Here is a 230686-nt window from a genome sequence, read left to right as displayed (position 1 = left end):
AGGCAAAATTCTCGGGCCTACAATATTCCGCAAGCCCCCCTCTCCGCATCGCTAACTCGCTGAACAACTTTGCTCGGAGTTCGCCCTTGGCACCAATCGACACGTCTGTCGGAACAGTTGGCTTGAGCACTTCTTCCAGCTCAATATGCTGCGTAATGTTGGCTGCGCAGTGCGCTATGGAGTTGGCAACGCCAGTATTACCTTGTCGGTCAGCCGGGTCCATCCAACGTAGGCTGCTGCACAAAGCTCCGCGGGGCGTCGCAGTGGACTGTCGGCGGCACCGTCCACAAGTTCAAGATACTGGAGTCGGTCAACTGTCTCTAAATGCCCCTTGGCGATCGCAATTGGCCTTTCTCCCGAGCGGAATTCATCGAGCGCGGCGGAGAGTCCACGATTGAACGCAAGGGCCCGCTGACGTTCTTCCTTGCCGAGATACTGGTTGCGACTGCTCATCGCGAGCCCATCCTGCTCGGCAGCGGTCGGTACGGTGACGATCTCGATTGGGAGATTGAGATCAACCGCGCCATGCGACGCACGACTGCGCATTGGCTGAAAATCCTTCTGGCCAAAAAAAACAGCACGTCGGGCTGCACCATGTTCAACAACTGACATACGACAGTAGCGACACCGCGAAAATGTCCAGGCCTGAAGGCTCCGCACAGCTTTGGCGAGGTCGCCCGGTTCAATTAAGGTCTCGAAATGACTCGGATAAACTTCCTGTGCATCCGGCGCAAAGTGGAAGGCAACACCGGCGTCGCGGCACAGTCCCTCATCCTGCAAGAAGTCGGGCGTGTAGGTGCTGAGATCCTCGTTCAGTCCGAACTGAGTGGGGTCGACGAAGATGCTGACGTTCGATCGCCGGGCTCAATCAAGCCAGCCCGGCGCCGGCCCGACTGAGCGCATAGCCGCGCGACAAATGCGCGCGCTCATCATCCTCGTATGCCGGCGGGCCCAGAAGTCGACGTCGCCCTCTTCTACTGAATGAAAGAGGTGGCCTCAGTTAGTGGCCTTACTTTGCCAAAACCAGGATCGCAGTCGAGCGCGGCCTCAACGTCAGAGGGCGACTCTTCGCTTAAACCATTTCCTTGGTAGGCCAATGTAGTAGCCACGCCTCCGAAGTTCCGGCTCGGACCTGTGGAGCGTTTCGCAAATGGATTCCACAGGCGCGCCTGCATCAACAAGCTCGCGCAACAGTTCATCTTCCCGTCTGGTCCAGCGAGGAGAGCGGAGAGCCGCCTTCAAGTTAACCTCTTAGCCCTGAATTCATGCGGTTCTAGAGAAGAACTGTCCGCCAGCCTCGGCGAGCCTGTTCCGTGCCGAGCGCATTGCCAAGCTTGGCCTGCGATCTCCGCGTTCGTGTTCTGGAGTGCGCAGTACAGTCCCAATCAGGATGACAAAACTCATCTGAACAGAAGTGTGATCAACTGTATGGCCTCCGATAGCGTCGCCTCGGCTCTCCCAATGATCGTGTCCTCCTCAACAATGCCGGCGGAGGAATTCCTTCGAAAGCTATACGTTGGCATAGCCGAGCTGATCCTATGCCAACGAAATTTTGGAGCCACTAGGACTCACCCAGACCGTGACGGACAACCTGTGGGATGGGCGTGCGGCCCTGGAGTGAACCTGCGTGCGATAGCCTATCGCTAGGATCGCCCGCCACGGCCGGAACCGGCAGTACCAAACGCATGCAGTGGACCGGGCGCCTTGGTCGCAGCCAAGACCGGCTCGACCAGCATGGCGCGCGCATAACTGCGGCCGATCTTGCTGATGCGGCCGTGAGGGGCAGCTCCCAGTCCCGACAGCCGCACCCGCGTGTTGAGCCCGAAATCGCTCACCAGCTTCTGCGGGCTGTTCAACCGGCTGATCCTGCAGCGCAGTCCGCGTGATATCAATGCGGCCTGCATGTGTCGTGTGTATCGGGCTGCCCGCACCGTGCTTCCGGTGCCTCGGCTTGGACTCCTAGCTGTCGATGCACGCATGTAGCTTCCGGAGCAGCGCGGACGTGCCTCGGCGCCTCGAGTGAGTGAGAACCCGACGCTGTCCCTGCTACACGCGCTAGCTGAGGGCGCGGCATCGGCTTCAGCACAAACTCCGAAAAGGCTGCTCGCGCCTAAAAACTCTCGGTTCCAAATGACCCGACGAGAGCTGCGGGCGCGCGCTCTCGGCGCAACCGGGCGAGTCGGAGGCGACCAGCCCTAAGTTCTCGGCTCGTGTCTGGCAGGAGGTGCGAATGCGACGGGTGATTGGCATTGATGTCCACCGAACCTCGGGGAACTGGTGCTGGGTTCAAATTGGCTTGCAGCCTTGGAGCCAGTTTAAGGCCGTTTTCCCAATGCTGTTTGCGGATCGTGAGGATGCGTAGTCTAAGCAGGGCCAAATCGATATCTTTGGGCCCGGCGACCTCTCGAACTGATGAGGTCGCCCGTAGCGCCGGCCATGCGGCGTCATTTGCTGTCGCGATCCCGAGGAATGCGTCGGCAACCAGCGAGATATTTGGTGGCGGCGTGAAAGTAGGGTTGTCGCCCAGGTATCATCCATCATCACGAAGCACCCGACTGGTGCGCCAGCACACGAGCGAGCAGTTCTAGCGCCTGATGGCCGACCATGGCATCGTTTGCAGCATGAGCCGTTCCGGGAAGCGTGGGACGATGCGGCCACGGAGAGCTTCTTCTCTTCTCAAGACCGAACGGACGGCAGGAAAGATCTACAGAACTAGAGACGAGGCACGCGCCGATGGGTTCAGCTAAACTGAAAGATTTTGCAACAATACCCGCATGGACTCGACCACGCCTATGTCAACCCGGTTGAGTTCGGGCGCAAGACGGGTTTAGCTGAACCCCGTGTCCATTAAACCGGAAAGCTCAGGCGCTTGGTGAACGCGTAAGACCACCGATTTCTCGGGTTCGGAGCTTGCCGGAATAGTTGGCGGGTTACGAATCGGCGATCGGCAGGCTTACGAGCACTAAGTCGACCGCTGCCCAGCCCCCAGGCCCCGGGCAGCGTAGGATAGCCGGCGGCGGATGACGTCCGCCGGCCATCTGCTCGGACGAGTTGCCCAAGTTCTCTACGAGGAGATTTGTGGTTCATCGTAGCCATCAGAAGCGAAGATGAACCACAAGTCCAAACCGGGCGAAGCGACGGCAGAACAAGTATCGCCTGGGGGTGCGTGATCGCCTCGTAGTCCGACAACTGAACTTCTCCCGCACCGTGTCGATCACCTTGAATCGACCCTGAGATCTCTTCCAGAGTCGAGGTCACCCTTCGCTTATTGCATGGAGGCCCAGTCTTTGCGTGCACCGAAATGTTCCGTGACGAAGACGTGGAAGACGGGCACAAAGAACACAGCGAGGAGCGTTGCTGAAATCATGCCACCGAATACCCCGGTCCCGATGGCGCGCTGGGTTTCGGCGCTAGCGCCGCGGGCAAGCATCAATGGGACCACACCGAGTGGAAAGGCCAGTGAGGTCATTTGGATCGGACGCAATCGAAGCCTGGCTGCTCCGACGACGGCGTTCGTAAGCCCACGCCCTGACTGCGAAGGTTCTTGGCGAATTCGACGATCAGGATCGAGTTCTTGGCCGAAAAACCTATGATAGTAGTAAAGCCGATGGTGAAGAAGACGTCTTTTTCGAGCCCGCGCAGATGGGCCGCGAGAACGGAACCGATTATTCCAAGCGACACGACAAGCGTCACCGAGAACGGAATTGACCAGCTCCCGTAAAGCGCAGCCAGCACCAGAAAGACGACCAACATGGAGAGAGCAAGCAGGATTGGCGCCTGCGAGGCAGATTGCTTTCGTGCAGAGACTGTCCAATCCACTCGACTGTGAAACCTGGGGGCAGTTTGAGGCTAGTCTTTCCATTTCCATCATCGCGTCGCCGGCTATCCCGGGTGCAGCCCTTGCCGGCAATACGCATGGCCGGGTAGCCGTTGGAGCGCACGAACTGGAGGGGACTGGTTTCCATGACCGGTGTGACGAGTTCTGACAAGGACACCGTAGCGCCCGCATTGTTGCTGACGTAAAGCTTGAGCACGTCGTCAACCTGCATGCGGCTCGTCGCATCGCACACGCCGCGCCCCGTATCACCACGGTGTAGTGCCGGCTTGTCTGCATCCTCGCCAGATATGCTCGGGGCCCGTTTCTACGTGGCTGAGGTGAGCGCCCGTAGTTGCCCAAGCTTGGCGCGGGCAATCGTGTATGTACATGTGCCCATCTCGTGCGGCCATTACCACACCGATAGTGCGCCTTTACGCCGTCGGCCAGCCACCAATCCTGGTAGGCGTCCCATGATCGCTCTTGGCGCTACAATTCCGCAGCCCGTGGGAGCTTCAGACACTCCCGCGAAGGCGAGGGTGGTTAGCGTTGTTATGGCAAGGTTGGCCACTGAAGTTAGTGGGGCGTGGTAGGGACAGCGCTTTTTCGGACCAGCACAAGCGCCGAGTCACGTCGGGCTAACTTCACCGGCAGCGTGGGCGCGGCAGGGACAGCGTCGAGTTCTCTTGAGTGAAGGCGCCGAGTCGCACCTGCGTTGCCGTCAATATCAAAGGGGTTAACCCGGTAGTTAGCTATGAAATGGAGGTATGAAACATACGCCGGTCTAGCCGAGATCATTATCGTGCCGGGAGGATGCGCTCTCCTGTTTGATGGTCAGGTTTTAGGCCAGTATATCTCGCCAGTCATCGCAGCAGAAGGGTTAGCGAACGGGAGATGTCATTGGCCGTGGGCTGGAGATCCTACAAAGATGGGTATCCCGCGAGACTTATCTGAGTGGCAAAGCATCCCATAGCGCCGCGTCGGCTATGAGCACAGTGGTGAAACGCGATCGAGCTCTCACCCAGATTAGCTCGCTACGCGATCTGACGCGATGGGTTCGGATGGACTGTGATCGGTGTTGTGACCGGGCAGGCCGCATGCCAGGGCAACGTCACCTTCACGGGGCTTTTGATGAAGGACGCTGTCGACTTGGCCGACGCGCTGTCTTGGATCTCTACTTTGACAAGCATCGTCGATCGCGCAAGTTATGGCAGGGGCAGACTGCGCCTGTCCTCCAGCCCGCTTGATCCCCCAAATAGCTGTGGGACGATCTGAAGAGTATCTGTTCGTCGATAGGAACCCGCGCTCGAGTACCGCAACAGTTCACCGTATTCCTCCACGATAAAGCGTTAGGTCCGGGTTGATTCGAGTCGCAATGGACGAGGACGGCACAGTACAGCTTCGAGCATGCGAATCCTCAACTCGACCAACGCTCGGCTCGTTAAACAGTGCCAACGTTCGCTCGATTAAGTCCGCATGGGGAAGCGCGTCCGCAGTCCAGTCGAGTGGCACAAGCGTCGGCGAACCACATGGCGCTAAGACACTATGGCAGCCACTCCCAGAAGAGCGCGCCAATACCATTTTGTCGGATTGAGCAACGGAACGACGGTAAGGCGGAGCCCGATTCTGAAAGCGGCGTCTGCAAAACGAAATCGGCGTCAAGTACGGCGACAAAGGCCGTGGAAAGCCGCAAAGAGTCGTGAGGGCAGCAGCATCAGAGCCCGTAGCGCGTAAGAAACCGACGGAATTGTGCGATCGGGCCGCCGGTGAAGATAACGCGTCCAGTACTCCCAATCGCGCAGCCGAGATCTGGCTCTCCTGCGAGATCTGAAACAATCACGGTGACATCAAAGCGCTGGAGGTGCTGCGCACTTCGACCAGCGAAGGAGCATCATTGTAGGGCTCCCGATGAAGACTCCGTCGCGGGCTGACGCAAGTTCGGCCTCGAGGTAATTAACTCGATCCGAGAACTCGATCAGCGGCTGGCCGAGCTTAATGTCGAGAGCGAGCAAGTGAAAGCGCGCATCGTCCATCTCGACCGGCAAATCGTGCCGAGCCTGTTCGTGTCTGATCTTCGCTACGCTCAACGCCGGCGTTGTTGGCATGCCTGGAATATACCGATGGCCAATACACGCGGCGTGGCTAGGATCTCGTCAAGATCGTCGACCGCAATACGCTGAGCGTCACCGCGGGCGTCGCCGAATCCGTGTATGATAGTCTTTCCGTCGGCGCGGCCGTCCAGTTTCGGCTGTTTGGGGACGATCGCATTTGTACGAGGTCCGTGCCAAAACGCTGCCGTCAGATGACGCCGTCGTTCTAAACTGGTCCAACATCTTCGATGCTTCATTGAACGATTTTGACCAGGTTTGCGCACGACATCCAGGTGGCACGTCACTACGCCAAAAGGACTCTTGGAGTTGGCAAGATTCTTCAGAAGATCGACCGTAAATTTTAATGCGCCCTGCAAGGGAAGCGCTCCTGCATCGCCGTTCCGATATCAAATGATAAGCAACCCGTGCTTCAGAAAATACGGCATCTCAATTGATTAGTCTGACCTCGGCGGCTCTGTACTTTGAGCGGCGTTTGTTGAAGCGACGATCGAAAGACACGCGCGTCCCCGGCACCAGATCAGCCCCTGTGCAGTCGCAAAGGTCCGAAATGTGAACGAACAAATCCATGCCGTCGCAGCTGTCGGGTCTGATGAAGCCCCAGCCCTTCTCAACACTGTAGGAGACTACTGTTCCAGTCTGCATCTCTGATCTAACGTGTGTTCGAGGCTATGGCATGGCCGCTTAGGCGCCGAAGTCGCAAGCCACAGCAAATCGGCGGGGCGGACCAGACGCTCGCGACGCCGAGCCCGCCCCTAACATCGCCGTATCTGGAGCAATACGTGATGGTACCTCTAACCAAGCAAGGGCCGTGCCGAATTGAGAATTGGAGGTTCAGCAGGGACTTCGTAGCGGGCTGCAGGGTCAAGTTGTCGACATTCGTTTGAGAGCTGACGTCCGTCGTCAGACAACTCCTTGAACCAACTGTAACACATCGAGGCAGCGATGCCTTCTGGGCGGCAGATCTCGAGATGTTCTCCTTGCCGCGCACAGCATCATGCGGATCCTCTCTTCCGCCGAATAATGCCGGCGGGTCTGTCGCCTAATGTCTTTTTACAACTTGTTCTGCCGGTGCTTTTCTCGGTCCGGATTTCTGTTTCATCTTCGCTCCCGCTGGCTACTATGAACCAGGAACTCCTCCCAAAGCAAAATCACACTGCCTGTTTCACAGGCCCCGACGGCGAACACTCTTTAGGTCAGCGTGGCGCCTTGGCTAGCTAAGTGCCGCGCAAGGTCAAGCGCCGGAAGTAGTGCATGTCTAGGACAGCTCGCGAAGCTGGACCGGCAGGCCAAGCAAGCATGGATAGTTTGCGCCGGACCAAAACCACGCCGTACCCCACGTGCGCGTCTGTCGGCAATCTGCACGTCCTTCGCTATGGCGAGTAAGGTCTCGGCTTTGAGGCTGCCGGCCCGGAAAGCTGTCGTAGGCTCGTGGCTCAACAGCGGTCGCCTACTGTGCAGACTAGGCTGCTTCGCCGGATCATGCATCCTGCTGTAAGACGGGCTCGGCTTGAAGACTGTGAACGGTCTTTTGAACGCTGCCGGAAATGCGCAGCATCTTCTCGACTGAAACAATCTAAACGGCAGGGGACACTGCTTCGGTGGCAGTCCGAGGCAGCTCGCAATACTGAAGTCGCTTGAGAAGCCGCGTTCTTGAGAGTGAACCAAATCAATGTCCATCGTTCATGGCAGCCGCTCGTCTTGTTAGTTCTTGTGCATGGTGGAATCTGCGCGAAGTTGATGGATGCTAGCGAGGGCAACGATGCGCGTATTCGAGACAACGCAAATTGGCCGGCCCAGGTATCCGAAGGGCCTGGGAGATTCCAGGCCGAAACGCGACGCATTGAAACGTGAAGGCGCCAGCTTTGAAGTGACAGGGCTTCGTAGGTGCGAGCTCAAATGTTTGAGTATTTTCCTGAAAGCGTAGGTATGATCATCATCATTGGCTGGGAAGTTCTTGTTCGAAGCCGCCCTCCGTCTCAGCCAGCTTCCGGAACGTGCGGAGGTCGACACGTCCGCCTGAGGGAGTATCAATATAGTCTATGTCTACTCCCGATCTCTCAAGACACTCCGCCTTACACAGGGCTTCTCTTGCGCTCAAACTTTGAACTGAAAAATGCCTCCGGCTAAACCCCGTTCGATGACACCTAATGCTGTAGGACACGGATCCCCCTCCGTTGAGAGCGACAGTATAACCAACTTCCCGCGACAGTGCGACCGGCCATTCTTGGTAGGTCCTTGCGGGCGCGTTTGCGCAATCACCGCGGCTCCTGAGCTTCAAACCGACTTTCTGAAGCAGAACTGTGAGATCCTCTCCAATCAAAGTGCCAGACGTCCGTCGAACTTCATCTGAAGTGAGTCAGAGCCAGTACGCTGGATGGCTACGGCTATCGTCTCAAAGTCCGTCGGACCGGCAGCCGAACGAGAAATGTTGCGATACAGTTGCGCTACGATCCAGGCAATGAGGCAGGAATATTTGCATCACTCCAGTTGACTTCAGCGATTCCCTGCCTGCGAAGGCACGTCGTAGTGAGGTGAAGAACATGGAAGTCCTGCCGCACTGAGCCGAACGCGGGAATGCTGTTCAAACTGCCACCTCATCCCTTTCGATCGGATCAAAGTGGCATAGCGCCCCGTCGGGCCACTCCCGAACCGCTGCACCTAAGGACATAGCTATGTTGCCATCAGGCGATCCTTGTTGGCCTCCAGAGCGAATCTCAAAGGGGATTGATGCTGTGCGGCAAGGTCGGCGTGAAGGCGCTTACCGAAAGCGTGGCCCGCGCTTGTCATTTGCGCCCCCCCGCATTGCAAGCCCCAAGTGCGCCTCGCCCGCATAAAAGCGGCCCCAGCCAATCGGCGACAGCCGGGGCCGTTGTGCTCTGGCACGGCGGGGGCTATCGGCCAGGGCGCATCAACAATCCAATCCCTTCGCCACAAGTTCGTAAACGATAGCTGCGCCATGAGGCGGCGCTACTTTTGAAGCGCCTACGATCCATTGCCACCTTGATCTCGAAGATGGCGACGATCGCCGCGCAGACCGCTGTACCGCCAATTGCCGATACAGGATCATTTCGATCCATACGTGTACTAACACTGGACGAAGGCGGTTAATCCGGCCCCAGCCGTGAATCAGGACAGGCCGAGGCGGCCTTACTCTCGATGCTGGGGGTTGTGGTCGTGCCAGTCCGCCATCTGTTTGTACTCGCGGGCCATCTGCCCGAGCTCGCGCTTCGCTTTCGGATTGCCGGTTAGGGCGGCCTGGTGCCGGCCGAGCAGTTCAAGCGAGCGGTGCGAATAATTCGGCGGGAGATCGGTCTGGCATTCGGCAGAATACCACGCCCCTCTCGGGGGCGGTCAGCCGTGTTACAAAGCGAACACTTCTCAGAAGGCCGGGCGAGAAGACCGCAGTCGCGGCCTCAAGACAGCTCCTGGGGCCTGTGCCGCGACGTTCCGCACGATGGGCGCTGCGGCTTGACCTAGCACATCGCGCGCTAACCCGGCGAGGATCTTAGCCGATCGTTAGCAAGAATCTGCAGTTTGCTCTTGGGACGAACCGTGGGGACATGCACGGCCTTGTGCTCAGGCTCGGGGTCGAGGGTCCGCCAGCCAGCCCGGAGGGCCTTCCCTCATGCCCCTAACTTTCGATTCACATGTATGGAGTCGGAACCGGTGCACGCCGTAGCGTTGGTGAAACCGGGGCTGGCTATATATTTCACTTAAACCAGGGCTCTCCCTCGCGTCGCGCGCTTACTTCGTTGTCGCGCTGCCGGACCGGGGGGAAGCTTCCTGCATTGCGCAAGGAGCTAACGTCGGCTGGTGGACGCAGGCGCGGAGATCGGCACGCGGCAGATCCCCGGCGTGGACGGCCCCTATCGCTTTTTTGAAAGCAGCTCGCGAAGGGCGGCCGCGTCGAGCATCTGCTCGGCCAGAAGCTTCTTCAGCTTCGCGCTCTCCTCTCCCAGCGCCTCAGGCGCTTGGTCTCAGAGACATCCATGCCGCCGAATTTAGCCTTTCAATTGTAGATCGTCGCTTCGGAGATCCCATGCCTGCGAGCCAGGTCAGCCGTTTCGCCCAAGCCTCATCCTCCTTTAATACCGCGATAATCTGCTCTTCCTGAACCTTGCTCGCCTCATCTGTCCGTCCCTCTTCGGGCTGGACTCTAACTCCTTCGCCTTCTGGAACAAATACTTAGTGGCGGGTCACGTCCCGGACAAATCCGAAAACTTCACGTCAAAAGAGGAAGCGGAGCACCTCTACGGGAGCTACCGAAACTGCCGGTTTTCTAGCTTCTTGACTTGGGTTTTATCTGGACGACAGCCAACGGAGACCCTCTATGTACATACCATCCCACTTTCGAGATGACGACCTCAAGAGCATTCAAGCGACAATCCGCTGCGCCCGATTGGCCAACCTGATCACGGCGACATCAGATGGGCCACTTGCGACGCCTCTTCCGCTCTTCCTCGATGAGAGCGAAGGCAAACACGGCGCGCTGTACGGGCACCTGGCGAAGGGCAATCCGCAATGGCGCACGGCCCCGATTGGAGAAGCTCTGGCGATCTTTAGTGGCGCAGAGGCTTATGTGACACCATCCTGGTATCCAAGCAAGCGTCAAACTGAACACGTGGTGCCTACATGGAATTACATCGCGGTCCACGCCCATGGACCGATTGAGTTCTTCGAGGATCCTAAACGCCTGCTTGAGATCGTGACGCGTCTGACGAATATCCATGAGACGTCACGTGCGACGCCCTGGGCCGTCAGCGATGCGCCCGCGGATTTCATTGCCGTCCAGTTGCGTGAAATCGCCGGCGTGCGCATCCCGATCACCATGGTCGAAGGCAAGCGCAAGATGAGCCAGAACCGCCCTGCGCCCGATCGCGTTGGTGTCGCCACCGGCCTAGCGGCGAGCAAACTGGCACAGGACCTGGAAGTTGCAGCTCTTATCCTGGCTCAGGACTGAGACGATAATGTGCATGACCGTGGCCAACAGCGCCGATGGACATTACATCTGCAGCTCTCACACGCTCCAGCGGCATTAGTAGAGATTAACCCGGGCATACAATTACCTCGCGACATTTATTAACCGAACAGTCAGCTCGGGCTTACCGCGCTGTAGACACTTGTCTGTATTCTGACAGAGGCACAATCTCGTGTCAGGTCCAGTACAGCGCGAATATCGAAAGTCCATTCGGCCTTGTGGCTTGCCAGCGCCGCCTAGGTTGGCGCCTCCTGCTGTCCGCTTCGGCTTTCACGGTTCGACATTAGAAGGGGGAGGTCGGTGATCGAGTTTTTTCGTCACTCGGTCCAACCATCGGCTCAGTTCGATGACTCGCGCCGAATACCACGATTCGTTCAGTGCCCATTGGCGGTACATGGTCGTCTTTCGCCTGGCACGATGCTTGCTGAAGATCATTCGCTCCGAGAGGCGAGAGAGAGAAACTGCAAGGGCTTACAAAAGCAACATGAGCACAACGGCTTTGATCGGTGGCGTCATTCCGAGCACCGATGTGGTGAAACGAGCAGCGCGCATCGGCGCCGAAATCAAAAATATCAAGCTATCAGGCGATTTACCGGATCACGCGATCGCTGCGATCAACAGCTTATTGCTCAAGCACAAGGTGATCTTCTTCCGTAATCAAGGACATCTCAATGACGCCGAGCAGGAGCGCTTTGCCGCTCGTCTCGGAAAGTTAGTGCCGCATCCGATGCTTGGTGCCACCAAGGGGATGGCGTCGCTCCTCGAACTGGACTCCACTCGCGGCGGCGGTCGCGCAGACGTTTGGCATACGGATGGGACCTTCGCCGACGCCTATCCCAAGATTTTGGTCCTGCGGGCCGTTGTAATGCCAAGGTTCGGAGGCGACACCGTGTGGTCGAACACAGCTGCCGCTTATCTTGATCTGCCGCCGCCTCTACAACGCCTTGCCGACGGCCTATGGGCCGTTCACAGTAACGTTTTCGATTACGCCGGGATCGCGCGTGTCCGCGAGGTCGACAAGAAGCACTTTGACGAGGTGTTCACCAGAACGGCTTTTGAGACCGAGCATCCCGCTGTACGCGTCCACCCCGAGACAGGCGAGCGGACGCTAGTGCTCGGCGCCTTGGTGAAGCACTTTGTTGGGGTCGGCAAATACGACGGACAAAAGTTGTTCGATCTGTTCCAATCTCACATCACCGCGCCCGAAAACACTGTGCGCTGGAACTGGCTAGAGGGCGATATTGCAATATGGGATAACCGCGCAACGCAGCATTACGCGGTAAACGATTACGGGGACCAGCATCGCGTCGTACGGCGGGCCACGGTCGAGGGTGACGTGCCTGTCAGCGTCGATGGCCGGAGCAGTGTAACGCGCTTCAAGGCGACCGAATAACTGCAGTTGGCCCAGCGCCTCGCGTCTGAAAACCGAGAAAACCTGATAATCGGAGTTGTATCCGGCGCGAACACACCTTTCCGACAAGATATCTCGGCTCTTGGCGCCAGCTCGGCAGCGCCTAGAATTAGCATCGACCAACAGTTTCGGAAACCTTGAGCATCACTGTCCTTCGCCAGCGGCCGGTACGTGGCCTTCACGTTTCAGTTTAGAAAATCCTCGATCCGTGGCCATAAAGCGCGCTAACATGGGAGCGATGAGCTTAGTCGGATCGACCACTTGGCCACCCTGACGCGTAAGCGCTTCCGCATATGCAATGAGATCACGATGCACGGCCGCAGGCAGCTCGGTACTCACTTTGACCGGCTTGTCGTCTGGAAGCTCTCCAATTTTGAGTTTTGGCATGTTGTCACCCTCTATAGGGCGTAAGTATGAGGTCACGATTGACAAGAACACGAACCGGGAAGCCAGGTCGTACAGCCAGAGTGGGCTGGATGTTGAGGCTGCGGCGAACGACCTGCTGTCCGGTCTGATTCAGTGAGTCTGAGGCGCCGTGCCGCAATGCCTGGATGATCGCGCTGTCGTTGCTGTTGGTGTCCGAGCCGGCCCCAAGTTCGGTCCCGACCGCCAGAAACGTCGATAGTGCCGCAGCCTTGAACAGCTCACCCCAGTGATTGTCGACCTGGTCTTCGAGGCCTGCATACCCGGCAGCGTCAGCGCCAGGCTGCCGCTCGAGAACGATGGAACGTCCGTTCGGCATAATCAGCCGGGTCCAGACGAGCAGGACACGGGACTGGCCGAAAGTGACCTGGCTATCGTAGATGCCGATCAGACGCGCTCCCTGAGGCACAAGCAGAGAGCGGCCGGTCGGCGTGTCATAGACATTCTCGGTCACCTGCGCCGTGATCTGGCCCGGCAGGTCCGACCGGATTCCGGTGATCAGGGCTCCCGGAATAACCGTCCCAGCCTGCACGATATACGGTGAAGCCGGCTTGGTGACGCGATCAGGGCTTACCGTGCGACGGTCCACAGAAGCGTTCACGAAGGCAAGCTTGCGGTCCTGACCGTTTTGCGCATTTCCGTCGTCGCCGGTGCTCGTCGCGCTCGCAGGCACGACGCGCTCGTTTCCAACCGCCGCAGCGGCGGGCGGACGCACTTCTCGTCCATTCGCCGAAGCGAATAGATGGCTGATGCGGGCTGCTTCGGTCTCTTGATCCCGGCGCTGCTGTTCTGGATCAGCGCCGATCGTCGGCAACTGGCCTTGGGCCGCAAGGATCGGCCGACCGAGGTCCCCGGGAAGGGGCGGACCCAGTTGCGGGATTGGCTGGCGCGGAATGCCAGTGTAGTCCTTCGGCAGCGCCGTAATACCGTCAGCGACATTGTGATGGTCGGTACTGTAAAGCTCATCGGCCGCCTGGTCTCGAGGGCGATTCTTCTGCAGCGACCACAGCACGGCTCCACCGATGACAAGCAGGGCGACCGCGCTCCCTCCCGCCAGTACTTTCCGTGACAACCGTGTCACGCGCGGGTGCTCCGCTCTCAAGCGGAAGCCCCTGGACTGATCCTCTTGTGTCTCAGGCGGAGCCGCTTGCTCCTGATCGTTCATATTCCGAGTGTTCATGACGACGGTCTCCCATCGGTCCTGACAATACGGACCTTCTGCTGGTGCTCGCCGCCAAGCCGCAGTTCGGCGGCAGCAAACAGCCGATCGACGATCAATACGTTGCCGTAAGCGCGGTAGTTGACGAGTTCAGTCTTGCCGTCTGGACCGATGACGAAGAGCGGAGGCATCTCGCCCTGCACGATCCCCGCCGGGAATTCGACATAGACCTTGCGGCCATCGTCATATGCGGCGAGCGGCCGCCAGGGAGGACTGTCCCCTTCGATGGCATAGCGGAAGGTGCGCTGCGCCGGGTCCGGAAGAACAGGCTGCGCGACCGAACGCGATCGTTCCCGTGCAGTTTCTGGATAGTACCAAGCAACAGACGGCATGTATGGCCGTTCGCGGGAGCGGAGCTCAATCAAGTAGGTGCGCCGGTCCGTATTGACCACCAAGTTGGTCTCAATCGAAGCTCGGGTCGGCTTGACCAGGATATGGACCCGCCGTGTGTCGCCGCTCCCGCTTTCGGTATCGCCCACGACCCAGCGTACGGTATCTCCGGCCGCGATCGGTCCTGATCCCGTCAACTGCTCTCCCTCCTCGAGCGCGATATCCGTGATCTGCCCCGGTGCGGCGTAAATCTGATAGAGCGCCCCGGGACTGTAGGCGTAGATTTGCGCTGCGTTGAAATAGCCCCGCTTGCGCGGTTCGACCCGGGCTGCGCTGTTTGCCGTCTCTACGCGGCTCACCGGCTCAGCGTCTTCTTTCGCGCCTAACTTGCCGCCGAGAGCAGGCTTCCAGAGAGGTGGAACGTGAAGCGGTCGCGATCTGTCGTCGAGAGCCACTGGCGCCGCCGGCAGCGGAGGAACATCAGCGTCATAGCTGATCTCCGGCGGAATGTAGGTCGCGCAGCCTCCGAGCGCGGACGAACAAAGCAGGAAAGCGGATAAAAATGCACGCTTCGAGCTCACGAACTCGGGCCAAGCCGAGCCGAGCCTGCTTTGCTGGAGGGAACGTTTCGAATGAACGTCAAACGGCATCTTGGTCACTGGCTCAACTCCTTTGACCAGTTGATGGCGCGGACGTAGACGCCAAGGGGGTTCTTGCGCAGGCGTTCGGCATCGCGGGGTGTCTCGATCACGATCGAGAGAATTGCGGTCCAACGCTCAGTCGCGCTCAACGAGCCGTTGTCGTAGATGCGCTGGGTCCAGGCGACTCGAAAGCTCTCCGAAGACGCGCGAATGACGCTTGAGACGTCCACTGAGATTTGTGCCTTGCCCAGCTTGGCAAAGGGGTCATTGTTGCGCGCATAGTCGTTCAGTGCAGCCGCGCCACGATCCGTCGTAAAATCATAGGCCCGGAGCCAATTCTGGCGCAGAACGATACTGTCTGCCGGCAAACCTCTGACGTCCTCGATGAAGCGCGCCAGATGGTAGGCTATCTGAGCGTCAGTAGGTTGATAGTCGATGTTGGCCGGCGCAACCCTTTGGGCTTGACCGAGATGATCGACCTCAACTACCCAGGGCGTGATCGAGCCTTGGCTCGATTGCCAGACAAGGCTGCCAGCGAGACCGGCAGACAACATCAAACAGCCGAACGCCATCAGGCGCCAGTTCTTAGCTTGCACGCGCGCTGATCCAATGCGTTCGTCCCAAACCTGAGCGGCCTTTTGATAAGGCGTAATCGGCTCGGGCATGCGCCCGTAGTGAACTGTTGGTCGTTTGAACATCGATGGGTGCCCCTGATATCGAGTGATCGGTTTCAAGTGTGCGATAGAAGGATTTGAGGCGCTGCTGTGCGGCGGAGGTGTAGTGGTGCGTCTCAGCGTTCTCCTTCGGACAAATCGACGGAAGAGCCGCTGCCACCATGATCGCCCGAGCGGACGGCGTGGCCAGCAGCCGAGGCACCGTGCTGAATGATCTGAGCACGCTTCATGCGGCGAGCCCAATCAGGCTGCCCGTCGGCCGGAGCGCTCGCGCCCTGGTCGCCCGCTTGGCTACCTCCGAAGGTAGCCGCTGCCCGGCGCAATGGACTCCACGCAGCCGAAGCGCCAGCCTCCGCGACGCCGGCAAGGCCGCCGCTTCGATAGGCGGCTGTTGCTCCGCTTATGACAGCGCCGCCACCGCGCGCGGCGCCTGCAACCGCACCGCCAGCGAGACCGGCACCGCCAGCGGCAAGTCCCGCGCCAGCTGCAACAATGCCGCCAGCAGCAAGGCCTGTTCCAATCGCGGCGCCGGCGCCAAGTTGAGGTCCGCCCGACACTAGGCCGTTTGCGATACCCGGACCGAAGATGCCGAGGCCCAGCAAGGAAAGCGCCGCGAGCACCAGTGTCATCGCGTCTTCGATGGTCGGCTGTGCACCGCCGAAACCTGCGGTGAACTGCGAGAACAGGGTGGAGCCGATGCCGACGATGACGGCCAGGACCAGGATCTTGATGCCGGAAGATATGACGTTGCCCAGAACGCGCTCCGCCGCGAAGGCAGTCTTGCCAAACAAGCCAAAGGGAATGAGCACGAAGCCGGCCAGCGTCGTGAGCTTGAATTCGATCAGGGTGACAAAGAGCTGGATCGCCAGAATGAAGAAGGCGAGCAGCACCACAATCCAGGCGAATAGGAGAACGACGATCTGGACGAAATTCTCGAAGAAGCTGATGTAGCCCATCAGGTTGGAGATCGAATCAAGCAATGGTCGACCGGCATCGAGGCCGACTTGGGCGATCTTTCCCGGTCGCAGGAAATCTGCCGCGGAGAGGCTTGCGCCCGATGCTTTCAGTCCAAGACCGGCGAAACTCTCGAAGACGGTGCGCGCCAAGCTGTTCCAGTTGCCGATCAGGTAGGCAAAGACGCCTACGAAGAGCGTTTTCTTGACGAGGCGCGCGATAATGTCTTCGTCCGGCCCCCAACTCCAGAACAACGCGGCGAGCGTGATGTCGATCGCAGCAAGGGTCGTTGCGAGATATCCGACATCGCTGCCGAGCAGCCCAAAACCGTTGTCAATATATCGCGTGAACGTTTCAAGGAACTGGTCAATGATCCCCGTACCAGTCATGGCTTGCTCGCCTCAGGCATCGCCGGTCCCGGATAACCTTGCGGGATCCGGCTCTGATCCTTTCGGGCGGACGCCAAGCCTGCGGTGGAATCGTCTTGGCCAGGATCTGCGGGAACGTTCTTCCTGCCCAAGAAGCGGCGCCGGTTTTCGGCCCAAATCTGCTGGCAATGCCGATAACCTGCTGTTTCCTCAGCAGTGACGCTGCGGCAGCGTGCGAGATCAGGGTTGGCTCCATCTGTCGTCCGCTCCGTCTTCGGCAGCGCGGGCGACTCGTCACTACCGCGAAGCTGAATCGTGCAGGCTGTGACCACCAAAACGCCGATTGTCGTCAGCAGCGACAACGCCTTGAATGCCCGAATGTCCGTCATCAGTGGAACATCTGCACGCTGGATGATTGATAACCCTGCCCTGGCGTAAGAAACCGTCGAAGCTGCTCGCGGCCCTGGTCCTGGGCCGAGGCGCGTTGCGCTGCTTCAAGGCTTTGCGCCCTGCCCTGCGCCGTCACGACAGCGGTGAGGTCGGCGAGCTGCTGCGCGTTAAGCGCGAGAATCTGGTTACCAGCTTGTGTTGCCTGCAGAGCGCCGCTTGCGCCCTGGCTAGACATGACGAGCGCGGAGGTCTGGACACGGTTGGTGTCGAGATTGCCAACGATGCCGGCCTGGACGCGAAGCGCGTCTTGCGTTGCGGCATAGGAATTCTGCCAACGCGATTGAGCATTGGAGATCAGTAACTGGTTCGATTGGCTGCTGGTCGCTGGCGCGTAGCTGGTCGAGAACGCGCGATCGATCTGATCGACGTCGTAGGCGATCCGCTGGGCCTGGGCCAGCAATTGCTGGGTCCGCTGGATCGAGGATTGCAGTTGGCGCAGGGATGAATACGGCAGGTTTGCCAGATTCTTTGCCTGATTGATCAGCATCTGCGCCTCGTTCTGCAACGAGGTGATCTGGTTGTTGATCTGCTGCAGCTCACGGGCGGCAGTCAGGACGCTCTGGACGTAGTTGTTGGGATCGAAGACGATCCACTGCGCCCGCGCGGGCACCCTGAGGTCGAGCATCAGCGCGACCATGCCAGCGGCCGCCAATAGGCCAAGACGCCTCATAGCGATTTCTCCAGATTGACGAGGTTGGGGATCAGGTCGAGGGCCCAGGCGACGCCACGGTGCTGTAGCCAGGCCGGCACGAAGCCGTCAGGTCCATGTTCGGCGAGGAGTTGCGAGATGGCTGCCTGGTCTGTCTTGGAAGAGGCTGCGGTAAAGGCCAGAGCGACCTCGCCAAGGCCAAGTTCGAACATCCGGTTGCCGCGGCGAGATTGGCAGTAGTAGTCGCGCTTGGGCGTAGCGCGGCTCAGAAGCTCGATCTGGCGGTCATTGAGGCCAAAGCGGCGATAGATCGCTGTGATTTGCGGCTCGATCGCCCGCTCGTTCGGCAGCAACAGCCGCGTTGGGCAGCTTTCGATGATCGCCGGCGCGATTGCGGACCCGTCAATATCCGAAAGCGATTGGGTGGCAAAGATAACGGACGCATTCTTCTTGCGAAGCGTCTTCAGCCATTCCCGGAGCTGGCCGGCAAAATCTTCGTCATCGAGGGCAAGCCAGCCTTCATCGACAATAAGTAGTGTAGGCCGACCGTCGAGGCGGTCCCCGATGCGATGGAAGAGATACGCCAGCACGGTCGGCGCAGCACTCGTTCCGATCAAGCCTTCGGTCTCAAACGCCTGGACCGACGCCTCGCCGAGATCTTCGAATTCGGCATCGAGCAAGCGCCCGGAAGCTCCGCCCAGGCAGTATGGTTGCAGGGCGCGCTTCAGGGAGTTCAATTGAAGAAGGACTGACAGGCCCGTGAGGGTGCGTTCCTCCCTCGGCGCCGAAGCGAGAGATGTTAGCGCCGACCACAGATGATCCTTGACCTCAGGGGTGATCTCGATCTTTTCCCGTGCCAGGATCGCGCCGATCCATTCCGTCGCCCACCCTCGCTCGGAAGGATCATCGATCCAGGCCAAAGGTTGCAGCGCGACTGGGTTTTCGTCCCCGTCAGACAATGCACCGCCGAGATCATGCCAGTCGCCACCCATGGCGATCGCGGCCGCCCGGATCGAACCGCCGAAATCGAAGGCAAAGACCTGCGAATTCGGGTAACGACGGAACTGTAGCGCCATCAGGGCCAGCAGGACCGACTTGCCGGCTCCAGTCGGTCCCACTACTAGCGTATGGCCGACATCGCCGACGTGGAGCGAGAACCGGAAGGGCGTCGATCCCTCGGTCTTGCCGAACAGAAGCGGCGGACCCTTGAAGTGCAGATCCCTCGCCTCGCCGGCCCAAACAGCCGACATCGGAATCATATGGGCGAGGTTGAGGGTCGAAATCGGAGGCTGCCGCACATTGGCGTAGACGTGCCCGGGCAGACTGCCGAGCCAGGCTTCGACGGCGTTCACGGTCTCGATTATGCAGGTGAAATCACGGCCCTGTATGACCTTCTCGACCAGCCTCAGCTTTTCATCGGCAGTGTTGGGATCGCGGTCCCAGACAGTGATGGTCGCCGTAACAAAGGCTTGTCCGATCTGATCCGACCCCAGTTCCTGCAACGCTGCGTCGGCATCAAGCGCCTTGTTGTGGGCGTCGGTATCGAGCAGCGTCGACGCCTCGTTCGTCATGACCTCCTTGAGAATGGCGCCAATCGACTTTCGTTTGGCAAACCACTGCCGCCGAATCTTGGTCAGCAGTTTGGTGGCGTCGGTCTTGTCGAGCATGATTGCGCGCGTCGACCAACGATACGAGAATGCCAGACGATTCAGATCGTCCAGGATACCCGGGGTCGTCGCACCCGGAAAGCCGACAATCGTCAAGACCCGAATATTGGCTGAGCCCAACATCGGCTCTAGCCCGCCGGTCAGCGGCTGGTCGGACAACAGCGCGTCGATGTACATCGGAATTTCAGGCACGCGAACGCGGTGACGCTTGGTCGAGATCGTCGAGTGCAGGTAGGTCAGCGTGTCCTGATCATCGAGCCACGCGCATTCCGGCATAAATCCTTCAACGAGCTGCAGCACACGGTTGGTTTGGTCGATAAATCCGCGGAGCACCTCGCGGGCGTCTGCTCCCACAGTCCGATCGCGTCCCTCATAGAGCAGGCGCTCTGCCCTGGCGGCTCCCTCCTCGGGTGGCAGATAGAGGAAGGTCAAGAAGTAGCTGGACTCGTAGTGGGCACTCGCCTCTTCGAACTGAGCCCTTCGTTCCGCATCGACCAGCGCTGACGCGATGTCGGGAAAGACGTTAGGCGGGTACGCCCCCGCAAAGTGACGCTGCGCCTCAACGAACACGGCGCAGCCCGATCCCAGGCGACGCACGGCGTTGTTCAGACGGCTGGCGACGGCTACAAGCTCAGCCGGCACCGCGCTGTCGAGGTCAGGCCCCCGGAACTTTGCTGTCCGTTGGAACGAGCCGTCCTTGTTCAGGATGATTCCCTCGTCGACGAGGGCTGCCCAGGGCAGGAAGTCGGCGAGGCGCGCGCTGGAATGACGATATTCGGCAAGGTTCAACATGACCGATAACTCAAAGATTGAGATGACTGGGAATGCGCAGATGTCGGCGCACCACATCGACGAATGCGGGGTCGCGCTTGGCGGCCCAGACGGCGGCCATGTGGCCGATGAACCAGAGGACAAGTCCCGCGATCCACAGCCGAAGTCCGAGCCCAAGGGCTGCCGCAAGCGTGCCGTTCACGATTGCAACTGATCGCGGCGCGCCGCCCATCAGGATTGGCTCAGTGAGCGCGCGGTGAACGGGCACGGCAAAGCCTGTGAGGGGTTCATCCATCAGATAACCACGCCGCCGCCGAAGGAGAAGAACGAAAGGAAGAAGCTCGAGGCGGCAAACGCGATCGACAGACCGAACACGATCTGAATCAACCTGCGGAAACCACCCGACGAGTCCCCAAACGCGAGCGTGAGACCGGTCACCACGATGATGATGACGGCGATGATCTTGGCGACCGGTCCCTCGACCGACTGCAAGATCTGGTTGAGTGGCTGCTCCCAGGGCATGTTCGAGCCAGCCGCCCATGCTGGCTGAACTGCCAAGACCACCGTGCCGAAGGCGGCCAACGATGCACCTCGAAGAAAGCGAAATTGCTGACGCATGTCAGTCTCCTGCTGATGAAAGGTCGTAGTCGCCGGCGGCCCCTAGCCCGGTGACGAGGGCAAGCTCGGCGAGGCGACGGCCGGCGCCGCGCCCCGCCAGCACGGCGATAACGTTGATGGTCTCGGCGATCAGGGCCCGCGGAACCGTGATGACGGCTTCCTGGATGAGCTGCTCGAGCCGCCGCAGTGCGCCGAGCGCGGTGCCCGCATGAATAGTGCCGATGCCACCGGGATGACCGGTGCCCCAGGCCTTGAGCAGATCGAGTGCTTCCGCACCGCGGACCTCGCCAACCGGAATACGATCAGGACGCAGTCGCAGCGAGGACCGAACGAGATCGGATAGCGTAGCCACGCCATCTTTGGTCCGCAGCGCCACGAGATTGGGCGCTTTGCATTGGAGTTCGCGCGTGTCTTCGATCAGAACGACCCGATCGGCGCTCTTTGCTACCTCGGCCAAGAGGGCATTCGTCAGCGTTGTCTTGCCGGTCGATGTCCCACCGGCGACGAGGATGTTCTTCCTTGCGTCGACCGCGCCTCTCAGGATCTTGGCCTGCTCCGAGGTCATGATCCCCCTGGCGACGTAGTCGTCAAGCGTAAACACGGCGACGGCGGGCTTGCGGATAGCAAAGGCCGGTGCTGCAACGACCGGAGGCAAGAGACCTTCGAAGCGCTCGCCGGTCCCTGGCAATTCGGCCGAGACCCGTGGCGAACCGGCATGCACCTCGGCACCCACGTGATGCGCTACCAGGCGAACAATGCGTTCGCCATCCGCCGCGGACAGAGTTTCGCCTGTGTCGATCAGACCATCCGACAACCGATCGATCCACAGCCGCCCATCTGGGTTGAGCATCACCTCGACGATCGCTTCGTCTTCGAGGTAGCCGGCAATCGCGGAGCCAAGCGCGCTACGCAGCATTCGCGCACCGCGTGAGCTCGCTTCGGATTGAATGGAATGGATTGCCACTGTTCGCCCCCACCGAATGAGAGCGTCCTCAGACTCCCTCATATGGGGAGGATTAGAAAAGGCACCAATGGACTTGGCGCAACAAGCGCTTTCGGTGATCGTAGGCTGGCGTAGAAAAAGAAAGACTGAGAAACCGATATTTGACGGCTACTTAATCTTATCCGCTCGCCGCGAATTGCTGCTCACCACTCCGCATCATCATCCGCTGGCAGGAGGATGACCGAGTCCTCATAGAGCCGAACTGTCTCGACAGCGTAGGAAACATCGGTCGGCTCGAAGAAGACGATTGAACTTATCCATGAAGCGACGGATCGGCGCCAAGGCAGCGCGAACCAGACCAACGCTGCGATCTGCAGTGCTATGTAGAGACCGAACGCGACTTGATAAGCTTGGACGGGCCTACGGCCATCATTCGCAGACCATTGCTCCAGGATAAGACCTGTCGCGTATTGTGCCAGAAAGGCCCAACCAAAGTGCAAAACGTTCAAGGCGCCGTTCGCACGACCGGCAAGCTCCGGCGGAAAGTAATCCAGTATCACCGCGAAGCTCACCACGGTTGCCGTTCCGACAATTGCGACAACGGACCAGGGCAAGACGGATGGCAGAGGCGCTCGCAAGATCAAAGCAAACTCAGCTGCGATAAATAGCGCTGCAACCAGCGCCAATACTGTTTCCGCCCCAATTCCCCTTCGTTTGATGCAATGGACCGTCATACCGAATAACCAAGCGCCACCGCTAAGTACGATCGACATCATGAAAAGCTGTCTGACGAGACTTGCGCGATCAAGCCCCTCCACGTCGGCCAGCCATAGCGATGCCCACAATCCCTGCAGGGACCAGGCCGATCCAATGCAAGTCGCCGACAACGGGGCCATTCGCCAAAAGCGGCAATCGCCGAAAACGGAGCTAAGGGTCGCGGGGGTTGACGCCATAGACGAGACAATGCCTCGTTCGGGTACCACGACATAGATGAGAGCGGCCGTCACACCGGTGGCCGCCGCCAAGACCTCAAAGAGTTGCCGCCAGCCCATCCAAGCCAGCAGATGTTCGACGGGAGCCGTAGCGGTCACCGCTCCTAGCGAGCCCAGCATGACCATATAGCCGTTCAGCAAGGCAACGCGTTCCCTGGGGAACCAAAGGATCATGGATTTCAGTCCAGCCGTCAGCGCCGCCGCGAGGCCGAGCCCGATCATTGCACGTGCGATCAAAAGTGACAGGAAGCCGGTCGATACCGCAAACAGCCAAGCGCCCACTGCTGCGAGCAAGAGCAAAACACTCTGTACGCGGCGAGGACCAAAGCGGTCCAACGATATGCCGACGGGGATCTGGGCCGCCGCGAAAACAAGGAAATAGACCGACGTAAGCAACCCGAGGTCGGCAGTCCCAAGCCCGGTATCCGAGCTGAGACGACTGGCGATCAAAGCGTTGATCGTACGATACAGATACGAAAGATAGTATCCGACCGCAAACGGGAGAAATACGCGCGCGGTGAGGCGCCATGCCCCGGAAATCTGCATGCTGGCCCCTCTTGCTGTCAGCTGGTGCAAGCCGATAGCGTGACCAGCTTTTCGTCAGTTCAGCTAAATCACTGCGGGCGTAAGTTAGCGAACAAAAAGAAGGGAACGGCGAAACGGTCTTTCTCCATGATTCAATTAAGCTTCTTCGACCGGTTCCTGACGGCGAATATCTTCCGGAATCTCGCGCAGAAAGCTTTGCCCCTTTTGCAAACGGCGCCCTAGCGCCTCGACAAATCCTTCAAAGCGCTCCCTTCCCTTTACTTGCGCGGCCGCCTGCGCGTCGTTGGGCAACGGTGGCGTGATCGTCAGCCAGAAACGGATGAAGAGAGCCAAGGTCTCAGCCGCCAAACCAACGTCACGCTCGAGCCTCTGCATCTGACGCGACAACCGATCCAGGCGCCGGGTAAACGCCGCCTCCCGTCTGTCCGCGCCGTCCGGTGACAAAAATGAAGCGACAGCCGCTTCTACGATCGCGGACCTGGAAAGCTTCTTGCGATCGGCGAGTTCCGAGATCTGTTTCAGAAGCTCTGGCGGAAAATAGACGTTCATCCGGTCGCGCATACTGCTCAGAGCTCCATACCGTCATTAGGGTCCATGGCGACTTGACGGGCGACACCACGGAGCTGTTGGCGTATAACCCGGGACTGCCGGACCGTGTCCTCGTCATCATCAAGAACGGCGGCGAATTCCTCTGCCGGCGTTAGTTCGGTCGTCTCCTTGGCGATCGCGACGTGATCGGGGAGTTCGGGCTCACGACGGAGCCCGCTGTTTGCTGTGTCTTCCTCGGCCTCCGCAGCTTTGGCAGTTGGACCTCCAGTTGGTTTCAGCACTTGGAGCGCTGACCATCCGTCCGTTCGCGATGATCGGCCGGCTGTCCCAGGACCGGGCGGCGGCAGAACCCGCTCGGTGAATCGCCGATCCTCGTAGTAGCGGACCTTGTTCGCCCGGATCGGCGCCGTCCCTGCCACCATGACGATCTCGTCTGCCGGCGGAAGCTGCATGACTTCGCCTGGGGTCAGCAGCGGCCTCGCAGTTTCCTGCCGTGAGACCATCAGGTGCCCAAGCCATGGGTTCAACCTGTGCCCGGCGTAGTTCTTCATCGCGCGCATCTCGGTCGCCGTGCCTAGCGCGTCGGAGACCCGCTTGGCGGTCCGCTCATCATTAGTCGCGAAGCTGACCCGGACGTGGCAGTTATCGAGGATCGCGTTGTTAGGCCCGTAGGCCTTCTCAATTTGATTGAGCGACTGCGCAATCAAGAAACTCTTGATGCCGTATCCCGCCATGAAGGCGAGCGCGGACTCGAAAAAATCAAGCCGACCGAGTGCCGGGAACTCGTCAAGCATCATCAGGACTCGATGCCGGCGGTCGCGGGCGTGCAAATCTTCGGTCAGGCGCCGGCCGATCTGGTTCAGCACCAGGCGGATCAGCGGCTTGGTCCGCGAGATATCGGAGGGCGGCACCACGAGATAAAGCGTCGTGGGACGGCTATCTGCGATCAGATCGGCAATCCGCCAATCGCAGCGGCGGGTTGCTTGGGCCACGACAGGATCGCGGTACAGCCCGAGAAACGACATCGCGGTGGATAGGACGCCAGAACGTTCATTCTCCGACTTGTTGAGCAGCTCGCGCGCGGTCGAGGCGACCACTGGATGCGCACCCTGCTCGCCAAGGTGCGTCGTGGTCATCATGGCCTTCAACGTTGCCTCGATCGGCCGCTTCGGGTCGGACAGAAAGGAGGCGACGCCGGCTAGGGTCTTGTCCACCTCCGCGTAGAGAACATGGAGGATGGCGCCGACCAGGAGCGAATGGCTCGTCTTCTCCCAATGGTTCCGCTTGTCGAGCGATCCTTCGGGGTCTACGAGAACGTCGGCCACGTTCTGGACATCGCGAACTTCCCATTCGCCGCGCCGGACCTCGAGCAGCGGATTGTAGGCTGAGGACTTTGGGTTGGTGGGGTCGAACAGTAGGACGCGGCCATGTCGCGAGCGAAAGCCGGCCGTCAGTTGCCAGTTCTCACCTTTGATGTCGTGCACGATGGCCGAGCCCGGCCAGGCCAGCAACGAGGGAACGACTAGGCCAACACCCTTACCGGACCGAGTGGGCGCAAAACACAAGACGTGCTCCGGTCCGTCGTGGCGGAGGTAGTGCCGGTCGAGCTTGCCGAGCACCACACCATCCTGACCGAGAAGTCCGGCCGCTCGAACCTCATCCAGACCAGCCCAGCGCGCCGAACCATAGGTCTCGACATTCTTGGCTTCACGCGCGCGCCACACCGACATGCCGATCGCCACCGCGATCGAAACAAAGGTTCCCGACGCCGCGATGAAGGCACCCTCGAGAAAGATTTGTGGCGCGTAGGCATCGTAAACGAACCACCACCAGAAGAACACTGGCGGGTAGTAAATCTTGAAGCCCCACAGTTCGAACCAGGGCCGCCCAAGCTCCGGTTGCCAGGCGAGCCGCCAGGCCGTCCACTCGGTTGCTCCCCAGATGGCCAGCAAGACGATCAGGCCGACAACGATCACCTGTCCCCAGAGGATTTTGGTTCCGGACATCCCGAACGCCCTTCCGCAACTGAATTGGAGAGACTGCTAGAGGCCAAGGTCGCGCTTCCGACCAAAACCCCGTTCGATGCCACCGCCGTCCTTCACGACGCCGGTGACGTGTTGGCCGAGTTTCTTTTCGAGTTCGCGCGACCAAGGCACGAGCTGGAAGCCGAGCCCGTTATCGATCATGGCGAAGCGTCCTGAGCTGAGCGTCAGCCGCTGGCGATATGTGCCCGCCACATGCTCCCCGGGGTCACGCTTCATGTAAGGGAGGCGCGTGTCGGCCGAGACTTTTGCGGCCACCTCATCCAGTTCACGCCGGCGCAAAGTGTTCAAGAGGTCGCGCTGCAATATGATGCGTTGGCCCTGCCGCCGCGCCAGGCCTTCCTGGATCAGATGCTCGGTACGGGCTTCCATGGCGTCGCGTGTCTCGCGGCCGAAGCCGCCCATGGCGAGCGGCATGGCCTTGCGTTCGACGAGCCTGTGGTCGAGCCAAGTTGCCCCTCTTGCCTTGACCTGACCACCAAGATCGAGATCGGAACGGGTCGCGAGCACCACGGTGGGGTGCGGATCGCCGGGTGGACCGAAACTCCGGACTTCGACGATGCCGCCGACGGGCGGTGCATATTCGAACGCCTCGAGCCCTCGGAAGCGCACGTGGTGCGCGCGTCCATCTGTTCCGTCGATCAGAGCGTAGGCCTCGCCAGTCAGTTCGTCATGCAGTCCACGGTCGACCAGGCGTCCGATAATCTGGGCCGTCGGCTGTCCACCCTCGATGACGAAGTCGGCAACGCCGCGGGGTTCTCCACGCTCGGTAAAGGCGCGGTGCATGGTCTTGATGATGTCGCCGCGCATACCGAGGTCGCGCAAGCTACGCTCGGCCTCAAGCCCGACCATCCATTCGCCTGGTGCGGCGGAGGCAGCAAGGCCCATCTTCTCAAGGTGCTGAAGGCGACCGACCATCAGGCGCCGGATCTCAGGATCGGAGCTGCCCGGGTTCTCGGGGCGAAGATCGATAGTGCCGGTCTCATCGGCCGCCAGCCGGATCTCCCGATCTAGCCGCGTCCACCGTTCAGCTGTGACTTCCCTCTCCAGCGAATTGCGGATCTCCTGCTCTGGTCTTGGTCCCAGTTCGATGGCGACCAGTTCCTCGGCGCGCGCGCGCAGACCTCGGCTAATATAATCGCGGGAGATCACGAGATCCGCCCCTTCCTCATCTATCCCCCGAACGAGAAGATGGACGTGAGGGTTGTCGGTATTCCAATGATCGACGGCCACCCAATCGATCCGCGTCCCGAGATCCGTCTCCATCTGTTTGGCGAGATCGCGGGTAAAGGCCTTCAGGTCGGTCATGTCGCCCGCATCCTCCGGCGAGACGATGAACCTGAAATGATGCCGGTCGTCCTCACAGCGCTCCGCGAAAGCCGCGCTATCGGCACGATCGCTGCCAGCATCGAACATCTCGGCCCGCTCACCACTCCGGGTCACGCCGTCGCGCTTCAGATATGAAAGATGGGCCGTCATTGGCGCTGAACGGAAGGCTCTCCCTTTGTGACGAACCACGCGGGCCTTCACCACGACGCGCCGCGTTGGGCTGAACAATCTGGCGCGGCTAAAGGCGAGGCGCCCGCGGCCAAACGTCGAGCGCCCATAGGCCGCAGAACGCCTGCCAGCCGCGGCCTGGCCCGAGGTGTGTCCCGCTCTCTTCGCCGCCCGCAGCACCTGGTTGATGAAGCTCTTTTGCTTCGGCGCGCGGGTACTGCGGATGCGCCCAGGCCGAACGCGCAAGTCGCTGTCGCGCACGCTCACGGAAGGGCCTCCCAGGCATCAAAAGCATGCACGGTGCCGAAAACGCCGTTGATTGCATTCATCAAAATGCACGGCGCGGCACGCGTCCCGACCGACCGGCACGCCAGAACCCATGCCATGCCAATGGCTTGCGGTTCGACCGGCGAGCCCCTTTTATCTCGCCGTCCTGCCGTCGTGGTCTCCCGGTCGCCGGTTCCCCAAAGGGCCGCCGCAAGTTGCCAGCCAACTCGCGGAGCCCCCACTGCTTCCGAGCGCTTGCGATAGCGATCGTTACCCGAAGGGCCGAGACACCCGAAGGGTGGCTCGGTGAGGAGCGAAGCGACGAGTAGAGCGCGGGCCGAAGGCATCGCCCATACGCCACCAGCTTGTGAACCCACACACTTGGTCATTGCGACACTTCCGAATCCGATCGAGGGACGAACACGCCGATTGGCCGGGGGACCATGGGCGAAACATCGGGCGCCGAGATTGCGGTCGTGACACCGCTGGATGGCATGAGCGCCGGCAACCGATCGCTCGTTTTCGTGAGATTGGCTCGCGCGACGAATAGCGTCGCAGCTGCTGATGACTGTCGGGTCGACGTCCACCTCGGCGGCAGTTCGATGGCTAGCAGATTTGGAAGCTTTGCGACGTATGCTCGCGTCTCGTCTGGCAAAGAGCCGCCTGCGAGATGCTCTTCATAGCGGGATGGTCCCGCGTTGTACGCGGCAAACACGCCAGGCGAGCCATACCGATCGAGCAGTTCGCGTAAGTACGCCGTACCGGCCAGAATGTTATCGTGCGGGTCGTATGGGTCGTTCCCGAGATTGTAGCGCTCGCGAAGTTCCGCCCAGGTCGCCGGCATGATTTGCATCAGGCCCATTGCGCCTTTTGGCGATCTGGCGTGCACGTCACCAGCACTCTCGACGCTTTGCACTGATCGGATCCAGTTCGGCGCAATCGCAAAGCGTTGTGAGGCTTCATTGATGAAACCGGCAAATGAGTGAGCGGTCTGACTGATCGCCGGCTGGGCGGCTGATCCGCTCTGGGCCAAAGCAGCACTGTCACCGGCGGTCAGAAGAAGCATCAGGGGCACGACAGCGCAAACACGCGTGCCCAACCGACCAAAGGACGCGGTCGGGCTCGCGCCAGCCTTGCAGACATCGATCGAGACGACGGAATGATCCCACAATCGATCGAGCAAGGGAATGGCAAGGAGAACACCTCGAATACGCATGATTACTCCTCCCACGTCCATACCGGCATCGCACGGCCGATCACGCTAGACGCCGGAAGAAATCCAAAATACCGGCCATCAAGAGAGTCGTCCGACTGCCAGTTCATCAGAAACAGCTCGCCGTCGCTAACGACGCGGCAGCCCTGCCATTTCGGCAGCGGCCTGCCCCGTCTGTCGTGATCCTTCGCCTCGCCCACCGCGACATCGTCGACCGAAATCGCGAGGCCGGTTCTGCAAACACTTTGCCCCGGAAGGGCGAGCACGCGCTTCAGCATGGGGACGCCGATGGGTAAATAGCCGTTCAAGTCGAGGAAGGTCGCGAGCGGCTCCGGCGGCTGCACGGCGACCAAATCAGTGACTTGGAATTGGTCTGCCGGTCGGAGGCGGTAGAGACCGATTGGCACGCTTGCGGATGCGTTCCAGATGTAAAGCGGAAGCGGCTCCAGGACGATCGTCGCGATGAGCGCAGCAGCGACACCAAACGTGGTGGTCAGCGTCTTCATGCGGCCCGTCATCGCATGATCCTCTGACGGTGAAGCCAAGCCTGGTGGCGCGCTTTCGTATACGGGCGCGGGTTTTCGTTAACCGACAGGCGGTTATGAACGTGATGCCAATGATCGGGCGCGACATCAGCAGGATCGATGCCGAGTGCCTCAACGGCATCGATCATTTGCAGCACTCGTTCGACCTTCGGCCAGCCGGACAGACGCAGCAAAATCTCTCCGCCGGGCTTCACATACGGCACGGTCGAGCAGCGCTGTCCCGGAGCGACTGCGCGCAAGATGTCGATCCGCGAAATGATTGCCCCAAAGTCGTTGGAGGTCCATCGGGCGAAAGCAAAGATGCTGCCCGGCGCAAATGACAGGACGCGCCGATGGCGCTCAAGCTCCCTTTCCTTGACGACACGACCGAACCGAATCCGGTTTTCGATACGCTTGTCGAGCCACAGCACTTCTACTTCGGTAAGATCACTCATACCGCCGCTCCCCTACGCTCGACCTCGGAGCCGTTCGCTTCGACGGCCGGGAAGTGCGTGTACGGCTTGTGAAGGCCAGCAGGGCGAACGGGCCGGCTTTGCCGGCCACCTCCCAAGCGCTTTGCGGCCTGGTCCGTTAGAAGAAATCCGAAGGATTTCTGGTTAGTAAAGTTAGAGCGGCCGGAAAGCGCAGAGAAACAAGCCTTTAAGGTCGATTCCGGTCCCCGATAGCACGAGGATCGGGTCCCCGATAGCACGAGGGTTGCGGTCCTCGATAGCACGAACTGATTCACAGGTTGTCCTCCGAATTTGGAATGAGACCGCGCCGGCGCAAGCGTGCCGTCAGGGGATCAACAGGCGTTGGCGCGAAGTTCAGCCGCTCGATGCCGTTCAGATCCCGTGTGAGCACGAGCTGATAACCGGGCAATGTCTGGCGCTGGACGATCTGACGTACGTCGTAAGCAAAGTGCTTGAGCGGCGAGAGGATGCCGGACTTGGCATGGAGGTGTGCAAGGTCAAAGCTCCAGCCATCGTCCTGCCGACCGCCGTGCTTGCGCACAAGACGATAAAGCCACCGCTCAAGTCCGCCGGTGAGCTCGAAATAGGCGCGGTCGATCGTCAGCACGAGCGCGTCGTCGATGACGCCGGCATAGAACCAATCCGGCAGGATCAGCTCGAGCCCGAATGGGCGGCCATTTGCATCCGCCGTCTCCTTCCACTCGTTTATCCAGGAGAAGCGATGCCGTCGTCGTTCCATCGGCTGGCGGATCGACGTCAGCACCGTCGTTGACTGAAGTCTGTCGAGGCCCGCCTTCAGACGGTGATAGTCGCGTGCGCTGGTGCCGCGGCCAACGAACGTTAGAATCTCGTATGGCGTTGCAGCCATCAGACGCGACGTCTTCAGGCCCGCATCCCGGGCTTCGACGATCTGAGACGCGGCCCAGATCAGAACGTCTGCATCCCAAATGGTCGCCATGCCGTGTTCCGGAACAGCTTCGACACGAATTGAGATCGCACCTGCGCGGAAATCGATCGGCACAATCCGCTTCGTTTTTGCGAGCGAGAAGAACGGATAGGCCATCAGATCCTGCGCATCTCGCGGCGCGAGATCGCCGGGCAGCGCCCGAAAGAGCTCAAGCTGGCCGCGCTCGGAATGGTGTTTGCGCCGCATGGTCACTGCTCTCACGCGGCTATCAGCGACGTTCCTGACCTGCATAGGGACGCAGGGCCGGATGCTTCTTGGCGGGCAGCACGGTCCCCTTGCCGGGATCGGATGTCGAGGTCTTGGCGCCGCGGTCGGCCCACGCTTTCAGGTCATCGACGGCGTAGACGACACGTCCGCCAATCTTCCGATATGTTGGTCCGGTGCCGTACGTGCGGTGCTTCTCCAGCGTGCGACCGGAGAGGCCGAGGTAACGCGCGGCCTCCGGGGTACGCAGGAAGCGCGGGGGTAGACCGGCCATCGGATCGGGCATTTGGGGACTCCAGGATGACAGCGCACCACGGATGGCGGCGCTAGCGTGTGTGCGGCCATCATGGAGGAGCAGGTTCTCGGAGGGGGATGCCGAATATGGAGGGAGCGGTTTTCGGCACGCCTTGGGAACGACGCTACCCATCCCTGCGCCCGGGCCGCAGAATTTTTTGCGGTGACCACCGCGCATCAACGCGAGGCCGGCTTGCACCAGGCGGATCGTTCGATTACGCAGTTCGTGGGTCTTCTAAGCGCGATCGGGGACGCGGTTCTTGCCGGACAGGCGCCGAGTAAGAGTCGCCCTTGCTCAGTCACCCATTTGGCACGAGCAAGATGACTCTGATATGCGCGCCGCGCACGGTCCGGCTCTCGGTCGGACCACTTGAGCCACTTCGCCCCAGTCCGCCCCCTCACCGCCGGCCGTGCAGAAGGCGAACGTACGTGACGACATGCTGTTCGTTATAGGCCGTCAACGTCGGCTCGTTCGGCGCACTGTCAGCTACGTCTGGATCTGGGGCTCGCTCCTGCATCATACCCGCTTTTAGAACGCCTATAAGCTACGCCATGGTCTCCGATGCGCGTTGGAATCCAGGATAGCCCTTGGGTAGACACACGGCCGAGCTCGGTCGCGCACGTAGCGTCGTCACATCGATAGCATGTTCGGACACGAATAGAAACGATCGTTGCTAGAACGATCGTTCCGGTCAGTTTCCCATATCGCCATGGATCTCAAGAGATCATGGCTGTGACTCTGCGTCGGAAACGCCATGATCTACAAATGACGCAGGAGGAGCTGGCCGAGCGTGCGGGTCTAATCGCCGTTATGTCGGCGCCATCGGCGACGCATCAGCAAGCGATACCGTGCTCGGGCAGATTGCTGAAGCATTAGGGGGCAAGCCGGAAGACCCGCTCAAAAGGGCTGCGCGGCTTAGCAAATCGTAATCCGCACCTCAGCCCGGGCGCGAAGTGCCCCGTCCGGCGAACCGGGCGGGGCTTGATTGAGCGAGCTTACTCACCGTTCTTACGCGGCCGCGACCAGAGGAGCGTGTAGCCTTCGCCGCTTTCGTCCTCGAAGAGGTTCGCATAGATCGGAGCGTTGAACGAGGGGTCGTCGAGCTTGAGTGAGAGGTAGTCGCGGCCTTCCTCGGAACGCTTCGACCAGGCTGCGCCGATCTCCGCGCGCCCCACATAGATGCGGTGGCTGGGGGCGTTGTCGTTGGACCGGTTGGTCTCGGCGACGATGCGGACGCCCTTGGCTTGCAGGCTCAGGGTGACAATCTCGCCCTGGAAATCGTTGCCGACCTTCTTGAAAGAACCGATGTTAGCCATGTCACTTCTCCTGTTGTGTTTCGAGCCCGCGACCACCGCGGCCTCGATGGCGATCTAGGGGCGAAGACGATCGGCGACGCACCCGCCCGCGGGCCGGAGCGCAGCGGAGGACGCCGTTGTGGCGACTTTCTTGACTCGCGAGGAATGGGCGAAGCCCAGGGGAAGAAAGTCGCATCAACGGCGTTGCGGCTCAGACGATCGAGGCGAAGCCGGTCTTCGGCCAGATCAAGCCATCCATGAGGCCACGTGCGTCGGCGTGCTGAACCGCAATCTCAGGAGAAGACATGACTCATATCGGCTTTGCTGAACAAGAGGTCGGAACCATTCAGCGCAGAAAGAGAAACAATTTTCTGCAAAGGGCGGTATCGTCTCGCACGAATGGATCGGCGCAACACCGCTCCGCCGCGGCTGCGTGGGCCAGACCCGAACGCCGGCGGCTTGATCGAGAGCTCCGAGGCGGACTGCCTCTCCCGCGCTCGATCGCTCCCGTTCAGCGCGCCGATCTATGCGAACCTGTTCGACGATGAAGGAGGTAAATGGTCATCTCTCAGGCCTTCCGGCCGTAAGAACTGGTTAGGACGGACTCTCCACCACCCTACCCGGCTCGAACGGGCGGGTCTCCGCCGGAACGATCAAGCGCGTCCATGACGTAACGCCAATGCAAACCGCGCCCAGGCAAGCGAAGACTTCACGCCAAACCAACGAAGGCACCCCAATCTGGGACAGGGCGAACACCACATGATAGCCGGCAACGGCGGCGGGAATAGCAAATGCTGTCGCGATCGCGATGCGCAAAGCCAAGGACCGGGTAATTGCGACGGCGACTTGGCCGAGGACGAGCGTCAGCGCACCGCCGGCCGTCGCGATAAGTACCGCACCAATGAGGCCGGCGCCGCTCCGAAACGTAGTCATTCCGATACTGAGAGCGACGAAAAACGGCAGTGCATACACAGCGATCGCAAAGATCGCCCAGCAGAACAAGCCGATGCCGAGTGTGTTGATGGCAAGCCCAAGGGCAAGCATGGTGGTGGCTCCATGTGCATAGATGTACCAGTCGCGCCTTCCACCACCACCACGGCGCAACTCTGAACATGAGACGGAAAGGAGGCGGAGTTGCGGCGCATGCCCCCCGCTCCAACTGTTTGGAGGCGAGAAGACGGCTTATGTGCCGCCGAACCTCCAGACCGGGATGCCGAGGCGCTTTGCTTTGTCCGCCAGGTTGTCCTGGATTCCTGTGCCCGGGAAGTGCATGACGCCAATCGGCAGGAGTTCGAGCATGGCGTCGTTGCGTTTGAATGGGGCTGCCTTGGCGTACTTGGTCCAGTCAGGCTTGAATGCGATCTGAGGCACCTTGTGATTAGTCGCCCATTTGGAGGCGATAAGCTCCGCACCTTTCGGCGAGCCGCCATGGAGCAGGACCATGTCGGGATGCTTGGCGTAAACCTTGTCGAGGCGGTCCCAGATGAGGTGGTAGTCATTAAAGTCTAGCCCGCCGGTGAGTGCGATCTTCGGTCCTTCCGGCAACAAGACCTCGGTTTCAGCGCGACGTTTTGCTGCGATGAAGTCGCGGGAGTCGATCATTGCTGCGGTCAGCGTGCGATGATTCACCAGTGATCCCGATCGAGGGCGCCAGGAGGATCCGGTGTGAGTCTCAAAGCGTTCGATGGCCTGATCGCGGAAGAGTTCCAGGCAGTTGCGGCGCTCGATCAAAGTGATGCCCTCGGCCGTCAAGCGCTCGAGTTCGACTGATCGGACCTCAGAGCCATTCTGCTCGCGCTGGCTCTTCTGCTGCGCCTGCTCGTTATCGTCTAGATGGCGTTCGATGCGGTCGACGGCTCGATGGAACAGGTTGACGGTCGACCACAGCAGATCGCCCAGGTCCGGCTCGAGCCGCGTGTCGCTCAACGTCGCGACCAGGGCGTCGAACACATCGGCGACGGCGCCAGCGATCATCTTGCCCTCGGGGAGCGGTCGTGGGTCAGGCTGGTCGTCGAAGGGACGGTAGCCGAAGAGCTGTAGTTCGGTCAGCACGTGGTCAGTTGGAGAAGAGGCGTGCGGCGGTTCGATATCGTCGTTGTCGGTCATTGGAGTGATCCTTTTCCGGATCGGCCGCGCCCATCGCGGCCTTCGTGGCGATCACTCAGACGGCGGGCGGAACGGGCCAGAACCCGCAAGGGCCGAAGCGGCAGCGGAGGATGGCGGAGGCCGGCTATTTTGCTTCGCGATGCAAAGCGCGCCGGTCTAATGGCTGATGTCTTCTCATCGCCAGCGCGCGGCGGAAAATAGCCGGGCGTAGCCATTGCCGGCCCGGTCCGCTTGCCGTCCGATCGCCCTCTAGAAGGCCGAGGTCGCGTCCTCTTCCGGCAATGGCCTTGGAACGACCGAGCTATCAACGTCGATCGAAGCACCGGCCTATTCTGCGGCTACTGTCGACGAATGCAGGAAGCGGACGACGTCCTCTGGTGCGAGTTGAAGCCGTAACTCTGCTCGGAGGGCCTCGAGACCGAAGATGTGCAGGTCTTCGTTGAAATCCCCCAGCCGGGGCGACAGGGTGATCGCTTCAACGCCGGCCTCTTCGGCGCGCTGGGTGAGAATCGCCTGTACGGCATCTCCGGCAGCATCGTCATCGCGGGCGATATAGAGCCGACGCAGGCCAGATGGCAGCATGATTGCTGCGAGATGATTGGCCGAAATCGCGGCAGCCATGGGCATGGTCGGCAGCACGTAACGCAATGAAAGCATGGTCTCAATCCCCTCGCCGGCGGCGAGCACGTCGCCCACCACACCGAAGCGGACGGCGTTGCCGAGCAGGTCACCCATAGCCCGTCGTGGCGTGTCGATCGGAGCCTTGCCGAGACGAACGCGATCAAAGCCGTCTGGATCGAGCCAGGTTCGGTGCGCTCCGGTGATCCGCCCCTCGAGGTCCGTGACGCGGGCAATCATCGCCGGCCAGGTCTCGGTGGGCGAATGCTCATCCGGTCGATAGTAGCAACGAGGGTGGAAGCGCAGGCTGCCACCATGGTGGATGTGGGTTATCCCGCGACGCTGCAAGTATTTTTCGACCACCGTCCCCTCGATCGGACTGGATATCGCAAAGAGCCGACGGGCGGCTTCCTGCGATCCAGCCGGCGCTACCGAACGAACGGGTTTCGAGGTCAGCTGGGGCACGGGACGAGGCAGCTTCAGAAACCGTCTCGCCTCCTCGGCGGCCGCGCTGAAGTCGCGCAACCCCCGGCATTCGCGGATGATGTCGAGGAGGTCGCCATGCTCGCCGGTCGCAGCGTCGGTCCACTTGCCGGCAGGGCCCTTCGGTGATTCCTGAAGCCGCACGAACATCGAGCGGCCCGGCTTGTTGCGGACGTCGCCGACCACCCAGTACCGCCCCGCGCGCTTGCCATTGGAGAGATAGTATCGGCACACGGCCTCGGCCTCGCGCGCGAGGCGGCATGCCAGTTCGCAAGGCGCGGGGGACATCACGCAGCCACCCGCTCACTGACGCGCGCGACCGGGTAGGTTTCGAGCACCTTTGTCAGGATCCCGACGCCGCTTTCGTCTGTGGGCACAAACATCCGCAGCTTCCAGGAGATGATCTCTCCAAAGAGGCCGTAAGCACGGAGGCGATCGCGCATCGTGTCGTTGAATCCCGATAGCTCGATGCGGCATGCGCCCATCACCCGGACGCGACGAAGCTGGAGCCCTTCCGCGAGATCGAGGAGGGTGCGTCCTTCCATCAAGGCCGCAAAGGCAGTGTCCGGCGATAGCGTAGGCGCGTCCGCCGCGAAGGCGTTTGCGACCCACGCCGCAGAAACCTTGCGGCCGATGATGCGCTCGCCCGCATCGGTCTGGAGCCGATAGACGCGGGTCGATTCGTTCGGCAAGCGTTTCCAGATGGGCAACAGCAAGCCGGCCACTACGTGGATCGTGCTTTCCGTGAACTCAGGCACCTCGGCGAGCTCCGCCAGCCAGGCCGCGGCAAAACGTTCGCGATCCGCTTCGACCCAATGGCTCTCCGCCATCATGTTCAGTCGGACTTGGTGCTGCTCCATAGGGCGGATCAGGCGGACGCGGCGCTCGATGTCGCCGTCGTCGAGCATGATGCTCGCGGCCGGAACCTGCACGGCGGCCCTTCCTGAGCGCTCGTTGATCAGCAGGACGGCAGGATTGGAAAGACGAGTAAGGGCGTCATCCAAACCAACGGGATGGTTACGCCGGCGCTGGATGACGCTGAGCAGCCGCGTCTCGGCACCTGTGCGCGGATGGACATAGATCGTCCGCCGGCCGCTGACGACAAAGCTTTCGGCGCGGAGCGTTTCCAATCCGACATCGTACGTGCCCGATGCGACCGCGCCCTCGATCCGGGCGGTCAAGAGCTGCTCGAAAGCAGTGAACAGGACATTTTGCAGGTCGATGGTGAGCGCCAACAACCTGTTCAGGAAGGTCGTGATCGGCGGCAGGTCATCCCTGAGCCCATTGGCATCTGTCAGCTTCAGGCCGGTTGCATCCTCGAACTTCTCGAGCGAACAGCCGTCGACTTTGCCGCGCACCAGCAGCATGTAGAGTTGACGCAAAGCATCGCGCCCGTACTGACTTTCGAGATTGTCCTCGGGCCGGAAGAGGCCCTGTCCTCCGGTCTGGCGCTGGCCGCGCGTAATGGCCCCCAATGTGTCGAGCCGGCGCGCGATGGTGCTGAGGAAGCGCTTTTCGGCCTTCACGTCGGTCGCGATGGGCCGAAACAGCGGGGGCTGCGCCTGATTGGTCCGGTTTGTGCGGCCGAGCCCCTGGATCGCAGCATCCGCCTTCCAGCCGGGCTCAAGCAAATAGTGGACCCGCAAGCGGCGATTCCGGGCCGACAGCTCGGCGTGGTAGCTCCTCCCCGTGCCGCCCGCGTCGGAGAACACGAGGATTCGCTTGACGTCGTCCATGAAGGCCGATGTCTCAGCGAGATTGGCCGAACCGGCTCGGTTGTCGACCACCAACCGGTCGCCCTTACGAATGATACGGCGCGTGCGGCCGGTCACTTCGGCGACCATGTCGGTGCCGAAGCGCTGGACGATTTGATCCAACGCGCCGGGTACCGGGGGCAACGAGGCGAGTTTCTCGATGAGGCGGCCGCGTCGTGCGACGGCTTCCCGGCTCTCGACTGGCTGGCCATCGCGATAGACAGGCCGAGAGCAGAGATTGCCCTCCGAGTCGGTGAAGGGCTCGTAGAGCTGGACCGGGAAGGAATGGGCGAGATAGTCGAGCACATATTCGCGCGGAGTGATGTCGACCTGGACGTCGCCCCAGTCTTCGGTCGGGATCTCGGCGAGCCGGCGCTCCATTAGCGCTTCGCCCGTTGAAACAATCTGGATGACGGCGGCATGGCCGGCGTCGAGATCGCGATCGATCGACCGGATGAGCGACGGCGTTTTCATCGAGGTCAGCAGATGACCGAAGAAGCGCTGTTTGGCGCTCTCGAAGGCGGATCGAGCCGCGGATTTTGCCTGCCCGTTCAGCGTTCCGGTCTCGCCGATGATGTTGGCGGCCCGCATCGCCGCATCGAGGTTGTTATGGATGATGCTGAACGCATCGGCATAGGCGTCGTAGATGCGAACCTGCTCCGGTGTAAGCTGGTGCTCGACGAGTTCGTACTCGACGCCCTCATAGGACAATGAGCGGGCGGCGTAGAGACCGAGCGCCTTGAGGTCGCGCGCCAGAACCTCCATCGCCGCGACCCCACCCTGCTCGATTGCCTCAACGAACTCGGCACGTGTGGCGAATGGGAAGTCGGCACCGCCCCAAAGGCCGAGGCGTTGGGCATAAGCGAGGTTGTGGACCGTGGTGGCGCCCGTCGCCGACACATAAACCACCCGAGCATTGGGCAAAGCGTGCTGGAGCCTCAGGCCTGCGCGCCCCTGCTGAGAGGCCGCCTGATCGCCGCGCTCGCCCTTGCCACCGGCCGCATTCTGCATGGCATGGCTCTCGTCGAAGACGATCACTCCGTCGAAGTCGGAGCCCAACCATTCAACGATCTGACTTACGCGCGAAAGCTTCTCGCCACGCTCGTCGGTGCGTAGCGTGGCGTAGGTGGCAAAAAGGATGCCTTCCGAAAGCCGGATCGGTGTGCCCTGGCGAAACCGGGACAGAGGCGTAACGAGCAGTCGCTCCATGCCGAGTGCGGACCAGTCGCGCTGCGCATCTTCGATCAGCTTGTCGGATTTGCTGATCCAGACCGCCCGGCGGCGGCCATTGAGCCAATTGTCGAGCAGGATGCCGGCGACCTGCCGCCCCTTGCCCGCGCCGGTGCCATCGCCCAAGAACCAGCCGCGGCGAAAGCGGACGGCATTCTCAGCGTCGTCGCGCGCGGCCGCCACAACATCAAAGGTCGCATCGACGGTCCAGGAGCCCGCAAGGAATTCGGAAAGCGCCTCGCCAGCATAAATGATGCTCTCGACCTGGGCGTCCGATAGAACTCCATCTGCCACCAGACTTGAAGGCAGATGCGGACGGTAGGACGGCTTCGGCGGCGCAACGGACGCCATCGCCGCGGACTGCACGAGTTTCGTCGGATGGGAGCACGATCCGGGAATACGGATGGACTGTAATCCGTACTCCTCATATAGCGCATCGGTGAGGCGGGCGCCTTCCGGCGGCGACCATTCGACGGTCTCGTACGTGAGTTCGACGCGATTTGGCGCTGCGCTTTCCGAAGTGGACGACAGACATGATACGGAAGCGCCCGCCGATCGGGGCATTGCAGGGCGGCTAACGATGTCGGCCACGACCGGCGCGGCGACGGGTAGCCTCGGAGGCACGTACTGGGTCACCCAATTGAGCAAGATGGCAACATCGCCGGCCATGCCCTGCGATGCAGGAAAAGCCTTCGGATCGGCAGCGGGCCACTTGTCGATTACGAGCAGCCTCGTGTCCGTCTGAGTGCCGTGCTTGGCATAGACGGCGCCGTCGATCGCGGCAGAGAACACGACCCGTCCGCGCTCCTGGAGGCGAACAAAGGCCTCTAGCCACGCCGGGTTATCCGGCGCAAGGCCTGCGCCAACGATGGCGACGAGGCGTCCACCATCGCAAAGGCGCGCGAGCGCCGAAGCGATATGCCGGAAAGCGGCGTCTGCCATCCGTCGATCGACATTCGCCACCGCGGAGAACGGCGGGTTCATCAGAACCACGCTCGGCACAACGTTCGCGTCGAGGTGATCATCGATCTGCGCGGCGTCGAACCGCGTGACCTCAACGTTGACAAACAAATGATCGAGCAGCGCCGCGCGACCTTCAGCCAATTCGTTCAACATCAGAGAGCCGCCGGCGAGCTCGGCGAAGATCGCGAGCAATCCGGTCCCCGCGGATGGCTCCAGAACGCGGTCGGCAGGCGTAATGCCGGCTGCGACGCATGCGGCCAGCCCAAGCGGGATCGGCGTCGAGAATTGCTGGAACGCCTGACTGTCCTCGGAACGCCGCGTATGGGTCGGCAGACAGCTCGCGATTCTCGCGAGCATTGGCAGCATGGCAGCCGTCGAGCCAGCCTTGGCGCGCATGGCCGGACCGAACTTGCGAAGAAATAGAACTGTTGCCGCCTCGCAGACGTCATAGGCGGTCTTCCAGCTCCAGACGCCGGCCGCGTCTGAGGCGCCGAAGGCTGCCTCCATGGCGCTACGCAGGACGGCGGCATCGATGCGACGGCCGCGTTCGAGCTCGGTCAGGAGCTGTCGCGCGGCCCTGATGGCGGCGGAGGTGAGATTTGCGGCGGCACGCATCGAGAGCGGCGCGGCGGCAGCGCCGCCGGCGAGAGATTCGGTCATGGCAGGATTTCTCGGGAGAGCAGGAACAGGTCGAACCGCGCGGCGCTCCCCTTAAGACCACGGCAATTCAAACCTTCCCGGCCCTGCTCTCCCTCTCAGCGCTCGCCCATAAAATGGGGACCGGCGTTACACACCGGTCTCCAGGCAACTGCGGGATGGCCCGAGCCATCCCGCTCTGTGTCACTCAGCCGCGTCGAGCTGTTGCGGGTCATCGTCGCCGGCGTTCTCCCGATCCTCATCGTCGGCGAGAAATTCGGGTAGCGGGCCTGCTTCAACCTCCGGCTCCAGTGACGCCGCATGGGGATCGACGAGACGCAGCGGTTCCGGCAACCAGCCCGAACCATCGAGAAGACGTTCGGCCTCTTTGGCCATGTCGGCCTTCTTCAAGTGGGCGATCAGCTGCGCGGAAGATTCTCCCCTTGCTTCTCGCACGGCTTCCAGAATGCGAGGCTTGATGACCCCGCCAAGATAGTTGTCGACGGTGGGTCGCCAGCCGGCCTGCACCATGTCCAGCCCGACCGCGCGCGCCAGCACATTGGCCTGGTCGAGACGCGCGCGAACACTATGGGCGGAGACACGGCCCTGATCGTAGTGGTTGGCTGGCTCGTAGAGAGCGTTGACCGCAAATGACGCACAGTGAGCGAACAGGGACGCCTGAGCGGCACCGTCGAGAGCTGTGAGCGCATCCCACAGGTCCTTCTCGCCTTTCGGCAACCGTGCTTTCCAGGACTCAGGCGGCGCCTCGACGGTCTTCGCGGACGCGCTCTCCCTCAGGCCGGGGGCTTGAGCGGGGAAGGTCGGCGTGCGAAGTCCGATCTCAAGGGGACTCCCCGTCGACGAGAACCCGTAGAAGGCAGTCAGCACGAAATTGTGCAGCACCGCCTGGAACGCGATCGCCGGATTTTCCGCCAGCGCATCGCGCAATGCCAGTGTACGATGTGCGGTCAACTCGGTGATCAGCCGATCCGGCAAAGGTTTGGCCGCGTCCTCATCATCTTCTTCAGTGTCAGCAGCGCTACTTGCGACCGCGATGACGTGCGCTGAATGGAGCTACCCTCCTTCCCCTCGACCGGCTGCGCATCGGTGCCCTGCCTGACGTCAGAATCGATCGCGGACATGTCGTCCTCCGACCGAACATAGCCCCGATCCACCGACAGGCGCCCTTCGGAATCGATGCTGACGAAGACGCCAGTGCGGACGATCTCGGCCGGCTCGTAGATCATCGATCGGTGTTCGAATGCGAGCAGTGCCGCTTCGATCTTGCCGAGCCGCTGGTCGACCTCATCGGGCAGTTCGTCGGCATCCTGATAATCCGATTCAAGCTTAGTATGCTCGCCGTTGGGTGCGTCGATGGTGGCCTGCTCCTCCGGGGTGAGATCCATAGGTTTGCCCTCGAGTTCGCGGAGGCCGTTGGTATGGCCGTAGGGGAAATCGACCGCCACTGAGATCCAGTTCCAACCCTCGGTTGCGATGCTTTCCGCCTCGAGCTTCAGCTTGTCGGTAACAAGACGGTCCAACAAGGCAAGGTCCTGCAAATATCCGCCATCGTCCTGCTCGAACAGATCACGCAAAACGCCGCCGCCTGCCTGTTCGTAAGCCTCGAGGCCCACGAACCGAGCGCGGCGATCGGACGCACGGACCGTTAGTTCGGTCAGCAAGCGCCGGATCTGGTATGGCTCGTCGTAACCCGAACGACTGACCTGCTCCCAGACTTGCTCCTGGCGAACATGATCGGCTGTCACCGAGAACGCCATCAGTTGCTCGAGCGTCATACCGTCGTGGGCATAGATCTCGTGCAGCTTGCTCGAAACCGAGGCCAGTCGAAGCCGCTGCTTCACGACGGCCGGGTCACAAAATGCCACGCAGCGGTCTTCCTCGCTCATGCCACCTTGCTGGAGGCGCTGGAACGCGCGGAACTGATCGAGGGGGTGGAGGCCGACTCGCTCGTCATTCTCCGCAAGCGAGTCATCTTCCGCGATACCCTGGTCCCGAACAACGCACGGAACCGCTTGCGTCTCCGCCATGCGCTTTTGTTTCACAAGCAGTTCGAGGGCGCGATAGCGCCTGCCGCCTGCAGGCACTTCGAACATGCCCGTCTCGTTCCCTTCGGCATCAACGACGGCACGGACGTTGAGGCTTTGCAGGAGGGTGCGCGCCGCGATGCTTTCGGCGAGTTGCTCGATCGAAATGCCCGCCTTCACATGGCGAACATTGGATTGGCTCAGCACCAGCTTATTGAAGGGAATGTCGCGTGAGGGCGACAGGGTGATCTTCTGGACAGCCTTCGTGATGTCGAGTCTCCACGACGGGCCGCCGCGAGCCTCTCTCGGCCTTCAACCCGTCGCGAAAACGACCCTGCCCTCTCACTCGCTTACCCGCGGTGGCCGAGGAGACCCTCACGCTGCCTCCTGTTCCGCTCTCTCCGTCGTCATGTCGCCAACCTCCTCCGGCAAGAACCCAAGGAGATAATCCGCAACCTTGCTGGCTTGCGAGGCAGCTCGCACAATAGCACGATTGTCCTCTCGCAGCACCTCAAGCCAGGAGCCGATATAATCGGCATGTCGCACCGTCGGCACGATGCCGAGCGAGGCGCATCCGAATGCGGATGATATCTCCGCGATCAATTCCTCAAAGGCATACTTCTTGCTTCCGTAGCTTCCCGACAAATCGCGACTCAGACGCGATGTATGGCCGCTAGCATGCGCCAGCTCGTGAAAGGCCGTCCGATGCCAGTTGATCGGCTCGAAATAGGCTTGTGGTGGCGGTACCTGCACATAATCTTCTGCCGGCATGTAGAAGGCGCGGTTGCCGCCAATGCGGAAGTCGATCCCGGTCGCCTTGATCAGGTATTCAATCTTTGGCTCGATAAGGCCAGGTGGCGGAGGTGGCGTCGTTGCGATCTCCGAAGGCAAGCCTTCGCACTGATCGATATTGAAGACCGTGAACCGCTTGAGGAACGGGATGGCCTGCGCTTCGTCACCTGTTTCGCTGGCGCGCCGCTTTTCGTCGGCCGGCACAAACCGGTCGGCATAGACGACGCTCGTGCCGCGCTCACCCTTGCGGACGTGACCGCCGAGCGAGAGCGCCTGACGGAAGGTGAGCCAGCTCTGACTGGTGAATGCGTGTTCGGTGGCAGCCCCCCAAAGGATTAGGACGTTGATGCCGCTGTATTGACGGCCAGTGGCGGCGCTTTCCGGCATGGCCAATGACGCCGCCGCCGCCGCCGAACCCCAAGGCTGTACCCACGGGACGCGGCCGGCTTCAAGCTCGCCGATAATTTTGTTGGTGATTTCGTCATAAAGGCTGGTTCGGTCCTCGCCGGCGCGTGCCCGAAGATAGTGTCTGGACATAACGGATCTCCGCGACGGGCGCCGCGAGCCTCTCTCGCAGCCTGTAACCCGTCACGGCAAAACCCGGCCGGCACTCTCACTTTAACCTTCTTCAGGCGAAATCGAGGCCGCGTGATTTGCGAGAGCTCCTCACCCACACAAATGACAGAATGCGAAATCTGCGACGCACTCCGTCTTTCGTTCCATTCTTCGGGATGGCCTCGCGGTGCTTTAGGGCCGCAGGCCCCACCAGGCGTGGGCCAACGGCGCATCGCCTCAACGCAAAATGGCACCCGGAGAGCGTGAGCATAGCGACCCGAAGGGGCACGCGGGTCCGAGTGCGGCGACGAGACCGGTTCAATAGCGGCACCCGGGAACGGGGCAGTGATAGCGATCGCCGAGAGGCGAGCCGCTTTCCCGAGTGCCCCCGGCGAGAAACTCCGCAGGCCTTGCGCGAGGGATCGAAGCCGGATGGCCGAGACGCAAAGCGGCTCGGTTCACGAGACCCCGGTGCGGCGGAAGCCGCACGCGCAAAGCGGAAAAATCCGCTAGTCTGAAGATCTAGATGTCCTCGCGCGCATGCGTCTGCGCATCATAGATCCTGATTTGAAGCATGGGAAAACGTTTCTTTAGTTCTTCTCCACCTGCCCTGGCGCCGTCTCTGGTTGCAAATTCGGCTTTGAGTCGGCCATCCACTTCGAGTGCGTAACCAGAGGCCGGCGGTTCACGGGTAGCTGCAACCATTTCATTCCCATTGCGTAGTGAAGGGCTTAAAATGATGGGTAACGTGAGTCGCCAAACCGCGCTAGTCCCACTCCCCGAGCGCGGTGATCGGCGCACCATGTGGATTGACGCTTCGCCGTGCCCAAATGGGCACTGGAGATACAAGGCGCGCTGAGCCCCGGCCGTCCTTGAATGCGGCGACGGTGCGGGTATCGGTGGACGTACCCTCCCTACCGCAAGGGCGAGAGTATCCTTGTTGCGCCACGTGCGTGGGTTGGAAAAGTAGCGGACAGGCGCGCACCGTGCACTCTCGCACTAGTCAGCTTCTCGAAAGCCAACCGTCCTAAAATTCGAAGCCGATCTTTAAGGGCCAACCGAAGAGGCTTTGTTCTCATAGGAGCAAGGGAGAGCATAATGGATTCCAATCGGATAAACGGTGCCGGCTTGCCAGAGTTCCCAACGGGGTACGCCCGCTCACAGGAGGATCATGAGCTTTTCAGACAAGCTGTAAACGACGTCGGGCGGCCGCTCGCCGCTGTACCGGCAAAGCCCCCGATTTGGAGTTCGAGCGCTCCATACGGGAACTTTGCACGCGATGGCTACTCCTGGAACAACGATGTGTGGGGCAGTGGTGCCGGGCCTCAGACCATTTCAGTGTATGGACCGAACCGGTGGAGCGTGTGGTCGAACCAGCCTCGAACTGGTGGCATCAAGAGCTATCCGCATGAGGCCGTCCATATCGGGAAGCCGCTCAGTGCAATCAACACCTTGAGCTCGACCTTCAATCAGGACGTTCCTAACAGCGGCGCTTGGGACACCGCCTATGATATTTGGGACAGCTCAAACCAGCATGAGATCATGATCTGGACAAACTACACCGGAAACTCGGACGGTAGCGGCAACGTTAAGCCGATTTCTTATCATTATCGGCAGGATCCCTCCGGGGCGGCGATCCCCGTCTACACTAACGTCGAGGTGGGAGGGACGACCTGGAACGTGTTTCAAGGGAACAATGGTCACAACGTCATCTCGCTCGTGCCCACTTCGAAGAGCAATAGCGGGACAGTGGACATCAAGGGCATCCTAGAGTGGATCAAGTCGAAAGGCTACTTCGGCGACATAAACGTCGGTAGCGTCCAATACGGCGTCGAGATCACCTCGTCCCCAGGCGGAATGGACTTCAAGTTCAATAACTGGACTGTGACCTCAAAGTGAAGATCCAGTTCTGTTCGCCTCAGTCAGCTTTCTGTCACCGTTATCTCGACGACGGGCGCTGGTGTACTGGCGTAGCCTTGCGGACGCGTTCATTTGCAATGAACGCGTGTGTTGCTAGCTGCGGAAGATAGCACAGGTCAGATTTTTGGCACAGTCCAGATGGTACCTGCCGGCTCTGAGAGCCAGATGCATAGCGCTCAAGTCGTCAAACTGCTGGTTGGAAGAAGTGCACGCCGTCGCGGTATCGGGCGCTGGCTGCTGTCGGCTGGGAAAGATATTGTTGACGCTCAGCACGACCACAAGTTCTGCTGCCGAGCGTCTTTACGCCAGCGAAGGATGGCAGCGGGTGGGGTATCATACCGGGTTGTGTGCTCGCCTCTGACGGAACCTATCGCTCGACGACCTTCTTCTACAAGAATCTCTGATACTGCGTTGCTAGATCATTGCTGACGGGCTTGGTATTCATATAGACAAGATCGTCGGGTCGCGTCCCGATAACCATCATCGTCGGGGAGCATCGCTGACATTGCAGCCTTGTTCATGGTTTGTGAACAACGACAACGGGATCTCCAGATGAGAATATCAAAACTGAGCAGACGGTGGATCATCCAACTGCTGGCACCGCTTGTAATCACAATGACTTGCATGAGCGCCGCTGAGGCTAGTTGCAGTCCCGACGCCGCCGGGCCGACGATCGGGATTTAAATTCCATGCGCATGGGCTGCGGAGACTGAAGCAATGCCTAGCAATGCGCTTGACAAGCTGCCCCAGCTCCTAACTGCCGCGTTAAAAGACTTCTTCGTCGAACATCGAAGCCCGTAAATCGGGGCGCCCGGTAGCGGCACTAAGGGAAAGGGGCTCGCCTCTCGGCGATCGCCATCACTGCCCCGTTCCGCCTTCGGCGCGCGCCGCCCGTGGGAGGCCGGCGTTCCCCTCATCGCATAGAACGAGAGGATCCGTCCTCCCTTCAGCGTGTCGCCGACGGTCGCCTTTGCAGCAGGTGACGCCATGCGATCAATCCGACGCCTGAGGCTTCGGCCTCCGGCTCCCATTGCGCAATGTCGGAGGCGATGACTTGGCCTATTATCGTTTCGCAGAAACCGGGGCCGACTCGATTACATTTGAGACGAACGCGTCAGAGCCGCCGATCCGAGTATGAGGCTTGGAGCATTGCTAAACTGCGGTGAAGTTTTACCAGGAAGACCTGAAGCGCCGGCGCCGGGCGACCGGGATCGTATCTGTGGGACAAACGCGATGGCAAAGGGGTAAGGGCGAGAATTGCACAAACTAAGCGCCTCAGTTCGCGCGCGACGGATAGCTCGCAATCTTGCGAGTGAGCTGCCAAGTTCGACCGTGTTGGTCTCGGCTAATTGCTGCGCTCGCTGCTTAGCCGCCTCCTCACCAGCGCAGCCTTACGCAGTGCACTATATTCCCGTCGGGCTGCGCTGCGTGCATGTCTTTGGTGGAGGTCGTCATCGGTCATGCTTATCTGATCGCGACCAGCGGCCGGCGTATTGGCTAGTTGCAACGTTCCTGTATGGACATCGCTCGGATCTTATTCCCCGCCAGTTGCGCTCGACGATAGCTATAATCAATTTTTCAGTGGCGATCAGAGCCAGCTCCATTTTTTCCTTAACAATGGTCGACGTATCTCGACCGATACTGTCGAGGTGGTTCAGGGCCATCGTTTTGAAGCTATGGGCTAGGCGCTCCTCGGCATCGTCACGTGCATAGTCTACAATAGTATCCAGGTGGGCGACGATTTCAGCCCGTTGCTCGGTCGGTTTTGGTCCGTCAAGCAACGTTATCGCTCGAATAAAGGACTCCTCAATGGGGATCATATCACGTCTCCTTTGGACTGTGGTTGGAAGCAGTGATTCCAGCTCGCACCGTTGGTGAAGATTCAGCGGAAAGGCGGGGACTTCAAGCGGCTTACCGCTCCGAAAAACGGCCAGCGCAGGGGTGATTCGGCGCTCACGCCCCCGAAAGCACTGTCTCTACCACCAGCCGTCGCCCTCGGAGTTAGCAAGGCTGGCCACCTCGGCCCCCCAGAGGCTGAACTCCCAAAGGGTGCTGCTAATTATCGCGGAGAAGGACTGCAAGGTACCTACCAGGATTGGTTGGCGCCGATCTCATGTGGTCCGCGATTAGGCAGCTGGTGGGGGTATGGGTCGTGGCCGTGTGTCCACTCGATTCCAAATTGGTGGTTCTCCCTTTGAACGAGAACCTAAGCGTCGTGCCCTGCCTTTCCGCTCGCGTGGACGGCATCGACCGCGGCGCGGATTGCCTCCTTCTGAGTAGCGTATGGGTCGGCTATCGTCGCTCGCAGTCATTTTGGCCACGCCGTGGAATCGTGGTGGCTGGCTCACGCAATCTTTGCTGGCGCTCTGCAGGCCGATCGCCGACAGACGGCAGCCTCGCGAGCTGAGGAAGAAGGCCTGGCCTTTTTGGGAAACACAGTATCGCCTTCAACCGCCAGACGGGACACCGCATCAAGTACGTGAAGGTCGATGCCGACACCGGCGACGAGGTGCCGAACGAAGACATCGCCGGGGTTACGCGCTCGAGAAGGGTCAGTACATCTAGGTCTCGAAAGAGGAGCTCGAGGAGATCGCGCTCGAATCGACACGTACCATCGAGATCGACGAGTTCGTCGACCGGCCCGACATCGATCCCCGCTACCTGATCCGCCCCTACTGCCAGCGCCCGGACGGCTAGGTCGGCCACGACGCCTTGGCCGTGATCCGTGAGAACATTCGAGAGATGGACAAGGTCGCCATCGGTCGGGTGGTGCTGACCAACCGCGAGCATATCATTGCGCTCGAGCCGATGGACAAAGGCCTTGTCGGCACTCTGCTGCGCTACCCTATGGCGTGCGCAGCGAGCTGGAATGCTTCGACGAGATCCGTCGAGGACTTGCCCCTCCAGGGCGGCGGCCACGAATTCCGGCGGCTGAGCGCTAGCATAACCGCTCATTGGGTTTGCGGCATGACCCAGCTTGAGCCGGATCCCATCGCTGCCATTTTCGCGCGGATCGAGGGCGACGCCTATGCCGAGTTCTTGTCCGACGTCAGCGAAAACGGCGTGCGCGAAGCGGTCGGCGTGTTCAAGAGAAATATCCTCGACGGCCGCAATCGCTGTCGCGCCGCCGTCGAGACCGGCGCCGATTGCCCGACGCGCAACTATTACGGTGACGATCCGCTGGGATACGTCATCAGCCTGAATTTGAAGCGTCGACACCGACAACGATCCGAGATCGAGATGTTGCTCTCTCTCGGAGAGATTTAATCGCGTTAGGGCTTCTTCTCGAATTCGAGCGGGCCCACGTCCCGTTCGGCAGCCCAATTTTCAACCCTCTGGTCTACGTCATCCTCCGCATGAGCTGAATCTGCCACGTCATAGACTGTGAGCACTCCGTCCCACTGCGCCCGCCGAGAGCCAGCGCGCGATGTGTGCGGCGCGGGCAGCCGAACAGTTCAGGCAGCGACAGGGGACGGCCGCGCAGAGCAAGGCGGCGGTGGCACGGTGGGACGGCGAGGTGGAAATCAGACGCCTCCACGCGGATACGTCCCTGTCATATGATGGTAGTGCTGAAATGGTCGAGCAGCTTCGGGCAGGCGCAACGATCACCGCGTTTCCAACTCCTATGGTCGCCACCTGGCGATAGCTTCTTCGTCAGCTTACCGACAGGTAAGTGCTTCAGAGGTTACAACGTATCGTATGGACTAAGTCTACTCAGTCCTGGCAAGGGAGTATGGAATGGATCCTTTTGAGGCAGGACAGATTCTGCGCGCCGATGGGATCTCTTCGAACGAACAAAAGGGGGCAGGAGCGGAGATCCTCCCTGATTCGCTCCAGTATCTCGAGCTCAGCGACAATCAATTGACGAGTCTGCCGGAGGGCTTCCCCGCTATGCTCCATACTTTCGCCGTTAGGGGCAACCAGCTAACCAGCTTACCTGAGGCGCTTCCGCCCGGGCTCGTGCTCCTCCTCGCTAACCATAGCCAGCTAACCAGCCTACCCGAGAACCTACTGACGCATTTGAGCACTGGTGCCGAGTTAGATGTGTCTGGAGATCCGCTGCCGGAGCAGGTGCTGACGAACCTGCATACAGGCTCGATTTCGTGACCACCGCGGTGTACCACCGATTCGGCCCGCCACGCGCGGCGAGCATCAGAACAGCGAGGCAGCCATGGCAAAACCGTTCCCGTCGAAGACCCATATCGGCAACCATATGCTGCATCCGGAAACCCTGATGCTGACCTATGGCTATGATCCGCAATTGTCGGAAGGCGCCATCAAGCCGCCGGTGTTCCTGACCTCGACCTTCGTGTTCAAGACCGCCGAAGACGGCCAGGACTTCTTCGATTACGTCGCCGGCCGGCGTGAGCCGCCAGAAGGCATGGGCGCGGGCCTGGTCTATTCGCGCTTCAACCACCCCAACAGCGAGATCGTCGAGGACAGGCTCGCGGTCTACGAGCGCACCGAGAGCTGTGCGCTGTTCTCCTCGGGCATGGCGGCGATCGCGACCACGATCCTCGCCTTCGTCCGGCCCGGCGACGTCATCCTGCACTCCCAGCCGCTCTATGGCGGCACGGAAACGCTGCTGACGAACACGCTGGCGCGCCTGTCGATCGGCGCGGTCGGCGTTGCCGACGGCATCGATGAGGCCTCCGTCAGGCAGGCCGCGGAGGAGGCGACGGGGAGGGGGCGGGTTTCGATGATCCTGATCGAGACCCCGGCCAATCCGACCAACGGCCTCGTCGACATCGCGATGATCCGCCGCATCGCCGATTCCGTCGGCAAGGCCCAGGGACACACGCCGATCATCGCCTGCGACAACACGCTGCTCGGCCCGGTGTTTCAGCGGCCGATCGAGCACGGCGCGGACCTGTCGCTGTATTCGCTGACGAAGTATGTCGGCGGCCACTCCGACCTGATCGCGGGCGCCGCACTCGGATCGAAGGCGATCATGAAGGGCATCAAGGCGCTGCGCGGCGCCATCGGCACCCAGCTCGATCCGCATTCCTGCTGGATGATCAACCGCTCATTGGAGACGCTGAGCCTGCGCATGGAAAAGGCCGATGCGAATGCGCGCCTGGTCGCGAGCTATCTGCGCGACCACCCCAAGGTCGCCAGGGTTCATTATCTCGGTCATCACGAGCAGGCCTCGCCCTCGGGGCGGGTGTTCGCGAGACAATGCCTGGGCGCGGGATCGACCTTCTCGTTCGACATCGTCGGCGGCAAGGAGGCGGCCGTGAAATTCCTCAATGCGCTGCAGATCCTCAAGCTGGCGGTGAGCCTCGGCGGCACCGAGTCGCTCGCGAGCCTGCCCGCGACCATGACCCATTCCGGCGTTCCCGCCGACATCCGCCAAAAGATCGGCGTGCTCGATTCCACCATCCGGCTGTCGATCGGGATCGAGAACCCGTCGGATCTGATCGCCGACCTCGCCCAGGCCCTGAATGCGGCTTGAGCGGGGGATCAAAGCGGATTGGACGCGCGGCATGCCGACATGATCGCCGCGGCAGCCTCGCTGCTCTGCGCGCCCGAGAGCTGCCGCACGACGCAGATGTAATAGCCCTTGCTGGATGCGTTCAGCAGGGAATCGCCGGCAGGCCCGTCATCTCACTCGGCTTAGAGCCATTTGGAGACGGCGCGACCCGTGGGCCAACGAACGAAACCGACTCCCAATTGTCGCCTGATCCCGTGCCCGACCGCGATCACCGTGCTCCTGCTTTGCATCTGGTTGGAGCAGTTGACCTCGACTCAGTTATGGTCCTCCGCTTCCTTGCAATCACGATGGTTTCGGCCGGCGTTGCCGCCCCCCCTCAGCCTTCGCCGGCTCGAGCGCGATTGGAGCGTCTTTAGCCGCTTCGCGCACCGTGCGCCAGACGTTCTCCGCCGCTAGATCGTGCTTGTCGGCCTCTACAGGGCTTGGTCGGGTTGGCACTAGACCCACCTGCGCCGGTGTGGTGATCGCCCATCGCATCTTGTGGACTTCCCTCTGGCAGTGAACCCCCTTTAAGGACGGGCATTTGCATCGTCCGAATAGGCAGACGGGCTTCCGCTGGCGCGGATGCATGCATGGGAGAGCCACGGCCCGATCTCACTGCCTTGCACAGCGCCTGCTCCGTGCGCTGAGCCGCCGCGGAGTGGCTGGCCTTGAGACTTTAAGCCGCCTGGAAGTGCAATTGTGGAACGGCTGCAACCAGCTTCCTCGTATAGGCTTGCCGAGGCCGTAAAAATACGTCGTCGGCTCCGCCGGCTTCGACGGTCACGCCGTGATTCATGACAAGAACACGGTCGCTCAGGTGGTGCACGACGCCGAGATCATGTGAGATGAATAGATAGCTGACGCGCAAGTGAGACTTGAGATCGCCAAGCAGATCGAGAATTTGCGCCTGGATGGATACATCAAGTGCCGCGACCGGCTCGTCACATACGATGATCTTGGGGCGCGGAGCAATCGCGCGGGCGATCGCAACCCGCTGGCGTTGACCGCCCGACAGTTCGAGTAGCCGCCTGGTTCTGAAGCTTGGTGACAGCCCCACAAGATCGAGCAACTCGCTGACCTCGGATCGTCGACTGGCTCTGTCGAGGGGATCTCCGCGGCGCCTCGCCAAGGCATCATCAATGACGCGCTCGATGCTCCAGCGCGGATCGAATGAACTTAGTGGGTCCTGGTAGATGACCGAGATATCCGATCGCCGCTGGCGGCGCTCTTTCTCAGTCGCTGCAGTCCACGGCGCACCTTCGAGCGTCACCTCTCCCAGGTCTGGCCTTTCGAGCGCGAGCGCCATGCGTGCCACGGTCGTCTTCCCAGACCCTGACTCGCCGACGATACCAAGCGTCTCTCCAGCGCCGAGGCGAAACGAGACATCATTGACAACGGTACGCAGCTTGCCGTCCGGTCCACGAAAGCGCTTGACGAGCCCTTCCGCTTCAAGCAGCGGTCTACTACGCTGTGCGATATCCGATTGGGCCAGCGCTTTGGTCACGTCGCGTTCAGCCGAGATGAAGCGCGGCGCCTTAGAGGACGAAAGACGGCTGCCGCGTGACCGGACGGATGGGATCGCCTTAAGAAGGCTTCTGGTATAATCGTGTCTTGGATTGCCAAAAATCTGTTCTGATGAACCATGCTCGACGATTTCACCGTGTCGCATTACGATGACTTCGTCGGCCATCTGCGATACCACGGCAAGATTGTGGCTGATGAGGATCATGGCCTTCCCGCGTTCGCGGGTCTCGCTGAGCAGATCCAGGATTTGCGCCTGGATCGTAACGTCCAGCGCCGTCGTGGGCTCATCTGCGATCAAGAGAGCTGGATCGAGAGCGATCGCCGTCGCAATCAAGGCTCGTTGTCGTTGTCCGCCTGACAGCTCATGTGGAAGCTGCCGCGCCTTCACCGCCGGCTCGGGCACGCCGACGAGCTTCAGAAGCTCAAGCACCCGTTCTGTCAACTCTGCGCCTGTCCTGATTGCGCGGTGAACAGTCAGGGCTTCACCGATCTCCTTGCCAACCGGTCTTAGCGGATCGAGCGACACCAGTGCGTCCTGTAACACGAAGCCGATACGCTTGCCGCGCAGGGCTCTCCATTCCGTGTCACCCAGGTGACCGATACTCTTCCCTTGAAAAGTCAGGCGGTCAGCTTGGACATGAGAACACGCCCCCGTAAGACCAACCAGCGTCCGGGCCGTAACGCTCTTGCCTGAACCAGATTCACCGACGATCGCAACGCACCGGCCTTCCTCAACCGTAAAAGAGACCCCCTTTACCACAGCTCGCCGCGAATGGGCCGGCCCGAAGGAAACGTTGAGATTTTGTATCGTGAGCAACGGGTCGCTAGCGGGCGGCAGTGTGGCGTCTTGCCGGAAGGAGGCTGCGGGATAGGTCACATTCATGAAAGCTCGATCCTTCCTTCCAAGCGTTGCTGAACGTACTGGCCGATGACAGTCACGGAGAGCGCAAAGGCAGCGATGGCGATACCGGGCATGACCTCGAGCCACCAGGCATAGATCACGTAGTTACGCCCGGCATTGAGCAGCGCGCCCCATTCCGATGAGGGGGGCGCAACTCCCAAGCCTAGAAAGGAAAGACCGGATGCCCAAATGATCGCTTGCCCGACACCGAGCGTGAACATTGTCGCAAGCGGGCTGATTGCGTTGGGGAGAATATGCTTGAACAGGATGCGTCTCGGCGAGTGGCCTAGCGCCTTTGCCGCCTCAACATAACCGGTCGCTTTAACGCTCAGAACCTGCACCCTCACCATCCGCGCATATCCGGGCGATGTTCCAAGGCCGACTGCGATGACCAGCGTCGGGACCGAGGTGCCCAACAACGAAACGAAGAGAAGCGCAAGAAACAGAGTGGGGAGAGCGAACAAGGCGTCGAACAGCCGGCTGAGCACATTGTCGATCCAGCCGCCAGACAGGCCCGCCGTCACGCCGAGTGCAAGCGCGAGGGCAAGGCTGAGCGCAGTCGCACCTAGCCCAATCGAGAGAGACTGACGTGTCCCCGCCACGATGCGGGAATAGAGATCCCGTCCGGACTGGTCCGTCCCCAGCCAATGCGTCAAGGAAGGGGCCTTGAGAGGTGACGTCAGGCTCAGCACTAAAGGATCATGCGTCTGAAGCAGTTTCGGCGCAATCGCCGCGATGAGGAAGAACGCCATAAACAAAGCCGCGACATAGACCCGAACCGGAAACCTACGGGCGCCCGTCAGCACTCTTGCAGTTATGAACGCCTTTGCATGTCCGGCGGAGCTAGTGGCGAAACTCATGCCTCTTTCATCCTGGGATCGACGAGCTGCACCGTGAAATCCACGATCAAGCTGGTAGCGACAAACAGCGCTGCTGAAACCAGAACCACCCCCGAGACGACCGGGACATCCCGTGTCGAGGTTGCTGCAACAAGGACGCCGCCCAGCCCCTGGCGGCCGAAGACCGCTTCGATCAATACCGCGCCGGAGAGCAGCTTCCCTATGATCCAGCCGGAAAGCGTGATCCCCGGCAAGGCAGCATGGCGCAGAGCGTGACGCAAACGGACACTGAAATCTCCCGTGCCGCGCATTCTCGATGATGTGATGAAAGGCTGATCAAGAACCCGTGTGAATTCACTCAGGACCGCTTGACCAAGGAAACCGTAGATTTCCAGGGCCAGGGCCATCGTCGGCAGAACGAGGCCCATGAGCGTGTTGCCGCCGACGACAGGGAACAAGCGAAGCTGGATCGCGAAAACGACCAGCAGGATTGTCCCCAGCCAATAGGGCGGCAGTGTTGCGAGGAAGACCTGAAAGCCGCCTAGCGCCTTGGACCATATGTTGTCACGCCCGGCGAAAAGAACCGTTGTCGTGATCGTGATGATCCAGGCCGTCAACATCGCGGCAAAGGCGAGTGCAATCGTCGGTCCGATCTGGCGCGCAATCAGGTCCGTGACAGGTTGATATTGAACGTAAGACTGCCCAAGATCTCCGTGCATCACGTCCCTTATATACTTTCCGTATTGCGCGATGACGGGTTGATCGAAGCCATATCTGGCGTTGATGGCAAGCAGCTGGTCCCGAGGAATCTCTCCCACGTTTCCGGTATTTGCATTGAAGATGATCTGGGCGCGTTCGCCGGGCATCAGAAACTGCACAAAGAAGGTGAACGTTGCCGCGGCCCAGACCACAATCAGGCCGGACAAGAGCCGCCGCACCAGCCAAAAGCTTCGATTGCCTATCGTCTTCACCGCATTCATTTCTTGCCGGTGAAATATGCGTCCGAGAAAACGGGCTCGCCCACCGACCCGCTGTCGAGCCAGATGTCCTTCACATTATTGGCCAAAGCGAGGGTGACATCCAAAACCGTGTAACTCAGGGACGGCGCGTTCTCGACGATCCGCCGTTCGGCCTGCTGATAAAGCGCGATGCGCTGCTCCTTGTCAGCGGCCTGTTCGGCCTTCTGGATGATGTCCCACAGCGGCAGATCCTGATAGCGGGATGGATTGAAGGGATTGCGCACACCATTCAGGTCCGGCTTGTACGAAATCCGATAGATCTCGGCGCCGGGCGCAACCCAATACAGGGGAACGATCTCATAGTCATTTGGACCAAAATTCTTTCCGGCCCAGAAATCAGCTTGGTTGGTGGGCTGGAGGCGCACGTCGAACCCTGCAGCCTTCGCTTGCTGCTGGATGATCTGCAGGACCTGATCGCCATCCGGAGGCGAAAAGGCGTTGGTGTAGGTGATGCGTATGATCAGCGCTTTGCCGTTCTTAGCTCGGATGCCGTTTGCATCGCGCTCCGTCCAGCCGGCCTCATCGAGCAGCTTGTTCGCCTTCTCGATGTCATAGGAATAGGATTTTGAGAGGTCGCTGACATATTCCGGGGAACTTTGGCTCAAAGCGAAATTGCCCTCATAGGGCAGCGAGCCGAGAAACGCCGCTTGCACGGCAGCACGCCGGTCGGAGGCGTAAGCAAAAGCCTGCCTGACACGCAGGTCGTCGAACGGCGGTCTCTCCGAGTACAATGCAAGCCGAAGCGGCGTTCCGCCCGTGAGGTGACGCACGATCTTGAACCGCGAATTGGCCTCCTGCCAATTGACGGCCGGGATATGATAGACAACGTCGGATTCGCCGGTCAGAAGTGAGCCGTAGCGTATCGTGGGGTCAGCAAGAAAACGCCACTCGATGCCTTCCACATAGGCTGGGCCTTGATGCCTGGCCGTCGCCGGCGCCGAATTATAGTTGGGATTTCGACGGAATATGACGTTCTTGCCGCGATTCCATTTCTCCACGATGAACGGACCTGAACCCACCGGGCTTTCGCAGTTCACGGCCTTGCCGCGCTTCAGCGCCGTCGGCGACAGGATACCTTGCGAGGACTGCGTAAAGACATTCAGCAGCGGCTCGAATGGCGTCTTCAAGGTGATCTTGAGCGTCAGCGGCCCGGTCACCACCGCGGATTCGAAGACGCCCTTGAGATAAGGGCTGGCTGTGGGGTTCTCCAGCTCCGGATTGTCGCTCAGCCATCCATTAATGTTATCGACGACCGCCTGGGCGTCCAGAGGCGTCCCGTCCGTGAATTTGATGTCGGGCTTGATCTGGAAGGTGTAGGTTTTTCGGTCATCCGAAACGCTCCAGGCGGTCGCAAGCCAAGGCAGGATCCTTCCGTCTTCAGCCCTGGCGACCAGATTGTCGCTGAATTGACGCTGCAGGTACCATTGCTGCACCCAGCCACCATAGAGGCACGGCGGTTCCTGGAAGTGACCGTACCGGATGATCCCGCCCGATTGTGGCTTGCCAGCAGAAGCATCTTCCGCCTTCACGGCATCCGCTATGGTAAGGCCAGACATCGCGACGGCGATGATTGCGGCGTGAGACGTCAAACGACGGTTCAGATTTTTGAGAAGAAACGCCGAACGAACGGCAGCCGGCTTAGACATGATAAGCTCCGATTGCGATAAAGGAGAAGCACTCAGGCGGCGGAGACCTGGTCGGTGGGCTCGCCCTGCAGTGGAATGCCGAGGTGCTCGCGCAGCGTTTCGCCTCGATAATCCGAGCGGAACAAGCCGCGCCGCCGGAGAACGGGCACGACATGATCGACGAACGCAGCAGTGCCGTCGGATAGAACATCCGGTATGACGTTGAACCCGTCCACTGCGCCAGCCCGGAACCACTCTTCGAAGGAAGCGGCAATCTGCTCCGGCGATCCAACCAGCACCCGGTGACCGTAAGCAGGCGCCTCGACGATGATCTGGCGGACTGTTTTGCCGGAGCGCACGAGCGCTTCCACAGTGCGATACTGGCCGATGGAAAAAGCCGCGTCCGCATGTCGCGGCAGCCAATTGAGGTCGATTGGTTCGTCGATCTTCAGCCTTTCGGCAGGAATACCGAAACGACTGGCCAGCCCATCAACGGCAACGTCGAAGTTGAGAAGGTCATCAAGTTCCGCCTTGCGCGTGATCGCTTCCTTTTCCGTTCCGCCGACGAACGTGACGACGCCCGGCAGGACGAGGGGCGCCCTTCGTCCATGTTGAGAAGCAAACGACCTGAGGCGATCGGCCTCCCGCAAGGCGATTTCCAAATTGCCTGTCGATGAGAACACGGCATCGGCGCTTCGGGCCGCGAACTGAAGCCCTTGATCCGATCCGCCGGCCTGGAAAATAACCGGCTGCCCCTGCCTTGAGCCCGGATGTGTCAGGGGCCCGCTGATGTCGAAGAACTCGCCGGCATGCCTCGTCGTCCGCAGCCTGCTCGGATCACCAAACCGCCCGGACGCTTGGTCCAGAATAAGGGCGCCTTCTCCCCAGCTATGCCAAAGGGTTCGCACGGCCTCCACGAATTCTTCAGCGCGGCGATAACGGTCATCACGGGATTGCTCGTGGCCGCCGAAGCTCCTCGTCGTATAGACATTGGATGTCGTAACTGCGTTCCAGGCCGCGCGGCCGCCACTGACAACGTCAAGCGACTGGAATCGGCGCGCGAGGTTATAAGGCTCGTTGTACGTGGTGGATGCCGAGCCGATCAGACCGACAAATCTTGTTTCTCGTGCGATGCTGGCAAGCGTAATCGTCGGCTCGATGCCATTGAGGGGTGGGCTTTTGTCGATTGCCGGATTGAGCGCTGGCGTGTCGGCGAGGAAGACCGCGTCGACCTTTCCACGCTCGGCGAGCTTTGCGGCTCGCACGTAATGCTCAATATCGTAGAATGCCCAGGAGGATTTCCGGGCCACCGCCACGCTGCTGCATGTCCCCCAGCGCCATGCAGGTTCAGGCCAAGGTGAAGCTCACGTCCAAGCGGCGACGTCATCACGCGATATATCCGCCACGGGTAGTGGTAAGCCGGAAGCTCAAAAACGTCATCGCACTCTTCTCAATCTTCGGTAGCCATGAGCGCGTCATGGCGCTTCAACATTGTTGAGGAGCCGACCAGCGTCAACCACGCAGGAAAAATAAGAATGCCTGTTTCAATTCGTGCCGCCGGATAATTGATTTTTGTTGGAAATGCATCACGGCGCGGAACGATAAACTCCGCGACTGACAAACCCCATCTTTCTGGTTTGCAGTCACATCGATGGAGCGATATCGGCGACCAACTCAGAGCCACATACACACATGCGCTGCAAATTTATCGAGGCGTTAGCGACAAGAGCGTCATCTGTACCCTGCGCAAAACGATTGTATCTCAGGCGGATGGCTCCCGGAACAGAAGGGCGCGATCGTGTCGCAATCAGGCTTACGCGTTCTGATGTTTCAGGACTGACGCCGTTCAGAATTGCTGCTCGCCCTCGCCTGGCAAGATGATGGCGCGTCGTGCTCTGAAGTTTCCAGCCGTGGCCACAAGCCGAGCCATCATCGGGGCAAAGAGTTGAAAGGGATCACTGATCGGCTGTCCCGTATCGATCGACCTTGCTCGTTCACGTTTGGGCGGTGCGCCGGAGGCGCATCGCCTTAAGAGAATTGGTACCCGCAGGAGCGTGAGCATAACGACGCCGAAGGCGGCACGCGGGACCGAGTGCAGTCGCGAGACCGGTTAAAAAGGACCCGAGCTCGGGGCAGTGATAGCGACGCCGGAATGCGATGACGGCGGGACCCGAGAGCGAGTGCCTCCGGCGAGCGGCTCAATGCGGATTTGCGTCTCCTTGGTATCAATTTTGCTTTTGTGGTATCGTCTCACTCGTGCGCATGTCTATGCACGGTGTGGGCATGTTCACTGAGAGCCAATTCTTACAGAGGACGACATGGCCAAGAAAGCAAAGAAGGCAAAGAAGACCGCGAAGGCAGCTACCAAGAAGGTGGCAAAGAAGACTTCAAAGAAAAAGAAGTAGTCATATCGGACTGATCTATTGCCGCCTCCGGGTCGAAACCCGGATGAGAAGCGAGACCTCCCAAAGGATATGAAGCGTCCTTTGCAGCCGTTTGGTATCGCGGCAAGCTGAGATAAGGCCGGACCTTTGTGCAGGTGGCTGCTGCATAAAGGTCTGGTTTTTCGTTTCTGCCCCGCGAGGGCGTGATCTGGTCGTGCGCAAGGGATCGAAGCCGCATGGCCGAGACGCTGCGCGGCTCGGTTCACGAGAGCCCGGTGCGGGCGACAGCCGCACGCGCAAAACGACAAGGAGCAACTAACTGAGCTCGGACGTCTGAAGTGTCGGAAAACGGTTTCTCTAGTTCGTTCTTGCCCACCCTAGCACCTCGCCAAGCTGAATATTCCGCCTTCGAAAAACCACGAGATCCCACGATCTCGAATCCCAGTCGTGTGTTAGCGATGGGGAACGTCTGCGGGACTAAACGATTCGTCTCAGCGTGGGAGAACCTTTCAATGCTGATGACCAAGCAGAGACGGCCGGCGATCCGCACCCTGCGCGGTTGGGCGATCAACGTGCTGAACGAAGCCGGCGCCATCCGCGAGTGCGAGGAGCACGGTTGGATGCAGGACCGCGCCGATCCGCATGCACGAGAGCGCGCCTTCGATATCGCCCATCAGGACCCGCCAGCAGACGTATCCCGTGACGCAGCGGAGGCCGCGGTTCGCGACCTGCTGGACTCGATTGGTGATACCTGCCCAGAATGCCCCCCTGACGAGGAGGACCGACGCTAAGCACCGATGCCAATCCGTCTCCTACTCAGCGGCCTAGCCGCCTTTCCACGCGCTTCCGCGTATTGCCGACCTTTTTGACAGCCTTCTTCACCGCCGGCGCCGACTTACCTGTCTTCTTCGCCTCGTACCGCACTTCGTAGTCCTGCCCGCCGGCCACCCGTGCCCGGTCCTGCTTGCGTCCGCGGGACGTCTTCGACTTTTTCGCTGCCGCCATGGATACCTCCTGTTCGTGGCGTCGAGGCAGCGCAACAAGGATTCGCCGGTTCCGGAACGATTCGAACTGTGCCAATTTGAATCGCCTGTAGCGTGGAGTTCTTCAGTGGCGTTTCAGCGTAAAAAGCCGGCGGCTATCGGCGTCAAAACGCCCTTCCCCGGCTTCATCGACCCGGCCTTGGCCACCTCGATCGAGAAGGTGCCGTCCGGAGAGCGCTGGATTCACGAAATCAAGTTCGACGGCTACCGTGTTCAGGTCCATCTGGCCAACGAGACGGCGAAGATCTTCACCCGGCGCGGCCACGATTGGACGCATCGCTTCAAGAAGGTCGCTCATGACGCCTGGCGGATCAAGGCGAACTCGGCGGTGGTGGACGGCGAGATCGTGGTACCGGCCGCCGACGGCACGACTGACTTCTCGGTCCTGCAGAACGAGCTCAAGGGCAAATCGAAGAGCATCGTGCTCGTCGCGTTCGATCTGCTCTATCTGAACGGCCGAGATATCCGGAAGCTACCGCTCTTTCAGCGCAAAGCCGAACTCAAGAAGATCCTAGGCGGCACCGACATCCAGTTCAGCGAAAGCTTCGAGATAGATGGCCGCGAGATGTTCGCGCACGCCTGCAAGCTCGGCCTCGAAGGCGTCGTTTCGAAGGTCCGGGGCAGCGCCTATCCGGCGGGACGCACGAATGATTGGGTCAAAAAGACCTGCGTACAGCGTGAGACGCTGACGATTGCCGGCTTCGCACTCGATGGGACGAAGTGGGACGGAATCTACGTCGGCCGGCGCAGGGGCGACGATCTGGTCTATGCCGGCAAAGTCGACCACGGCTTCGACAAGGTCTCGGCCGCCGATCTGCAGAAGCGGCTTAAACCCCTCATCCGAAAGACCCAGCCTTATACCAAGCGCATTGGTCACAAGGGCATCTGGATCGAACCCAAGCTTCTGGCCGAGATCGAGTATCGCGCGAAGTCGGCCGAGGGAAAGGTTCGCCACCCGTTTTTTAGGGGGCTTCGGGAGGATCTGTAATGGATGCCTTTGACCGCTTCTGGCAGTGGGCGAACAAGCCCGCGGAAAGTCCGCTGACGATTCCGGCCGAGCTGCATCAAGCGGTCATGGAGCTCGCTCCCGAGGACCGAGCGGAACGCACCACGGTGAACCGAGCCGCAGCGCGCTCACCAGACCCCGAACGATGATCGCTTGACGGCAACCCTTTGCCTTCCCTCGGTGCCGCCGAGCAAGAACTGCCAAGAAACTAACTCCGTGCGCGCCGCAGCGCAGCTTCCAATCGCTCCCTCTCCTTATTCCAGCGATCGTCTTCGGTTTGCGATCTCTTCGCGAGAGCCTCAAACCTCGGCCTGGATGGCGGCAGCCCGCTTCGCGTGCTCCTGCTCCGCCTTGTCCAGCGCAGCCTGCGCCTTGTCGACCGCCTGCTGACGGCGCTCACGTTCTCTCTGCCTGGCGGCCTCCTCCCTCGCCCGTTCACTCTCCTGGCGCCTCTCCTCCCGTTCGTAGGCAAGCGCAGCCTTCCGCTCGGCCGTCTTGTCGACGGGACGTGAGGAAGGCTTCTTCGCAATTTGGCCCTTCGATTTGCGCGGGGCGTTCGTCGTTCTTCTGTCCCCGCCGTGATCGGAGGGCAGTTCAGCTTGCTCGCTGAAGGATCGGTTGGATCCGACCGGGCGCCTGAGAACGACGCCCGGCTTCTTCATGGCCGCAGCGATGACGTCCGGATCGTCGCTTTCCTTCGCCGCGCCTTGGTGGAAGAGATTGCTGTCGGCGCCCCAGGCTTCGAGGGCCGCTTTCATGGAGGAGGAAGGCGGCGATCGCCAGATCGAAGAAGCCCAAAGAAGTCTGGTAGGTTTTGAGTTTTCTCGCCATCGGTCCGGTCCGCCCTCCTCAATCGAGCGTCAACGTCACGCATGCCACGGAGCCTGCGGAACAAGACGCGGCCCCGAAGCGTTCCCTAATCCTTGAAGGACGTCCATGCATTTCGCAACGTGCTCTTAAGGATTGGCCTCGAATGAGCCGGACGTCGACCCTGCCCAAGCGCCTGCAGCCGATGCTCGCAACGCTCACCGACGCGCCGTTCGACGATCCCGGCTGGGTTTTCGAGGACAAGTATGACGGCTTCCGGATGATCGCGGAAATCCGGCGAGGCAAGGTTGCGCTCTACAGCCGAAATGGCAAGATCATCAGCCGCAGCTATATCGAGGTCGCCAAAGCACTTGAGGGCGTGAAGGGCGATGCCGTGATCGACGGGGAGCTCGTCGCGATCGGAAAGGACGGCGTCTCGCATTTCCAGTTGCTTCAAAACGCGCTGCGCCATGAGGCGAAGCTCCTGTATTGCGCCTTCGACCTCATGTTCGCAGACGGTGAGGACCTGCGTGCGCTGCCGCTCCTCGAGCGCAAGAAGCGGCTCAAGGCCATCCTTCCGCGCCACAAGCTCGTCGCGTTCAGCAACCACCGCAAAGGCAAGGGAACGAAGTTCTTCGCAGATGCCGAGCGGAGACATCTCGAAGGCATCATGGCCAAGCGCGCCGATAGCCCGTACACGTCCGGACGCCGGACCGCCGACTGGCTGAAGGTGAAGACCGCGCAGCGGCAAGAGGTCGTGATCGCCGGCTTCACGGCGCCGAGGCGAACCCGGCCTTTCTTCGGCGCTCTCGTCCTCGCGGTACGCGAAGGGGATGCATGGCGGTACATAGGCCACGTTGGCACCGGCTTCAGCCACCAAGTTCTCGAAGAGCTTCACGGCAAGCTCATGAAGCTCAAAACCGCCAAGTCACCGTTCCCTGCCAAGGTGAAGGATGAGCAGGTCACGACCTGGGTGCGTCCTGCGTTGGTCGCAGAAGTGAAGTTCGCGGAGTGGACCAGCAACGGCGAGCTGCGCCAGCCGGTCTATCTCGGGCTGCGGTCCGACAAAAACGCGAAGGACGTCGTACGCGAAAAGAGCTGGCCGCGAAAATAGCGCCGCCGAGACGAAGCGTAGACCTGTTCAGCCGGCGTCGCGCTCAGATGCCGAAGGCCATGGCGGCAAGGGCGGCAACCCGAGAGCCTTACGTACCGGTCCGAACGACCGCCGGTGAGCTGCGCATGCGCCAAGCCTGGCGAGCGCTTCATAATGAGCCGGCACCGGGTAGCCCTTGTGATCCGCGAAGCCATAGCCGGGGTGTCGCACGTCGAGCGTCCGCATGACGGCATCGCGCTCGACTTTCGCGAGGATGGAGGCGGCCGCGATGCTGGCGGACTTGGCGTCGCCTTTGATGATTGCCTGCTGAGGGATGTCGATTTCCTTCAGCCGTTTCGCATCGATCAGCAAGTGTTGCGGCGTCAATCCCAGCCCCCGGACCGCACGCTGCATAGCCTGAATGCCCGCCCAATAGATGTTGATCGCGTCGATCTCCTCGACCTCGACGAACGCCACAGACCAACACTCCGCCTTTTCCATGATCTCCTTCGCGAGTTCTTCGCGAGCCGCGGCGTCGAGTTTTTTCGAGTCGTCGATTCCGACTATCCGCGTGCCCGGTTTCAGGATCACGGCGCCAGCAGAGACCGGCCCGGCGAGAGGGCTCATTCCAGCCTCGTCCACGCCTGCCACGGCGTGATGGCCTGTTTCCCACAGAGAGGTCTCGAAGCGGAGCATCTTGCGGAGGCGCTGCCCTTCCGACCTATTTTCGAAGCGGCGTTTATCGATTGAAGCCAGGATGGCACGCGCTCCGGCGCGGGTGTCGGCCCGCAAGATCTGCTCGACGCCGGCCTCGAGCGGTCTTTTCTCGACGACATAGCGCTGACGCAATACATCGAGTGAGTACTGGGACATTAAGGCCTTCGTGAAGATTGACTGTTGGGGAGCATGTCAGTGAACTTTATGGCGATTGTCTGAAGTAGCTATACCGCCTCACCGACCGCGCAACGCCCTCTCAAAAGGAACCCGGCCAGCTCTCCCGCGCGGGTTCGGCCTTCATTTCCTCGCTACATTGTCGCTCGCCGGCTCGGTAGAAGGACCCGTGCTCAGTCGCCGTCCCGAGTAGATCGGGGCCGGCATGGCCGCAAACAAGGTAACGGCGGTACGCTTGGGACTGGGGAGGCAAATCGACAGTCCGGGACTATCAAACGCTGCTCCCATTTGGCGGATTTTTCTTCCCTCAGTCGCTACCTCAAGAGGCGTTTGCTCTTGCCCGTTCGCGCGCCTCGCGCCGACGTTCACGTCTTTCGCGCCGTCGCTTGGCACGATCGGCGGGCTGCCGCAGCGGAGGAACAGGCGCCGGCGAGGTCGCACTCGTCTCCAGAACTGGAGGCGCCTCGGCCCTTTCCAGGGCCGTTGGCCGCGCTTCCATCAATTCGAGCAACGCCCGTCCTTTGGACGTGATCTTCCATCCTCCGCTGATCCGTTCGACCAATCCTTGTGAGAAGATGTCGAGGTCGGGCACTCTGGCCGCGAGGCGCCTGGTCCGGTCCGCCCAGTCGCGGCCACTCGTCGCCAGGATGGCCATATCCCTCTTGAGGTCCTCCATCACGGCAAAGCCGTCCGGATAGGCTACCAAAATCTTCAGGACGGTGACCTGGAAGTTCACGCCGGCCCCCGCGATCAGCGCCACATTGTCGGCGCATGCGAGAGGGCGTCGCGACCAATCTGTTTGAGACCTTCGGGAGAGATCTCGCCTCTCGTCGCAGCCTCTAGGATTTTCGACGCGACGTGGGTACGTGCCCCGATCTCGCGGTGCGAGACGCTTTCACAGACTTCATCGAGAACCGCGCGCAAAAGCGCGGTGGTTGCCGTGTCGAACATAAGCTGCCCCCTAAAGGGAAAATCTAATCCTAGCGCAGTTTCGCCCGCTTGGGGATTCAAGCATGTTAAACTTTGCGGACGGTGCACTGCACCCATAGCTGCGTCTCGGCCCCCAATGGATCGGCTCGCTGGCCGAAGCCCCCAAAACCGAACTGATTAGGCTGAAAGACTACGCTGCCCAAACACTCTCCCCAGCGCAAATCACGCAACTTGATAAACTTCCGCAGTGGCGCGGCCTGCAGCGCGCAAAGTGTCCCCTCTCATTGCAAATCGCGAGGTCGACGGCTCTATGCGCCGTTGGTTCGGCCTCGCGGCTGTCGCCTTTCTGCCGGTCAGCGCGATAGTCTCACGCGACCTCGTCGAGATGGGATTTACCATCCGCCAGGGCCTGCGCGGATGACGAAGGAGTGACCGTCTGGCGTGACTGGTGCTTCACGATAGTCTAGGCCGACTTTCGCTGCGGCTTTGCAGCCGGCTTCTTGGCCGCGCCCTCCTTCGCCGTTTTTTTGCCGGTGATCGGCATCAGCATTTCCTTCTGCCCAGCCGCTGCCTTGCGCGGCTTCTTGGCCCTCTTCTTCGGAGCCTCTGTCGGGCTCGTCGCGTCCCGTCCGATGCTCTTGCGCAGCGCGTCCATCAAGTCCACGACGTTCTCACCTCGAGGACGCTCTTTCGCTCTAATGGGTTTGCCGGCGCGCTTCTGGTTGATCAGATCGATGAGGGCGGTTTCGTACTGGTCTTCGAACTTGTCCGGCTCAAAATGGCCCGCCTTTTGATTGACGATGTGCTTCGCGAGATCAAGCATGTCCTTGGTAACTTTGACATCCTGAATGTCATCGAAATACTCATCCGCGGAACGGACTTCGTAGGGATAGCGCAGCAGCGTGCCCATCAGCCCCTTATCGAGCGGCTCGAGCGCGATGATATGCTCGCGATTGGTCAGCACCACACGGCCGATTGCGACCTTGTTCATCTCGCGGATGGTTTCCCGAATGACGGCGAAGGCATCGTGCCCGACTTTACCGTCAGGACGCAGGTAGTAGGGGCGAATGAGATAGCGCGGATCGATCTCGCTGCGGTCGACGAACTCGTCGATCTCGATGGTGCGCGTCGATTCCAGCGCGACGTTCTCAAGCTCCTCCTTGGTCACCTCGATGAAGGTATCGGTATCAACCTTGTAGCCCTTGACGATGTCCTCGTTGTCGACCTCCTCGCCGGTGTCGGCGTCGACCTTGGCGTACTTGATCCGATGGCCGGTCTTTCGGTTCAGCTGGTTGAATGAGACCTTTTCGGATTCCGACGTGGCTGGATAGAGCGCGACCGGACAAGTGACGAGGGAGAGACGAAGGAAGCCTTTCCAGTTGGCGCGTGGGGCCATCGCGGGGGAACTCCATTATTGATGCCGGATTCAAGACGAACGGCTTGCCTTGGTTCCGACATCCCGATCCGTCCGACAGGCCGATTTTTCTCCCTGGGCCCTTGGACTGACTCGACTTTTGTTCACTTTATGTCCTAATCGAGGAATGACCGACCGACCCGCAAGCTGGCGCATGACCCCAAAGCAGATGGAAAGACTGGCAGCTGACGCGGCGCGGAGGCCTATTCCCCCCGTCGCGGCTCCAGATGCGCCGCTCCCGGCCGAATACTGGGACTCAGTCCTCAAAGACCCTCGCGCCGGCACGACCGAGGCCCACATGCGGCAGCGACGTCTCTCCGAATTTGAGCGCCACGTACTTCGCGTCTCCTGCCGCCGTTGCCAGCGAATCGTGGAAATCCAGACTGTCGATGCAGTGCGATTGTATGGCGGCAACGCGCTCTGGAAGGACGTCGCGCAGCGGTTGCTCGACAACACCTGCCAGCAGCGCACCGGCAGGCATGAAGAAGACGGGTGCTGGCCAGCATTCGAGACGCCGTAGCCGCTCTGCATTTGCCGATCCGATCTTTGCGCCTGGATGTCCGGATGGCCCCGAAGTATCACCCTACGCCCCTGTCGGGCGGCGATCGCAAGGCTCTGGCAAAAGAGCTCGGCAAGGCGCGCGCTATGGCCAACATCCTGGCTACCCAATCGGCGGAGACGCGGGCCAAGGGCGAGGCGATGATCCAGCAAGCCGATAGGCTGCTTTGCGAAAGCTGGAACGAGCGGATGTGGAGTGACGGCGAACCGATCGATCCGTCGCCGACCATCGATCAAGCCGTGAACGGAGGCTTCCCCTGGCTGGAGATCAGATGCGCGCGCTGCAAGACGCCGAGCGACGTGGACCTCGCGGCGATGAAGCACCCGCCGACCACCTTCGTGCACGATCTCGCCAGCCGGCTGCGCTGCCGCAAATGCGCCAAGGTGGGCCGGCGTCCATCCGCGACTCTGCTACAGTTGACGTGGCAGCCGCGCCACCCTCGAACCGAATCCTGACCGATGTGTAATCTTTATTCGATCACGACCAACCAAGCCGCGATCAGCGCGCTGTTTCGTGTCGTGAACCGCTACGTTGGTAATCTGGCGCCGATGCCGGGAGTTTTTCCCGACTACAAGGCGCCGATCGTGCGTAACGGGGCCGAGGGCCGCGAACTCACCACTGCGCGGTGGGGAATGCCGTCGTCGTCAAAAGCGCTGATGGACGCCACGAAGAAGCGAGTCGAGAAACTGCAGGCCAAGGGCAAGGCAGTGGATTTCAAGGAATTGCTCAGAATGGAGCCGGACAGTGGAACGACCAATATCCGTAACGTGACGAGCAAGCACTGGACTCGCTGGCTCGGCGTCGAAAACCGCTGCGTGGTGCCGTTCAACTCGTTCAGCGAGTTCAACAAGGCCGAGGGCGGCGATATCTGGTTCGCGCTCGATGAGAGCCGTCCCCTCGCCTGCTTCGCCGGCATCTGGACCAACTGGACGTCAGTCCGGAAGGTCAAGGAAGGCGAGACCACCAACGACCTCTTCGCGTTCCTCACGACGGAGCCAAACACCGAGGTCGCCGCCATCCATCCGAAGGCGATGCCCGTGATCCTAACGACGCCGGACGAGGTAGAGGCCTGGATGACGGCTCCTCCGGACGAGGCCCTGAAGCTACAGCGGCCACTTCCCGACAGCAATCTTCGGATCGTCGCCCGCGGCCTCAAAGAAGACCCCCTCGGCTTGGCGTCGTGACTGACGAGGCCGACGACCAAACGGCCGCGACCCCGTCCAATCCTTGGCGAATCAGACGATCGCGCGACACTGACATATCCTGCAATTTTTGGGTCGATAACTTCACTTCAGATCATATAGTTATCCTCCGCATACGAATCACGCTGTTGCACTCTGTCCAAAGGATTACGTCGCCATGGCGCGAGGTCCGAAGCTAGGAAAGGCCACGCTCGACGCACGGTTTACGTTTGCCGACACCGCGTTTTCCAGCGGCGTCGATGGCTGGCATTCTCAACTTCGTTTTGCCACCGGCATCGCCGACGGCGAAGACTATCTCCTCCGTCTGTTTAAGAAGACCGGATCTGCGCTCGACGAAGACCTGAAACGACTCATCACGCACGGTCTCAGGCGTGTCCGGCGCGTCCTGTCGTCACGCCGTGCACGACAGCTGTTGGTTGAGGTTCTTGAAATCGTCGAGGACCAGGATGAGATCGGCATCTTAATGGTCGATCCGGGTAGTCCGATCTCCGGGTCGTTGCACAGGGTTCGAGCGCGAGAAGGCCGGCTGCTTACGACGGCCGGTCGCAAGGTGTTTTGGCGCAATATCCTGCGCGTAGCCGAAGGACTCGCGCTTTGTCATGATGCGGGAATTGTGCATGGCGCTATCAGCGAACATGCGATCTTCTCGCATAGCGATGAGAAGGAGGATTTCCGACTCGGCGGCTACGAGGCGTGCGTGCACATCGCCGACGGCGATATGGGCGGCGCGGGACATCTCCTGCGGCCCTCGGGCACCGTATCGTTCCGGCAGGACTGGAGCGATCTGGGGCAGACGGCGTCCCGTATCCTTGGCCTTACCGAGGACGGCGGTGGACCTTCCCTGCTGCCGATCGAACGGCGCATGCTCAATCGCCTTGCCAATCCACCGCACCATCAGCTTTTCGACGGCAATATTGTCCTGAGCGAGCTGACGGAGATCGTGGCCGATCTTGAGCGGTCAGGATCGAGCGCCGAGGGCGAGCTCGTTCTCTATCCCTCGCCTCAAGTCATCCAAAGCGACCTTCCGGCTCTCACGTCGGGCACGATACAGGCAGATGACCGGGATGCAGTCCTCCGGTTTGTCGAAGACGATCTGAGCGGACCAACGGTACGTACTGTTGCTGTGGATCAGGCCTTTGTGCGTGTCATCACTGATCTTGCTGCCTATGGCGTGAAAGTCGTCGATGATTGTGTTGGCATGATCGAGAATGCCAACAAACGGCGGCCTGATGATCACATCTTCGATGCCGTCGAGGTTTCTCACAGGGTATACCTCGCGCGAACCCGGAAGAGCGCTGAAGAACGGGTGCGCAAGCTTGGTCCCGGTGCCAAGCAGTGGATCGACGCCAGTGGCAATAGCCGCGCGGCTCAACGACCCGACGATATTCCGACCTGGTACGCCCTCATCCTCCTCGAAGCCTTTACATGGTTGCGCGAACAGTTTCGCATCTATCCCGTCGAAGTGCTTCATCCGCCATCGGACGGAGATACCGATTTGGCCTGGATCGCATGCCGCGAGGATGACGAGCGCGACATCCGGCGCAAAATGATGGGACTACGTCCGGCATACGACGCCTTGGGCCACGAGTTGAGGTACGACGATGGCAAGCCGAATTGGACGCTGTCTCGCCTTGATGCGCTCGCCGGCGATCGCGAGAGGCTGCCCGAGCTCAGTTATGAAGGAACGGGCGGCATCGTCGAGGGGCGCCTGACTTACACATTCGCGACCAGTGAAGCGGTCGTGCCAGGACAGACTCTCTATCTTCGTCCTCGACGCGATAGCGGATTCGAGCGCGCTATCCGCCGCCGCCTTCAAAATATCGTGGCGGCCCGGACCAATATTGAACTCTTAAGAGCGATCGACGATCCGGCACAGGTCGCGCTGGACGATGCGCTACGCGATATTGCAGCTCCCGGCAGCACGCCGCCAGACGATATGGATGCATCGAAAAAGTCCGCATGGGACGCGATTGTGGCCGGTAGATCCATCAATGTCGTTATCGGCCCCCCTGGCGTCGGCAAGACCTTCCTGATCTCGCATCTCGTCAAGAGTATTTTGGGAAAGACACGGGACGCCAGGCTGCTGGTCTCGGCCCAAAACCACGAAACCTTGATTCAGATGGAGGACGAACTCAAAAAGACTCTGGCGGGCGGTCCGGAGATCGTGGTTCGTGTCGACCGCACACGACCGACCGACGAAGTAACCTCCCTGCGAACGAGCTCCATTGGTCTGCTCCAGTCGGTCTCAGTGGCAGGCCACGCGGCTGAAGCTGCGATGGTCAATCAACGCCACCAAATCAAACAGGCCCTTCGACCCGTGGATCCGTCGGAAACGGTGGTTGCCGACCGCGTGTTTCGCGATACCGAAAATCTGTTGCTACGATCATCCGATGTGACGCTTGCCACGACGTCGTCCCACATTATCGAAGAAATGATAGCCGACGGCGACCAGTTCGACTGGGTCATCGTGGAGGAGGCTGCCCGCGCCAATGGCGCGGAACTGATCGGCGCACTGTTGCTGGGCAACAGGAGGATCGTGGTTGGAGACCATAACCAGCTGTCTCCATTCGATGCCGCGCAGCGGCAAAAGTTCTACGATGCTGAACGCGCGTCGGAGCTGCTGCGAGGCGCGAAAGAGCAGCTTGAAACCATCTCCGATCTGCCGCCAGAAGTGAACGAGGCGCTCGATACTATCAAGTCGAACGAGCTTCTGCTGAAGGAAGTGCTCGCGACAGCAGCGCGTCTTGAAGAGCCCTTCCGATCAATCGCAGAGCGCGAAGAGCAGCGGGAAAAGGACTCGAGACGGCCGAGTACGATCGTCAACACTCTCCTCGAGCAGAGCCGCATGCACCCCGCCATCGGGGACCTTGTCTCGAATACTTTCTACAACAGAAGGCTCGTTCCCTCCGATCGCGTCAAGCGTCGCGCACTGACTGTTACATCGACCGCACCTCACCTCGCCGCGCCGATCGTTCTCCTCGATTTTCCGCCGCTCAGTGTGACGAAACGGCGCAATTTCGAAACGAAAGTGAAGCGATCGTACCGCAACGACCTTGAAGCTCAGCTTTTGATAGCAGCTTTGAAAGGCCTGCAGGCCGTCGTTGGCGGCGATGGCCGCCGGCCCACGCTGGTGATCCTTTCGCCGTATCTGGCGCAGGTTAATTGGTTTAAGCACCTGCTTAACCAACGGATCAAGAAAGACAAGACCTTGTTTGGCTTCGCCAGCCCGCGCAGCAACGGAGAGTTTATCTTTACGAGCGACAGCTTCCAGGGCGGCGAGGCCGACGTCGTCGCCGCCAGCCTCACGCGCAACAATGTCATGGTCGGATCGCGCGCGCTCGGCTTCGTTAAGAGCCCGCAACGCATGAACGTGCTGCTCAGCCGCGCCAAGCAAAAGCTTGTTCTTGCCACAAGCCAAGACTTCATTCGCGACGTGGTGGACGGAATAGATCCCGATGGAAACAAAGATGAGCTCGAGTTCCTTCGCAAGATGCTGAAGGAGTTCGCGACGCTGGCCGGAACTGATTACGACCTCATCAGAAAGGACGGCACCACCGGCAAGGTCAAGGGTGCTTCCATCATCACGGTCGATGAGAACGGGAGATTTCCCGCGTGAAAATCTACCTTCCCGCCTGGCACTATCGTGCGCGTGCCATCGTCCAACGCACCTGGGGATGGAGCCCAATTGAGGAAATGATCTTGCTCGCGCTCGATCGCACCCCGGACACGATCGAGGGTGTTGCTGCGTCGCTCGGAATTCCTGTCCAGGTCGCCGGCTCGACCATCGCGCGGCTGATGCAGTTCGGCCTGGTCGAGATTCGGCTGTCACCTGTTCCCCAACTGGCAACAAGCACTGTCGGTCACGACTTCATCAGGTTGGGGGGCGCTTTGCCAGAGCGAACCGAAGATCGCGAGATTCACATCAGTCTTGTGCTGGAGAAGGTCGGGCACTCCGTCTTTCGCAACCGCGACGTCGAAACCGCCCCGCTCCATCGATTGTCCCATGCGGATCACAAGGTTAACTTTCCTGCGGGGCCCGATGAGACCGATGACACGATGGCAGTTCGCGTCACTCAGTTTGTGACGAACATGCTTCGCCCAGGCGAATGGTTGCGCGGCGTGCAAACCGTCAATTCCGTCCTCGAAAGGAAATACCTCGCCATCGAACTCAATGATGTGAAAAACGGTCTGCTCCCCGAGGGAGCCAGTCAGGACCTAATTGGCGCCCTTCGAGCAACGATCAAAACCGGCATCCTTCCTGAAGCCAGCGATCCACAACCGGACCGGTCACCGACCATCGATACGATGATATCCACCGACGACTTGATCATTGGTGGCAACCAGCATCTGGAGACCTTCGAGCGCATCGTCGGCCAGGCCGAGGAAGACGTCTTTGTACTTTCGACCTTCATCACGCCGCACGAAGGAAAATACACGGAGCGCCACGAACGTGTCCGCATCGCGCTCGAGCGGGCATGTCGACGTGGCGTGCGTTGCCATTTGTTCTATGGCACCGTGCTTGACGCCGAGAGAAAAAATGCAATCGCAATGCAAGAGCTGAACGTCCGGCTCTCCTCGGCGCGCCACGCGCGTGGTTTTGTGCTTGCACACCGCGACTCGGTTCGAAGCCACGTGAAATGTCTCGCCGCAGATGACGGTCATGGAGGCGCTGTCGTCTTGCTCGGCTCCTCCAATTGGCTGTCGTCGCCTTTTTCGGCCGTGGAGCTTTCTGTCGAGCTCACCGAAAATCGGGCTGCAGCGGCCGGCCTGGATCTTCTGCGTTCGATCATCTCGCCTCTTTCGAGCGCAAGTCGTTCGATCGAAACGCTTCAGTTCATGGCATCGGATTTGAGGCGCGCCAGAAGCCCCTTATCACCCACCACCGACACCGGTCACCGTGTACCGGTTCGGATGACTTTCCTGCAGGCTGACGATCACGAGCGATTGCTCCGGCAGGTGGCGCACGAGGCCGATGAACGTTTCGTTTGCTGCAGCAACAAGGTCGGCGCGCCCATGGTGCCTGGGCTCTTCAACCCGGCCGAAATCGCGGGCCGGCGCCTCGACGACGTCCGTGTCTATTTTTCGCGCCCGTCTGGACCCATCAAGCGGCGGCATGTCAGGGCCCACCGCGATCGACTAAACGGCGTCGTCGATTTGATTGCCGTGGAGGATCCGCAAGTCCACGCGAAATTCCTGCTCTGGGGCAATGATGATGTCGTCGTGAGCACGATGAATTGGGGCTCTCAGACCGGTTCGCCCGACAATCCTCTCGACGAGATTGGCCTGCATCTGGAAGGGGAAGGCCTGGCTACTTCCCTCTTGGCGAAATTCGAGGGACAGCTCGGGGACTGATCGACCCATACGACGGGTTATATCAACTTTGTACGCGCAATGATCTGTATCTGGTGCCGAAACAAATTTGAACGCCTTTCGACTGAGCACGGCATCCCTGAGGCTCTCGGCTGCCCGGAAGACTTGGTCTTGCGCGACGTGATGTGCGTAAACTGCAACAACGCTTTGGGGACGCTGGATCAGGCCCTATTAAAGCAGTTCGAGGTGGTGACTGTCGTCTATGGTGTGCCCCGAAAGGGCGGGCGTAGACCTACAATTGACAGCTGGCGCGCCATCAGCAGCAAACACTCGGCGACTGGACAGATATTTTTCTCAACGCTGGGCCTCAAACTGTGGAAGCAGAGGGAAAGCGCCTGCGCCAGCGGCCAAGTCCAACGGTATTTTTGACACGTGGATAGAGCCGGAGGCCGGCCGGCTCGGATTCAGGCAGCAGTTCGGGAATGACCCTCGTTTTGTGCGTGCGCTTTACAAGATCGGGCTCAACCTTATCGCAAGGCACTATGGCGTAGCCGAAGCAGCTGACACACGATACGAACATATTCGTGTGTTTGTATGGGGCCGACCTGACGCGCCAGCACCGCGTGCGGCGAGGGACACAACTCAAACCTTGGGACCTGTTACGAGTGCGTCCACTCCGATCGCAAAAGACGGACGTGATTTTCCGGTGTTTAGCGTAACGATCCTTGGTCTGATGTTCTTGATCGACATGTCACCGCAGCAGCCGGGCCTTCGTGATTTGGAAGCCGCGGCGGCTCTCCGTAATGAACCGCTCGTTTTTCTGCCGCCAAGACGGCCGTTATCAAGTTGCTGAACTTCCAGGCTGGCTGCAGCCGTTTTCACTCGCCCTAACCGTATTGGGCGCCTTGAAGGATTATGGCAAATCTCGAAGCTGGCAATGCGATGGCGCGCAATCCAGCGAAACTTCTTGAGCTCGATGCAGTGCATACCGACACTACCGCTTGCCGTAACGACGCCTCAAGAGCGCCAAACATTGCCGCATCGTTTGCTCGTCCTTTGTGTGGACGGTCGGAGAGACTAGGCCGGGCAGCTCGGGATCGCCGGCTGTCATGTAGAGGCGAAGCATATCGGGCCGCGGAAGCAGCTTGGATGCTTCTCGCTCCAGCTCATCCACCCATTTCGCTTTCTTGATCAACTCTGCTTGAAAGCTGCGCAGCAGACGGGTTGCAATTTCGAGATACCCTCCAGATCGTGCAGCGGCTTCGCGCGGCGACATCCCGTCGAGGTTCGAGTGTGGTGCCTCTAGCCAATTCGAATGGGCATCGCCGATCCACGATATTGAAAGAGCCGTGATTGTCTCCAGCCGCTCCAAACGCTGCAGTCGCTCTGCTTCCTCCTCTTGGGCCTTGCGCTGGGCGGCCCGGCTGTCGTGGATCGAGCGCATCGTCTTAAGCACGCCGCGAACCGGCAGCCCAAGATCGTGGGCCTCCTGCTCAGATTCATCTTTGAGAACTGCAAGCGTGGTCGCGAGAGCTCCTTTCAACGCCTGCCAAGCAGCATCGCCCTTGATAGCGATTTGCTTCAGGGATTGCTGGCCATCCGGCGCGTGCTCCATCCAGGATGCGACTTCGAAGCCCTGTCGCTCAACATCGGATCCAAGGAGGGCTATGCTTTCGCCGAGACCTTTCAGAGATGCTAGCCGAGCCGCCAGCTGTGCAGCCTCTCGATCGGCACGATCTTGCTCAATACGGCGCTGATGCAATTCGGCGGATCGCCGCTGCGTCTGCTTCCATGCCCAGCCCGTATCTTCGACTACTCCCTTGACAGCAAGATATCGCAGGAACTTGACCACGGCCCGTTCGGCACCGCCCTTAGGAAGGTTAGCGTCCACCAGAAGCGAGTCCTCGTTCTGGCTGCGGCTAGCGAACTCTTCCGTGATCCAACCGCGCGTACGGAATTCTCCGATCACGGAGAACGGGGTGACGCCACCGAAACGCGGCACCATGTCACAAAGGATGCCAGCCTGCCATACCTTGGGATGAACCGTGAAATATCCCTCTCCCACGGACGGTCCGTCGAGGAGCTCGGCATCTCCCGCCGCAGCAACAGCTCGTACTTGGGGCGAGTGCTGCCAGGCATAGCCTAATGCCTTTCGTCGGGCGGAAGCGTAGGCTGCTTTGACCTTCTCGATCTGGTTTCGACGCCTCTCTTCCGCCGCAGCTGCTTCCTGTCCAGCTATTCGCTCCAGTTCATTTCTAACGTGAGCGGCCCTGCGATTGTAGATCCATTCGCGCGGAGCCGATGTTAGAATTGCCTCGTCGAGGCCAGCTATCGTCGTGTCTCGGGACAGCGCGGACAGATCAATTTCGACTGCCGAGATGCCCGCAGCCGCGATCTTCGTTCGCTTCTCCGGGCCACAGCGATGCGTCACATAGACCTCGACCTGCATTCGATCATCGCCTTTTCGCAGGATTACGTCCGGAATGGTTTCGCCGTCCATGGTCTCCAGCATAGCTGAGTCAAAGACGAAAGTCTTTGCTTGACGAATTGTCCTGGTGCGCGCGCCGTACGTGGCCTGCACGGGAGGAAGGACGAGGCTTTTGCGGCTATTGAGCAGTTGCTCAGCATAGTGGTGAAGCGCCGTCATATTGCCGTGCTTGCAGCTAGGGGCGATACCTGCAGCCCGCTCCGCCGCCGTGAGTGGCGCATGCGCGAAGTGATGGGCGATGTCACCGTCAGGCTTTCGCGCGACGAGCTTTCGACCGCAATTTTTGGCCGGACACTGACACCCACATGACGAGCCACGCGATGCCTGCGAAATGTGAATGATCTCCCCGTCCCACCGCTTGCCAAAGGCAAGCCTCACGCCGTCGCGGGCGAAGAAGGCGTGGCCAATTTTGGACAATGCAGCCAACGGATCCATGGCGTCGCCATTAATTGCAGCGAGTTGCTTTTTCTCGACTTATCGTTCAGTGGCTTCGTCGCTGGCGAGAAAGTCGCGAAGCTGAACCAGCTTCTGCAAGAGCTCGTCGAACGCGTAAATCTGAACGTCCTTCATGCTACGGCGGAATAATTCCAAACACTTCTGCTCGGCTTTTCCTTCCGGGGTTTTCCCCGCAACAACCACGCAATCAACGGAGTAAGATACTATGTTGGCGATCTCACTTGCATCCTTGATCTGCGCGATATTCTTTTGGAATTGATAGCGTTGGTCGAGAACTTGGGCAACCGAACCCACAAGATCGCCCGAAGCTGGATAGACGCCGCCGCGAAATTCCCTTCCGAGCAGCTGAGTGTGCGGTGTCTTGATTTCGACCAACGCCACATTGTTGGTTCCTTCATTCTTGACGAGAAAGTCGGCGATCTTTCCGCCTCGTCCAGTCAAAGCCGCCCCTCCCACATGAGCCTGTCCAAGCACCTCCACGATCGGATAGCCAAACAGCAACGACAATATGAACGGGTTCGAAGCAAATAGCTTCTGCCAAGCGCTCTCGGGCAGCTTCTTGTCGATCATTTCCCGAAACCGCTCGATTAGAACATCGAGGCTAACGAGCTCGATATCGCGTTGAAGTCCATACAACACATCGGGCGTTTCGGTCGCGATCGTCGGAGCGCTCGAGCGAATTGCAGCGACCATGCCGACCCGATCGCGTTTTGAGAGCTCGGACTTAGAGTAATCGCGACCAACCAGCAAATTGGAGATTGTGTCTTTCTTGAGCGCTCGCCGCTTTTCCGGGAATCGCTCAGGGTCCAGCGTTGTCAACAGGGCATTATGGGATTTGATCGCCCTGTCTATTCGTCCCTCGCGTTGATACCCTCGTGTGATACGCGCCAACGATAAGCGCAGTGTTTCGAATTCGCGGTAAGCGAGATGAAAACACGCGCCGTCGAGGCGGGTCACCCCTCGCTTTGTGATGATTAGGCTTGTGACGTCGTCGAGCTCCTCGATACTGTCAACGATTGAACTATATTCTTTTGGAAATCCAAGGCCAGCTTCGATATTCTTGATCAAGCCGGTAGGAAGTTGGAAGAGCACATCGTGTATGGCGTGTTCATCCTCGGGTAGCTCGAAATCAAAACCTTCCAGGACGATCTCTTCAAGCTGGCCGTACTTCGCTTCAAAATATCGCTCGGACGGATATGTGATAATGGGTCGAATGATAATTGTCGACTTAGTGGCATCGAACCAAATGACATCCTTGCTGGGCAGCGGGTTCGGGACCGGCTCATCCGGCTTGAGAGATTGGTAAATGCCAGGATCGGCTTCGCAATGGACTGCGATGCATCCTGGATGAATCTCTCTTAGACTCAGTTTCACGACATCCCCCAATTTGTCCGCCGCCTGGCAGTCCCAGGGTTTCAGCCCGCTCGTCGAGCGACGGCAATCCGAAGCTGTTACTTCTGCGATCCCGCTGTGTTCCGAAGACGGTGCTTGGCGTCGGGCGCTCGAGCTGATTCGCTAAGTTTCGTCCAATCGTCCGGCGGGTTGCCGCGCTTCAGCATCTTCCGGAACACGGCGTAGGCATCATTGGCGCTCTCGTAGGCGCGCAGCGTCGAGTCATCATTGACCCAAGCCAGCACAATGACCTTGGCGTCAGCGGATCGCTGGTAGCGAAAAAATAGTCGATACTGCTGCAGAAATTTCGCACGGAACCAGTGCTTATGTTCATCGCCCAGCGTGGCGCCCTGACGATAGATGTCCCGGGTTGGATCGCCGGGAATATCCTCGAATGCGACCTTCAGCACCGCCGCAAGGAGCTTTGCGGCGCGCTTCTTCTTATAGTCCTTTGGATCCTTTTTGCGCGCTCGCTCGACTTTTTCGATCATCGCCTCGAGTTGATCGAGGAAAAGCGGGTGCGCATAGATTTTCCAACCATTGATTTCGACGGTGTCGTCGCTCACCCTTCGTCATCCGGGAGCGTTGCGTCGAGATCGACCTTGACACCCTTGACCAAGCCCTTTCCTCGCGCAACCAGCGACTTCGGCACCGATCGAATTCGCGCTGGCTCATGAGCCATGTCACGTGCCAAGAATTCGAGGAACGTGCCTATCACAGGGTCGGCTTCGGCTTCACGCCTCTGCTTCTTCGCGATGACGACAGTGCCGTCAGCGAGGCCACGGAACACGACCTGGTCACGCTTGCCGAGAGCCAGCATCTTACGGATAGCGGCCGGCACAGTCGTCTGGCCGCGCTCGGTGATGGTGGCGGGGATTTCGAGGATTTCAGCCGTCTTGGCCATGACCCGCTCCTTGCATCTCAATATCATCCGATGTAATGCATTTGCATTGTAAGTCAAGTTCATCTCGGCTGGTGTGGCTGGCCGACGGCGGCGGAATTCTGCCCGTTCGGTGCGTATTCCCCTGACGAACGAGCAGAAAGAACGCCCAATGGCGCTGATCCGTGTGCTTGAGATTGAGAATTTTCGAGCGGTGAAGACGCTTCGCTGGGTACCTGGTCCTGGGATAAATTGCCTGATCGGACCAGGCGACAGCGGCAAGTCGACGATTCTTGATGCCATCGATCTTTGCCTCGGCGCGCGCCGATCGCTTTCCTTCACTGACGCCGATTTCCACGCTCTTGATTTCGGCCGCGCGATCCGCATTGCGGTGACACTTGGCGCTCTCGATGACCCCCTGAAGAACATGGACGCGTATGGCGACTTCCTCGTGGGCTTCGATGCAGCCACCGGGTTGGTGGAACCGGAACCCGGTGCCGGGCTCGAAACCGCCCTGACCCTCCAGCTCACAGTTCAGGACGACCTCGAGCCGGAATGGACGCTTGTCTCGCCGCGTGCCCAGGCTTCAGGTCGGGTCCGCAATCTTAACTGGGCCGATCGCACGCATATAGCTCCAGCCAGACTCGGCGTCACGGGGGGCATGCATCTGACGTGGCGGAGAGGGTCTGTGCTGACCAAGCTGACAGACGGCAAGGCGGACGCATCAAAGGAGCTGACACGGGCAGCTCGTGAGATGCGCGACGCCTTTGACCAAAAGGAACTCGAAGAGCTCGCGGAGCCTCTCAAACTCGTCACGGCAGCGGCAGGCGATATGGGCGTCCCCGTCGGAAAGGCCGTGCAGGCGTTGATCGATGCCGGTTCGGTCACTTTCACAGGCGGCACCATCTCGCTTCATGATGAAGGGGGTGTGCCGCTACGGGCTCTCGGGCTTGGTTCGTCGCGGCTGCTGATCGCCGCCCTGCAGCGGAAGGCGGCCGAGATGGCGACGACGTTTCTGATCGACGAACTGGAATATGGGCTCGAGCCGCACCGAATCATTCGCCTGCTCGGCGCGCTGGGCGCAAAGGAAGACTTGCCCCCGCTACAGGTTTTTGCCACAAGCCACTCGCCGATTGCCGTGACCGAGCTCAACGCCCACCAGCTTCATATCGTCCGCAGGAATGGCGGGCAGCATACCGTCCGCTGTGCCAGCGACGCCGGGAACGTACAGGGCACGATCCGCGCCCACGCCCATGCGCTGCTCGCCTCCTCGATTGTGGTGTGCGAGGGCGGAAGCGAAATCGGCTTGATGCGCGGTCTGGATCAGCACTTCACTGCTGCCGGCGAAAAATCGCATGCAGCTTGTGGTGCAACTTTGGTGAACGGCAACGGCGATGAAACCTTCAGCCGCGCCATCGCTCTGCAGTCTCTGGGCTACCGAACAGCGATCCTGCGAGACAGCGACAAACCCGCCCCACCGGGTGCCGAAGCTGCCTTTGTTGCTGGCGGCGGCAAGGTGTTCGCATGGGGCGGCGGTCGTGCCCTCGAACAGGAACTGTTCGCCGCACTCCCGAACGGGCCCGCGAGCCAACTCCTGAATCTCGCCATTGAGGTGAAAGACCGCGCGTTGATTGAAGCGCATGTCAAAACAATTTCCAGCGGCACAAGGACGCTCCACGATCTGGAAACCGAGGCGCTCTTTGGCAGCCTCAGCCCCGCCAGCCGTGCCCTTCTCGGGGACGCGGCGGCGCGCTTCGGTTGGCTAAAGACCATCACCACGATGGAAACGGCGGGGCAGCGTATTGTCGGTCCCGCCTACGATGAGGCCGATGCCAGCCTTACAAACGTCATGGATGGCGTTCTCGACTGGGTCGCAGATGACGGCCGCTGAAATCGACCTGCGCACGATAGGCCGTGGGCTGGTGATAGCCCCGGCCGGCTGCGGCAAGACCCAGCTCATCAGCGATGCTCTGGCAAGGCATGACGGGCCAAAGCCAATCTTGGTGCTGACACACACCAATGCGGGGGTCGCAGCGCTCCGCGGCCGCCTCGATAGAGCAGGTGTAAAGCCAAGCTCCTACCGGGCTGCAACGCTCGACGGCTTCGCGATCCGGCTCATTTCGACGTTTCCTCAGCGAGCCGGGCACGATCCGCGAATCGTAACAGCCGCCCGGCCGAATTATGAAGCCATTCGTGACGCGGCAGCGCGGCTTGTTGCTGCCGGGCATCTTTATGACATTCTCGCGGCCAGTTTCGCGCAACTATTTGTAGATGAGTACCAGGACTGCTCGATCCGCCAGCACGCCCTTGTAACCTGGTTGGCTCAAAGTCTGCCCACAGCCATCGTTGGAGATCCGTTCCAGGCCATCTTTGGATTCGGCGCTGATCCGCTGGCAGATTGGCAGAAGGACGTACTCTCGTTCTTTCCGAAAGTGCGAGAACTTGCCACGCCGTGGAGGTGGAACAACGCAGGCGCGCACGATCTGGGTCAATGGTTGCTATCGATACGACCCGACCTTGCGGCAGGCAAACCAATCGATCTTCGGAACGCACCCGGCAGCGTGCAGTGGGTTCAGCTCGATGGCCGCCAGGACGATGCCCTGCGGCAGGCTGCGGCCGCGGTCGCCGCGCCAGGCGACACGAAGGTTTTGATCATCGGCGACAGCACGGACCCTCGGGGACAGCAACGTTTCGCCCGCCAAGTCGAAGGAGCCGTGACGGTCGAGGCTGTGGACCTGCGCGACCTTACGGATTTTGGGAGTGCCCTCGACCTTGCGAGACCCGAAGCGCTCTCCACCGTGGCCCATTTTGCGGAGAGCTTGATGAGCGCCTTTTCCGCAGACGACCTAGTACGGTCGGTTGCGGCAGCCCGTACCGGGAATCTGGGACGACCTCTGTCCGGTATCGAGCAAGCGGGCATGAGTTTTGAAGCGTCGCGGTCGCTTGCAGATGTCGCAGATCTCCTTTCCGCCATCAATCGCGCCGGTGGAGTTCGATGTTACCGTCCTGCAGTGCTGGCGGCCGCACAGCGGGCTCTGCAACTTGCAACCTCTCCCGACGGGCCATCGTTTCGAGAGGCGACGGTGACGATCCGAGAATACTCTCGGCTCATCGGCCGGCCGCTCGCCAAGCGTTCCGTCGGAAGTACCTTGCTACTCAAAGGTCTCGAAGCCGACATCTCGGTCATTCTCAATGGGAGCGCTCTCAACGCGCGCAATCTCTACGTCGCAATGAGCCGTGGCTCGCGCCGAGTCGTGGTTTGCTCTCCATCGCCAATTCTCAATCCGCCCTGGTAAGCCGCGCTACGGAGGTTCGACCCACGAAACTTGTGCTGCGGACATGTAGACGATAGCGCCTCGCTCGGCCCCTGTGACGCTCAGATAGTCGCGCAGTTGCGCCACATGTGCACTGTGTGCCGCCGCCGTGGGGTTTACGTCGGACTTCCAGTCGATGACGAGTGCGATGCGCTCTCCCTCGATTGCGGCAGCATCCGCACGACCCGCAAGATAACGCGGCGGGTTTGCCGCCCAGAGCGGAACTTCGGGCACCAGTAGCGCGAGGAAGGGCGCGAGCTCCGGCAGGGCCAATGTGCGCAGCGCCACCTCGGCCATCTCGACCGCGTCTGGCCTTTCGGCATCCGTCGCGTCATCGGATTGTAGTTGAGCAAGCAACTCGGTCGCGCGAAGAGTAGCCCCTTCACGAACTTGCTCAAGTTCCCCCGTGAGTAGCTCTTCCATAAGCTTGTGCAGGATCGTACCCCGGAGGGCGCCCGCTCCTACAATCCGCGCCGTCACGTCGGTCGCCGGATCGACTACGAATGCATCAACAAGGTCGGCGCTGCGATCAGCATCGCGGTCGCTCGGACGGTCCCATACAATCGGCGGCGAAGCAGCCACCAATCGCTGGTTTTCTGCTGCAAATATCGCCACTGTCTGATCGTTGGCCATGGATTGCGACGCGCTCATAACAGGCTCGGGCAACGCGTCAGCTCGGATCTCGGAAAGTCGCTTCTGCCCCAGATTCATCACCCGCGACCACGATCGCGAGGGAGCGCCAGGCAGATCAGGGATCACCAAGAGATCTCGGGCGCGCGTCGTTGCGACGTACCAGAGCCGCTCGCGTTGCCGCGCTTCGCGAAATTCCTCCTCTTCACGGGCGGTAACCAGTTCGGGCGGCTCGATCCCTCCGACGATCCAGTGAATTGTATCGTCTGATTGCCTATAGACGAACTGATCCTGGGGCTTGAACTGCGTCGACGAATTCACGGTGATCACCACGGGCCATTCCAGCCCCTTGGCGCTGTGCATGGTGACGATCTCCACCGAGTCCTCGGACGCATCGACTCTCCCTTCTGAATGCCGGCGCTTGCTCTGCCATCCTCGCTGGAGATCGAGCGCGAACGCGCGCAGTCCGGCAACATTGTAGGGTCTGGCGAGTTCGACGATGGCATCAAGGTTTGCGAGCGCGCGCGCGTTGCGCTGGCCATGCCTAGCCGCCATGATCACTCTCAGTTTCAGGCGCTCGATTGCGAAGGCGATGAGCTGCATCGGCGTGAGTTCGGCGGCAAGGCGATGCAGCGCCTGGAGCTTCAACAGAACATCCTTTGCGAGGGGGTTGACGACCTCGTCCGCTGAGGTCCGCAACTGAAAGCGCCGGCGCCCATCTTGGTCGGGTGAGAGAGCCGCCGTAATATCAAGCAAGTCTTCATCGGTGAGTCCGACAGCCGGACCTCGCATTAGCGCGCCGAAAGCCAGAGTGTCGAGCGGATCCGACAGCGCGCGAACCAGGACGAGCATGTCCTGAAGCTCCTGGCGCCGGAAGAGCGCGTGACCTGCCTGGGAGGCGACCGCGATGCGGTGCGCTTCGAGAGCGCGTTCGTAACGCCAGAGATCGGTGTGTGTAGGAGCAAGCAGCGCTATGTCGCCTGCACGCAAGTATCGCTCAGTTCCATCCGGATGATGGATCTTCAGGGCGCCGATCAGGCGCGCGCACAGGCTGGCAACAGCTTCCGCCTCCGCTTCGCGCTGTTCCTCCGCGTTGGCATCACGCGGAACATGGATCGTCAGCTTCGCCGCCGCACTGATCGGCAGTGGCGGGAGCATAAGGGTCGGCGCGAGCGGGACGAAACCCGGTTGTCCCGCCCCTCCAAGAACGTCACTGAACACGTGGTTGACGTGCGTGATGACGTCCGGCCGGGATCTGAAGTTCGCGGTGATAGAAAGTACGCAGCCGTTGCCGGCTGTTCCAAGTACGGACTTCGCGAGGGCGTAAGACTCAACGTCAGCACCGCGAAATCGATAGATTGCTTGTTTGGGGTCTCCTACCAAAAAGAGCGCTCCTGGCCGCAAGCTTGCGCTGCTCCAAGTCGCCGGCTGCGAACGCGCAGCGAGGCAGAAAACGATTTCCGCCTGCACGGGATCGGTATCCTGGAATTCATCGACGAGCAGGTAGGCATACCGGCCGGCGAGCCAAGCGCGAATTTCGGGGTTCTCGCAAACAAGCGCCCGCGCCTGACGTAGCAAGTCGTCGAAATCGAGAACGGCCGCTTCTCGCTTGCGCCGGTCGTAGGCCTCGATCACCCCGGTTAGATGCGCATCCAGTTCATGCGCCAGACCTTGCGCAATGCAGCCAATCAACGTTCGATACGCGGCGCGAACCGTCTCGAAGTGTTCGACCGCTTCATTTGCGCGACGCCGTCCATCCGTCTCGCCAAGACTCTGCTTCCAAGCGCGCATCCTGTCATAAGCCAGCAAGTCGATGCTTCTTTGCCGCATCATGCCGATACGGGGCGGCTGGGTCAGGCGCCACAACGCGGAGAAGCCCGCGGTGGCGTGATCGCCGGCGAAGAACGAAGAAAGACGTTCAAGATCCGCGATGAGACCTGCCGTCCACGTATCTCCTGGTCCCGCGACATGCCAGCGGGCAAAGGCAGAGACGGCTTCCGCGAACGTTTTGTCCGGGCGAGTTGAGAAATCCGGCGCCGGCACGGTCGCGCTGCGATGCTCTCGCCGGAGGATGGCAAGTTCGCGGACCCGCTCGACTACCCCCAACGGGTCATCCTTGGCAAGGACACCGATGGGACCGCCGTCTGTTTCGTCAGGCACCAACCTCTCCTTCAGCCAAGTCGCGAGCACTTCGTCAAAGAGTGCATTGGCAATGATCGCGTCCACAACACGCGAACCAGGATCGAGGCCCACTTCTATCCCGTGCGAACGAAGAATTCCTTGGCAAAACCCATGGATGGTCGTGGCAGTGATTTCTCCGATGCGTGGCGCGGCCTCATCAAGATGCGCGCGCTCCGCTAGGTCTAACGGCAGTGAGAGAATTCCGGCGAGTGCGGGCGGCGTCCTTCCATGGCGAAGCTCCTCGACCGTCCAGCGTATCCGTGCCTCCAACTCGCTCGCCGCCGGTTCGGTGAAGGTGATGGCTGCAATTTTTGAAGGATCAACCCCGCTTGCGATCATCATCGCGACGCGCGCGGCCATCAATGACGTCTTGCCAGTGCCCGCCGCAGCCTCGACCAGCATGTTGGTCTCAAAATCAGTGAGCGCGCGTCTGCGGGCATCGAGATCAGGTACGCTCACGGGCTACTCCAAAGTTTGTCTAGCGCGCTGTTCACCCCAGCAAATAGACGACGCTTTACGCGACGGTAAGCATCAAGCTCAGCTGGCAGGGCGATAGCAAGCGGATCAAAGAATACAGGCGCAGGTCCTGGCGCAATCTGGCCGTTGCGTTGCAGTTGAACGCCTGAGGCCGTGAATGCAACCGCCTGGTCAATCGCCTTCTCAAGTTCCTCGTTCGTAAGGCTTAGCGTCCGCGCCGGCTCGTGCTTTAGATAAGTCAGCTGCGAGCTCACGCTCCGAACATCAGCAAGGAGAGACCGCACGGCGAGGCCGTAAAAGACGCGCTGGAGTTCTGCGCCACGATCGAACACGACTGGCTTCTTCCGCTCCGGCGCCGCCCCAACCTTATAGTCCGTGACGACTGCCGCGCCGCGTGCCGCGTCTTCATCAAGTCGATCAATTCGTCCACGGAAGACAATTCCGGTCTTTCCGATCTGGACCGGCGAGAGCGTGGTCCACGGATGAGCTCCTTTATCGGGCTCGCCAAACGAAAGCTCGGTCCAGCTCCTGCCGCGCGGTTCGTCGATTGCATCTTTGAGTCCTCGCAGCGCTCTCTCGCGTGCCATCTCCACTGTGTGGCGCCAGAGAAGGCCCGGTGGAACGGCTCTGGTGAGAGGCCAGCTTTCGGTAAGACTGTCCACCTCTCGATCTAGGGCAATCTCAATCTCATCGATATTTTTGGGCGCGCCAATCCGCAACACGCCCGCAATAAGAGCGTGAACGAGCTCGCCGAAAGCGCGATGGGTTAGAGCGAGGGGCTGGGGGTCTAGATTCGGCTCACGCCAGTGCAGGGCGTACTCCCAGACGAACCCCAACGGATCGCATAGAAGTCGATGGAGAGAGGTCGTGGATTGGACTTCAGCAAGGGCATCGACAACGAGCGGGTGGTTGGCACGAACCTTCCCGTCATGAGCCGTGTGTTGCTCACCATCCCACCATGCGCGCCAACAGGCACGACTTGCACGCACTTGGGGATCCTTGCCCGCATCGACGGGCCGGGCGTAGAGCCGATCGCTTTCGCTGAAAGCATGCGGGGGTATCGCGCTCCGCCCGATGATGCGCTCTGCTTTTCTCGGCCACAACGTACTGGCTGCTTGCAGCGATCCAGTCGCACTCCTATAGGCGCGTGACAGCGAGTAGTTGGTCGATTGGCCGACGATGATGTCATGCATCATCCGGTCCATTTCTGCTGCTTCAGCGGACGGAAGTCGTAATTGCCCAAGCAGATGTTGTGGTAGCAACGGGTTCTCGTTCGACCGTCTGGGCCACGCGTTCGCATCCAGCCCGACGAGGCGAATATATGCGCGCGGGGCCGCCGCCAAGTGACGGGCGGGTCCCCACGCGATAGAATTTCCCGGCTCGCGTCCGTCGGCAACGCGCAGAGCCTGCAGGGAGAGCTCGATTGCCTGTGGGGGCGCCATGCGCAAAGCATCCCGCCACAGGCTCAGCGCCTGCCCCTTCAAAAGACGGCGCCCTACTCCCTCTGACAATGCAATCCCGCCGGCCAAGTCTTCGAGAATCGGCAACAATGTCCGTTCCGTAAGGTCACCATTTGCCCGTTCGTCTCGAGTTTGCTCCAGAGCATGACGCCAAAGCGTCGGACTTGTCAGCGCCGCGCTTCGCCGCAAGCCCTTAGCCCAGTCACTGGGCAACTTATCCTTGGCTGGGCCGCGCGGCAGCCGGGCAAATAGGAGCCTCACACGTTCCTGAGACAGCCCGCGTAGCAGGATGTCCGCGAGTGCAGCGCAGGCCTGCCCTTCACGGGTCGCTAGCGCCGGAATGCCGTGCGTGAAATGCACGGGCATCCCTGCCTCACGCGAGAGAACCAGAAACGCATCGTCCCAAGCCGACGGCGAGGCAGCCGAAATGGCGACCTCGTGGGGCGCGGCTTTTCCGTCCGCCACAAGCGCGCGCGCCCAACGCAAAGATTCCCGCACTTCGTTTCGCGGATCGGCACAGAGGTCTGCAGAGCCAAGCAATGCTGTGCCGGATGGACGCGTTTGGATGTCCCCAGAGAACCAGTCGCGCCGGCTGTGCTGCGATGCAATCCATCGCACCGGTACGACATCGCAAAGCGCATGGATGAGCGGATACCAAACGGCCTGGATATTAGCGACGTCTTGAATAGTGACGGCGCCGAGTACTTTGGGAGCGAAACGAATTCGCGCCAAGGCAGCTCTGACCAAATCGGGAGGCGTCAGCATTCCAGACGGCAGTTCCTCTCGGACGCGGCGTTCGAGCAACACAAAGTCCCTAAGGCGGGCATTGTCGGGCAAAGAAGCCGGGGCCTCCATGTCCCACCAGTCCCGGAGCGCCGATAGCGCAGCCGCGGGCATCCCCGGCAGTTCGGCAACCTTGCCAATGTCCTCGTATCCGCCCACCTCGAGCCCCTGCCTGATAGCCAGGTACAAGACCTCGTGCGAGGCTGGCGAAACGAAGCCGCCGGCAAGGCGTGCGGCGAGAAGCGGCAGCGTCAGGACTTGCCGACCCGTGGCCCCTTCGCGAGCCGCATCAAGGCGCCGCATTCGCAGTGCTAAAGGCCCATCGACGACTACAGTATGGATTAGCATTTCGCGCCCTATCGCCGGACTGAAGGCAGCGATACCCGATCGCTGCCGAAATCGCGAATCTTTAAGGCGACGCAGTTCCCGCCGTCTAACGCGTCTCCGCTATCGCGTCCGCCATCTCGTCGACCGTCTTCTTAAAGTGTGCCGGATCATGCAGAGCGGCCTTCGCCGCTTCTGTCCATTCTGATCTTGTCGACATCCATCCGACCATCCTCCCGGCATCGATCCCGCGGTTTCGGACGAGATAGGGTGACAAGATCTTATCCGGCACCGAGTCGCGCAGTAAGTCGGCGCTCTCTGGATGGATCATTTCAAACACCCGCCAAGCTCGGTAAACGGCAACCAGTTCTCCATCCTCTGCAAGCTTGGACAACAGTTCGAGGATTGGCCCAGGCGGTGTGATTTGTGTCTCCGAGCCTTTGTCGGCGCCAGCTTCCGCTACACGCGTGGGCTGCTCAATTCCGGTTGCGGAGAGCGCCACGGCGAGCGCTTCCACTGCCTCGTCTCCGACGCCAGCGAAATACTGTGCGCGGTCGGTGAACCCTCTGGCCGCGTGCGCAGCGACCTCGTCTCTGTCCGCCGGCAGGACCCGCAGGATGCCATCTTGGTATTCAAATATGCCGGCCGCCACGAGAGAGGCGAAATCCTTCTCGAACCGAGGATGCTCCGCATCGACCCCGAAAAGATCTGCCGTGTCGCCGGAAACGACGAGCGCTAAGGTGTCCGGCTCGAGCTGTGGGATCAATATCTTGCTGCCTCTTCCTCCGAGCAAGAGAGAGACGACCATCGATTCCCGCAACCGCTGTCCGGGACTGGAGCCGGGCCGAAGCAGAGCGGACTTGGTTCGGTGAATGACAGACGACGAAAACACGTAGGGCGCGACGGCGCGGTAATAGTTGTGCGAGAGTCCTTCGCCGTCAATTGTCTCCAGTTTCCCATCATCCAACCAAAACAATACGGGTATCCAGCATGGCTGGGGCAGAAACGCGATCAGCCTGCGGCGAAACGCGCCAGGATCGACGGGTCGATCCGACCCTGCCAACGATCTGCTGAGGTCGTGCCAATCTCGAAAGCCGCCTGCGATCGCGGCGGCCTTCTGGCAGCGATTAAGCGGAAAAATGATCCCGCTATCGTCAAACAACGATTTGAGATTCTTGGCGAATTTCTTTGCGCCTTCGAGCGTCGAGAACATGCGAGCGTCCTTCATCTCGGCCGGGTCAAGACGCGCTGCTCGTCTCATCGGCCGAAAGAGGGGAAGCGGTCGCGAGAGCTGATGATTGAGTAGTCGTTGGACCAAAAGTCCTTTGCCAGGGCAGCGGCCTAGCCGACGGAGGCGGCATGAGTCGAATCTAGAGCCGTGCGCCGAAATTTTCAACAATTAGCGCGAATTGTCCCGTGATCTTTGCTCGTCCGGGATTCGCTTCCAAGGAAGACCTTCGCTCTGCGACTCTGCCGGATTCTAGACCTCACTCCGGACTGTCCGTCCCCATTCGAGCAATCGCGGCAATGTGCGACGGGCCAAGGAAGGCATCGGTTGCCAGTAGGATTGTCTCGCGATGCGTCTTGCTCACAAGGCCCGCAATGCATTTTGAACGATCGAAATAACCGTGCTGCCCGGCATTCGGCCAGTGGTTGGCAATCGTTCGGCTAAAGCTAGCACTGCGCGCCACACGTCGGTGTTATCCATTGCGATGCATGCTTGTTCAGCTTGCTCTGCGAAGAGCCTTGTTGCCTCTGATCCGTTCAAGCCGATCCTTTGACAAGTCTCGATGACGGTCTGACGGTCATCGCTGCACCCGTAATCATGCCAAACCAAATGAAAGGAAGCGTCTATAAATTTCGCTTGTGCCGCCGCCCCAGCAGTAAGCTCAAAAACTCGCACGCTCGCCCATTCCAATGGATCGATGCCCATATACGAAAATAGCTTGCGCCATTGCTCCACCGTCCACCGGGTGCCTTCCCTTATGCCTGCGCGCTCCCCGAACTCCTTAAGGCCCGGCATATTAAGGGGCAGCTCGAACACGGAGCAGTGTGGAGTGCCCTCCTCCATTTCGATCCACCGGATCGCGTTTTCATTGGTGACGCCTACGCGACCTATCGATAAAACGCGGGCAACTGCATGGCCGGCCTCATGGACGGCTATATCTCTCTTCGTACCCCCACCAAAATCCATTGCTCGCCTCCAATGACCGGATCATTGTAAACTAAACGTACAATAAGTATCGCTCCAGGAATCCCCGCGTTCGGATCACGAAAAGCCACGCGATTTGCCCGGTCACAGTTGCCACACAATGGTCGGTCTTAGCCTAGTGGCAATGTCGAATTTCCCAGCATGAAAGCGAACAATCCAGATTGGACCGCGCCGCGCACTAACCAGGATTGGCGCGATGACGAATTGATGCTGGCAGTTGCCTGGCTGAAGTCGTTCGTTCCTCGCAAAGAGATGGAGCAGAGGCTGGACGTCGCGAAGACCAATCTTCTTGCTGCCCAAGACCGCATGCGCGCCGGCATAATGGGACCGTTGTATGACCCGGTAGATACGGCCGCTTGGTACATACTGCAGGCAGAGACCTTTGCCACCGACCGGGCCCTGTGGACGCCTGAGGGCACAATGCGAGTTGTGCCCTTCCTTACGCGCATCGGCAAAGAGCTGAAACTTCTGCTCAGCGTGAAGGGGGTCGAAGAGCGAGCGGCTCGCATGATGTTACAGGAGAGACGCCAACCTGACAGCAGCATTTTCGAGATGCTCGTCGCCCTTGCCTACCGACGCAGAGGTTGGAGACGGGTCGAGTTCGTGCCGGAAACTCCCGGGCGCGGACGAACCCCGGACCTGCACGTTTTCAGGACAGGAAGCCGCTGGGCGGCAGAGTGCAAGCGCCTGATGCCTTCAACCTACGCCGCGAACGAGAAGTTGCGGGGCACGCGGCTTGCACAACCCATCCATCAACTATGCCTGGAGCTAGGCGAATCCGTCATTGTCGAGGTGAAGTACCAAGTCGAGCTGCGCGAAGTCGCGGACGACTATCTCGTGCGACACGTGAGACAGACCATCGAGCGGCGATCGCTGGCACCTTGGAAGGACGAGGTGGCGACCGGAAGAGTGCGACCCATAAACTGGACGTTGCTTCGGCGAATTCTCGCAAAAGACTACGTCTATTTTGATGGAAGTCGGATGATCGAACTTCTGGCCGGACACTATGATCATTCGGCCGATCACAGCATGGCAGCCAAATGGCGTCCGGCGCCTTTGAGGCCCACATATGCCGACGCTGTTTACCAAGCGAGCGTGGTCAGCTGGGTCAGTGAATCCGAAGTTGCCGTACGTCAAAAGGCGCGTCACTTTCGTAGCACCATCGCCAACGCAGAGCGTCAGCTTCCGAGCGACCGTCCGGGGGTAATTCACGTTGGCGTCGAGAGCTCGGCGGGACCGGAAGTTGATTTCGCTCGTCACTTCTTCAACACGATGCAAGCCAGAACTTTTGCGCCGGCGACCTCACGCCTCAGATGGGTTTACGCAAACTATTTTGTTCCGGAAGCAACCACGCGAGAGAACGAGACGTGGGCGATCACTGAGACGATGGTGCCATACAAGATCGGACATCATCGAACGCATTGGCCACTGCCCGACCACATGTTGGTCACGCCCGAGAACGAAAGCGAAAGCGGGGTACATTGGCATCCGATCGCAGCAGCGAATTCGAACCAAGAATAGTCTCAGAGCCAACTCTCGCACTTTCTGACCGCGATTCGCTCTGCGCGTCACGTTGGCTAGAACAGAGAGCTAATCGGATCACTGATTTAGTGTGGCGGAGTTCGCCGATGTTCGCTGGCGCTTATTCGACGGATATTCGACGACTTTTCGGGCCAAGCTGTAAGTCTTTGAAATTTCTGGCGCTCCCTAGGGGAATCGAACCCCTGTTTCAGCCTTGAGAGGGTAAAGTCGATCCGCTTGATGATCATCATCGTTGAGAGTCCTGCGATGGAGCTTACGGACGTCAGGCCCGGCTCGTTTGCATAAGCAGGCGTTACCGCACCAGTTTCGCACCAGAAACGACCCAGCCAAAGCACAACGAACGCGATCAGATTCAAACAAATAGCCAGCAAAATCAACGAAGCCAATCGCTATCCCGCCGCTCATAACGGTCTGGTTGCAGGTTCGAGTCCTGCCGGGCCCACCTCGCTTCGCCCTTCGGGCTACGCGTGGCGCAGCCAAGCGGAGAACGAGAAGCGAAGCGTGGTGTCCGGCGTAGCTGGAGCACAGCGGAAGCAAAGACGGACTGGCGCGGCAAGCTTCGGCTCGGCAAACCAACGCCACACATCAAAGTAAGCATGCGAAGGCTGCCGCGCCGGAGTTGACGGTCGAAGCGTTCGCTGCCGTCAAACCGTGGCGGAGAGAGTGGTATTCGAACCGACGATTTTCGATCGATCCACTTCGAACAACTGAGACTGCTCGTATAACATTCTCCCGGCTAATCCTCGGAAATCCAGATCCTGCACATGCGCCACAAGCCTGCTCACGCTGGCTGTTACAAGACTTTTCTCGATCTCCCGCGAGACCACGAAGTGGGCCGGATCATCAAGAAGATCGGCATCGAGCCGATGTAGCGATGCTTGGCGAAGACCTTTCGTTCCAATCCGCTTGGCGCCTCCAACCTGACGGCATCATGATCTAGATGCTGCGATAGCGCTCGATCCGTGAAAGGTCGGGCGTAATTCCGAGCCCTGGTTCTTGATCCAATTCAACCATGCCATCCCTCACATTGAGAACCGGGCCGCAATAGAGATCGCGCAGCGGGTTGTCGTTGACATCGACTTCCAGCCAGCCATCGCCTCCGACACCGGCGAGCAGATGCGCGGACGCGAGGAGGCCAAGCCCGCCGCCGAGATAGTGCGGGCAGAACGTCTTGCTTGACGTCCGGATGTCGCGAGCCAGTGGAGTGCAGACGCTGAGCCCGCCCCATTTCGCGATATCGGGCTGGACCACGCTCAGTATGTCCTCGGCCAGGACGTCCTCGAAAGCTTCGAGACTCGAAATGTTTTCGCCGGCAGCGATCGGCATCTTCGCCAGTAGGCGCACCCTGCGCCATTCTTCTCGGGGCCGATCGGCGCGAATCGGCTCCTCCAGCCAGCGCAGATCGAACTCGGCGAGCCGCGGCAGCATCTCGATCGCCTGCGTGACCGACCATCCTTGGTTGGCATCGCAGGCCAGCATGCCGGCGCTGACAATCCTGCGCAACGCGGTGAGGTTGGCGAGATCGGTCTCGGGTCCGAAGCCCACCTTCAGCTTCAGCGCGCGATGGCCGCGCTCGAGCGCGGCCTCAGCCGTTTGTGCAGCGCCGCCTGGATTGATGCCGCTGGCATAGACCTTGATCTTGTTCGACTGGCCACCGAGCAGCCGCCACAGCGGCAAACGCCGGCGGCGTGCCGAGAGGTCCCACAGCGCGAGATCGATGCCTGAAATCGCCTGAGCAAACGGACCGGGTTCGCCGCATTGGAGCGCCAGGACTTCGGTACCCTTGGTCAGGGCCTCGAAGGCCTGAACAGGACCATCGAATTTGAGCCCCACGAGGCCGGGCGCCAGCACCTCGTTGACGAGCCGGGCGCGATGTTCCGCGCCGGGCGCTGGAAAATTGGACCAGGCTTCGCCCCAGCCCTCGACGCCGTCTTCGTCGACCGCGCGAACGAAGACGGCAGGACGGTTGAGCATCCTGCCGAACGAGGTCACCACCGGCGCCGCCAGCGGATAACGATAGCAATACGCCTCGATCGAGCGGATGGTGAAGCCGTCAGTCATGTTGCAGATCCTGCGATCGGAAAACGCGGAGCCGCCATCATTTCAGTAGGCGCGTGCGAAGTCACCTTCCTGCTTGATGTCGGTGAAAGCCGGAAAGCGCGCCTTCCACGGTGTGCCCTTGGCCGTGGTCAGCTTGTTGAGGCGCTGAAGCACACCGAGGCCATCCTTGCGCAGGCTGGCCGAGACCGCCGCACGGTCCGGGAAATTCTTCAGGACGGCATCGAGCCAGATGGTGCGGCCGGCGAGAAAGCCGCTGGCGCCCGCGGCATAGGAATAGTCGAGCACTCGTTCGAACTTCTCCGGCGCGGCGCCGCCCGACAGCAGCACCCAGGGGATATTGCGGCCGCGACAGATGTCGCCGATCGCGTCGAACTCCTTCTGCGCGGCCTTGGCCTCCGTGCTGCCGTCCTGGGCCGGCAAGTTGTTGGAGGCAAGCGGGCTCTCCAGCTTGAGGAGATCGACGCCGTACTCCGGCTTGACGAATTCACGCACGCTGTCGATGACAAGGCCGGGCAGCTTGCCGGGCGACTCCACGTAATCGGCGGTGTGATTGGCACTGCCGAGGAAAGGATAGACCAGCAGCTCGAGCACGTAGGGAATGTCGTGGCGGGCGCAATCCTCGCCGATCTCGCGCACGAACTCCTTCTGATGCGCGTTAACCGCGGCATCGGCGTCCGGCCGGTACCAGGCCAGCACCTTGACGGCGTCGCCGCCCATCGCCCGGATCTTCTCCACGCTCCAATTTGTGATGGCGCGCGACTTGCGGCCGCCCGCGGTCTCCTCGACCCGGTGCTCCTCCAGCGTCATGATCAGGCCGCAGCGCGGTGGCAGCAGATCAATCGCGGCCGGCACCGCGAAATTCGGATCGAACAGCATGGAGCTGCAATGCGGCGCGAGGTTTTCGACCAGGAGGCGCTTGGCCGCCGTGACGTCGGAATATTCGACCTGTTCCCGCGTGATGCCCTTTGCTTTGGCGATGGCATCGAACAGTGGCGGCCGCTGATCCAGCGCGACCATGCGAAAGTGGCCATCCGCGTCAGCAAGCCTTGCCAGGCCGCGGTTCTTTCCAATCGTTCTCATGGCTTCGTCCTCATGAATGCAAGACACTCGTTGATATCGGGGATTCCGTTGCGGCCGCCGGCGTGGCGGCATTTCATCGCGGCTGTCGCCGCCGAAAAAGCTATGGCGGCCTGCACATCGAGACCGGCGCCGATCGCCAGCGCATAGGCGCCGTGGAAGACGTCGCCGGCACCTGTGGTATCGACGACATCGACGGCATAAGCGGCCTGCCGGTGCAGTTGGCCGCTCTCGTACCAGCTCACACCTCCCTCGCCGCGCGTGACGGCAACGACGCGGCATCCAAACCGCGCCAGCGCTCCGAGCGATTTATCCTCAGCGGAGCCGGCAAAGGCCGTAAGCGCAGGCTCGGAGAAGATCGCATGATCCGTCAATGGCAGCAGCCGCTCGAACACCTCGGCGTCGGCCATGTCGCCGTCCAGCACCGTCGGAATGCCGCGCGCTCGCGCTCCAGCGAACAGCGTCGCGGCGCCCTCCACCCAGCGCGGATCGGCCAACACGGAAGATGCGCGCGCGATGGCGTCCCGCGGCAGCCAGTCCGCTGCCTCCGGGTAGAGACCGCGGAAGTTGACGATCTGCCGTTCACCGGCGCTGTCGACGATGATGCCGGAGACCGACGAGCGGCCCTCCGTAAACAGCCGAAAATTGTCGACATTGACACCTTCGGCCGTGAACGCGGATTTCATTTCTTGGCCGGCGGCATCGTTCCCTGCCCGCCCCCAGAACGCGACGGACGCCCCGAGCTTTGCCACGGCAACGCTCGCATTGGCGGCCATGCCGCCGCCGAGCGTGCCATATTCGATAGCCTTGATCTTCTCGCTTCCACCCGCGAACGGCCGATCGACGCGCCAGACCTGGTCGAGTGCGGAGAGCCCGAGGCAGATCACATGCACAGGCCTTGCCTTGGACGCGACGTCCGCCAGCGCCGACAGATCGCCGATGTCGACCGATGCGCTCACCGCAGGACCTCTCCGTTGCCGGCATCGAACAGATGGGTCTTGCCCGGCTGCAGGCGCAGATTGATGCGATCGCCGACCTTCGGCCGCAACGACGGATCTACCCGCGCGATGGCGGAGCCGCCGGCGAGATCGAAATGTATCAGCGTATCCGAGCCGAGCGGCTCGACCAGCTTGATGTTGATGGCAATGCCATCGGCAGCGTCTGCTGCCACGGCGAAATGTTCGGGACGAATGCCGAGCACCGCATTGCCGGCCTTGCTCAGGCGGGCCGCGGTCCCGGCATCCACCGGCACCATCGTCCCAGCTTGCGAGAGAATTGCACGTTCCCGACGCCATTCGACCGGGAAGAAGTTCATCGCTGGCGAGCCGATGAAGCCGGCGACGAACTGGTTGGCCGGACGCTCGTACACCGTTTCCGGCGTGTCATATTGCTGGATCGTGCCGCTCTGGAGCACCACGATCCGGTCGGCCATGGTCATGGCCTCGATCTGGTCGTGCGTGACGAATACCATAGTGGTCTTGAGCTCCTGCGACAGCGCCTTGATCTCGGCCCGCACCTGCCCGCGCAGCTTTGCGTCGAGGTTGGAGAGCGGCTCGTCGAACAGGAACGCCTTGGGATTGCGCACGATGGCGCGGCCCATGGCAACGCGCTGGCGCTGGCCGCCGGAGAGCTCCTTCGGCTTGCGGTCGAGATAGGGCTCGATGTGCAGAAGCGCCGCGGCGCGCCTCACGCGCGCGTCGATCTCGGCCTTCGGCACGCCCCGCAGCTCCAGCGCAAACGACATGTTGTCGTAGACCTTCATGTGCGGATAGAGCGCGTAATCCTGGAACACCATCGCGATGTCGCGCTGCGCGGCCTGCACGCCGTTGACGCGCTTGTCGCCGATGTAGAGATCTCCCGACGAGATCGGCTCGAGACCGGCGATGATGCGCAGCAGGGTCGACTTGCCGCAGCCGGACGGGCCGACGAACACGACGAATTCGTGGTCCGCGATCTCCAAATTGAGATCGGGGATCACGGTAAAATTGCCGTAACGCTTGACGAGATTGCGGATCGAGATCGAGGCCATGATCGCTCAGTCCAGCGCCAGTACCGGCTTGATCAGTTCGCCCTTGGCGAAGCGGGCGAAATTTTCAGGAAGAGCCGAGAGGCCGAACTCGCCATCGACGAGGACGCGGTATTCGTCCTTGTACTTGCGCAACAGCTCGACGTTCGGCTCGAAATCCGAGACCGGGAAGTAGAAGGTCCGGATCATGTAGAAATCCTTGCGGCGGAACACCTTGCCCTCCTCGATGGTCCAGGGCGCGGCGTTCTCGCCGACCAGCACCAGGGCGCCGCGCGGCAGCACCAGCTCGATGCCGAGATTGCGCGCCGCATGGGCGCCGGAGCATTCCATGATGAGGGCGAAGCGTCTGGAGGTATCGCCGACCGAGTGTGGCTTGGCACCGAAGGATTGCGCGATCTTGAGACGCTCCGCATTCGGGTCGGCGACATAGACATCGTCGTAGCCGAGCGAGCGGAGCGCCAGCACAACGCCGAGGCCGACCGGCCCTGCTCCCATCACGAGGACTGGTCCGGCTTCGCTTGGCGGCACGACGCGGCTGACGAAGCGAACTGCGTGGCCTGACGTACCGATGGTGTCGAGCAGCAGCGGTGCGAGGCTGTCCTCGATGTCATCGGGTACCGGCAGCAGGCAGTTCTCCGGCACCGGCACGTATTCGGCATAGCCGCCCGGCCTGTTCCAGCCGATCAAGCTGGAGACCTCCAGGCACATCTGGGTGTCGCCGCGCTCGCAGGCGGCGCAATGGCCGCAGTGCAAGGGAATGTAGACGGCGCAGCGCCGGCCGTGCAGCCTGTGACCGGACTGCTCGACCACTCCGAAGATTTCGTGGCCGGCGGTGAACTCGGCACCCTTGTGCCAAAGCTTGAAGTCCGAGCCGCACAGCGCGGTACGCGAGACGCGCACGAGTACCTCGCCGGTGCCGACGTCGGGTATCGCAACGCGCTCGATGGTGATGCGGTCGTCCCCGTGGAAGACCGCGGCCTGCATGACCGAATTGGGACGGGGTGATACATTCATCGAAGATCTAGCCTTTCACCGCACCGAGCGTCAGTCCGGACACCAGCCAGCGCTGAACCAGAGCGGCCAGCACCAGCGGCGGCAATGCGATCAGCGTCGCCGCGGCCATGAGCGCGCCCCATTGCGTCGAGCCTTCGCCGATGAAGTTGAAGGCCGCCGCGATCAGCGTCTTGGTGTCGCCATTGGAGAGCACCAGCGCAAACAGGAAGTAGTTCCACGAAAACACGAAGGCGAGGATCGCCGAGACCGCGATGCCTGAGGCGACCAGCGGCATCGCGATGCGCCAGAGGATGCGCGTGACGCTGCATCCGTCGACCTGCGCGGCCTCGAACACGCTACGCGGAATGGCGTCGAAGGACGGCAGCAGCACCCAGATCACGATCGGCAGCGTGATAACGGCATGGCTGAGAATCAGCGCGGTGTAGGAGCCGATCATGCCGATTTGCCGGAACATCACGTACCACGGCAGCAGGAACAGCGTTCCGGGCGCCATGCGGGCGACCAGCGTGAGGATCGCCGGCCAGGTGATCCGTGTCCATGACACGGCGAAAGCGGCCGGAATGCCGAACAGCAACCCCAGCGCGGTCGAGCCGACGGTGACGATGAGGCTGTTGAGCGCGTAGCTCAGGAACGGCGTGGTCCTGGTCAGCTCGACGTAATTCTCCAGCGTCGGCGAGAAGACCAGCGTCGGCGGATAGGCGGTAACCTCGAAGGACGGCTTGAACGAGGACAGCACCATCCAAACCGTCGGCGCCATGATAAGCGCGCCGGCCAGCACGAGCTGAATCGTGTTGAGCCATCGAATCCAGCGATCGGTATTGGCGGCATCGGTCATGGCGTCACCAGGCGACTGCACCGCGCAGGCGGTTGAAGGCGAGCACGGCCCCGAACACGACCGCCGTCAGCGTCAGCATCAGCGCGCTGGCATAGCCAATGTTGAAGAACTCGAATCCGACGCGGAAGCCGTAGATGTTGAGCGTATTCGAGGCGTTGCCCGGGCCGCCTTGGGTGGTGATGTAGATGATGTCGAAGAAGCGCAGGAGATCGACGCTGCGCAGGATCGCCGCGGTAACGATGGTCGGCAGCAACAAAGGCAGCGTGATGCGCTGGAACGTCTTGAGCGGAGACGCGCCGTCGATCTGCGCAGCCTCGTAGACGCTCGGCGGCAGCGATTGCAGACCGCCCAGCACGATCAACGCGACATAGGGGGTCCACTGCCAGCTGTCGATCAGCGCCACGGTCGGAATGACCCAAGTCGGCGAAGCCAGCCAGTCCGACGGCGGCAGGCCGAACGATTGCAGGATGTAGTTGGCGGCGCCCAGCGACGGATCGAGGATCACGAGCCACATCATGCCGGCGACCACTGGCGGCATCATGAAAGGCGAGATGAACAGCGAGCGGACGATGCCCGGCAGCCGCCTGGCGTGGAACAGCACCAGCGCCAGCCAGACGCCGAATACGAGCTGCAGCACCAGCGACAGCGCGAACAGCGCGATGGTGATCCACAGCCCGTGCCAGAACTCGACGTCGGAGATGAGCTTGGAATAATTGGCGAGACCCGCGAAGGACTGCTTGCCGGTGGAAGAAAAGGTCTGGAAGCCGAGCCAGATCGTATAGACGACCGGAAACGCGATCATCGCGACCGTGAAGAGCACGGCCGGAGCCGAGAGCGCCGCCATCTCCAGCTTCTGCCGGTCCTGCGTGAGTGGCGCAGCCGTGTCAGACATGCGATCCTGTCCTTGATTGAGTGAGGTGCCGGCAGGCAACGAGCCAGCCGGCACCAGGCGGTCAGTTCAGCGCAATCAGCGCGTCCAGCGCCTTGTCGGCATCGGCGCAGGCCTGGTCGATCGGCTTTTGCTTCAGGATCAGATCCTGCACGGCCTGACCGATGAATTCGCGCGATTGCGGATTGGCGACGATGGGATAGCCGACCTCGGAGGAGCCCTTGGTGGCGAGCACGTCGAGCGCAGCCTGCCATTCCTTGCGGACCGGCTCCTCGTCGATCCACTTGCGATACTCCGGGTCCTTCGCGACCGACGGGCGTGGCGGGGCAATGCCCTGAAGCGCCATTTTCTTCTGCACCTCGGGGCTGGTCGCCCATTGCACGAAATACCAGGCCGCGTCCGGCTGCTTGCTGTGCGAGGACACCGCCATGCCCCAGCCGATCGTCGTCGGTACCTGGCCGGCCTCACCCGCCGGGAACGGCATCAGGCCGGTGTCCTTCAGCCGCGCCCCGCCTTCCATCACCGTGCGTAGCTCGTTCGAGGATTCGAATGCCATCGCGGCGCGTCCGCTGCGGTACAGCGCCGAAATCTGCTGGAAGCTGTAATTGACCACGCCGGGCGGGCCGAAATCGCGCAGCAGCCGGCTATAGGTGTCGAGCGCCTCCTTGCCCTTGGCCGAGCAGAGGTTCGACTTGCCGCCGGCGATATACGTGCCGCCGATATTGTGCAGCATGTTGCTGAAGGTGTAGGCGACGGCGGGCTTGAGGCCGCGCGAGACGAACGGCGTCACCGTGCTGTCGCAGGCCTTGATCTTCTCGGCGGCTGCCTCGACGTCCTTGATGGTCTTCGGCGCTTCGAGCCCGCACTTCTTGAAGATGTCGGTGCGGTAATAGAAGATCGGGCCCTCGAGGTTCATCGGCATGCTGGTGAGCTTGCCGTTGAACGTCGCGGCCTTCAGCAGGGCCTGGCTCAACCCGTTCGGATCGTAGTCCTTGGCGACGTCGTTCTTGGCCATCGCGGTGAGATCGCCGTACCAGCCGGCGGCCGCGAACTGCTCCCCCTCGCGCGAGGGCAGCGTCATGAACACGTCGACCTCGTCGCTGTTCGCATTCATCACAGTGACCAGACGCTGGCGCATCTGCTGTTCCTGATAGCCATCGACCTTCAGGGTTATGCCGGTCAGCTTCTCGAAATCGGCCTTGTAGGTCAGCAGCGCCTGCGCGACCGGGTTGTTGTTGGCGAGAAAGGTGACAGTCTTGCCCTTGAACTTCATCCAGTCGAAATCGGCGGCGTGGGCCTGCCCGCTGGCGGCTACTACGAGAACGGGCAGCGCGACATGCGTCGCAAGCATCCTGGCCTTCATCGAATTCTCCTCCCGGCTGGCCGCCTTAATCTGGCGAACCCCTTTTGAACACGGTTTGATCGACATTTGAAAACGGTTACAAAATAGACGCCCCGCCCGCCGTGTCAAGCGATGGACAAGCAGCAAAATCTCCGGCAGATTTCTGAAAATGTCGCCACCGGATGGCTCGCGCCGCATAATGTAACGTTACATCATGAGACTGACCCAAGCCAAGTCGATGAACAAGTCTGTGAAACAGGGCATCCGCGCCGTGGCGGCCCGCGCCGGCGTTTCGACCGCCTCAGTCTCGCGCGCCCTCAACAACCCCGATGCGGTCAGCCCGTCCTTACGCGCACGCATCGAGCAGGCCATCGACGCCCTCGGCTATATCCCGCATGCGCCGGCGCGCATTCTGTCGTCGCGGCGCTCGCGCACGCTCGGGGCAATCGTGCCGACCATCGACAACACGATGTTCGCGCGCGGCATCGCCTCGCTGCAGCAATATCTGTCGTCGGTCGGCTACATGCTGTTCCTCACCACGAGCGGTTACGATCTCGACGTCGAATTGCAGCAGGCGCGCAACCTGATCAGCCGTGGTGTCGACGGCCTGGTGCTGCGCGGCGACTGCCATCATGACGGCTTGCGCAAACTGCTCGCGGACAATGCCGTGCCGTTCATCAACGTCGGTATCTACCAGCCCGACAAGCCCTACCCCTGCGTCGGGACCGACAACGAAGCAGCCGCTCATCGCGCGGCCGCGCATGTCATCGAGCTCGGTCACCGCCGCATCGGGATCGTCTCGGCGCTCCAGCGCAACAACGACCGGGCCAGTGCGCGCGTCGCCGGCTTTCGCCGTGCGCTCGCGGAGAACGGGATCGAGCTCTCTCCGCAATGGCATGTCGAGGTTCCCTACACGCTTGACGACGCGCGCGAGGCGGCCCGCTATCTCCTCAACCTCAAGGACCGCCCGACGGCTGTGGTGTGCGGCAACGACGTCATCGCCTATGGCGTTCTGCTCGAGGCGGAGCGCGACGGCTTCTCCGTGCCGCGCGATCTGTCGGTGGTCGGCTTCGACGATCTCGACTGGAGCCGGCATTTGCGACCGAGCCTCACCACGATCCACGTTCCAACTGGAGAAACCTGGCAACGCGCCGGCGAATATCTGGTGCGCAGCCTTGCCGGCGAGCAGACCATCATGCACCGCGAGATCGATTTCTCGCTCGTGGTCCGCGAATCGACGGCCCCACCGCCGAAATCCCTGAAGTGAGGCCTTGCCGATGACTTCGAATTTTTCGCTCGCCCCCGGATTCCATGCCGTCGTCATTGGCGGCGCCGGCGACATTGGCGCGGCGATCAGCAACCAGTTCTGCGATCTCGGCGCGACTGTTACGGCGACCGGCGCCAACGAGTCCGACCTCGCCCGCACGCTGCTCAAGCCGCGCGCCGGCCTCACGCTGGCGACGATGGATGTAACCGATGATGCGGCCGTCAGGTCTTTCGCCGGAAGACACAAGCGCGTCGACGCACTGGTCAATTGCGCCGGCATCTTGGCGCGCGACAAGGAATTCGAGATCGAAACCTTCATGAAGGTTATCGACGTCAATCTCACCGGCACGTTCCGGACCTGCATGGCATTCCGTCCGCTGCTCGCGAAGACCAAGGGATCGATCGTCAACATCGCCTCGATGAACGCGACGCTCGCGCTGCCGCGCATCCCCGCCTATTGCGCCAGCAAGGGCGGCGTCGTGATGCTGACCAAGGCGCTGGCCTTGAAATGGGCCGAGGAAGGCATTCGCGTCAATGCGGTTGCGCCCGGCTACATCGAAACGGCGATCAACGCCGCGGGCCGCACCGACCTCGCGCATTACCGGCGAATCGCCGACCGCACCGCGTTCAAGCGCTGGGGCCAGCCCGAGGATGTCGCGGGCGCGGTTGCGTTCCTCTGCATGCCGGCCTCGCAATACGCGACCGGCACCGTCGTCGCCATCGATGGCGGCTTTCTGGCAGGATAGTCAGCCGTCTCCGATCGGCCGCAGATCGTGCCAGAGTTGAAGATGCGGAAGCTCGACAAGGATGCGGTGCGTGGTCCTCTCGCCGCCCTAGGAGTGAGCAGGCCCGGACGGCGCCACATCCAAGCGGACCGCGATCCCGTCCAGATCCGGGGTCGGCGCTGGATAATGCATCATGACGAGCGGATCGTGACCTGGAACGATGTGGTCCGCATCCGCCGCTGCGGCGCGCAGTTTGTCGAACCCCACCAGCATGTCGCCGACATGAAACGCCGTCGTAAAGGGGCGCTCGCTGGTCAGGTTTTCGTAGAAATGACTGACGTCGGAAGCGAGCACGACCGGACCGCGGCGCGTGTTGACCCGGACGAATTGAAGCCCGGCGGAATGTCCGCCCGCCGCATGGACCGTCAGCCCGGGAGCGATCTCAGCATCGCCATCGTAGAACAGGACTCGGCGCGCATAGTTCAGCCGCACGATGCCGCAGACGTCCTCGACCTCGAAAGAATGCGACAACCTCGGATATTGCATGTAGCGGCCGGTGGCGTAGGCAAGCTCGCGCTCCTGGAGATGAAATCGTGCGTTCGGAAAGCGGTCGAAATTGCCGGCATGGTCGTAGTGCAGATGCGTGAGGATCACGTCCTCGATTTCGGCCGGCTCGATATCGAACGCCCCAAGAGCCTCCACCGGGCAGCGCAGGAATGTCCGCCTGCGCTGCTCCGCAATTTCGGCGTTGAACCCGGTATCGATGACGAAGGTGCGCCCACCTCCCCGCGCCAGCCACATGAAATAGTCCATCGGCATCGGCCCGTCATGCGGATCGCCGCCGATGAAGTGGTCGCTCCGCTGCGCATCCCGCGTTGCGTAGCGGATGGCGAAGAGTTCGTAGATCGGGTCAGCCATGGATTTGCTCAGGAGCCGGCCGCGTCGACCTCGTTGAAGGCCTCGCGTGCGTTGCGGAAAGCGTCGATGCCGGCGGGCACGCCGCAATAGACGGCGACCTGGAGCAGGATCTCCTTGATCTCCTCCTTGGTCAGCCCGTTCTTCAACGCGCCCTTCACGTGCAGCTTCAGCTCGTGCGGCCGGTTCAGTGCGCCGAGCATCGCCAAATTGACGATCGAGCGCGTGCGACGGTCGACGCCGGGCCGCGTCCACAGCGCGCCCCAGCAGAATTCGGTGGACCATTCCGCCATCGTGCGCGTGAACTCGTCGGCACCGGCGATCGATTTGTTGACGTAGTCCTCGCCGAGCACCTCCTTGCGGACTTTGAGGCCCTTTTCGAACAGTTCGGTCTTGGTCATGATCGTCCCTTTCACGTCTTGCGAGAGTCTAGATGGAAGTTGTTCGGCGCATCGCCGAGGGCGGCCGCAACGATCGCAGCAGTTCGGCGACGTCAGCCACCGCATCGAGACGCCAGACGGCGTCGATGACACCGTCCGCGTCCCAATTGCTCTGGCCCGTTCGCACGCTTTCGCGCAGCTTGGCCTCGAGATCGCGATCTTCAAGCGGCGCTGCCCGGCTGCCGCGCGGCGAGATGACGGTCTCGGTGAAAACCTCGCCGGACGACAGGCGCACGGTCACGCGTGCCGCACCATCCGGCATCCCGTCATCCCACTCCGCCCTCACCTTCTGCCGCAGCTGCACAATATCGGGCCGGACGACCGTCTCGCGTGCAAACTCGGCGACGCCGGCTCTGCCGAGCAGCAATCCGCACGCCACGCAATGATGGATGCTGACGCGCGCATCGCGCTCGTTGTTGACGGGGCGGTCGCCGCGCGCAAGCAGCAGCGTCGAGCCTTGAACGGTCACGGTATCAATCTGGTCGAATCGCCGACCGATCCGCTCCTGCAACTGAAGGCAGGCATCAATGACCGCATGAAAAACGATGCCGGCGGGATAGGGCTTGTAGGTGTTCTTGGCGATCTCAAAGGTCTTGCCGAGACCATCAAGCAAGCGGGCAATATCCGGCTCGTCACCCATGGTGCGTGCCCAACCGAGCGGGCCTTCAATGGCGTGGGGGGCTGCCTCATAACCCTGCTCTGCAAGCAGCGCCGCAAACAAACCGTTGCGCGCCGCGTTACCGACGCTGACATTCTTCGCGGCACTGGGCAGGTTCTCGACATTGCCTGCCGACTGGCTCGCCGCGAGCCCGATGGCATTCGCAGTGCCCTCCGCGGGCAGACCCAATAGTTTGGCGCAAGCCGCCGCGGCGCCAAAGATCCCGCAGGTCGAAGTGATGTGCCAGCCGCGCGCATAATGGCGCGGCGAAACGGCGGCGCCGATGCGGCATTCGACGTCCACACCGAGGATGAACGCCGTCAACAATTCGCGTCCAGACAATTTATGCGTCTCCGCGAGTGCGAGGACTGGAGCTGCGACCGGTGCCGCCGGATGAATGATCGTCTCGGGATGGGTGTCATCGAAATCGAGCAGATTGGCCGAGATGGCGTTGAGAAACGATGCGCACATCGCGTCCATCGGCTGCGAATGACCGATGACCGTCGCGATCGCGGCGCCGCTGAACGGCGACAGGGTTCGCATCGCCGCCATCACCACCGGATCGCGTGCGGAGCCGAGTGCCGTGGCGAAGAAATTCAGTATCGAGCGTCGCGCCTCGCCGCTCTGCGCCTCCACGTCCGCCCACGATGTCGCCGCGACGAAATCGGCGAGCGTTCTGCTCACGCTGGGAATTGGGTCTTGCGGCACGCGGGGCGTCTTCCTCGTTTTTCGGACCTTATGCCGATCCGCGGCAAACTGTCGACCCCAAATGTTATGCTTGACAGCTTGTCTGACAATCATAACAATCCGGCACGCTGGCACGGGAACCCGCCGCCGCAACGACGGCGGTCGTCAGGGCCGGCCGGCGAACTGACAACGACAAGATCAAGACGGCGCGCCCCGCGTGGGATCGCGCGACAGGGAGTGAACGATGGCGGGAGAGACGCTCGGTGTGATCGGAACGGGCCGCATGGGCGGCCCCATGGCGGGGCGGTTGATGGACGCGGGCTATTCGCTCGTCGTCTACGACACGCAGACCGACGCGACGCAGCCGCTGGTCAAGCGCGGCGCCTTGGTCGGCAAGTCGCCGGCCGACGTCGCCTCGCGCGCCGACATCGTGCTCGCCAGTCTGCCGACGCCCGACATCGTCAAGGCCGTCACTCTCGGCGAGGACGGCATCAGCAGCGGCAACCGCGCCAAGATCGTCGTTGATCTCTCGACCTCTGGTCCCGGCGCGGCGAAGCTCGTTGCGGAAGGGCTGAAAGCCAAAGGCATGACGCTGGTCGATGCGCCCGTCAGCGGCGGCATCAAGGGCGCCGTGAACGGCACGCTCGCCGTTATGGTATCGTGCCCGCAAGCGACTTACGACATCGTGCAGCCGATCCTGAAGAATTTCGGCAAGCTGTTCTACACCGGCGACAAGCCCGGCGTGGCGCAGACCGCCAAGCTCGCCAACAATCTGATGGCGGCGGCGGCGCTGGTGATCACGTCGGAAGCGGTCGCCATGGGCGTCAAGGGCGGCGTCAACGCCAAGGTGCTGATCGATATCATCAACGCCAGCAGCGGCCGCAACAGCGCCTCCGAAGACAAATTTCCCCGTTCGGTGCTGCCGGGCACGTTCGACTTCGGATTCACCACCGGCCTTTCCTACAAGGACGTCCGTCTCTGCGTGGACGAGGCCGAGGCCATGGGCGTGCCGATGGTCTGCGGCGCAGTGGTACGGCAGATGCTGGCGATCACCAACGCCAAATACGGCCCGTCATCCGATTTCACCTCGATCGCCAAGGTGCTCGAGGAGTGGGCCGGAGTCGAGATGCGCGGCTGAGCGCAGGAGCCTTTGGGAGAAACACTTGCGATGACGAACGGCCCGACCGGATCAGGCAAGATATCGCTCGCGCGCCAGATGGCGCGGAGCGCACTTGCCGTTGATCTCGGAGATTTCGGACCTGAAGTGGTCGCCAAGGCCAAGCTCTGCCTGCTCGACTTCCTGTCCTGCGCCTTCGAGGCGGGCCATCATCCCTGGAGTCGTCAGGCAATCGCGATCGCACAAGGTGGCGGCAGCGCAACCATCGTCGGAATGTCGCGGCTCTCCTCGCCGGCCGATGCCGCCTTCGCCAATGCCGTGATGGGGCACGGACTCGTGCGGGAAGACATGCATGCCGCCAGCATTGCGCACCACGGCGTGGTGATCTGGCCGACATTGCTCGCGCTGTCCGAACAGTCGCAACTGCACGGCTCAAGGCTGCTCGCAGCCGCCATCATCGGATATGAGACCGGCGCGCGGATCGGCCGCGCGCTCCTGACCTCCGACCTCGCGCGGCTCTATCGTCCGACCGGCCTCGTGGCCCCGCTGGGCGCGGCGCTCGCCGGAAGTTTCGCGCTCAACCTGTCCGAAGACGCAGCGACCAGCGCCATCGCGATTGCGGCCAACACGTCCAGCGGTCTCAACGAGTGGCCGCATGCAGGCGGCTCCGACATGTATTTTCATCCGGGCTTCGCCGCCAGCAATGCGATCAAGGCAATCGGCCTCGCCGCAGCCGGCGCTTTCGGCTCCGAAACGATCCTCGAAGGCGAAGCGGGCCTGTTCGCCGCCTATCGTCGCCAGGCCGCGCCCGACAGCATCGCGCTGTTCCCGAGTGGCGAATGCGAGATCATGGCGGTCTACAACAAGCCGGTCCCGGCCTGCAATTTCGCGCAGACCGCCGCGCAAGCGGCCCTTCGCGTCTCGCACGAACTCGCCGGCACCGAGGAGATCGACCGCGTCGTCATTCGCGCTCCCGATGCCGCCGTGCGCTATCCTGGGTGCGCCTCCACCGGCCCGTATCGGAACGCGCTCCAGGCCAAGATGAGCATTCCCTTCAGCGTCGCGGCCACGCTCGTGAGGGGCGAGATCGAGGAAGGCAACTACGCCGAACTCGATGATGTCGATATCATCCGCCTGGTTGCGATCACGAAGCTTGAGCCGGATGTCGGCTTCACCACCGCTTTCCCCGACAAGCAGGGCGCGGATGTGACCGTGCATCTGCAGAGCGGTCGGACGATCCGGCACGCGCTACCCGACGTCATCGCCGCAACGCCTTCAGATATTCGCACGCGCTTTCGCACGGCCGCTCAGGGAGTCCTCGGTGAGGACCGCGCGTGCCGGTTGGAGCAACTCATCGAGAGCTGCGAACGGCTCGGCAACGCCGGCGATATCGCAGCACTATGCCGCCTGGACACGGCGGAACGGGTTTTACGATCGGCATCATAAGAAGTGCCGGAGAGTACGGGGGAAACATGGTCGACTTCGAGACCCGCTTAGGTTCGTCAGCCGCGCGGAGGCGAAGCTGATGGAAGGATTTCTGCAAGCGCTCGCCGCGGGCCTTCTGATCGGCGCCGTCTACGGCCTGATGTGCGTCGGGCTCGGCCTGATCTTCGGCGTCATGCGCGTCATCAACTTCGCCCATGGCGATTTCATGATGCTCGGCATGTACACTGCCTTCTATCTGTTCACCGCCGCCGGCGTTCAGTCGTTCTTCGGCAATGCCGTCGGACCGTTCGTCTCCATCCTGCTGGCCGGCCCCGTGCTTGCCGTATTCGGCTACTTCGTCCACCGGGCACTGATCTCGCACGTCTCGGGGACGCGCACCGCCTCGCTCGAAGGCGAGGGACACTACGCCCAGCTGATCCTCACGCTCGGCATCGCGCTGATCCTGCAGAACGGCGGCCTCATCGTGTTCGGCTCGGTGCTGGCCTCGATCCGCACGCCGCTGTCGAGCTCGGCCTGGGAGCTCGGCCCCTTCTTCGACATGAGCATCTTTCTCAACAAGGCCCGCAGCATCGACATGATCGTTTCGCTGGTCATGATGATCCTGCTGTCGCTGCTGATCACGCGCACGCGGATCGGCAAATCGCTTCGCGCCGCCGCGGATAATCCGACCGCCGCGACCTATATGGGCATCGACGTCGACCGCGCGCACCGAACCGCCTTCGCGCTCGGCTGCGGCATCACGGCGATCGCCGGCGGCCTCCTCGCTACGAACTATCCGTTCCACCCGTTCGTCGGCCTCGAATACGTCATCGTCATGTATGCGGGCGTCGTGCTCGGCGGCATGGGCAGCATCATCGGCGCGTTCTGGGGCGGCATGACGATCGGGCTCGTGCAGCAGATGTCGACGCTGATCCTGCCGACGCAGCTGCAGAACGCCGCGATCTTCGCCGTCTTCCTCCTCATCATCTTCTTTCGACCGCAAGGCTTCTTCGGGCGGATGGTGGAGAGGACGTGATCATGCTCCGGATGCGCTCCTTTCTTCCTCCCCTGCTCTTCACCATCGCCTATGCCGCGCTGTCGCTCGGCGTCACCAATTCCTACTACCAGCTGATCCTGACGCTGGTGCCGGTGTGGGCGGTGTTCGGCCTGTCCTGGAACCTGCTCAGCGGCTACACCGGACTGATCTCGTTCGGCCATGCCGCCTTCTTCGGCATTGGCGCCTATGCCACCGCGCTTGGCCAGATCTATTTCGACATATCGCCCTGGCTGCTGATCCCCATCGCCGCCGTGCTCGGCGGCATCGCCGGGCTGCTGATCGGATTTCCCACCTTCCGCCTCCAGGGCCACTATTTCGCCCTGGCGATGCTCGCCTACCCGCTTGCCATCCTCTACGTGTTCGAGTGGCTCGGCTTCCAGGAGGTGACCCTTCCGATCAAGCGCGACGCGCCGATCGCCTACATGCAATTCGCCGATCCGCGCATCTACACGCTGCTGGGACTCGCAATCATGCTTGCCACCATCGTGCTGACGCAATTCATCGAGCGCTCCCGCTTCGGCATGGCACTGCTCGCAATCAAGCAGAACGAGGCCGCCGCCGAGGCGGCCGGGATCAATACGCTCGCCTGGAAGCTGCGCGCGATCACGCTGAGCGGGGCCATTGCCGCGGCGATCGGCGGCTTTTACGCGCAGGTGTTGTTGGTCGTGACGCCGCAATCGGTGTTCGGCATGCTGGTGTCGGCCCAGGCGCTGACGGTCGCGATGTTCGGCGGCGTCGGCACAGTCTGGGGGCCGGTGATCGGCTCGGTCATCCTGATCCCGCTCGCCGAGATCCTGCACGCCGAGGCCGGCGCACGCTTCCCGGGCATCCAGGGCGTGATCTTCGGCTTCGCCATCGTCTGCGTCATCCTGCTGGCACCGGAAGGCCTGTTCTGGAAGCTGCGCGATCTCCTGCGCAAACAGATCGCGCCTAAGGCGCCTGCCTCCGACCTGCCCGAAACATCGGCTGCCAACGTCACCACGCTGAAGCCCGCCCCCCGACAGCGGGCCGCCACCGGTGAAGTCGTGCTCGAAGTCAAGAACCTGTCGCGGTCCTTCGGCGGCCTCAAGGCGGTGCAGGATGTCAGCTTCAAGCTGCACCAGAACGAGATACTCGGCATCATCGGCCCCAACGGCGCCGGCAAGACCACGCTGTTCAATCTCCTCAACGGCTTCCTGAAGCCGAGCGAGGGTGAGGTGCTGATCGATGGCCGCAACATGTCCGGCCAACGGCCGCACGTGATCTGCGAGGCCGGCATCGGCCGCACCTTCCAGGTGATGCGACCATTCCTGCGCATGTCGATCCTCGACAACGTCGTGGTCGGTGCCTATGTGCGCGCGCGGTCCGACGACGAAGCTCGCAAGCTTGCCGCCGATGCAGTTGCCCGTGTCGGGCTCTCCGCCGTCGCCGACCGCGTCGCCGGCGAGCTTTCGACCAAGGAGCTGCGGCTGATGGAGCTTGCCCGCGCGATCGCCGGCCAACCACGCATCCTGCTGCTCGACGAGACCCTCGCGGGCCTCGGCCACGGCGAGGCGGACGAGGTCGTCGCCGTGATCCAGCAGCTCGCGCGCGACGGTATGACCATCGCGATCATCGAGCACACGATGCAGGCGATGGTTCGGCTGGTCGACAGGTTCGTCGTACTCGACCACGGCGCCGTCATCACCGAAGGCCTGCCGGAAGTGGTGACGCGCGACAACCGTGTGATCGAGGCCTATCTCGGCAAAAAATGGGTGGGCCATGCTGCGAATTGAGGGATTGAGCGCGGGCTATTCCGCCAAACCCGTCCTGAACGACATCTCGATCAATGTCGGCGCCGGCCAGTTCGTCGCCATCGTCGGGCCCAACGGCGCCGGCAAGACCACGCTGTTCAAGACCATCTCCGGCATCGTCAAGCCGAGCGGCGGGGCCATCACCTTCGACGGCGTCGACCTCCTCGCAGTGCCGCCGCCGCAGCGCGCCCATCTCGGCATCGCCCACGTGCCCGAGGGCCGCCAGGTCTTCCCGTCACTGACCGTGATGGAGAATCTGGAGATGGGTGCGATGACGGAGAGCGGTCGACGCGACTGGCAGAGCAACATCGAGCGCATCTTCGAATGGCTGCCGGTGCTGAAGGAGCGTCGCAGCCAGTTCGCGGGCACGATGTCAGGCGGCCAGCAGCAGATGCTCGCGATCGGCCGCGGCCTCGCCTCCTCGCCGAAACTCTTGATGTTGGACGAACCCTCGATGGGGCTTGCGCCCTCAACCGCCGACTTCATCTTCGATCGGCTGATCGAGATTCGCCGCCAGTCCGGGCTGACCATGCTGCTGGTCGAGCAGCGCGTGGCGGAAGCGCTGGAATCCGCGGACCACGGCTACGTCCTCGAAGCCGGCCATGTCGTGCTCGAAGGCAACAACGACACGCTGCGCGCCGACGACCGCGTGCGCAAGGCCTATCTCGGCATGTGACAACCATAAAAAAGACAAGGGAGTAAACAAAATGAACAAGACATCGGAGGGACTCTCGCGACGGACCGTGCTGTCCGGCGCCGCCGCCGTGGGCCTTGCCGGCGTGGCACGCGCGCAGACACCGGCCGAGATCAAGGTCGGGCTGATCGTGCCGCTGTCGGGCATCTACACCCGCCCCGGCCAGGTGATGAAGATGGGCGCCGAGATGGGTATCGAGCACATCAACGCGCAGGGCGGCATCAAGGCGCTCGGCGGCGCCAAGCTGAAGCTCGTCGTGATCGATTGCGGCGACACCACCGAGAAGGCCAAGAACGCGGCGCAACGCATGGTGGCGCAGGAGCCGGATCTCGTCGCTGCCACCGGCTCCTATCTCTCGTCCTTCACGCTGGCGGTCACCGAGGTGACCGAGCGTGCCGAGCTGCCGGTGCTGACGCTGTCCTATTCGGACCTTCTGACCGACCGCGGTTTCAAATACATCTTCCAGACCGCCGCGACCGCGAGCCGCCAGTCCGAGCTCGGATTGCCGACTCTGATGAAGCTCGCGGAGAACGCCTCGGGCAAGAAGCCGAAGACGGTCGCGATGCTGATGGACAACACCGCGACTTCGGTTGCCACGGCCAAGGCGCTGAAGGAGAAGCTGTTCGCGCAGGAAGGCCTCCAGCTCGTCGTCGAGGAAGTCTGGACCCCGCCGCTGTCGGATGCGACGCCGCTGATCCAGAAAGTCCGCTCGGCCAAGCCCGATCTGCTGCTGTTCATGCCGAACGCGGTGTCGGACGCCAAGCTGGGGCTCGAGAAGATCAGCGAGTTTGGCCTTGGCCAGGGCAAGATCCCGACCGTGTCCTTCAGCATCACCATCGCCGAACCGGACATGCTGCAGAGCGTGAGCCCGGAGACAGTGCAGGGCATCATGACCATCGTCGCCAATTGGGGCTCGAAAGGTCACGAGGCGCTGATCGCCGAGCTCAAGGCGAAATACAAGGAGCCCTGGATGACGCAGAACGTCATCTCGACCTATGGCGACATGTGGCTGATGAAGGAAGCCTTGGAAAAGGCCGGTAAGGCCGACCGCAATGCGGTCGCGCAGGCCTTCCGCACCATGGATGCCGGACCGTCGAAATACTATCCCGGCGGACAGCTCAAGTTCGACGAGAAGGGCCGCAGGGTCGGCGCCGGCGTCGTCATCGTGCAATGGCAATCGGGCGTGCCAGTCACCGTCTATCCGCCCGAGCTCGCGCAGGCGCAGCCGTTCTGGCCGAAGAAATAGCATCGCACGCTTTTCAGGGAGGAGGATTGTCATGAGAACAACGAGCAAGATCAGGATCACCCGTCGAACACTGCTTGCGGGCGCCTCCGGCACGCTGATCGCGTCCCGCGCCTGGGCCCAGCAGCCTTCGGAGGTGAAGGTCGGCCTCTTGGTGCCGATCTCCGGCATCTACGCCCGTCCCGGCACGGTGATGCGTCAGGGCGCCGAGATGGCCGTCGAGCACATCAACGCGCAAGGCGGAGTCAAGGCGCTCGGCGGCGCCAAGCTGAAGCTCGTGGTGCTCGATTCCGGCGACACCACTGAGAAGGCCAAGAACGCCGCCCAGCGTATGGTGGCGCAGGAGAGCGACCTGGTCGCGGCAAGCGGCGCCTACCTGTCATCCTTCACGCTCGCGGTCACCGAGGTCACGGAACGCGCCAACTTGCCCGTCCTCACCCTCTCCTACTCCGATCTGATCACGGATCGCGGCTTCAAATACGTGTTCCAGACCTCGGCCACGGCAGCCTCACAGGCCCGTCAGGCCTTGCCGCAAATCATCAAGCTGGCCGAGACGGCATCGGGCAAGCGGCCGAAGACGGTCGCGATCCTCACCGACAACACGGCCGCGTCGATCGCCTCGGCGAAGTCGATGCGCGAAGGCCTGCTGGCGGAAAACCAGCTGCAGCTGATCGTGGACGAGACCTTCACCCCGCCGCTGGCGGATGCGACATCGCTGGTGCAGAAGATTCGCTCGGCCAAGCCCGACCTGCTCTTCTTCCTGCCGACTGTGATCTCGGACGCAAAACTGCTGCTCGAGAAGATGAACGAGTTCGGCCTCGGCCAGGGCAAGGTGCCGACGATCTCATTCGGCATCGCCATCGCAGAACCCGACATGCTGCAGACCGTGAGCCCCGAACTGCTGCAGGGCGTCCTGACCTGCGTTGCGAGCTGGGGCGCCAAGGGCCATGAGGCCCTGATCGCCGAATTGAAGACCCGCTACAAGGAGCCGTGGATGACGCAGAACGCGATCTCCACCTATGGCGACATGTGGGTGATCAAGGACGCGCTGGAGAAGGCCGGCAAGGCCGACCGCGTCGCCGTCGGCGAAGCGCTGCGCACCATGGATGCGGGTCCCTCGAAATATTACCCGCTCGGCGAAATCAAGTTCGACCAGAAAGGCCGCCGCGTCGGCGCCGGCATGACCATCGTGCAGTGGCAATCCGGCGTGCCGGTGACGGTGTTCCCGCCCGAGCTCGCGCTGGCGAAGCCGTTCTGGCCCAAGAGCTAAGGTGAGACCTGATACCGCTCGAAAGCGAAACGGAGAACAGAATGGACAAGGCGACCTACGACCGCGGCCTCGAAATCCGCAAGAGCGTGCTCGGCAGCGAGTTCGTCGACAAGGCGATCGCGTCAGCCGACGAGTTCAACCGCCCGATGCAGGATCTGACCACCGAGTACTGCTGGGGTTACGTCTGGGGCCGCGAAGGGCTGACGCGAAAGACGCGCAGCTTCCTCAATCTGGCGATGCTCTGCGCGCTCAACCGTCCGCACGAGCTGAAGACCCACGTCCGCGGCGCCCTCGCCAATGGCGCGACCAAAGAGGAGATCCGCGAGGTCTTCATGCAGGTCGCGATCTATTGCGGCGTGCCTGCCGGCGTGGACGCGTTCCGCAACGCGAAGGAAGTCTTCGCCGAGCTCGACAAGAAATAAGGGCGCGCGGGCTGCGATGAAGGGCAAATGGGCACTCGTGACCGGCGCGACCGCAGGCCTTGGCCTCGCCATCGCGGAAGGCCTGGCCGGCGCGGGCTGCAACATTGTCCTGCACGACCTCGTTGCGCCGAAGCAGCCCGCGGACGACCTCAGCGCCCGCTTCGGCATCGAGGTCATCCCCGCCGCTGCCGATCTGTCCGGGCGCGACGACATCGAGAGCATGATGGTCGGCCTGCTCGACCGCTGCGGAGTCATCGACATCCTTGTCAACAACGCCGTTGTCAGGCATTTCTCGACGATCGAGCAGTTTCCACCCGATCGCTGGGACCAGGCGCTCGCTGTTAACCTGTCGGCGCCGTTCCACCTGATCCGCCTTGCGCTGCCCGCGATGAAGCAGCGCGGCTGGGGCCGGATCATCAATATCGGCTCGATCTATTCGAGCCGCGCGGTCGAAGATCGCATCGACTACGTCACGACCAAAGCGGCAATCCTCGGCATGACCCGCGCGGTGGCCATCGAGACCGCCCGCAGCGGAATCACCTGCAACGCGCTCTGCCCGGGTACGCTGCCGACGCCGGCGATCCTGAACAAGATCGCGACGATGGCAGCGAATAGCGGACGCCCCGTCGATGACGTGACCCGCGAATATCTTGGCGAGCGCCAGCCGACGCAGCGCTTCGTCGAAATGGATGCGGTCGCCGCCATGGTCATCTTTCTCTGCGGCACCGCGGCAAATGACATCACCGGCGCCAGCCTGCCCATCGACGGCGGCTGGTCAATCGCATGAAAGCATTGGAATGGGAGTGCTGAGATGACCGAACAACCAGGCCAGACCGTCGTCCTGACCGGCGCTGCCGGCGGCATGGGACGCGCCATCACCAAGGCGCTGCTGGACAGCGGCCGCCGCGTCGTGCTGGTCGATCGTGACGCCGAGGCGCTTCAGCAGCTGGCGGCCACCGTCGGCGACGAGGTGTTTCCGATTCAGCTCGACGTCAGCGATTCCCGGGACGTGGATAGTCTGCCGGAGGCCATTCCTGCTCATTTCAAGCCGGTCGAAATCCTCATCAACAATGCCGGGCATGACATCGGCGGCCGGACACGCTTCGACGCCGGCTCCGCCGACGACTGGTCCAACATCATCCAGACCAACCTGATTGGCCTGATGCGCGTCACCCGCGCGATCCTCCCCGACATGGTCAAGCGCAACGCCGGCCATATCGTCAACATCAGCTCCATCAACGCCGTCCGTATAGTCCCGGATATGGCGGCCTACAGCACCAGCAAGGCAGGCGTGCACATGTTCACCGAGACCCTCCGGGGCGAGCTGGCGGACACCGCGATCCGGGTCACCGAGCTCCAGCCCGGCCTGACCAGGACCAACATCATCCTGACCCGCTACCGCGGCGACAAGCAGAAGGAAAGGGACTATTTCGACCAGTTCAGGATGGCGCTCGAGCCGGCCGACATCGCCCTCTCGATCGTGTTCGCCCTGGATCAGCCCGCCCACGTTCAAATTGCCGAAATGATGATTCTGCCTGTAAACCGGTATTGAATCATTCCAACCAAGGCCCGGACATGGAAAGACGCCGCGAATTGCAGTCGACACTCCGCATCGATGACGTACCGACCGTCCGAGCGATGGTGGCGCAAAAGCTGCGCGAGGCGATCATGTCCGGCACGCTGAAACCGGGCCAGCGCCTGGTCGAGCGCGAGCTCTGCGAGATGATGGGCGTCAGCCGCCCCTCGATCCGGGAAGCACTACGCGCCCTCGAGGCCGACGGGCTGGTCAATACGGTCCCTCACCGCGGCCCCGTGGTCTCCACGATCAGCCTGGAGGAGGCCCGGCAGCTCTACGCCGCCCGCGCGGTGCTCGAAGGCTTCGCCGGCCGTGAATGCGCCAGGCTTCACGACCCGGAAGTGGCTCGCCGGATCGGGGAAGCCCTGACCCGGCTGAAGGCAGCCGCAGCCAAGCAGGACCTCGTCGGATGCCTGGAAGCCAAGACCGACTTTTACGCCGCTCTGATCGGTGGCTGCCGCAACGCGTTCATCGAGCGCATGCTCAAGCCGCTGCATGACCGAATCCAGCTGTTGCGGATCACCTCGATGTCGCAGCCGAAGCGGATCAACAAGAGCTTGCGCGAGGTTACCGCGATCTGGCGCGCGATCCAGAACGGCGATGCGGACCTCGCCGAGCGCTGCTGCGTCGACCACATCAATGCGGCGGCGGTGGCCGCGCTCGACATGATCGAAAAATCGTCGGCAGCCAAGGAGGCGGCGCCTTCCGACGACTAAAACATTGCCGCCAGGGAGTGTTCGATGACGTATCTCGTACGATCGCTGATCCTGCTTGTCCTGCTCTATCCCTGCCGCGCAGCCATTGCGGAAGACTACCCCACCCGCCCGGTCACGATGATCGTGCCGTTCTCAGCTGGTGGTCCCGGCGACGTGATCGCACGCATCCTCGGCGGCGCCATGAGTACGACGCTGAAACAGTCGATCGTGATCGAAAACGTCGTCGGCGCCGGCGGCACGCTCGGCACCAACCGTGTCGCCAAGGCGGCCCCCGACGGCTACACGCTGCTGCTGATGCATGTCGGCCAGGCCACCGCGCCGGCCCTCTACGCCAAGCTGCCGTTCGATCCGGTCGGCGATTTCGCCCCGATCGGGCTCGTCACCGACGTCCCGATGATCCTCGTGGCGCGGCCGAACTTTCCTGCCAAGGATCTCAACGAGCTCATCGCGCAGATCCGCAATGCCGGCGACAAGATCACCTTCGGCAATGTCGGTCTCGGCTCGGCCTCACAGCTCTGCGGTTTGATGTTCATGAGCACCACCGATACCAAGCTCACCCCGATCTACTACAAGGGCGGCGGCCCAGCGCTGAACGACGTCATCGCCGGCCACATCGACGTTTATTGCGACCCTGCAACCGGGCCGACGCCTTATATTCAGTCGAACACGATCAAGGGCTACGCGATCACGAGCAAGAAGCGGGTTGCAACGCTGCCGAACGTGCCGACCTCGGCCGAGGCCGGCCTTCCCGCGTTCGACGTGACGACCTGGTATGGACTCTACGCCCCGCGCGGCACGCCGAAGCCCGTAGTCGACCAACTCGTCGGCGCGCTGCAGACCGCGCTGAAGGATCCCGCCCTGATCAATCGGTTTGGTGAGCTCAGCATGTCCCCGGTTGAACCCGAACGCGCGACGCCGGAAGCCCTTGAAGCCTTTCTCAAGGCTGAGATCGGCAAATGGGGAAGGATCATCAAGGCAGCCGGCATCGAGCCGCAATAGGTTAGCTAGAGCGGATCGACCCCGTTGCTAGCTGTAGAAGATGCCTCCGTCGACGTTGAGGGCTTGGCCGGTCACAAACGCAGAATCGTCAGACGCAAAGAACGCAACGGGCCCGACGACGTCCTCCGGCTGCCCGAGCCGGTGCAGGTCCGTGACCTTCTCGAAATAGGCGACACGCTCGGGATCGCGGAGATTGTTCATCCCCATCTCCGTCACGATGATGCCCGGGCATACGGCATTGACCGTGATGCCGTAGCCGCCGAACTCCATGGACGACACCCGGGTGAAGCCGACCACCGCCGACTTCGACGCGGCATAGTGGGACTGTCCCGGACCGCCCGTTCGAGCGGCGAGCGAGGCGATGTTGACGATCCGCCCGTATTTGCGCTCCTTCATATGTGGCACCACGGCCTGGGTCATCTGGAAGACGCCGCGCGTGTTGACGGCGAAGGTCTGATCCCATGTCTCGGTCGTCAGCTCGTCGATGCTCGCCAGCCTGAGGATGCCCGCATTGTTGACGAGGACATCGAGGTGCCCGAGACCCTGGACGGCTTCAGCCACCGCACGCCTGCAATCGCCGATATCGCTGACGTCGCCCAGCACCGGGATGCAGCGGCCGCCAAGCTTGCCGACCTCGGCGACGGTCTCGAGCAGAACCTTCTCCTGGGCCGCGATGTCGGTCAGCGCGAGATCGTAGCCTCGCTTGGCAAGGCCAGTAGCAATCGCACGGCCAATGCCGCGGCTTGCCCCCGTCACGATCGCATGTCGGGCCATGTTGCATTCTCCCCTGTTATTTCCAATGAATGTTGGTTCTTTACCGGCGTTGAAAAGATCAGGCGCAAGCCGGCTTGCGGATTGGCAAGGTGTTCATGGCCTTCACGGTTTCCTCGAAGGATACGAGATTGGCGCCCGAACCCAGCCCCGTCGCGACGATCGCGGCCGTCGCGGTCGCGAGCTTGGCGCAGTCGAGCAGGTCCCAGTCGCGAGCCAGCCCCGCGATGAAGCCGCCCGTATAGGAATCGCCGCATCCCGACGTATCGCGAACGGCAACGTCGAACGCCGGCACCGTGAACTGGCGTCCGTCGCGGGTCATCACGAACGAGCCGTCGGCGCCGAGAGAGATGGCGCAGGCCCCCGCCCCCTTGTCGATGAAGAACCGCGCGCATGCGGCGGGATCGTCGGTTCCGACCATGGCACTGGTCTCATCGATGCTCGGCATGAAGAAGTCGACATAGGGCAGCAGCGGCTCGACCAGTGCCAGCGTTTCACGCCGCGCCTGGATGAGATCGAGCGTCGTCGTGCAACCAGCGGCTTTCGCATCCTGCAGCAATGCGACGGAAGGCGCTCCATCCATCGCAAGCAGAGAGCCGACCCCGCCGAGATGGAGAATTTTGCTCCGGCATGCGGCTACTTGCGTTTCGGGCGCGATCCGCCATCGGGCTGAGGCGCCCCTCGCATGCATGACCGGACGCGAGCCGTCGGGCCGGATCGGCAAGATCGTTGCAGAGGTTGGAGCGCCGGTCATTCGCTCCATCAGAGCGATATCGATGCCTTCGCGCTCCAGCGCGTTCAGCATCCAATCAGCCTTCTCGTCGGAGCCGACGGCACCAACCGCGAGCGCCCTCAAGCCGAGCCGCGCGCAAGGAACGACCGTTCCGCCGGCCGTGCCGGCGACCGCCAGCCGGATTTCTTCGATCAGCAGGCGGCCGCCACCGGGCGGAATCTCGGTCACCGGGACCCCCAGAATGTCCAGAATATAAGTACCGCAGACGCTGACGTCGTGAGAATGAGCCATGATTTCTCGCAGGACAGTGGTTTGATCGTGATCTAGCTCGACAGCTGGGTAATCTTGGCCGCGCCTTCGTTATCGCGCAGGCCGTAATGCCCCCATCGCTTCAGGATGCTGTCGATCTCCTCGTCCGGTAGCACCGGAGGAGAGCCGAGTTGAAGACAGCCGTGATACTGCTTGGCGAGCACCTCGACCTCCACCGCGAGCCACAAGGCTTTGCGCAGGTTGGGACCGATGGCGATCAGCCCGTGATGTGCGAGGAGGCAGGCGCGGCGATAGCGAAGCGCGTTCAGGGCCGCCTGCGACAGTTCGGCCGTGCCATATTGCGCATAGGGCGCGCAGGGGATGTCGTTGCCGCCGGCCGCGGCAATCATGTAGTGAATCGCAGGGATCGAGCGATTCATGATCGCGATGATGGTGCAAAAGACCGGATGGGCGTGAACGACGGCGCCAACCTCCGGCTTCGACTTGAGGATGTCGAGGTGAAAACGCCATTCGGTCGACGGAACATTGCCGGCCGATGCAGTCCATGAGCCGTCCCACTTCATGGCCACGATGTCTTCGGGCTTCATGCGGTCGTAGGGAAGACCGGACGGCGTCAGCAGGATGCCGTCGTCGGCTCGAACGCTGATGTTTCCGGACGTTCCCTGGTTGATGCCTTGCGCCGCCATCTCGCGGCACGCGTCGATGATGGATTGACGAAGTTCGAGCTCTGCTTCGCGGCCGGTCATACCTTGCTTCCACCCTGGTTCATGCACTTGCTCCGAGCTGGACCTGACGGTCGACCAACAGCCGGGTGGCTCGCGCGGTCGCCAGCACCTCCTGCTCGGCATCGAGCAAAGCACTCTCGGCAAACAACTTGCGGCCTTCCCGCCCGGTCGGCCACGCCACCACCGCACATCGATCTCCGGGACGCGGCCGGCGTTCGATCCGAGCGGCCATGCGTCCGAGCAGCGCCGTTTCGTCGCCCTTCAATCCCAGGTGACGGGCGCCAACGCTGCAATAGCCGGTCGGGCAATCGAGAGCGGCCCAGACGAATTCGGGCGCGACATGGCCGTCCGCACCGGACAGGCTCCCATGAGGTACCCAGGAGGCCGCGAACACGACGGGCTTGCCCGGGACAGCGCCCGCCTGCAGCGGGCCTGCGAAGATGCGAAGACCATCGCCGTGACCACGCGCGGGGCCACAGACAAAACAAGTCGGAAGGTTATGAGTCTGCTCTTCGTAGGGTGTTCGGCCGGCCGCCTCTTCGGCCGCCTCGTAGCTTACCCTGGGAACGTCCGGCACATCGATGTCTGTTGCACGCACCGTCGCGAGCAGCTTGTCGTTCTCGCGCAACTCGATCCCGCCGTCGGCCCCCGTCAACACGTCGAGCGACCGCTCCAGCGGCGGCGGGGCGCGCAACGTCACTTCGGCGTCTCCACTGACGTGCCTTGCGAGACATCCGCATACATAACCGCCGTTGCCGGAGTTGGGTGGGCCCCGGAAGCGCCTGTCGATGACCAGCGATACCATTGCAGCTCTCGTTCGCGGCGTTTAGCGTCCCATCGCGAAGAACTCGTCGTTCGGACGCATGCTGGTGACGTTGGCGAGGCGGTTCGACATGCCGAAGAATGCAGCGATGGCTGCGATGTCCCAGACGTCCTCCTCAGTGAATCCATGTCCCTTGAGATCCACGAGGTCGGAATCGTCCACCTCATAGGCGCGTGCCGAGACCTTCATCGCGAAATCGAGCATCGCCCTTTGCCGCGCGGTGATATCGGCCTTGCGGTAGTTGACGGCGACCTGGTCCGCAATCAGCGGATTCTTCGCCCGCACGCGCAGGATGGCGCCGTGCGCGACCACGCAGTACTGGCATTGATTGGCGCTGCTGGTCGCGACGACGATCATCTCGCGCTCGGCCTTGGTGATCGGCCCAGGCTTGTCCATAAGAGCGTCGTGATAGGCAAAGAACGCCCGGAACTCGTCCGGACGATGCGCGAGTGTCAGAAAGACGTTCGGGACGAATCCAGACTTCTCCTGAACGGCCTCGATCCGTGCGCGGATATCCGTAGGAAGCGTCGCGATATCGGGAACGGGAAAGCGGCTGATCGCGGTTGCGGACATGGTCCAAGCTCCTGTTAAACAGCCGCGAGCGCGGCGAGCGTTTCCTGATAGGCCTCGAACGCATCGCGCCGATCGGCGGCGTAGGGCTCGACCCGCACCAGGCAGGTATGGGCCGAGCAGCCCTGGCCGAATTGAGACGTGCCGATGTCGAGCGTGAGCACGTTCGGATTGCCGGCGACCTCGAGGCCGCTATTGCCGGTCGGTGTGAACCAGGCGCCGGTCGGGAGCACAAGCACGCACCGGCGGACCTCGTCGCTGACCTCAGCAGTCGCAAGGCATTCCCCGCGGTCGTTCCAGATGCGGATCGTCTGGCCGTCGACGATGCCGAGAGCAGCCGCGTCGTCAGGATGAAGACGGGCCTGTTCACGGCCATTGCGTTTCATGACGCGGCTCGATGGGCCGGTTTCAAGCTGGCTGTGAAGACGACCAGCCGGCTGATGCGAGATGAGGTGCATTTGGCCAGCTTCTGCAGTGCCGAGCCATTCGGCGGGCTCGATCCAGGCAGGATGCGAGCGGCAGTCGGGATAGTCGAGCCTGGCAAGCGTCTCGCTGCCGAGTACGATCTTCCCGCTTTCGGTGTTGAGCGGGTATTCCTCGGGCTCGTTGCGGAAGTCGGCCAGGAACGTGTGGTCTGTCTTGACCGGGCAGCGGGCATAGCCGGCTTCCCAGAACGCATCGAAATCCGGCATCTCGAAGCCGAAGCGCTGCGCGGCGTCGCTGCGGCAGGCTTCGTAGAGATGCCGGACCCAACCCATTTCGTCCCGGCCTTCGTTGAACCGATCGGCCACGCCGAGCTTGCCTGCAATCGCGTCGAAGATCGCGAAGTCGGAGCGGGATTCGCCCAGCGGCTCGATGGCCTGCTTCATGGCCAGGATGAAGTCGGAGCGTCTGTTGCCGGCAAGATCGTTGCGCTCGATCGACGTCGTGGCCGGCAGCACGATGTCGGCCCGCTGGGCCGTCGCGGTGAACATCGGGTCCTGCACGATGATCGTTTCGGGCCTCGTCCAGGCTTCCGACAGGCGGTTGAGATCCTGATGATGGTGGTAAGGATTGCCGCCCGCCCAATAGACCAGCCTCGTATCCGGATAGGAGCGGATCTCGCCTTCATAGCTGAATGGCCGACCGGGATTGAGCAGCATGTCGCTGATGCGCGCCACCGGGATGAAGCTGTCGATCGGCCTCTTCAGCTGTGAAATGGCTGGAGACTTGCCGAGATTGAGCGGGGCCCCGACACCTCCCAGCGAAGCATAGCCGTAACCGACACCGCCGCCCGGCAGCCCGATCTGGCCGATTATCGAGGCCAGTCCGAGCGCCGCCCAGAACGGCTGTTCGCCGTGATGGGCACGCTGCAGACTCCAGCTCACCGTCAACATGCTCCGCGTGTCGACCAGGCGCCTTGCGAGCTCGGCAATCTGGCCTGCACCGAGCCCGCAGATGCCGGCGGCCCACAAGGCGTCCTTTCGTCCGCCATCCGCCTTGCCTTCGAGATAGCGAAGAAGACGATCCGCGCCGCTGGTGCAGCGCGCAAGGAAATCCGTGTCGTGCCGGCCGGCCTTCACGATCTCGCCGGCGAGGCCGAGCATCAGCGCAGTGTCGGCGTTCGGCCGGATCGGCCACCATTCGGCATCGACCCAGTCCGGCAGATCGTCCTTCAGCGGCGAGACGTGGATGACCTTGACGCCACGCTCGACGATTTTCCTGAGATAAGTCTCGAGGCGGTGGCTGCCAATTCCTCCGGCCTCGTTTTGCGCGGTTCGTGGCGACAGAGCGCCGAACACCACCAGCGTCTCGGTGTGCTGCGCGATCGTATCGAGCGTATTGGCGCGGCCGCCGCATGCGTCGTCGCTGCCCAGCGTGTGGCGCAGGATCACCGGACCCGCCGCGATGGAATAGGTATCGACGTGCCGGGTGAAGCCGCCGACCAGATTGAGCATGCGCTTCAGAAGCGAAGAGGCATGATGCAGGCGCCCCGAATTCGTCCAACCATAGGAGCCCGCAAAGATCGATGCGTTCCCGAACGCGTCGGCGACGCGGCGCACTTCGTCGGCAACCAGCGTCGTCGCCTCGTCCCAGCTGACAGGAACGAACTTCTCTCGGCCACGCCCGCGGCGATCGCTGTTTTCGCGCTTGTCCAGCCAGCCGGAACGGACCATCGGCCGCAGCACGCGCCGCTCAAGATTTGCCCATTCGGCAATAGAATGGATGATCGGGGACGGCGCCGGATCGTGCTGGAACGGCTCGATGCCCACGATGCGATTATCCTCGACGAGGATCGTGTACGCACCCCAATGGCTGCAATGCGGGATCCGTTTGATCCTGCTCATGCGTCCACCGCTCCAAGTTCGCGCCGCATCTGCGCGGCGAATTCGGGATAGGTCTCGGCAAGTTCGTCGAACACGCGGCCGCGGAGCACGTCGAGTGTCGATCGATCGGGCAGCGCGGTCTGCCGCGGCTCGGCGTCATGCTCGAATCGAAAGCCGGTCGCTTGCTTGATCTCCGCAAGATCGTGCCCGGGGTGAACACTTTCCAGCTCGAACCCCGGCCGCGTCTTGTCGAATCGAAAGAGTCCCTTGCCGGTCAAGAGAGCCACGGGGCCGCCGCTCCGGAACACTCCCTCGGGACTGACGCCGGAGGCACTGATGAAGTCGACCTTCTCGACGAAGACGCGCGGCGTATGCTCCTCGCGGAACAGGATGACCCGCGGCACGACGAAATAGAGATAGGCCGACCCGAACGAGCCGGGCCAGCGCACGCTGGAGCGCGGATAGTCACCGGTGCCGACGAGGTTCACGTTGCCAAGGCCGTCGATCTGGCCGCCGCCGAGGAAGAACGCGTCGATCCGGCCCTGACCTGCACAATCGAACAGCTCCGCCGAACCGTTGGTGAAGAAATTATGCTCGACAGAACCGAGGATGGAGATGCGTGGACCAACGGCGCCACGCGCCTCCTTCATTGCACGCAGCAGCATCGCGCCAGCGGCAGGAATCGGAGAGGAGGCGCCTACGGCAACATGCCTGACGCCATCGAGCAGCCGCGCGATCGTGCAAATCAGCACTTCGCGAGGGAGAACGTCCGACATCACGCGGGCTCCATCTGCGCCTGCGCCATATAGGCCGAGAAGCCATCGGCCGTTCGCGCGGCCTTCGCATAACGCGCGATCTCCGCGCTATCGGCGGGATACTCGCCCCATAAACCGTATGGCCATGCGCCCTTCGGTGCGCGCGCGACTGCCGTGACGTAGAGTGCCGGCAGCACGCCGGCCGCGCTCATCTCGTTGGCGAGCAGATTTTCCTCGACGATGCGCTCCACCGTGACGAGAACTGTCTGCGAAGCGTAGGCCATTGCGGCAAGCTCGCGGCGTCGCCCGATCCAGACATTGCCGAAGCGATCAGCCATCGGCACATGGAAGATCGTGACGTCGGGCTTGATGGCGGGAATCAGCACGATCGGATCGCCTCCATCCGCCAGCGGATTGTCGACGACACGCCAATCGTCGCGGTGGCGCAGCAGATCCGTTCCGATCAGCCCGCGAAGGGGCATGAAGGGGCTGCCCTTCTGCGCCGCCATCAGGCCCGCATGGATGGCAGGACAGGTCGCGTCCTTCAGTCGAACCGCGCCTTCCTTGACCGCCGCGTTGAACCGGGGCGCTCCACCTGCTTCGCCCAGCGAGGCCGCACTGGTCTCCACCGTCCGGACCAGACCTGCGCCGACAAGCTGGTCGAGCTGCAATCCGCCGGTTGGCACGCAGACCAGATCGAGATCGCCCGCGCCATGCTCGATCATTGGACGCGTCATGGCCATGGAGACGCCGGCGTAATCGACGGGCAGTGCGACTCGCATGCCCGGCTCGATGTGCTTCGCCATGACGCGAGGCTCGCTCAACACCATCATCCTCCCCAGCCTTGTTCTATATTGTAGAACGCAATTCCAAATTATGTTAGGCGGATTTGGACGATGCTGTCAATCTGGCTTCGCCGGCGGAGCCTTCATTTCCAGGACTTTCGCGCGCAGCCGGCCGCAGCAGCGCACCTTTGCGCCGCGATCAGGCGGCGCGACTTGACAAGACGACGCGCTGCTCCAACAATAATTGGAATGACGTTCTATAATATAGAACATACTGGGAGGATAGAATGGGCGAGCCTTCGGCTCAGCGTGCGATGCGCTCTGGCGATGCGAACGTTCGGACATTGCCGACCGGCCGCCTCCGGGACCGCGACGCGTTCGGATCGAGCATTGCCGTCCGTGAAGCGGTGAAAGCTTACGGCAACTTTCATGCGGTCGACCGGATCAGCATCGACATCGAGCCCGGCGAATTCATCACGCTTCTTGGCCCATCCGGCAGCGGAAAGACGACGCTGCTCAACCTTGTCGCCGGATTCCAGAGCCTCGACAGCGGCGAGATCCTCGTCGACGGCAAGCCGGTCCACAACGTACCCACGCACAAGCGCGGCTTCGGCATGGTGTTCCAGAGCTACGCGCTGTTTCCGAACATGACGGTCAGCCAGAACGTCGCGTTTCCGCTTCGGATGGCGGGGGTCGACCGGGCGACTGCGGAGCGGCGCGTCGCCGAAACGCTGGAGATCATGCGGCTGACGGAGCATGCGACGAAGTCTCCCTCGCAAATGTCGGGTGGACAGCAGCAGCGCGTCGCGATTGCCCGCGCCATCGTCAGGAAGCCCAAGGTCGTGCTGATGGACGAGCCCCTCAGCGCCCTCGACCGGCGGTTGCGCGAACAGATCCAGATCGAGATCCGCGACCTTCACCAGACCATCGGCAGCACGATCCTGTTCGTCACCCATGACCAGGGCGAAGCCCTGACGATGAGCGACCGCATCGCGGTACTCAACGCCGGCAAGATCGTTCAGATCGGCCGCCCCCTGGACATCTACCGGCATCCGACAGATCGCTTCGTCGCCTCGTTCGTCGGCGAGAGCAATCTGATCGAGGCCGAGATCCTGCAGAAGCGCGGATCGACACTGACGATGAAGAACCGTGCAGGATACGTGTTCAGCGCCGAAAGCCGGGACACGATCGACGTCGGACGCGCAACTGTGCTCGTGCGTCCGGAACGCATCGCCGTGTCGAACGAGCCGGCTGCGAATTCCACGCCCGTCAGCGTCACGTCTGCGATCTTCCTCGGCGAGATCCTGCGGATCGAGGCGCAAATGGAGGGCGGAGATCCGCTCCTGATCCGCTGCACCGACATGGCCGACCGGCCGCTGCCGGCCGTCGGCGATCGTCTGCACGTGAGCTGGGGCGCCGCGGACTGCTGGGTGCTTGCATGACCGCGGCATCGATCGGCGCCCAGGCAGGCCGTCCTGCGGATCTCGATCTCGTCAGGAGGTTGAAGGATCCGGCGCTGCTGCTCCTGCCCGCGCTCGCGTTTCTGGCCTTCATCTATCTGCTCCCGCTGATCGATCTCATCCGCATCAGCGTGAGCGGGCCGTCGTGGTCGACCTATTTCGAGCGGGTATTCGCCATACCGCTCTATTGGGATTCGCTCGTCCGCACGATGCAGATCTCGGTCACCGTCGCCGGACTGTGCCTGCTGTTCGGATATCCGACGGCGCTGCTCATTCACCGCAGCCGCGGCATGACCCAGGCCCTGATCGCGACCGCGATCGTGCTGCCCTATTTCATCGCCATCCTGATCCGAACCTACGCCTGGATGGTCCTGCTCGGCCGCAACGGGCCGGTCAACAAGCTGCTGGTTTCGGTCGGAATATTGAGCGAGCCGGTGCAGCTCCTCTTCAATCGCGGCACGGTACTTCTCGGCATGACCGCGGTGCTTCTGCCGCTGATGGTGCTGACGATCTATTCCAGCGTGGCGCGCCTCGATCAAAGCCTGACCCGCGCGGCGCTGGCCAGCGGCGCCGGGCCCATTGCGGCGTTCTGGCGCGTGTTGCTGCCGCTGACCCTACCCGGGATGGGCGCCGGCTTCCTGCTGGTCTTCGTCGCAGCGATCGGGTTCTTCATTACGCCCACGCTGCTCGGGGGTCCCGGCGACCAGATGTTTGCCATGCATATCACGCAGCAGGCGGACTCGGTCACATCGGAGGGATTCCTGCAGGCCTTGGGCGTGGTGCTGCTGACGATCACGCTGGCGGTGGTCGCGGTGGCCGGACGCTTCCTCGGCTTCGAGTTCATCTGGGGCGGCCGCAAGCTGACCGAGGCCGCACCGACGACGACTGACCGCCACGCCGCCGATGACGGCCGCCGCAGTTTCGGCGCCTCAGCTGCCGACTTGATAGGCTGGCCGCTTCTGAGACTTTTCGGGCGGCTGCCGGCGAGCTTCGGGACCTGGACAGTTCGCCTTCTGGGCGGACTGGTCATTACCGTTCTCATCCTGCCGATCATCGTGGTGATGATCATTTCGTTCAGCAGCGCAAGCTATCTGACCTTCCCGCCGCCGGGTTTCTCATTTCGCTGGTATGAGCAGTTCTTTTCCGATTCGAACTGGATGCGGGCGTTCTGGACATCCCTGGTCGTTGCGGCGATGTCGGCCGGAATCGCGATCGTGCTGGGCGCGTCGGCCGCCCTCGGCATCGTCAGGAGCAGCATTCGCGGCAAGTCCACCATCATGCTGCTGCTCGTAAGTCCGATCATCGTGCCTCCGGTCGTGCTCGGCCTGTCGCTCTACAGCCTGTTCCTGCGTTTCGACCTGGTCGGCTCCGTCTTCGGCCTTGCCGCGGCGCATGCGATCGGCGGCCTTCCCCTCGTCGTGGTGATCCTGTCCGCATCGCTTCAAGGCGTCGATACAAGGCTCGAACAGGCGGCTGCCGTCCATGGCGCATCGTCCCTGACGGTGTTCCGCCTGGTGACGCTGCCGGCCATCATGCCGGGCCTCGCTGCAGCGACATTCTTCGCCTTCCTGCACTCGTTCGACGAGTTGGTGCTGACGCTGTTCCTGTCGAGCGCGGAGCTGAAGACGCTCCCGCTCATGCTGTGGGGCGACATCAATTACCGGCTCAATCCGGTGCTGGCCGTGGTCTCGACGCTGGAGGTGCTGCTGGTGGTCGCAGGGCTCGTCCTTGCACGGCCCGTTCTCGCCACGTCGCGGAAGGCAACGTGACACAGATCAATTTCAACTGGAGGAAAGAGAAAATGCTGGGAATGAAACGCTGGCGACTGTCGGTTTCCGTATTGGCCTCGGCCCTGTGCATCGCGATGGGGACGGGCCCGGCTCAGGCTCAGAGCAACGTCGTGATCATGCAGGACCCGGGCGGCGGATATGGCGATGCATTGCGCAAGGTCATGTACGATCCGTTCGAGAAGGCGACCGGCATCAAGGTGGTCACCGTCCAGGAGGCGCGTAGTGGCCCACGCATCAAGGCTCAGGCCGAGGCCGGCAAAGCTCAATGGGACCTGACGTTCATCTTCGACCAGGAGACCAAGCTGCTCGGCGACTGTTGCCTCGCCGACATCGACTATTCCAAGCTGTCCGACGCCGCCAAGCAGACGCTGGCGGCCATGCCGGACAATCTGAAGCGCAAGAAGGGCGTGGCGCTGCAGGTGATCGGCGTCGGCCTCGTCTACAACAAGGACAAGTACAAGGGCGAGAACGTGCCGACCAGCTGGGCCGACTTTTGGGACGTGAAGAAATTCCCTGGCCGGCGCTGCATGCCCGCCTGGCCGCGTTTCGTCTTCGAGGCGGCGCTGATGGCCGACGGCGTAGAGAAGAGCAAGCTCTACCCGATCGACATGGAGCGGGCGCTGAAGAAGGTCAAGGAGATCAAGCCACACATTGCCAAATGGTGGACGACATCCGCACAGCCGCCGCAGCTCCTGCTCGACGGCGAGGCCGACATGTGCATGGCCTACACCGGTTCGATGAGCAAGCTCGCGCTGGAGGGCGCCCCGATCGAGCTGACTTTCAATCAGGGCTTCATCTACTACGACTTCTTCTCGATTCCCAAGGGAGCGCCGAACTACGACAACGCGCTGAAACTGCTGTCCTGGCGGCTCGAGCCCAAGCGCGCGGCGCAGCTCACCTCGACCTTCCCGGTCGCCCTTCCCTCCCAGGTCGTGTTCGAGGCCGCAACCGACAAGAAGCTCGCGCGCTACTGGGCCAACAACCCGGACAACGTCTCGAAAGCGATCGAATGGAGCCCGGATTATTGGGGCGCGACTTCGCCGGCTGGAAATTCCACCAATGAAGAGTACGGGCAGGAGAAGCTCAACGCCTTGCTGGCCCAGTAAGCAGGCTGATCAGCCCCGATCCGAAAGGATCGGGATTAATTCCACACCCGGGCTATTGCCGTTCGCGCGGCCATGCTAGATCGAGTGAAATATCATTCTATTTTGGCTGGTGGATGGATAAGGCTTTTACCAAGGGACTGCGTCTCCTGGAAGCACTTGCTCTGAGCGAGCAGCCCCGCGGCGTCACTGACCTCGCGAGCGAGCTGAAGCTCACCAAGAGCAACGTGCATCGGCTGCTGATGACTTTGCAGTCTCAAGGCTATGTGCGCCAGATCCCCCCGCACAGCACCTACGAGCTCACGACCAAGATCTGGGCGCTCGGCAGCCATGTCATCCACCGGATGGATCTCATCAACGTCGCGCGACCGGCAATGACGAAGCTTGCCGAGATCACCGGCGAAACCATTCACCTGTCGGTGCTCGAGGACACCGACGTGGTCTATGTCGACAAGATCGAAAGCGCTCACCATATCCGCGCCCATACAAGCGTGGGCATGCGCGCACCCGCTTTCACCATGGCGACAGGCAAAGCGATGCTCGCACATATGCCTGATGACTACCTGGAACGGTTCCGGCCGCATCTGAGGCGCTACACGGAAGCGACGCGAACGACGATCGAGGAGCTGCGGGAGGACATCGAGCTGGCACGCGCGCAGGGCTACTCCTCCGTCCTGCACGGCGAGTGGCGCGAGGGCATCGCCGCCTGCGCTTGTGCCATCCTCGGTCGTTCCGGCGAACTCGTGGGAGCGATTGGCATGTCCGGGCCCGACAGCCGCATCAAGCGCAAGCAGATAAAAGAATATTCGGTTCACGTGATGGAGGCAGCCCGAACCATCGGCGCTGCCCTCGGCTATTCCAGTAGGCCGGCGGCATATCCAGCAATGCGAGGCGGTCCTAGACAGTCACATCAATCACGACGAGCCACCTGATCTTTCCAGGACGGCGTTGGTGCCGGGCAACGGAAGCAGCCGCTGCTCGTCCATCGCAGACTTCAGATCGAGGTCCGCACCCGTATACCCGGCCAGGAAGTGGGCATCCCCCGCTCCTTCGCAAAAGCCGAGGGCGACAACGGCATCGGCTTCACGGACGCGCTTGATTCGCTCGACCGCGCCCGCGCCGCCGATCGCAGCGGCGACATCGACGCGTGCAGCCGGGAGATCGCACGCGCGCGGGCCGTCCTGAGATAGCAAATGCCGCTCAAGGGTCGAAGGCAAGGCGATGCGCGCAACGCGGTCGTGCAGCCGTGGGAGCAGGACGTGCGTTCTGGAAATACTCGCCCGAGCGCAGGTTTCTAATGTCAATGCAATCAGGTGGAGTCTTGTCCATGCATAAACAGCACTCATCGAACAATAGGCCACACACGGGCCGGGATCGCACCGAGCCTTCTTGATGAATTTCAGTGCGATGCTTGCTGCGTCTTGCACCTGCCACTAGGGGTTCGATCTGCGTCCGACTTCAGCATCCGGGCGGCAGCACCGGCGACACGCCGGGCGTTGGTGCTGCGCCTGAAGCGTTCGCCGGCAGCACAGTCGCAGGCGAGGCGAGATTCATCGAGACGCCTTCCATGCAAGCCGAGCTGTTCGGGCTGGGCACAACCGCAGCGTTCGGGTCTATACCCGTCCCACCGGCACCACTGGCTTCCGCCTGAATCGTACCAGGTGCGGGGCTTGTAGCCACTTGCGGGATCGACAATGGCAGGGACGCAGCGCTCGTCACCTCTCCCCCCGGCGTCGAGCTGCATCCGACCGTCGTACCTGTTCCTGAGGGCGCAGCTGAGGAGATCGTACCGGTGGCGCTGCTGTTCCGCCTTATCACCGGCAGCAACGGCGCCGCGATGTCCGGTGGTGCAAGGCCTGTCGGCGATACGCTCGGCGTCGCCGGCACCGGCGTCGGCGATGACGACGGCGGAGCGCAGACGACCACCGTCCCCGGCGTCGTCGGATCCGACGCGAGCGGAACCGGCGCCAGCGTCGTGTCCGGAGCACCTGACACGGTCATTGCGGAAAACGGCCCGGGACTGTTGAGCGGTGAGACCACGATCGCGCCCGGCACCGTCGGCAGATCCATTGCAGTAGTGCCGGTCGTTGCGACCTGTGCCTGACCAGCAGAGCTTCCGAGCAGCAACGCCGTCGCCGCTGCGAGTACAATTCGCATCATCTTTCGCGTCCTAGCTCGCCTCGCTCTTGCGAACGGTGACCTTGCTTCCCTCCGCCAGATTGACCGCGGGATTGAGCACGACCTGGTCGCCGGGCTGCACGCCGTCGCGCACTTCCACCGTGGTGCCGAAATCCCGGGTGATCGAGACCTGCTGAAAATGGACCGTGTTGTTGCGCACGACCACGACATGGAGGCCGTTCTGGTCGAAGACGAGCGCATCGGATGGGATCGTCGTCGATGCTGTCCTGCGCGGAATCGATAGTTCGACCGTGCAGTATATGCCCGGACTGAGCAGGCCATCCGGATTGGGCACGTCGATCTCGGTTAGCAGCGTCCGGCTTCCCGGCTGCAGCGCGGTTGCGATCCGCGTGACCTTGCCCGCAAACGTCCGCCCCGGAATCTCGGGGACGCGGATATCTGCATCGACGCCCGGACCAACGCCGAACGCTTCGTCCTGTGGCACGAACACCTGGGTTCGGATCACGTCGGAATGCATCAGCGTGAACATGAAGGTGGACCCGGCTGATACCAGGCTGCCGTTGTCCACGTTACGCTGCGTGACCACGCCGTCGAATGGCGCCACCACACGCTGATAGGACTTCTCCTGCTGGAGAACTCGGATCTGCGCTTCCTGCGCCGTGATGTTCGACTGGGCGACACCCACCGCGCCTTGCTGCGCGCGCAGGGTGAGACGATCGTTGTCGCCCTGTTGTGCCGTCAACCAGCCCTGCTTGACGAGATTGCTGTCGCGCGAGTTGGTCACGTCGGCCAGCTCCCGGCTTGCCTCCGCCTGCTGAAGCGCGGCCTGGTCCTGCGCGAGCGTCGCTTGGGCCTGCGCGATTTGCTGGTCGAGCTCGGGCGCAGTGATTTCCACGAGCAGCTCTCCCTTCTTGACCCGATCGCCGATATCGACGTAGCGCTTCTCGATGTAGCCGCTGGTCCGCGCGAAGATGTTGGCCGCCTCGAACGCGGTCGTCGTCGCCGGCAGGCTCACCTTCATGATGTCGCCTCCGGGCTTCACCGTCGCGACCCGAACCTCGGGAAGGTTGGTTCGAGCCTGCTCTGCCACAGCGGCAACGCCACGCATGGCCTCATAGTGCCGCCAGCCGCCGATGCCGAGACCGCACGCAAGCAGCAGGAGCACGCCTCCGCCGAGCAGCGCGCCGCCGTAACGGCGTCCGGATCGAGGGCCCTTTCCCGGCAGTTCCACAATCCGGAGGCTCTCCGCCCCCGGGCGGTGTGTCGCCCCGTCGTCATCGGTCCTTGCGCGAACGTCACTCATTCCGGTTGCTCCTCGAATACCCCATGATGAGGCTTGCCGTCGTTGCCTTTGCGCAGCATGGCGAAGAGATAAGGCACGATCAGCAGGGTGGTCGGTGTTGCAAACAGCAGACCGCCGATGACCGCCCGCGCGAGCGCTGCATTCTGCTCCTCGCCGGGCCCGCCGATCGCCATCGGGATCATGCCGACGATCATCGCCGCCGCGGTCATCAGCACGGGCCGGATTCGCGTCCGGCCTGCGCTCTGCGCCGCCTGGAATGCCGAATGCCCCTTCAATTGCTCGTCGCGTGCGAATGTCACGAGCAGGATGGAGTTCGCGGAGGCTACGCCGATCGCCATGATGGCTCCCATCAGCGAAGGCACGTTCAGCGTCGTCCCGGTGATAAACAGCATCGTCACGATGCCGCAGAATGTCGCCGGCAGTGCCAGGATGACGACAAAGGGATCGCCAAAATTCTGGTAGTTCACGACCATCAGCAGGTAGACGAGGATGGCCGCGAACAGCAGTCCAAGGGAGAGATCGCGGAACGATTGGTGCATGCTCTGGATCTGACCGAGAACCTGGATCGAGTTGCCCGGCTGGAGTTGCTTCTGCAGCGTGGACGTCACCTTCTCGATGTCAGCCGCGACGCTGCCGAGATCACGGCCCTGCACGCTCGCATAGACATCGTAAACCGGCTGCACATTGGCTTGGTTCGAGTTGGTCGGAACGGTGCCCCGCTTGAAGGTCGCAACATTGCTGAGCAGGCCCGGCACCGTCTGCCCGCTTGCGGCAAGCGAGGCCGAAACCGGCGTATTGCCCAGCGCGTTCAGCGAATTGGTACTGTACTCTGGCGTCTGCACAGCCAGGTAATAGGGAATGCCGGAAGTCGGATCCGTCCAGAAGTTCGGCGAGACCTGCGCGGACGATGAGAGGCTGACATTGATGTTGGTTGCCACCGTGCTCGCATTGAGACCGAGTTGCGCGGCGCGGGTGCGGTCGATGTCGGCGTAGAATGCGGGAGCATCGACCTCCTGCTGCAGATGTGCATCGACCACGCCGGGGATCGCGGCGAGACTCTTTTGCAGTTCCTTGGCGACGGCGAGATTGTTGTTGCCGTAACCGACCGTGCGGACATCGATCTGCGCCGGGAGACCGAAGTTCAGGATCTGCGTGACGATATCGGCCGCCTGGAAATAGAACGTGTCCTCCGGGAATGCCCTCGGCAGCACCTGCCGCAGCCTCCTGATGTAATCCGCCGTCGGCTGGTGCCCTTCCTTCAACGACACGAGAATGGTGCCGTCGTTCACCCCGATGGTGGAACCGTCCGTGAAAGCAAGGTTATAGGGCCGCGCCGGCAGGCCGATATTATCGACGATCAGCGCCCGGTCGTGCTCGGGAATGACCTCGCGGATCTTGTCCTCAACTGCCTGGAAGATCGCTTCCGTCCGCTCGATCCGCGTGCCCGCGGGGGCGCGAACATGGAGCTGGATCTGGCCGCCGTCGATCAGGGGATAGAAGTCCTGGCCGACATAGGCGAACATCGTGGCACCGAGCGCCAGCACCAGCAGGGCGACGACGGGTATCACTGCGCGGTGCCGCAGCAGTTTCAGCAGCAGATCGGAATAGCCGTCGCGCAGGCGTTCGAAACCGCGCTCGAATGCCGCGGAGGCGCGTGCGAGGATGTTTGACGGCCGATTGCCCTTGCCATGACGTTGCTCGCCCTTCAGGAGCAGGCCAATCGTGATCGGCGTCAGCGTCCGCGACAGGCCATAAGACGCCAGCATCGCGAACACCACGGCAAGGCCAAGTGGCGTGAAGAGATATTTGGCCGGGCCCTCGAGGAATACGACCGAGATGAACACGCAACTGATCGCGAGCGTCGAGACCAGCGTCGGAATGGCGATTTCGGCGGCTCCGTGCAGTGTCGCGTCCGGCAGCGGCATGCCTTCCTCGGTCCAGAGCCGGTGCGTGTTCTCGATCGTCACCGTCGAATCGTCGACGAGAATACCGACGGCAAGAGCAAGGCCGCCGAGCGTCATGGTGTTGAGGGTCTCGCCGAGGAAATAGAGGACGATCAGCGAGGACAGCATCGCCAGCGGGATCGAGATCAGGACGACGAGCGTCGATCGCCACGATCCCAGGAACACCAGAATCATCAATGCCGTCAGGCCCGCCGCGATCGCGCCTTCGCGCAGCACACCATCGACCGAGTGTGTGACGAAGATTGACTGGTCGAACAGCTCGTTCACCTTCAGCCCCGCGGGCGCCGACGCGCGGATCGACGTCAGGGCCGCTTTCACGCCGTTGACGACGGCCAGCGTGGAGGCATTGCCGTTCTTGATGACGCTGAGCAGGACGGCGCGGTGGCCATCCTCGCGCACAATGTTCTGCTGAACCTGGGCGCCGTCGCGGACCTGGGCGACGTCCTTCAGGAAGATCGTCGCCCCGTTCGCGAACTTCACCGGGATCATGTTTAGATCCTGGATCGTCGCCGGCGTCGCGTTGGTACGAACGGTGTACTGGGTGTCGCCGATCTTGGTCGTGCCGGTCGGCAGCGTCAGGTTCTGCGTGTTCACTGCGTTGACGATGTCGAGCGGTGTCAATCCGCGCGCCAGCAGCTTGTTCGGATCGAGGTCAACCATGATCTGGCGGTATTTGCCGCCGGTAGGCGTGGGCAGGGTCACGCCTGGAACGGGAGCCAGTTGCTGGCGGACCCGGTAGATGCCGAAATCGTAGAGCTGCTGCTCATTCAGGTTGTTCGATTCGAGGCTGAGCTGGAGCACCGGCACGCTTGAGGCATTGAACTGCACGATGATCGGCGGCTGGATGCCGGGAGGCATCAGAGCGCGGATGGCGTTGGTCGCCGAGACGATCTGCGAGATCGCGAGATCGAGATTGACGTCCGGCTGAAAGTAGATCTTCTGAACCGACAAGCCGTTGAGGGTCTGCGCCTCGATATTCTTGATACCGCTGACATTGGCGCTGATCGAATACTGGCTGTAGGTGCTGACGCGCTGTTCCATCTCCGGCGTGGAAAGGCCGGTGTAGCTCCAGATGACAGTGACGACGGGAATCCGGATCTCCGGAAAGATGTCTGTCGGCATCGAGCGAATTGCGATGCCGCCGAGGAACAGGATCAACGCCGCAAGCACGTAGAAAGTATGCGGAAGCCGCAGCGCGAAGCGAACAATTCCCATGATTGGTCTGCCTGAAACAGGGTTACGCAGGATCGTCGGACAAGTGAGGGCGGCCGCGCCTCCGTTCAAATGAAAACGAATTCAGTCGCTGCACGCGGCGGCGTGTGACACATCATGCGCGGCGTTCATGACGGCCCGTTTGACTTTGGCGAAGGTACGGATCTCGATCTGCCGAACCCGCTCGCTGGATATGGACAGCTCTCGGGCGAGCTGATCGCGCGTAACAGGACATTCCTTCAGGCGCCGCGCCTCGAAGATATGACGCTCCCGCGGCGCGAGCCCGTCCAGTGCAGCGCGCAAAGCCCTGCTGCGCTGCTCCGTCTGGTCGTGATCGGCAAGCATCGTCTCGGCGTCGACCGCACCATCGACCAGCAGGGCCTCCAGCTCGGTTCCACCGTCCTCGTCACCGACGCGCGCGTTCAGCGACATGTCGCGGTGGAGTCTCGCGTCCATCTCGATCACCTCGCGCGCCGTCACCTCGAGCTTCCCGGCGATCAATTCGGCGACGTCGGGTGTGAGCCCGGCCATCGCACTGCTGGTGGCTTTCCTGATCTCGCCGCGGAGTTTGAAAAACAGCTTCTTCTGCGCAGCCGTCGTCCCGATCTTGACCAGGGACCACGATCGCAGGATGTAGTCGTGAATGGTGGCCTTGATCCACCAGATCGCATAGCTGGAGAATCGGGCGCCGTGCCCGGGCTCGAAGCGCGACGCCGCGATCACGAGGCCGAGGTTCGCTTCCGCGATCAGATCGACCAGCGGCAGACCGTATCCCTTGTAACCCCTCGCCAACTTGGCGGCGAGCCGAAGATGGCTGGTGACGAGCGCATCCGCGGCGCGCCGGTCCCGCGTTTCCTGCCAGCGACGCGCCAGCTGCTGCTCCTGACCTGATTCAAGTAGCTCGTAGCGCCGGATTGCGGCGGAATAGGCGGTGAGGAACGGCGTCGACACCGCTGCGATCGGCACGGCAACAGGATCGCGGCACACCACCTCATGGCTCGTCTGCATTTGTCACTCCTATAGTCCGGGCCGGCTGATTGATCTCGGAGGCACCACACGTCATTTGGCTCATCCCATCTGGCCGGCGTCTGCGTGCAGCAATGCGCGTGACCGGCGCGCGATGGGCCTGCCCGCACTCCCGGTCCAGGCGAGGATCTCGATCCGCCCACCGGGAGCCGGGCCAATGATCAGCCGGAAGCCGTGCAGCTTGACGATCGCCGCCACCAGGCTCAGTCCAAGCCCGACGCCCGGCGTATTGCGCATCTTGTCGGAGCGGTAGAACCGCCGCAGCACTGCTTCGCGCTCCTGCTCGCTGATGCCGGGCCCGGTATCGCTAACGCGCACCAGCGCGGTCTCGTCCTCCGCCTGCAGGGCGAGGTCCACCCGCCCGCCGGACGGCGTGAACTTGATGGCGTTGTCGACGAGGTTGGCGACTGCCTCGAACAGCAGGTCGCGGTCACCCCACACCTGCACATTGCACTCGGTGACGACGCCGAGCCCGACATGCTTGTCCTCGGCGATCGGGTCGTAGACGTCGCACACCTCCCGCAGAATCTCGTCGAGCGCGACGTCGCCAAACCCGGCCATACGGCGGTTGTTCTCGATCTCTGTCAGGCGCAGCAAGGCCGTGACGATCGCGAGCGACTGATCGATGCCGGCGATGGCCTTGTCCGCAACGTCCTGCAGCTGTTCCAGCGTCGCCGCATGGGTCCGGCCGCGCTCCAGCGCCAGACGGACGCGGGTCAGCGGCGTCCTGAGATCATGAGCGATGTCGTTGCCGACGCCGGCGAGCGCATTGATCATCGTCTCCATCTCGTCGAGCATGCCGTTGACGATCCTGGCCAGCCGCGCAAACGGGTCGTCCGTCCCGCCCTCCGGAAGCCGCTCGCGCAGCTCGCCGGCCACGATGCGCTGGACCCGCTGGTTGACCTCCTCTACGCGTCGCTGGGCGCGCAAGCTCAGCCAGGCACCCGCAAGCAGGCAGAGGCTGAAGGCCGGCAGCAGACCCAGGGCCAGGGCCTGGCCCACCACGCTCGATATCTCGCGCGTCTCGTCGACGTTCCGTCCCATCACCAAGACATCGCCGTCCTCGAGACGGCTGCCGACCACCCTGACGACGGGACCATGCGCCGTCGGCTTCTCCAGCAGATCGAGTTGCACGCCCTGCGCCGCCCCATCGAGCCCGAGTTCGCGCGGCAGGCGGTCGATATTCCCGGCCAGCCTTTTGCCGGCAGCATCGAACAGTCCCGCGTACTGAACGCCCCTGGAATCCTGCGCGAGGTGATCCGCGATGGCGTTGACGCGGCGGGCCGGGGACAATTTCGCGACGAAGTGGATCTGCGTGGTGATCATGCGATCGGACCGCGCGACCAGATAGGCATCGAGCTTCCAGTAGATGAAGGCGAACAAGGCGACCACGAACAGCGCAAAGGACGCCGCCACGGCCAGAGCCCAGAGAAATGTGCTGGAGCGGATCAACTGTGTCTGCTGCATCGCCCGTCTCTCCTACCGCGAGCGAAGGACGAAGCCGGAGCCTCGGACATTGTGGATGAGCTGTGTCTCCCCGGGACCGTCCACCTTGTGACGAAGCCGGCCCATATGCACGTCGATCAAGTTGGTGGTCGCCGGAACGAACTTGTAGTTCCAGACCTCCTCGAGCAGCATCGCGCGCGTCAAGAGCTGATCGCTCCGGCGCATCATGTACTCGAGCAAGCGGAATTCGCGCGGCAACAGGTCGAGCCTGCGCTCGCCGCGTCGCGCGGTGCGCTCGATCAGATCGAGCTCGAGGGGCCCGACATGCAGGATGGTTTCGCGGCTGTCGCTCGGCCGGCGCAGCAGCGCCTCGATTCGCGCAACCAGTTCGATGAGCGCGAACGGCTTTGTGAGATAGTCGTCCCCGCCCATGCGCAACCCGCGCACCCGGTCATTCACGGCGCCAAGCGCACTCAACACCAGCACGGGCGTCCTCACCTGCTCCTTGCGCAGCACCTCGATGACGGTCAGCCCGTCAACTCCCGGGAGCATGCGATCGACGATCATGGCATCGGGGCTCGACGCACGCGCGCGCTCGAGACCGTCGACGCCGTTGCCGGCCCACTGCACCTCGAAGCCGCGATCGCCGAGTTCGGCGAGGATCGCCTCGGCGGTTTCAGTGTCGTCCTCAATCAGGAGAATCCGGGTCATGAGCCTCGTACCATAATTCCCACGGCGTCTCGACGCGCGGTTGGGCAGCACGGGTACGGCGTCGGGCCGTGTCATGCTCAGTGCCCGCGTACGTCGGACGCGCGTCGCTGATGCCGCCTGTTGCCGGTCGCCCGCTGCGCTATGAGGTAGCTCTGCCGCGCGCACCGCGCCACTAAATTGCGGTTCATGTTGTCGGCTGTGCGTGCCGCCAACGGCACGAGGACCCGCACCACGCGTGTTACAAATGCAATGATCATCTTCCGCGCTCCGCTGCCAACCGACTGGATCGAACATATGCCGTCAACGCACGTGCCGTCGTCTCAGGGACCACGGATGTTATGCATTCGCACGATCGTGGTTGCGACACCGCAGCGGCTCTCGGGCGGTTGAAATGCAGTGAGCAAAACGTGCGTTGGAAACGTGGCCGATCGTTCACACATCGTCGCTGAGCCGGCTTGATCGGCCTGATGTCGTCAGAGGAGAGAGCGAATGACCACGTCCAAACTATTGTCGATAGGATTGATCGCGGCCGCAATGCTGGGTGGCCCAGTCATGGCGCGCGAGCACCAGCGCGCCGCGCAGCAGCCCGACGTGGCCGCCGATACAGTCGCGGCGACCACGCCGTTCCATTATCCGGGCGAGCGCGCCTGCGTTCCGGCGCCGCGCGTCGGCGCCTTTGCAACCGCGCCGTGGACCGGCAACAACGTACCGTGCGAGCCGGGCACAGGCAGCTAGTACTGATTGGGTGACGCGGCCTGCCCTATAGCTTCGCCGCGTTTTGCAATAACGAGGAGCGGACTGCGCTGGTCGGCCCGCTCCTACGCGTGCGTCGCGCCGATCCGCGAGACGCTCTTCGCGAGCGGCTTGCCTGATATTCTGACATCGAATTCAGTTGGATCGCCTCGTACCGGACCTACCTCTCCCTCATCACTGACCCGGCCATCGGCAACCTCGCGCGGAACATGGCCGGACAGCGCAACAAGAGGAGTCATCCATGAAACGTGCAATCATGATTCTGGCGACAGCAGCACTCGCCTCGACGCTCGCCGTTGGCGCGGCCAATGCCCATGGCGGCGGTGGTGGCGGTGGCCACGGCGGTGGTTTTGGCGGTGGCGGCTTTGGCGGCGGACATGCAGGCTTCGGCGGTGGACATGCGGCCTTCGGCGGCGGCGCGCATTTCGGCGGCATGGGCCATGAGGGAGATTTTGCCGGCGGCGCCCGGTTCGGCGGCGAGCACCTTGGCTTCGGTGGTCATGACGTAGGCCTGCGCCAGCACGCGTTTCACCACTTCCGCCGAGGCGGCTATGGATTCTACGGCGCCTATCCAGATTGCTACGACTGGTACGAGTTGCATCCCGACCTGCCGTTACCGCTGAGCTGCAGCTAACCGCCGCACTCTGCAACCATTGGTCTGGAGCAGCGGGGGCGCATTGCCGTTCGCGTCGAGGATAGAGTCGATGAAGTGCGTCGTTCTATGCGCGTGGCCACGTCAGGCACGCCCTGCGGTAAGCTCGTGAGCATCGCCTCCTTCTTCCGAGGTGCGCTGCCCGCGCTGTGCTTCCGTGCACTTCTGCAAGGCGGCCTAATCGCTGCGATGCGGTCTGCGCGACCGCAGAATAGCTAAGGCGGAGCCCCGCTCATCTCTCGCGATCGAGGAGGCTGTTGCGCTCCCCTGGGCCCGTCCCGACTATAAAGCCTCGACCGGCGCGGCGCTCGACGATCGCACATCGGTCTCTCGATAGCGTTCCACCGCTTCAGACGACTTGTACTAAATTGGCCCCGACGGTTTTCCTCGAGCAGGTTGTTCATTGCGGGCCGCGCTCGCAGCACCCAGCTCCACAAGACCACGACATCTGGACAACAAATCGCGGCATCCAACCCAAGATCTAGCGTCATCACCCATTCGACTAGCAGATCTTTGGAATTGACCTAAAACGACTCGCGAATGTTTGGCGACGGACGCGAAACCAATGACTTAATCGACTCGCATTTGATTGGTCCCGACAGCACTCAGGAATCGCTGAAAACGGTCGCGTACCGAAGGTGCGCGGATTGATTTCTGATCATTAGACTTGGCGCGCTACGGTTTCTCCGCCGGAATCCGACCATCCGGATCCATTTTCAGATACTCACCGCGATCGGTGGTGAAAGCCGCGGTGCTGGGCAACGCCAGGCGTTGTCTGGTAGGCCCTGTTGGGCCCAAACAAGGGAGCCGCGCCGCCAGGGCGTTCCAGGCCCATTCTGCCTGCTGGCGTCAATTCGCAGTCGTTCAACACATCCCGATCGGGATATTGCGCCTGAAACAAATCTGGATGTTGAGTCGCCCACAATGGGCACTGGGCGCTTGCAGAGCTTATCGCGCCAATCGACATCATCGCTGCAATAACAAAGGTCCTGAATCCAGTCATGGTCGTGCTCCGAACGGCTGTTGTTTTCGTGCGGAGCATTCGCGCTGACTCGAACCGGCTGCTCTGTTGAAATGCGCTTCCTTCGAATTTCTTGGTTGAGCATTAGGTGGGTATGCGCTCGGGAAAAACACGTGGGTGAACAATCACGCCTGCGCGAATGGCAAATCGGTGTGCTCATCATCGCGTGACGCACCCCGGCGACGAAAGACTCCAAACCGTGACGCAACTGCCAGCATGAAGCCGAGTGCGGGGTTTACAGATTCGCACGAATTCGACCGCCAACCCGCGCGTGATGCCGAGGACGTTACCAGTCTTGCAGGCGTCACCGATTGCGAGGGCGTGGACCGAGGCTCATCTAACTCATCATCGTAGGTCTATCGGAGAAACTCCCATGCGATCGGGTCTCGTTCTGAGCCTTTTGATTATCCTGTGGGCCCCCGTCAGCGCCGCGGTGGCAGGCCAGGTCCATCGGCATCATGCAAAAGCGCATCCTCGTGTTCTGACGACTGGGAGTACTGCGGCCTGGGCTTATTCACCGGCACGGCCGGACCGCCGTCAACCGGCCCCGCACTATGATGATCAACCAGAGCCAGGTCATAATCCTTACGAGAGATGGGGTGGTTAGCACCCCGTCGCCTCCGCGTCGCCGCCGGCTTGGCGCCCCTTCGAGCGCGGCGATGGACCGCTAGTTCGTTGCCGACCTCAATCCCGGTTCAGGAGGCGTTCGCCCGCGCCCGTTCGCGGGCTTCGCGGCGGCGCTCTCGGCGCTCGCGCCGACGCTTGGCCCGGTCGGCTGGCTGCGGCAGCGGGGAAAGCGGAGCAATCTCCAATACCGGCTGGGACGTCTCATCGACCGGGGCCGCCAGGCTGGGCTCGCTTGGTGCCGGTCGGGCTTCCATGAACGCCAAGATGTCTCGCCCCTTCGACGTCAGTCTCCAGCCACCGCTGATGCGCTCGACCAGCCCCTGTGAAAAGATGTCGAGGTCCGGCACGCGGCTGGCAAGACGCCTCGTCCGGTCGGCCCAATCGCGGCCGCTGGTCGCCAGGATCGCCATGTCGCGCTTGAGATCTTCCATGACGGCAAAGCCATCCGGATAGCTCACCAGGATCTTCAAAACCGTAACCTGGAAATTCACGCCCGGCCCCCGCTCTGGCTCAATCAGCGCCAGAAGATTCACTCCCGCGAAAACGCCCACCGTACTTTGCTTCGGTGCCTTCGCGATTCAAGAATGTTAAGTTCGAGAAAGAAGTGCGCACCGGAGAGCGGGGCTGCAGCCCCCGTCGGGCGAACCTAAAGCTTCCGATACGTCACATGCGCCGTCGCGAACGGAATGCCCGCGCGCCCGGCGGATCCGCGCACGATGCAGGCGCGGTCATCGATCGCATAGAACCAATCGTCGAAGTTCAGCTTGAACGACTTTCCATCGCCTTGGGGCGTGTCGCGCGTGTACTTCCAATGGAATGCACAACCGGCCTGCTCGCCCGTGGCTTCACCCTCCAGTCGATTTTCGTGGCCGATGTATTGACCTTCGCTCAGCTTGTGGATCGTCCAGCGCAACGTGTCGCTATGGCCGTCATCAAAGGTGTAGGTTTCAGTCAGAACGACAGTGTCGGCGTCCGCGTCCAATTCGCCATGCGCCGTGATCGTCGCCCGCTTCAACAGCCCGCCGACGAGACTCTCGACCACCGCCCATCCTTCCAAGCGACCAACGAAGAACTGCTCAGGGAGAAACACCGGCGTGGTGCCAGCGAACGCATCAATGACCATGGCTTTTCCTCCGAAACCGATGACGACATAAGCCGCCTCTCAGCACCAGGGTTCCTCAGGAGGAAACCTGCCTGGCTCTGCTGGGTGCTTGCAACGCATACAGACGCTGCGTCACAACGCGCGCTCCCCTTCATCCGGAACACGTGGACAAGCCCAGCCCTGCCGTTTGGGAATCTCTGACCCGTGTTAACAGCCCGGAACGATCTGGCGGCGGCACGGATTCGTCCCGCAGGAGCAATCTCGCATGCTGATGACCAGGGAAAGACGGCCGGCGATCCGGACCTTACGGGGATGGGCCACCCACGTGCTGCACGAGGCCGGCGCGATCTGCGAATGCGAGGAGCACGGCTGGGCCAGGGACCGCGCCGACCCGCACGCGCGCCATCGCGCGGTCGTGCTTGCGCGCCAGGATCCGCCGGACGGCGTCTCTGCCGATCAGGCGGTCGCGGAGATCAACGATGTCCTCGATTCGATCGGCGATACATGTCCGGAGTGCCCTGACGAGGGCCTTTGAGGCCTGCGACTAGGACCTTCGCGTACCAAGCGGCATAGGGCGTGTTTTCGATTTAAGTCCGGCGTCACGGGATGCTTCATGCCGATTTCCGCCGCGCCCCTGCGGCCGGCTTTTTCGCGGACGTCTCCCTGGCGGCCGCCTTCTTGCCGGCGATCGGCATCAGCATCTCCTTCTGGCCGGCCGCCGCCTTCCTCGGCTTCTTCGCCGGCTTGTCCGCCTTCGCGGGCGCGGCCTGCTTCCCGACTTCCTTGCCGACGCTCCGCCGCAGCGCCTCCATGAGGTCGACGACGTTCTCGCCCTTCGGCCGCTCCTTCGGCCGGATCACCTTGCCGGCGCGCTTTTCGTTGATGAGGTCGATCAGCGCGGTCTCGTAATGGTCCTCGAACTTTTCGGGCGCGAAGCGTCCGGCCTTCTGGTTGACGATGTGCCGGGCGAGATCGAGCATGTCCTTGGTGACCTTCACGTCCTGGATGTCGTCGAAATATTCGGCCTCGCTGCGCACCTCGTAGGGGTAGCGCAAGAGGGTGCCGACGAGGCCCTTGTCCATCGGCTCCAGCGCGATGATGTGCTCGCGGTTGGTCAGCACCACGCGCCCGATCGCGACCTTGTTCATCTCGCGAATGGTCTCGCGGATCACCGCGAAGGCGTCGTGGCCGACCTTGCCGTCGGGCCGGATGTAATAGGGGCGGATTAAATAGCGCGCGTCGATGTCCGATTTGTCGACGAACTCGTCGATCTCGATGGTGCGCGTGGACTCCAGCGCGATCTCCTCGAGCTCTTCCTTGGAGACCTCGATGTATTGGCCCTTCTCGAGCTCATAGCCCTTGACGATGTCCTCGTTCGTCACCTCGTCGCCGGTCTCCGCGTCCACCTTCACGTATTTGATGCGGTGGCCGGTCTGCCGGTTGAGCTGGTTGAACGAGATCTTCTCGCTCTCGGAGGTAGCGGGATAGAGCGCCACGGGACAGGTGACGAGGGACAGTCTCAGGAAGCCTTTCCAATTGGCGCGCGGGGCCATTTACGCAGAACTCCGGTTCGAGGCGGCTTGGATTCAAGACGAACGGCCGGCCCGGGTTCCGACATCGGGAGCAACATTCATGACGAGCACGCTTTGCGGCGTCTTGCTCCATGTTTTGGTTTAGGCGGCGCCCGACTTGACAGAATCGACCACCAGCCGGCGCAACCAGACCGCGCCGGGATCGTCGTGACTTCGTTCGTGCCAGAGCAGGCGATAGCCGTAGGGCGTCACCTGCGCCGGCGGTTTCAGCATCACGAGACCGAGCCGCGGCGCAAGCTGCCGGGCCGCCCGCGAGGGCATGGTCACCAGGTAATCCGACGCAGCCGTGATCACCGCGGCCGTTGCGAAATATGGAACACGCAGCGCGACGTGCCGCTTGTAGCCGCGCTCGGCCAATGCGGTATCGATCGGCCCGCCCTGCCCGCCAAAAATGCTGACCACGATGTGCGGCCAGGCCGTGAACAGCTTGATCGGCAGCACGTCCTTTGCCCCGCGCATCTGCTTGAGCAAAGGATGCCCTTGCCGGACCAGCGTCACGAAATTTTCGCGGAACAGCTCGCGCGCCCGAAACGAGCCGGATACCGGATTATCGGCATACAGCACGAAATCGACCTGACCGTCAGCGAGCATGCGGAACACATCACGCGAGAAGCTGACGACCTCGATCGCCGCCCCGGGTGCCTCGCGCGCAAAGTGGGCGGCGACATTGGGCAGGATGGCGAGCGCCCCATAATCGGTCGTCGCGATGCGAAAGACGCGGTCGGTGGCGGAAGGATCGAATTTCGGCTTGTGGAGAAATGTCTCGACGCCGCCGAGCAAGGTCGCCAGCGGCTCGCGCATCGCCTCGGCGCGCAGCGTCGGCGTCATGCCGCTTGCCGCCTTCACCATCAGCCGGTCACCGAACAGGCGCCGCAGCTTTGCCAGCGCACGGCTGATCGCGGGTTGGCTGCTGCCGAGACGCTCAGCGGCGCGCGTGACGCTGCCGGTCTCGAGCAGCGCATGCAACACCACCAGCAGGTTGAGGTCGACTTTCGCCAAATCCATCGAACGCATAATGTAAATTCTATCATGACATTTGTGGATGATGCCAGATCATCGTACACAGACCCCACCGCGATAGGCCGGAGAAGCCGTATGCCATCACATCTGAACATCAGCCGCCGCATAATGCTCGCAGGCGGCGCGGCCGGAGCGATGACGCCGCTGCTGGGCATGCCGGCCGCGATCGCGCAAACGCCTGCTGGCAGGGCCAATTCCGGCCACTACAGTTTTCGGATCGGCGATATCAAGACAACCGTCGTCAGCGACGGCACGCTGAGCGGCAATCCGCGCATCTATGCCCACACCGCCCAGGCGGAGGAACTCGGCAGGACGCTGAGCGATGCGTTCCTGCCGACCGACACCTTCAGGCTCAACCTGAACACGCTTCTGCTGGAAACCGGTGGCAGGAGAATCCTGATCGAGGCAGGTGCAGCGCAAACGCTCGGCCCCGATGGCGGACATCTATTCCGCAATCTTGCGGCGATCGGCGTGGAGCCCGAGCACATCGACGCCATCGTGATCACGCATACCCATCCCGATCACGTCGGCAATCTCAGCCGCGCCGACGGATCGAGCGCTTTTCCGAACGCGACGGTCCATCTTCCCGAGGACGATTTTGCGTTCTTCATCCGTAACGAGCCTGACCTGTCGCGGCTGCCCATGCCGGAAGATTTCCGGCGCGCCTTCATCGCCAATATCAAGCGAAGCGTGGCGCCCGTCGCCAAGTCTGCCGTGCTGTACCGGCCGGGCGGCGAGTTGTTGCCGGGCATAACGACGATCGCCGCCGGCGGCCACACGCCGGGCATGTCGGCGATCCTGGTGCATTCCGGCGCGCAAGCATTGCTGATCACGTCCGATGCCGCCTATAGCCCCCTACTCAACATCGACAATGCCTGGCGGCCCGGGCCGGATCTCGATCCCGATACCGCGTTGCAGTCGCGCAGGCGCTTGTTCGACCGCGCTGCGACGGACCGCATCCCGGTGCTTGGATTCCATTTCCCGTTTCCGGGCATCGGCAACATCAGGAAGACGGACGACGGCTATCGCTGGGTGCCGGCGAACTGGCGGTTCGAAGGCTGAGCCAGCCCGAAGATGCGAAAGCGGCTATCGTAGGATCTCAAGCCCATCATTCTACGACCGCCGTATGCAGAAGCGCTGTTCTATCCAGGCGCCCCCCGGCGATTTCCGAGATGAATCGTCCGCAGCGCTCTACGATCAGATCCTTGTCGTTATCGAGCGTGGCGACATGATAGGAATTGTCGAGCCAAAGCAGGCGCACGTCGTTGGAACTGACCTCCTGCGCGATTCGCTTGCCATTGGCCGCCGGCACGACGTGGTCCTCTCTGGAATGAATGGCGAGCGTGGGACAGCTGACCTTGCGCAGCAGGCTTTCGGTCGCAGCAATCAGGACGTGGACCTGCCGGAGGCAAGCGACTGGCACCTCCTGATAGGCCAGCTCCTTGACGCCGGCGGCCTTGATGTCCGATCCGATGCCGGGAACGCGCTTCGGCGCCGCGCCGTCCGATACGAGCTCGGCCATCGCGCCATCGAAGATTCCGGCGGCACCGTTGATCGGCACGGCGCCTGCGACGATGTTCGGAAAACGTGCGGCTAGGTTGAGCGTCAGCGTGCCTCCCATGGACAGGCCGGTGACGAAGACCTTGGTGCCCTGCCCAGCCAGCTCGTGAAGCGCCTGCTCCGCCGACGCGAGCCAATCGAGATAGCCGGTCGTTTCCATGTCGTCCGGTGAGGTGCCGTGGCCCCGCAGGCGAGGCCCGCTGACGGTGAAGCCGAAGCGCCGGTGAAGCTCTTCGCCGAGATACCGCATGCTTTGCGTCGTTCCCGTGAAGCCGTGGAGCACGAGGACCGCAGGCCCCTTGCCCTGCATGAAGAATGGTTCGGCTCCAGCCATCACATCGGTCATGTCATCTCTCCTGTTGTCATCGCGGCTGCGGCCGCATCCGTTCTCGTTCCGATATCGAGGCAATCATGACTGGCGCCTTGCCGAATATGCGGCCGCTGCAAGGCCGATGATCGCACCCTGCAGCATCAGCTTGGCGGATTCGCCAAGCCCCCGACTCGTCAGCAGGTTGAAGCTGAATGTCAACATCAAGGCGGCGACGGTCGGGCCGAGCCCCTCTCCCAGGACTATTGCATATGGTGCTTTGCGCGAGCTGAGCGCGCGCCTCGTCCTTCAACGCCCGCTAACGGCGGGCGTCTCGAAGAATGGCCACAGGCGAGATCGCTCCCATATGCGATCGCCCTGCCCCTTTCCGGAGCCGAAGGTAACGCCGTCGGCGTGAACGGCGCTAGCGGACCCGCTCGAACGTGATGCGGATCTTCGTGCCGTCAGGTCGTTCAAAATTCTCGGTCATGACGTCGCCGTCGACCACCAGACGCAATTCCTTCCGCGTCCGAACGCTGCCGATCCAGTTCGGAAAGGTGCAGCCCTCGACCTTGTTGCCGCTGAACTCGCCGTTCTCATCCACCGTGTAGGTGCCGAAAAAGCCGATGCTGCCGGCCATGGCCGCGCGGTTTTCCGCGTCCGTGCCCTCGCCCCGCACGCTGGAGGCAAAGCGCGGGACGTCCGAGTCGGTCAGCACCTCGATGAAGTGCATGTCCGGCGTGAAGGTCAGGAGCCCGTTCGGCCGCGCGCCATAGGCCGGCAGGTTCTTTCCTTCCGGATCGATCTGAGCGGAGACCATTCTCCAGGTGCCGAGCACCTTGTTCGGCGGCGTAGCGTGGACTGGAGCACTCATCAGGCAAACTCCCAAAGCGATCAGCACCAGATTTCGACGGGTCATGTTGGAGTCCTCTGCTTCGTCTTTCTACGCGGCCGCCGGGCCTCGGAATGGCGGACCTGCGCGAGGCCGCTTCAAGTGCACAGATCCGTCCTCGCCTGGGTGCGGGACGACTCCGTCGCTAAGCGAGCGCCGGTCAGTGTTGCCGAGACATCCCACAGATGAGACGCCACCGCATCGTCATCGGCCTGCGGCGGCACGCGGGCCACGGACGGCGAACCGCGGATTTCGCCGAACTTGTCCGGACCGTAATAGCCGCCGGGGACGATGTCCGGCGACGTCGCCGCGAACAGCGTCGGCAGCGCACCTTGCGCCGCCGGCTGAAACAGGAACCAGAGGGCGGTCCGCGCCAGGCCGGGAAGGCTCATCCGGCCGGCGCCATTCGGAATGAGGTCGGTCCGCGATACGCCGGGATGGGCCGCAACGCTGGTGATGCCCCAGCCGAACCTCCGGCTGCGTCGCTGCAGCTCGAACGCAAACATCAGGTTCGCAAGCTTGGACTGGCTGTAGATCGGCATCGGCTGGTAGCGACGCTCAGCCTGCAGATTGTCGAACTCGATCGCTCCGCTGCGCGCTGCCAGGCTGGACACGGTGACGACGCGCGGCTCGACGCCCTTGTGCAGCAGCGGCAGAAGCTCGGCCGTCAGCGCGAAATGGCCGAGGTGGTTCGTGCCGAACTGCATTTCGAACCCGTCGGCCGTTACTTGCCGGACAGGGGGCATCATGACCGCGGCATTGTTGACGAGCAGGTCGAGACTGTCCCGTTGGCCACGCAAACGGGAGCCGAAGGCCCGCACCGAATGAATATCCGCAAGGTCGAGCCGTTCGAACCGGACGTTCGCGTTGGGCTGACGGGATCGGATCCGCGCGACGGCGTCTGCTCCCTTCGAGGCATTGCGACCGGCAATGATCACTTCGCCGTCCGCACGCGCCAACGCCAGCGCATCTTGGTAACCCAGGCCACCCGTGCCCGTGACAACGGCGCAACGCCCCCGCTGGGACGGAATATCGCTCGCACTCCAACCAGGCATCGGGCCATCTCCCACGGCACAACATCACATCGGGCCAGTTAAATTACACCTAGTGTAATTTTCAAGCGTTGTGCCGCCCGAGCCTGTTGACCTTCTCGTGAACGACACCTGCGCCGCGGCCCTCCCGCGCTGCGCGATTCAGTGGCCGCAGCGAAGCTCTGAGGATCCCGCGCAGCCGGACAAGCAAGAGGGCGGCTAGCGCCCGCAGCTTGGCCAGCGTCCCGGCGCGGATGACGGTCAGCACAGGGAGCAGCGCGAGCAGAAGGCTGAGGCCAATCCAGCGCAGAAGGCGGCCGGCCAGAAAGGCCTGGATCGTCGGGGTCCAGTCGTCCACCACGAGATTGACGGTCGCGGCGAACGCCGCCTTCGCACCGAGACAGAGGAAGCTGTTCGAAACGACGTTCGCCAGATCGAAGCAGGGATGGAACGAGATGGCGCACAGCAGGATGAGAACGCCGAAATTGCCGAGATACGGCGAACGTATGGCCTTCACCGCGCGCGCGAGGGTCCGAGCGACAAATCGACGCTGGTCACGTTCCCTTGGCGAGCCTTGCACGGCGCCGTCGAGGCGCCGCTCGCCGGCATGACGGGCTCGCGCGTCATGTATCGTCCGGGGGACGGATTGCAGGCTCCTGCGAGGTCTGCTGATTGCACGGCGAGGCCGGTGCGGCGCGCCCTGGCGATGGCTGGAGGCGACGTAACCGGCAGGATTGCGGCGTAGAAGCTCGATGTTGCCGGAGCTGCGCGTGCGCTGGTCCTTCCCGGCCGCCGCTTGCAGCAAACCGGCCTCGGCATCGTGGAAATCGCAACGCGAAGCATCGGCATCCCGGTCGTTCGCCGGGCCGTCCCTGTCTGCAGTCATCTTGATCCAGTTCGCTGGTCTTGGACGCCTCGAATCGGCCCGAGCCTTGCTGGCCGGCCTCACATGCAGTAATTTCGCACTTGATGCGGAATTTTATCGCACTGAGTGTAATTTTGAATGAGGCCGTTGTGTGTCGAAACAGGACGGAGACGACCCATCACCGAAAAGCGAGGGACTGAGGGAGCAAAAGCGCCGCGAAACGTTGCGACGGCTCACCGACACCGGTCTGAGGCTCTTCCTTCGGAACGGCTATGAGGCGACGACGCTCGACGCCATCGCGGAGGCAGCGGGAATTTCGCGTCGGACCTTCTTCTATTATTTCAAGTCGAAGGAAGACATCATCCTGGCCTGGCAGGGCGGTCTCGCCGAAGCCATAGGGCGCGCCGTTCTGGAGCAATCGACCAAGCAGCCGCCGCTCGAAGCGGTGAAGAATGCACTGGTCAGACTCACGGCGTCCTACGAGGACGTCCAGGCCCGGAAACAAATGATGGAGATCGACCGGTTCATCCGCACCAACGAGACGCTTCGCGCCCGCGAGGCCACCAAATACGCCCAACAGGAACAGGCGGTCTTCGACGCGCTCTGCACGATGTGGCCGCAGCCCAAGCGGCGAACGGCACTCCGCATAGTCGCGATGGTCTCAATCGGAGCTTTTCGCCTTGCGATCGACAGTTGGAGCCAGGATGAGGGAAGGCGTCCCTTCGCCGCCTATTTGCGGGACCGTTTCGCAAACATGAAGGCGGAAGCTTGAATCCAGGGGCTGTGACTGAGGCGCAGCCTCGCAAGGCTTATTGCGCCGCGATGCCCTCAGCCCTCCACCCGGTACAGCCGCCACCTTTCGGGCACCCCCTTGAGCCGGTGCTGGCCATGATCCCTCAGGTTGATTGCGGACTGCGCCGCCATCAGTTCCTTTACCGCGCTCGAAACCAGCACCTCGCCCGCGCGTGCTTTCGCTGCAACCCGGGTGCAGATGTGGAACGCGAGGCCGACCATTTCGCCGCCGCTGATGGTGTATTCGCCCGCGTGTAGACCCACCCTGATCTCGAGGCCGAGCGTGCGCACGGCTTTCTGAATCGCGGCCGCGCAGGCGATGCCGGCAGCGGGTTTCCTGAAGGTCGCCAGCACGCCGTCGCCCGTGGTCACGACCTCCTTGCCGCGGCACGTCTTCAGCTCCTTGCGGACCGCCGCGTAATAATGGCCTATCACCTTGGTCCAGCGCGCATCGCCGAGCTTGGCTGCCTTCGCCGTGGAGCCGACGATGTCCACGATGAGGATGGTGGCGAGCGCCTGCTTGAGCTCGGCGGCGCGGGCAGCCGACCGGCGCCGGTTCGCGATGGGTCCGGTCAGCGGCTCATAGCGGTGATTGCGGCGCCGCGCGATCGCGGCTTTCGTGTACTCCTGCGCGCGCTGCGCGGTGCCGCAACGGATCGTCTTCTCCTGCGGCGACCGGGACCAGTAGACCTTGCGCCCGGCGCCGGCGCCCTGCACCTCCACCGCGCCCCATTTCAGGAAGACCGCCGCGCCGACGCGTCTGACGCACCACGCCTTCGAGGTGTATCCGGAGACGTTGGACTGATGGACACCGATGCGGAGAAATTTGGGCATGAAGGTGCGGCCAGAGACCGTTTGGGCGTAGCTTCGGCAAGGCTAGTCGGACAATCCGGCCTTGGCAACCGGACCTCCGGCCTCTGACTCCGGCGGGACAAGCTTATCCAGGAGCGATGTCCAGATCGATGTGCTATCCTCCTATGGGGCGGCAGAAGAAAATCCGGAGAGAATTTATGGCAACGAGTGTCAAGCAAATGCTGGAAGCTGCGAACGCGGCGGTCCCGAAGATCACCTCGGAGCAGGCGGCCGAGATGATCAACAAGGGCAACACGCTGGTCGTGGACGTTCGCGATGCGCCGGAAGTCGCCGCCAGCGGCAAGATCGCCGGCGCCGTGAACGTCTCGCGCGGGATGCTGGAGTTTCGCGCCGACCCGGAGTCGCCCTATCACGACAAGGCGTTCGACAAGGGCAAGACCGTCATCCTCTATTGCGCATCCGGCGGCAGGTCGGCGCTGGCCGGCAAGCTCTTGAAGGATATGGGTTACGAGAACGTCTACAACGTCGGCGGCTTCAAGGACTGGACGGGCGCAGTCGAGAAGTAGCGAGAACAGCGGCGCGGTTCCGTTGACTGCGCTGCGAACTCCGATTGGCACTTTCTGCGGCAAGGCGCGTTGCGGTGTTGTCGAGGAGGCGCAGATGACCAAGACCAAGGCTGCCCACGCACAAGACGCCAAGATTCCCACGCAAGCAGCGCTCAATCCCGGTGACGAAGCTCCGCCCGGAACCAAGGGCACCGGCGACGACGTCTGTCCCGATTGTCACGGCAAGGGACGCATCGACGGCGCGCCTTGCGCCACCTGCGGCGGGAGCGGCACCATCACGCGGGCAGTCGGCGGCGCCTGACGCCGCCTCGTCCAGCGGCTTCATCTTCGTAGCAACGATCGGCCCTTCACGTGTGTTTTCCCCAACTGGAGACAGTGAGGCGCACCATGAACAAGACGACCGGACTGACACCCGACGACTTTCCGATCGAAGCCGACAAGGACAAGCTGAAGACACACAAGGGCGAGCCGGTGGCCTCGGCCGAGACCGAGCAGATTGCGGACGAGATCGCCGACCGGCTGAACGAGCAAGCCCACCAGGAAGAGCAGGACCGCTGGTCAGCCTAGTTCAGCGGGTTTGCGGCGCCCCATCGAATTTGGAACGACCACGCGTTCCCGCGCATTGGCCCTTCGCCGGCGTCTCACCATTCCGGCAAATGGCGGCCCCGGCTCAAGCCCGCCCCCGGATGCCGGGCCGGGGCCGCCTAGAGCGCGATGCGATTAGGATGAACCGTCATCGCGCTCCAGGTTATTGTTTGAGCATGATCTTTTTGGAAAACCGCTGCGCACTTTGCGCTGCGCGGCCCTCCGGGTCCGGATCATGCACCAGGCCGAGCACAGGAGCGGACATGAAAGCACTCGTCATAGCAGGGCTCATCGCGGCGCTCGCCTCGTCTCCTTCCGCCTTCGCGCAAAGCGGCGCGGGGCCGTCGAGGACGGGCTCCGGCATCAATTCGACCGGCACCGGCGGCACGACCGGCGCGGGCGCCTCCAGCCTCAATACGTCGTCGGACGCCAACAACGGCGGCGCCAATGCACCGGCGAAGTCGTCAACGATGAGGCCGGGCGACAACGATCCGGCCAGGCAGACCCAGGGGGGCCAACAGGCCCTGCCGAACGCCCCCGGAACTAACCGGAAATAGCGCGAGCCGGATAGGCATAGAGCTCGATGGGGGCGTTGAAGCCGCGCACCTCGTGCCGGCCGACATGCTCCAATGCGAACTCCTTCTCGACAAGCTCGGCGAAATCGCGTGACAGCAGCACGTTCCTGCCGAGCGTCTTGGTCAGGGCCTCCAGGCGGGAGGCCATGTTGACGGCCGGGCCGATCACCGTGAAATCCAGCCGCTGGGCAGATCCGATATTGCCGTACATGACATCACCGACGTGGACGCCGATGCCGTAGTTCAGCGGCGCGCGGCCGGTCGCGCTGTTCCGATCGTTGAGCGCGGCCATGGCTCCCCTCGCCTCGGCCACCGCATGCAGAAGATTGGCGCAGGCGTTCGGCTGATGCAGCGGGAAGATGGCGAGCAGCCCGTCGCCGATGAACTTCAGGATCTCGCCGCCGTGCCGCGCGATCGGCTCCGACATCGCGTCGAAATAGTCGTTGAGAAGGTCGATGACATCGTCGCGCGGCCAGTTGTCGGAGATCTTGGTGAAGTCCCTGAGGTCGCAGATCATGATCGCGGCGCGCACCGTCGTGCCGGTGCCGCGCCTGGTGGCGCCGGCCAGGATCAGCTCGCCGGCATGGGAGCCGACATAAGTTTCCAGCAGCGTGCGCGCTAGGCGATTCTTGATGCGGATCTCGCTGACCAGCGCCAGCACCGGCAACAGCTTCTTCAGGCCGGCGATGTGGACATCCTCGAAACCGCCGGGACGATCAGTGGCGAAGGTCACGACGTGGCGCTTGCCGAGCGTGTGCAGCAGCGGCCAGGCCACATAGTCGGTCATGCCCAGCGACCGCATGTCGTCATAAAGAGCATGTTTGCGACCGAGCGAGGAATCCTGTTCGAGCTTTTCGCGGACCTCGTCGGCACCGTCATGGATCTCGTTGGCGGAGCTGCCGATATATTCGGACCGCTCGCGAACGTCATAGTCGGCCAACGTGATCTCCGCCTCGCGCTTGCCGTCGGACCACATCATGCGGGCACCCAGCCATTGCGGATGATGGATCATCACGTGAAGCGTCGATCGCTTGAGCGGAATGCCCGCCTGCTGCAGGCGGATGCACATCAGCGCGAAGATGTCGTCGATGAAGCGCTCGTCGCGCGTGCCGTTGGTCAGCCAGTCGATGACGCCGTCGGCCAGTGTGGGGGCGTATGTGTGTGGCGCATTCATATCCTGCCCCTCGAGCTGCGGTTTAGCCAGCAGATATCGTGCGCCGGCCCGGCGGCGTCAACCTAGCTAGTTGCATGGATTGTGCGCATCGGTCTGAGGTTCTAGACCAGAAGCCGGATCGACCCCAGCACCGCCAGACCCGCGACGAGCGCAAGCTGCGACGGCCCGGCCAGCTCGACCTTCAACGTGCCGGTGCGGGGAATCGCAAATTCCTCGTTGTCGAGGCGGATGCGGCATTCGCCGCGCGGGGCGTAGACCAGATGCGTGCCGGCGGCGAGGTGCCGGTCGCCGGGCTGCTTCAACGCGAGGAGATCGATCTCGGCCGCGCCGCGCCGCGCCATGAGGTTCACGACCTCGACGGGACCGGCCTCGAGCTCGGTCACGATCTCGAGCTCGCCGGTGAACCGCACCGTCGTAAAAGGTTCACGTTCGTCGAATTCCTGCGTCGGCGACTTCAGCACCAGCCCGCGGCCCTCGACGACCATTTGCAAGCGGTCGATGCCGGGCATGTGGGAGAACGGACCGGACGCAAGAATCGGCGTCGACGCAAAGCGCCAGAGCAGGCTGTCCCAGTCCTTCCGCGGCGCATCGGCCCGATGCGCATCCGCGATGTCGGTGAAGACGCCGGCGCCGTTCTTCCACGGCGAGCGGGTGTAGATTTCAGGATTGAGCAGCGTTGCCTTCATGGAGATCCCTTATGCGATGTAGGTGCGGAGCATCGCGCGCCCGTCCAGGAACGGCTCGGCCGCCTTGAGCACCGCATCCAGATGCGTGAACAGCGAGACGTGACCGCCATCGGGGAGCGCCAGCAGCTTCGCCTGCGGGATTGCCCGGCAGACGTTCTCGGCATGCGAGAACGCCAGCACATCGTCGGCGCGGCCGTGTACGACGAGAGCAGGCGCCGAGACCGTTCCTACGGGCAACTGCTCGAGCGCGGCAAATTGCGCGATGTCGTTGACGGTCCCGGGGATCCTGGCGGCTAGATGCTCGAACACGCTCGACTGCAAGGTGCGCAACAAGAGGCCTGCCTCGGGATGGCGCAGGGTTCGTTCGCGCATCGCGTCATCGGGAATCGCGCGGCGCGCACCAGCTTGCGGATTGCGTTCAGCCCGCCACTTCAGGACCCCCGGCAATCCGGGAAGACGCGCAAGATAGCGCATCATGCGCAGGCGCGCGGCGATGTCCGGCGGCGTTTGCAGTCGTCCCGTGCAGGCCGACACCAGCACCAGCGACCGGCAGCGCGAGGGATGCCGCGCGGCAAATTGCAGCGCCGAAGGGCCGCCGGCCGAGACCGCGACGACGGCCGCGCTTGAAATCCCGAGCGCGTCGAGCAGATCCCGATAGAGATCAGCCTGGTCATCGGGCGATGCGCCCAGCTCCAGGCGCGAGCCGAGATAGCCGGGGCGAGACACGGCCAGCACCCGCTTGTCGCTGAGCGTCGAAGTGAGCGCACGCGCCAGCAGCCACGATTGGTCGTGGCCGCCCATGCCGCCATGGATGGCGAGGATCGCAGGCCCCTCGCCTGCGATCGCGCATTGGACGACGCCGCGGGAGGTCCGCACCGAGACGGGAGCAGGCCCGGCGAGCGGCAATGCGTCCGGATTTGCGGTCATGTCGCGCCTTCCACGCCTTCGGGTGCGCCGGCCTTGAAATGGCGCAGAACCTTCGCGGGACGCTGACGCCCGGGTGAACTGCCGACCCGGGCGGTCCCATACTATAGGGACCCGGCGAGCTCAAGGGCTCGGCCTGCAGGTTGCGCGGGCACGCCATGACGTCGTGGAATCCGCGCCGCTATTTCGACGCCAATGCCGCCACAGGCCGCCAAGTGACGTCGGGCGCGGCTGCTGCCAGTTGCCGGCAGCGGTCCCGCATTAGCTCGGCTGGGCGATCGTCGCCGCGGCGCTTCAGCACCGCCTCGAAATCGGCCAGCGCATCGGCAAAGCGGCGGGCGCGATAGGCGGCGAGGCCGCGTTCGTAATCCGCGATCCAGCCGATGCTGCCGACCGCATTCTCGTTCACCATCCCGATCAGCTCGTGGACGGAGAGTCCCTCCTCGCGTCCGTAGACCGCGATGCTGTCGACCTCGCGCGTGACGATGGCGCCGCGCGCCAGACGTTCGGTTGCCGCGCCGATCAGGATCTGCGTGCCGTAGGATTTGTTGGCGCCTTCGAGCCGGCTCGCGACGTTCACGGCATCGCCGATCACGGTGTAGTTCAGCCGCAGCTCCGAGCCGATATTGCCGACCAGCATGCGGCCGGAATTGATGCCGATGCGGATCTGGAGCGGCTGACCGAGATCGTCGACGAGGCCCGACTCGTCGATCGCCCGGCGGCAGGCGAGCGCGGCGCGGCAGCATCGTGCGGCGTGATCGCCTTGCGGCTGCGGCGCGCCCCAGAACGCCATCACGGCATCGCCGATGAACTTGTCGATGGTCCCGCCATTGGCGACGATGATCTCCGAGGTGAGGTCGAGATAGCGCGACAGCAGCGGCACGACGCGATCGCCGAGCCGCTCCGACAGTCCGGTAAAGCCGGCGATGTCGATGAACATCACGCTGAGCTCCTGAACGCTGCCGCCGGGCTTCGCCTCGACGCCCTGGCGCAGCAGGCCACGGACGAGATCGGCCGGGATGAACTTGCGGAATGCGGACAGGCCGGCCGCCATCTCCGCGATCGCACCCGATAGGCTTGCGATCTCCTTCAGCCGCGACGGATGGCGGCGGACCTGCTCCAGCGCGAAGGCTTCGACATGGCGCAGTTCGCCGACGACGCGCGACAGCGGCGCGGCAATGACGGACCGCGCCAGCATCGCCGAGGCCAGCGCCGCGAGCACGGCGCCGACGGCGAGGCCGAGGATAAGGCGATGCAATGTCGTCTCGACCGGCCCGAGAAATTCGGCCTCGGGGATCACGGTCGCGAGCGACCAGCCGGGAAACGGCAGCGGCGTCAGCGCGACCTCATAGGCCGCGCCGCCCGAGGTGAGCCGGCTTTGCCAGGCCTCCTTGCGGCCGGCCTCCCCGGCCTGGTCGAGCGCTGCGCGCGCCAGCGGCAGCAGCGCCGTGTCGCCACGCGCCGGATGGAGCTCGTCGGCGTCCTTGTCCGGCGCTGCGACGAGCTCGCCGCTGCCGTCGACGATGAAGGCGGTGCCGGTGCGTCCGACCTCCAGCTGCGACAGGAAGCGCGCAAGCCTGGTATATTCGATCATGACGGCAAGCACGCCTTGGCGCTCCTGGTAGACGTCGATCGGGCCGGCGAAGGCGATCGACGGCCGCTCGCCGGTCGCGTGGTCCATCACCCTGAACCATTGCGGGTCTTCCGCGCCGAGGCCGGCCTTGAACCAGGCCTGATCGGCGACGCGGAAATCGGTCGGCTCGAAGCGGCGGTTGGCGAACTCGATGTCGCCGGGCACCACGTCGTATTCGTCGACGCGGCGCTCGCCCGGATGATCCGTCAGCGAGATCTCCATCATCTCCAGGCGCCGATCGCCGAGCTTGTGCGCGGCGAAGAAGGAGCCGTCAGGCCAGCCGAACGCGACCCAGGAAATCGTGGCCTGCGATTGCAATTGCGAGAGGAAGACGAATTCGCGCTTGTCGGCCTCGCGGGTGTCGAGCACGTTCTGGAGGAACAGGGTGCGGATCGCGGTATGCGCGGCGCGCGCCTCGTCGACGATGGCCGAGACCTCCTTGCGCACCGCCGCGACGATCTGCTCGTTGATGGTCGAGGCGAGCTGCCGGCTGGCCGCCTCCGCGGTGCGCCACCACAGCAGGCTGGAGAGCGCCGCGGTCAGCAGGATCGCGGCGAGGACCAGCGCGGAGACAGCAAGGCGGATACTGACCGTCATCCTTGCGATCGCGCGCAGCTGGCGTCCGGGATCGACGTTCATGGTTTTATCCGCCTTTGGGTGGGCGCGACTCCTGTCATCTTCCTACGCAGATTTCCTACCGTCCGTTACCTCTGCCAAGTTTGGTCGGACGCATCCAATGCTCTCGCTCGAACGTGTCGATAGCGCCAAGGCATTGGATTTGGGCACCCACTTGCCCGCTAATCCCGTCCAAGCGCACCGACCGTGCGCCCGATCCAATCGATCTCACGGTTTCGTGAGCAGCCCGCCGTAACACGGGCGGCGCGCGGAACGAAGGAGATCATGCGCGCTCGCCTGCCGGGCGGCACCATTCGAACAGGAGAACCTCGATGTCTGCCAAACATACCGTCACCTCCCTCGTCCTCGCCGGTGCGGTGTCGACCGCGCTCGCGACCCTTGCCTCCGCCGCCCCCCTGAGCAAGGCCGAAGCCGATGCCGCCGTCGCCGCCAAGAAAGAGAAGTGCTTCGGCGTCGCACTGAAAGGCCAGAACGATTGCGCGGCGGGACCGGGCACCACCTGCCAGGGCACCTCGACCGTGGACTACCAGGGCAATGCCTGGAAATTCGTCAAGGGCGGCACCTGCACCAGCATCGAGCTGCCGGGCGGCAAGAAGGGTTCGCTGAAGCCGATCTGACGGCCGGCGCAACGGCAAGCGCGAACGGAGCAGCACGATGAGCACGATCAAGCCGGCCCCGCCAGCAGCGCTGCCGCTCCGCTTCGCAACGCCGATCGGCGGCGTTGCCGGGACGAGCTTCAAGCCCGAGCACCTCCCGGCAATCCTCGAGGCAAAGAAACGGCGCGGCTTCTTCGAGGTCCACGCCGAGAACTACATGGGCGCGGGAGGGCCGCCGCATCGCGCGCTGGAGGCGATCCGCCGCGATCATCCGCTCTCGCTGCACGGCGTCTGCATGTCGATCGGCGGACCCCGGCCGCTCGACAAGGCGCATCTGGCGCGCTTCCGCGGCCTGGTCGCGCGCTATCAGCCGGCGCTGGTCTCCGAGCATCTCGCCTGGTCGACGCACGAGACCAGCTTCTTCAACGATCTGTTGCCTCTGCCCTACACGGCGGCGACGCTGACTTGCGTCTGCGATCACATCGATCAGGTGCAGGAGGCGATCCGGCGGCCGCTGCTGTTGGAAAACCCGTCGACCTATCTCGCCTTTCGCGAATCCTCGATGCGCGAGACCGAGTTCATCCGCGCCGTTGCGGAGCGCACCGGCTGCGGCCTGCTGCTCGACGTCAACAACGTGTTCGTCTCCGCGGCCAACCATGGATATTCGGCGCTCGACTACCTCGCTGATTTCCCGCTGTCGCGCGTCGAGGAAATTCATCTCGCCGGGCATGCCGCGCAGGCCGACGACGAAGGTGACCTGCTGTTGATCGACAGCCACGATGGCCCGGTGGCCGACGCCGTCTGGAAGCTCTACGAGATCATGATCCGGCGCCGCGGGCCGGTGCCGACGCTGATCGAATGGGACAGCAAGATTCCGGACTGGCCGGTGCTGCAAGCGGAAGCCGCGGCCGCCCAGGCGATCCTCGACCGCCATCAGTCCGTCATACCGGCAGGAGAGCGTCATGCCGCCTGAACCCGGCCTGTGTTTTGCCGCATCGTTCGCGCCGGCGTTGCTGGATCCGGAGCGCAGCACGCCTGAATTCGTGACCGGCCCCAACGGCAAGGCCGCTGGCCGGCGCTACGACGTCTACCGCAACAACGTCACGGTCAGCCTGATCGACGCGCTCGCCGCGATCTATCCGGCGGTGCAGCGCATCACCGGCATGGACTTCTTCCGCGCGATGGCGCGCTTGCATGTGCGTAGCAATCCGCCGACATCGCCGCTGCTGTTCGAATACGGCCGCGATTTCCCGGAGTTCATCGAAGCTTACGAGCATGCGCAAGATCTGCCCTGGCTCGGCGACGTCGCGCGTCTCGAGCGGGCCTGGCTCGATGCCTATCACGCTGCCGACGCGGTCCCGCTGTCGTCGGCCCAGCTCGCGGCGGTGACACCCGACCGCCTGGCTGGTGTGGTGTTCATTCCGCACCCGGCTGCGCGATGCCTGCGTTCGAACTACGCTGCCGTGACGATCTTTGCGGCTAACCGCGGCGACGCACCGGTCATGCGGATCGATGCCTCGACACCGGAGGATGCGCTGATCACGCGAGGCGAATTCGACGTCGCCGTGCGCCGCCTTCCACCCGGCGGCGCGGTCTTCGCGCACCATCTCATGTCGGGCCGGCCGCTCGGCGAAGCCGCTGCGGCAGCGCTGGAGGCGGCAAGCGAATTCGACATTGCCGCGAACATCGCCGGGCTGATCGAAGCCGGCGCCTTCACCTCGCTCTGTTGCGGAGACCCATCATGATCACGGAGCAACCCATGACGCCCGCCAGCGGCCTGCCGTCGCTCGGAGCACTCATCGACAGAGCCAATCATCTGGTGCAGGCGCTCGCGATACCATCGCTGGTCCAGCTGGTGCTGCGCCTCGCGCTGGCCGTGCCGTTCTGGCGCTCGGGCCTGCTCAAATGGGACGGCTTCCTCAGGCTCAACGACACGGCAGTAACGCTGTTCAGCGACGAATTCATGCTGCATCTGCCCGGCGGTCCCTATCACTTTCCGGCCCCGACGGTGATGGCCTTTCTCTCGGGCTCCGGCGAGATCATGTTCCCGATCCTGCTGGTGCTGGGGCTGGGCACGCGGTTCGCAGCGCTCGGACTGCTAGTGATGACGGTGATCGTCGAGCTCACGGTGCCCGACGGCTGGCCGATCCATCTCACCTGGGCAGCGATGGCACTTGCCCTCATGGCTTACGGGCCGGGGCACATCTCGCTCGATCATCTGATCTGTCGCATCCGTAGCCCGGATGGAGCGCAGCGCAATCCGGGGCAGGTTGCGCGGTGAGGCATCGGTCCCGGATTACGCTTGCGCTCCATCCGGGCTACAGAAGAGCACTTACATCCCGCTCAGGCCGCTATCGACTGCGAGGGTCTGTGCGGTGACGTAGACGCTTTCGTCGGAGAGGAAGAACAGCACGGCATAGGCAATCTCCCAGGCTGTCGCCTGGCGGCCGAACGGGATGTGGCTCTTGCCGCGGGAGGGACGGCCGGCGCCGGCTTCGCGGCCGTTGGGGGTGTCGACGAGTCCGGGATAGACGAGATTGGCGCGGATGCCGCGGCGGGCTCCGAGATGGGCGATGTTGCGCATCAGACCGCCGAGCGCGGCTTTCGAGGAATCGTACACCGCCATCTGCGAGCCCGCCTTCAGCGCGGCGATGGAGGAGATGAAGACGATGGCGCCGCCATCGTCGAATTTCGGCAAGCCGGCGCGGCAGCACAGCATGGGGCCGCGGACATTGACGTCGTAGATCTTGTTCCACTCCTCGGGGCTGACGGCATCGAGCCCGACCTTGCCGAATGTGCCGACGTTCAGCACCATGCCGTCGAGCCCGCCCATGGCGCGGCGCGCCTCGTCGATCATGCGGACGACGTCGGCCTCCGAGGTGACGTCGGCCGCGATGGCAAAACCCTCGCCGCCTTCATCCGTGATGCGCTTCACCGTCTGTTCGGCGGAGCTGCGGTTGAGATCGGCGACCGCGACCTTGGCGCCCTCGCGGGCGCACAGGATGCTCATGGCACGGCCGTTGCCGATTGGATCGCTCGCTGCGTCGAACACGCGTTGGCCGCCGCCGACGATCAGGATGCGGCGCCCTTTGAGGCGCCCCCTGCCCGGCGCTTCTCCGGATGATTCCGCGCTCGGCGGACGAATGTAACGCTCCGGCTTGCTCTCGGTGTCCGCCATCTCAGCCGCCTGGCTTCTTGCCGCCGTCATAGACCTTCATGCCAGCGGCGGGATCGAGATCGGTTTCCGTTGCTTCGGTCAGGCGCGCCATCATCATGTAAAAGCCGAGCGCGACGATGGCTTCGACGATTTCCTGGTCGCTGAAATGTTTTCGCACGGCCGCGAAGATGGTCTCGGGGACACGGACGTTCTCGACCACTTCGCGGCCGAACTTCAGCAGCGCGCGCTCGGCCTCGCTCAGGCCGGCGGCGTCGTAGTCACTACGCTCGACGGCGTCGATCTGGTCCTGCGTGCAGCCGACGCCGAGCGCGATCGGCACGTGCTGGCGCCACTCGTAGGCGCCGCCTTCGAGCTGGGCGGACTGGAGGATCAGAAGCTCGCGGTTGACCGCGCTGAGCTTCTGCTTGTGCAGGATGGAATTGCCGAGCCGCATCGCCGGAATCATGTTGGCCTCGGCATGGGCCATCATGCGGAAGATGTTGAGCTTGACCGGCATGCGGTCGAACGAGGCGCGAATGTCGCCGCTCGTCGTCTCCGGATCAATCAGGGGCAGCCTTGCCACGCATTTCTCCCTTGGGCTTTCGTTTCTTGTTGTCGGCGTCTTGACCTGCCGCGATCAGCGACAGGAAGAAGGCGAGATAGCGGTCGATCGCCTCGATCACCTTCGGCCGCGGCGACGGCACCGCGCCCATCACGTAATGCTCGAGGCGGATGTAGATCAGACCGGCGGCGAACAGCCGCGCGGTCTCGCGCGGATCAGTGGTCGAGATCAGGCCGGCGAGCGCGAAGCCGCGGAAATAATCCGTCATCAGGCTCTGCTCGCGCGCGTAGAAATGATCGGCGAATTTGGCGCGAATGCCTGGCACGCGGTTGCGCTCGGCGGTGATGACCTTCTGGAACTGGTGCTCGCGCGGATCGGACCATTGCTCGACGAGGTCGAGCGCGAACTGCCGGCAGAACTCCGCCGGCTGCCGCGCCAGCTGCTTGTAGCGCGGCTCCTCCAGCCGGCTCGCCGAGCTGGCCGGGCCATGCTCGCTGACGATCGCCTCGAGGATCGCCGCCTTGCCGGGGAAATGGTTGTAGAGGCTGCTCTCGCGGATGCCGACGCGGCGTGCGAGCTCGCGCATCGAGGCGCCGCCATAACCGCTCAGCGCGAACAGGTTGAGCGCTTCGGCGAGGATGCGCTCGCGCGTCGTGGGCGCAGCCGCTTCAGCCGCGCTGGAGGTGTCGACAGCCATGCTGCTTGACTAACGAACGCTCGTTCGCTAGTCAACCGTACGAACGATCGTTCGTTTCAACTCCGCTCGATAAGCGGAGAGCAATTGGGGGAAGAACGCCATGGCAAGCCACGCTCGCCTTTTGCCCGCGCAAACCATCGCAGCGCTTCGCATCGTCACATCATTGCTGCTGATCTTGTCAGCGGCGCCGTCCGCCCGCGCCGAGGATGCTGCCGCCTACCCCACCCGCAAGATCAGGATGCTGCTGCCTTACGCGGCCGGCGGCGGCGGCGACGTAGTCGGCCGGCTGCTTGCGGACAGGATGGGCAAGACGCTCGGGCAGAGCATCTATATCGAGAACCACACCGGCGCCGCCGGCACGATCGGCACGCAGATGGTCGCGACTTCCGCCAATGACGGCTACACCATCACCGTCGGCGGCATGACCACGCATGTGCTGGCGCCCGCGATCTATCCAAAGCTGCCCTACGATCCGATCAAGGACTTCACGACGATCGGGCGCGTCGGCGTCTCCTCCATCATGCTGGTGGCGACCAAGGACTTTGCCGCCAATGACATCAAGGGTCTGGTCGCGCTGGCCAAGAAGGGCGAGCCGATCCAGTACGGCAGCTGGGGCGTCGGCTCGACCGGGCAATTCTGCGCGGAAATCCTGATGCAGCAGACCGGCATCAAGATGGACCACGTGCCGTTCAACGGCATCGCAAAGCTGGCCGGCGATTTGCTCGGCCGCCACATTTCCCTGGCGACGCTCGACGTCGCCACCGCAACGCCGCTGGTGAAGGAGGGCTCGATCAAGGCGCTGGCGGCCTGCGGCGAGCGGTCGCCGAGCCTGCCCGAAATCGCCAGCTACAAGGAGCAGGGCGTCGCGTTCGACCGCAGCCTGTCATGGGCGATGTATGCGCCCGCCGGCGTGGCTCCGCCGATCGCGCAGAAGCTGTCGGCGGCCCTGAAGGAGACCCTTGGCGATGAGGTGGTGAAGCAGAAGCTGCTGGCGCTCGGCATCACCCCGCAATTCGTGCCCGGCGAGGAGCAACGCGACATCAACGCGCGCGACATCACGGCCTGGAAGCAGGTTGCCAAGGACGCGGGCATCGAGGTCAAGTGAGCAAGTGGCGGGCAGCTCGCCAGCAACCATCCTTCGAGACGCCCGCCTGCGGCGGGCCCTCAGGATGAGGCCCCTCGTGAATAGGCAGAGAGCAGGAGCGCGGACATGAGCAGCATCTTCGGCGCGGTGCGCCAGAACGGATATGTGGTGCGGGACATCCACGCCGCGATGAAGCACTGGATCGAGGTGATGGGCGTCGGCCCCTGGTACTACATGGACCGGGTCAAGACCGACTGGTTCCGGCATCGCGGCCGGAATTCGGCCGTCGAGATGAGCATTGCGCTGGCGAATTCCGGCGATCTCCAGATCGAGCTGATCCAGCAGCGCAACGACGCGCCCTCGCTCTACAGGGAATTCCTCGATGCTGGGCACGAAGGGCTCCAGCACATGTCGTATTGGAGCCACGACTATCAGGCGCTCTACGACAAGGCGCTCGGGCTCGGCTATCGGATCGGCCATGAGGGCCAGATCGGCGGCAACAAGGGACGCTTTGCCTATTTCGACACGCAGGCGCATCCGGGCACGGTGATCGAAATCTCCGACATCAGCGGCACCAAGGGACCGTTCTTCGAAAAGGTCCGGCAGGCCGCGATGAGCTGGGACGGCACGCGGCCGATCCGCGAGATCGGCGGCGGGAGATCGTAGAACCGATTGCCCGCAATGTACGCCGTTGCTGGCTCTTGCGGGAAACCATGGTAACGTGGCCTCGTGTCCGAACCTTCAGCGAGGCTAGCATGCCCGACACTGACAAGGTTTTCGCCGGCTCGATTCCGAAAATCTACGACGAGTATCTGGTCCCGATGATCTTCGCCGTCTATGCGGAGGACATCGCAAGGCGCGTTGCCGCACGCTCTCCCGCTGTATTGCTCGAGATCGCAGCGGGCACCGGTGCGGTGACGCGTGCCGTGGCGGCGGCGCTGCCGCGCGGCGTTCGATACGTTGCAACGGACCTCAACGAACCGATGCTCGCGGTCGCAGCGCAGCGCCAGGCGAATGACGATCGCATCACCTGGCGCCAGGCGGACGCAATGGCCCTGCCCTTCGGCGACGCCGAGTTCGACGTGGTCTGCTGCCAGTTCGGCGCGATGTTCTTTCCGGACCGCGTCAAGGGCTATTCGGAAGCAAAGCGCGTCCTGAAGCTCGGCGGCGCGTTTCTTTTCAATGTCTGGGACCGCATCGAGGAGAACGTGTTCGCCGATGACGCAACGACCGCCCTGGGCAAGCTGTTTCCCGACGATCCGCCACGCTTCCTAACGCGGACACCCCACGGCTATTTCGACCAGGCGATCATACGGGCCGACCTCGCACGCGCAGGTTTCGGCAACGTCTCGATCGAAATACTGGCAGCCACCAGCCGCGCCGCCTCGCCCGACCTCGTGGCGTTAGCGTATTGCCAGGGTACGCCGCTGCGCAGCGAAATCGAGGCGAGAAGCGGCGGCGATCTTCAGGCCGCGACGGACGCTGTCGCCGCTGCAATCCGCGCGCGCCACGGGTCCGGACCGGTCGAAGCCAAGATCCAGGCGCTGGTGATCACGGCGCGGCCATAAGCCTGCGCCGCAGGCAAGCCCGGCTTCCTTACCAGAAGCCCCGCTGCATCGGCGGCGCCGGCTGATAATACTGATACTGGCTGCGCCGGCGCGGGTTGACCGGCTGGACGTAGGGATCGCGATAGAAGAAGCCGAAGCCGTTGTCCCAGCCGTCGTCGCTGGCGACCATGGCGGGTGCGGTCGGCTTACGCGTGATGAAGCCGCCTTGCGGCTCGTTGCTCAGCACCGCGACGAACTCGGTGCGGTAATTGGTTTCGCTGCTCAGCGGCTCGTCCGAGATGACGATCGAGGAGCGCGGCAACGCGGTCGGCCCGATGCGGTCCCACACGTCCTGCGGGATGGTGATGCGGTCGAGCGCGTTGCGGGCCTCGTCGCCGTTCTCGATCGTGACCACGCTCCAGCGCAGGCCCGTCGCGGTCTTCGCCATCGCCGTGAAGATATGCGTGCCGATCGGCTGCTCCGGGTTGCGGATCGTGACGGGGACCTCGATGCTGGTGTCGAACACCTCGCCGCCGCCGTCGGGCGCCGGCTTGTGCGTGTTCCGCCGCACATAGAGCTTCTGCGTCGCGCGGCTGATGTAGACCGAGACCGGCTCGCCCGCGAGCTTGGCGTCGGTCGCCGCCTTCACGGCCTCGGTCTTTCTGGCCGCAGCGGTCTTCGCGGCTTCCTTGGTCGCGGCCACAGCATCGCGCTTCGGCTGTGCGGCGGCCCTGGCGGCCTCGAGCTGCGTCGCCGCGTCGGCAGCCTTGCTTGCTGCCTTCTGCTTCAGCTCCTCGGCCTTGACGCGGGCCTGATCCGTCTTGGCATTTGCGAGCGTTTTGTCGGCGAAGGCGAGCTCGGCATCGGCGCGGCTCTTCTGCTGTTCCAGCTTGCGCAGCGCGGCCGGGAGCGCGGCGGCCTCCTTCGCCGCGGCGGACGCAGCCTTTTTGGCCTCGTCGGCCGCCCTTGTGGCCTCCTCCGCCTCCGCGGAGAGCTTGTCGGCCCGGCCGGGCACGGCCGCGATGGCCTCCGGCTTAGGCACGAACAGCGAGGGATGAGAGAATTCCGTGGGAACCGTGTCATGCGGCGAGACGATCACGCGCATCCCGATATAGGTCTTGTCGAACACATTCTCGGCGAAGCCGAACGGCATCCGCACGCAGCCGTGCGAGGCGGCATAGCCCGGCAACGGTCCGCCATGCAGGGCGATCCCGTTCCAGGTAATGCGCTGCATGTGCGGCATCCAGGCATCGTCATACAGGCTCGAGCGATGCTCCCGGTTCTTCTCGAGGATGGCAAAGACGCCAGCCGGCGTCTCGCGCCCCGTCGTGCCGGTCGACACCGGCGCGCGCACGATCCAGCCATCGGCATCGTAGAACGTGACCTGCTGGCTCTTGATCGACACGATCGCCATGATCGGATCGCCGGCCACCCGCGGCGCGACCGCCTCGGCAACCTGGCGCTGCTGCTTGGCCGCAATCGCCGGGGTGGCCGCCGCAAGGGTCGCCGCCGCCACGAGCGCCATGATTCCGGCAGGCCCCCGGCGCCCCACCGCCCTGATGGATTGCGCCGTCGTCGATCGGTTTTTCATGCCATCCTCGGTCGAGCTGCCAGTCGGCTGGTATCGCTCACGTGTCAGATTGGAATCGTTGCATTAAGAAATTGCAGTCGCCTTACGTTCCGTCTGTGGCGGGATTCGGTACGTTCGGACGACAAATCTCTCATATACGACGCCTCGCGGAGGCGGAAGGCGGCCGTCAGCCGAGGGCAGCCGGAGCTGGCCTCAATCGCTGCGGCAGAATGTCCGGATCACCTTTTGGTGCGACCATACGGACGCGCGAATAGCCCTTCCGCTAGACGCCGAGAGCCTTGCGGTTCAACGTTCGCAGGAAACGCAGCGACAACGTTCGCACGTTCGCAACATTGAGCAGCCAGGCCGCGGCCGCATAGGCAAGGCCGCCGGCGAGGCTGACGATGACGAGCGAGGCGAGGCCGGTGCCGCCCACTTGCGCGCGCGCAACAAGGATCGCCGCCGCCATCAATGCCGCGGAGGCAGCGACGCCGGCGAGGCGATTGAGCTCGAACGGGACCGGATGGGCCCGATGCATCAGGACGAGTGCGACCAGGAAGCCGATCGCCTCGGTTGCCAGCGTCGCCAGCGCCGCGCCGTAAAGGCCGTAGCCGCCGATCAGCGCGAACATCAGGATCACGCTGATCACCAGCGTGAGGAAAGATTGCGTCGCCAGCATGAACGGCCGCTCGGCGAGCTGGAAGCTGATCTGCACGTAGAACTGATTGGCGATGCCGAAGAAGCGCGCAAGCACCAGCGTCGGCAACAGGGCCGAGACGCCGGCGCGGAAGTCGATCCCGACGAGCGTTCCGGCCACCTGGTCCGCCGCAAGCGCAAGCCAGACCGCAACGGGCGCCACCACGACGAGCAGCAGCTCGAGGCTTTCGGTCAGCCGCTCCCGCGTCGTCTCGCCGTTGTTCTCGGACAATGACCGGAACACCAGCGGCACGGTCGCCGCGGCGACGCTGGATGCGATCATCACCATGAACTGGCGCGGCAGATCGGCGGCAACGCCGAAGATGCCGGCAGCATCCTTGCCGAGCAGATAAGCGACAATGAGGCGGTCGCAGGCCGAATAGACGGCCACGGACAATCCCGCCAGCGTCAGCGGCAGGCCGTAGCGCGCCAGCTGCATGAACTGGCTGCGCTGGAATCGCGCGATCCCGGTGCGGTCGCCGACGAGGTTCAGGATGATGCCGGCGAGCGATCCCAGACCGAATGCGGCGAGCAGCCCCAATCCACCCCACCCGAGCCAGATGCCGAGAAGTCCGAAGCCGACGGTGGAGACGCTGCGCACGATCGAGATCGCCGCGAAGCGGTAGGGGCGCAATTTGGCGCGCTCGAACTCCTGGCCGACATCGACGGCATTGGCCATGATCGCGACGAACATGCTGGCGAGCAGCAGCTCGACGCTGAGATCGCTGCGGACCAGGACAACCAGCGGAGTGGTGGCGCAGAGCACCGCGGCCGTGAGCGCGAAGGCGACGATTGCCGTGCCGCGAAAATCGACATCCGCCGACATCGCCTGATAGCGCGACACCGACAGCTTGATCCAGGCGAAGAAGATCGCGCCCAGAATCCCGGCAAGGCTGATGCCGACGACATAGACGCCGTACTCCGCCGGGCTGAGGAGCCGCGTATAGGCCGTGACGGCGAAGAAGCCCACCGCCGCAGGCAGGATGTAGGCGACGAGATAGATCGAGAAATGGCGGTTCAGCATGCGAGCACGGGACCGTGGGCGGCCATCAGGATTAACGGATCGTTAAGACGATTGGGTGCGACAATCGGGGCTCGCCGCTGGCATTGCCAAGGATAGGTCAAGGACAAGTCAAGGATAGCCGGATAACCCTGCAAATCGGATCGCTAATGGAGCGAGCACGCGGTTATCGCGCGTTAGCGTTAAATTTGCCCTGTCCTTGAAGGAGCGGGCGCGATCGCAGAAAAGAAGCAATGATAGCGAAACGTCGCCCGACTCCTCCGACGCACTGATGTAACTGATATGGACGTTGTCGAACGAACACGGGCGAGATCGACCTCCCTCCCGCGTCGAACCGCCACTGCTCCCGCGGCTCCGGCGTATCCCGGCGCGAAGGGCCGCGACAGGATGGTCCTCAACCTCTTCTTCGAGGAACGAGACGACCGCTGGTTTCCCGGCGACCGTCACCTTCGGCCGCTGCTGCGCCGGTTGCTGCTGGGCAAGTCCTTCATCAGCGGACAGCGGCGCGTTCTGCTCAATCTGTGCGCAGGTCTCGATCGGCTTGGCATTCGCTACCGCGTCAACGATTATCGCTACATTCGGAAGCATCCGGAGGAACTGGCCTGCATCATCGGCCGGCCGTTCGTGCTCGACTGGTTCCAGTGGAAGAATCCGCTGCTGCTTGGCGTCGCCATGTATGACCATCCGATCGACGCACCAGAAACTCTAGAGGATCTCGACGTGAGGCAGGTGCTGTTGCCGTGCGCCTGGTATGCCGACATGTTCCGTCCGCACTGGCCCCATGTCGGTGCCTGGCCCGTCGGCATCGAGACGGATCTCTGGGTCCCGGCGCCGGCCGCGCAGAAGAAGATCGACGTGCTGCTCTACGACAAGGTCCGCTGGGATTACGACCGGTATCAACCGGAGCTGATCGAGCCGATCCGAAAGTTTGTCGAAGCCAGCGGACGCACGGTCGAAACGATCCGCTACGGGCACTACAAGGAAGAGGATTACAAGACCGCGCTGGCGCGCTGCCGCAGCATGATCTTCCTCTGCGAGCACGAGAGCCAGGGCATCGCCTGCCAGCAAGCACTGTCGAGCGGCGTGCCCGTCTTCGCCTGGGATCGCGGCGGACCCTGGCAGGATCCGAAATATTTCCCGGACAAGGTGCGATACGAGGGCAACGTGTCCTCGGTGCCCTATTTCGACGCGCGCTGCGGCATGACCTTCACTGATGCGGGCAGCTTCGCGGCGGGCTGGGGCCGTTTCTGGTCAGAGGTCGAGGCAGGAGGCTTCGCGCCGCGCGATTATGTGCTGGACCACCTGACGCTCGAGAAGGGCGCGCTTCACTATTACGAAATCGCGGAAGCCGCGATGCAGCGGCACGCGTGACCGGGCTCGACCGACGCGAATTCCTGCTCGGCAGTGTCGCAACGCTCGCGGCGGGCGCATCGGCGTCCGCGGTGCCGGCCTCGAAACGCGTCCAACGCCGCCCGGGCTACGGCGCAGCCGCCACGCTCTGGGACCTGCAAGCCGATCCGCGGCTCGGCGAGGCCATCAGCACCTATTGCACGCAGGTGGTGCCGGTGCTCGAGCTGAAATGGCCGATGCTGCGGCCGGACGCCCATACGTTCACCTTCGAGCGCGCCGACGCGATCCTGGATTTCGCGCGCGACAACGATCTGACCATGCGCGGCCACGCACTCGCCTGGTATCACGACATTCCGGACTGGACCAAGCAGATCAAGGGCAGCAAGGGCGTCGAACGCGCCTATCTCGACCACATCGGCACCGTCGTTTCCTACTACAAGGACAAGCTGACGTCGTGGGACGTCGTCAACGAGCCGATCCCGGACAATCCGCGCAGCCCGAAGGACCGGCGCGACACCTTCTGGACGCAACATCTCGGCGATCGCTGGATTCCGCTGGCGTTCCGCACGGCGGCCGCGGCCGACCCCTTCGTTGCGCTCGCGATCAACGAATATGACATCGAATCGGCGAAAGATTCCTTCATCGCCAAGCGGGCGGCCTATCGCACCCTCATCATGGACCTGCTCGATCAGGGCGTTCCGCTCCACGCCGTCGGGCTGCAGGCGCATTTGCACGCCGAACTCGAGATCGACACGCACGGGCTCGCCGAATTCGCCGCCGAGCTGCGTTCCTGGGGGCTCGAGGTTCTCATCACCGAGCTCGACGTCGACGACCAGAAGCTGGCGGGAAGTCCTGCGGAGCGCGACGCCGTGGTCGCCAAGCGCGTCGACGACTTGCTGACGGCCGTTGCCGCGAGCGGCCCGGTGCGGTCGATCCTGACCTGGGGCATCTCGGACCGCTACAGCTGGATCAACGGCACCTTCGCCCGCAAGGACAAGCAGCCGAACCGTCCGCTGCCGCTCGACGGCGAGTTCAAGCCGAAGCCGTTCATGGACGTCATCAGCAAGTTCACGAAGGACGGCTAAAGCGCGATGCGATTAGGATGAATCGTCATCGCGCTTTAGATTATTGTTCGAGCATGATCTTTTCGGAAAACCGCTATGCACTTTTCCGGATCATGCTTTAGAAATCAGCGTGTCTTCGGCGTTTCGAACGCGGCCACATCGCCGATATGATCGGGGGCCAGGCTCGGCGCGCGCCGCTCGCGCGAGGACAGGCGGAACACGTCGCGGATGTCGGCGATCGACGTCGACGAATAGGACTGAATGCAAAGCGCGACCTGCTCGGGCGAGGCCGTGCGCATCATCGCTTCGATGGCCGGGCGGTCGAGCGGCGTGTCGTCCCAGTGCGAGACCGCGATGCTGTCTTCGGTGAGCCGATGTCGCGCCAGGTGTTCCGGCGCATTGGCGACGAAGTTTCCGTAAAGCAGATACTCCGAAAACTTCTTCTTCCGGCACAGCGCCAGCGCCCAGCTCAGGCCGGTCGCCGACTTGATCGCGTCCGTCATCGCACGCGCCGTGTCCCTGTCCCAGACCAGCGCGTTGCCGACATAATCGTCCGCCGGGAACGCGCGCTCCTTGATGCCGAGAAGCTGGTCGACGGTGCGCAGCCACAGGCCGTGCAACGGGTGGTCGGCGGCGATCGCTTTGCGCGTGACGAACAGCGGCGTCGTCTCAGCGCCGGCATATCGGCTGACGTCGAACTCGCGGAAGAACAGATTGTCCGAATCTAGGATGCAGACACGCTGCTCGGGCGCGTTGAGGACGCCGGCGATCTTCAGGATCTGCTGGATGTGCCAGCCGTGCACCGGCGAGGACAGCAGCGACAGCCAGACGCGCCGGCTGCCGAACTGGAGCGCCGGCGGCAGCGCGAACAGCCACTTCGGCAGATAGCGCGAGGCCGGAACGATGACCCGCTTGTCGGACGCGAAGCGCGCGAACAGCGGCACGTCCTCATCGTTAACGAGTACATAATGGCGCGTGTATCCCGACAGCCAGGTGTCGATGCTCTCGCTAAGCAGCGAAAAGCGTTCGATATCCTTGGCGTAGCTGGCAGTCAGCAGGGCAACGGAATGCATGGAGCACGCTCAAATGGCCATCAGACCCGCACTGATAGCGGCAATGCGAGATGCCGGAAACTCACGATCGAAATCAAGGTAAAGCGAAACGAAGTGTTAGCCATCCGACGGCAGCCCCTGCTCCAGCCCGCGAAAGCGGAGCGGCGCCAGGGCTGAGGCGCGCTGCCACCAGTCGGCGACGCGGTCGTCGAGGGCGGTCACGCCGCGGCCCCGGCCGGGAAAGATCCGGATCTGCTGGATCGCCTCTGCCTCGAAACCCCTGGCCCTCCGCGTGATCTTGAGGGCGGCGCCTTCGCGGTCGCGCTGCGTCAGCGGCACCAGAAGACGGCCGCGCGGACGGAGCGACCGCAGCCAGAGCGGGTGCGGATGCGGGAAGCCGGCATGCACGATGATCACGTCGGCGGGCTCGCCCACGTCCTTGCACCCATCGCCGTGGACGACCGTGACGTTGCCATAGCCGCGCAAGTAGTTCGCCGCTCGGGTCGCGAGCCGATCGTCGCATTCGATCGCATGGACGCGGCCCTTCTCGCCGACCATGATCGACAGCACCGCGGAGAAATAGCCGAGGCCGCAGCCGATCTGCACCACACGGTCCGCCCGCTTGACGTCGAGAGTGTCGATCAAATGCGCCCACAGGCTCGGCAGGCCGGTGTCGAGCTTGCGGCGTGCATCGATGGCGACCAGCACGTTGTCGTAGAGATGAACGGGATCGGCGTCGGGCGTCGGGCGGTAGCTGCGCGCTGCCTCGCCTTTGATGCGCCAAGGCCCCCTTGGCAGAAATTTCTCGCGCGGAACGGCGGCGAGCGCGGCGAGCAGACGCTTCGAGGCAATCCGCTCGCGCCTGGCGATCAACTCCACGTAGCGCGCCCGCGCGGCGGCAAGATCGCTCATGTCACAGACCGGCCTGCTCGCGCACCGGCGCGTCCATGCCGAGCTCGTCGACGAGCTGCAACGCCTGCTTCAGGTCCGGCGTGTAAAAGCCCTCGCTGAATTTGCCGACGATCGGCATGAGCAGGAGTCTTGCGTGCTCGCGCTTGCCGGCTTGATGCGACAGGCGCGCGAGGCAGACGGCGGTGCGAAGCTCCCAGGACAGCGCTCCCTGCTTGCGTGCGGTCTCCAGCGAAAGGCCGAACAGGTCCTCCGCCTCCTGTACCGACGCCGGGTCGCCACCCGCCAGCGTGATCTCGCCTTGCATGCGATAGACCTCGGCGAGATAGAAGTGATCGCCGGTCCGCCTTGCGGTCGCAAGCGCACCATCCAGCGCGCGCAAGGCGGCGTCGCGCATCCCGACCTTGGCGTACGTTTCCGCGAGCAGACAGCGGAACCAGCAGCCGGCGAGCCAGGAATCCATCGCCTCGTACTCGTCGAGGCCGAAGCGCATCTGGCCGAGGCCTTCGTCGGCTTCGCCGAGCTGAGCCAGCGCCCAGCCGCGCAGGATCGCCGCCTGCTGCTTCCAGTGCAGGAAATTGTGCTCGGTGGCAATGATCATGGCGCGATTGGCGTAGTCGCGCGTGCCTTCGACGTCGCGCAAATGCTGGCGGAGATAGGCGCCGAACACCAGCGCGAAGGCGAGCGTGAAAGGGTGGCGGATCTTCTCGGCGTTCGCGATCGCCTGCTCGCTGTGCTGGCGCGCCGCGTCGGGCCGACCGAGGAACCACAGGAGGTAACCGAGATAGGACAGCGAAACGACACCGGGATCGATGCCGTGCCGTTCCATCAGGTCGGAGTGCAGATCGGGGCTGAACAGGTTGATGCAGCGGTGCAAATGGTGCTGCGAGGCTGCGAAGCGGCCGCGATAGAGCATGGTCATCGCGATCGCGCGGTGCGCCTCGATCAGATAGCCGGTCTGCTGCGCCGGCTGCGTCCGCTCGTTCAGCCGCTCGCGCTTGGCAAACTTCAACAGCTCGACGCTGAGATCGTGCGCGCGGGTGAGATCGGCGCGGATGAAATGGCACACCCAGAGCCCGCGCGTCGCAGCGAAGACCTTTTCGTCGTCATCGAGCTGACGGCCGAGCTCCAGCGCGCGGATGTAGTTCTCCTCGACCTCCTGCACCGCGTAGCCCTTGGCGGCGATCAGCGCGTTGCCGAGCGCGATGCGCAGCTTGAGCTCCATCTCGTCGGCGCCCTGCATGCGCGCATTGGCCTGCACGACGTTAAGGCCGCGGCGCAGGTGGCCGATCGCCTCCAGATTGGCCCCGGTCTTGGCCGCCTGCTTGCCGGCCTTGAGCCAGAAGCTGGCGGCGCCCTCGCTCTGGCCGGATTCGGTCAAATGATGGGCGAGCAGCTCCGGTTCGCGCTCGGTCCTCTCCGGATACATCTCGGCGAGCACCTGGGCGATCCGCGCATGCAGCTTGCGCCGCTCGCTGTGCAACAGGCTCGCATGCGCGGCGTTCTGGATCATCACGTGCTTGAAGGAGTACAGCGCATCCGGCGGATGGCCGCGGCGCATGATCAGCCCGGCCTCCTGCAGATGACTGAGCGCCGCCTCGATCTGCTCGGCCGGCGTATTGGCGACGGCATGCAGCGTCTCGTAGGAGAACTCGCGGCCGATCGTGGCGCCGATCTGCGCGATGCGCTTGAAGGGTCCCATCCGATCGAGCCGCGCCATCAGCGAGTCGGTCAGGGTGGCCGGGATTGCGAGCTGCCGCCACGGCCCCGACAGCACGTAGCGCCCGTGCCGCTCGGTCAGCAGATTGGATTCCAGAACCGTCTTGGTCAGCTCTTCCAGGAACAGCGGCACGCCGTCGGTCTTGACGATGATCTCCTCGACAACCTCCTTGGGCAGCTCGCGTCCCGCGACGCGCTCGACCAGCGTCGTGCGCAACTGCCGGCTCAAGCGGTTCAGGACCAGGGTGGTGATGTGCGAATGCGCGTTCCAGCTCGCCTGGAATTCCGAGCGCGCGGTGATGATCGCCAGGATCGGCTGGTTCTGCACCCGATCGACCAGGAGGTCGACCACCTCGCGGGAGGTCGGGTCGATCCAATGCAAATCCTCGAACGCGATCACCAGCGGCATCTCGCGCGCAAGGCCGAGGAAATGGTTGACCAGCGCCACGACCGTCGCATCCTTCTGCTGCTGCGGCGACAGCTCGAGCGGCGGATAGCGGTCCCCGGTCGGTATCGACAGCAGCGCGGCAAACAGCGGGGTGACCTGCTCAATGTCGCCATCGGCGGCGGCGATCGCGTTCTCCAGGCTCGCCAGCGACAGCGCGGACGAATCCTCGCGATCGAGACCGAGGGAGAATTTGAGCTGCTCGACGAACGGATGGAACGCGGTGGAGGTGTAATAGGGCGAGCACTGCAGCGAGACCTGTCCATGGCGGTCGCCCGATATCCGCTCGAAGATCTCCTGGATGATGCGCGACTTGCCGATTCCGGGCTCGCCGAACTTGACCACGACCTGGCCGTCGCCGTCCTTGGCCTGCTGCCAGCGCCCCATCAACAGCGCGATCTCCTCCTCGCGGTTGACGAGCGGCGTCAGGCGCGTACCCATCGCCGCAGCGAAACGGGTCTCCAACCGCGAGGCGCGCACCACGTGCCAGGCCTGGGCCTTCTCGGAGATCCCCTTCAAGTCGTGGACTCCGAGATTGCGGTAGTCGAACTTCCCCTTCAGCAGCGCCTGCGTCGAGGCCGAGATCACCACGCCGTTGGGCGGCGCTAGGCCTTGCAGGCGCGCCGCGAGATTGACGGTTTCCCCGACCGCGGAGTCGCGTTCTTCGGTGCCCTGCCCGACGAGGTCGCCGACCACAACGAGGCCGGTCGCGATCCCGATGCGGACGGCGGGTGAATGGCTGAGCGCACCACGCGGCTCGACCGCGCGTGCCGTCGACAGCACCCGCACGATCTCGAGCCCGGCGCGCACCGCGCGCTCGGCATCGTCCTCATGTGCGGTCGGATAGCCGAAATAGACCAGGATACCGTCGCCGACGAAACGGGCGGCAAAGCCCTCGTATTGCTTGACCACCCGGACGCAGGTCTCGCGAAAATCCGCGATCATGTCGCGGACGTCCTCCGGATCGAACTGCGCGGACAGCGAGGTGGAATCCACCATGTCGCAGAACATCGTGGTGAGCTGGCGCCGTTCGGCTCCGACCTCCGCCCGGATTTGCGGACGCGGCGCCTCCGCCGGCGCCTCCGTGGTTTCCGCTTGAAACAGCGCCGCCATCGCCCGCTGCAGCCGCTTGCGATCGCCGAGCGGCAATCCGAGCTCGACCAGATCGGCTTCGGTGAGATCCGCGATGACGTCGAGATCGAGGCGGTGCTGCGCGAAAAGATCGGTGTAGTGCCCGAGGCCGATGCTTTCGAGCCAGTGATTCAGCCCACCTTCCAAACTCGTGCTCGGCTCGTTCTCCAGCATCGTGATTCTGCCCGACCCTTACTCCGTCGAAGGGCTCGAGGGCCCCTCAACCACAGATTTTGGGGTCCAAACTTCACCTCGGACTGGACGCATTCCCCAACTTCTTGGAAGAATAACTTAATCGGTCCAAAAGGGAATGGCGTTGTCGGACATTGCATCCGGAGCGGACGAAGCATCAGCCGGCACCACGGCCGAAACGAAGGTGTTCGCGCATATCAGCGGCCTTCTCGAATTCTACGCCCGCAGGACGCCGGCGGCGCCCGCACTCCTCGCTCCCGGCCGGCCGGCGCTCAGCTATGACGCGCTGGCCGAGTCGATCCGGCAACTGGTGCGTGCCTTGCGTGAACTCGGCATCCGTCCCGCAGACCGCATCGCGGTGGCGCTGCCGCGCGGCGCCGATACTGCCCTGGCGCTGCTAGCAGTCGCATCAGGCTGCGCCTGCGTCCCCGTCAACCCCGATCTGACGGCGGACGAGCTGCAACGCTATTTCAGCGAACTGAAGCTGACCGCGCTCGTGACCCGGGCCGACATGAACTCGGCGAGCCGTGACGCCGCCAGGATGCTCGACATCGCATTGATCGATTTCGTGGCGGGGCCTACCCACGATCTCGGCGGCTGCGCGTTCATTGCTCCGGCGATCGGGCCGGCCAATGCCGCCGGCGCTTCGCGCGGCGACGACGATGCGTTCATCCTGCTGACGTCAGGCACGGCGGCGCGACCGAAAATGGTGCCGCTGACCCATCGCAATGTCTGCCTGTCCGCTTACAATGCCGGCCATGTGCTGTCGCTCACGATGCATGATCGCCTGCTCAACGTCCTGCCGCTGTTTCATGCCCATGGCTTGATCTCCGGCCTGCTCACGGCGCTGGCCGCGGGCTCCAGCGTGATCTGCACCGACGGTTTCGACGCAGCGTCGTTCTTCGGCTGGATGCGGGAGCTGCAACCGACCTGGTACACGGCGGTGCCGACCATTCATCGCGCATTGCTGACGGCGGCGGAAGTAAACCCCGACCGCGCCCGACCATCGTCGCTGCGCGTGATCCGGTCGGCTTCGGCCTCGCTCGCGCCGACGATTCTCGCCGGGCTGGAGACAACGTTCGGCGTTCCCGTGCTCGAAACTTACGGCATGACCGAGGCGGCCTCGCAGATTGCGGCCAATCGGTTCGAGCTGCGCAAGGTCGCGTCGGTCGGTCGCGCCGCCGGCCCGGAGATCGCGATCATGGACGAGACCGGCCGCACGCTCGCAAGCGGGGCGCACGGCGAGATCGTGCTGCGCGGGCCGAACATGAGCCGCGGCTATTATAATGACGAGCCGGCGACGCGGGCCGCATTCCGCAACGGCTGGTTCAGGACCGGCGACCTCGGCTATCTCGATGACGACGGCTATCTCTTCATCGTCGGCCGCATCAAGGACGTCATCAACCGCGGCGGGCAGAAGATATCGCCGCTGGAGGTGGAAGACGTCCTGCTCAGCCATCCGGCGGTGCTGGAAGCCGGCGTGTTCGCGGTCCCGCACCAGAAGCTCGGCGAGAACGTCGCGGCCGTCGTGGTGCTGCGGCCGAACGCCGAGGCGACCTCGGACCAGTTGCGCCAATTCGCGCGAAAGCGGCTTGCGGCCTACAAGATACCGAGCCTGATCCGCAGCGTGGCGGCGCTGCCGAAGGGCGCCAGCGGCAAGGTCAAGCGCAACGCCCTCGCCGGGCTGATTGCAACGGTCGACGCGGACGACGAGACCCGGCTGCCGCGCAATGCGGTCGAGAGCCAGCTCGCCGAGATCTGGGCCGGCCTGTTGGAGCTGCCGCAGGTCGGCGCCGACCAGGACGTCTTCGCGCTCGGCGCGGATTCGCTCGCGGTGACACAGATGCGCTCGCGCCTGCGCGACCGCTTCAATGTCGACTTCTCGTTCGAGGATATCTTCGATTGCCCGACGGTCGCAGCGCTTGCGGCCCGGATCGAGACCGCCGCAAGCCGGCGCGAGACGGCGCTGCCGGGCTGGCGCCGGCTTGCAGGCACGGACGCACCGCTGTCGTTCCAGCAGCAGCGGATGTACGTGCTCTCGCGACTGGACCCGACGCGGTACAATTATAACGTCGTCGAGATCGCCGTCCTCAAGGGCCCGGTCGACGCCGCCGCGCTGTCTGCGAGCCTCGCTGCGATCTCAACGCGCCATGAGGCGCTGCGCTCGGTGTTCGTCGAGCGCCAGGGCGAGCCGATGCAACTCGTGCTGTCATCGACGCCGCGGCTGGAGCGCATCAAGCTCAAGCCATGCCCTGCGGGCAGGCGGCCTGCGGCAATCCGGCGCGAGGCGCTCAGGCTTGCGCAACGTCAGTTCGACCTGGCCCACGCGCCGCCCCTGAAGACGACACTGCTGTCGTTCGACAGGAACAACCATGCGCTGGTGGTCAACGTCCATCACCTCGCCACCGATGGCTGGTCGCAGCGGCTGTTCTGGCAGGAGCTCGCCGTCCATTATGCCGCGACACGCAAGAAGCATTCGGCCGCACTGCCGCCGCCCGCTTTCCAATATCGCGACTTCGCACTCTGGCAGCAAAGCTGGGCGCAGACGCCCGCGGCCAGGGAGCAGCTCGATTATTGGCGGACCCAGCTCGACGGCGTCACCATGCTGCCGCTGAGAACCGACAGGCCGAGACCTGAGATCTGGAGCGGACACGGAGCGCGTCACTACCTTGAATTCTCAAAGTCCCTCTCGTCCGAGCTGCGCGCGTTGAGCCAGAACCAGGGCGTCACGCCGTTCATGACGCTGCTCGCCGCTTTCCAGTGCCTGTTGTTCCGCCACACCTCGCATGAGGACGTCGCCACGGGATCGCTGATCGCCAACCGCAACCAGATCGAGAGCGAACGCCTGATCGGGCTGTTCGCCAATACCCTGGTCCTGCGCAACGATTTCAGCGGCGATCCGAGCTTCGGCGAGATGTTGCGGCGGGTGCGGCAGGTCACGCTGGACGCCTACCGCAACCAGGACCTTCCGATCGAGGAGGTGTTGCGCGCATTGCGGGTGGCGCGCCGCAGCGACGGCAATCCGCTGTTCCGGATCATGTTCATCCTCCAGAACGCCTCGATCGAGGCAGCGCGTTTTCCTGGCCTGTCGACCCGGCGGCTGGAAGTCGATCCCAGGGTGGCGCGGTTCGACATCACGCTCGAACTGGTCGAGGCCGATGGCCGCTTCACCGGCTTCTTCGAATACGCCACCGATCTGTTCGAGGCCGCGACGATCGAAGCCATGGCGGCCCAGTTCAAGGCGCTGCTCAAGGCCGTCATCGCCAATCCGGAACAGCGCATCTCGCGCCTGCCGCTCCTGACCGAGGCCGAACGTCGGCAAGCGCTGGCAAAAGGCCGGGGCATGCCGGCCAATTTCACCACACGCGGCAACTTGAGCGAACGCTTCGAGCGCCAGGCGAGGAAGACGCCGAACGCAGTCGCGGTCTCGGACGGTCGCACGTCCCTGACCTATCGCGAGCTGGCGCGTCGCACTGGGGCGGCCGCGCGCTGGCTTGCCCGTGAGGGCGTCGGCGCCGAGAGCGTGGTTGCCCTGCTCGCGGAGCGCGGGCCCGACCTGCTCGCCGCGATGATCGCGGTGCAGCGCGTCGGCGCGGCCTTCCTCAATCTCGATCCCGACCAGCCGACGGCTAGGCTCTCGACCATCCTCGGATCGAGCTGTGCCCGCGTGCTGCTGACCGGGCGGGCTCAGTCTGCCATGGTCGAGGCCCTGCTCGAACCGCTGGTCGAGCGCATCCCGGTGGCCGAGCTCGACGACGCTCTTGCATCCGGGTCGACAAAGCCGGCCCGCGCCGCACGCCGCGCCGCCTCGAGCCTTGCCTATCTCGTCTATACGTCCGGCTCCTCCGGCGCGCCGAAGGGCGTCATGATCGAGCAGCGCGGCCTGTCGAACCATCTGGCCTCGCTCATCTCCGAACTCGGCCTCTCGCCTAAGGACGTGATCGCGCAGATCGCGCCGCAGAGCTTCGTCATTTCGGTCTGGCAATTCCTCGCCGGTCCCATGGTCGGCGCGCGCGTCCATGTCTGCGGCAGCGCGATCGTGCAGGACCCGATGCTGCTGGCGCGCGAGATCGAGCGCGAGGGCATCACGGTGCTCGAGATCGTGCCCTCGCTGCTGCGCCTCATTCTCGAGCGTAAGGACGAGGCGCCGATCCGGCGCGCCTTCGCGAAGCTGCGGCTGCTGATCTCGACCGGCGAGCCGTTGCCCGTCGAGCTCTGCCGCGCCTGGTTTGCCCGCTGCCCGAGGGTGCCGCTGATCAATGCCTATGGCGCGTCGGAATGCTCCGACGACGTCTCCCTGCATCGCCTTACCAAGGCGCCGGCGATCGCGACGGCCAACGTTCCGGTCGGGGCGCCGCTGCCGAACACGCAGCTCTACGTGCTCGACGCGCAGCTCCAGCCGCAACCGATCGGCGTGACCGGCGAGCTCTGCATCGGCGGCGCCGGAATCGGCCGCGGCTATATCAACGATCCCGCGCAGAGCCGGCAGCGCTTTCTGCCCGATCTGTTCTCGCGCCAGGCCGGCAGCCGGCTCTACCGGACCGGCGATCTGGCCCGGCGCCGCGCCGACGGGACGATCGAATGCCTCGGCCGCGCCGACCATCAGGTCAAGATCCGTGGCTATCGTATCGAGCTCAAGGAGATCGAGAACGCGCTGGCCGAGCATCCAAGCGTGCGCGCCGCCATCGTCGAACCGCGCCGCGAGGCGAGCGGCGACATCAGGCTGATCGCCCATGTCGTCGCCAAGCCCGGCAGCCGGAGCAGCGCCAGCGAGCTGCGCGACTTCCTGAAGAGCCGCCTGCCCGTCCACGCCATCCCCGCCGCCTTCCTGTTCCTGGATCAGGTGCCGCTCAACGCCCATGGCAAGATCGACCGCTCGGCGCTGCTGGCGTCCGTCCTGCCGGAAACGTCCGGCGCGGATGCGGTCGTCCCGGCGCGGCACTTCACCGAAAAGGTGCTCTCTGACATCTGGATCGACCTGCTGAACGTCGAACGCATCGGTGTTACCGACAATTTCTTCGACCTCGGCGGCCATTCGCTGCTGGCCGGCCAGGTGATGGCGCGCATCGCGCGGGCGCTCGGCGTCTCGTTGCCGATCAAGGCCATCTTCGAGGCGCCGACGATCGAGGGGTTGGCGCGGCGGGTCGAACAGACCGTGGCCACGAAGCCGCACGAGCCTGCCGCAAGCCTGCCGCGATCGGCTGCGGGCGGGCCGCCGGCCCCTTCCATCGGACAGGACCAGATGCTGCACATCGAGCGGAATCTGCCGGGGCTGCCGCAGCTCAACCTGCCCTTCGCCTTCCGCCTGCAGGGCCCGCTCGATTCGGCCGCCCTGGCAAAGGCGATCGACGACGTGGTGCGCCGGCACGAATCGCTGCGCACCGCGTTCGCCTGGAACGGCGATGAGCCGGAAAGCCGCATCGCCGCGCCACGCACGCTCGGCCGAATCATGACGGTCGAGACGATCGGCGACGGTCATTCCCACAACAACAAGCGGCGCAAGGCGCTCGAGCTCAGGAAGATCGATCTCCTGATCGAGCAGGAGGCCTATACCCCGATCGACACCACGCGCGCGCCGCTGTTGCGCGCCCGGCTGTTGCGGCTCCACGACGATGACCACGTGCTGCTGCTGACGTTGCATCACGCCGTCGTCGACGGCTGGTCGATCGGCGTGCTGTTCGAGGAATTGTCGAGCCGCTATGCCGCGCTGGCCGGATATCCGTCTGCGCCGCTGCCGAGCCCGCCGCCGGCCTTTTCGGACGTGGCACGCTGGCAGCGCTGGTGGTGCGGCACCGACGCGGCGCGCCGCCAGGCTTCCGACTGGATCCTGAATTTGCGCGGAGCGGGTCCCCTCTTCGACGGCGAATCGAGCCCGGGCGCCTCCACCGGGCATCATCCGGTCTGCCTCGAGCGCGAGCTGATCGCCCGGCTGACGGCGTTTGCGGGCCAGCACAATTGCACGCTGTTCATGTGCTTCCTCACCGGCCTGAAGGCCATGCTGCTGGCCCGGACGGGCCGCACCGACATCGCGGTCGCGACCGCGATGGCCAATCGTGCCCAGCCGGACACCGACCGGATCATCGGCCCGTTCGAGAACACGGTGATCGTCCGCACGACAATCACGCCGGACCTGTCTTTCGCGCAGGCTCTGCTGCGGGTGCGCCAGAGCGTGCTCGAGGCGCATGCGCGGCAGGAGCTGCCGTTCAACGTCCTGGCCGATCGACTGGAGCAGGAGGGGATCGATCCGGCCTCGCTGCTCCAGGTCTATTTCACGCTGCAGAATCCGTTGCGCCGGCCGCTCGATCTCCCGGATCTCGCGACGGAATCGATCGGCAACGTCGCGCGCGAAGGCCAGCCGGTGCTGCCGATCGACCAGACCTGGCTGTCGCTGATGCTCAAGGAGCGCCCGACCGGCATTACCGGCTCCTGCAATTACAAGCGCGATTTGCTCGAGGGCCGAGCGGTCGGCGAATGGATGGAGGACCTCGTCGCCCTGCTGACGGCGGCGATCGCCCAGCCCAACGCACCACTCGGCAGATTGCTCGCGCGCAGGGCCGCTTGATGCCGCGACATCGCGCCAGAATACGGGTTCACGCCCCAAAGCTGTGAATGATCAAGTTGCAGCTTGATTATTTGGCGTCGTCGCGCAAGATTATTCTCGGATTTTGATTTGGGATGATCATTTTCAACCGGGGGAGTGTTATGGGTTTCATCAAATTTACCAAGAAGACCTCGCTCAGCGCGGAGGACCGCAAGGCGCTGCAAGACCTGCTCAATTTCGAGAAGCAAAAACTCCAGCTCGCACTGAAGGATGTCGACGCCAGCCTTAAGGCTCTGCGCGGGTCCAAGAAGAAGAAGAAGTCCAAGAAGAAGTAAACTCGTCGGTCGGGGACGGCCGTACGAATCTTCGCAGAGCGGCCGCTTGCGTGTCGAGTTTGGGGGCTCGCACAAGCTTGCGCCTGTAAACCGGCCTGCAAATCGACAAGAATTCGCCCGGGTGGACCGCTAGGTACGGTCCTCTCGGCTGATTCTTGCGCAGTTGTTTCTTCCGTCGGCACCGAGGGATTTGGCCTCGCCCGACGCCATGGGCCCAATTGATGGCAGACGACAGAATCGAACTCTTTGTCGGACTGATCGAGAGCATTGACGTGCCGGGCGCGGCGGAGGCGTGCCGACGCCTGCTCTCCGTCGACGAGCGGGCCCGGGCCGATCGCTTCGTGTTCGAGCGGCATCGGCGGCAATACATCTTCGCGCATGCGATGTTGCGCCTGGCGCTGTCACAGGTCGCTTCCAACGTCGCGCCCACCGACTGGTCGTTTGGCGCGGGCCGCTATGGCCGGCCGTTCGTCGCAGCACCAGCCACCTCGACCGCGCTGCATTTCAGCCTGTCGCATGCCGACGGCTGCGTCGCCTGCGTGGTGTCGCGGCATGAGGCCGTCGGGGTCGACGTCGAAACCGTGTCGCGGCGCGTCGCGCCGCTGTCCACCGCGCTTCGCTTCTTTGCGCCGGAAGAGGTCGAAGCCTTGCGCGGACTGCCGGAGGCCGCGGCGATCGAGCGCTTTTTCGATTATTGGACGCTCAAGGAGGCCTATCTGAAGGCCAGGGGCTTCGGGCTCAATCTGCCGCTCGACGCCTTCGCCATGCAGGTGTCACGCGAGGCCATCGAGATCAGCTTCAAGCCCGACATCGTCGACGATCCGGACGCCTGGCGCTTCTCGCTGTGCTCGCCATCGCCCGCGCATCGCCTCGCGATCGCCGACGGCTCCCGCACCGACGGCGGCCTTCCCATCAGCCGCCATGCCTGGCCCCTCCGCGAAGCGGCTGAGTGAGGCGGGCAAGCGGAGAGGCGAAGCGATCTCACCGCGCTTCTTCGAATCCTGCCAGCACAGAGGTCAGGTTGGCGCCGAGAATGTCCGAGAGATAGCCGCCTTCCTGCACGAGCACGGTCGGCAGGCCCAGCTTCGCGATGGCCTGGCCGATGCGGCGGAAGCCGGGTGTGGTGACGGCCAATCCCTTGAGCGGATCGTGCTCGGAGGCATCGAGGCCGAGTGCGATGACGAGGGCGCCGGGTGCAAAGGATTCGATCGCCTTGCGCGCGATGTCCAGCGCCTGGAGATAGCCGTCATCGCCGGTGCCGATGGGAAGCGGAATGTTGAGGTTGGTGCCGAGGCCGGGTCCTTCGCCGCGCTCATGGGCATAGCCCCATACGTACGGATAATACGCAACGGGGTCGGCATGGATCGAGATCGTGTAGACGTCGGGCCGGGCATAAAAGATGCCTTGCGTGCCGTTGCCGTGATGGACATCGACGTCGAGGATCACGACGCGCTCATGCTTCTGCCGCAGATGCGCCGCCGCGATCGCGCTGTTGTTGAGAAAGCAGAAGCCGCCGGCCATGTCGCGATAGGCGTGATGGCCGGGCGGACGGCAGAGCGCGTAAGTTGCGTCCTCGCCATCCATCACCATCTGCGCTGCGGTCACCGCAACATCGGTGGCGGCGCAGGCCGCGGCCCACGTGCCCGGGCCGATCGGCGCTGCGGTGTCGGCGGTATGCCAGCCGAGCTTGCCGACGATGTGGGTCGGATAGGTCGCGGCATGGCGCACGGGATGGATATTGCCGATCATCTCCGGGCCGGAATCGCCGAGCGCCGTCCAGGCGTCCCAGGCTTCGCTGAGGAACGACAGGTATTCCGGGCTGTGAATGCGTGCGCGCGGACCGGGCCCGAACTTGGTTGGCTCGACCAGTTGATGCCTGCCGTCCTTCAATCCCCTGAGCAGGCGATCGGCGCGCTCGGGCTGCTCTGTGGTGCGCTTGACGACACCACGCACCAAGAAGAATTGCGGATCGTGGCTGCGGTGCAGCTCGGTATAGACGGCTTTCACTCAACACTCCGTGGTCGCCTGCTACTGGACGTGCCGCAGAGTCTTGATCGCCACGGCCGCCGGATGCAAGCAAGAAAAATGCCGTCCATCGTCGCGCTGCCCTGCGCGGAAAGCAGAGCGCTTGCGAAGCTCAGCAACGCCCACGCTGGAGGCAGTGCTCGCGGCCCTGCTGGTCGGTGCGGAAGGACTCGATGAAGCCACCCTGGCGCTGGGTGACGAAGACGGTCTTGCCGTCGCTGCCGCCGAAGGCAATGTTGGTCGGCTCCTTGGCCTTCAGCGGGATCTCGCGCTCGACCGCGCCGGTCGGCTTCATCAGCGCGATCGTGCCCTTGAGAATGCGCGCGACGTACAGGCGGCCGGCAACGTCGGTGCGCAGGCCGTCGATGGTGTCGGGCTGAAACGCCTTGACGAGTTTTGCAGCCGTCAGCTCGTTGCCGCTGATCGCATAGGACCAGATCTGGCCGCTGCTGGATTCGCCGACATAGAGCGTCTTGCCGTCAGGGCTGAGGTCGATGCCGTTGGTGGTACCCATGGCGCGCGGCGTCGACATCACCTGCCCCCGCACCGTACCGTCCGCTCCCCTGGCGATGCGCCAGATGTGGCCTTCGCGCCCCTTCCAGTTCGGATCGCTCGCATAGATCGTGCCGTCCGGCGCGATCGTGATGTCGTTGGGCTGGCTCATCTCGCCGGAGTGAAACCACACCGCGGGCTTGGTCGCACCCTTGGGGATGGCGAAGATGTTGTGCTTCTTGTAGTCGGCGATGAACATGGTGCCGCTGCGATCGAAACGGATCGCGTTGCCGACGCTGCCTTCGGGGAGCGTCGTGAACAGCTCCGAGGCGGCGCCACCAGCGGGCAATTTGCCGATGGTGCCGGGCTTGCCGAGATTGACGACGAACAGATTGCCGTCGAGATCGGCGGCCGGCCCTTCGATGCCGAAGGTGTATTCGCTGGCGGGCGTCACCTGTGCGCTTTCGAACAGCTTCGTTTCGGCAGCGGCCGGCAGCGTCGTGACCAGCAGGATGCTACTGCACAGGCACCAGAAGTTCCTGCCGGATGTAATAGCCATCGCCGTCGGTGCACTCGCCGTTCAGATAGGGATCGGCTGGCCGGAAGAATCGGCTAAAGCCGGGTCTGTCTACAGCGCTCCTTTGTGTCACGACGACGACGTTTCCAGCCGGTATTTCGCCGCATTCCTTGTTGGCCTTGCTGAAAAACTTCCGCTGCGGCGGGCCTGGCTTGATCCGCATCCGCGTGCCCGGCACCATTTTGGCGACGAACAGGTCCGCGGTATCGAGCAGGCGCGTGTAACCAGGCTCGGTCTTGGGCAGGCTCTCGCCGCCCGGCGGCATCAGCTTCTCGGCGCCTAGGCCGCGCAGGCGCGTCCGCAGCCTGCCGGCGTCGGGATCGCCAGGGTAGATCCAGCCGTCCTGCGCCAGCATGAAGTGCAGCACCGCCCTGTCCTTCTCCGCATCCGATTGCCCCGCGCTCAGGCCGAAATCCGAATGGCAGCCGACGCAATGCTTCTCGACGAGGCCCTTGCGCAAGGTGGTAAGGCGAACGCCGTTCTGCGCGTCTCTGGCGACGAAAGCCGCGAGCTGGTCGATCATCGCCTGGCTGCGCGTATCGCAGGGGAGAGGCGCAGGCGCTTCGCCAGCAGCGCGATCGATCCGGATCACGGTCTTGTTCTTGTCCTCGACCAGCCAGATCGCGCCGTCCTCGGCAACCGTCATGCCGACCGGCGCACCTTGCGGCCGCGCGCCGTTGACGCGGTGCCAGCCGGCGATCAGCTCTTCGAACGGCGCGGCGGCGACCTCGCCGGCGTCGGTCCGGAAACTGCGGGTCGGCTCGGCCGCGCAACTGACGTGATAGCGCACCGGTGCCGCGCTGGGCTTTGGAAAGCCGTGATCGTCGACGTCATAGACCAGCAGCCGGCTGCCGGTCGGCCGATAGCCGTGCAGGCCAACCAAGAGCTTGCCTTCCAGCTCGGGGAATTTCGCGCCGTGGTAATACAACATCGCGAGCGGCGCCCCGTGTGGCGGCAGCAGTGACAACGGCGCCTTGTAGAGCACATTGGCCGAGCAGAACGACTTGTACGTGCCTGATTGCAGCACTAGCCTGAATTCCGGGCTCGGCGTCGACAAATCGTAGCAATAGGGCCAGCCGTAGTGCCTGCCCTGCTCGATCGCGTTGATCTCCTCGTTCGGCTTGAAGATGTCGGGCAGGTCGCGGGCGTTCTCGCCTTGCAGGAAGGCGTAGCCAGCGTCCGGAAACTTCGGGTGCAGCACCAGCGCCATCGAGTTGCGCAGGCCGCGCGCATAGACAATGTGCGGCGGGTCGGGATCGCCAGGTTTCAATGCCGGGAAGACGCCGCCTGCGGGCGGCGTGAACAGCCAGATCGATGCCAGCGCGGACACGCCCTCGGCCGCCGCACAGGGTCTTGTGATCGGCGCAGGCGTGATGCAATCGTCGCTGTGCGAGCCGACATTGACGAACAGCCGGCCGTTCCGGTCGAACACGAACTGCTTGAGCGGATGCGCGCTCTCATCAGTCCTCGTGCCATCGGGCAGCGTGATCCGACGGCCGGGCAAGTGGCGGATGATGGTCTCGACCGTGCTGCGTGGATTGTCCGCGAGCGGGTCGAACCGGAAGATCGTCTCCGCGGTCGAGGCATAAAGCTTTTTGTCCGGGCCGATGACGAGAGCGAACGGATATTCTATCCCCGTCAGCAGCTCCTTGAAGCGTTGCCCCTGCGGGGCACGCGGATCGAGCAGCAGCAGCCGCCCGTCGGTGTGGCCCCAGCCGCCCATATCGGCGACCACCAAAAGGTCGCGGCCGGGCACCTGGACGATCGAGCGCGGAAATTTGAGGCGGTCCCCCTCGCTGGCGACGAGGCCGGCGCAATATCCCGCCTTCATGTCGATCTGGATCCTGGGAAAGGCGAGATCGCCGCTGCCGCAGGCTTCCGCGCCGATCGCGTAGCCGCTCTTTCTGACCGGCTCGGACGAAGCCGGGGCGAAGCCGAGCAGCGCGGCGGCGAAGCCCGCTGCAAGAACGACCGCTGCAGGCAAGCGCAAATTTGGCCGTTCGCGATCGAATGTGAACTGGTTCACCGTGAGCCGCCTTCCCGCGGGCGTTGTTCCATGCCGCCGCGGTGCCGTCCAGTCATCACCCGCCTGTGATTAAACCTGTAACGACCTTGGGTCCGACCAATATCCGTAGATTTCCTTACCGGGCTCGACCCGAATGTTTCGCGAATGCTTGGGGTGGTATCGGTTTGCCGTCCCGATCGCTTTCTACAGGAGGCGCCTATGGTCCAGGTCTATTTTCACTGCTCCAACACCGAGGGCACGCTGATCGACCGCTACGGCGCCGCAGTCGCCAATCTGACCGAGGCGCGCGACCGCGCCGCTCAGATCATGAACTCGATGATCCAGACCCCCGGCGCCGAGGACTGGCGCGACTGGGTGATCCACGTCAGCGGCTCCGACGGCGAGGATCTGTTCGACCTCCCCTTCACCGCCATGCTCGGCAAGCCGCATTGAGGTGATGCCATGTTGCTCGCTTCATTGAGCCTGCTGCGCCAGCCCCTCAGCTTCGTCGCCACCAGATGGCAGACGCTGATCCGCGTCGCAGCCAATCCCTACCGCCCCGAGCTGCACTACATGCGCGGACCCGGCCCGAAATGGCGCGCCAAGTACCAGGCCAGCCGGCTGGATCGCATGCGCTGAGCGCGCGGCCGTAGAAATCGCACTAATCGTCGTCATGGCCGGGCTTGACCCGGCCATTCCACGTTTTGGGGGCTCGGATAGGAAGACGTGGATGCCCGGGACAGCCCGGGCATGACGGTTGGATGAGAAGCATGCCCACCTCACCTCGCGGTAAACTTCGCCTTGCGCTTCTCCACGAACGCATTGCGGCCTTCCATGGCGTCCGCGCTCTTGCGGATCGTGGCCTGAAGCTCGATCTCGCGGCGGAACTGCGCTTCATAGGTCGCATGCTCGCTCTCCTCGACCAGAGCGCGGGTTGCGACCAAAGCGCGCGTCGGTCCTTCGGCGAGGCGGCGCGCCAAACCTAACGCCTCATCCATCAACTTGGCGTCGTCGACGACCTGCCGGACCAGGCCGATCTCCTGGGCGCGTTCCGCCGTCAGCGGCTCATTGAGCAGCATCAGCTCGAGCGCGCGCTGCCGGCCGATCAGCCGCGGCAAGAGCCAGGTCGAGCCGAGATCGGGCACCAGCGCGATGCGGCTGAACACCTGGATGAAGCTCGCCGACCGCGCCGCGACGATGATGTCGCCGGCCATTGCGAGACTGAAGCCGCCGCCGGCCGCGACGCCATTGACGGCAACGACGACAGGCACTCGGCATTCGCGCAAGGCCTTGAAGGCCGGCCAGTAGAAGCGCATCACGCCGGCCGCGATGTCCTCGCCGAGCGCCTCTGAGGCTTTCAAATTCTGTCCTGAGCAAAATCCCCGCCCGGCGCCCGTGAGCACCAGCGCGCGGATGGCCTCGTCCCCCGTCATTTCGCCGACGGCTAGGGCAAGTGCGCCGAGCAGGTCTGGCGTCATCGCGTTGAGGCTGGCCGGCTCGTCGAGCGTCAGGATCCCGACCGCGCCATCCCGCGCCTGTTTCACACCAGCCATGCCGCGCCTCCCTTTCGATGTTCTCGTTGGCGGCAATGTGCCATTGTCCGCGCGCTTCGCCAATCGCAGAGCTTTCAACCTCAGTGCACGACGCAACTGAATCCAGAGATCAAGACGACACCATGCCTCACCAGTTCAGCCTCAACCAGACCGTCCGCAAGCCCGCCGTCACCTCCAAGGGCGGCATCGTCGCCTCGCAATCGCGGCGGGCGGCCGAAGCCGGGGCGCAGGTGCTGGCCGCGGGCGGCGATTGCGTCGACGCGATCGTTGCGACCACGTTTGCCCTCAACGTCCTGGAGCCCTGGAACAGCGGCATCGGCGGCGGCGGTGCGATGGTGCTCTACCGCGCCAAGGAAAATCGCTATGAGGTGATCGACTACGGCATGTGCGCGCCGCAAAGCCTGCGCACGGCCGATTATCCGCTCAGCGGCGAAGGCGCGTCGTCCGACCTGTTTCCCTGGCCAAGGGTGAAGGACGATCGCAACATCCACGGCCCCGGCTCGATCGCCGTACCCGGTGTCGTCGCCGGAATGGAAGAGGCGCACCGCCGCTACGCCAAGATGCCGTGGAAGGATCTGGTCACGCCGGCAGCTCGGCTTGCCGGCGAAGGCCTGCTGGTCGATTGGTGGACGACGGTGACGATCGCGGGCTCGGCCGCCGATCTCAGACGCTACCACGCGAGCGCGGCCGCGTATCTGAAGGACGGCCTGCCGCCGACCGCGCCGTGGGGCATCAAGGCTGAGACGCGGCTGCCGCAGGATGCCCTGAAGGCGACGCTGTCACATCTTGCGGACGCGGGCGCGCGTGATTTCTATCAGGGCGATCTCGCCAGGAGCATTGCTTCCGACATCAAGGCCGACGGCGGCTCGCTGTCGGTGGAGGATCTCGCAGCCTTCCGCGCCCATCTGCGCGAGCCGCTGGCGATTCCCTATCGCGAAGGCGAGGTGTTCGCGACCCCCGAGCTCACCGCAGGGCCGACGATGGCGCATGCGCTACGGCTGTTGCAGCAGAGCTTGACGCCGGCAGACGCGCCGGATGCCGCCGCCTATGTCGAATATGCGCTCGCCCTGCAGGCCGCCTTCCGTGAGCGTCTCAAGGATATGGGCGATGCCGACGGCAAGCGCTCGCTCGGCGCCGAATATCTCGCGCCGGCCTGCACCACGCATTTCTCGGTGGTCGATCGTCACGGCAACATCGCGGCGGTGACGCAGACGCTGCTCTCGTCGTTCGGTTCGCGATACGTGACACCGCACACCGGCATCACCATGAACAACGGCATCATGTGGTTCGATCCGACGCCTGGTACCACGAACTCGCTCGCACCGGGCAAGCGCTGCCTCTGCAATTACACGCCCGTCATCGCCGAGACGAAGGATGGCAAGCGCCTCGCAATCGGCGCCTCCGGCGGACGCCGCATCCTGCCGTCGGTGATGCAGCTCGTATCCTTCGCGATGGATTACGGCATGGACCTCGACGCCGCCATTCACCAGCCGCGCATCGACGCCAGCGAAGGCGCGGTGGTGATCGGCGATGCGCGGCTGCCGGCGGAGGTGCGCAATGCCCTGGCCGCGCGCTTCGACTATGAAGAGAGCCGGGTGCAGGCGCTGCCGCAGAAATTCGCCTGTCCGAGCGTCGTGATGCGCGAGGGCGAGCTCAATTCCGGCGCGGTCGAGATTTTCCAACCCTGGGCCGATGCGGTGGCGGAGGCTTGACTTCGCTCGACATGCCAGCGCGCGTTGAGCGCCAGCGTAATTACGTATCCAGGCGAGCGTCACGACTCCTCCACATTCGCAGGGAACTTACTCTCCCACCGTTCGTTCACTGAACGGACAAATGCGCTCGCCCCCACCGGAGGACATCATGAAGAAACTTGCGCTCGCCGCCTCGCTGATCATTGCGGCCGGCTTCACACCCGCACTGGCGAAGGGTGGGCACGGACATGGACATGGTCATGGCCACAAGATGGGCCATCATCACCATGGCAAGTCGTTCGGCTGGTACCACGGTCGCAAGGTCGGCTGGCGCGGTCACGCGTGCCCGCCCGGACTTTGGAAGCAGGGTCGCTGCTAAAGCCGATCTAAGATTCGAGCAAGGCGTCGCTCCTCACCGAGCTGCGCCTTCTTCATATGCCGAGCCGGTCCCGCACCCGGCCCGCGATCACGGCGGTGGTCACGCCGACCGGCCAGAACGCGTGCATCGGGATCGGCTTGATGCCCGTGATGGGCATGTCGATCTCGGCCTTGGTGCCGCCGATCAGGCGGCGGGCGAGCTGCGCGCCCATCGCAGTCGAAAGCGCGACACCGCGGCCATTGCAGCCGAGCGAGATCAAAACGCTCTCGGCGGGTTCGTGCACATGCGGATAATGGTCCGCGGTGATGGCGAGCCGGCTGTTCCAGCCGTGGGTCCAGGCAACGCCCTTGAGCTGCGGCCAGAGTCGCTCCGCATAACGCATGAGATAGGCGACGTCATGCGGCGACCTGATCCAGCGCATCGGGCCGCGCCCGCCCATCAACAGACGGTTCTGCTGATCGATGCGATAGTAGACCGTGATATGGCCGCTCTCGTAGAGCACCGGACGCGTCGGCATGATCGAACGGGAGACTGCGTCGGAAAGCGGCGCGGTGGCGGCGATCGAGGAAAACACCGGCACGATGGTGCGTCGGAGGGCCGGCCAGAGATCGTCGGTGAAGCCGTTGGTGGCGAGCAGGACCTTGTCGGCATGAACCACCGCCCGCGGCGTCTCGATGCGCCAGCGCGTTCCCTCGCGGCGTAGCGACAATGCCGGTGTCCCGCCATGAACCTTCGCGCCCGCCGACATCGCGGCGCGGGCAAGACCACGGGCGTAGCTGAGAGGATGCAGATCGCCGCCGCGCGCATCCAACATCGCGCCGATGTAACGATCGGTGCCGGTCATGTCGCGGAGCTGCTCGCGGTTCAGATAAGTCACCGGCATGCCGCGGCGGATGCATTGCTGCGCGGTCTTCTCGATCGCAGCGGCGCTGCTCTCATTGTAAGCTGCGCGCAACGTGCCGTTCTGCCGCGCTTCGCACGGGATCTGGTAGCGGCGGATCAGATCGTGTGTGAAGTTGGTCGTGCCGTAGGCGAACGCGATCATGCGGCGGCCGAGCTCGGTGCCGAAATCGGCCTCGATCTTGTCAGGGTCGTGCTTCAGGCCGGGATTGGTGTGGCCGCCATTGTTACCCGACGCGCCCCAGCCCGGCTCCTGCGCCTCCAGCACCAGCGCCTCGACGCCCTGTTCGGCCAGATGCAGCGCGGTGGAAAGGCCGGTGTAGCCGCCGCCGACGATTGCGACCGAGACGCTCTTGTCGACATCGAGGGGCGGCGTGGCAACCGGCGCCACGGCGGTATCGGCATAGAGCGAGGGCGGCAGAGGCAGGCGCGTCATGTCGAAACCGGTCAGAGCGGATGCAGCACGCGGCGCAGGAAGTCCTGCGTCCGCGCGTGCTGCGGTTGATTGAGCACCGATTTCGCCGGCCCCTGCTCGACGATGACGCCGCCATCGATGAACAGAACACGATCGGCGACGTCGCGCGCAAAGCCCATCTCGTGGGTGACGACGACCATGGTCATGCCGTCGTCGGCGAGCTTGCGCATGACGCCGAGGACGTCGCCGACCAGCTCGGGGTCGAGCGCCGAGGTCGGCTCGTCGAACAGGATCGCCTTGGGCTGCATGGCGAGCGCCCGCGCGATGGCGACGCGCTGCTGCTGCCCGCCGGAGAGCTGCGGCGGATGCGCATCGGCCTTTTCCGCAAGCCCGACCTGAGCGAGCAGCGCGCGGCCGCGCTCGAGCACCTGGGCGCGCGGCTCCTTCTTCACGAAGAGCGGCCCCTCGATCACGTTCTCCAGCGCTGTCCGATGCGGGAACAGGTTGAAGCGCTGGAACACCATCGAGACCTGGGTGCGGATGTTCACGATCGAGGGCGCGTCGCGATCGACTCTCAAGCCTTCGACGCTGATCTCGCCGCGGTCGTAGCTTTCGAGGCCGTTGATACAGCGCAGGATGGTCGACTTGCCGGAGCCGGAGGGGCCGATGATGCAGACCACCTCACCCTTCTCGACGCTCGCCGTGATGCCCTTGAGCACCTCGACCTTGCCAAAGCTCTTGTGGACGTCGCTCAGCTCGATCATCGCTTGCCGGCCCGCTTCTCGAAGTGACGGACCAAGAGGATCAGCGGAATGCTCATGGTGAGGTACATCAGGGCGACCAGCGTGAACACGCTGGTGTTCTTGAACGTCGAGGACGCGATCAGCTTGCCCTGCAGCGCGAGCTCGGCGACCGTGATGGTCGAGGCTTGCGAGGAATCCTTCAGCATCATGATCATGACGTTGCCGTAGGGCGGCAGCACGATGCGCACGGCCTGCGGCAGCACCACGCGGCGCATGGTGAGCCACCAGCCCATGCCGATCGACTGCGCCGCCTCGATCTGCCCCTTGTCGATCGCCTCGATGCCGGCGCGGAAGTTTTCGGCCTGGTAGGCCGAATAGGCGATGCCGAGCCCGAGGATCGCGGCCTGCAACGCGCTGAGCGTAACGCCGAGATCGGGCATCACGAAGTAGAGGTAGAACAACAGCACGATGATCGGGATGCCGCGGATCACGTTGATCAGGCTGGCGCTGAGCATCGACAGCGCTTTGATGCCGGAGACCCGCATCATCGCCCAGACCAGGCCGAGCACCGTCGACAGCAACAGCGAGCCGATCGTGACGATGATCGTCAGCGCGACGCCGTTCAGCAGGATCGGGAAGAACTCGACGGCGTCGCGCCAGAAGCCTTTCATCGGGCAGCCTTCGATCAGCTTCTATCGATCAACCTTGCGCTTTCAGGCCCCATTTATCGAGGATCTTGTCGATGGTGCCGTTGGCTTTCAGCTTCGCCAGCGAAGCGTTGATCTTGCCGAGCAGTGCGCTCTCGCCCTTGCGCACGCCGATGCCGACCGAGCCGACCGTGACCGGCTTGTAGCCGTCGACCAGGCGCACCTCGGGGAAGCCGCCCTGCTTCAGATTGTAGGCGAGGATCGGATAGTCGGCGTAGCCGGCCTTGAGGCGGCCGGTGTTCACGTCGCGCAGGATGTCCGGGATGGTGTCGTAAGCCTTCACGTCGGAGAACAGGCCGGTCTTCTTCAGCGCGTCGACGAAGGCGGTGCCGACTTGCGCCCCCACCGTCTGGCCCTTCAGATCCTCCTGCGTGGCGTAAGTCTTGGTGTCGGTCTTCGGCACCACAAGGCCCTCGCCGTAGCTGTAGATCGGGTCGGAGAAGTCGATGACCTCCTTGCGCGGCGGCGTGATGAACATCGCTGCCGCAATGATGTCGATCTTGCTCGAAGTCAGCGAGGGGATCAGCGCCGAGAACGCCATCGGCTCGATCTGCACGTTGAAGCCGGCATCCTTGCCGACCTCGGTGATGAGATCGACCATGATGCCCTGGATGGTGTTGGTCTTGGTGTCGAGGAAGGTGAAGGGAATGCCCGTCGGCGTCGAGCCGACCTTCAGCACCTGTTGCGCCGCTGCCGGCACCGCTGTGGCAATGGCGAGCGCCGCAACTGCGGCCTGAACAAAACGCTTCATCGCATCCCCCTTTTGGGCCTGGTCGGCGGCGGCGCGCGCATGTCGCGATCAAACGTTGCGGGCCGGCCCGTTTCAGCCTATTTTCACCAATATGAAAATTTGGTCACACTTTCGCGGGTGATGCAAGCGGTTTTCATGCACATGAAGAAAGCGGTTTGACGTGAGCGGTGGCAAAAGAATGCGCAAACCGGCCGCCGCAAAGCCGGCCAGGAACAGGCCGGCCAAGGTGAAAGCCAAAGCCGCTGCCAAACCGGCCGAGCCGGCGATGGACGTCGCGGTCGGCCGCCGCATCCGGGATCTCAGGCGAGTCAGGCAGTTCTCGCTGGAGACGGTCGCCGCGCGCACGGAGCTGTCGATCGGCTTCCTCAGCCAGATCGAGCGCGGGCTGTCGTCGCCGTCGCTGCGGGTGCTGGCGACGCTCGCCGACGTGCTCGGCGTCGGCATCGCCGCGCTGTTCGGCGCGAGCCCGAGCGCCGACGGCGCATCGGATCAGGTGGTGACGCGCGGAGTGCAGCGGCCCGAATTGAAGCTGTGGCGCACGGGCGTGTCCAAGCAATTGCTGAGCCCGGCGAGCAGCGACAACAAGCTCAATCTGTTCCTGGTGCATCTTGAGCCCGGCGGCTCCACCGGCGATGAGCTCTACACCCACGACGGCGAAGAGGCCGGGCTCGTGCTCGAAGGCGAGATGATGCTGACGGTGGACAGCCAGACGTGGTCGCTGAAGACGGGCGACAGTTTTCGTTTCGCGAGCCGACGGCCGCACCGGTTTTCCAATCCGGCGCGGGATGCGAAGGCCGTGGTGCTGTGGGTGAATTGCGTGACGGGGGCGGGGTAGCTGCTTTCAACGCACGCCGCGGGTGGAAGAAATCCGCGGCGTCTCCACGCCGTCATTGCGAGTGCAGCAAAGCAATCCAGAGTCTCACCGCGGAGACAGCCTGGATTGCTTCGTCGCAAGGGCTCCTCGCAATGACGAGGGGATAGAGCCTTAGCCAAACCGGTGCTTGTACCGCTCCACCGACAACGCACTGACGTCGATGTCCGGCTTCTTGCCCGACAGCATGTCAGCGAGCACGCGGCCCGAGCCGCACGACATGGTCCAGCCGAGCGTGCCGTGGCCGGTGTTGAGGTGGAGGTTGGCGTAGTGGGTCCGGCCGATCACGGGCGGGCCGTCCGGCGTCATCGGGCGCAGGCCGCTCCAGAACGTCGCCTTGGACAGGTCGCCGCCGCGCGGGAACAGGTCGGTCAGCGAATGATCGAGCGTGGCGCGGCGTGCGTCGTAGAGCTTGTCCGAATAGCCGGAGATTTCGGCGGTGCCGCCGACGCGGATGCGATTGCCGAGGCGGGTGATCGCGACCTTGTAGCTCTCGTCCATCACGGTGGATTCCGGCGCGCCGGAGGCGTCCTTGATCGGCACCGTGATCGAATAGCCCTTCACCGGATAGACCGGCAGCGAAATACCGAGCGGCGCCAGGAGCCGCGACGACCAGCTGCCGAGCGCGAGCACGTAAGCGTCCGCCTGCAGCAGGCCGGCGCTGGTGGCGACACCGCTGACGCGCGCGCCATCGGTGACGATACGGTCGATCGAGGTGTTGAACAGGAAGCGCACGCCGAGCGCCTGGGCGTGCCTCGCCAGCGCCTGCGTGAACATGTGGCAGTCACCGGTCTCGTCCTGCGGCAGGCGGAGCCCGCCGACGAACTTCTCCTTCACGCCGGCAAGTGCCGGCTCGACCGCAATGCAGCCCTCGCGGTTCAGCACTTCGAAGGGAACGCCGTATTGCTTGAGCACGGCGATGTCTTCGGCCGTGCCGTCGAGCTGGGCCTGGTAGCGAAACAGCTGCAGCGTGCCCTGCGAGCGCTCGTCATACTGAATGCCGATGTCGCGGCGCAGATCACGCAAGGCATCGCGGCTGTATTCCGCGATCGGGATCATCCGGCTCTTGTTAACTGCGTAGCGCGCGCTGGTGCAGTTGCGCAGCATCTTGAGCAGCCAGACCCACATGACCGGATCGAGCTTCGGCCGGATCACCAGCGGGCCGTGCTTCATCAACAGCCACTTGATCGCCTTGACCGGCACGCCGGGGCCGGCCCAGGGCGAGGAATAGCCGGGCGACACCTCGCCGGCATTGGCGAAGGAGGTCTCCAGTGCCGGCTCCGGCTGGCGGTCGACGACCGTCACCTCATGGCCGGCACGCGCGAGGTAGTAGGCAGAGGTGACACCGATGACACCGCTGCCGAGGATCAGAACTTTCACGCTTCGTCAAACTCCCGCGGCGCTCGCCGCTGCAAGGACACAACTCGCTAGCGGCGAGAGCAATTATCAGGCCACCTTCTTGATGGCGTCGCCGAGGATCGACATCATCTGGTCGATGTGGCTCTTCTCGACGATGAGCGGGGGCGACATCGCGACGGAATCGCCACCGGTGCGCAGATAGAGGCCGTTGTTGAAGCATTCGACCAGCATGTCGTAGCCGCGCGCGCCGACCACGCCGCCACGCGGCGCGAGTTCGACCGCGCCCATCAGGCCGCAATTGCGGATGTCGACGACGTTCGGCAGACCTTTGAGCGAATGCAGCGCATCGCGCCAGTATTCGGCGAGCGAGCTACCACGCGTGAGCAGGCCTTCGTCCTTGTAGATGTCAAGGGTCGCGATGCCCGCGGCGCAGGCGACCGGATGCGCCGAATAGGTGTAGCCGTGGAACAGCTCGATCTGGTTCTCCGGGCCGGTCATCATGCCGTCGTGCACCTTGCGGCTGGCGAACACGGCGCCGCAGGGCACGGTGCCGTTGGTGATGCCCTTGGCCGTGGTCATCAGGTCCGGCGTGACGCCAAAGAAGTTGGCGGCGAACGGCGTGCCGAGGCGGCCAAAGCCGGTGATGACCTCGTCGAAGATCAGGAGGATGCCGTGCTTGTCGCAGATCTCGCGCAGGCGCTGCAGATATCCCTTCGGCGGCGGCAACACCGCGGTCGAGCCCGGCACCGGCTCGACGATGACGGCGGCGATCGTTTCCGCGCCGTGCAGGGCGACCAGACGCTCGAGATCGTCGGCGAGCTCGGCGCCGTGCTCGGGCAGGTCCTTGGCGAAGGCGTTGCGGGTGAGATCATGGGTGTGGCGGATGTGGTCGACGCCTGGCAGCAGGGTGGTGAAGGCGCGGCGGTTGGCGACCATGCCGCCGACCGAGGTGCCGCCGAAGCCGACGCCGTGATAGCCGCGCTCGCGACCAATCAGTCGGGTGCGGCTGGCCTGGCCGTTGGCGCGGTGATAGGCCAGCGCGATCTTCAGCGCGGTGTCGACCGACTCGGAGCCGGAATTGGTGAAGAAGACGCGGTCGAGGCCCTTTGGGGCGATCTCGGCGAGACGCTCGGCGAAGTCGAATGCCAGCGGATGGCCCATCTGGAACGACGGCGCGAAGTCCAGCGTCATCAGCTGGCGCTCGACGGCGGCGGCGATCTGCTTGCGGCCGTGGCCGGCATTGACGCACCAGAGCCCGGCGGAGCCGTCGATCACCTGGCGGCCATCGACGCTGGTGTAGTACATGCCCTCGGCCGAGGAGAACAGGCGCGGCGACTTCTTGAACTGCCGATTGGCCGTGAACGGCATCCAGTACGAATCGGTCTTGATGGTGTTCGGAATCTGATGAAGGGTCACGGCCGCGCTCCTGTGCTGACCCCATAGCTGAGCCATGGCTTGGATGGCGCAACAAGTCCTTTTCTGGTGACCTGCAAGCCATTGATTTAACTGGGGCTGCCGGTCCATATTTGCGCGATCCGCAACACCTGCAACACGGGACCCAGGGCAAGGACCAGAACATGAGCGTCGACATCGGTGGACGGCTGCGATTCATCCGGGCGCGCCACAAGCTGTCGCAGCGCGAGCTGGCCAAGCGCGCCGGCGTCACCAATTCGACGATCTCGCTGATCGAATCCAACCAGATGAACCCTTCGGTCGGCGCGCTCAAGCGCATACTCGACGGCATCCCGATGGGGCTCGCGGAATTCTTCGCGCTGGAGCCGGAGTCCAGGCGCAAGATCTTCTACCGCGCCGAGGAGCTCACCGAAGTCGGCAAGAAGCCGATCTCATACCGGCAGGTCGGCGACAATCTGTTCGGCCGCAGCCTGCAGATCCTGAAGGAGCGCTACGAGCCCGGCAGCGACACCGGGCGCGTGCATCTCGTCCATGACGGCGAGGAAGGCGGCATCGTGATTTCGGGCAAGCTCGAGGTCACCGTCGAGGACGAGCGCCGCATCCTCAATCCCGGCGATGCCTATTATTTCGAGAGCCGCCGCCCGCATCGCTTCCGCTGCGTCGGCGGCAAACCGTGCGAGGTGATCTCGGCCTGCACGCCGCCGACGTTCTGACGGTCCCTCCGCAATCGTACGGAGGCGAGGATCTAGCGGATATTGAGCCACCGCAATTTCCGCGAACCGCAGCTTGATATGTTGGGAGCCGTAGCCGAGCAGCCTCGCGCAAAGGTGCTGAGGTTATGGCCCGGACTCCTAGGCACTCCGGGGCCGCCTGTTTCGGAAGAGCTAGAGCTACGTCAGCAGTTCCTCGATCCGGATCGGAAAGTTGCGGACGCGCACGCCGGTGGCGTGCCAGACCGCGTTGGCGACCGCGCCGGCGCTGCCGGTGATGCCGATCTCGCCGACACCCTTGATGCCGAGCGCATTCACGTGCGGATCGTGCTCCTCGACGGTGATGACGTCGAGCGGCGGCACGTCGGCGTTCACGGGGATGTGGTACTCGCCGAGATTGGCATTCATGATCCGCCCGCTGCGGCGGTCTGTGATCGCCGCCTCGTGCAGCGCGAAGGACATGCCCCAGATCATGCCGCCGAACAGCTGGCTCTGCACCATGCGCGGATTGATGATGCGGCCGGCGGCGAAGGCGCCGATCATGCGACTGACGCGGACCTGGCCGAGCTCGGGATCGACCTTCACCTCGGCGAACACCGCGCCGTGGGCGTGCATCGCATATTGCTCCATCGCCGCAGGGTTCGGCGCGCCGGTGCCGCGCGCCTCCACTTCGGCAACGCCCGCGCGCGCCAGAATCCCGGCATAGCTCTCGCTGCGGCTCTCATCGTCGCGGCGGATCAGCCTGCCGTCGCGCGCGATCACGCCGGCATTGCCGGCGCCGAACAGCGGCGAGCGCTCGTCGCTTGTGGCGAGATCGGCGAGCTTTCCGATCACGGCGGCACCGGCGCTGTGGATCGCAGCGCCTGCGGTTGCCGTGTGCGCCGAGCCGCCGGCGATGCCGGCATCGGGCAGGTCGGACGTGCCGGACCTGAAGTCGAGGCGGTCGATGTCGAGACCGACGGAATCGGCCGCGATCTGCGCCAGCGCCGTCCAGGCGCCCTGCCCCATGTCATGCGCGCCGATCTCCATCACGCCGGAGCCGTCGCGGCGGATCGCCGCGCGCGCCTCGGCCTGGAACATCAGCGCCGGGAAGGTCGCCGTACCCATGCCCCAGCCGACCAGAAGGCCGGCATCGTCGCGCATCTGCCGCGGCTGCAGCGGACGCTTGGCCCAGCCGAAGCGCGAGGCGCCCTGCTCGTAGCAGGCGCGCAGCGCCTTGGAGGAGAACGGCCGCCCCGTCATCGGCTCGACCTCGGCGTAGTTCTTCAGGCGGAAAGCGAGCGGATCCATGCCGCAGGCCCAGGCCATCTCGTCGATCGCGCTCTCGAGCGCGATCGAGCCGGTCGCCTCGCCCGGCGCGCGCATGAACAGCGGCGTGCCGGTGTTGACGCGCACGGCATCGTGCGAAGTGCGGATCGCGGGCGCCGCGTAGAGCGTGTGCGAGGCATCGGCGGCAGGCTCGTAGAAATCGTCGAAGGTGCTCGACACGGTTCGCGCATGATGATCGAGCGCAGTCAGGCGGCCCTCGCCATCGGCGCCGAGGCGCAGGCGTTGGCGCGTCGGCGCCCGGTGGCCGACCGGGCCATACATCTGCTCGCGGCGGAGCACCAGCTTGACTGGCCTGCCGACCAGCTTCGCCGCCATCACGCCGAGGATCTGCGGCCCGGTCAGGAAGCCCTTCGAGCCGAAGCCGCCGCCGAGGAACGGGCTGCGGATGTGAATCTTCTCCGGCGCGAGGCCAAACAGCTCGGCGACGCGGCCGCGAGCCATCACCATGGCCTGGCTCGGCGTGTCCAAGAAGAGCTTGTCACCCTCCCAGCGCGCCACGATCGCGTGCGGCTCCATGGCATTGTGATATTGCGGCGGCGTCTCGTAGATCGCGTCGATCTGCTTGTCGGCCGCGGCGAGGCCCGCCTCGACATCGCCGCGATGGCTTTCCGTGGGATTACCGACGCCGACGACCGGCGGCACGAAGCTCTCGCCGGCATCGAGGCCGACCAGCGCAGGCTGCACCTCGTAACGTGGGGCCAGCAGCGCGGCGCCTTCCGTCGCGGCCTCCAGCGTTTCAGCGATCACGACCGCAATCGCCTGATTGGCGTAGCGGACCTCATTGCTCTGCAACACCTCCATCCGGAATACGAACGGATTGGTCTTGAGGTCGGGGTCGATCGCGAGCGCTGGCTTGTGATCGGGCGTCATGACGTCGACGACGCCGGGATGGCGTTTTGCGGCAGCGACATCGAGCGAGACCACACGGCCCCGCGCAATGCTCGAGACGGCCATCACGGCAAACAGCATGCCGGGCGGATGATTGTCCGCAGCATAGCTCGCCTGCCCCGTCACCTTGAGGATGCCGTCGCGGCGGGTCAGCGGCTGGCCGATATTCGAGCCGTGCCTGAGATGTGCGGGCGCACTGGTCAAATTGAGCTCAGACATGGACGGCTCCGGAGGTCGAGGCGAAGGGAGAGGCCGGCAGCGCGGGGATACGCGCAGGCGTCCCGGCGGCGGCCAAGGTCAGCGCGCGCACGACGATGCGGCGCGCGAGCTCGATCTTGAAGGCGTTGTCGCCCGATGGCTTCGCGCCCTCGAGCGCACGCAGGGCTGCCTCCTGGAACGCGTCGGCGGTCGGCGCGACGCCCTTGAGGACGTCTTCCGCTGCACGGGCGCGCCAGGGCTTTGCGGCGACGCCGCCGAGCGCGAGCCGCGCCTGTGCGATTCTGCCGTTCTCGATCCGCAGCGCAGCCGCGGCCGAGACGACAGCAAAGGCATAGGAGGTGCGCTCGCGCACCTTGAGGTAACGCGCATGCGCGGCAAAGCCGCGTGCGGCAGGCGGCAGGCGCACCGCGACGATGAGATCGCCGGGCTCGAGCACCGACTCGCGCTCGGGCGCATCGCCGGGCAGGCGGTGCAGCTCGTCGAGCGCGACCTCGCGCCGGCCGCCCCTGCCCTCGATCTCGACGATGGCATCGAGCGCGACCAGCGGCACGCAGAAATCCGAGGGGTGTGTGGCGATGCAGCTCTCGCTCCAGCCGAGCACGGCATGGCTGCGGTTGTCGCCGTCGCGCGCGTCGCAGCCGGAGCCCGGCGCCCGCTTGTTGCAGCGGCTGGCAGTGTCGTAGAAATACGCGCAACGCGTCCGTTGCAACAAATTGCCGCCGACGGTGGCGGCATTGCGCAATTGAGCCGACGCTCCCGAGAGCAGCGCTTCGGCCACTGCGGGATAGGACCGCGCGAACTCCGCATCATGCGCGAGGTCGGCATTGCTCACCAGCGCGCCGATGCGCAAAGACCCGTCCGCGAGAGTCTCGATCTGATCGAGCCCATCGAGACGCGTGACGTCGACCAGCCGGTCCGGACGGCTGATGCCACCCTTCATCAGGTCGAGCAGGTTGGTGCCGGCTGCAAGAAACACCGCGCCGGGCTGGGCCGCCGCCGCAACCGCTTCAGTGACGGTGGCCGGCCTGACATAATCGAACGGTTTCATGCGGAACGCCTCTGATTGGTCTCGTCCATCTGTCCTTGCGCGTCCAGCACGGCATCGACGATGCCGACGTAAGCGCCGCAGCGGCACAGATTGCCGCTCATGCATTCGCGGACGCGCTCGGGATCGTTGCCGGCCTGGCCTTCTCTGATCATGCCGATCGCGCTCATGATCTGGCCCGGCGTGCAGAAGCCGCATTGAAAGCCGTCATGTGCGATGAAGGCGGCCTGCACGGGATGGAGCTGGTCGCCGCGCGCGAGGCCTTCGATGGTGAGGATGTCGGCCCCGTCATGGCTGATGGCGAGCGCGAGGCAGGAATTGATACGCTTGCCGTCGACCAGGATGGTGCAGGCGCCGCATTGGCCGCGGTCGCACCCCTTCTTGGTTCCGGTCAGATGAAGGCGCTCACGCAGGAGATCGAGCAGCGTGACGCGCGGATCGTCGAGGACGAAATCGCGCCGCGCACCGTTCACGGTGAGGCTGATGGAGTGGTTCATACAAGGCTCCGATCAGATTTGGACATGAGTCATCGCGCAGCGCGCCACCGCCGTGGCCGCTGTCGAATAGCGCCGTCCGAACACGATGCGTCCGACGCTTGATCGGAAGATACGGAGGCAGCCTCCGCTTAACAAGGGCGGCGCGGAAAAATCTGGAATTCGTCAAAAGCGCGTGCGTCACCAACGCGATGCAGCCCTGCGCGGGTCCGGCGAGGGTTCAATCTAACCAATTCGTGATCTACATTGCGCGCCATGGACGACCACACCGACCAGACCCGCAAACCCCGCGCCGATGCCGTGCGCAATCGCGAGCGCGTGCTCGAAGCGGCAAAGCTGGTGTTCAGCGCGGGCGGTTCGGAGGCGAGCCTGGAAGCGGTGGCCAAGCGCGCCGGGGTCGGCATCGGCACGCTGTATCGGCATTTCCCAACGCGCGAGGCCTTGTTCGAGGCGGTGTACCGCCGCGAGGTCGAGCAGCTCAGCGAGCTGGCCGAGCAATTGAAGAATGCCAAGGATCCGGTCGAGGCGCTGCGGCGCTGGCTGCGATCAGGGGTCGAGTTTGTTGCGACCAAGAAGGGGATGATGGCAGCGCTCGCGCTCGCGGTGCAGAGCGGGTCGGAGCTGCATGCTTTCTCCTTCGAGCGTCTGACCAAGGCGATCGGCTCGCTGCTGGACCGCGCCATCGCAGCCGGCGAGATGCGCGCCGACATCAGCCCGGAGGATCTGCTGCGCGCCTTCTTCGGCATGTGCTACGTGCACGACCAGCCCGGTTGGCAGGCGACGGCGCTGCGTCTGCTCGACGTGTTCGTCGACGGCTTGCGCGTGCGGCCTCCCAGCAAGGCCCGCTCGTCGATGACGACAAAGCCTGCGACGAAGCGAAAGCGCTAGGCTGGAGCTTGCCGATGGGAGCCGCTGACCCCGAGCGGACTTCGCTAAACATGGAACTGTTGTCACCTAATCCGATTCAAAGGATCATTTGATACATCGCTTCGACTTGCGACATGGCAGGTTCAGGCATGGCGCCAGTTCTCAATTTGCCCCGGCTCACCAATTCGCTCAGACAGGATCGTCTGGCGCTTCAACGTGCCCGCGAGGTCGTGGCGGAGGCGACCGAGGTGCTTCAACGCTGTCCAAAGCCGGATACGTTTCTAGGCCGTAAGACTCAAGAGCCGTTTCCGAATGAGGACGAAACAAAGTTGACCAGGGTGGCGCAGCGTTCAAGCCGCGAGCCGTTTCCAAGAACGTAGAGGCTTCATTAACACACCTGAATGCACTTCCGGGCCGTGGCAGGCATATCGGCCTCATCGGAAAACCGGATTAGACAATGCTGGCCAGACCAGATGCTAGAGCGAGCCGATGGACGCGAAAAGCTTGCTGATCTAACGCGCGACAACGTGGTGGCCCATAGCCTGCGCGAAGCCGCCCGGCAATGGCGAGCCATGGCCGTGCAGCAGGACTTGCTGGAGCGCGAACCGACCTGTCGCAGATCCGTAACCGCTCTGATTAGAGCAACTTCAAAGGATTGCTGCGCCGAGTTTGCTGAGATAACTTGCCTGTCATCACCGGCCAAGGCCGTGCCGTAGGCGTCGGTGGCTGAGAGACCAATCGTGCTCCCGCCTGCATCTATGCATGGGAGCGACAAATGGATCGCGCCATGGCGCTTCGCCATCTGGCGGAAGCCGAAGAGCACATTTCACTGGCCGACCGACACCTTTCCGAGCAGGAGGTTCGAATTGCGGACCTTGAGCTTTCGGGGCACGACACGAGCTTGGCTCGCGCTATCGGCGAAACATTTCGGCTGACACTGGCGCGGCACCTCGCGCACCGCGATCACATTTTGAGAGAGCTGATACCGTAGCTCTCGGCCCGTGCTTTCGAACATCCCGTCGATCAAAACGCCAACTATGGCGCAGTATGATCTCGCCATCGGCACTAAACAGGGTAGCGCCATTTCAACGCGACGCAGGAATCAGCTTCTGGCCGATCGGCGACTTGCACGACCTCTGATGTTTGTGCCGCCGTCAGTTCAGCTGTCCTGACGCGCCGCTGGCGTTATAGGCCACCTCGCCCTTCCCAGTAGGTTGGCGTTCCATAATACCGGTGAGTTCGCGTTTCCCAGTCTCGATCTTCCCAGGAGTCATCGCTGAACTCAGGCGCATCCCTCAGTTGTTGCTCGGTGATATTGGTTCGGAAACCGTCAAGCGACGTGTCATATTTCAGAGCGCCCCAGGGAATCGGGTAGTGGCTGTGACCCAAGCCCACAAATCCACCAAAGCTCATGACCGCATAAGCCACGCGGCCTGACACCTTGTCGATGATGAGGTGATCAATCTCGCCGATATTCGTCCCATCTGCTCCATAAACCTCGGTTCCCTCAATGTCCTCGCTTGAGATGCAGTGATGATCCGGATGTGCTGTTGCACGGGCCATGACTTTGCTCCTTGGTAAGGTGGTTTTGCCGGCTTAACTCGGCCATCGCGGAGCCGTTCCTGCCTTAGGAGAACATGTCGCAGCTGCCTGCTGTTGCGCCGCTGTCCCGGATGAGTCGGCATCTGGAGCGTTCAAACCCAGCGCGTGATTTCTGAGTGCACGCCCTGGCGCCGCAGATGTGCTAGCATCGCCTCCGCCGGGATACTCAACGCGGAGCCTGTCATGCGCATCGCAGCCTTGCTGGTCGCTCTCATTGTTGCCTGTCATCACGTTTCGGCGTTTGCCGGCGATGTCGCGGCGGCCCAGAGCGTCATCCGCGCCCAGGAGCAGGCCTTCGTTCGCGACGATGCGACGGCGGCCTATTCCTATGCGGCGCCGGCGATCAAGGAGATCTTTCCCGCACCCGACATCTTCATGTCCATGGTGCAGAACGGCTACGCGCCGGTCTATCGCCACAAGAGTTTCGAATTTGGCGAGAGCAAGAGCGATGGCGGCTGGATCGCCCAGCGCGTTCATATCGTCGATGCCAATGGCGAGGCCTGGGAGGCGCTCTACACGCTCGAGCAGCAGGGCGACGGCAGCTACAAGATCACCGGCTGCTCGCTGCTGAAGGCGGGACAGGCCGTTTAGGTGGCAAAGCCCGGGCCGGTCTTGACCGAGCCCGTCCGCGCGCGGATCAAGAGCAGCACGACGATGCCGATGTTCAGCGCGTTCCATGCCACGCCGTTGGCAAATGCCGCCGCGTACGAGCCGGTGGCATCGAAGATGACGCCGGACACCCAGCCGCCGAAGGACATGCCGAACACGGACGCAAAGATCACGATACCGACGCGGGTCGCGGCCTCGCTCGCCGGCATCGCCTCGCGCACGATGATGGCGTAGCTCGGCACGATGCCGCCCTGGAACAGGCCGAACATCGCGGAGATCAGATAAAGCGAGGTCAGGCTGTCGAAAAACAGATAGAACACCAGCGCAAAGCCCTGCGCCAACGATCCCACCAGCAGCGTGTAGATGCCGCCGATCTTGTCGGCGAGGTAGCCCGAGCCGATCCGGCTGACGATGCCGCAGCCCATCATCAAGGACAGCATCTCGGCGCCGCGCGCGACGCCATAACCGAGATCGCCGCAATAGGCGACGATGTGCACCTGCGGCATCGCCATCGCCACGCAGCAGGAGATGCTGGCGATCGAGAGCAGCACGGTCAGCGTATTCGTCGACAGCCTGAGATCGACCCGCGGCGGCGGCGCGTTGGCATGATCGTGGACCGTGTCGCGCCCCATCTGCGCGCGCAGGATCAGCACCAGCACCGTCATCAGGCCGGCGCAGACGATGCCGATGCCGATATGGGTGTAGCGCCACCCGATCTCCTGCGTGCCCCAGCTCACGATCGGCGGCCACATCGCGCCGGCGACATAATTGCCGCTGGCGACGATGGTCACGGCAAGACCGCGATAGCGCTCGAACCAGTGCGAAGCTTCGGCCATCAGCGGCGCGAAGGTCGCGGAGGTGCCGAGCCCGATGAAGAAATAAGCCGCCACGAACTGCCACAGCTGGCCGGACAGGCCCGCGAGCACATTGGCGACGCCGAGAAAGGCGATGCTGATCGCCATCGCCGGAACGATGCCGAACCGGTCGGTGATCTTGCCGGCGATCACGCCGCCGAGCCCGAAGCCGAACATCATGAGGGTGAAAGCCAGCGACACCGCGCCGCGCGTGGCAGCGAACTCGGCCTGCACGATCGGAATCACGACCACGACTGCCCACATGCCGACGGCGCCGATCGAGCCGATCACGAGGGCAATGACGAGCCGCACCCAGGCCTGACGGGAGTCAGGGGTGAAGGCGTCAGGTGTTTGCCCTGGATGATTTGGCGCGTGCACGGGCAGGACCATGTTCGCGGACCGCCGCATGGTCAACCATCTTGCTGCGATATTGGGCATGCGCGGTGCGCTGCGGTAATAAGCTCTTGGCGAATGCGTCTTTTGCCATTAGTTTGCAACAAGCGTGTGCAACATTGCCGCGCGAGGAGCCTATCGGCGGAATGTTGATGCGATTGACGCGATCGATGCGGATCAGGGTGGGGCGGATCATCGCCCTCGCCTATCTGTTCTGCGTGCTCGCGCCGGCCGCAAGCCTCGCCTGGGGCAGTGCTGCGCCCTGCCTCGGCGACGATGCCCTGGCTGACCTCGTTCCGGCGCATCACCATATGGCTGCGAGCCATGATATGGCTGCGAACCCTGGCGATGTTCCGCACGAGCACGCGGGAACGCCTTCGCAGACCGCTGCGAAGGACGCACCTGCTCCGAATCATCACGACGGCAAGCGAACTGTGGGCCCCTGCTGTGCGATGATGTGCGTCAGCGCGCTGCCGGCCGATCTGCCCAGCCTCGCCACGCCGCTCCGGCCGATGTCGACCTGTGCGCCCGAGATCGTGCCCAGCCTGCACAGCGCGGCGCCGCCCCAGCACTACCGTCCCCCCATCGCCTGATCTGACATGACGGCGTCGGTTTCGATGCGCGCTTTGCGCGCGCGAACCTGTGGTCTCCAGATCAGGAATTAAGACATGGTTGCGCTTTCCGGGGCGAAATCTGCCGCATCTGCGGTGGGTGATCGACACTCACGTTTCATTTGGCTGCTGCTGGCCTTGGGTGCCCTGTCCGGCTGCATGCCGGCAACAACGCACATGGCCAGCGCGGATCCCGCCGATCCCGCGGCGAAGGTGGCCCCAATCGGCTATCGCTCGACCATCGCGCCCTATACCAGCCTGCGGCCTGCGACGCCGGCACCATGGCGTGGCCGCAACGAGGCGGTGACGCCGCAGCCGAAGCAAGAGCGGTAGGAGCGCGCCATGACACCCCACCTTGCGCGAGGCCTGCTCGTCATCGCCGCGCTCAGCATGTCCGGCTGCGCCGCGTTCTCGCCCGACGGCGGCATGACCGACGTCTCGGATCTGACGAGCCGGACCATCAACAAGGACGTCGCCTTCGTGCGCTCGGCCGAAGGCGCCGCCGCGGTCGACGCCCGTGTCCGCCAGCTGCTCTCGCGCACGCTCAGCGTCGACGCCGCCGTGCAGATCGCGCTGCTCAACAACAAGGGACTGCAGGCCGCCTACAACGAGCTGGCGCTGGCGGAGACCGAGCTGGTCGAGCAGAGCCTGCCGGCCAATCCGGTGTTCGCGGTCTCTCGCATCACGGGCAATGGCGCCAGCGAGATCGAGCGTCAGGTGGTCGGCGATATCCTCGCGCTCGCCACCCTGCCGTTCCGTTCCGAGATCGCCCGCGAACGCTTCCGCGGTGCGCAGCTGCGCGCCGCGCTGGCGACGCTGCGGCTCGCCTCGGACGTTCGCCGCGCCTATGTCCGTGCGGTTGCCGCCAACGAGATGGTGGGGCTGCTGACCGACGCAAAGGCGACGGCGGAATCGACCGCACAGCTCGCGCTCAAGCTCGGCGAGACCGGCTCGCTCAACAAGCTCGACCAAGCGCGCGAGCAGGTGTTCTATGCCGAGACCACCGCAGACCTCGCCACCGCGCGGCAGATGGCGGGAAGCGCGCGCGAAAGGCTGGCGCGCCTGATGGGGCTCTGGGACGACGGTCTCGACTTCCGCCTGCCCGATCAACTGCCGCCGCTGCCGCGCCGGCCGCTGGCGCTCCCCACGATCGAAGCCGACGCGGTGGCGCATCGGATCGACCTGCAGATCGCGCGGCTGGAGCTGGCCGCGCTGGCGAAGGCGCTGAACCTCACCGAGGCGACGCGCTTCGTGACGCTGCTCGATCTCGCCGGCATCTCCCGTCGCACCCAGGATCCGGAAGGGCCGCCGTTCCGCGAGCGCGGCTTCGACCTGCAGTTCCAGATTCCGATTTTCGACGGCGGCGAGGTGCGCGTGCGCCAAGCCGCCGAGACCTACAACCTCGCCTTCAACCGCCTGACCGAGCGGGCCGTCAATGTGCGGTCCGAGGCGCGCGACGCCTATCGCGTCTACCGCTCCACCTACGACATCGCCGGCCATTACCAGCGCGAGATCATCCCGTTGCGCAAGATCATCACCGAGGAGATGCAGCTGCGCTTCTCCAGCATGCAGGTCGACATCTTCGCGCTGCTCACCGAAGCGCGGCAGCGCCTCGCGGCGCTGCGCGGCGCGATCGACGCCAGGCAGAGATTCTTCCTCGCCCAGGCCGATCTGCAGACCGCTGTCAACGGCGGCGGTCTGCCCGCCGCCGTTGGCGACAATCCAACCACCGTTGCCGCGGCAGCTCCTGCCGAAGGCGGCGGCCACTGAGACGGAGGCCAAGATGTTTTCCCGCCGAGGATTTTTAGGCACCGCCGCGCTTGTCGGCGCATCCGCTATTCAAGGCCGCGTCCAGGCCGCGTCGATTCCGGAAGCACCCACCATGGACAAGGTGGTGATGCAGCCGCCGCTGCATCCGAGCAGCGGCCCGGATTATCGACCCGTGGTCACGCTGAACGGCTGGTCGCTGCCGTTCCGCATGAACGGCGACTGGAAGGAATTCCATCTCGTCGCCGAGCCGGTGGTGCGCGAGTTCGCGGAAGGAATGAAGGTGAATTTGTGGGGCTACAACGGGCAATCGCCGGGCCCGACCATCGAGGCCGTCGAGGGCGACAAGGTGCGCATCTTCGTCACCAACCGCTTACCCGAATACACCACGGTGCACTGGCACGGCATGATCATCCCGAGCGGCATGGACGGCGTCGGCGGATTGAACCAGCCGCACATCGAACCGGGCAAGACCTTCGTCTACGAATTCGAGATGAAGAAGAGCGGAACCTTCATGTACCACCCGCATTCCGACGAGATGGTGCAGATGGCGATGGGCATGATGGGCATGTTCATCGTGCACCCGCGCGACCCGAGTTTCCGCGCCGTCGACCGCGACTTCGTGTTCGTGATGAGCACCTATCGCGTCGACCCCGGCACCTATCTGCCGCACGTCAACGAGATGACGGACTTCAACATGTGGACCTGGAACGCGCGGGTCTTTCCCGGAATCGATCCGCTGCCGGTCAGGCTCGGCGACAAGGTGCGCGTGCGCATCGGCAATCTCAGCATGACCAACCATCCGATTCATTTGCATGGCCACAGCTTCGCGGTGACCTGCACCGATGGCGGCTGGATTCAGGAAAGCGCGCAGATCCCGGAGACGACCACCGACGTTCCGGTCGGCGCCATCAGGGTGTTTGACGTGCTCGCCGACAATCCCGGCGACTGGGCGTTCCATTGCCACAAGTCGCACCACACCATGAATTCGATGGGACACGACGTGCGCAACCTGATCGGCGTGTCGCGCAAGGATCTCGCCAAGGCCGTCGGCAAGCTGGCGCCGGACGGCATGGCCATGGGCTCGACCGGCATGGCGATGGGCAACATGGAGATGCCCGCGCCCGACAACACGCTGCCGATGATGACGGGCACCGGCCAGTTCGGGCCGATCGAAATGGGCGGCATGTTCACCGTGATGAAGATCCGCGAAGACCTCGCACGCGACGATTACCGCGATCCCGGTCCGTACAAATTCCCGCCAGGCACCGTCGCCTACGAAGTCGCCGCACCCGCCCCCGAGCCGGCGCGGCAGAAATCCGGCAGTCCGCCGATGAAGCACAAGATGTGAGCGTTTCGATGAACCACCAACCGGAGACTACGATGAAGATCACGCTCAAGCTCGCCCTCGCGCTGGCTGCACTTTCGGCCGCGCCGGCCTTCGCTCACGACAAGCACGGGCACGGAAACTATTCGGCCGGCGAGCCCGGCGATCCCAGGAAGCCCGCGCGCACTATCGAAATCCTGATGAACGAGATGGACTACACGCCCGCGAAAATCGAGGTCAAGCGCGGCGAGCAGATCCGCTTCGTGCTGCGCAATGTCGGCAAGGAGGACCACGAATTCCTGCTGGCCACGACCAAGGAGAACCTCGCGCATGCGGATCAGATGAAGAAGCATCCGCACATGGAGCACGACGAGCCGAATGCGGCGCGGCTTGCCCCAAAGAAGACGACCGAGATCCTCTGGAAGTTCAGCAAACGCGGCACCTTCGAATATTCGTGCCTCATTCCCGACCATCGCGAGTACGGCATGGTCGGCCAGGTCACCGTGAAGTAACGCGAAAGGAGATCCACATGAACCGCATTATCCGTATCGCTTCGGCGCTGGCGCTGACCGTCGGCCTTGCGACTGCAACCCTCGCCGCCGAAGGCGCGGCGATCAGCGGCGAGGTGAAGAAGATCGACGAAGGCGCCGGCAAGATCACGCTCAAGCACGGACCGGCGAAGAGCCTCGGCATGGAGGACCCCATGACCATGGTCTATCGGGTCAAGGATCCCGCCATGCTCAAGCAGGTGAAGGTCGGCGACAAGATCACCTTCGAGGCCGAGGAAGGGTCGTCGGGCTACACGGTGACCAAGATGCAGAAGGCGAAGTAGGGCAGCCTCGCCTGCCCGTCATTCCGGGGCGCCCTCTTGGCGCGAGCCCGGAATCCATTTCACCACCATACCTGCGGCCCGATGGATTCCGGGCTCGATGCTCCGCATCGCCCCGGAATGACAACCCGCCCCCGAAACATCCCGGTCTGAGCTCCTCCCACCCCTCCGTTAACCCTTTGCTAACCATACACCCGGCAAGAATTGCCGGGTGAAGTCGAGTGTCGTCGGCCGCGTTTAGAACGGGAGCTCCCGTGGACGCCAGTGCGGTGCCTCACTTTCGGAACGGCGGCCCGTCGGCTGCCGCGCAGACGTTTGGGGCGCGCGGACGGCAGTCGCGCGGGGAGGCAGCTACCATGGTCGACGTCACCGCAGGACAGGGCGTAGGCAGCGCAAGGCCCTCGATCCCTTCCCTCAACGACATCGTCACCGTCCTCAAGCGCGGCGACATCGCGCTGGCGCTCGGCGTTCTCACCATCCTGGTGGTGCTGATCCTGCCGCTGCCCGCGATCGTGCTGGACGTGTTCCTGGCGATCTCGATCACGCTCTCGATCCTGATCCTGATGACGTCGCTGTTCATCCAGGCGCCGCTGGAATTCTCGGCCTTCCCGACCGTCCTCCTGATCTCGACCATGCTGCGGCTCTCGCTCAACATGGCCTCGACCCGGCTGATCCTGTCGCACGGGCACGAGGGCACGGCCGCCGCCGGTCACGTCATCGAGGCCTTCGGCAACTTCGTGATGGGCGGCAATTTCGTCATCGGCATCATCGTCTTCGCCATCCTGATCGTCGTCAATTTCGTCGTCATCACCAAGGGCTCGGGCCGCATCGCCGAAGTCGCCGCCCGCTTCCACCTCGACGCCATGCCCGGCAAGCAGATGGCGATCGACGCCGACCTCGGCGCCGGCCTGATCGACGAGAAGGTCGCCAAGGAGCGGCGCAAGGAGCTCGAGGACGAGAGCGGCTTCTTCGGCGCCATGGACGGCGCCTCCAAGTTCGTCCGGGGCGACGCCATCGCCGGCCTCCTGGTCGTGTTCATCAACGTCGTCGGCGGCATCATCATCGGCGTCGCGCAGCAGGGCATGTCCTTCGCCGACGCGGGGCGCACCTACACGCTGCTGACCGTCGGTGACGGCCTTGTTACTCAGGTACCGGCGCTGATCGTCTCGACCGCGGCCGGCCTGCTCGTCTCCAAGGCCGGCGTCTCCGGCGCCGCCGACAAGGCGCTCATGAAGCAGTTCTCCGGCTATCCGCAGGCGCTGGCGATGTCCTCGGCGGTGATGCTGGTGCTGGCGGCGCTGCCGGGCATTCCGACCCTGCCCTTCCTCGCGCTCGGCGCCGGCGCCGGCGCGCTGGCCTGGAACGCCCGCAACCGCAACCGCGTGGCGGCCAAGGCCGAAGCCGCCGTTCACGCCGCGCCCGCTCCGGGAACGCCGGGTGCGCCGGGCGCTGCCGCGACGGAAGAGCCGATCTCGGCCGCGCTCAAGATCGACGACCTCAAGATCGAGCTCGGCTACGCCCTGCTGCCGCTGGTCAACGGCCCCGACGGCACCGACCGCCTCACCGAGCAGATCAAGGCGCTGCGCCGCTCGCTCGCGATCGAGATGGGCTTCGTGATGCCGGCGGTGCGCATCCTCGACAACGTCCAGCTCGAGGCCAACACCTACATCATCAAGATCAAGGAGGTCGACGCCGGCACCGGCAAGATCTGGCCGAACCAGTTCATGGTCATGGATCCCGGCGGCAGCCAGGTGCAGGTGCCCGGCATCCACACCACCGAGCCGACCTTCGGCCTGCCCGCAACCTGGGTCGATGCCAGCCTCAAGGAAGAGGCCTCGCTCAAGGGCTACACCGTCGTCGACGCCGCGACCGTGCTCTCGACCCATCTCACCGAGCTGCTCAAGGCCAACATGTCGGACCTGTTGTCCTACGGCGAGGTGCAGAAGCTGCTCAAGGAGCTGCCGAAGGAGCAGAGCGAGCTGGTCAAGGACATCGTCCCGGGCCAGGTCACGGTCTCCGGCATCCAGCGCGTGCTGCAGCTGCTGCTCGCCGAGCGCATCTCGATCCGCGACCTCTCCACCATCCTCGAAGGCATTGCGGATTCGCTCGCCTTCTCGCGCAACCCCGCGACCATGGTCGAGCACGTCCGCGCCCGCCTAGCGCGGCAGATTTGCGCGCAGAACACCTCCTACGCCGGCTATCTGCCGCTGATCGCACTGTCGGCGAAATGGGAGCAGGCTTTTGCCGAATCCATCATCGGCCAGGGCGAGGAGCGGAGCCTTGCCATGCAGCCCTCGAAACTCTCGGAATTCATGACTGCCGTGCGCGAGGCCTTCGAGCGCGCCGCCCGCGAAGGCGAGGCGCCGGTGCTGGTCACCTCCGCTTCCATTCGGCCCTTCGTGCGCTCCCTGGTGGAACGGTTCCGGGCCCAGACCACCGTGCTGTCGCAGGCCGAAATCCACCCCAGGGCGAGGCTGAAAACCGTCGGAAGCATCTGATTTGCCTTAAGAAGCCGTGTGTTTTTCAGCCACAGGCAAATGGTTTTTGAGTTCCTGGCGCCTTGTCGACCAAGGCCTCAAAAACCCGGCACTAGGCTCATTACATCTTTGAAATAATTATGTAAAAGAACGATCAAGGGCCGCCTTTGATCGCGATCTATCACGTCATATCACGCCCTTGTGATGGCCCCTTGGGAACGAATCCCCCCGATACTAGGTTGATGGGCACCGGAAGCATGAACCTGCCTCAAATGGCCGGCGACTACTTCGGGTAGATGGCGGCAGGAGGCTTCCATGAACCACTCGATCTACAGCGCAGATCGCGCGACCCATTTGAAAATCGTGGTCGTCGCCCTCGTCGCAGGGATCGCGGTGGCTGGCCTCGGCATTACGGCACGCTCGGGTTCGGATGAAGGCCTGACCCAGACCGCCCGCGTCATCAAGGCCGGCAAGCCGGTCGTTGTCACCAGTTCGAACGCGTCCCTCGTTCGCTAAGGAGATCTGACGAGTTTTGTGAATTCACGCGGCTCTTTACCAGCCCCCCAAAGTCGCCACGTGGATATGTAGACGACCCCAACCCCAAGTCGACTACAGAAAGCGCCCGCCCCCCACGGGCGCTTTCCCATTTCTGGTATCTCGTCATTGCGAGCGCAGCGAAGCAATCCAGACTGCCTCCGCGGAAAGACTCTGGATTGCTTCGCTGCGCTCGCAATGACGGAGCAAGCGGCACGGCCCTGCCTGCCAACTACCTTCCCCCATACGTCGGCGGCGGCGCCTGCACGGTCGGGGCGGCGGCAGCGAACAGCTCGTCCTTGCGTCCCGAGAGCGGCGGATAGATGCGCTTGCGGTTGATGGTCTGTTTGGTCGCCTTCGCGGCCGCGCCGGTGGCACGGACCTCGCGATTCCATCCTTCGGTATAGAGCGCGCCCCAGCCGCCGAGGTCGAGCACGGTGACGTACCAGTCGATCCGCAGCGGCAGCATGGGCAGGCCGACGAGATCGGCGACCACGTTGTGGCCGGCGAAGCGGCCCATGGGACGGGCGAACTGACAGGACATCAATGTCGGATGCAGCCCGTCGATCACGCTCGAGGCGACGTCGCCGGCCGCGAACACGCCGCCGACATCGGCCACACGCATGAAGGGATCGACGAGGAGGCGCCCGAGGGAATCGCGCCCGCCCGGAAAGCTCGCCGCCAAAGGGCTTGCCCGCATGCCCGCGCACCAGATCACCGTCTGCGACGGAATGAATTCGCCCGAGCTCAGGCGCATGCCCGCGGCCTCGATCGCGGCGACACGCACGCCGAGCCGCGTCTCGATGTCGAGCGAAGCCAGGGCCGTCTCGATCACCGGGCGCGCGTTCGCGCCGATGCTGGCGCCGACGCTCGGATTGGGATCGACCAGGATGATGCGGCGGCTGCCGGTGATCCCTGCGCGCGCCAACCGGTCCGGCATCTCAGCTGCGACTTCGATGCCGGTGAAGCCGGCGCCGACCACGACCACCGTTGAATGGCCCGGAGACGGCGCGCTGCGTCCGAGCGAAACCAGATGATCTTCAAGGCGGAGCGCCGCGGCATAGGTGTCGACGTCGAAGGCGTGTGCGGCCAGGCCGGGAATATCGGGGCGCATCACCGCGCTGCCGAGCGCCAGCACGAGGCGGTCATAGTGCAGCGTCTCCTTGCCGGCGCTGGTGACGAGCGAGATTTCGCGCCGGGCCGGATCGATCACCTCGACCTCGCCAAGGCCGTGGCTGACGCCGATCGGATCGAGCAATTGCGGAAGCGGAAGCGCGACCTCGGCGAGATCGGCCTCGTAATTGCGCACGCGGATATTGTGATAGGGATTGCGGTCGACGAGACGGATCTCGATGTCGCGATCGCTCGCACCGATCTCCTCGCGCTTGCGCGCGGCGCCGATGGCCGCCCACAACCCCGCAAACCCGGCGCCGAGCACGACGATACGCGCCATCTCCGCCTACTGCGCTTTCCAGACACCCGCGGTCAGCCCGCAGAAACAGACTAGCTCAACAGCAGGCGGCGACCAAATGCGGCGGCGTCCGCGCCGCTGCACAAAATCGCGATTTACGCCTCGCGCAGCTCCGACGGCGTCGTGCCGAAGCGCTTGCGGAAGGCGCGGTTGAAGTAGGACAGATCGGAGAAGCCGGAGGAATGCGCGATGTCGCTGATCTTGCGCATCCTGGCGCGGGGATCGCCGAGCAGCTTGCGCGCGTGGAGCAGGCGCTGCTCCAGCACGAATTCGGTGAAGGTCGTGCCGGCCTGCTCGAACAGGCGCTGGGCCTGGCGCGGGCTCAAGCCCGAGCGCGTCGCAACTTCGGCGAGGCAGAGATCGTTGCGGCCGAGTGCGGCCATCACGTCGGCGCGCATGAGATCGAGGCGCGCCGCCGCCTGCCCGCGACCGCGTGCGCGGCTTGCGTGCTCGGCATCGGTGCCGAGCAGGAGACCGACGAGATCGACCATGTGCTGCGCGGTCAGGCGCTGGCCGACCGCATCGAGATGCGGCGCGTGATTGGCGGCGAGCGCGTGGTAGCGGAAGATGGTCTCGGCGACTGCGCCGTCGACGAGCACCTGCGAGAGCTTGTCCTCGGCGCGTGGATTGATGTCGAGCAGCGCACGGCGCGGCATGCGAATGCTGGTGAAGCGGTCTGCCTCGGTGTGGCCGACGGTCCCGGTCACGCTCATGTCGACGAGCACCATCTGGGCGGGCGTGAGCTCGACGGTGTGGCCGTTTTGCCCGACGCGGACGAGCCCTGCGTGGGCCGCGATCAGGACGAGATCGTCGCTGCCGTCGGCAAGGTGGCTCTGCGTGCGGGAATATTGCGCCGAGGCGCCTTCCGGAATGGCGAGCGTGATGTTGTCGACGACGCTGATCTGCAGCCGGCAATCGATGCTGTCGCCATGGCTCGGCCCGATATCGAGGCCGCAGCGACCGACGGCCCGCTCGCGCCAATGCTCGAAGGCCGGACCGTGCGGCAGGCCTGCATATTGGTGAAGGAAGATGCCCGGCGTTCTCGCTGCATCCATCTGATTTTCTCGCCCTTTCCGGCATCAATCGCGTTCAAATTCCGGGAATTTGACGCCGTGGACCGAGGCGAGGTTCAAATCGAGGGCGGATTCGGGAGCACTTGTCGGGCTGCGACAGCGGGATGGACCGTGGCGACAGTCGCCGTGGCACCTATTTTTGCGCGGGCGCCTGCGGTTGGGCCGGCGGCACGGTCTCGATCAGCTTGCCGGAAAACACCGGGGCGGAGGTCGGCTGGCCGTTCGGCGAGCCGCCCGCCTGCTCGATGGTGACGGCGAAGGTCGCGCTATTGACGACCTCGGCATCGTAGGAGGCGAGTAGTGGACGCGCGGTGAAATCGCCGGCACCGATCACGCCGAGCGAGCGCGGGCGCGGCAGCTTGTCCGAGATCAGCCAGAGCTCGAAGCTCTTGCCGGGCTCCGGCGTCGCGCCGACCTTTCGCACCGTGAAATTCCGCGTCGCGCCGTCGATGGTGAGGATGAAGGCGGGGCCGCCGCCCTGGCCCTGCAGCAGCGCGACATATTGCGCGGAGGCGGCGAGCGGCGCGGCCGGCGTCTTCACCTCGACCGTCTGGATGCGCGGCGGGGGACGCAAAGCGCCCGGCAGCGCGTCGGGCAGCAAGATCTGCAGCGACAGCGTTACGAGCAGCGCGGCCGCGAGCGCGCCAATGGCGGAAGCGATGGTGCGCCAGCGCTTCACCCGGCTCTCGAGACGAATCACATTGCTGTCGTCGACCACCGGCGCTTGGGCCGCACGGACGAGGTTGGCATCCGGCGCATGGACTTGCGGGATGAATTGCGGCGCGATGTCCGGAACAGCATCAAACTCGGGACGCGGCGCCTCAGGCGCGGCGGCTTCGGGCTGCTGCACCTCAGCCGACTGCGAGCTCTCGGGCGGAGATTCCGCAGCTGCCAGCGAGGGCGTCTCGGGCACAGGCGGCTGTGGTGGCGGCGAAGCTTCGGCAGGCGCAGGCGGCTCCTGCGCGGCGATCGTGCGCGCGATCTCCGCCCTGATGTTCTCCCACACGATCGGACGCGGCTCGACCGAGCCGACCATCTGGTTGAGCACGCCGAGCCGATAGGCCCACGCCTGCACGATCTCGGCGAACGCCGGGTCCACCGCCATCATGGTCTCGACCTGCGCGCGCTCGTCGGCGCCGAGCGTCCCGAGCGCATACTCCGCGGCGAGCGCGATATGGTCCTCCGTGTAGGCCATCAATTGCAGTCCAGAACCACCCTCATCATCCAAGCGATCACAGTCCGAGGCACTCCCGGATATCCAGCATGCTGCGCCGCAGCCACGTCTTCACCGTGTTGACCGGCGCTGAAAACTTCTCCGCCAATTGCTCGCGGCTCCAGCCGTTGTAATAGGCGAGCAGCACGAGCCTCTGACGGTCCGGCTCGAGCCGGCCGATGCATTCCAAGAGCCGCTTCAGCTCCTCGGTCATCTCGCGGCGGGCCAGTGGATCGGGACTTTCGGCCGCGACCTCCATCGCCTGAGGCTCTTCCTCGATGGAGGCTTCCGACTTCTTGCGGACGACGTCGATCGCGCGGTTGCGCGCGATCGAGGCCATCCACGTGATCGGCGAGGACAGGGCCGGATTGAACTGGCCGGCGCTGTTCCAGATCTTGACGTAAGTCTCCTGAATGACCTCCTCCGTGAGATCCTGCCTGCGCAAGATACGGAGCACGACGCCATAGAGTTTCGCGCGCGTGGCGGCGTAGAGGCGCTCGAACGCGGCCTGATCGCCCTTCGCCACCGCCTCAATCAACCCGACCAGCTCCGCTGGCGTCAGCATTCAGCCCCCCAACACGCGGGCCGTCGCGTTCCGCGTAGACCCCGGCACCGCACCACCATAGCGCGCGGCCAAGCCGACCACCAAGGGGCGCGGCGCCACACTGTGGACAGCACATGCGAAAACCCGGACCTTGCGGGTCCGGGTTTTGGCAATTCCTGGAGGGGCGGGCTAGCGGCTCAGGCGACGGCGCCGATGCGGGCACGCATCAGGCCGATGCTGTCGAGGTCGGCCTGCTCGCGGGCGTTCTCCTCGGCGCGCTCGCGGGCCTGGTCGCGCTCGTCGAGCAGCTCGACCTTTTTCAGCTCCTCGAAGGCCTCGGCCAGTGCGGCCTTGGCTTCCTCGAGCTGGCCCTTGAGCTCGTCGGCCGAGCGGGTCAGGTTCTCGCGGCGCTGGATCGCGGCTTTGGCGTAGGTCGGGTAGGCGAAGTGCGAGGGATCGTTGATCCCGGCGCGCTCCTGCTCGGTCTGGATCTCGCGTTCGAGATCGACCGACATGCGCTGGAAGTCGGCGATCATGGTCTCGATCTGGGTGACCCGGCGGCGCTTCTCGTCGACCTGAAACTTCTTCAGGCGGATGAGGGTATCTCGTGACTTCATCGACTCGTACTCCCCAGAAGTCCCCCCGCTGCACGTGGGACGATACCGGTCACCCCACGGGCCCGAAGGGGGCCCAGACCGGCTCTGCTACTCTGTGGGATCGGATGATGACCGGACAAAGTTAGCGTTCCGTTTCCAAATTGCCGAGGATTTGCGCCAATTGGCGATAGCCCTCCGCGAGCGATGCCTTTTCGTCCTTGCGCTGGCGCAGGAAGGCTTCCAGCGGCTCGTTGAGGCGGATGGCCTCGTCGACCTCGGGACTGGAGCCGGCGCGGTAGGCGCCGAGACGGATCAATTCCTCCATGTCGGCATAGGTCGCCATCACCTGGCGCGCCCGCTGGATCACCGGCCAGAACTGCGGATCGGCCGATTTCGGCATCGTGCGCGAGACGGATTTGAGAATGTTGATCGCGGGATAGCGGCCGCGCTCGGCGATCGAGCGCTGCATCACGATGTGGCCGTCGAGGATGCCGCGGACGGCATCGGCGATCGGCTCGTTATGGTCGTCGCCGTCGACCAGCACCGTGAAGATCGCGGTGATGGCGCCCTCGCCCAATCCCGGCCCGGCACGCTCGAGCAGCTTCGGCAACTCGGTGAAGACGGTCGGCGTGTAACCCTTGGCGGTCGGCGGCTCCCCGGCAGACAGGCCGATCTCGCGCTGGGCCATCGCAAAGCGCGTCACCGAGTCCATCAGGCAGAGCACGTCCTTGTCCTCGTCGCGAAAATATTCGGCGACCGCGAGCGTGAGGTAGGCCGCCTGGCGGCGCATCAGGGCCGGCTCGTCGGAGGTCGCGACCACCACGACTGAGCGCGCAAGGCCCTCCTCGCCGAGATCGTCCTGCAGGAATTCCTGCACCTCGCGGCCGCGTTCGCCGATCAGCCCGATGACACTGACATCGGCATCGACGTTGCGCGCCAGCATCGACAGCAGCACCGACTTGCCGACGCCGGAGCCTGCGAAGATGCCCATGCGCTGACCGCGGCAGCAGGTGAGGAAGGTGTTCATGGCGCGCACGCCGAGGTCGAGCGGGCTGCCGACGCGCTTGCGCGAATGGGCGGGCGGCGGCGTATTGCGGAACGGCATCGGCGAAGAGCCCTGCGGCAGCGGCCCCTTGCCGTCGATCGGCTCGCCCAGCGCATTGACGACGCGTCCCAGCCAGGCCGCGGATGGCCTCACCTGGTTGGCGGCATTGGCGATGACCGCCTTGCAGCCGCGGCGCACGCCCTCGAGGCCGGCGAACGGCATCACCACGGCATTGTTGCCGGAGAAGCCGATCACCTCGCACGGAATGGTGCGGTTGGCGCCGGTCTCGATCACCAGCCGCGCGCCGACCGACATCGCGTGGATAGGGCCGGCCACCTCGACCATCAGACCGCGAACGCCGACCACGCGGCCATAGATGTTGATGCCGTCGATGTCGCCGATCTGTTCGGCCAGCGCCTTCATCGGGGGGCCTTCATCAGCAGCGCACCTTCATATGAGGGTCCTCATGAGATGGTCGCCTTCGGTGATCCCGGGACATCACGGTGAAAACCTTAAGTTTCGCCATATTTCTGAACGGCGCTTAACTTCGTGTTTACCCGCATCATTAATCATTGCGTCACTGTCTTTGAGACTGAGCGTGCCTCCCCTTCAGAAGAAGGCTGAGTCGCGGGAGTCGGTTAGGCCCGTCTCTTAAAGTGGAGCTTGAACGGAATCGGGTAACGAAAGCTGCTTCGTACGCAAGACCTTAGGGCGATTCGACAAAAATTGCACCGGGGGGACTTGCGTTCCAGAATCAGACTTTGTTAACCATCTGTTGTCAGGATCCGAATCAGTTGTTCAAAGGCGTTTTGTTGAGTGCCGCGAATGCGGCCGACCTGACGCCCAGGAGCGGCGACTATGGGGAACTGGCATGCGCGTTTTGCTGATTGAAGATGACAGCGCCGTCGCGCAGTCGATCGAGCTGATGCTGAAGTCGGAGAGCTTCAACGTCTACACGACCGATTTGGGGGAAGAAGGCGTCGATCTCGGTAAACTATACGATTACGACATTATTCTCCTCGACCTCAACCTGCCCGACATGTCCGGCTACGATGTGCTCAAGCAGCTCCGGGTCTCCAAGATCAAGACACCGATTCTGATCCTCTCCGGCCTCGCCGGCATCGAGGACAAGGTCAAGGGTCTCGGCGTCGGCGCCGACGACTACATGACCAAGCCCTTCCACAAGGACGAGCTGGTGGCCCGCATCCACGCCATCGTGCGCCGCTCCAAGGGCCATGCCCAGTCGGTCATCCAGACCGGCGACCTCGTCGTCAACCTCGACACCAAGACGGTGGAAGTCGGAGGTCAGCGCGTGCATCTGACCGGCAAGGAATATCAGATGCTGGAGCTGCTCTCGCTCCGCAAAGGCACGACCCTCACCAAGGAAATGTTCCTCAACCACCTCTATGGCGGCATGGACGAGCCCGAACTGAAGATCATCGACGTCTTCATTTGCAAGCTCCGCAAGAAGCTCGCCAACGCCTCCGAGGGCCGCAACTTCATCGAGACCGTCTGGGGCCGCGGCTACGTGCTGCGCGAGCCGCACGAGGCCGACGAGCGCATCCCCGCCTGATCCCTGGGTTACGTCGCGAGCCCAGTCAGGCTCGCTCCTCCCAGCCTGGACCCCGCCGCAAATGGCGGGGTTTTCGTTTTTGGGGGGACGCTTCATTGGAAGCTTAACGTTTGAACCCCTAGCCTTCCCCTGCCGACGAATGGTCGCTGCACGATGGGGGAACGATGATCCTGCAATCACTCGCCGGCCTGCCCGCCTTCCTGGTCTATTTCTGCACCGGGCTGATCGTGATCGTGGCCTATCTGTTCGTCTACACCCGCATCACGGCGCATAACGAATTCCAGCTCATTCGCGACAACCAGCCGGCCGCGGCGATCGCGCTTGGGCTCAGCCTGCTCGGCTTCGTGGCGCCGCTGGTCAGCGCCATCGCGCATTCGGCCAACGTGCTGGACTGCCTGATCTGGGCGACGATCGCGCTGATCGTGCAGGTCATCGTGTTCTATCTCGTCAAGGTTCCGGTGCCGGACTTGTCGAGGCGCATCGATGACGGCGAGCTTGCCCCGGCGATCTGGCTCGGCCTGTCCTCGCTCGCCGCGGGCCTGCTGAACGCCGCCAGCATGATCTACTGACATGGCCGACAAACCCGCCAAGAAGGAGTTCGGCAAGCGCCGGCCAGTCGCCGAGCCGCCGCGACCGCCGGTGAAGCGCTCCGGCCACGTCGCGCTGCTGGTGATGGGCACGATCGCCGTCGGCACCACGGCCTATACCTTGATGCCGCGGCAGAACTGCGAGCCCACGCCCGGCGCCGTGCCGGGGCAGACGACCACGACCTGCACGAGCAGCAGCAGTTCGTCGGGCGGCAGCAGTTCGCGCTGGTCGTCGCGATCGAGCTTGTTCAGCGGCGATTCCTCCAGCCATTCCTCGTCGGGAACGTCGTCCAATGTCAGCCATAGCAGCGTGAGCCGCGGCGGCTTCGGCTCGTTCGGCCACGGCTTCTCGGGCGGCGGCTGATCCATGCAGCGCATCACCTGCCTCGAGCGCGACGACTGGCGGGAGACCGCCGCACGATGCGGCTTCGTCTTCCACACCATCGACGGCGAGCGCTATTGGGACGAGCGCGCCTATTATGGCTTTACGCTGGAGGAGATCGAGCGAGGCATCGAGGCGCCGACCGGCGAGATCGACGCGATGTGCCTGGAACTCGCCGGCCGCGTCATCGGCGACGAGCGTTCCTTGCGACGGCTGAAGATTCCGGAAGCGTTCTGGGGCCTGATCGTCGAGAGCTGGAAGCGCGACGACCGCAGCCTCTACGGCCGGCTCGATCTGAGGTTCGACGGCAAGTCGCCGGCAAAGCTGCTCGAATACAACGCGGACACGCCGACCTCGATCTTCGAGGCCGCGGTGTTCCAATGGACCTGGCTCGAACAGGCGATCGAACGCCGCGTCATCCCCTCGCGTGCCGACCAATTCAACTCCATCCACGAGCGGCTGATCGCGGCATGGAAGGAGATCGCTGGGAGCCGTCACGTCCATCTCACAGGGATCACCGGCAACGAAGAGGACGCCGGCACGCTCGCTTATCTCGAAGACACCGCGCGCCAGGCCGGACTCTCGACGACGCTGCTCGACATCGAGCAGGTCGGCTGGCGCGACGAGGCCGGCGGCTTCGTCGATCTCGGCGAGAACGACATCGCGCTCGCCTTCAAGCTCTATCCCTGGGAATGGATGTTCCAGGACGCCTTCGGCGCAAAGCTGAAGGATGCGCCAACGCGCTGGATCGAGCCGCCGTGGAAGGCGGTGCTCTCCAACAAGGGCATCTTGCCGCTGCTCTGGGAGATGTTTCCGAACCATCCCAATCTGCTGCCGGCCTTCTTCGAGGACGATCCGCGCGCCGCCGAGCTCGGCACGTCCTATGTGCGCAAGCCGCTGCTGTCGCGCGAAGGCGCCAATGTCACGCTGGTCTCCGGCGGCATGCCGCTCGACGAGCAGACGGGGCCGTACGGCGCCGAAGGTTTCGTACGTCAGGCGCTGGCACCGCTGCCGAACTTTTCGGGCTGCTATCCGGTGATCGGAAGCTGGCTGGTGAACCACGAGCCCTGCGGGATATCGATCCGCGAGGACGAGAGCCCGATCACGGGCAACCGCTCGCGGTTCTTGCCGCATGCGATTTTGTGATTTTGTCATTCCGGGGCGCGACAAAGTCGCGAGCCCGGAATCCATAACCACAGTCGGATGAAATGGCCCTGGTCTAACCGCCTGCCTATTTCGATGGCCTGTGGTTATGGATTCCGGGCTCCGCGCTAATGCGCGGCCCCGGAATGACAAAGAGAACTCACCTCGCCGCGGCGATCTTCAGCGGCTGCGGCATCAATTCGCCCATCGGACGGCCGGAGCGCGCGGGGTTGAGCTGATAGAGGCCGCGGCGATCGGTGATGGGGCGGAACGCGTCCGTGATGCCGACGACGGATTCGGCCGCCCCGAGCAGCAGCGTGCCGTCGGCTTCCATGGCCTTCGCCGTGCGCTCGAAAATCACCGCCTTGGTGTCCTGGTCGAAATAGATCAGCACGTTGCGGCAGAAGATCACGTCGAACGTGCCGAGATGGGAGAAGTCCTGCAGCAGATTGAGCTGGCGGAACTGCACCATGGCGCGAATGTCGGCGTTGAGCTGCCAGAGCTCGCCGGTTTGCGTGAAGTATTTCACCAGATGCTGGATCGGCAGGCCGCGCTGCACCTCGAACTGGCTGTAGAGGCCCGCCTTGGATTTCTCCAGCACCTCCTGCGACAGATCGGTGGCGACGATCTCGATGCGCCACCCCGCGAGCGCCGCGCCCATCTCCTTCACGCACATCGCGATCGAATAGGGCTCCTGCCCGGTCGAGGCGGCCGCCGACCAGATGCGAAGCGACTTGCGCGCCGCGCGCGCCTGGATCAGGCCCGGCAGGATGGTGTCGCGCAGGTGATCGAACGGAATCTTGTCGCGGTAGAAGAACGTCTCGTTGGTGGTCATCGCTTCGACCACGTCGGTCGCAAGCCGGCCGTCGCCGTTCCTGATCTTCAGGACGAGGTCGGGGATGCCGGGAACACTTGCCTTGCGGGCGAGCGGCAGCAGCCGGCTCTCGACCAGATATTGCTTGTCGGCGGAGAGATCGAGACCGGAGCGCTCTTTCAGGAACTTGCGCAGATAGTCGTAATCTGCGGGCGTCACGAGCGGTCTCCAGCGAACAGGCGGTTGACCTTGGCGCCGATCTGGTTGAGCGGCAGGATCGCCGCGCAGATGCCGGCATTGGCCGCCGCGCCGGGCATGCCCCAGACCACGCTGGAGGCTTCGTCCTGCGCAATCACGCTGCCGCCGGCCGCGACGATGTCCTTGCCGCCGCGCATGCCGTCCGAGCCCATGCCGGTCAGGATCACCGAGAGGATGTTGCCGTGCCAGACGTCGATGGCGGAGGTGAAGAGCGGATCGACCGCAGGCTTGCAGAAATTGACGGCGGGGCCGTCGTCGAGCGCGATCACAGGATCGGCGCCGCTGCGCGTGACGCGCATGTGCTTGCCGCCCGGTGCGAGGTAGATCCGTCCCGGCTTGACCGGCTCGCCGTCGACCGCCTCGGCCGCCGGCCGGCGGCTCGAGCGCGCCAGATGCTCGGCCAGGATGGTGGTGAAGGTCGGCGGCATGTGCTGGGTGATCAGCACCGGGAAGCGATCGATCACGGCGCTGAGCTCGGTGACGAGCGACATCAGCGCCTGAGGACCGCCGGTCGAGGAGCCGATCAACAGCACCTTGGGCGCCTGGGTCGAGAACGGACGCGTTGACACCGAGCCTGACGAGGGGGCCGGAGCGGGCGCAGGCGCGGCAGGCCGCGCGACAGGACTGCGCGCGACGGGAGCCGGGCTCGCCGGCGCCAGCGGCGGACTCGCAACCGCAGACTTGCGACGCAGCCGCGCGCCGAGATGGCGGATCTTCTGGATCAGGTCGTGATGGAAAATGTCCGCGGCCGACGCCTCACGCGTCGATTCCGGCTTGGGAATGTAGTCGGCTGCGCCGAGCGACAACGCCTTGAAGCTGATCTCCGCGTTGCGGCGGGTCAGGGTGGAAGCCATGATGATGACGAGATCGCGCTTCTTGGCGAGCAGTTGCGGCAGCGCCGAGAGGCCATCGAGCTCGGGCATTTCGATGTCGAGCACGGCAACATCGGGATTGATGCGGTCGAGCTGGTTGACCGCCTCGAGCCCGGTGCGCAGCGAGGCCGCGACCTCCATGTCGTGCTCGGCACCAATCCAGCGCGAGATCAGACCGCGGATGACGACCGAGTCGTCGACGATCATCACCCGCAGCGGCCCGGTTTCGCGCGACGTGCCCGTGGTCGAATTACCTGCGAACGCAACACTCATTACACACCAACTCAGACTGAAACGGTTCAGTTGAAAACAAGCGCCGAAGGATCCGTTCAGCCTCCGGGAGATCGCTCAGATCAGGCCGACTTCCTGAAATTTCGCCGTCACGATGTCCTTGTCGAACGGCTTCATGATGTATTCGTTGGCGCCGGCGTGCAGAGCGCGCGCGATATGCGCGACGTCGTTCTCGGTGGTGCAGAACACCACCTTGGGCTGGTCGCCGCCGGGCATGCGCCTGAGATGGCCGAGGAACTCGTAGCCATCCATGACCGGCATGTTCCAGTCGAGCAGCACCGCGTCCGGCAGGCCGCGCTTGCAGGCCTCCAGCGCCTTCTCACCGTCCTCGGCTTCGAGGATTTGGAAGTCGAGCCCCTCCAGGATCCGGCGCGCAACCTTTCGGATGACGCTGGAATCATCAACGACGAGACAAGTTCGCATGTGAACCTCTGCTTCCTTCCCCCCTTTGCGGGGGCACTTCCAATCGCAAGTCCCTCGGCGGCAATGCCGCCGTATCAGGCCGCCATCATCTCGGGCGCGAGCTCGAGGACGCGGTCGACGTCGAGGACGACCATGAGCTGTCCGTCGAGGCGGTGGACGCCGCCGGCGAGCTTGGCCATGCGGGGGTCGAGGTTGACGGGGTTTTCTTCCTTACCGTCCTCGGG

At 63.1% G+C, this 230686-nt stretch carries 200 protein-coding genes and 12 pseudogenes; 83 read left to right on the top strand and 129 right to left on the bottom strand.

Going from position 1 to position 230686, the window contains the following annotated elements:
* Nucleotides 1-174: 174 nt before the first annotated feature.
* Together I6F37_RS30595 and I6F37_RS30590 are read right to left on the bottom strand one after the other, a co-directional pair.
* A pseudogene (locus tag I6F37_RS30595) lies at nucleotides 175-849 on the bottom strand (pantoate--beta-alanine ligase); the annotation flags it as partial.
* Between the two features lie 830 nt (nucleotides 850-1679).
* Nucleotides 1680-1859, bottom strand: a pseudogene (locus I6F37_RS30590) (transposase); the annotation flags it as partial.
* Nucleotides 1860-2564: 705 nt separating this feature from the next.
* Here I6F37_RS30590 and I6F37_RS30585 point away from each other — a divergent pair.
* Nucleotides 2565-2851 (top strand): annotated as a pseudogene (locus tag I6F37_RS30585) (IS3 family transposase); the annotation flags it as partial.
* A gap of 414 nt (nucleotides 2852-3265) precedes the next feature.
* Here I6F37_RS30585 and I6F37_RS30580 read toward each other — a convergent pair.
* From I6F37_RS30580 to I6F37_RS30570, 3 genes and pseudogenes are all read right to left on the bottom strand, one after another.
* Nucleotides 3266-4049, bottom strand: a pseudogene (locus I6F37_RS30580) (efflux RND transporter permease subunit).
* A gap of 2302 nt (nucleotides 4050-6351) precedes the next feature.
* Entirely contained in the window at nucleotides 6352-6567 is a 216-nt protein-coding gene (locus tag I6F37_RS30575) for a cold-shock protein (RefSeq protein ID WP_225128600.1), read from the bottom strand.
* 3227 nt (nucleotides 6568-9794) lie between these two features.
* Nucleotides 9795-10026 (bottom strand): annotated as a pseudogene (locus I6F37_RS30570) (transposase); the annotation flags it as partial.
* Nucleotides 10027-10255: 229 nt separating this feature from the next.
* Here I6F37_RS30570 and I6F37_RS30565 point away from each other — a divergent pair.
* On the top strand, nucleotides 10256-10885 hold the full coding sequence (locus I6F37_RS30565; RefSeq protein WP_225128601.1) for an FMN-binding negative transcriptional regulator: 630 nt from the start codon (nucleotides 10256-10258) through the stop codon (nucleotides 10883-10885).
* 502 nt (nucleotides 10886-11387) lie between these two features.
* The gene (locus I6F37_RS30560) at nucleotides 11388-12296 is read left to right on the top strand and encodes a TauD/TfdA family dioxygenase (protein ID WP_225128602.1); all 909 of its coding nucleotides are present in this window, start codon (nucleotides 11388-11390) and stop codon (nucleotides 12294-12296) included.
* Nucleotides 12297-12458: 162 nt separating this feature from the next.
* Here I6F37_RS30560 and I6F37_RS30555 read toward each other — a convergent pair whose 3' ends face one another.
* The 21 genes and pseudogenes from I6F37_RS30555 to I6F37_RS30455 form a co-directional block, all read right to left on the bottom strand.
* Complete coding sequence (locus I6F37_RS30555; protein WP_128931751.1) at nucleotides 12459-12701, bottom strand: DUF2274 domain-containing protein; 243 nt, start codon at nucleotides 12699-12701, stop codon at nucleotides 12459-12461.
* A 4-nt stretch (nucleotides 12702-12705) separates the two neighbouring features.
* Entirely contained in the window at nucleotides 12706-13917 is a 1212-nt protein-coding gene (locus tag I6F37_RS30550; RefSeq protein ID WP_225128603.1) for a TrbI/VirB10 family protein, read from the bottom strand.
* Nucleotides 13914-14945, bottom strand: a complete 1032-nt coding sequence (gene trbG, locus I6F37_RS30545) for a P-type conjugative transfer protein TrbG (RefSeq protein ID WP_225128604.1) — start codon at nucleotides 14943-14945, stop codon at nucleotides 13914-13916. The genes I6F37_RS30550 and trbG overlap by 4 nt, the downstream gene beginning before the upstream one ends.
* Nucleotides 14942-15625 (bottom strand): conjugal transfer protein TrbF, encoded by a 684-nt coding sequence (gene trbF, locus I6F37_RS30540; RefSeq protein ID WP_225128605.1) that lies wholly within the window; start codon nucleotides 15623-15625, stop codon nucleotides 14942-14944. The genes trbG and trbF overlap by 4 nt, the downstream gene beginning before the upstream one ends.
* 92 nt (nucleotides 15626-15717) lie before the next feature.
* Nucleotides 15718-16944: a P-type conjugative transfer protein TrbL gene (gene trbL / locus I6F37_RS30535; protein ID WP_225128607.1), complete on the bottom strand. Its 1227-nt coding sequence runs from the start codon at nucleotides 16942-16944 to the stop codon at nucleotides 15718-15720.
* Entirely contained in the window at nucleotides 16941-17312 is a 372-nt protein-coding gene (trbK-alt, locus tag I6F37_RS30530; protein WP_225128609.1) for a putative entry exclusion protein TrbK-alt, read from the bottom strand. Before trbK-alt ends, trbL begins: the two co-directional genes overlap by 4 nt.
* Nucleotides 17312-18043 (bottom strand): P-type conjugative transfer protein TrbJ, encoded by a 732-nt coding sequence (trbJ, locus tag I6F37_RS30525; protein ID WP_225128611.1) that lies wholly within the window; start codon nucleotides 18041-18043, stop codon nucleotides 17312-17314. Before trbJ ends, trbK-alt begins: the two co-directional genes overlap by 1 nt.
* Complete coding sequence (gene trbE / locus I6F37_RS30520) at nucleotides 18040-20481, bottom strand: conjugal transfer protein TrbE (protein WP_225128613.1); 2442 nt, start codon at nucleotides 20479-20481, stop codon at nucleotides 18040-18042. Before trbE ends, trbJ begins: the two co-directional genes overlap by 4 nt.
* Nucleotides 20482-20491: 10 nt before the next feature.
* Nucleotides 20492-20755, bottom strand: coding sequence for a VirB3 family type IV secretion system protein (locus I6F37_RS30515; protein WP_225128614.1), 264 nt, complete (start codon nucleotides 20753-20755; stop codon nucleotides 20492-20494).
* On the bottom strand, nucleotides 20755-21078 hold the full coding sequence (locus I6F37_RS30510; RefSeq protein ID WP_225128615.1) for a TrbC/VirB2 family protein: 324 nt from the start codon (nucleotides 21076-21078) through the stop codon (nucleotides 20755-20757). The genes I6F37_RS30515 and I6F37_RS30510 overlap by 1 nt, the downstream gene beginning before the upstream one ends.
* A gap of 1 nt (nucleotide 21079) precedes the next feature.
* On the bottom strand, nucleotides 21080-21994 hold the full coding sequence (gene trbB / locus I6F37_RS30505; protein WP_225128792.1) for a P-type conjugative transfer ATPase TrbB: 915 nt from the start codon (nucleotides 21992-21994) through the stop codon (nucleotides 21080-21082).
* A 230-nt stretch (nucleotides 21995-22224) separates the two neighbouring features.
* Entirely contained in the window at nucleotides 22225-23559 is a 1335-nt protein-coding gene (locus tag I6F37_RS30500; protein ID WP_225128616.1) for a nitrate/nitrite transporter, read from the bottom strand.
* 135 nt (nucleotides 23560-23694) lie between these two features.
* Nucleotides 23695-24120, bottom strand: a complete 426-nt coding sequence (locus I6F37_RS30495) for a CopG family transcriptional regulator (RefSeq protein WP_225128617.1) — start codon at nucleotides 24118-24120, stop codon at nucleotides 23695-23697.
* 5 nt (nucleotides 24121-24125) lie between these two features.
* Nucleotides 24126-26114: a conjugal transfer protein TraG gene (locus I6F37_RS30490; protein ID WP_225128618.1), complete on the bottom strand. Its 1989-nt coding sequence runs from the start codon at nucleotides 26112-26114 to the stop codon at nucleotides 24126-24128.
* A 36-nt stretch (nucleotides 26115-26150) separates the two neighbouring features.
* Entirely contained in the window at nucleotides 26151-27914 is a 1764-nt protein-coding gene (locus I6F37_RS30485) for a DUF3363 domain-containing protein (RefSeq protein ID WP_225147713.1), read from the bottom strand.
* Nucleotides 27915-28299: 385 nt separating this feature from the next.
* Complete coding sequence (locus tag I6F37_RS30480) at nucleotides 28300-29130, bottom strand: lytic transglycosylase domain-containing protein (RefSeq protein WP_225128620.1); 831 nt, start codon at nucleotides 29128-29130, stop codon at nucleotides 28300-28302.
* A gap of 2 nt (nucleotides 29131-29132) precedes the next feature.
* Nucleotides 29133-29645, bottom strand: a complete 513-nt coding sequence (locus I6F37_RS30475) for a S26 family signal peptidase (protein ID WP_225128621.1) — start codon at nucleotides 29643-29645, stop codon at nucleotides 29133-29135.
* On the bottom strand, nucleotides 29642-30106 hold the full coding sequence (locus I6F37_RS30470) for a DUF2840 domain-containing protein (protein ID WP_225128622.1): 465 nt from the start codon (nucleotides 30104-30106) through the stop codon (nucleotides 29642-29644). Before I6F37_RS30470 ends, I6F37_RS30475 begins: the two co-directional genes overlap by 4 nt.
* Nucleotides 30107-30395: 289 nt before the next feature.
* Nucleotides 30396-31277 (bottom strand): replication initiator protein A, encoded by an 882-nt coding sequence (locus I6F37_RS30465; RefSeq protein ID WP_225128623.1) that lies wholly within the window; start codon nucleotides 31275-31277, stop codon nucleotides 30396-30398.
* Nucleotides 31278-31299: 22 nt separating this feature from the next.
* Complete coding sequence (locus tag I6F37_RS30460; protein WP_008561544.1) at nucleotides 31300-31581, bottom strand: AlpA family transcriptional regulator; 282 nt, start codon at nucleotides 31579-31581, stop codon at nucleotides 31300-31302.
* Nucleotides 31582-31877: 296 nt separating this feature from the next.
* A pseudogene (locus tag I6F37_RS30455) lies at nucleotides 31878-32107 on the bottom strand (DUF2285 domain-containing protein); the annotation flags it as partial.
* 209 nt (nucleotides 32108-32316) lie between these two features.
* Here I6F37_RS30455 and I6F37_RS30450 point away from each other — a divergent pair.
* Nucleotides 32317-32519: pseudogene (locus I6F37_RS30450) on the top strand (helix-turn-helix domain-containing protein).
* Nucleotides 32520-32585: 66 nt separating this feature from the next.
* Here the strand turns inward: I6F37_RS30450 and I6F37_RS30445 are convergent.
* From I6F37_RS30445 to I6F37_RS30415, 7 genes and pseudogenes are all read right to left on the bottom strand, one after another.
* Nucleotides 32586-32906, bottom strand: a complete 321-nt coding sequence (locus I6F37_RS30445; protein WP_128948358.1) for a DUF736 domain-containing protein — start codon at nucleotides 32904-32906, stop codon at nucleotides 32586-32588.
* 573 nt (nucleotides 32907-33479) lie between these two features.
* Nucleotides 33480-33929, bottom strand: a complete 450-nt coding sequence (locus I6F37_RS30440; RefSeq protein ID WP_225128625.1) for a hypothetical protein — start codon at nucleotides 33927-33929, stop codon at nucleotides 33480-33482.
* 138 nt (nucleotides 33930-34067) lie between these two features.
* The gene (locus I6F37_RS30435; protein ID WP_225128627.1) at nucleotides 34068-34991 is read right to left on the bottom strand and encodes a DUF2493 domain-containing protein; all 924 of its coding nucleotides are present in this window, start codon (nucleotides 34989-34991) and stop codon (nucleotides 34068-34070) included.
* Nucleotides 34992-35318: 327 nt separating this feature from the next.
* A complete protein-coding gene (locus I6F37_RS30430) occupies nucleotides 35319-36380 on the bottom strand; it encodes a toprim domain-containing protein (protein ID WP_225128629.1) in 1062 nt (353 codons plus the stop codon).
* Nucleotides 36380-40699, bottom strand: coding sequence for a strawberry notch-like NTP hydrolase domain-containing protein (locus tag I6F37_RS30425; protein WP_225147714.1), 4320 nt, complete (start codon nucleotides 40697-40699; stop codon nucleotides 36380-36382). Before I6F37_RS30425 ends, I6F37_RS30430 begins: the two co-directional genes overlap by 1 nt.
* Before the next feature lie 180 nt (nucleotides 40700-40879).
* Nucleotides 40880-42990, bottom strand: a pseudogene (locus I6F37_RS30420) (ParB/RepB/Spo0J family partition protein).
* A 105-nt stretch (nucleotides 42991-43095) separates the two neighbouring features.
* Nucleotides 43096-44049 (bottom strand): ArdC family protein, encoded by a 954-nt coding sequence (locus tag I6F37_RS30415; RefSeq protein WP_225128631.1) that lies wholly within the window; start codon nucleotides 44047-44049, stop codon nucleotides 43096-43098.
* Between the two features lie 1116 nt (nucleotides 44050-45165).
* On the opposite strand from I6F37_RS30415, the gene I6F37_RS30410 reads away from it, so the two are divergent.
* Both I6F37_RS30410 and I6F37_RS45985 read left to right on the top strand, forming a co-directional pair.
* The gene (locus I6F37_RS30410) at nucleotides 45166-45966 is read left to right on the top strand and encodes a glycosyl hydrolase (RefSeq protein ID WP_225128634.1); all 801 of its coding nucleotides are present in this window, start codon (nucleotides 45166-45168) and stop codon (nucleotides 45964-45966) included.
* Nucleotides 45967-46074: 108 nt separating this feature from the next.
* Nucleotides 46075-46416: a hypothetical protein gene (locus I6F37_RS45985; RefSeq protein WP_368736795.1), complete on the top strand. Its 342-nt coding sequence runs from the start codon at nucleotides 46075-46077 to the stop codon at nucleotides 46414-46416.
* Between the two features lie 1022 nt (nucleotides 46417-47438).
* On the opposite strand, the gene I6F37_RS30405 is transcribed toward I6F37_RS45985, so the two are convergent.
* Nucleotides 47439-47807 carry a hypothetical protein gene (locus I6F37_RS30405; RefSeq protein ID WP_225147715.1) on the bottom strand — a complete coding sequence of 123 codons (369 nt, stop codon included), beginning with the start codon at nucleotides 47805-47807 and terminating at the stop codon, nucleotides 47439-47441.
* A 620-nt stretch (nucleotides 47808-48427) separates the two neighbouring features.
* On the opposite strand from I6F37_RS30405, the pseudogene I6F37_RS30400 reads away from it, so the two are divergent.
* From I6F37_RS30400 to I6F37_RS30380, 5 genes and pseudogenes are all read left to right on the top strand, one after another.
* A pseudogene (locus I6F37_RS30400) lies at nucleotides 48428-48875 on the top strand (Ku protein); the annotation flags it as partial.
* 7 nt (nucleotides 48876-48882) lie between these two features.
* Nucleotides 48883-49254 carry a hypothetical protein gene (locus tag I6F37_RS30395; RefSeq protein ID WP_225153551.1) on the top strand — a complete coding sequence of 124 codons (372 nt, stop codon included), beginning with the start codon at nucleotides 48883-48885 and terminating at the stop codon, nucleotides 49252-49254.
* A 471-nt stretch (nucleotides 49255-49725) separates the two neighbouring features.
* Entirely contained in the window at nucleotides 49726-50094 is a 369-nt protein-coding gene (locus I6F37_RS30390; RefSeq protein WP_225128641.1) for a hypothetical protein, read from the top strand.
* A 64-nt stretch (nucleotides 50095-50158) separates the two neighbouring features.
* Nucleotides 50159-51442 carry a cystathionine gamma-synthase family protein gene (locus I6F37_RS30385; protein ID WP_225128643.1) on the top strand — a complete coding sequence of 428 codons (1284 nt, stop codon included), beginning with the start codon at nucleotides 50159-50161 and terminating at the stop codon, nucleotides 51440-51442.
* Nucleotides 51443-51667: 225 nt separating this feature from the next.
* A pseudogene (locus tag I6F37_RS30380) lies at nucleotides 51668-51877 on the top strand (nickel/cobalt efflux protein RcnA); the annotation flags it as partial.
* Between the two features lie 262 nt (nucleotides 51878-52139).
* Here the strand turns inward: I6F37_RS30380 and I6F37_RS30375 are convergent.
* The 6 genes from I6F37_RS30375 to I6F37_RS30350 form a co-directional block, all read right to left on the bottom strand.
* Nucleotides 52140-53870, bottom strand: a complete 1731-nt coding sequence (locus I6F37_RS30375) for an ABC transporter ATP-binding protein (RefSeq protein WP_225128644.1) — start codon at nucleotides 53868-53870, stop codon at nucleotides 52140-52142.
* On the bottom strand, nucleotides 53867-54748 hold the full coding sequence (locus I6F37_RS30370) for an ABC transporter permease (RefSeq protein ID WP_225128645.1): 882 nt from the start codon (nucleotides 54746-54748) through the stop codon (nucleotides 53867-53869). The genes I6F37_RS30375 and I6F37_RS30370 overlap by 4 nt, the downstream gene beginning before the upstream one ends.
* The gene (locus I6F37_RS30365; RefSeq protein ID WP_225128646.1) at nucleotides 54745-55707 is read right to left on the bottom strand and encodes an ABC transporter permease; all 963 of its coding nucleotides are present in this window, start codon (nucleotides 55705-55707) and stop codon (nucleotides 54745-54747) included. The genes I6F37_RS30370 and I6F37_RS30365 overlap by 4 nt, the downstream gene beginning before the upstream one ends.
* Nucleotides 55704-57392, bottom strand: coding sequence for an ABC transporter substrate-binding protein (locus I6F37_RS30360; protein WP_225128647.1), 1689 nt, complete (start codon nucleotides 57390-57392; stop codon nucleotides 55704-55706). Before I6F37_RS30360 ends, I6F37_RS30365 begins: the two co-directional genes overlap by 4 nt.
* Before the next feature lie 32 nt (nucleotides 57393-57424).
* Nucleotides 57425-58681, bottom strand: coding sequence for an NtaA/DmoA family FMN-dependent monooxygenase (locus tag I6F37_RS30355; protein WP_225153549.1), 1257 nt, complete (start codon nucleotides 58679-58681; stop codon nucleotides 57425-57427).
* A gap of 140 nt (nucleotides 58682-58821) precedes the next feature.
* The gene (locus I6F37_RS30350; protein ID WP_225128649.1) at nucleotides 58822-58992 is read right to left on the bottom strand and encodes a hypothetical protein; all 171 of its coding nucleotides are present in this window, start codon (nucleotides 58990-58992) and stop codon (nucleotides 58822-58824) included.
* Nucleotides 58993-60267: 1275 nt separating this feature from the next.
* On the opposite strand from I6F37_RS30350, the gene I6F37_RS30345 reads away from it, so the two are divergent.
* The gene (locus I6F37_RS30345; RefSeq protein ID WP_225128650.1) at nucleotides 60268-60546 is read left to right on the top strand and encodes a hypothetical protein; all 279 of its coding nucleotides are present in this window, start codon (nucleotides 60268-60270) and stop codon (nucleotides 60544-60546) included.
* A 25-nt stretch (nucleotides 60547-60571) separates the two neighbouring features.
* Here I6F37_RS30345 and I6F37_RS30340 read toward each other — a convergent pair whose 3' ends face one another.
* Entirely contained in the window at nucleotides 60572-60760 is a 189-nt protein-coding gene (locus tag I6F37_RS30340) for a DUF3606 domain-containing protein (protein WP_225128651.1), read from the bottom strand.
* Nucleotides 60761-60865: 105 nt separating this feature from the next.
* On the opposite strand from I6F37_RS30340, the gene ligD (I6F37_RS30335) reads away from it, so the two are divergent.
* Both ligD (I6F37_RS30335) and I6F37_RS30330 read left to right on the top strand, forming a co-directional pair.
* Nucleotides 60866-61786 carry a non-homologous end-joining DNA ligase gene (gene ligD, locus I6F37_RS30335; protein WP_225128793.1) on the top strand — a complete coding sequence of 307 codons (921 nt, stop codon included), beginning with the start codon at nucleotides 60866-60868 and terminating at the stop codon, nucleotides 61784-61786.
* Nucleotides 61786-61953, top strand: coding sequence for a hypothetical protein (locus I6F37_RS30330; RefSeq protein WP_225128652.1), 168 nt, complete (start codon nucleotides 61786-61788; stop codon nucleotides 61951-61953). Before ligD (I6F37_RS30335) ends, I6F37_RS30330 begins: the two co-directional genes overlap by 1 nt.
* A gap of 59 nt (nucleotides 61954-62012) precedes the next feature.
* Here I6F37_RS30330 and I6F37_RS30325 read toward each other — a convergent pair.
* Nucleotides 62013-62635: pseudogene (locus tag I6F37_RS30325) on the bottom strand (cell envelope biogenesis protein TolA).
* A 142-nt stretch (nucleotides 62636-62777) separates the two neighbouring features.
* Between I6F37_RS30325 and ligD (I6F37_RS30320) the strand changes: the two are divergent.
* Nucleotides 62778-63725 carry a non-homologous end-joining DNA ligase gene (gene ligD / locus I6F37_RS30320; protein WP_225128795.1) on the top strand — a complete coding sequence of 316 codons (948 nt, stop codon included), beginning with the start codon at nucleotides 62778-62780 and terminating at the stop codon, nucleotides 63723-63725.
* 27 nt (nucleotides 63726-63752) lie between these two features.
* Here ligD (I6F37_RS30320) and I6F37_RS30315 read toward each other — a convergent pair whose 3' ends face one another.
* The 4 genes from I6F37_RS30315 to I6F37_RS30300 form a co-directional block, all read right to left on the bottom strand.
* Complete coding sequence (locus tag I6F37_RS30315) at nucleotides 63753-64577, bottom strand: ribonuclease HII (protein ID WP_225128654.1); 825 nt, start codon at nucleotides 64575-64577, stop codon at nucleotides 63753-63755.
* A 337-nt stretch (nucleotides 64578-64914) separates the two neighbouring features.
* Nucleotides 64915-65331: a hypothetical protein gene (locus I6F37_RS30310; protein ID WP_225128655.1), complete on the bottom strand. Its 417-nt coding sequence runs from the start codon at nucleotides 65329-65331 to the stop codon at nucleotides 64915-64917.
* Nucleotides 65332-65345: 14 nt separating this feature from the next.
* Nucleotides 65346-65546 (bottom strand): hypothetical protein, encoded by a 201-nt coding sequence (locus I6F37_RS30305; protein WP_092220504.1) that lies wholly within the window; start codon nucleotides 65544-65546, stop codon nucleotides 65346-65348.
* Between the two features lie 442 nt (nucleotides 65547-65988).
* Complete coding sequence (locus tag I6F37_RS30300; RefSeq protein WP_225128656.1) at nucleotides 65989-66921, bottom strand: Ku protein; 933 nt, start codon at nucleotides 66919-66921, stop codon at nucleotides 65989-65991.
* Between the two features lie 145 nt (nucleotides 66922-67066).
* On the opposite strand from I6F37_RS30300, the gene I6F37_RS30295 reads away from it, so the two are divergent.
* From I6F37_RS30295 to I6F37_RS45980, 6 genes are all read left to right on the top strand, one after another.
* On the top strand, nucleotides 67067-67459 hold the full coding sequence (locus I6F37_RS30295; RefSeq protein WP_225128657.1) for a hypothetical protein: 393 nt from the start codon (nucleotides 67067-67069) through the stop codon (nucleotides 67457-67459).
* 44 nt (nucleotides 67460-67503) lie between these two features.
* A complete protein-coding gene (locus I6F37_RS30290) occupies nucleotides 67504-67953 on the top strand; it encodes a hypothetical protein (protein WP_225128797.1) in 450 nt (149 codons plus the stop codon).
* A 3-nt stretch (nucleotides 67954-67956) separates the two neighbouring features.
* A complete protein-coding gene (locus tag I6F37_RS30285) occupies nucleotides 67957-68682 on the top strand; it encodes an SOS response-associated peptidase (protein WP_225128658.1) in 726 nt (241 codons plus the stop codon).
* Between the two features lie 175 nt (nucleotides 68683-68857).
* Nucleotides 68858-72316, top strand: coding sequence for a DEAD/DEAH box helicase (locus tag I6F37_RS30280; protein WP_225128659.1), 3459 nt, complete (start codon nucleotides 68858-68860; stop codon nucleotides 72314-72316).
* Nucleotides 72313-74052 carry a hypothetical protein gene (locus tag I6F37_RS30275; protein ID WP_225128660.1) on the top strand — a complete coding sequence of 580 codons (1740 nt, stop codon included), beginning with the start codon at nucleotides 72313-72315 and terminating at the stop codon, nucleotides 74050-74052. Before I6F37_RS30280 ends, I6F37_RS30275 begins: the two co-directional genes overlap by 4 nt.
* A 39-nt stretch (nucleotides 74053-74091) precedes the next feature.
* Nucleotides 74092-74439 (top strand): HNH endonuclease, encoded by a 348-nt coding sequence (locus tag I6F37_RS45980; protein ID WP_225128661.1) that lies wholly within the window; start codon nucleotides 74092-74094, stop codon nucleotides 74437-74439.
* Between the two features lie 565 nt (nucleotides 74440-75004).
* Here I6F37_RS45980 and I6F37_RS30265 read toward each other — a convergent pair.
* From I6F37_RS30265 to I6F37_RS30250, 4 genes are all read right to left on the bottom strand, one after another.
* Nucleotides 75005-76933, bottom strand: coding sequence for a hypothetical protein (locus I6F37_RS30265; RefSeq protein WP_225128662.1), 1929 nt, complete (start codon nucleotides 76931-76933; stop codon nucleotides 75005-75007).
* A 39-nt stretch (nucleotides 76934-76972) separates the two neighbouring features.
* Nucleotides 76973-78328, bottom strand: a complete 1356-nt coding sequence (locus I6F37_RS30260) for a Shedu immune nuclease family protein (protein ID WP_225128663.1) — start codon at nucleotides 78326-78328, stop codon at nucleotides 76973-76975.
* Nucleotides 78329-78405: 77 nt separating this feature from the next.
* Nucleotides 78406-78912, bottom strand: coding sequence for a type II toxin-antitoxin system YhaV family toxin (locus I6F37_RS30255; protein ID WP_225128664.1), 507 nt, complete (start codon nucleotides 78910-78912; stop codon nucleotides 78406-78408).
* Nucleotides 78909-79250, bottom strand: coding sequence for a type II toxin-antitoxin system PrlF family antitoxin (locus tag I6F37_RS30250; RefSeq protein WP_225128665.1), 342 nt, complete (start codon nucleotides 79248-79250; stop codon nucleotides 78909-78911). The genes I6F37_RS30255 and I6F37_RS30250 overlap by 4 nt, the downstream gene beginning before the upstream one ends.
* 148 nt (nucleotides 79251-79398) lie before the next feature.
* On the opposite strand from I6F37_RS30250, the gene I6F37_RS30245 reads away from it, so the two are divergent.
* Together I6F37_RS30245 and I6F37_RS30240 are read left to right on the top strand one after the other, a co-directional pair.
* Nucleotides 79399-81117, top strand: a complete 1719-nt coding sequence (locus I6F37_RS30245) for an ATP-dependent endonuclease (RefSeq protein WP_225128667.1) — start codon at nucleotides 79399-79401, stop codon at nucleotides 81115-81117.
* Nucleotides 81056-82522 (top strand): UvrD-helicase domain-containing protein, encoded by a 1467-nt coding sequence (locus I6F37_RS30240; protein WP_225151560.1) that lies wholly within the window; start codon nucleotides 81056-81058, stop codon nucleotides 82520-82522. The genes I6F37_RS30245 and I6F37_RS30240 overlap by 62 nt, the downstream gene beginning before the upstream one ends.
* Before the next feature lie 6 nt (nucleotides 82523-82528).
* On the opposite strand, the gene I6F37_RS45975 is transcribed toward I6F37_RS30240, so the two are convergent.
* From I6F37_RS45975 to I6F37_RS30220, 4 genes are all read right to left on the bottom strand, one after another.
* The gene (locus I6F37_RS45975; RefSeq protein ID WP_225128670.1) at nucleotides 82529-85810 is read right to left on the bottom strand and encodes a UvrD-helicase domain-containing protein; all 3282 of its coding nucleotides are present in this window, start codon (nucleotides 85808-85810) and stop codon (nucleotides 82529-82531) included.
* Nucleotides 85807-88260, bottom strand: coding sequence for a PD-(D/E)XK nuclease family protein (locus I6F37_RS30230; protein WP_225128671.1), 2454 nt, complete (start codon nucleotides 88258-88260; stop codon nucleotides 85807-85809). Before I6F37_RS30230 ends, I6F37_RS45975 begins: the two co-directional genes overlap by 4 nt.
* A 244-nt stretch (nucleotides 88261-88504) precedes the next feature.
* Nucleotides 88505-89608, bottom strand: coding sequence for a hypothetical protein (locus I6F37_RS30225; protein ID WP_225128672.1), 1104 nt, complete (start codon nucleotides 89606-89608; stop codon nucleotides 88505-88507).
* Nucleotides 89609-89983: 375 nt separating this feature from the next.
* Nucleotides 89984-90589, bottom strand: a complete 606-nt coding sequence (locus I6F37_RS30220; protein WP_225128673.1) for a hypothetical protein — start codon at nucleotides 90587-90589, stop codon at nucleotides 89984-89986.
* 159 nt (nucleotides 90590-90748) lie between these two features.
* Between I6F37_RS30220 and I6F37_RS30215 the strand changes: the two genes are divergently transcribed.
* On the top strand, nucleotides 90749-92128 hold the full coding sequence (locus I6F37_RS30215) for a hypothetical protein (protein WP_225128674.1): 1380 nt from the start codon (nucleotides 90749-90751) through the stop codon (nucleotides 92126-92128).
* A 957-nt stretch (nucleotides 92129-93085) separates the two neighbouring features.
* Here the strand turns inward: I6F37_RS30215 and I6F37_RS30210 are convergent.
* The 8 genes from I6F37_RS30210 to I6F37_RS30175 form a co-directional block, all read right to left on the bottom strand.
* Nucleotides 93086-94210: a mandelate racemase/muconate lactonizing enzyme family protein gene (locus I6F37_RS30210; protein WP_225153547.1), complete on the bottom strand. Its 1125-nt coding sequence runs from the start codon at nucleotides 94208-94210 to the stop codon at nucleotides 93086-93088.
* A gap of 42 nt (nucleotides 94211-94252) precedes the next feature.
* The gene (locus I6F37_RS30205) at nucleotides 94253-95290 is read right to left on the bottom strand and encodes a tagatose 1,6-diphosphate aldolase (RefSeq protein WP_225153545.1); all 1038 of its coding nucleotides are present in this window, start codon (nucleotides 95288-95290) and stop codon (nucleotides 94253-94255) included.
* Nucleotides 95287-96246, bottom strand: a complete 960-nt coding sequence (locus I6F37_RS30200; protein WP_225153543.1) for a sugar kinase — start codon at nucleotides 96244-96246, stop codon at nucleotides 95287-95289. The genes I6F37_RS30205 and I6F37_RS30200 overlap by 4 nt, the downstream gene beginning before the upstream one ends.
* Nucleotides 96243-97316: an ABC transporter ATP-binding protein gene (locus tag I6F37_RS30195; protein WP_225153541.1), complete on the bottom strand. Its 1074-nt coding sequence runs from the start codon at nucleotides 97314-97316 to the stop codon at nucleotides 96243-96245. The genes I6F37_RS30200 and I6F37_RS30195 overlap by 4 nt, the downstream gene beginning before the upstream one ends.
* A 6-nt stretch (nucleotides 97317-97322) precedes the next feature.
* Nucleotides 97323-98327, bottom strand: a complete 1005-nt coding sequence (locus I6F37_RS30190; RefSeq protein WP_225153538.1) for a zinc-binding dehydrogenase — start codon at nucleotides 98325-98327, stop codon at nucleotides 97323-97325.
* Nucleotides 98328-98334: 7 nt separating this feature from the next.
* On the bottom strand, nucleotides 98335-99162 hold the full coding sequence (locus I6F37_RS30185) for a carbohydrate ABC transporter permease (RefSeq protein WP_225153536.1): 828 nt from the start codon (nucleotides 99160-99162) through the stop codon (nucleotides 98335-98337).
* A 4-nt stretch (nucleotides 99163-99166) separates the two neighbouring features.
* Nucleotides 99167-100054, bottom strand: coding sequence for a carbohydrate ABC transporter permease (locus tag I6F37_RS30180; protein ID WP_225153534.1), 888 nt, complete (start codon nucleotides 100052-100054; stop codon nucleotides 99167-99169).
* 61 nt (nucleotides 100055-100115) lie between these two features.
* Nucleotides 100116-101414 carry an ABC transporter substrate-binding protein gene (locus I6F37_RS30175; protein WP_225153532.1) on the bottom strand — a complete coding sequence of 433 codons (1299 nt, stop codon included), beginning with the start codon at nucleotides 101412-101414 and terminating at the stop codon, nucleotides 100116-100118.
* Between the two features lie 193 nt (nucleotides 101415-101607).
* Between I6F37_RS30175 and I6F37_RS30170 the strand changes: the two genes are divergently transcribed.
* Both I6F37_RS30170 and I6F37_RS30165 read left to right on the top strand, forming a co-directional pair.
* Nucleotides 101608-102660: a LacI family DNA-binding transcriptional regulator gene (locus tag I6F37_RS30170; RefSeq protein WP_225153530.1), complete on the top strand. Its 1053-nt coding sequence runs from the start codon at nucleotides 101608-101610 to the stop codon at nucleotides 102658-102660.
* Nucleotides 102661-102670: 10 nt separating this feature from the next.
* Entirely contained in the window at nucleotides 102671-103405 is a 735-nt protein-coding gene (locus I6F37_RS30165; RefSeq protein ID WP_225153528.1) for an SDR family NAD(P)-dependent oxidoreductase, read from the top strand.
* Between the two features lie 87 nt (nucleotides 103406-103492).
* Here the strand turns inward: I6F37_RS30165 and I6F37_RS30160 are convergent, their stop codons facing one another.
* The 3 genes from I6F37_RS30160 to I6F37_RS30150 are packed head-to-tail and all read right to left on the bottom strand — an operon-like array spanning nucleotide 103493 to nucleotide 106081.
* Nucleotides 103493-104302, bottom strand: a complete 810-nt coding sequence (locus I6F37_RS30160) for an N-acyl homoserine lactonase family protein (RefSeq protein WP_225153526.1) — start codon at nucleotides 104300-104302, stop codon at nucleotides 103493-103495.
* A gap of 8 nt (nucleotides 104303-104310) precedes the next feature.
* The gene (locus tag I6F37_RS30155) at nucleotides 104311-104700 is read right to left on the bottom strand and encodes a carboxymuconolactone decarboxylase family protein (protein WP_036011521.1); all 390 of its coding nucleotides are present in this window, start codon (nucleotides 104698-104700) and stop codon (nucleotides 104311-104313) included.
* Between the two features lie 28 nt (nucleotides 104701-104728).
* Nucleotides 104729-106081: an MmgE/PrpD family protein gene (locus I6F37_RS30150; protein ID WP_225153524.1), complete on the bottom strand. Its 1353-nt coding sequence runs from the start codon at nucleotides 106079-106081 to the stop codon at nucleotides 104729-104731.
* Between the two features lie 247 nt (nucleotides 106082-106328).
* Here I6F37_RS30150 and I6F37_RS30145 point away from each other — a divergent pair, with 247 nt between their 5' ends.
* From I6F37_RS30145 to I6F37_RS30090, 12 genes are all read left to right on the top strand, one after another.
* Nucleotides 106329-107222 (top strand): NAD(P)-dependent oxidoreductase, encoded by an 894-nt coding sequence (locus tag I6F37_RS30145; RefSeq protein WP_057026133.1) that lies wholly within the window; start codon nucleotides 106329-106331, stop codon nucleotides 107220-107222.
* A 30-nt stretch (nucleotides 107223-107252) separates the two neighbouring features.
* The gene (locus I6F37_RS30140) at nucleotides 107253-108647 is read left to right on the top strand and encodes an MmgE/PrpD family protein (RefSeq protein WP_225153522.1); all 1395 of its coding nucleotides are present in this window, start codon (nucleotides 107253-107255) and stop codon (nucleotides 108645-108647) included.
* 79 nt (nucleotides 108648-108726) lie between these two features.
* Nucleotides 108727-109662 (top strand): branched-chain amino acid ABC transporter permease, encoded by a 936-nt coding sequence (locus tag I6F37_RS30135; RefSeq protein WP_036035780.1) that lies wholly within the window; start codon nucleotides 108727-108729, stop codon nucleotides 109660-109662.
* Nucleotides 109663-109664: 2 nt separating this feature from the next.
* Nucleotides 109665-111437 carry an ATP-binding cassette domain-containing protein gene (locus I6F37_RS30130; protein ID WP_225151677.1) on the top strand — a complete coding sequence of 591 codons (1773 nt, stop codon included), beginning with the start codon at nucleotides 109665-109667 and terminating at the stop codon, nucleotides 111435-111437.
* Nucleotides 111424-112131 (top strand): ABC transporter ATP-binding protein, encoded by a 708-nt coding sequence (locus I6F37_RS30125; RefSeq protein ID WP_036011537.1) that lies wholly within the window; start codon nucleotides 111424-111426, stop codon nucleotides 112129-112131. Before I6F37_RS30130 ends, I6F37_RS30125 begins: the two co-directional genes overlap by 14 nt.
* Nucleotides 112132-112162: 31 nt before the next feature.
* Complete coding sequence (locus I6F37_RS30120) at nucleotides 112163-113395, top strand: ABC transporter substrate-binding protein (RefSeq protein ID WP_128262831.1); 1233 nt, start codon at nucleotides 112163-112165, stop codon at nucleotides 113393-113395.
* A 31-nt stretch (nucleotides 113396-113426) separates the two neighbouring features.
* A complete protein-coding gene (locus I6F37_RS30115) occupies nucleotides 113427-114662 on the top strand; it encodes an ABC transporter substrate-binding protein (RefSeq protein WP_036026677.1) in 1236 nt (411 codons plus the stop codon).
* 41 nt (nucleotides 114663-114703) lie between these two features.
* A complete protein-coding gene (locus I6F37_RS30110) occupies nucleotides 114704-115084 on the top strand; it encodes a carboxymuconolactone decarboxylase family protein (protein ID WP_036011548.1) in 381 nt (126 codons plus the stop codon).
* Between the two features lie 16 nt (nucleotides 115085-115100).
* Nucleotides 115101-115871: an SDR family oxidoreductase gene (locus I6F37_RS30105; RefSeq protein ID WP_225151588.1), complete on the top strand. Its 771-nt coding sequence runs from the start codon at nucleotides 115101-115103 to the stop codon at nucleotides 115869-115871.
* Between the two features lie 24 nt (nucleotides 115872-115895).
* Nucleotides 115896-116636: an SDR family oxidoreductase gene (locus I6F37_RS30100; RefSeq protein WP_225151590.1), complete on the top strand. Its 741-nt coding sequence runs from the start codon at nucleotides 115896-115898 to the stop codon at nucleotides 116634-116636.
* 23 nt (nucleotides 116637-116659) lie between these two features.
* Entirely contained in the window at nucleotides 116660-117376 is a 717-nt protein-coding gene (locus tag I6F37_RS30095) for a GntR family transcriptional regulator (RefSeq protein WP_050991723.1), read from the top strand.
* Nucleotides 117377-117400: 24 nt separating this feature from the next.
* Nucleotides 117401-118375 carry a tripartite tricarboxylate transporter substrate-binding protein gene (locus tag I6F37_RS30090; protein WP_225151592.1) on the top strand — a complete coding sequence of 325 codons (975 nt, stop codon included), beginning with the start codon at nucleotides 117401-117403 and terminating at the stop codon, nucleotides 118373-118375.
* Between the two features lie 27 nt (nucleotides 118376-118402).
* Here the strand turns inward: I6F37_RS30090 and I6F37_RS30085 are convergent, their stop codons facing one another.
* The 8 genes from I6F37_RS30085 to I6F37_RS30050 form a co-directional block, all read right to left on the bottom strand.
* The gene (locus I6F37_RS30085; protein WP_225151594.1) at nucleotides 118403-119149 is read right to left on the bottom strand and encodes an SDR family NAD(P)-dependent oxidoreductase; all 747 of its coding nucleotides are present in this window, start codon (nucleotides 119147-119149) and stop codon (nucleotides 118403-118405) included.
* 58 nt (nucleotides 119150-119207) lie between these two features.
* The gene (locus I6F37_RS30080; protein WP_225153519.1) at nucleotides 119208-120170 is read right to left on the bottom strand and encodes a carbohydrate kinase family protein; all 963 of its coding nucleotides are present in this window, start codon (nucleotides 120168-120170) and stop codon (nucleotides 119208-119210) included.
* 32 nt (nucleotides 120171-120202) lie between these two features.
* A complete protein-coding gene (locus I6F37_RS30075; RefSeq protein WP_225153517.1) occupies nucleotides 120203-120895 on the bottom strand; it encodes an L-fuculose-phosphate aldolase in 693 nt (230 codons plus the stop codon).
* Nucleotides 120896-120914: 19 nt separating this feature from the next.
* A complete protein-coding gene (locus tag I6F37_RS30070) occupies nucleotides 120915-121574 on the bottom strand; it encodes a hypothetical protein (protein ID WP_368736794.1) in 660 nt (219 codons plus the stop codon).
* Between the two features lie 126 nt (nucleotides 121575-121700).
* Nucleotides 121701-122270: a peroxidase-related enzyme gene (locus I6F37_RS30065; protein WP_225153513.1), complete on the bottom strand. Its 570-nt coding sequence runs from the start codon at nucleotides 122268-122270 to the stop codon at nucleotides 121701-121703.
* A gap of 14 nt (nucleotides 122271-122284) precedes the next feature.
* Nucleotides 122285-124594, bottom strand: a complete 2310-nt coding sequence (locus I6F37_RS30060) for a molybdopterin-dependent oxidoreductase (protein WP_225153511.1) — start codon at nucleotides 124592-124594, stop codon at nucleotides 122285-122287.
* Entirely contained in the window at nucleotides 124591-125349 is a 759-nt protein-coding gene (locus I6F37_RS30055) for a CoA transferase (protein WP_225153509.1), read from the bottom strand. Before I6F37_RS30055 ends, I6F37_RS30060 begins: the two co-directional genes overlap by 4 nt.
* Nucleotides 125349-126158, bottom strand: a complete 810-nt coding sequence (locus I6F37_RS30050; protein ID WP_225151679.1) for a CoA transferase subunit A — start codon at nucleotides 126156-126158, stop codon at nucleotides 125349-125351. The genes I6F37_RS30055 and I6F37_RS30050 overlap by 1 nt, the downstream gene beginning before the upstream one ends.
* Before the next feature lie 242 nt (nucleotides 126159-126400).
* Here I6F37_RS30050 and I6F37_RS30045 point away from each other — a divergent pair, with 242 nt between their 5' ends.
* From I6F37_RS30045 to I6F37_RS30030, 4 genes are all read left to right on the top strand, one after another.
* On the top strand, nucleotides 126401-127555 hold the full coding sequence (locus tag I6F37_RS30045; RefSeq protein ID WP_225124506.1) for an ABC transporter ATP-binding protein: 1155 nt from the start codon (nucleotides 126401-126403) through the stop codon (nucleotides 127553-127555).
* On the top strand, nucleotides 127552-129342 hold the full coding sequence (locus I6F37_RS30040) for an ABC transporter permease subunit (protein ID WP_057026118.1): 1791 nt from the start codon (nucleotides 127552-127554) through the stop codon (nucleotides 129340-129342). Before I6F37_RS30045 ends, I6F37_RS30040 begins: the two co-directional genes overlap by 4 nt.
* Nucleotides 129343-129374: 32 nt before the next feature.
* Entirely contained in the window at nucleotides 129375-130469 is a 1095-nt protein-coding gene (locus I6F37_RS30035; RefSeq protein ID WP_036011588.1) for an extracellular solute-binding protein, read from the top strand.
* Between the two features lie 113 nt (nucleotides 130470-130582).
* Nucleotides 130583-131398, top strand: coding sequence for an IclR family transcriptional regulator (locus tag I6F37_RS30030; protein ID WP_036026695.1), 816 nt, complete (start codon nucleotides 130583-130585; stop codon nucleotides 131396-131398).
* Here the strand turns inward: I6F37_RS30030 and I6F37_RS30025 are convergent.
* Nucleotides 131381-131812, bottom strand: coding sequence for a hypothetical protein (locus tag I6F37_RS30025; protein ID WP_225151604.1), 432 nt, complete (start codon nucleotides 131810-131812; stop codon nucleotides 131381-131383). The genes I6F37_RS30030 and I6F37_RS30025 overlap by 18 nt on opposite strands.
* Before the next feature lie 446 nt (nucleotides 131813-132258).
* Here I6F37_RS30025 and I6F37_RS30020 point away from each other — a divergent pair, with 446 nt between their 5' ends.
* Entirely contained in the window at nucleotides 132259-132570 is a 312-nt protein-coding gene (locus I6F37_RS30020; RefSeq protein WP_225151607.1) for a hypothetical protein, read from the top strand.
* A 66-nt stretch (nucleotides 132571-132636) separates the two neighbouring features.
* Here I6F37_RS30020 and I6F37_RS30015 read toward each other — a convergent pair whose 3' ends face one another.
* From I6F37_RS30015 to I6F37_RS29995, 5 genes are all read right to left on the bottom strand, one after another.
* On the bottom strand, nucleotides 132637-133908 hold the full coding sequence (locus I6F37_RS30015; RefSeq protein ID WP_225134981.1) for an efflux RND transporter periplasmic adaptor subunit: 1272 nt from the start codon (nucleotides 133906-133908) through the stop codon (nucleotides 132637-132639).
* Nucleotides 133905-137087: an efflux RND transporter permease subunit gene (locus tag I6F37_RS30010; protein WP_225151609.1), complete on the bottom strand. Its 3183-nt coding sequence runs from the start codon at nucleotides 137085-137087 to the stop codon at nucleotides 133905-133907. The genes I6F37_RS30015 and I6F37_RS30010 overlap by 4 nt, the downstream gene beginning before the upstream one ends.
* A gap of 81 nt (nucleotides 137088-137168) precedes the next feature.
* On the bottom strand, nucleotides 137169-138092 hold the full coding sequence (rpoH, locus tag I6F37_RS30005; protein ID WP_225151611.1) for an RNA polymerase sigma factor RpoH: 924 nt from the start codon (nucleotides 138090-138092) through the stop codon (nucleotides 137169-137171).
* A gap of 60 nt (nucleotides 138093-138152) precedes the next feature.
* Complete coding sequence (locus tag I6F37_RS30000; protein ID WP_225114040.1) at nucleotides 138153-139577, bottom strand: ATP-binding protein; 1425 nt, start codon at nucleotides 139575-139577, stop codon at nucleotides 138153-138155.
* 12 nt (nucleotides 139578-139589) lie between these two features.
* Complete coding sequence (locus tag I6F37_RS29995) at nucleotides 139590-140267, bottom strand: response regulator transcription factor (protein ID WP_192893334.1); 678 nt, start codon at nucleotides 140265-140267, stop codon at nucleotides 139590-139592.
* A 489-nt stretch (nucleotides 140268-140756) separates the two neighbouring features.
* Here I6F37_RS29995 and I6F37_RS29990 point away from each other — a divergent pair, with 489 nt between their 5' ends.
* Nucleotides 140757-141002 carry a hypothetical protein gene (locus I6F37_RS29990; protein ID WP_109145157.1) on the top strand — a complete coding sequence of 82 codons (246 nt, stop codon included), beginning with the start codon at nucleotides 140757-140759 and terminating at the stop codon, nucleotides 141000-141002.
* A 253-nt stretch (nucleotides 141003-141255) separates the two neighbouring features.
* On the opposite strand, the gene I6F37_RS29985 is transcribed toward I6F37_RS29990, so the two are convergent.
* The 3 genes from I6F37_RS29985 to I6F37_RS29975 all read right to left on the bottom strand — a co-directional run bounded on the left by I6F37_RS29985 (nucleotide 141256) and on the right by I6F37_RS29975 (nucleotide 144443).
* Nucleotides 141256-141552: a hypothetical protein gene (locus I6F37_RS29985; RefSeq protein ID WP_225153506.1), complete on the bottom strand. Its 297-nt coding sequence runs from the start codon at nucleotides 141550-141552 to the stop codon at nucleotides 141256-141258.
* 1836 nt (nucleotides 141553-143388) lie between these two features.
* Entirely contained in the window at nucleotides 143389-143811 is a 423-nt protein-coding gene (locus tag I6F37_RS29980) for a hypothetical protein (protein WP_225140424.1), read from the bottom strand.
* 155 nt (nucleotides 143812-143966) lie between these two features.
* On the bottom strand, nucleotides 143967-144443 hold the full coding sequence (locus I6F37_RS29975; protein WP_225153504.1) for a DUF3833 family protein: 477 nt from the start codon (nucleotides 144441-144443) through the stop codon (nucleotides 143967-143969).
* Between the two features lie 244 nt (nucleotides 144444-144687).
* On the opposite strand from I6F37_RS29975, the gene I6F37_RS29970 reads away from it, so the two are divergent.
* Nucleotides 144688-144957 carry a hypothetical protein gene (locus tag I6F37_RS29970; protein ID WP_109145159.1) on the top strand — a complete coding sequence of 90 codons (270 nt, stop codon included), beginning with the start codon at nucleotides 144688-144690 and terminating at the stop codon, nucleotides 144955-144957.
* 76 nt (nucleotides 144958-145033) lie between these two features.
* On the opposite strand, the gene I6F37_RS29965 is transcribed toward I6F37_RS29970, so the two are convergent.
* Both I6F37_RS29965 and I6F37_RS29960 read right to left on the bottom strand, forming a co-directional pair.
* Nucleotides 145034-145975, bottom strand: coding sequence for a Ku protein (locus tag I6F37_RS29965; protein WP_109145160.1), 942 nt, complete (start codon nucleotides 145973-145975; stop codon nucleotides 145034-145036).
* Between the two features lie 120 nt (nucleotides 145976-146095).
* Nucleotides 146096-147019: a LysR family transcriptional regulator gene (locus I6F37_RS29960; protein ID WP_225134968.1), complete on the bottom strand. Its 924-nt coding sequence runs from the start codon at nucleotides 147017-147019 to the stop codon at nucleotides 146096-146098.
* 150 nt (nucleotides 147020-147169) lie between these two features.
* On the opposite strand from I6F37_RS29960, the gene I6F37_RS29955 reads away from it, so the two are divergent.
* Complete coding sequence (locus I6F37_RS29955; protein WP_225144786.1) at nucleotides 147170-148096, top strand: MBL fold metallo-hydrolase; 927 nt, start codon at nucleotides 147170-147172, stop codon at nucleotides 148094-148096.
* Nucleotides 148097-148142: 46 nt separating this feature from the next.
* On the opposite strand, the gene I6F37_RS29950 is transcribed toward I6F37_RS29955, so the two are convergent.
* The 4 genes from I6F37_RS29950 to I6F37_RS29935 all read right to left on the bottom strand — a co-directional run bounded on the left by I6F37_RS29950 (nucleotide 148143) and on the right by I6F37_RS29935 (nucleotide 151629).
* Entirely contained in the window at nucleotides 148143-148940 is a 798-nt protein-coding gene (locus I6F37_RS29950; RefSeq protein WP_225144700.1) for a carboxylesterase, read from the bottom strand.
* A gap of 385 nt (nucleotides 148941-149325) precedes the next feature.
* A complete protein-coding gene (locus I6F37_RS29945) occupies nucleotides 149326-149775 on the bottom strand; it encodes a lipocalin-like domain-containing protein (protein ID WP_225114035.1) in 450 nt (149 codons plus the stop codon).
* A gap of 116 nt (nucleotides 149776-149891) precedes the next feature.
* Entirely contained in the window at nucleotides 149892-150848 is a 957-nt protein-coding gene (locus I6F37_RS29940; protein ID WP_225144699.1) for an oxidoreductase, read from the bottom strand.
* Between the two features lie 61 nt (nucleotides 150849-150909).
* Nucleotides 150910-151629, bottom strand: a complete 720-nt coding sequence (locus I6F37_RS29935) for a hypothetical protein (RefSeq protein ID WP_225151616.1) — start codon at nucleotides 151627-151629, stop codon at nucleotides 150910-150912.
* 283 nt (nucleotides 151630-151912) lie between these two features.
* On the opposite strand from I6F37_RS29935, the gene I6F37_RS29930 reads away from it, so the two are divergent.
* Nucleotides 151913-152461 carry a TetR/AcrR family transcriptional regulator gene (locus I6F37_RS29930; protein ID WP_225151618.1) on the top strand — a complete coding sequence of 183 codons (549 nt, stop codon included), beginning with the start codon at nucleotides 151913-151915 and terminating at the stop codon, nucleotides 152459-152461.
* A gap of 56 nt (nucleotides 152462-152517) precedes the next feature.
* Here the strand turns inward: I6F37_RS29930 and I6F37_RS29925 are convergent, their stop codons facing one another.
* Nucleotides 152518-153315: an adenylate/guanylate cyclase domain-containing protein gene (locus tag I6F37_RS29925; protein ID WP_057026102.1), complete on the bottom strand. Its 798-nt coding sequence runs from the start codon at nucleotides 153313-153315 to the stop codon at nucleotides 152518-152520.
* Nucleotides 153316-153491: 176 nt separating this feature from the next.
* Here I6F37_RS29925 and I6F37_RS29920 point away from each other — a divergent pair, with 176 nt between their 5' ends.
* The 3 genes from I6F37_RS29920 to I6F37_RS29910 all read left to right on the top strand — a co-directional run bounded on the left by I6F37_RS29920 (nucleotide 153492) and on the right by I6F37_RS29910 (nucleotide 154427).
* Nucleotides 153492-153860, top strand: a complete 369-nt coding sequence (locus tag I6F37_RS29920) for a rhodanese-like domain-containing protein (RefSeq protein ID WP_036011668.1) — start codon at nucleotides 153492-153494, stop codon at nucleotides 153858-153860.
* Nucleotides 153861-153954: 94 nt separating this feature from the next.
* Nucleotides 153955-154161: a hypothetical protein gene (locus I6F37_RS29915; protein WP_050991724.1), complete on the top strand. Its 207-nt coding sequence runs from the start codon at nucleotides 153955-153957 to the stop codon at nucleotides 154159-154161.
* Between the two features lie 86 nt (nucleotides 154162-154247).
* A complete protein-coding gene (locus tag I6F37_RS29910) occupies nucleotides 154248-154427 on the top strand; it encodes a hypothetical protein (RefSeq protein ID WP_036011671.1) in 180 nt (59 codons plus the stop codon).
* 181 nt (nucleotides 154428-154608) lie between these two features.
* Here I6F37_RS29910 and I6F37_RS29905 read toward each other — a convergent pair whose 3' ends face one another.
* The 5 genes from I6F37_RS29905 to I6F37_RS29885 form a co-directional block, all read right to left on the bottom strand.
* A complete protein-coding gene (locus I6F37_RS29905; RefSeq protein WP_036011673.1) occupies nucleotides 154609-154932 on the bottom strand; it encodes a hypothetical protein in 324 nt (107 codons plus the stop codon).
* A gap of 56 nt (nucleotides 154933-154988) precedes the next feature.
* A complete protein-coding gene (locus I6F37_RS29900) occupies nucleotides 154989-156194 on the bottom strand; it encodes an adenylate/guanylate cyclase domain-containing protein (protein ID WP_036011675.1) in 1206 nt (401 codons plus the stop codon).
* Between the two features lie 101 nt (nucleotides 156195-156295).
* Nucleotides 156296-156880 (bottom strand): HutD family protein, encoded by a 585-nt coding sequence (locus tag I6F37_RS29895; protein WP_036026727.1) that lies wholly within the window; start codon nucleotides 156878-156880, stop codon nucleotides 156296-156298.
* Between the two features lie 9 nt (nucleotides 156881-156889).
* Nucleotides 156890-157807: an alpha/beta fold hydrolase gene (locus I6F37_RS29890; RefSeq protein ID WP_050995988.1), complete on the bottom strand. Its 918-nt coding sequence runs from the start codon at nucleotides 157805-157807 to the stop codon at nucleotides 156890-156892.
* A 178-nt stretch (nucleotides 157808-157985) separates the two neighbouring features.
* Nucleotides 157986-160076, bottom strand: coding sequence for an adenylate/guanylate cyclase domain-containing protein (locus I6F37_RS29885; RefSeq protein ID WP_225153501.1), 2091 nt, complete (start codon nucleotides 160074-160076; stop codon nucleotides 157986-157988).
* A gap of 308 nt (nucleotides 160077-160384) precedes the next feature.
* Between I6F37_RS29885 and I6F37_RS29880 the strand changes: the two genes are divergently transcribed.
* The 4 genes from I6F37_RS29880 to I6F37_RS29865 are packed head-to-tail and all read left to right on the top strand — an operon-like array spanning nucleotide 160385 to nucleotide 162950.
* A complete protein-coding gene (locus I6F37_RS29880) occupies nucleotides 160385-160690 on the top strand; it encodes a DUF2282 domain-containing protein (RefSeq protein ID WP_036026732.1) in 306 nt (101 codons plus the stop codon).
* A gap of 37 nt (nucleotides 160691-160727) precedes the next feature.
* Nucleotides 160728-161642, top strand: coding sequence for a DUF692 domain-containing protein (locus tag I6F37_RS29875; protein ID WP_225153499.1), 915 nt, complete (start codon nucleotides 160728-160730; stop codon nucleotides 161640-161642).
* Nucleotides 161632-162414 carry a DNA-binding domain-containing protein gene (locus I6F37_RS29870; RefSeq protein ID WP_225151625.1) on the top strand — a complete coding sequence of 261 codons (783 nt, stop codon included), beginning with the start codon at nucleotides 161632-161634 and terminating at the stop codon, nucleotides 162412-162414. Before I6F37_RS29875 ends, I6F37_RS29870 begins: the two co-directional genes overlap by 11 nt.
* Entirely contained in the window at nucleotides 162411-162950 is a 540-nt protein-coding gene (locus tag I6F37_RS29865) for a DoxX family protein (protein WP_225151627.1), read from the top strand. Before I6F37_RS29870 ends, I6F37_RS29865 begins: the two co-directional genes overlap by 4 nt.
* Before the next feature lie 51 nt (nucleotides 162951-163001).
* Here I6F37_RS29865 and I6F37_RS29860 read toward each other — a convergent pair whose 3' ends face one another.
* The 3 genes from I6F37_RS29860 to I6F37_RS29850 are packed head-to-tail and all read right to left on the bottom strand — an operon-like array spanning nucleotide 163002 to nucleotide 165085.
* Nucleotides 163002-163847 (bottom strand): SDR family NAD(P)-dependent oxidoreductase, encoded by an 846-nt coding sequence (locus tag I6F37_RS29860; RefSeq protein WP_225114022.1) that lies wholly within the window; start codon nucleotides 163845-163847, stop codon nucleotides 163002-163004.
* Between the two features lies 1 nt (nucleotide 163848).
* Nucleotides 163849-164409, bottom strand: a complete 561-nt coding sequence (locus I6F37_RS29855) for a carboxymuconolactone decarboxylase family protein (RefSeq protein ID WP_036011690.1) — start codon at nucleotides 164407-164409, stop codon at nucleotides 163849-163851.
* Nucleotides 164387-165085 carry a TetR/AcrR family transcriptional regulator gene (locus tag I6F37_RS29850; RefSeq protein ID WP_225151629.1) on the bottom strand — a complete coding sequence of 233 codons (699 nt, stop codon included), beginning with the start codon at nucleotides 165083-165085 and terminating at the stop codon, nucleotides 164387-164389. The genes I6F37_RS29855 and I6F37_RS29850 overlap by 23 nt, the downstream gene beginning before the upstream one ends.
* Nucleotides 165086-165185: 100 nt before the next feature.
* On the opposite strand from I6F37_RS29850, the gene I6F37_RS29845 reads away from it, so the two are divergent.
* From I6F37_RS29845 to I6F37_RS29835, 3 genes are all read left to right on the top strand, one after another.
* Nucleotides 165186-166190 (top strand): tripartite tricarboxylate transporter substrate binding protein, encoded by a 1005-nt coding sequence (locus tag I6F37_RS29845; RefSeq protein WP_225151631.1) that lies wholly within the window; start codon nucleotides 165186-165188, stop codon nucleotides 166188-166190.
* 105 nt (nucleotides 166191-166295) lie between these two features.
* Complete coding sequence (locus I6F37_RS29840) at nucleotides 166296-166835, top strand: VOC family protein (protein ID WP_225151634.1); 540 nt, start codon at nucleotides 166296-166298, stop codon at nucleotides 166833-166835.
* A gap of 89 nt (nucleotides 166836-166924) precedes the next feature.
* Nucleotides 166925-167737, top strand: coding sequence for a class I SAM-dependent methyltransferase (locus I6F37_RS29835; protein ID WP_225151636.1), 813 nt, complete (start codon nucleotides 166925-166927; stop codon nucleotides 167735-167737).
* Between the two features lie 28 nt (nucleotides 167738-167765).
* Here I6F37_RS29835 and I6F37_RS29830 read toward each other — a convergent pair whose 3' ends face one another.
* A complete protein-coding gene (locus I6F37_RS29830) occupies nucleotides 167766-169307 on the bottom strand; it encodes a L,D-transpeptidase (protein ID WP_225151638.1) in 1542 nt (513 codons plus the stop codon).
* A 262-nt stretch (nucleotides 169308-169569) separates the two neighbouring features.
* A complete protein-coding gene (locus tag I6F37_RS29825; protein ID WP_225151640.1) occupies nucleotides 169570-171006 on the bottom strand; it encodes a lipopolysaccharide biosynthesis protein in 1437 nt (478 codons plus the stop codon).
* Between the two features lie 279 nt (nucleotides 171007-171285).
* Here I6F37_RS29825 and I6F37_RS29820 point away from each other — a divergent pair, with 279 nt between their 5' ends.
* Both I6F37_RS29820 and I6F37_RS29815 read left to right on the top strand, forming a co-directional pair.
* A complete protein-coding gene (locus tag I6F37_RS29820) occupies nucleotides 171286-172374 on the top strand; it encodes a glycosyltransferase family 1 protein (protein WP_225151642.1) in 1089 nt (362 codons plus the stop codon).
* Entirely contained in the window at nucleotides 172371-173438 is a 1068-nt protein-coding gene (locus tag I6F37_RS29815) for an endo-1,4-beta-xylanase (RefSeq protein WP_225153494.1), read from the top strand. Before I6F37_RS29820 ends, I6F37_RS29815 begins: the two co-directional genes overlap by 4 nt.
* A gap of 104 nt (nucleotides 173439-173542) precedes the next feature.
* Here the strand turns inward: I6F37_RS29815 and I6F37_RS29810 are convergent, their stop codons facing one another.
* From I6F37_RS29810 to I6F37_RS29800, 3 genes are all read right to left on the bottom strand, one after another.
* The gene (locus I6F37_RS29810; protein ID WP_036026769.1) at nucleotides 173543-174490 is read right to left on the bottom strand and encodes a DUF6492 family protein; all 948 of its coding nucleotides are present in this window, start codon (nucleotides 174488-174490) and stop codon (nucleotides 173543-173545) included.
* A gap of 96 nt (nucleotides 174491-174586) precedes the next feature.
* Nucleotides 174587-175381, bottom strand: a complete 795-nt coding sequence (locus I6F37_RS29805; RefSeq protein ID WP_036011751.1) for a protein-L-isoaspartate O-methyltransferase — start codon at nucleotides 175379-175381, stop codon at nucleotides 174587-174589.
* Between the two features lies 1 nt (nucleotide 175382).
* Nucleotides 175383-178847: an AAA family ATPase gene (locus tag I6F37_RS29800; protein ID WP_036026770.1), complete on the bottom strand. Its 3465-nt coding sequence runs from the start codon at nucleotides 178845-178847 to the stop codon at nucleotides 175383-175385.
* A gap of 136 nt (nucleotides 178848-178983) precedes the next feature.
* On the opposite strand from I6F37_RS29800, the gene I6F37_RS29795 reads away from it, so the two are divergent.
* The 3 genes from I6F37_RS29795 (at nucleotide 178984) to I6F37_RS29785 (ending at nucleotide 186694) form a co-directional block, all read left to right on the top strand.
* Entirely contained in the window at nucleotides 178984-185427 is a 6444-nt protein-coding gene (locus I6F37_RS29795) for a non-ribosomal peptide synthetase (RefSeq protein ID WP_225153492.1), read from the top strand.
* 140 nt (nucleotides 185428-185567) lie between these two features.
* Nucleotides 185568-185741, top strand: a complete 174-nt coding sequence (locus I6F37_RS29790; protein WP_197424348.1) for a hypothetical protein — start codon at nucleotides 185568-185570, stop codon at nucleotides 185739-185741.
* Nucleotides 185742-185962: 221 nt separating this feature from the next.
* A complete protein-coding gene (locus I6F37_RS29785; RefSeq protein WP_225151652.1) occupies nucleotides 185963-186694 on the top strand; it encodes a 4'-phosphopantetheinyl transferase superfamily protein in 732 nt (243 codons plus the stop codon).
* Between the two features lie 28 nt (nucleotides 186695-186722).
* Here I6F37_RS29785 and I6F37_RS29780 read toward each other — a convergent pair whose 3' ends face one another.
* The 3 genes from I6F37_RS29780 to I6F37_RS29770 all read right to left on the bottom strand — a co-directional run bounded on the left by I6F37_RS29780 (nucleotide 186723) and on the right by I6F37_RS29770 (nucleotide 190861).
* The gene (locus tag I6F37_RS29780; protein WP_225147766.1) at nucleotides 186723-187748 is read right to left on the bottom strand and encodes a histone deacetylase family protein; all 1026 of its coding nucleotides are present in this window, start codon (nucleotides 187746-187748) and stop codon (nucleotides 186723-186725) included.
* A 130-nt stretch (nucleotides 187749-187878) separates the two neighbouring features.
* Nucleotides 187879-188817, bottom strand: a complete 939-nt coding sequence (locus I6F37_RS29775; RefSeq protein ID WP_036035942.1) for an SMP-30/gluconolactonase/LRE family protein — start codon at nucleotides 188815-188817, stop codon at nucleotides 187879-187881.
* The gene (locus I6F37_RS29770; RefSeq protein ID WP_225153490.1) at nucleotides 188774-190861 is read right to left on the bottom strand and encodes a sorbosone dehydrogenase family protein; all 2088 of its coding nucleotides are present in this window, start codon (nucleotides 190859-190861) and stop codon (nucleotides 188774-188776) included. The genes I6F37_RS29775 and I6F37_RS29770 overlap by 44 nt, the downstream gene beginning before the upstream one ends.
* Nucleotides 190862-191059: 198 nt before the next feature.
* Between I6F37_RS29770 and I6F37_RS29765 the strand changes: the two genes are divergently transcribed.
* Nucleotides 191060-191293, top strand: a complete 234-nt coding sequence (locus tag I6F37_RS29765; RefSeq protein WP_036011788.1) for a hypothetical protein — start codon at nucleotides 191060-191062, stop codon at nucleotides 191291-191293.
* 9 nt (nucleotides 191294-191302) lie between these two features.
* A complete protein-coding gene (locus I6F37_RS29760; protein ID WP_172788150.1) occupies nucleotides 191303-191479 on the top strand; it encodes a hypothetical protein in 177 nt (58 codons plus the stop codon).
* A gap of 140 nt (nucleotides 191480-191619) precedes the next feature.
* Here the strand turns inward: I6F37_RS29760 and I6F37_RS29755 are convergent, their stop codons facing one another.
* Nucleotides 191620-192393, bottom strand: a complete 774-nt coding sequence (locus I6F37_RS29755) for an enoyl-CoA hydratase-related protein (RefSeq protein ID WP_225153488.1) — start codon at nucleotides 192391-192393, stop codon at nucleotides 191620-191622.
* 122 nt (nucleotides 192394-192515) lie between these two features.
* On the opposite strand from I6F37_RS29755, the gene I6F37_RS29750 reads away from it, so the two are divergent.
* Both I6F37_RS29750 and I6F37_RS29745 read left to right on the top strand, forming a co-directional pair.
* Nucleotides 192516-194105, top strand: a complete 1590-nt coding sequence (locus I6F37_RS29750) for a gamma-glutamyltransferase family protein (RefSeq protein ID WP_225153486.1) — start codon at nucleotides 192516-192518, stop codon at nucleotides 194103-194105.
* 148 nt (nucleotides 194106-194253) lie between these two features.
* Nucleotides 194254-194463, top strand: a complete 210-nt coding sequence (locus tag I6F37_RS29745; protein WP_225153485.1) for a hypothetical protein — start codon at nucleotides 194254-194256, stop codon at nucleotides 194461-194463.
* A 52-nt stretch (nucleotides 194464-194515) separates the two neighbouring features.
* On the opposite strand, the gene I6F37_RS29740 is transcribed toward I6F37_RS29745, so the two are convergent.
* From I6F37_RS29740 to I6F37_RS29720, 5 genes are all read right to left on the bottom strand, one after another.
* On the bottom strand, nucleotides 194516-195799 hold the full coding sequence (locus tag I6F37_RS29740; RefSeq protein ID WP_225153483.1) for an FAD-binding oxidoreductase: 1284 nt from the start codon (nucleotides 195797-195799) through the stop codon (nucleotides 194516-194518).
* Between the two features lie 11 nt (nucleotides 195800-195810).
* Nucleotides 195811-196542, bottom strand: a complete 732-nt coding sequence (locus I6F37_RS29735; protein WP_036011798.1) for an amino acid ABC transporter ATP-binding protein — start codon at nucleotides 196540-196542, stop codon at nucleotides 195811-195813.
* Complete coding sequence (locus tag I6F37_RS29730) at nucleotides 196539-197192, bottom strand: amino acid ABC transporter permease (protein ID WP_024341720.1); 654 nt, start codon at nucleotides 197190-197192, stop codon at nucleotides 196539-196541. The genes I6F37_RS29735 and I6F37_RS29730 overlap by 4 nt, the downstream gene beginning before the upstream one ends.
* 28 nt (nucleotides 197193-197220) lie before the next feature.
* On the bottom strand, nucleotides 197221-197979 hold the full coding sequence (locus tag I6F37_RS29725; protein ID WP_225153481.1) for an ABC transporter substrate-binding protein: 759 nt from the start codon (nucleotides 197977-197979) through the stop codon (nucleotides 197221-197223).
* 72 nt (nucleotides 197980-198051) lie between these two features.
* Nucleotides 198052-198270 (bottom strand): hypothetical protein, encoded by a 219-nt coding sequence (locus tag I6F37_RS29720; RefSeq protein WP_225153480.1) that lies wholly within the window; start codon nucleotides 198268-198270, stop codon nucleotides 198052-198054.
* Here I6F37_RS29720 and I6F37_RS29715 point away from each other — a divergent pair.
* Nucleotides 198245-198814 carry a helix-turn-helix domain-containing protein gene (locus tag I6F37_RS29715; RefSeq protein WP_225153478.1) on the top strand — a complete coding sequence of 190 codons (570 nt, stop codon included), beginning with the start codon at nucleotides 198245-198247 and terminating at the stop codon, nucleotides 198812-198814. The genes I6F37_RS29720 and I6F37_RS29715 overlap by 26 nt on opposite strands.
* A gap of 150 nt (nucleotides 198815-198964) precedes the next feature.
* On the opposite strand, the gene I6F37_RS29710 is transcribed toward I6F37_RS29715, so the two are convergent.
* Together I6F37_RS29710 and I6F37_RS29705 are read right to left on the bottom strand one after the other, a co-directional pair.
* A complete protein-coding gene (locus I6F37_RS29710; RefSeq protein WP_036011809.1) occupies nucleotides 198965-200230 on the bottom strand; it encodes a D-amino acid dehydrogenase in 1266 nt (421 codons plus the stop codon).
* A gap of 66 nt (nucleotides 200231-200296) precedes the next feature.
* Nucleotides 200297-201625, bottom strand: coding sequence for an aspartate aminotransferase family protein (locus tag I6F37_RS29705; RefSeq protein ID WP_036011812.1), 1329 nt, complete (start codon nucleotides 201623-201625; stop codon nucleotides 200297-200299).
* A 161-nt stretch (nucleotides 201626-201786) separates the two neighbouring features.
* Between I6F37_RS29705 and I6F37_RS29700 the strand changes: the two genes are divergently transcribed.
* A complete protein-coding gene (locus tag I6F37_RS29700; protein ID WP_018646206.1) occupies nucleotides 201787-202335 on the top strand; it encodes a cupin domain-containing protein in 549 nt (182 codons plus the stop codon).
* Between the two features lie 177 nt (nucleotides 202336-202512).
* Here I6F37_RS29700 and I6F37_RS29695 read toward each other — a convergent pair whose 3' ends face one another.
* Genes I6F37_RS29695 through I6F37_RS29685 form a run of 3 tightly spaced genes read right to left on the bottom strand, consistent with a single transcriptional unit; the run spans nucleotide 202513 to nucleotide 206310 of the window.
* Complete coding sequence (locus I6F37_RS29695) at nucleotides 202513-204768, bottom strand: xanthine dehydrogenase family protein molybdopterin-binding subunit (RefSeq protein WP_036011815.1); 2256 nt, start codon at nucleotides 204766-204768, stop codon at nucleotides 202513-202515.
* On the bottom strand, nucleotides 204761-205816 hold the full coding sequence (locus tag I6F37_RS29690; RefSeq protein WP_036011819.1) for a xanthine dehydrogenase family protein subunit M: 1056 nt from the start codon (nucleotides 205814-205816) through the stop codon (nucleotides 204761-204763). The genes I6F37_RS29695 and I6F37_RS29690 overlap by 8 nt, the downstream gene beginning before the upstream one ends.
* The gene (locus I6F37_RS29685) at nucleotides 205813-206310 is read right to left on the bottom strand and encodes a (2Fe-2S)-binding protein (RefSeq protein WP_036011822.1); all 498 of its coding nucleotides are present in this window, start codon (nucleotides 206308-206310) and stop codon (nucleotides 205813-205815) included. The genes I6F37_RS29690 and I6F37_RS29685 overlap by 4 nt, the downstream gene beginning before the upstream one ends.
* A gap of 252 nt (nucleotides 206311-206562) precedes the next feature.
* Here I6F37_RS29685 and I6F37_RS29680 point away from each other — a divergent pair, with 252 nt between their 5' ends.
* Together I6F37_RS29680 and I6F37_RS29675 are read left to right on the top strand one after the other, a co-directional pair.
* A complete protein-coding gene (locus tag I6F37_RS29680; protein ID WP_225153476.1) occupies nucleotides 206563-207195 on the top strand; it encodes a TetR/AcrR family transcriptional regulator in 633 nt (210 codons plus the stop codon).
* A 754-nt stretch (nucleotides 207196-207949) separates the two neighbouring features.
* Nucleotides 207950-208165, top strand: coding sequence for a hypothetical protein (locus tag I6F37_RS29675; protein ID WP_036011828.1), 216 nt, complete (start codon nucleotides 207950-207952; stop codon nucleotides 208163-208165).
* A gap of 194 nt (nucleotides 208166-208359) precedes the next feature.
* Here the strand turns inward: I6F37_RS29675 and I6F37_RS29670 are convergent, their stop codons facing one another.
* Nucleotides 208360-208737 carry a PRC-barrel domain-containing protein gene (locus tag I6F37_RS29670; RefSeq protein ID WP_074448090.1) on the bottom strand — a complete coding sequence of 126 codons (378 nt, stop codon included), beginning with the start codon at nucleotides 208735-208737 and terminating at the stop codon, nucleotides 208360-208362.
* A gap of 222 nt (nucleotides 208738-208959) precedes the next feature.
* On the opposite strand from I6F37_RS29670, the gene I6F37_RS29665 reads away from it, so the two are divergent.
* Nucleotides 208960-209367 carry a DUF4864 domain-containing protein gene (locus I6F37_RS29665; protein WP_036026798.1) on the top strand — a complete coding sequence of 136 codons (408 nt, stop codon included), beginning with the start codon at nucleotides 208960-208962 and terminating at the stop codon, nucleotides 209365-209367.
* On the opposite strand, the gene I6F37_RS29660 is transcribed toward I6F37_RS29665, so the two are convergent.
* Nucleotides 209364-210629, bottom strand: a complete 1266-nt coding sequence (locus tag I6F37_RS29660) for an MFS transporter (protein ID WP_036026810.1) — start codon at nucleotides 210627-210629, stop codon at nucleotides 209364-209366. The two genes, I6F37_RS29665 and I6F37_RS29660, sit on opposite strands and share 4 nt — an antisense overlap.
* Entirely contained in the window at nucleotides 210583-210828 is a 246-nt protein-coding gene (locus tag I6F37_RS29655; protein WP_162130852.1) for a hypothetical protein, read from the bottom strand. Before I6F37_RS29655 ends, I6F37_RS29660 begins: the two co-directional genes overlap by 47 nt.
* Between I6F37_RS29655 and I6F37_RS29650 the strand changes: the two genes are divergently transcribed.
* The 8 genes from I6F37_RS29650 to I6F37_RS29615 all read left to right on the top strand — a co-directional run bounded on the left by I6F37_RS29650 (nucleotide 210815) and on the right by I6F37_RS29615 (nucleotide 218159).
* Entirely contained in the window at nucleotides 210815-211225 is a 411-nt protein-coding gene (locus I6F37_RS29650) for a hypothetical protein (RefSeq protein WP_225151683.1), read from the top strand. The two genes, I6F37_RS29655 and I6F37_RS29650, sit on opposite strands and share 14 nt — an antisense overlap.
* A 75-nt stretch (nucleotides 211226-211300) precedes the next feature.
* Nucleotides 211301-211576 carry a hypothetical protein gene (locus tag I6F37_RS29645; protein ID WP_036026801.1) on the top strand — a complete coding sequence of 92 codons (276 nt, stop codon included), beginning with the start codon at nucleotides 211301-211303 and terminating at the stop codon, nucleotides 211574-211576.
* Nucleotides 211577-211585: 9 nt separating this feature from the next.
* The gene (locus I6F37_RS29640; protein WP_036026803.1) at nucleotides 211586-213013 is read left to right on the top strand and encodes a TolC family protein; all 1428 of its coding nucleotides are present in this window, start codon (nucleotides 211586-211588) and stop codon (nucleotides 213011-213013) included.
* Nucleotides 213014-213026: 13 nt separating this feature from the next.
* Nucleotides 213027-214361: a multicopper oxidase family protein gene (locus tag I6F37_RS29635; RefSeq protein ID WP_036026811.1), complete on the top strand. Its 1335-nt coding sequence runs from the start codon at nucleotides 213027-213029 to the stop codon at nucleotides 214359-214361.
* Between the two features lie 32 nt (nucleotides 214362-214393).
* The gene (locus I6F37_RS29630) at nucleotides 214394-214849 is read left to right on the top strand and encodes a plastocyanin/azurin family copper-binding protein (RefSeq protein WP_036026804.1); all 456 of its coding nucleotides are present in this window, start codon (nucleotides 214394-214396) and stop codon (nucleotides 214847-214849) included.
* Nucleotides 214850-214866: 17 nt separating this feature from the next.
* The gene (locus tag I6F37_RS29625) at nucleotides 214867-215169 is read left to right on the top strand and encodes a copper-binding protein (protein WP_036026805.1); all 303 of its coding nucleotides are present in this window, start codon (nucleotides 214867-214869) and stop codon (nucleotides 215167-215169) included.
* A gap of 353 nt (nucleotides 215170-215522) precedes the next feature.
* Complete coding sequence (gene flhA / locus I6F37_RS29620; RefSeq protein WP_036026806.1) at nucleotides 215523-217664, top strand: flagellar biosynthesis protein FlhA; 2142 nt, start codon at nucleotides 215523-215525, stop codon at nucleotides 217662-217664.
* Nucleotides 217665-217958: 294 nt separating this feature from the next.
* Complete coding sequence (locus I6F37_RS29615; protein WP_036011854.1) at nucleotides 217959-218159, top strand: hypothetical protein; 201 nt, start codon at nucleotides 217959-217961, stop codon at nucleotides 218157-218159.
* 250 nt (nucleotides 218160-218409) lie between these two features.
* Here I6F37_RS29615 and I6F37_RS29610 read toward each other — a convergent pair whose 3' ends face one another.
* The 6 genes from I6F37_RS29610 to fliI form a co-directional block, all read right to left on the bottom strand.
* Entirely contained in the window at nucleotides 218410-219630 is a 1221-nt protein-coding gene (locus I6F37_RS29610) for an NAD(P)/FAD-dependent oxidoreductase (protein ID WP_225151669.1), read from the bottom strand.
* A 113-nt stretch (nucleotides 219631-219743) separates the two neighbouring features.
* Nucleotides 219744-220703 (bottom strand): AraC family transcriptional regulator, encoded by a 960-nt coding sequence (locus tag I6F37_RS29605; RefSeq protein WP_225115054.1) that lies wholly within the window; start codon nucleotides 220701-220703, stop codon nucleotides 219744-219746.
* A gap of 151 nt (nucleotides 220704-220854) precedes the next feature.
* On the bottom strand, nucleotides 220855-221916 hold the full coding sequence (locus I6F37_RS29600) for an anti-sigma factor (protein ID WP_225151670.1): 1062 nt from the start codon (nucleotides 221914-221916) through the stop codon (nucleotides 220855-220857).
* A gap of 37 nt (nucleotides 221917-221953) precedes the next feature.
* Entirely contained in the window at nucleotides 221954-222499 is a 546-nt protein-coding gene (locus I6F37_RS29595) for a sigma-70 family RNA polymerase sigma factor (protein ID WP_225151673.1), read from the bottom strand.
* Nucleotides 222500-222675: 176 nt separating this feature from the next.
* The gene (gene fliJ, locus I6F37_RS29590; RefSeq protein WP_025032035.1) at nucleotides 222676-223095 is read right to left on the bottom strand and encodes a flagellar export protein FliJ; all 420 of its coding nucleotides are present in this window, start codon (nucleotides 223093-223095) and stop codon (nucleotides 222676-222678) included.
* Nucleotides 223096-223216: 121 nt separating this feature from the next.
* Nucleotides 223217-224542 carry a flagellar protein export ATPase FliI gene (gene fliI, locus I6F37_RS29585; RefSeq protein ID WP_036011877.1) on the bottom strand — a complete coding sequence of 442 codons (1326 nt, stop codon included), beginning with the start codon at nucleotides 224540-224542 and terminating at the stop codon, nucleotides 223217-223219.
* Between the two features lie 448 nt (nucleotides 224543-224990).
* On the opposite strand from fliI, the gene ctrA reads away from it, so the two are divergent.
* The 4 genes from ctrA (at nucleotide 224991) to I6F37_RS29565 (ending at nucleotide 227807) form a co-directional block, all read left to right on the top strand.
* Entirely contained in the window at nucleotides 224991-225692 is a 702-nt protein-coding gene (ctrA, locus tag I6F37_RS29580) for a response regulator transcription factor CtrA (protein WP_016848562.1), read from the top strand.
* A gap of 164 nt (nucleotides 225693-225856) precedes the next feature.
* Nucleotides 225857-226261 (top strand): DUF350 domain-containing protein, encoded by a 405-nt coding sequence (locus tag I6F37_RS29575; RefSeq protein WP_036011880.1) that lies wholly within the window; start codon nucleotides 225857-225859, stop codon nucleotides 226259-226261.
* Nucleotide 226262: 1 nt separating this feature from the next.
* Nucleotides 226263-226643, top strand: coding sequence for a hypothetical protein (locus I6F37_RS29570; protein ID WP_074448088.1), 381 nt, complete (start codon nucleotides 226263-226265; stop codon nucleotides 226641-226643).
* 3 nt (nucleotides 226644-226646) lie between these two features.
* Nucleotides 226647-227807: a glutathionylspermidine synthase family protein gene (locus I6F37_RS29565; protein ID WP_036011885.1), complete on the top strand. Its 1161-nt coding sequence runs from the start codon at nucleotides 226647-226649 to the stop codon at nucleotides 227805-227807.
* 157 nt (nucleotides 227808-227964) lie between these two features.
* Here the strand turns inward: I6F37_RS29565 and I6F37_RS29560 are convergent, their stop codons facing one another.
* From I6F37_RS29560 to I6F37_RS29545, 4 genes and pseudogenes are all read right to left on the bottom strand, one after another.
* Entirely contained in the window at nucleotides 227965-228837 is an 873-nt protein-coding gene (locus I6F37_RS29560; RefSeq protein WP_225153474.1) for a protein-glutamate O-methyltransferase CheR, read from the bottom strand.
* Nucleotides 228834-230021, bottom strand: coding sequence for a chemotaxis response regulator protein-glutamate methylesterase (locus tag I6F37_RS29555; RefSeq protein ID WP_225153472.1), 1188 nt, complete (start codon nucleotides 230019-230021; stop codon nucleotides 228834-228836). The genes I6F37_RS29560 and I6F37_RS29555 overlap by 4 nt, the downstream gene beginning before the upstream one ends.
* 75 nt (nucleotides 230022-230096) lie before the next feature.
* Nucleotides 230097-230462, bottom strand: a complete 366-nt coding sequence (locus tag I6F37_RS29550; RefSeq protein ID WP_007600538.1) for a PleD family two-component system response regulator — start codon at nucleotides 230460-230462, stop codon at nucleotides 230097-230099.
* A gap of 74 nt (nucleotides 230463-230536) precedes the next feature.
* A pseudogene (locus tag I6F37_RS29545) lies at nucleotides 230537-230686 on the bottom strand (chemotaxis protein CheW); the annotation flags it as partial.

Source organism: Bradyrhizobium sp. NBAIM08 (genome assembly GCF_020193935.1).
Classification (GTDB): domain Bacteria; phylum Pseudomonadota; class Alphaproteobacteria; order Rhizobiales; family Xanthobacteraceae; genus Bradyrhizobium; species Bradyrhizobium yuanmingense.
Note: the sequence above shows the minus strand (reverse complement) of the source record. Positions and strands in the feature narration are given on the sequence as shown.

Coding starts and splice junctions, on each gene's coding strand:
- I6F37_RS30575 (WP_225128600.1), bottom strand. CDS start 6,567: ATGCAGACTGGAACAGTAGTCTCCTACAGTGTTGAGAAGGGCTGGGGC.
- I6F37_RS30565 (WP_225128601.1), top strand. CDS start 10,256: ATGTACATACCATCCCACTTTCGAGATGACGACCTCAAGAGCATTCAA.
- I6F37_RS30560 (WP_225128602.1), top strand. CDS start 11,388: ATGAGCACAACGGCTTTGATCGGTGGCGTCATTCCGAGCACCGATGTG.
- I6F37_RS30555 (WP_128931751.1), bottom strand. CDS start 12,701: ATGCCAAAACTCAAAATTGGAGAGCTTCCAGACGACAAGCCGGTCAAA.
- I6F37_RS30550 (WP_225128603.1), bottom strand. CDS start 13,917: ATGAACACTCGGAATATGAACGATCAGGAGCAAGCGGCTCCGCCTGAG.
- trbF (WP_225128605.1), bottom strand. CDS start 15,625: ATGTTCAAACGACCAACAGTTCACTACGGGCGCATGCCCGAGCCGATT.
- trbL (WP_225128607.1), bottom strand. CDS start 16,944: ATGACTGGTACGGGGATCATTGACCAGTTCCTTGAAACGTTCACGCGA.
- trbK-alt (WP_225128609.1), bottom strand. CDS start 17,312: ATGACGGACATTCGGGCATTCAAGGCGTTGTCGCTGCTGACGACAATC.
- trbJ (WP_225128611.1), bottom strand. CDS start 18,043: ATGAGGCGTCTTGGCCTATTGGCGGCCGCTGGCATGGTCGCGCTGATG.
- trbE (WP_225128613.1), bottom strand. CDS start 20,481: ATGTTGAACCTTGCCGAATATCGTCATTCCAGCGCGCGCCTCGCCGAC.
- I6F37_RS30515 (WP_225128614.1), bottom strand. CDS start 20,755: ATGGATGAACCCCTCACAGGCTTTGCCGTGCCCGTTCACCGCGCGCTC.
- I6F37_RS30510 (WP_225128615.1), bottom strand. CDS start 21,078: ATGCGTCAGCAATTTCGCTTTCTTCGAGGTGCATCGTTGGCCGCCTTC.
- trbB (WP_225128792.1), bottom strand. CDS start 21,994: ATGCTGCGTAGCGCGCTTGGCTCCGCGATTGCCGGCTACCTCGAAGAC.
- I6F37_RS30500 (WP_225128616.1), bottom strand. CDS start 23,559: ATGCAGATTTCCGGGGCATGGCGCCTCACCGCGCGCGTATTTCTCCCG.
- I6F37_RS30495 (WP_225128617.1), bottom strand. CDS start 24,120: ATGCGCGACCGGATGAACGTCTATTTTCCGCCAGAGCTTCTGAAACAG.
- I6F37_RS30490 (WP_225128618.1), bottom strand. CDS start 26,114: ATGTCCGGAACCAAAATCCTCTGGGGACAGGTGATCGTTGTCGGCCTG.
- I6F37_RS30480 (WP_225128620.1), bottom strand. CDS start 29,130: ATGCGTATTCGAGGTGTTCTCCTTGCCATTCCCTTGCTCGATCGATTG.
- I6F37_RS30475 (WP_225128621.1), bottom strand. CDS start 29,645: ATGACGGGCCGCATGAAGACGCTGACCACCACGTTTGGTGTCGCTGCT.
- I6F37_RS30470 (WP_225128622.1), bottom strand. CDS start 30,106: ATGAGTGATCTTACCGAAGTAGAAGTGCTGTGGCTCGACAAGCGTATC.
- I6F37_RS30465 (WP_225128623.1), bottom strand. CDS start 31,277: ATGCGGCGCAAACACCATTCCGAGCGCGGCCAGCTTGAGCTCTTTCGG.
- I6F37_RS30460 (WP_008561544.1), bottom strand. CDS start 31,581: ATGCCCGATCCGATGGCCGGTCTACCCCCGCGCTTCCTGCGTACCCCG.
- I6F37_RS30445 (WP_128948358.1), bottom strand. CDS start 32,906: ATGGCTAACATCGGTTCTTTCAAGAAGGTCGGCAACGATTTCCAGGGC.
- I6F37_RS30440 (WP_225128625.1), bottom strand. CDS start 33,929: ATGCTTGCCCTTGGGCTTGCCATCAACACACTCGGCATCGGCTTGTTC.
- I6F37_RS30435 (WP_225128627.1), bottom strand. CDS start 34,991: ATGACCGACAACGACGATATCGAACCGCCGCACGCCTCTTCTCCAACT.
- I6F37_RS30430 (WP_225128629.1), bottom strand. CDS start 36,380: ATGTCCCCCGCGCCTTGCGAACTGGCATGCCGCCTCGCGCGCGAGGCC.
- I6F37_RS30425 (WP_225147714.1), bottom strand. CDS start 40,699: ATGACCGAATCTCTCGCCGGCGGCGCTGCCGCCGCGCCGCTCTCGATG.
- I6F37_RS30415 (WP_225128631.1), bottom strand. CDS start 44,049: ATGTCCAGACACTATCTTCGGGCACGCGCCGGCGAGGACCGAACCAGC.
- I6F37_RS30410 (WP_225128634.1), top strand. CDS start 45,166: ATGGATTCCAATCGGATAAACGGTGCCGGCTTGCCAGAGTTCCCAACG.
- I6F37_RS30405 (WP_225147715.1), bottom strand. CDS start 47,807: ATGATCCCCATTGAGGAGTCCTTTATTCGAGCGATAACGTTGCTTGAC.
- I6F37_RS30390 (WP_225128641.1), top strand. CDS start 49,726: ATGGATCCTTTTGAGGCAGGACAGATTCTGCGCGCCGATGGGATCTCT.
- I6F37_RS30385 (WP_225128643.1), top strand. CDS start 50,159: ATGGCAAAACCGTTCCCGTCGAAGACCCATATCGGCAACCATATGCTG.
- I6F37_RS30375 (WP_225128644.1), bottom strand. CDS start 53,870: ATGAATGTGACCTATCCCGCAGCCTCCTTCCGGCAAGACGCCACACTG.
- I6F37_RS30370 (WP_225128645.1), bottom strand. CDS start 54,748: ATGAGTTTCGCCACTAGCTCCGCCGGACATGCAAAGGCGTTCATAACT.
- I6F37_RS30365 (WP_225128646.1), bottom strand. CDS start 55,707: ATGAATGCGGTGAAGACGATAGGCAATCGAAGCTTTTGGCTGGTGCGG.
- I6F37_RS30360 (WP_225128647.1), bottom strand. CDS start 57,392: ATGTCTAAGCCGGCTGCCGTTCGTTCGGCGTTTCTTCTCAAAAATCTG.
- I6F37_RS30345 (WP_225128650.1), top strand. CDS start 60,268: ATGCTGATGACCAAGCAGAGACGGCCGGCGATCCGCACCCTGCGCGGT.
- I6F37_RS30340 (WP_225128651.1), bottom strand. CDS start 60,760: ATGGCGGCAGCGAAAAAGTCGAAGACGTCCCGCGGACGCAAGCAGGAC.
- I6F37_RS30330 (WP_225128652.1), top strand. CDS start 61,786: ATGGATGCCTTTGACCGCTTCTGGCAGTGGGCGAACAAGCCCGCGGAA.
- ligD (WP_225128795.1), top strand. CDS start 62,778: ATGAGCCGGACGTCGACCCTGCCCAAGCGCCTGCAGCCGATGCTCGCA.
- I6F37_RS30315 (WP_225128654.1), bottom strand. CDS start 64,577: ATGTCCCAGTACTCACTCGATGTATTGCGTCAGCGCTATGTCGTCGAG.
- I6F37_RS30305 (WP_092220504.1), bottom strand. CDS start 65,546: ATGTTCGACACGGCAACCACCGCGCTTTTGCGCGCGGTTCTCGATGAA.
- I6F37_RS30300 (WP_225128656.1), bottom strand. CDS start 66,921: ATGGCCCCACGCGCCAACTGGAAAGGCTTCCTTCGTCTCTCCCTCGTC.
- I6F37_RS30295 (WP_225128657.1), top strand. CDS start 67,067: ATGACCGACCGACCCGCAAGCTGGCGCATGACCCCAAAGCAGATGGAA.
- I6F37_RS30290 (WP_225128797.1), top strand. CDS start 67,504: ATGGCCCCGAAGTATCACCCTACGCCCCTGTCGGGCGGCGATCGCAAG.
- I6F37_RS30285 (WP_225128658.1), top strand. CDS start 67,957: ATGTGTAATCTTTATTCGATCACGACCAACCAAGCCGCGATCAGCGCG.
- I6F37_RS30280 (WP_225128659.1), top strand. CDS start 68,858: ATGGCGCGAGGTCCGAAGCTAGGAAAGGCCACGCTCGACGCACGGTTT.
- I6F37_RS45980 (WP_225128661.1), top strand. CDS start 74,092: ATGATCTGTATCTGGTGCCGAAACAAATTTGAACGCCTTTCGACTGAG.
- I6F37_RS30265 (WP_225128662.1), bottom strand. CDS start 76,933: ATGGATCCGTTGGCTGCATTGTCCAAAATTGGCCACGCCTTCTTCGCC.
- I6F37_RS30250 (WP_225128665.1), bottom strand. CDS start 79,250: ATGGCCAAGACGGCTGAAATCCTCGAAATCCCCGCCACCATCACCGAG.
- I6F37_RS30245 (WP_225128667.1), top strand. CDS start 79,399: ATGGCGCTGATCCGTGTGCTTGAGATTGAGAATTTTCGAGCGGTGAAG.
- I6F37_RS30240 (WP_225151560.1), top strand. CDS start 81,056: ATGCCAGCCTTACAAACGTCATGGATGGCGTTCTCGACTGGGTCGCAG.
- I6F37_RS30225 (WP_225128672.1), bottom strand. CDS start 89,608: ATGTTCTCGACGCTCGAAGGCGCAAAGAAATTCGCCAAGAATCTCAAA.
- I6F37_RS30220 (WP_225128673.1), bottom strand. CDS start 90,589: ATGGATTTTGGTGGGGGTACGAAGAGAGATATAGCCGTCCATGAGGCC.
- I6F37_RS30215 (WP_225128674.1), top strand. CDS start 90,749: ATGAAAGCGAACAATCCAGATTGGACCGCGCCGCGCACTAACCAGGAT.
- I6F37_RS30210 (WP_225153547.1), bottom strand. CDS start 94,210: ATGACTGACGGCTTCACCATCCGCTCGATCGAGGCGTATTGCTATCGT.
- I6F37_RS30205 (WP_225153545.1), bottom strand. CDS start 95,290: ATGAGAACGATTGGAAAGAACCGCGGCCTGGCAAGGCTTGCTGACGCG.
- I6F37_RS30195 (WP_225153541.1), bottom strand. CDS start 97,316: ATGGCCTCGATCTCGATCCGCAATCTCGTCAAGCGTTACGGCAATTTT.
- I6F37_RS30190 (WP_225153538.1), bottom strand. CDS start 98,327: ATGAATGTATCACCCCGTCCCAATTCGGTCATGCAGGCCGCGGTCTTC.
- I6F37_RS30185 (WP_225153536.1), bottom strand. CDS start 99,162: ATGACCGATGCCGCCAATACCGATCGCTGGATTCGATGGCTCAACACG.
- I6F37_RS30180 (WP_225153534.1), bottom strand. CDS start 100,054: ATGTCTGACACGGCTGCGCCACTCACGCAGGACCGGCAGAAGCTGGAG.
- I6F37_RS30175 (WP_225153532.1), bottom strand. CDS start 101,414: ATGAAGGCCAGGATGCTTGCGACGCATGTCGCGCTGCCCGTTCTCGTA.
- I6F37_RS30170 (WP_225153530.1), top strand. CDS start 101,608: ATGAGACTGACCCAAGCCAAGTCGATGAACAAGTCTGTGAAACAGGGC.
- I6F37_RS30165 (WP_225153528.1), top strand. CDS start 102,671: ATGACTTCGAATTTTTCGCTCGCCCCCGGATTCCATGCCGTCGTCATT.
- I6F37_RS30160 (WP_225153526.1), bottom strand. CDS start 104,302: ATGGCTGACCCGATCTACGAACTCTTCGCCATCCGCTACGCAACGCGG.
- I6F37_RS30155 (WP_036011521.1), bottom strand. CDS start 104,700: ATGACCAAGACCGAACTGTTCGAAAAGGGCCTCAAAGTCCGCAAGGAG.
- I6F37_RS30145 (WP_057026133.1), top strand. CDS start 106,329: ATGGCGGGAGAGACGCTCGGTGTGATCGGAACGGGCCGCATGGGCGGC.
- I6F37_RS30140 (WP_225153522.1), top strand. CDS start 107,253: ATGACGAACGGCCCGACCGGATCAGGCAAGATATCGCTCGCGCGCCAG.
- I6F37_RS30135 (WP_036035780.1), top strand. CDS start 108,727: ATGGAAGGATTTCTGCAAGCGCTCGCCGCGGGCCTTCTGATCGGCGCC.
- I6F37_RS30130 (WP_225151677.1), top strand. CDS start 109,665: ATGCTCCGGATGCGCTCCTTTCTTCCTCCCCTGCTCTTCACCATCGCC.
- I6F37_RS30125 (WP_036011537.1), top strand. CDS start 111,424: ATGCTGCGAATTGAGGGATTGAGCGCGGGCTATTCCGCCAAACCCGTC.
- I6F37_RS30120 (WP_128262831.1), top strand. CDS start 112,163: ATGAACAAGACATCGGAGGGACTCTCGCGACGGACCGTGCTGTCCGGC.
- I6F37_RS30115 (WP_036026677.1), top strand. CDS start 113,427: ATGAGAACAACGAGCAAGATCAGGATCACCCGTCGAACACTGCTTGCG.
- I6F37_RS30110 (WP_036011548.1), top strand. CDS start 114,704: ATGGACAAGGCGACCTACGACCGCGGCCTCGAAATCCGCAAGAGCGTG.
- I6F37_RS30105 (WP_225151588.1), top strand. CDS start 115,101: ATGAAGGGCAAATGGGCACTCGTGACCGGCGCGACCGCAGGCCTTGGC.
- I6F37_RS30100 (WP_225151590.1), top strand. CDS start 115,896: ATGACCGAACAACCAGGCCAGACCGTCGTCCTGACCGGCGCTGCCGGC.
- I6F37_RS30095 (WP_050991723.1), top strand. CDS start 116,660: ATGGAAAGACGCCGCGAATTGCAGTCGACACTCCGCATCGATGACGTA.
- I6F37_RS30090 (WP_225151592.1), top strand. CDS start 117,401: ATGACGTATCTCGTACGATCGCTGATCCTGCTTGTCCTGCTCTATCCC.
- I6F37_RS30085 (WP_225151594.1), bottom strand. CDS start 119,149: ATGGCCCGACATGCGATCGTGACGGGGGCAAGCCGCGGCATTGGCCGT.
- I6F37_RS30080 (WP_225153519.1), bottom strand. CDS start 120,170: ATGGCTCATTCTCACGACGTCAGCGTCTGCGGTACTTATATTCTGGAC.
- I6F37_RS30075 (WP_225153517.1), bottom strand. CDS start 120,895: ATGACCGGCCGCGAAGCAGAGCTCGAACTTCGTCAATCCATCATCGAC.
- I6F37_RS30065 (WP_225153513.1), bottom strand. CDS start 122,270: ATGTCCGCAACCGCGATCAGCCGCTTTCCCGTTCCCGATATCGCGACG.
- I6F37_RS30060 (WP_225153511.1), bottom strand. CDS start 124,594: ATGAGCAGGATCAAACGGATCCCGCATTGCAGCCATTGGGGTGCGTAC.
- I6F37_RS30055 (WP_225153509.1), bottom strand. CDS start 125,349: ATGTCGGACGTTCTCCCTCGCGAAGTGCTGATTTGCACGATCGCGCGG.
- I6F37_RS30050 (WP_225151679.1), bottom strand. CDS start 126,158: ATGGTGTTGAGCGAGCCTCGCGTCATGGCGAAGCACATCGAGCCGGGC.
- I6F37_RS30045 (WP_225124506.1), top strand. CDS start 126,401: ATGGGCGAGCCTTCGGCTCAGCGTGCGATGCGCTCTGGCGATGCGAAC.
- I6F37_RS30040 (WP_057026118.1), top strand. CDS start 127,552: ATGACCGCGGCATCGATCGGCGCCCAGGCAGGCCGTCCTGCGGATCTC.
- I6F37_RS30035 (WP_036011588.1), top strand. CDS start 129,375: ATGCTGGGAATGAAACGCTGGCGACTGTCGGTTTCCGTATTGGCCTCG.
- I6F37_RS30030 (WP_036026695.1), top strand. CDS start 130,583: ATGGATAAGGCTTTTACCAAGGGACTGCGTCTCCTGGAAGCACTTGCT.
- I6F37_RS30025 (WP_225151604.1), bottom strand. CDS start 131,812: ATGAGTGCTGTTTATGCATGGACAAGACTCCACCTGATTGCATTGACA.
- I6F37_RS30015 (WP_225134981.1), bottom strand. CDS start 133,908: ATGAGTGACGTTCGCGCAAGGACCGATGACGACGGGGCGACACACCGC.
- I6F37_RS30010 (WP_225151609.1), bottom strand. CDS start 137,087: ATGGGAATTGTTCGCTTCGCGCTGCGGCTTCCGCATACTTTCTACGTG.
- rpoH (WP_225151611.1), bottom strand. CDS start 138,092: ATGCAGACGAGCCATGAGGTGGTGTGCCGCGATCCTGTTGCCGTGCCG.
- I6F37_RS30000 (WP_225114040.1), bottom strand. CDS start 139,577: ATGCAGCAGACACAGTTGATCCGCTCCAGCACATTTCTCTGGGCTCTG.
- I6F37_RS29995 (WP_192893334.1), bottom strand. CDS start 140,267: ATGACCCGGATTCTCCTGATTGAGGACGACACTGAAACCGCCGAGGCG.
- I6F37_RS29990 (WP_109145157.1), top strand. CDS start 140,757: ATGACCACGTCCAAACTATTGTCGATAGGATTGATCGCGGCCGCAATG.
- I6F37_RS29975 (WP_225153504.1), bottom strand. CDS start 144,443: ATGGTCATTGATGCGTTCGCTGGCACCACGCCGGTGTTTCTCCCTGAG.
- I6F37_RS29970 (WP_109145159.1), top strand. CDS start 144,688: ATGCTGATGACCAGGGAAAGACGGCCGGCGATCCGGACCTTACGGGGA.
- I6F37_RS29965 (WP_109145160.1), bottom strand. CDS start 145,975: ATGGCCCCGCGCGCCAATTGGAAAGGCTTCCTGAGACTGTCCCTCGTC.
- I6F37_RS29960 (WP_225134968.1), bottom strand. CDS start 147,019: ATGGATTTGGCGAAAGTCGACCTCAACCTGCTGGTGGTGTTGCATGCG.
- I6F37_RS29955 (WP_225144786.1), top strand. CDS start 147,170: ATGACGCCGCTGCTGGGCATGCCGGCCGCGATCGCGCAAACGCCTGCT.
- I6F37_RS29950 (WP_225144700.1), bottom strand. CDS start 148,940: ATGACCGATGTGATGGCTGGAGCCGAACCATTCTTCATGCAGGGCAAG.
- I6F37_RS29945 (WP_225114035.1), bottom strand. CDS start 149,775: ATGAGTGCTCCAGTCCACGCTACGCCGCCGAACAAGGTGCTCGGCACC.
- I6F37_RS29940 (WP_225144699.1), bottom strand. CDS start 150,848: ATGCCTGGTTGGAGTGCGAGCGATATTCCGTCCCAGCGGGGGCGTTGC.
- I6F37_RS29925 (WP_057026102.1), bottom strand. CDS start 153,315: ATGCCCAAATTTCTCCGCATCGGTGTCCATCAGTCCAACGTCTCCGGA.
- I6F37_RS29920 (WP_036011668.1), top strand. CDS start 153,492: ATGGCAACGAGTGTCAAGCAAATGCTGGAAGCTGCGAACGCGGCGGTC.
- I6F37_RS29915 (WP_050991724.1), top strand. CDS start 153,955: ATGACCAAGACCAAGGCTGCCCACGCACAAGACGCCAAGATTCCCACG.
- I6F37_RS29910 (WP_036011671.1), top strand. CDS start 154,248: ATGAACAAGACGACCGGACTGACACCCGACGACTTTCCGATCGAAGCC.
- I6F37_RS29900 (WP_036011675.1), bottom strand. CDS start 156,194: ATGAATGCGCCACACACATACGCCCCCACACTGGCCGACGGCGTCATC.
- I6F37_RS29895 (WP_036026727.1), bottom strand. CDS start 156,880: ATGAAGGCAACGCTGCTCAATCCTGAAATCTACACCCGCTCGCCGTGG.
- I6F37_RS29890 (WP_050995988.1), bottom strand. CDS start 157,807: ATGACCGCAAATCCGGACGCATTGCCGCTCGCCGGGCCTGCTCCCGTC.
- I6F37_RS29885 (WP_225153501.1), bottom strand. CDS start 160,076: ATGAACGTCGATCCCGGACGCCAGCTGCGCGCGATCGCAAGGATGACG.
- I6F37_RS29880 (WP_036026732.1), top strand. CDS start 160,385: ATGTCTGCCAAACATACCGTCACCTCCCTCGTCCTCGCCGGTGCGGTG.
- I6F37_RS29875 (WP_225153499.1), top strand. CDS start 160,728: ATGAGCACGATCAAGCCGGCCCCGCCAGCAGCGCTGCCGCTCCGCTTC.
- I6F37_RS29870 (WP_225151625.1), top strand. CDS start 161,632: ATGCCGCCTGAACCCGGCCTGTGTTTTGCCGCATCGTTCGCGCCGGCG.
- I6F37_RS29865 (WP_225151627.1), top strand. CDS start 162,411: ATGATCACGGAGCAACCCATGACGCCCGCCAGCGGCCTGCCGTCGCTC.
- I6F37_RS29860 (WP_225114022.1), bottom strand. CDS start 163,847: ATGGCGGACACCGAGAGCAAGCCGGAGCGTTACATTCGTCCGCCGAGC.
- I6F37_RS29850 (WP_225151629.1), bottom strand. CDS start 165,085: ATGGCTGTCGACACCTCCAGCGCGGCTGAAGCGGCTGCGCCCACGACG.
- I6F37_RS29845 (WP_225151631.1), top strand. CDS start 165,186: ATGGCAAGCCACGCTCGCCTTTTGCCCGCGCAAACCATCGCAGCGCTT.
- I6F37_RS29840 (WP_225151634.1), top strand. CDS start 166,296: ATGAGCAGCATCTTCGGCGCGGTGCGCCAGAACGGATATGTGGTGCGG.
- I6F37_RS29835 (WP_225151636.1), top strand. CDS start 166,925: ATGCCCGACACTGACAAGGTTTTCGCCGGCTCGATTCCGAAAATCTAC.
- I6F37_RS29830 (WP_225151638.1), bottom strand. CDS start 169,307: ATGAAAAACCGATCGACGACGGCGCAATCCATCAGGGCGGTGGGGCGC.
- I6F37_RS29825 (WP_225151640.1), bottom strand. CDS start 171,006: ATGCTGAACCGCCATTTCTCGATCTATCTCGTCGCCTACATCCTGCCT.
- I6F37_RS29820 (WP_225151642.1), top strand. CDS start 171,286: ATGGACGTTGTCGAACGAACACGGGCGAGATCGACCTCCCTCCCGCGT.
- I6F37_RS29810 (WP_036026769.1), bottom strand. CDS start 174,490: ATGCATTCCGTTGCCCTGCTGACTGCCAGCTACGCCAAGGATATCGAA.
- I6F37_RS29805 (WP_036011751.1), bottom strand. CDS start 175,381: ATGAGCGATCTTGCCGCCGCGCGGGCGCGCTACGTGGAGTTGATCGCC.
- I6F37_RS29800 (WP_036026770.1), bottom strand. CDS start 178,847: ATGCTGGAGAACGAGCCGAGCACGAGTTTGGAAGGTGGGCTGAATCAC.
- I6F37_RS29795 (WP_225153492.1), top strand. CDS start 178,984: ATGGCGTTGTCGGACATTGCATCCGGAGCGGACGAAGCATCAGCCGGC.
- I6F37_RS29790 (WP_197424348.1), top strand. CDS start 185,568: ATGGGTTTCATCAAATTTACCAAGAAGACCTCGCTCAGCGCGGAGGAC.
- I6F37_RS29785 (WP_225151652.1), top strand. CDS start 185,963: ATGGCAGACGACAGAATCGAACTCTTTGTCGGACTGATCGAGAGCATT.
- I6F37_RS29775 (WP_036035942.1), bottom strand. CDS start 188,817: ATGGCTATTACATCCGGCAGGAACTTCTGGTGCCTGTGCAGTAGCATC.
- I6F37_RS29765 (WP_036011788.1), top strand. CDS start 191,060: ATGGTCCAGGTCTATTTTCACTGCTCCAACACCGAGGGCACGCTGATC.
- I6F37_RS29760 (WP_172788150.1), top strand. CDS start 191,303: ATGTTGCTCGCTTCATTGAGCCTGCTGCGCCAGCCCCTCAGCTTCGTC.
- I6F37_RS29755 (WP_225153488.1), bottom strand. CDS start 192,393: ATGGCTGGTGTGAAACAGGCGCGGGATGGCGCGGTCGGGATCCTGACG.
- I6F37_RS29750 (WP_225153486.1), top strand. CDS start 192,516: ATGCCTCACCAGTTCAGCCTCAACCAGACCGTCCGCAAGCCCGCCGTC.
- I6F37_RS29745 (WP_225153485.1), top strand. CDS start 194,254: ATGAAGAAACTTGCGCTCGCCGCCTCGCTGATCATTGCGGCCGGCTTC.
- I6F37_RS29740 (WP_225153483.1), bottom strand. CDS start 195,799: ATGACGCGCCTGCCTCTGCCGCCCTCGCTCTATGCCGATACCGCCGTG.
- I6F37_RS29735 (WP_036011798.1), bottom strand. CDS start 196,542: ATGATCGAGCTGAGCGACGTCCACAAGAGCTTTGGCAAGGTCGAGGTG.
- I6F37_RS29730 (WP_024341720.1), bottom strand. CDS start 197,192: ATGAAAGGCTTCTGGCGCGACGCCGTCGAGTTCTTCCCGATCCTGCTG.
- I6F37_RS29725 (WP_225153481.1), bottom strand. CDS start 197,979: ATGAAGCGTTTTGTTCAGGCCGCAGTTGCGGCGCTCGCCATTGCCACA.
- I6F37_RS29715 (WP_225153478.1), top strand. CDS start 198,245: ATGGACGTCGCGGTCGGCCGCCGCATCCGGGATCTCAGGCGAGTCAGG.
- I6F37_RS29720 (WP_225153480.1), bottom strand. CDS start 198,270: ATGCGGCGGCCGACCGCGACGTCCATCGCCGGCTCGGCCGGTTTGGCA.
- I6F37_RS29700 (WP_018646206.1), top strand. CDS start 201,787: ATGAGCGTCGACATCGGTGGACGGCTGCGATTCATCCGGGCGCGCCAC.
- I6F37_RS29695 (WP_036011815.1), bottom strand. CDS start 204,768: ATGTCTGAGCTCAATTTGACCAGTGCGCCCGCACATCTCAGGCACGGC.
- I6F37_RS29690 (WP_036011819.1), bottom strand. CDS start 205,816: ATGAAACCGTTCGATTATGTCAGGCCGGCCACCGTCACTGAAGCGGTT.
- I6F37_RS29685 (WP_036011822.1), bottom strand. CDS start 206,310: ATGAACCACTCCATCAGCCTCACCGTGAACGGTGCGCGGCGCGATTTC.
- I6F37_RS29680 (WP_225153476.1), top strand. CDS start 206,563: ATGGACGACCACACCGACCAGACCCGCAAACCCCGCGCCGATGCCGTG.
- I6F37_RS29675 (WP_036011828.1), top strand. CDS start 207,950: ATGGATCGCGCCATGGCGCTTCGCCATCTGGCGGAAGCCGAAGAGCAC.
- I6F37_RS29670 (WP_074448090.1), bottom strand. CDS start 208,737: ATGGCCCGTGCAACAGCACATCCGGATCATCACTGCATCTCAAGCGAG.
- I6F37_RS29665 (WP_036026798.1), top strand. CDS start 208,960: ATGCGCATCGCAGCCTTGCTGGTCGCTCTCATTGTTGCCTGTCATCAC.
- I6F37_RS29660 (WP_036026810.1), bottom strand. CDS start 210,629: ATGGTCCTGCCCGTGCACGCGCCAAATCATCCAGGGCAAACACCTGAC.
- I6F37_RS29655 (WP_162130852.1), bottom strand. CDS start 210,828: ATGATCCGCCCCACCCTGATCCGCATCGATCGCGTCAATCGCATCAAC.
- I6F37_RS29645 (WP_036026801.1), top strand. CDS start 211,301: ATGGTTGCGCTTTCCGGGGCGAAATCTGCCGCATCTGCGGTGGGTGAT.
- I6F37_RS29640 (WP_036026803.1), top strand. CDS start 211,586: ATGACACCCCACCTTGCGCGAGGCCTGCTCGTCATCGCCGCGCTCAGC.
- I6F37_RS29635 (WP_036026811.1), top strand. CDS start 213,027: ATGTTTTCCCGCCGAGGATTTTTAGGCACCGCCGCGCTTGTCGGCGCA.
- I6F37_RS29630 (WP_036026804.1), top strand. CDS start 214,394: ATGAAGATCACGCTCAAGCTCGCCCTCGCGCTGGCTGCACTTTCGGCC.
- I6F37_RS29625 (WP_036026805.1), top strand. CDS start 214,867: ATGAACCGCATTATCCGTATCGCTTCGGCGCTGGCGCTGACCGTCGGC.
- flhA (WP_036026806.1), top strand. CDS start 215,523: ATGGTCGACGTCACCGCAGGACAGGGCGTAGGCAGCGCAAGGCCCTCG.
- I6F37_RS29615 (WP_036011854.1), top strand. CDS start 217,959: ATGAACCACTCGATCTACAGCGCAGATCGCGCGACCCATTTGAAAATC.
- I6F37_RS29610 (WP_225151669.1), bottom strand. CDS start 219,630: ATGGCGCGTATCGTCGTGCTCGGCGCCGGGTTTGCGGGGTTGTGGGCG.
- I6F37_RS29605 (WP_225115054.1), bottom strand. CDS start 220,703: ATGGATGCAGCGAGAACGCCGGGCATCTTCCTTCACCAATATGCAGGC.
- I6F37_RS29600 (WP_225151670.1), bottom strand. CDS start 221,916: ATGGCCTACACGGAGGACCATATCGCGCTCGCCGCGGAGTATGCGCTC.
- I6F37_RS29595 (WP_225151673.1), bottom strand. CDS start 222,499: ATGCTGACGCCAGCGGAGCTGGTCGGGTTGATTGAGGCGGTGGCGAAG.
- fliJ (WP_025032035.1), bottom strand. CDS start 223,095: ATGAAGTCACGAGATACCCTCATCCGCCTGAAGAAGTTTCAGGTCGAC.
- fliI (WP_036011877.1), bottom strand. CDS start 224,542: ATGAAGGCGCTGGCCGAACAGATCGGCGACATCGACGGCATCAACATC.
- ctrA (WP_016848562.1), top strand. CDS start 224,991: ATGCGCGTTTTGCTGATTGAAGATGACAGCGCCGTCGCGCAGTCGATC.
- I6F37_RS29575 (WP_036011880.1), top strand. CDS start 225,857: ATGATCCTGCAATCACTCGCCGGCCTGCCCGCCTTCCTGGTCTATTTC.
- I6F37_RS29570 (WP_074448088.1), top strand. CDS start 226,263: ATGGCCGACAAACCCGCCAAGAAGGAGTTCGGCAAGCGCCGGCCAGTC.
- I6F37_RS29565 (WP_036011885.1), top strand. CDS start 226,647: ATGCAGCGCATCACCTGCCTCGAGCGCGACGACTGGCGGGAGACCGCC.
- I6F37_RS29555 (WP_225153472.1), bottom strand. CDS start 230,021: ATGAGTGTTGCGTTCGCAGGTAATTCGACCACGGGCACGTCGCGCGAA.
- I6F37_RS29550 (WP_007600538.1), bottom strand. CDS start 230,462: ATGCGAACTTGTCTCGTCGTTGATGATTCCAGCGTCATCCGAAAGGTT.